This is a genomic window from Pseudomonas sp. WS 5021 (assembly GCF_012985535.1).
In the GTDB taxonomy this organism is placed as follows: domain Bacteria; phylum Pseudomonadota; class Gammaproteobacteria; order Pseudomonadales; family Pseudomonadaceae; genus Aquipseudomonas.
Genome location: NZ_JAAQWP010000003.1, coordinates 112,049 through 342,734, shown reverse-complemented (window position 1 = coordinate 342,734; position 230,686 = coordinate 112,049). Strand labels below are relative to the sequence as shown.

Genomic DNA, 230,686 nt, shown 5'->3' with positions numbered 1-230,686 from the left:
CCTGCATCGAGTTGCGACCGATGCGGGTCTGCTGGGCATTTTCCTGGGCCAGGCGCTCGGTATTGCCCATGTTGTCGGCAATGTTCAACGAGGTGGCGCTGAACTCTTCCACCGCGCCGGCCATGCTGGTGATCTCGCCGGACTGCTGCTCCATGCCCTCATAGGCCCCGCCCGACAGGCCCGACAGCGCCTGGGCGCGGCTGTTGACCTCTTCGGCCGCCTCGCGGATGTGGGAGACCATGGTCGACAGAGCTTCACCCATCTGGTTGAAACTGCGCGCCAGTTGACCGATCTCGTCATGGCTGGACACATTCAGCCGCGCACTCAAATCACCGGCGCCCAGGGCTTCGGCCTGGCGCACCAGGTCACCCAGGGGCTGGAGTTTGCTGCGCAGCAGCCAGACCGCCGCGCCCACGGCCAACAGCATCGCCAGCACGCTGCCGATTACCAGGCGGATACCCACGGCCCAGGTCACCGCCCGGATCTCGGCCTTGGGCATGCTCGCCACCACCGACCACGGGCCGCCGTCAAACGGCACCGCAACGCTGTAGAAGTCCTCGCCCTGGTCACTCCAGAAACGCCCCTGGCCGGGCTTTTGCGCCAGCTCCAGAATCGGCACAGCCGCCTGCTCCGGGGCTTGCACACCAGCGGGCGGCACCAGCCAGTGCTTTTGCTCGTCCAGCAACGCCAGCGAGCCGGTCTGGCCAATGCGAAAACGCTTGAGGTTGGCGAACTGGGCGTTCTGCGCATCGGTGTAGTCAAAACCGATAAACAACACAGCAATCACCTGGCCGCTGGCATCGCGCACCGGGCTGTATTGGGTCATGTAGGAGCGCTCGAACAGAACCGCACGGCCAATGTAGCTCTGCCCGGCAAGCAGGCGCTGGTAGGCCGGGCCCTGGCGATCCAGCACGGTGCCGATCGCACGGTTGCCGTCCTGTTTGGTCAGGGAGGTGCTGATGCGGACAAAGTCTTCGCCACTGCGCACGAACACCGTAGCCACGCCACCGGACATCTGCTTGAACTCATCAACCTCGTCGAAGTTGTTGTTCAACACCTGATCGCCCAGGTACAGGCTCGGGGTCTGTACCCCGGCCACGTTCACTTTCTGCTCGGGATGCACGCGCAACCCGGCGGCGAAGCGCTGCTCAAACAACCCGCTCAAACGCTCGGTGCTCTCGCGCAGGGTGCTGTGGAAGGTATTGAGTTGGTCGGCGAGCAAGCGCGCTTCGCTGGCCAGGTGTTCTTCGCGGGTTTGCAGGTTGGCCGAATCCAGGGAGCGCAGGGCAAATAGGGTGCTGGCGCTGATCACGACAGCCAATATGACCGCCAAGGCAATGCCCAGCTGCGAAGCGATGCGGGCGCGGGGTTGAGACATGACAGCTCCTGGCCGAGGCCCGGATCGTCCTGATCTCATAGCGCTAATCGGCGAATTTCTTGGATTGGGGGGCACGCTGAGCCGCAACTAATGGCGGCTCCGACACACCTACTTCGGCGGCCTGGATCAATACTTGAGCAAATTACAGGGGTATCACTCAAACGCATTGTTTGCGCGCGCTGCATCGATTCAGTCGAGCTGCTCCACGGGCGGCAGTGTCATGGCCCGGACCTCACTTTGCAGGAAGTCCGAGAGCCTGCGCAGGCGCTCGCCGCCGGGGCGGGTCTTGGGCCAGACCAGGTAGTAACTTTCGCCGCTGGCCACCGCAGTAGGCCAGGGCAGGCTCAAGCGCCCCTGCGCCACATCTTCGGCAACCATCAGCAAATCCCCCATGGACACGCCATAGCCCCGAGCGGCGGCAATCATGCCCAACTCCAGCGTATCGAACACCTGCCCACCCTTGATGGCGACACGAGAGGCCAGGCCGGTGCGTTGCAACCAACGGCGCCAATCACGCCGGTCCGGCGTGGGGTGCAGCAGTTCAGCGCCGGCCAGGCGCTCCACATCCCAGGGGCCATCGTTGAGCAGGTTCGGCGCGCCCACCGGGATCAGCAGTTCGGGGAACAGGTAACTGGCCTCCCAATCTATGGGAAAGTGCCCATCGCTCAGTAGGACCGCGCAGTCGAACGGCTCCTGGTTGAAATCCACCTCATCGATGCTCATCCACGCACTGGTCAACTGCACCTCGTTGCCCGGCTGCAAGTGCCGGAACCGACTCAGGCGTGCCAGCAACCAGCGCATGGTCAGGGTCGACGGGGCCTTCATGCGCAGGATGTCATCTTCGGCATTCAAGGTATGGCAGGCGCGCTCCAGGGCGGCGAAGCCCTCGCGCACGCCCGGCAGCAGCAAGCGCGCCGATTCGGTGAGCTGCAAGGTGCGCCCGCTGCGCTGGAACAGGCGACAGGCGAAATGCTCCTCCAGGGTGCGGATATGCCGGCTGACCGCACTTTGCGTGATGGACAGTTCTTCGGCGGCACGGGTGAAGGAGTTGTGCCGTGAGGCGGCTTCAAATGCACGCAAGGCATACAGCGGAGGAAGGCGACGAGACATGAGGAAAACTCAGACGGCACGATCCGCAAACCTTACCAGAATCATCCTAGCATGAGTTTTAATCATGCCAATGATCGCATTTATCCCTTTGTGAAAAGCGCTGAGAGCGCCGAGAATCAACCCTTCTACCCTTTGTGCAAATATTGAGCGTGATGATCATGCAGCATCCGGCGCGTACCGAACTCTGGGCCATTCTGCGGTTGTCAGGGCCGTTGATTGCCTCACAGCTGGCGCACATGCTGATGGTGCTGACCGACACCCTGATGATGGCCCGCCTGAGCCCCGAAGCCCTGGCCGGCGGTGGGCTCGGCGCAGCGAGCTATTCGTTTGTGTCGATCTTTTGCATCGGCGTGATTGCCGCCGTGGGCACCCTGGTCGCCATTCGCCAGGGCGCCGGTGATATCGAAGGCGCTACCCGCCTGACCCAGGCCGGCCTGTGGCTGGCCTGGCTGATGGCCCTGGTGGCGGGCCTGCTGCTGTGGAACCTCAAGCCGGTGCTGCTGATGTTCGGCCAGACCGAGACCAACGTGCAGTCGGCCGGCCAGTTCCTGATGATCCTGCCGTTTGCCCTGCCCGGCTACCTGACGTTCATGGCCCTGCGCGGCTTCACCAGCGCCATCGGCAAAGCCACCCCGGTGATGGTGATCAGCCTGTGCGGCACGGTGATCAACTACCTGCTCAACCATGCATTGATCGAAGGCATGTTCGGCCTGCCCAAACTGGGCCTGATGGGCATCGGCCTGGTCACGGCGATTGTCGCCAACTGCATGGCCCTGGCGCTGTTGTGGTACATCAAATACAACCGCGCCTACGCCGCCTACCCATTGGGCAAGGGCCTGTTGCGGCCCAACCTGCATTACTTGCGCGAGCTGTGGCGCCTGGGCCTGCCGATTGGCGGCACCTATGCAGTGGAAGTCGGCTTGTTCGCCTTCGCGGCGCTGTGCATGGGCACCATGGGCAGTACGCAGTTGGCGGCCCACCAGATTGCCCTGCAAATCGTCTCGGTGGCGTTCATGGTCCCGGCGGGCATGTCCTATGCGGTCACCATGCGCATCGGCTTGCATTACGGCGGCGGACACCTGCTCGGCGCACGGCTCGCCGGGCGCGTGGGTATCGCCTTCGGCGCGACGGTGATGCTGGGGTTTGCCATGGTGTTCTGGCTGTTTTCAGACCCGCTGATCGGCCTGTTCCTCGACCATGACGACCCGGCTTTCGCCCAGGTGATCAGCCTGGCGGTGAGCCTGTTGGCCGTGGCGGCGTGGTTCGAGTTGTTCGACGGTGTGCAGACCATCGCCATGGGCTGCATCCGCGGGCTGAAGGATGCCAAGACGACCTTCCTCGTCGGCCTGGGCTGTTACTGGTTGATTGGCGCACCGGCGGCCTGGTTGATGGCGTTTACCCTGGGTTGGGGGCCGACCGGGGTGTGGTGGGGGTTGGCGCTGGGGCTGGCCTGCGCGGCGATTACCCTGACGTGGGCGTTTGAAAGAAAGATGAGGCGGATGATTGCCCAGACAAACTGAAGAAGGTACGCGTTCACTGTAGGAGCTGGCTTGCCAGCGATGGCGATGTATCAGTCACAGTATCGTTGACCGACAGACTGCTATCGCTGGCAAGCCAGCTCCTACAATCATTGGTTTGACCGCACCGGCCTAGATCACCTCGCCCAACAACGCCTGCTGGCTGCTGCCAAACGTCAGGTATTCCACCAATTCCGCCAGCGGCAACGGCTTGCTGATCAGGTAACCCTGGGCCTGGTCGCACCCAAACAAGCGCAACAACGCCAGTTGCTCGGGGGTTTCCACGCCTTCGGCCACCACTTCCAGGTTGAGGTTGTGGGCCAGGTTGATCATGGCATGCACCAGCTTGCGGTTTTCCTCGCGTTCCTCCATGCCGCCGACAAAGCTCTTGTCGATCTTGAGCAAGGCAATCGGCAGGCTGTTGAGGTGTACGAAGGACGAGAAACCGGTACCAAAGTCATCCAGGGAGAAACGCACCCCCAGGCGGCCCAGGGCATCCATGGTCTGCTTGACCAGGTCGCTGCGGCGCATCACGGCGGTTTCGGTCAGCTCGAACTCCAGCCACTGCGCCTCCACCCCGCGCTCGGCAATCAAGCGGCTCAAGGTCGACAGCAACTGGCTGTCCTGGAACTGACGGAACGACAGGTTGACCGCCATGTGCAGCGGCGGCAGGCCGCGTTCGCGCAGGTCCTGCATATCGCGCAGGGCCCGGGAAATCACCCAGTAGCCCAACGGCACGATCAGGCCGCTCTGCTCGGCCAGCGGCACGAACTCGCTAGGCGGCAACAACCCGCGCTCACCATGGCGCCAGCGCACCAGGGCTTCGAGGCCGACGATATGCCCATCGTCCAGGTCCAGACGCGGCTGGTAATGCAGTTCCAATTCGTCACGGCGCAGCGCCCGGCGCAGTTCGCTTTCCAGGTCCGCGAGGCTGCGGGCGTTGCGGTTGATGCGTTCATTGAAGATATGAAAGGTGCAGCCCTGGGTGCTCTTGGCCTGCTGCATGGCGATATGCGCGTGCCACATCAACGGGTCGGCGCCGGCCTTGGCGCGGGCATGGGCCACACCCAGGCTGCAACCGATCAGCAGGCTCTCGCCATCGACCCAATAAGGTTCCGCCATGGCCTCGGTAATGCGCTCGGCCATCCACTCGGCGCGCTGCGGCGCACGGCGGGTGTCGATCAGCAAGGCGAATTCGTCACTGCCCAGGCGTGCCAGTTGGTCGCCGACTTCCAGTTGGCTCTTGAGCCGCGAGACCACTTGCAGGATCAGCCGGTCGCCCGCCTGGTGGCCGAGGGCATCGTTGGCGTGGCGGAAGTTGTCCAGGTCCAGATGGCCGAGGGCCAGGCCACGCCCGTCGTTTTCGGCAAGGCGCGCGGCCAGCAGGGTCTGGAAACCCTGGCGGTTGGCGATGCCGGTCAGCGGATCCTGTTCGGCCAGGCGTTGCAGGGTATTTTCCAGCACGCCGCGCTCGCGCACGTGGCGCAGGCAGCGGCGCAGCGTATCCACGTCAAACGCACCACGGATCAACCAGTCGCTGGCGCCCAATGGCGCAACCAGCGGTTCCTGCTCCAGCAGCAACACGGTGGGCAGGCTACAGCGGCCAGGGCCGGGTTGCAGGCTGGGGGTGGTCAGCAATACAGCCGTGCGGTCGTCGTCGAACAGGCTGCTCACCGACTCCCAGTTTGGCGCACTGATCAGCACAGCCCCATCGCCCATCGGCGTCAGGCACTCGCGCAACAACGCTGCCCACGCAGGCTCATCGGCCAGTAGCAGCAAACGCAAGGGTTCGACAGGCGTAGACAAGCTAGCTCCCTAGACTTTGCAAAATTTCGTTGGCGGCGGGCATTATGACGTGCAGCCTGATAATGACCAATGATATTGGTTATCAAATACGTGCTGTGCGGCTCTAGATCGAACAATAGACCCAAAAACCCCGCACATCCTGCGGCAAAGTAACAAAACCGGCAAATTTAGATCGAGTGGTACGTCACACTGTCGTTCAGAGGCGGCAGAATCTTGCCAGCCTGTTAAAATGCCCGCCCTTTTCGCTCAAAGACTCCCAAAACCCTGTATGTCCCGACTCAATCCCCGGCAGCAAGAAGCCGTGAACTACGTCGGCGGCCCTCTATTGGTGCTCGCCGGTGCTGGCTCCGGCAAGACCAGCGTGATCACCCGCAAGATCGCGCACTTGATCCAGAACTGTGGCATCCGTGCCCAGTACATCGTCGCCATGACCTTTACCAACAAGGCGGCGCGGGAAATGAAAGAACGCGTCGGCACCCTGCTCAAGGGTGGCGAAGGCCGTGGCCTCACCGTGTGTACCTTCCACAACCTGGGGCTGAACATCATCCGCAAGGAGCATGTGCGGCTGGGCTACAAGCCGGGCTTCTCGATCTTCGACGAGACCGACGTCAAGTCCCTGATGACCGACATCATGCAGAAGGAATATGCCGGCGACGACGGCGTAGACGAGATCAAGAACATGATCGGCTCGTGGAAAAACGACCTGATCCTGCCCGCCGAAGCCCTGGAAAACGCGCGCAACCCCAAGGAACAGACCGCCGCCATTGTCTATACCCACTACCAGCGCACGCTCAAGGCGTTCAACGCGGTGGACTTCGACGACCTGATCCTGCTGCCGGTGAAACTGTTCCAGGAACACAAGGACATCCTGGAAAAGTGGCAGAACAAGGTGCGCTACCTGCTGGTGGACGAATACCAGGACACCAACGCCAGCCAATACCTGCTGGTGAAGCTGCTGATCGGCACGCGCAACCAGTTCACCGTGGTCGGCGACGATGACCAGTCGATCTACGCCTGGCGCGGAGCGCGCCCGGAAAACCTGATGCTGCTCAAGGACGACTACCCGTCCCTGAAAGTGGTGATGCTGGAGCAGAACTACCGCTCCACCAGTCGCATCCTGCGTTGCGCCAACGTGCTGATCTCCAACAACCCCCACGAGTTTGAAAAACAACTGTGGAGCGAGATGGGCCACGGCGACGAGATCCGCGTGATCCGCTGCCGCAACGAAGACGCCGAAGCCGAGCGCGTGGCCGTCGAACTGCTGACCTTGCACCTGCGCACCGACCGCCCCTACAGCGACTTCGCCATCCTGTATCGCGGCAACTACCAGGCCAAACTGATCGAGCTGAAGTTGCAGCACCACCAGATTCCTTATCGATTGTCAGGCGGCAACAGCTTTTTCGGACGCCAGGAAGTAAAGGATCTGATGGCCTACTTCCGGCTGATCGTGAACCCGGACGACGACAACGCCTTCCTGCGCGTGATCAACGTGCCACGCCGGGAAATCGGCTCCACCACCTTGGAAAAGCTCGGCAACTACGCCACCGAACGCAAGATCTCGATGTACGCCGCCACCGATGAAATCGGCCTGGGCGAGCACCTGGACACGCGCTTCACCGATCGCCTGTCGCGCTTCAAGCGCTTTATGGACAAGGTGCGCGAGCAATGCGCCGGCGAAGACCCGATCAGCGCCCTGCGCAGCATGGTCATGGATATCGACTATGAAAACTGGCTGCGCACCAACAGTTCCAGCGACAAGGCGGCGGACTACCGCATGGGCAACGTCTGGTTCCTGATCGAGGCGTTGAAGAACACCCTGGAAAAAGACGAAGACGGTGAAATGACCGTCGAGGACGCCATCGGCAAGCTGGTGCTGCGCGACATGCTCGAGCGCCAGCAGGAAGAAGAGGATGGCGCCGAAGGTGTGCAGATGATGACCTTGCATGCGTCCAAGGGCCTGGAATTCCCCTACGTGTTCATCATGGGCATGGAAGAGGAAATCCTCCCACACCGTTCCAGCATCGAAGCCGACACCATCGAAGAAGAACGGCGCCTGGCCTACGTGGGTATTACCCGCGCGCGTCAGACCCTGGCCTTCACCTTTGCGGCCAAGCGCAAGCAGTACGGCGAGATCATCGACTGCGCCCCGAGCCGGTTCCTCGATGAGCTGCCACCGGACGACCTGGCCTGGGAAGGCAACGACGACACCCCAACTGAAGTCAAGGCGGTACGCGGCAACACCGCCCTGGCGGATATACGCGCGATGCTAAAGCGCTAGAATCGACTACTTTTTAATCTACTTTCGGCGCCCCTTGCGCCACCAGAGGAAGCTTTTGTGGAAGCACTGCACAAGAAAATTCGCGAAGAAGGCATCGTGCTTTCCGACCAGGTACTCAAGGTCGACGCCTTTCTGAACCATCAGATCGACCCGGCGCTGATGAAGCTGATCGGCGACGAATTCGCCGCGCTGTTCAAGGATTCGGGGATCACCAAGATCGTCACCATCGAAGCCTCTGGCATCGCGCCGGCGATCATGACCGGCCTGAACCTGGGCGTGCCGGTGATCTTCGCCCGTAAGCAGCAGTCCCTGACCCTGACGGAAAACCTGCTGTCGGCGACGGTGTATTCCTTCACCAAGAAAGTCGAAAGCACTGTGGCGATTTCCCCGCGCCACCTGACCAGCAGCGACCGCGTGCTGGTGATCGATGACTTCCTGGCCAACGGCAAGGCGTCCCAGGCACTGATTTCGATCATCAAGCAGGCTGGCGCCACCGTGGCAGGCCTGGGGATCGTGATCGAGAAGTCGTTCCAGGGCGGGCGTGCCGAGCTGGATGCCCAGGGTTACCGGGTTGAGTCGCTGGCGCGGGTCAAGTCCCTGGCTGGCGGTGTCGTGACCTTCATCGACTGAAGGTGAGCGAGCACAGTTAAAAATGTGGGAGCTGGCTTGCCTGCGATAGCGCAGTGTCAGGCGACAGAGATGTCGACTGTCAGGCCCTCATCGCAGGCAAGCCAGCTCCCACATTTGCCTTGTGTTACCTGTCAGCGCGCAGTGGCCTGTAGGCCAGCAAGCAATAGACGCTGATACAAATCCTCTTTAAACCCCTCCGGCTTTTCCAGGCGCATGCGCAGCAGGTGCTCGGCAAACGCCTCAGGCTCGGGTGCATCCAGCGCCGCCTTGCCCAGTTCCAGAATCTCCGTCAGCTTGAATTTGCTCTTGAGCCAGTTCAACGCGCGCAACAAATCGCGCTCTTCGTCAGTGAAGTCACTGCCCAGCGGGTACTCCGGGAACAGCCTTGGATGCCGCGCCTGCACGGCCTCCAAGCGCTCGGGCGTGTTGTCGGCAAAGCGCGGGTCGAGCTGGAAGTCCTTGGGCAACTTGCCGGCTTTTTGCGCCTGCTCGATCAGGTCGGCCTGGAATCGCGAGTCGGTGATATTGAGCAGCGCCTCGATCACCTTGGCGTCCGTCTGGCCGCGCAGGTCGGCGATGCCGTATTCGGTGATCACAATGTCGCGCAGGTGCCGGGGAATCGTGCAGTGGCCGTACTCCCAGACAATATTGGAGCTGACATCGCCACCCGACTCGCGCCAGCTGCGCAGGATCAGGATCGAGCGCGCGCCCTCCAGCGCATGGCCCTGGGCGACAAAGTTGTATTGCCCGCCCACCCCGCTGAGCACGCGACCGTCTTCCAGTTGGTCGGCAACACCGGCGCCCAGCAACGTGACCATGATCGCGCTGTTGATAAACCGCGCATCCAGGCGCTGCAAGCGCTTGAGCTCTTCCTGCCCGTACAGCTCGTTGATGTAGCTGATGCGGGTCATGTTGAATTCCAGGCGCTTGGCGTGAGTCATTTCCTGCAAGCGCTGGTAAAAACTGCGTGGCCCGAGGAAGAAACCACCGTGGATCGACACGCCATCCGGCTGCGCCGCATCGTCCAGCAGGCCAGCGTTAGCCTGCTGCTGCGTCGCCACATCCGGGTACACCCTGCGCCGCACAATCCCGGCGTCGGCCAGCACCAGCAAGCCGTTGACGAACATTTCGCTGCAGCCGTAAAGGCCCCGGGCAAACGGCTCGACCCCGCCCTCACGGCTGATCAGCGGTGCCCACTGGTACACATCAAGGTCTGTGAGCAACTGCCGGTAGCCTTCGTTATCGGCCTGGCGCGCCAGCAGCGCAGCGGTCAGGGCGTCGCCCATCGAACCGATGCCGATCTGCAACGTACCGCCGTCGCGCACCAGGGTGCTGGCGTGCAAACCGATGAAGTGGTCCTGCAAACCCACGGGCATGTTTGGCGTGGAGAACAGCGTGGTGCGGTCTTTTTCGTCGATCAGGAAGTCGAACTGATCCATGCCCAGCTCGGCATCACCGGGCATGTAGGGCAAATCTTCATGCACCTGGCCGACCACCAGGATGGTCTCCCCGGCCGCACGGCGCTTGGCGATCATCGGCAACAGGTCGAGGGTGATATCGGGGTTGCAGCTCAGGCTCAGGCGATCCGGGTGTTCGCTGCTGCTGGCCACCAACTGCGCGACCAGGTTCAGGCCGGCGGCGTTGATATCGCGGGCGGCATGGCTGTAGTTGCTGCTGACATAGTCCTGTTGGGCCGAGGCGCTATGCAGCAGGCTGCCGGGCTGCATAAAGAACTGCTGCACGTGGATATTGGCCGGCAGGCTGTCCTTGCGCAGGGCGGCGAGGAAGTCCAGCTCGGGATAATCGCCAAACACCCGCTCGATAAACGGCTCCAGGAAACGCTTCTGCAAGCCATCGCCCAACGGTGGGCGGCCCAGGCTGAGGGCCGTGTAGATGGTCAGCGCCCGCTCGGGCAGCTTGGCAATGCGCCGGTACAAGGCATTGGCAAACAGATTCGGCTTGCCCAGACCCAACGGCATACCCATGTGGATATGCGCAGGCAAGCGCTCCAGTACGTCATCGATCGCTTGTTCGATTGAACACAACTGCACCATCCGACCCTCCTGAACATTCCGTGATTAGGGGTTGGACCGAGCTTGCCGGGTCTTTGCTGCAATGAACAGCCTTGGCCGCCAAATTGCGCCCACAAAAAAGCCGCTGGTCAGCGGCTTTTTGGCGAAGATCGGTTTATTTCAAACCAGACATCTTCTCGATCGCAGCCTTGAGGTCGTCATCCGAGCAATCGGAGCAGGTGCCTTTAGGCGGCATGGCGTTGATCCCGGTGATGGCTTTGGCCAGGATGCCGTCGAGGCCGCCCTGGTGGTCGGCGCGTTCTTTCCAGGCTGCGGTGTCACCGATTTTCGGTGCACCCAACAGGCCCGTGCCGTGGCAAGCATTACAGTGTTTGGCAATGACTTCGTCCGGCGTTTTCGCACCGCCGCCGCCTGCTGTCACAGCGACTTCCATCCCCTTGCACTCTTGCCCCTGGACACACACCTGTCCGACAGGCGCCAGGCGCTTGGCAATATCATCATTGGTCGCAGCTTGAGCGCTGGCAGCCCAAAGGGCCAGTACGGTTGCTGGTACGGCCAGCATTTTCATAATTAGGTTCACGCGTTCACCCTCATGGTGGCTATTCACGCCTGCGGCCACGGTTTCGCAGGCGGCGAAAGTATAACGGTTAGGCCGCCTCACTGAAACAACCCTATTATCCAAGGGGAGATTCAGTAGGGCGAAATACAACGATGGGCACCTCTGCAAGGTAGGCAGGGCGCCTCTTCTGTTAAAAGTTCGCGGGCGTGGCTGCGCTGATTAGTCGCGCCGGCACATCGAACGGATTACGAAAACGGTGCGGCTTGGTGCTTTCAAAGTAGTAGCTATCGCCGGCTTCGAGCACAAAAGTTTCGACGCCCACGACCAACTCCAGACGACCTTCCAACAAGATCCCGGTTTCCTCACCGTCATGGGTCAGCATTTCCTCGCCGGTATCGGCGCCTGGCGGGTAGATTTCGTTGAGAAACGCAATCGCCCGGCTGGGATGCGCCCGGCCCACCAGTTTCATCGTGACCGCGCCATCGGAGATGTCGATCAGCTCATTGGCTTTATAGACGATCTGCGTCGGTTTTTCCTGGAGGATCTCCTCGGAAAAGAACTCGACCATGGACATGGGAATGCCGCCCAGCACCTTGCGCAAGGAGCTGATGGAGGGGCTGACACTGTTTTTCTCGATCATCGAAATGGTGCTGTTGGTGACGCCCGCACGCTTGGCGAGTTCACGCTGGGAAAGACCTTTCAGTTTACGGATGGATTGCAGTCGTTCGCCGACGTCCAATGCAGGAGCCTCCTAGGATTCAGGCTTTGTTGTAATTGAGCGTTATCATGGCGACAGCGTTCAGTATTTACAACACTTTGGTCTGAATCCTGGTGGGCGTGATCGGCGGCCTGCGGCTATATGCCGGAATAGAGCCGTGGCACGCGGCGCAGGTTGCAAAAAATCTGGTAGGGAATGGTATCGGCGGCGCTCGCCACATCGCTGGCGAGGATGTTTTTGCCCCACAATTCCACGGTCGAGCCCAGGCCGGCCTGGGGCACGTCGGTCAGGTCGATACACAGCATGTCCATCGACACCCGCCCCAGCAACTGGCTGCGCTGGCCGGCGACCAGCACCGGTGTGCCGGTCGGCGCGTGCCGTGGATAACCGTCGGCATACCCCATGGCAACCACACCGATACGCATCGGCTTGGGCGTCACGAAGCGCGCGCCATAACCCACTGGCTCGCCCGCTGGCAGCTCGCGTACGCAGATGACTTTCGACTCCAGGGTCATCACCGGCTGCAAACGCGCGGCAACTGCCTGGTCTTCGCCAAAGGGCGTCGCACCGTAAAGCATGATGCCCGGCCGTACCCAATCACTGGAAACGCTCGGCCAGCCCATCACCGACGGCGAATTGCGCAGGCTGACCTGGGCCGCCAGGCCCTGGCGCGCCGCCTCGAATACCGCGACCTGCTCATCGCTGCTGGCGCAGTCCAGCTCATCGGCACGGGCGAAGTGGCTCATCAGCACAATCTTTGCGACTTTGCCGCTGGCCAGCAGGCGCTGGTACGCATCGTGATAGTCCTTGGGATGCAGCCCAACCCGGTGCATGCCCGAATCCAGCTTCAACCACACCGTCAGCGGCTTGCTCAGGCGCGCCTGTTCAATCGCCTCCAGTTGCCACAGCGAATGCACCACGCACCACAAGTCATGCTCGATGATCAGCGGCAGCTCGTCGGCCTCGAAGAATCCTTCGAGCAACAACACCGGCCCACCAACTGCAGCGGCGCGCAGCTCCAGCGCTTCCTCGATGCAGGCCACGGCAAAACCGTCGGCCTGGTCTTCCAGGGCCTGGGCCACACGCACGGCACCATGGCCATAGGCATCGGCCTTGATCACGGCGAGGGCCTTGGCCCCGGTCAGTTCGCGGGCCAATTGGTAGTTATGGCGCAGGGCTTGTAGGTCGATCAGGGCACGGGCAGGACGCATGGCGGCAGGCTTCTAGGCGGCGGTGGGAAGAAAAAACCGGTACCGGCCAATAGCGCCGGCACCGGAAGAGGGATCGTTTATGGCAGAGCAGCCACGACAGACAGCTCCACCAGGATTTCTGGCTCACACAGCTTCGACTCGACCGTGGCACGGGCCGGGGCCACGCCTTTTGGCAGCCACTTGTCCCATACCGCGTTCATGCCGGCAAAGTCGGCGTCGATGTCTTTGAGATAGATCGTCACCGACAGCAACTTGGTTTTGTCGGTACCGGCCAGATCCAGCAATCGCTCGATATTGGCCAGGGTTTCTCGGGTCTGCTGTTCAATCCCGGCACTCATGTCGTCGCCGACTTGTCCTGCCAGATACACGGTACCGCTGTGGACAACGATCTGGCTCATGCGCTCATTGGTGAGCTGGCGCTGGATTGACATGTTTTGTGGACTCCTGAGGGTTGCCGTAACGGGAAATATCAAGGCCTGCGGCACTGATCTGCGGGGTTTTCTTGGCCATCAGGTCCGCCAGCAGGCGACCAGAGCCACAGGCCATGGTCCAGCCGAGGGTGCCGTGGCCGGTATTCAAGAACAGGTTCTTGAAGGGCGTGGCGCCGACGATCGGCGTACCGTCCGGGGTAGTCGGACGCAGGCCGGTCCAGAAGGTGGCTTCGCTCAAATCACCGCCCTGAGGATAAAGGTCGTTGACGATCATCTCCAGGGTTTCGCGCCGGCGCGGGTTCAGCGACAGGTCAAAACCGGCTATTTCAGCCATGCCACCGACCCGGATGCGGTTGTCGAAACGGGTGATCGCGACCTTGTAGGTCTCGTCGAGAATGGTCGAGGTCGGGGCCATCGCCGGGTTGGTGATCGGCACGGTCAGGGAGTAACCCTTGAGCGGATACACCGGCGCCTTGATCCCCAGCGGCTTGAGCAACTGCGGCGAGTAACTGCCCAGGGCCAGCACGTAGCGGTCGGCGGTTTCCAGCTTGCCGTCGATCCACACGCCGTTGATGCGGTCGCCGGCGTGGTCCAGGCGCTGAATGTCCTGTTCAAAGCGGAACTCCACACCCAACTGCTTGCACATATCGGCCAGGCGCGTGGTGAACATCTGGCAGTCGCCGGTCTGGTCATTGGGCAGGCGCAGGGCACCGGCCAGGATATCCGTGACACTGGCCAGGGCCGGCTCGACGCGGGCAATGCCGGCGCGGTCAAGCAGCTCGAACGGAACCCCGGACTCTTTCAGCACGGCGATATCCTTGGCCGCGCCATCGAGTTGCGCCTGGGTGCGGAACAATTGCGTAGTACCCAGGCTACGGCCTTCGTAGGCGATACCGGTTTCGGCGCGCAGTTCGTCAAGGCAGTCGCGGCTGTACTCGGACAGGCGCACCATGCGCTCTTTGTTCACCGCATAACGGTTGGCCGTGCAGTTGCGCAGCATCTGCGCCATCCACAGGTATTGGTCGATATCGGCGGTGGCCTTGATCGCCAGGGGCGCATGGCGCTGCAGCAACCACTTGATGGCCTTGAGCGGCACGCCCGGCGCGGCCCATGGCGACGCATAACCGGGCGAGACCTGGCCGGCGTTGGCGAAGCTGGTCTCCATTGCAACGGCCGGCTGACGGTCGACCACGACCACCTCAAAACCGGCACGCGCCAAATAGTAGGCACTGGCCACACCAATGACACCGCTACCCAAGACCAAAACGCGCATTTTTATATCCTCATCACGGCTTGACCGCTGACGTTTGTTGTTCAGCACAAAGATGTGGGCAGTATAAAAAGCAATGGCCAGTGCATTTCACTATATAAGTGCCTATATTTGGCGACAATTCTCGGCAAAAACCCTTTTCACGGAGGAGCATCCCCTATGCGGACCAATACCCAGACCAAGCGGGAGCTGGACAAGATCGACCGCAACATCCTGCGCATCCTGCAGGCCGACGGGCGGATTTCGTTTACCGAGCTGGGGGAGAAGGTCGGGCTGTCGACCACGCCTTGCACCGAACGGGTCCGGCGCCTGGAGCGCGAGGGGATCATCATGGGCTACAACGCCCGCCTCAATCCGCAGCACTTGAAGGGTAGCCTGCTGGTGTTTGTCGAGATCAGCCTCGACTACAAATCCGGCGATACCTTCGAAGAATTCCGACGTGCCGTGCTGAAACTGCCCCATGTGCTGGAGTGTCACCTGGTCTCAGGGGATTTCGACTATCTGGTGAAGGCGCGGATCTCCGAGATGGCTTCGTACCGCAAACTGCTGGGCGACATCCTGCTCAAGCTGCCCCATGTGCGCGAATCCAAGAGCTATATCGTGATGGAAGAGGTGAAGGAGAGCCTGAACCTGCCGATCCCGGATTGACGCCCCTACCGTGTAGGAGCCGGCTTGCCGGCGATGAAGCCCTGGAGTCATGCATTCAATTGAATGACGCCATCGCCGGCAAGCCGGCTCCTACAAGGGGAGCAGTCAGACCAGCACCTGCCGCGTCGTCGCCATGTACTCGTGGATCTGCTTCTCCACCCGCGGGTGAATCAACTCCACCGGGCCACGGTTGTTGGGGCATGGCAGGCTGGGGGTAGTACCAAACAGCCGGCAGATCAGCGGGCGTTCGTCGTACACCGTGCAGCCGTCGGGGCCCAGGTGTACGCAATTGAGCTCATCCATGGCCGCTTCCTGCTCGGCCGCCGTCTTGCGCGGCAGGCGCGACATTTCCTCGGTGGATGTAGTCACCGGCCCACAGCAATCATGGCAACCCGGCACACACTCGAACGAGGGAATCTGCCGGCGCAGCGCGTTGACTTTCTGGCTGTTGCAACTCATCGAAACCCATACCGAACGGCGAATAGGCGTGGATTTTGCCCTAAAAGCCCCGAGTGAGACAGCTTCACCCGACCGCTGTATCCTGCGTCAAATTTTCCAAACACGGATGCTCCCCATGACCGCCAGCGCCCGGCACACCGCTTCCTACTACGCCGCCAGCAGCCTGCCGCAGCCCGATTATCCGGTGCTGGCAGGCGAAGTCGTCGCCGATGTGTGCGTGGTGGGCGGCGGGTTTTCCGGGCTGAACACCGCGCTGGAGCTGGCCGAGCGCGGCTTTAGCGTGGTGCTGCTGGAGGCGCGCAAGATCGCCTGGGGCGCCAGCGGGCGCAACGGCGGGCAGTTGATTCGTGGCGTCGGTCACGGCCTGGATCAGTTTGCCAATGTAGTCGGCACCGAAGGTGTGCGGCAGATGAAGCTGATGGGCCTGGAAGCCGTGGAAATCGTGCGCCAGCGGGTCGAGCGCTTCCAGATCGATTGCGACCTGGCCTGGGGCTATTGCGACCTGGCCAACAAGCCCCGCGACCTGCAAGGCCTGGCCGCCGACGCCGAAGAACTGCACGGGCTTGGTTATCGCCATGAACTGCGCCTGCTGCAAGCCGGGGAGATGCGCAGCGTGATCGGCTCCGACCGTTACGTGGGCGGCATGATCGACATGGGCTCCGGCCACCTGCACCCGCTGAACCTGGCCCTCGGTGAAGCCGCCGCCGCGCAGCAACTGGGGGTCAGGCTGTTCGAGCAGTCCGAAGCCCTGCGCATCGACTACGGCCCTGAAGTCAAAGTCCACACCGCCCAGGGCAGCGTGCGCGCCAAGACCCTGGTGCTGGGCTGCAATGCCTATCTCAATGGCCTCAACCCGCACCTGAGCGGCAAGGTGCTGCCCGCTGGCAGCTACATCATTGCCACCCAACCCTTGAGCCCAACCCAGGCCGCCGAGTTACTGCCGCAAAACATGGCGGTGTGTGATCAGCGGGTCACGGTGGACTACTTCCGCTTGTCGGCCGACCGGCGCCTGCTGTTCGGCGGTGCTTGCCACTACTCCGGACGCGATCCCCAGGACATCGGCGCCTATATGCGGCCGAAGATGCTCAAGGTCTTCCCGCAATTGGCCGAGGCGAAGATCGACTATCAATGGGGCGGCATGATCGGCATCGGCGCCAACCGCCTGCCGCAGATTGGCCGGCTGGCCGACCAGCCCAATGTGTACTTTGCCCAGGCCTACGCCGGCCATGGCCTGAACGCCACCCACCTGGCCGGCAAACTGTTGGCCGAAGCCATCAGCGGCCAGCACAGTGGGCGCTTCGATCTGTTTGCCCAGGTGCCACACATCACCTTCCCTGGCGGCAAGCACTTGCGCTCACCGCTGCTGGCCCTGGGCATGCTCTGGCACCGCTTGAAAGAACTGCTCTGACTCAGCCGCGCCAGAACGGCTTCAAGCCTTCCTGGCGCGCCTGCTCGGCACTCAGGCCGATGTCGCGCAGTTGCTCCCGGCTCAACTCCAGCAAGGCCTTGCGCGTGTGGCGCCGGCGCCAGAACAGTTCCCAACGGCTCGGATTGCCAGGCGCCAGCCCGGCCAGCCCACGCTCCTGCCCTGCTTCCAGTTCCTGACTGTGTAATGCCAGCCGCACGTCGCTCAAGCCACTCATTGTCTTGCCCCTCATTTGCCTGTTGCCATGAGTGACTAGAATGAGCGCCGCAGCAAAACCATTACAGATTCAACCAACCTATATTAAATCCATACAGATACTCCACAGCACACGCTGAATCCTGTATTTTCCAGGCATCTGTACTGGTCCTCGGGAGCAACCGCCATGACGCTTTACGTCAACCTCGCCGAACTGCTGGGCACGCGCATCGAACAGGGCTTCTACCGTCCCGGCGACCGTCTGCCCTCGGTGCGCGCCTTGAGCGTAGAACATGGCGTCAGCCTGAGCACCGTCCAGCAGGCTTACCGGCTGCTGGAAGACAACGGCCTGGCGACACCCAAGCCAAAATCCGGCTACTTCGTGCCTGTCGGGCGCGAGCTGCCGGCGTTGCCCGCCGTGGGTCGGCCGGCCCAGCGCCCGGTGGAGATTTCGCAGTGGGACCAGGTGCTGGAACTGGTCCGCGCGGTGCCGCGCAAAGATGTCATACAGATGGGCCGAGGCATGCCGGATGTACTGTCGCCGACCATCAAGCCGCTGCTGCGCAGCCTGGCCCGGGTGAGCCGGCGCCAGGACCTGCCAGGCCTGTACTACGACAATATCTACGGCTGTATGGAGCTGCGCGAGCAAATCGCCCGTCTGTCATTGGATTCCGGCTGCCAGCTCGACGCCCAGGACATCGTGATCACCACCGGCTGCCATGAGGCGCTGTCCTCCAGCATCCGTGCGATTTGCGAGCCTGGCGATATCGTCGCCGTCGACTCGCCAAGCTTTCATGGCGCCATGCAGACCCTCAAGGGCCTGGGCATGAAAGCCCTGGAAATCCCCACCGACCCGCTCACCGGCATCAGCCTCGAAGCCCTGGAACTGGCCCTGGAACAATGGCCGATCAAAGTCATCCAGTTGACCCCCAACTGCAACAACCCCCTGGGCTACATCATGCCCGAGGCCCGCAAACGGGCGCTGCTGACCCTGGCCCAGCGCTTTGACGTGGCAATCATCGAAGACGATGTGTATGGCGAACTGGCCTACAGCTACCCGCGACCACGCACCATCAAATCCTTCGACGAAGATGGCCGCGTCCTACTCTGCAGTTCCTTCTCCAAAACCCTGGCCCCCGGCCTGCGGATCGGCTGGGTAGCCCCTGGCCGCTATCTGGAGCGGGTGCTGCACATGAAGTACATCAGCACCGGCTCCACCGCCACCCAACCGCAGATCGCCATTGCCGAGTTCCTCAAGAACGGGCACTTCGAGCCGCATTTACGGCGGATGCGCAGCCAATACCAGCGCAATCGCGACCTGATGCTCGATTGGGTCAGCCGCTATTTCCCCGCCGGCACCCGCGCCAGCCGGCCCCAGGGCAGCTTTATGCTGTGGGTGGAACTGCCCGAGGGCTTCGACACCCTCAGGCTCAACCGCGCCCTGGTCGAGCAAGGCGTACAGATTGCCGTGGGCAGCATCTTTTCTGCCTCGGGCAAATACCGGAACTGCCTGCGGATGAACTACGCTGCCAAGCCAACACCCCAGATTGAAGAGGCGGTGCGCAAGGTCGGGGCCACGGCGATCAAGATGCTCGCCGAAGCCGAACAGCGGGTGGACTGACCTTTTGCCAGCAATCACCGTCATATGCCCACCACCGCCCTGATTCGGAACCTGCCTCCTTGATGAGCCAACGGCTGTTAGCGCTTCTTTTGCTGGGGTTCCTGGGCCTGGGCGGTTGCGCCACCCTCAACGTACCCCGCGTACCCAGCGAAGCGCTGCCGGCCACGCAGTCCGCCTTCGGCCGCTCGATCCAGGCGCAGGCCGCGCCCTATCAGGGCCGCTCCGGGTTCCGCCTGCTGCCCAACAGCAGTGAAGCGTTCATGGCCCGCGCCGAACTGATCCGCAATGCCCAGACCAGCCTCGACCTGCAGTACTACATCGTCCATGACGGCATCAGCACGCGCATGCTGGTGGACGAGTTGCTCACCGCGGCCGACCGGGGCGTGCGGGTGCGCATCCTCCTGGACGACACCACCAGCGACGGCCTGGACCAGATCATCGCCACCCTGGCCGCGCACCCGCAGATCCAGATTCGCCTGTTCAACCCCTTGCACCTGGGGCGCAGCACCGGCGTGACGCGGGCCATGGGCCGGCTGTTCAACCTATCGCTGCAACACCGGCGCATGCACAACAAGCTGTGGCTGGCGGACAACAGCATGGCGATAGTCGGCGGGCGCAACCTGGGGGATGAGTATTTCGATGCCGAGCCCAACCTGAACTTCACCGATATCGACATGCTCAGCGTCGGGCCTGTGGCCGAACAACTGGGCCACAGCTTTGACCAGTACTGGAACAGTGCACTGAGCAAACCCATCGCCGACTTTATCTCCAGCGCACCCTCCTCCCGCGACCTGGCCACCGCGCGCGGGCTCCTGGAGAAGTCCCTGGCCGAGTCGCGCCAGCAAAACCATGCCCTGTACAACCGTCTGCGCACCTACCAGACCCAGCCCCGCATGGACATCTGGCGCCGAGAGCTGATCTGGGCCTGGAACCAGGCACTTTGGGATGCACCGAGCAAGGTCCTGGCCAAGGCCGATCCCGACCCGCAACTGCTGCTCACCACTCAACTGGGGCCAGAGCTGGAAGGCGTGCACAGTGAACTGATGATGATTTCGGCCTACTTCGTCCCCGGTCAGCCGGGCCTGGTGTACCTGACCGGCCGCGCAGACGCGGGTGTGGACGTACGCCTGCTGACCAACGCCCTGGAAGCCACCGACGTGCCGGCGGTGCATGGCGGCTATGCGCCCTATCGCAAGGCGCTGCTGGAACACGGGGTGAAGTTGTACGAACTGCGCCGCCAACCGGGCGACGGCGGCGGCAGTGGCCCGCACCTGCTGGGTAGCCGCGCGCTGCATGGCTCGGACTCCAGCCTGCACAGCAAGGCGATGATCTTTGATCGGCAGAAGTCGTTTATCGGCTCATTCAATTTCGATCCGCGCTCGGTGCTGTGGAACACCGAGGTCGGGGTGCTGGTGGACAGTCCTGAGCTGGCCGAACACGTGCGCAACCTGGCCCTGCAAGGGATGGCGCCCGCCTTGAGTTATGAGGCGAAACTGCAGGAGGGCCAGGTGGTCTGGGTGACGGAAGATAACGGCCAGTTGCACACCCTGACCCGCGAGCCGGGTAGCTGGTGGCGCCGGTTCAATGCCTGGTTCGCTACCACCGTGGGCCTGGAGCGCATGCTCTAACCCCTGTAAGAGCCGGCTTGCCGGCGATAGCGGCGGGTCAGGTAAGTTGCTATCGCCGGCAAGGCGGCTCCTACAGGTTTACCTAGGCTGGCTGCTCAACGCCAAACGCTCCTTGGCGCAACAACAGAATCACCAGCCCCAAGGCCCCCGCCGCCATCAACAACGGCAACGCATGCCCGCTGATCCACTGGCTGCCAGCCCCCGCTACCAGTGGGCCGATCAGGCAACCAATACCCCACAACTGCGCGATATGGGCATTGGCCCGCACCAACGCATCATCACGGTAGCGTTCGCCGATCAGGATTAACGACAAGGTAAACAAGCCCCCGGCGCTGGCACCGAACAGCACCCAGATCGGCCAGATCAGCCAGGTATCGAGCAACGGCGCAATCGCCAGGCTCGACAGCAGCAACAGCACCGCGCAGCCCAGAAACAGGGTGCGCCTTGGCAGGTAATCGGCCAGGGCGCCAATCGGCAATTGCAGCAGGGCATCGCCGACGACCACGGTGCTGACCATCGCCAGCGCCACCTCGGCGGTAAAGCCCTGTTGCAGGCAATACACCGGTAAGAGCGTCAGAATCATCGCTTCGAACGCGGCAAACAGCGCCACCGCCCAGGCAATCGCCGGCAGGCCACGGCAAAAACCCCACAAGTCGCCAAAGGTCACGCTGAAGGCTTCTGCCGTCGGCGCCCCGCTGCGCCCCAGGAGCAGGACCGGCGCAACGATCAACAGGCCGACACCAACCCAGAAACCATAGTCATGATCGGTGCCCAGTACACCGAGCAACAACGGCCCCGACAGCTGGCTCAAGGCGTAGGTACAGCCATACAGCGCCACCAGCCGGCCACGCCACTGCTCCACCACCAACTGGTTGATCCAGCTCTCGCCGAGGATAAACACGATGGTCAGGATCACCCCGATCATCAACCGCAGCACCAGCCACACCGGATAGCTGGGCAACACCGCGAGCAAACCGATGGAAATCGCCCCGGCCCACAGGCACAGGCGCATCAGGTTCGCCGTGCCCAACCAGGAGGCCAGGCGACTGGACACCTTGGCGCCCAACAACACACCGAATGCCGGCATGGCCGCCATGATGCCGATGGCAAAGTTGCCATAGCCCCAGCTTTCCAGGCGCAGGGACACCAACGGCATGCTCACGCCCAGGGCGAGGCCGACGCTGAGTACCGACGCCAGGACGGCGAAGTAAGTCGCCCAACGCATTGCCACGCTCCTGTGGGTTATTTCCAGATCACGCAAAATACTGTGGGAGCGGGCTGGCCCGCGATGAGGGAGTACCAGCCAACTCATGAGTGACTGATATACCGCTATCGCGGGCAAGCCCGCTCCCACATTTGGGTCTACTGCAGCTTGGGCCCGGAGTCCGGACTTACAGCTTGATCCAGGTCGCCTTCAGCTCGGTGTACTTGTCGAACGCGTGCAGCGACTTGTCGCGACCGTTGCCCGACTGCTTGAACCCACCAAACGGCGCAGTCATGTCGCCGCCATCGTACTGGTTGACCCACACGCTACCGGCGCGCAGGGCCTTGGCGGTCAGGTGAGCCTTGGAGATATCCGAAGTCCAGACTGCAGCGGCCAGGCCATACGGCGTGTCGTTGGCAATCGCCACCGCTTCTTCAGCACTGTCGAAAGTCAGCACCGACAGCACCGGGCCAAAGATCTCTTCCTGGGCAATTTTCATGGCGTTGGTCACGCCGTCGAAAATCGTCGGCTCGACATAAGTACCACCGGTCTCCTGCAGGGTGCGCTTGCCACCGGCCACCAGCTTGGCGCCATCGGCGTGCCCGGCCTCGATGTACGACAGCACGGTGTTCATCTGCTGGGTATCCACCAGCGCACCGACATTAGTCGCCGGGTCCAGCGGGTTGCCCGGCTTCCAACCCTTGAGGGCCTCGATCACCATTGGCAGGAATTTGTCCTTGATCGAACGCTCCACCAGCAGGCGCGAGCCGGCGGTGCAGACTTCGCCCTGGTTGAAGGCGATGGCGCCCGCAGCGGATTCGGCGGCGGCTTGCAGGTCCGGGGCATCGGCAAACACGATGTTCGGGCTCTTGCCGCCGGCTTCCAGCCAGACGCGTTTCATGTTCGATTCGCCGGAGTAGATCATCAGTTGCTTGGCGATCTTGGTCGAGCCGGTGAACACCAAAGTGTCGACGTCCATATGCAGCGCCAGGGCCTTGCCCACGGTGTGTCCATAACCCGGCAGCACGTTGAGCACACCCTTGGGGATACCGGCTTCAACGGCCAGGGCAGCGATGCGGATGGCGGTCAGCGGGGATTTTTCCGACGGCTTGAGCACGACCGAGTTACCGGTGGACAGCGCCGGCCCCAGCTTCCAGCAGGCCATCATCAGCGGGAAGTTCCACGGCACGATGGCCGCCACTACGCCGACGGGCTCGCGGGTCACCAGGCCCAGTTGGTCATGGGGGGTGGCGGCCACTTCATCGTAAATCTTGTCGATGGCCTCGCCGCTCCAGCTCAGGGCTTGCGCCGCGCCAGGGATGTCGATGCCCAGGGAGTCGCCGATGGGCTTGCCCATGTCCAGGGTTTCGAGCAGGGCCAGCTCTTCGGCATTGGCCTTGAGCAGCGCGGCGAAACGGATCATGGTGGCTTTGCGCTTGGCCGGGGCCAGGCGTGACCAGGCACCGGAGTTGAAGGTGGCGCGGGCGTTTTCCACGGCGCGCTGGGCGTCGGCGACGTCACAGCTGGCAACCGTGGTCAGCAGGCGGCCATCGACCGGGCTGAGGCATTCGAACGTGTCGCCGGAAACCGCGGCGGTGTATTCGCCATTGATGTAGGCGCGGCCTTCGATCTTCAGGTCCTTGGCGCGTTGTTCCCAGTCGGCACGGGTCAGGGTGGTCATGCGAGTGTCCTCCTCTTATTAAATATAAGGGCCCGGCGTTATAACCGCTCCCTTCCAAATGCTTGCCCGGCCAGCCAGCTATTCGGTCCGAGGCACCCGCCACCCTAAACCAGCCGCAAGGGATGTTTCAATATATTTGACATAACCGCGGCAAACGCCCTTGCGATGTTCATTTTAATAAACATAGACTTTGGCTCTCCAACCCCAGGCCTAGACGGGATACGTGCATGAACATTCAGGATGTCGTCGATTTCAGCCAGGCGAACACCGCCGCCGAACGCTACCGCCCCGCCACAGAAAAAGTCCTCAAGGGCGACCCCGAGCAGACGCTCTACAACCACTACAACAGCCCGTGCGGCCAGATGAACGCCGGGGTCTGGGAAGGTGAAGTCGGGCAATGGAAGGTGAACTACACCGAACACGAGTACTGCGAGATCGTGCAGGGGGTTTCGGTGCTACGCGATGCCGAAGGCAACGCCAAGACCTTGCGCGCCGGTGACCGCTTCGTGATCCCGGCCGGGTTCAGTGGCACCTGGGAAGTGCTGGAGCCGTGCCGCAAGATCTACGTGGTGTTCGAAGAAAAGGCCTGATCGGTCGAGCGCGACTTTTCAAAAGGCAAAAAAAACCCGCATCGTGAGATACGGGTTTTTTCACAAGAAAGAAAACCAATTACTTGATTTTACCTTCTTTGTAGATCACGTGCTTGCGAACGCGCGGGTCGAACATTTTCTTTTCGAGCTTGTCCGGGGTAGTACGCTTGTTCTTGTCGGTAGTGTAGAAGTGACCAGTACCGGCGCTAGAGATCATTCGAATCAATTCACGCATGATTTAGCTCCTTAGATTTTGCCGTCGCGGCGCAGTTCAGCGAGCACGACAGTGATGCCACGCTTGTCGATGATACGCATGCCTTTGGCAGATACGCGCAGACGGACAAAACGTTTCTCTTCTTCAACCCAGAAGCGGTGATGCTGCAGGTTTGGCAGGAAACGACGACGGGTTTTGTTGTTTGCGTGGGAAATGTTATTCCCAGTCACCGGACCCTTACCGGTAACTTGACAGACTCTCGACATGCCTCAGCCCTCTAAAACCACATGCCCAACCCGGCATGGGTTGGCCGCTTAATCTCTCAGTCATTTGGCGCCAGGCGCCGCGTTTCTTTAAGGGTCTTACCGGCTACACCTACAGTGAAGGAACCGGGCCCCTAGAAAAGAGCGCTGCTTTATACCAGAAAGACCCCAGTGCAACAACAGCCGGTGTGTTTTTCCCGCTGTAAATCTCGCCCGAACAGCTCTCAAGCGCTGCCAGGGTGGGCCGCCGTGCTGGCGAACCGCTCGTCGCACCAAATGATTTATCGCCGCTGCTTGTAGGCCAAGGCCCCGGGCAAAATGACCTGAGGCGCCATCAAAACAGTATTTGCTGCAAATGCACAGGCAAAAATGGGCTAGTCATTTGTGAATCAGGCCACTACGGTAGGCCTTTTCCAGACTGCACTCGCAGATGGGCCTCCGATCTGCAAAGGAAACCGACCATGCGCCTCGCTGCCCTGCCACTCCTGCTCGCCCCGCTCTTTCTCGCCCCGCTGGCCCAGGCGGCCTCCACGTTGAGCGTCTGCACCGAGGCCAGCCCCGAAGGGTTCGATGTGGTGCAGTACAACTCCCTGACCACCACCAACGCCTCGGCGGATGTGTTGATGAACCGCCTGGTGGACTTCGACGCTGCAAGCGGCAAGCTGGTGCCGAGCCTGGCCGACAGCTGGGAAGTCTCGCCAGACGGCCTGACCTACACCTTTAAATTGCATCCGGACGTGAAATTTCACCGTACCGCGTATTTCAACCCAAGCCGCAGCCTCACCGCCGAAGACGTACGCTTCAGCTTCGAGCGCATGCTCGACCCGGCCAACCCCTGGCACCAGATTGCCCAGAGCGGCTTCCCTCACGCCCAGTCGCTACAACTGCCGGCGCTGATCAAGAAGATCGACGCCCTCGACCCGCTGACCGTGCGTTTTACCCTGAATCACGCCGACTCCACGTTCCTCGCCGCGCTGAGCATGGGCTTTGCCTCGATCTACCCGGCCGAATACGCCGACAAGCTGCTCAAGGCCGGCACCCCGGAGAAGCTCAATAGCCAACCCATCGGCACCGGGCCCTTCGTTTTCGGGCGTTTCCAGAAAGATGCGGCCATTCGCTACAAGGCCAACCCGGATTACTTTGCCGGCAAACCGGCTGTGGATAACTTGATCTTTGCGATCACCCCGGACGCCAACGTGCGCCTGCAGAAACTGCGCCGGGATGAGTGCCAGATCGCCTTGTCACCCAAGCCCCTGGATATCGGCGAGGCGCAAAAGGATGCGGCGCTCAAGGTGGAAAAGACCGCAGCCTTCATGACCGCCTTTGTGGCCATCAACAGCCAGCACCCTCCGCTGGACAAGCCAGAAGTGCGCCAGGCGATCAACCTGGCCTTCGACAAGGCCAGCTACCTCAAGGCCGTGTTTGAAGGCACCGCCGAAGCCGCCACCGGCCCCTACCCCCCCAACACCTGGGGTTTTGCCAAGGAATTGCCGGGTTATCCACAGGACATCGCCAAGGCCAAGGCCCTGCTGGCCCGTGCCGGCTTGAGTGACGGCTTCAAGACCACCATCTGGACCCGGCCCTCGGGCAGCCTGCTCAACCCCAACCCAAGCCTGGGCGCCCAGTTGTTGCAGGCGGACCTGGCCAAGGTCGGCATCCAGGCCGAGATCCGCGTGATCGAATGGGGCGAACTGATCCGCCGCGCCAAGGCGGGCGAGCACGACCTGCTGTTTATGGGCTGGGCCGGCGACAACGGCGACCCGGATAACTTCCTGACCCCGCAGTTTTCCTGCGCAGCGGTCAAATCCGGCACCAACTTCGCCCGCTACTGCGACCCCGCGCTGGATAAGCTGATCAGTGCCGGCAAGACCACCAACGAGCAAGGCGTGCGCAGCAAGCTGTACCAACAGGCGCAGGCGCAGATCCAGCAGCAGGCACTGTGGTTGCCACTGGCCCACCCGACGGCCTTTGCCCTGACACGCAAGAGTATCGAGGGGTATCAGGTCAGCCCGTTTGGGCGCCAGGACTTCTCCAAGGTCAGCGTAAAACCCTGACCCGGCCTCTGTAGGAGCCGGCAGGCCAGCTCCTACAAGAGGTTGCGTTACAGCCAGCCATATTCAGCCATCGACAGCGGGTCACCGTCGCCGACAATGATGTGGTCCAGTACCCGCACGTCCACCAGATCCAGGGCCTTTTGCAGCACTTTGGTCAATTTTCGATCAGCAACGCTCGGCTCGGCATTCCCGGAGGGATGGTTGTGGCACAGGATCAAGGCCGCCGCGTTGTAGTCCAGGGCGCGCTTGACCACTTGTCGCGGGTAGACCGTGGCGTTGTCGATGGTGCCCTGGAACAGCGCCTCGAAACCCAGCACCCGATGCCTGGAGTCGAGAAACAGGCAGCCAAATATCTCGTGGGGCTGGTGGCGCAGCAGGGCCTTGAGGTAATCACGCACGGCGACCGGGCTTTCCAGTACTGACTCATTACGCACATGCTCGGCCAGATGGCGCCGACCCATTTCCAGTACCGCCTGCAACTGGGCGAACTTGGCCGGCCCCAGGCCCAGGTGCTGGATGAATACGGCCTGGCGCGCCTCCAGCAGCGTACGCAGGCTGCCAAACTGCCCCAACAGGTGGCGCGCCAGGTCCACCGCGCTTTTACCCGAGACACCGGTACGCAGGAAAATCGCCAGCAACTCGGCATCCGAGAGGCTCTGCGCACCCAACTCCAAAAGCTTCTCCCGCGGACGCTCCGCCGCAGGCCAATTGCGAATACTCATGGCACCTCCGTGTGCATGTGCGCCGCTGTTGCATGGCGGACGCTGTGTTATCTTAGCCGCTCTTTTTTGCGCGCGATTTCACCCTGGGGAGGGGGGATCGCAACGCCATCACTGAACTGGAAAGGCAAACCAATGCAGCGTCTGTATCGGAAACGCATCGTTCTCGGCGTCGGCGGCGGCATTGCCGCCTACAAGAGCGCAGAGTTGGTTCGCAGGCTCCTGGACCAGGGCGCCGAAGTGCGCGTGGTCATGACCCGTGGCGGCAGTGAGTTCATTACCCCACTGACCATGCAGGCACTGTCCGGCCACCCGGTACACCTGGACCTGCTGGACCCGGCTGCCGAAGCCGCCATGGGCCATATCGAACTGGCCAAATGGGCCGACCTGGTGCTGATCGCACCCGCCACCGCCGACCTCATCGCGCGCCTCGCCCAAGGTATTGCCGACGACCTGCTGACCACGCTGGTACTGGCCACCGACGCCACCGTCGCCATCGCCCCGGCGATGAACCAGGCCATGTGGCGCGACCCGGCCACCCAGGCCAACACCCAATTGCTGCAAAGCCGTGGCCTCAAGGTTTTTGGCCCGGCCTCCGGCAGCCAGGCCTGTGGTGACGTCGGCCTGGGCCGCATGCTCGAAGCCACGGACCTGGCGCTGTGCGCCGCCGAGTGTTTCCAGCACCTGGCCCTGACCGGCAAGCACGTGCTGATTACCGCCGGCCCGACCCAGGAAAACATCGACCCGGTGCGCTACATCACCAACCATAGCTCAGGGAAAATGGGCTTTGCCCTGGCTGAGGCGGCGGTTGAGGCAGGCGCGCGCGTGACCCTGATCACCGGCCCGGTGCATCTGCCAACCCCGGACCGGGTCACCCGCATCGACGTCGTCAGCGCCCGCGACATGCTCGCGGCCTGTGAGGCGGCGATTCCCTGTGATGTGTTTATCGCTTCGGCAGCGGTCGCAGACTACCGCCCGGAAGTGGTTGCGCCGCAAAAACTCAAGAAAGACCCTACAAGCGGCGATGGCCTGCTCCTGCAAATGGTCCGCAACCCGGACATTCTGGCCACCATTGCCACCCGCGCCGATCGTCCGTTCAGCGTCGGTTTCGCCGCCGAGACCGAAAACCTGCTGGACTACGCCGCACGCAAACTGAAAGACAAAAACCTCGACCTGATCGTTGCCAATGATGTTGCCAACCCCAGCATCGGCTTCAACAGCGAGGAAAACGCCTGCAGCGTGATTGACCGCGAGCTGCACGCCACCCTTTTCGCCCAGACCAGCAAGGGCAAGATTGCCCGCCAACTGATCTCTTTTATCGCCCAACGGCTGAACCAGGTTTAATTTCCATGCACGCTTTGCAAGCCAAGATCCTCGACCCCCGCATCGGCACCGACTTCCCACTGCCGGCCTACGCCACACCCGGCTCCGCCGGCCTGGACCTGCGCGCCATGCTCAAGCAAGACACCGTCCTTGAGCCGGGCCAGACCCTGCTGATCCCTACCGGCCTGTCGATCTACGTCGGCGACCCTGGCCTGGCTGCGTTGATCCTGCCGCGCTCGGGCCTTGGCCACAAACACGGGATCGTGCTGGGTAACCTGGTGGGCCTGATCGACTCCGACTACCAAGGTGAACTGATGGTCTCGTGCTGGAACCGTGGCCAGACCGCCTTCAACATCGCCGTCGGCGAGCGTATCGCCCAACTGGTGCTGGTACCGGTGGTGCAGGCGCATTTCGAGCTGGTGACCGAGTTCGACGAAACCCAGCGCGGCGCAGGCGGTTTCGGGCATTCCGGCAGCCACTGACTACGCTCAGGCATGCCGGGCGCAGCGTCCGGTATGCCCCAGTGGCACTTTCGCACTACGAACTCTAGGGCTAAAACGCCGTCTTACCCTTCAGTTTGAGCCTGCCGGTCGCCGCACTCAGGCCTGTCCGCCCCGTATCGATGGAGTTTCCCCAGTGATGAGCAACGCAGCCCCAGTCGCACCGACGTTTCCCGACAGCATTTTCCGCGCCTACGACATCCGTGGCGTCGTCCCGAAAACCCTGACCGCCGAAACCGCCTACTGGATCGGCCGCGCCATCGGCTCCCAAAGCCTGGCCCAGGGCGAGCCCAACGTCTCGGTGGGGCGTGACGGTCGCCTGTCCGGCCCCGAGTTGGTGGAGCGCCTGATCCAGGGCCTGGCCGACAGCGGCTGCCATGTCAGTGACGTAGGCCTGGTGCCAACGCCGGCGCTGTACTACGCCGCCAACGTGCTGGCCGGCAAATCCGGCGTGATGCTCACCGGCAGCCACAACCCATCGGACTACAACGGTTTCAAGATCGTGATTGCCGGCGACACCCTGGCCAACGAGCAGATCCAGGCCCTGCACACTCGCCTCAAGACCAATGACCTGACCAGCGGCCAGGGCAGCATCACCCAGGTCGATATCCTCCAGCGCTATTCGGACGAAATCACCCGGGACGTCAAGCTCCAGCGCCGCCTGAAAGTCGTGGTGGACTGCGGCAACGGCGCAGCCGGCGTGATCGCCCCGCAACTGCTCGAAGCCCTGAACTGCGAAGTGATCCCGCTGTTCTGCGACGTCGACGGCAACTTCCCCAACCATCACCCCGACCCTGGCAAGCCCGAAAACCTGGTGGACCTGATCGCCAAGGTCGCAGAAGTGGGGGCCGATGTCGGCCTGGCCTTCGATGGCGACGGCGACCGCGTGGGCGTGGTGACCAACACCGGCAGCATCGTGTTCCCCGACCGCCTGCTGATGCTGTTCGCCCGCGACGTGGTTGCACGCAACCCAGGCGCCGAGATCATCTTCGACGTCAAGTGCACCCGGCGCCTGACGCCGTTGATCAAGGAATATGGCGGCCGCCCACTGATGTGGAAGACCGGTCATTCGTTGATCAAAAAGAAAATGAAGGAAACCGGCGCCCTGCTGGCCGGCGAAATGAGCGGCCATGTGTTCTTCAAGGAACGCTGGTTCGGTTTTGACGACGGCATCTACAGCGCCGCCCGCCTGCTGGAGATCCTCAGCAAGGAAAAATCCAGCGCTGAAGACTTGTTCGAGACCTTCCCGAACGATATTTCTACGCCGGAAATCAATATCCATGTGACCGAAGAGAGCAAATTCAGCATCATTGACGCATTGCACGATGCGCAATGGGGTGCAGGCGCCAACCTGACCACCATTGATGGTGTGCGAGTCGATTATGCCGAAGGCTGGGGCCTGGTTCGCGCGTCCAACACCACTCCGGTGCTGGTCCTGCGTTTCGAGGCGGATACCGAGGCCGAGTTGCAGCGCATCAAGGACGTGTTCCACGCCCAGTTGAAACGTGTTGCCCCTGATCTCCAACTACCGTTCTGATTATTTGCCCCGGAGCCCTGAATGACCCTCGAACGCGACGCTGCCGCCAATACCGCCAAGGTCCTTTCCGAAGCGCTGCCTTACATTCGACGCTACGTCGGCAAGACGCTGGTGATCAAGTACGGCGGCAATGCCATGGAAAGCGACGAGCTGAAAACCGGCTTTGCCCGCGACATCGTGTTGATGAAAGCCGTCGGGATCAACCCGGTGGTGGTACACGGCGGCGGCCCCCAGATCGGCGACCTGCTCAAGCGCCTGTCCATCGAGAGTCATTTCATCGACGGCATGCGTGTCACTGATGCACAGACCATGGATGTGGTGGAGATGGTCCTGGGCGGCCAGGTGAACAAAGACATCGTCAACCTGATCAACCGTCACGGCGGCAGCGCCATTGGCCTGACCGGCAAGGACGCCGAGTTGATCCGCGCGAAGAAACTCACCGTGACCCGCAAGACCCCGGAGATGACCCAGCCGGAAATCATCGACATCGGCCAGGTGGGCGAAGTGATCGGCATCAACACCGATTTGCTCAACCTGCTGGTCAAGGGCGACTTCATCCCGGTGATCGCGCCGATTGGCGTGGGGGCCAATGGCGAGTCCTACAACATCAACGCTGACCTGGTAGCCGGCAAGGTGGCCGAGGCCCTGAAGGCCGAGAAGCTGATGCTGCTGACCAACATCGCCGGCCTGATGGACAAGGAAGGCAAGGTCCTGACCGGCCTGACCACCCAGCAAGTCGACGACCTGATCGCCGACGGCACTATCTACGGCGGCATGCTGCCGAAGATCCGCTGCGCACTGGAAGCAGTGCAAGGTGGTGTCGGCAGCTCGCTGATCATCGACGGCCGGGTGCCCAATGCGGTGCTGCTGGAGATCTTCACTGATACGGGCATGGGCACGCTGATCAGCAATCGCAAGCGGCCGTAAACACTGAAACAAAAAGCCCCCGTTCAACCTGGTTGAACGGGGGCTTTTTTATGTGCATCGACCTGCAGCATTATGGAGATCCCCTGTAGGAGCGGGCTTGCCCGCGATAGCGGTAGTCCATTCAACACTGATGTTGACTGACAGATCGCCATCGCGAGCAAGCTCGCTCCTACACAAGCTCATCAGCTACAAGGGGTCAGACGCCAAACTGCTCGCGGTACGCACGCACTGCCGGCAGGTGCTGCTTGAGCTGCGGGTCGTCTTCGAGGAACTGCAATACCTGGTTCAGCGACACGATGCTGACCACTGGAATGCCAAAATCACGCTCTACTTCCTGGATCGCCGACAACTCACCGTTGCCGCGCTCCTGGCGGTTCAGTGCGATCAGCACGCCGGCGGCCTTGGCGCCGTCCTGGGATGCAATGATCTGCATCACTTCACGAATCGCGGTGCCGGCGGTGATCACATCGTCGATGATCAGCACATCACCGGCCAGCGGTGCGCCGACCAGGCTGCCGCCTTCGCCGTGGGCCTTGGCTTCCTTGCGATTGAAACACCATGGCAGATCCCGGTCGTGATGTTCGGCCAGGGCCACTGCGGTCGCGGCGGCCAACGGAATGCCTTTGTAGGCAGGGCCAAACAGCACATCGAAGGAAATACCGCTTTCAACAATGGCGGCGGCGTAGAAACGCCCCAGTTGCGCCAGGGCAGAACCCGAGTTGAACAGGCCAGCATTGAAGAAATATGGGCTGGTGCGCCCGGACTTGAGGGTGAACTCACCGAAGCGCAAAACCCCGCGATCGATGGCAAAACGAATGAAATCGCGTTGATACGCCTGCATGAAAAAAGCCTCAGATACCACGGATTTAGCTAAATAGGTAGACGGCGTGTATCATACACGCACGCGATTTTTGGGGCCATTTATGCGGATCATCAGTGTGAACGTTAATGGTATTCAGGCTGCAGTCGAGCGTGGTTTGCTCAGTTGGCTGCAAGCCCAGAATGCCGACGTCATCTGCCTGCAGGACACCCGCGCCTCCGCCTTTGAACTGGACGACCCAGCCTTCCAACTGGATGGCTACTTCCTTTATGCCTGTGATGCCGAAGTCCCTGCCCAAGGTGGCGTGGCTCTGTATTCACGGTTGCAACCCAAGGCGGTCATCAGCGGCCTCGGCTTCGAGACAGCCGATCGCTACGGGCGCTACCTGCAAGCCGATTTCGACAAAGTCAGTATTGCTACCTTGCTGCTCCCTTCGGGGATGAACGGCGATGAAGACTTGAACCAGAAGTTCAAGCTAATGGACGATTTCGCCCGTTATCTGGATAAACAGCGACGCAAACGTCGCGAGTACATTTATTGTGGCTCGTTGTACGTGGCGCAACAGAAGCTGGATATCAAGAACTGGCGCGACAGCCAGCAATCCCCGGGTTTCCTGGCGCCGGAACGGGCCTGGATGGACGAGATTGTCGGCAACATGGGTTATGTAGATGCCCTGCGTGAAGTCAGCCGCGAAGGCGACCAGTACAGCTGGTGGCCGGACAACGAACAGGCCGAGATGCTTAACCTGGGCTGGCGTTTCGACTACCAGTTGCTGACCCCCGGCCTGCGCCGGTTTGTGCGCAGCGCACGTCTGCCGCGTCAACCGCGCTTCTCGCAACATGCGCCGTTGATCGTGGACTACGACTGGACCTTGACCATCTGAGGTCAATATCCAGGCACAAAAAAACCGACATCGCTGTCGGTTTTTTTGTGGGCGATGATTATTTGATCAATCGCCAGGTGAGCGGGTAACGGTAGGCAATGCCTTTGTTCGCCTTGACCCCGCCGATGATGGTCAACACCAGCGCGGCAATTACCAGCACCACCATCAACAGGAAACCGATCACCACGAACCCCAGGACAAAGCAGACCAGCCAGGCGATGGCCACGGTCAGCTGGAAGTTCAGCGCTTCCTTGCCCTGGTCATCGATCAGCGGGTCCATGTCCTTCTTCACCTGCCACAGGATCAACGGCCCCAACACACTGCCAAAGGGGAACACCAGGCCGAGGAACGCCGCGAAGTGACAGAGCATCGCCCACTGACGCACTTCTTTGTTCTGGGCCGACACGGGAAGCTGGTTGTCACTCATGGCGTTGCTCCTTGAGGCTGGTTTCAGTCAGCCAGTGCGGCGTTCTGCAGTTCGAAGATTTCGCTCATGCCTTTCTGGGCCAAGGCCAGCATGGCGTTCAGGTCGGCCGGCTGGAATGGCGCACCTTCGGCGGTGCCCTGCACCTCGATGAAGCCACCGGTGCTGGTCATGACCACGTTCAGGTCGGTCTCGGCAGCCGAGTCCTCCAGGTAATCCAGGTCCAGTACCGGCTCGCCCTGGTACATGCCCACCGACACAGCGGCAATCATCTGCTTGAGCGGGTCGCCACCTTTCAGGCCACCGCGTTTCTTGATCACTTTCAGCGCATCGACCAGGGCGACCATGGCGCCAGTGATGGACGCGGTGCGGGTGCCGCCGTCGGCCTGGATCACGTCGCAGTCGACATATAGGGTCACGTCGCCCAGTTTGGACATGTCCAGTGCAGCGCGCAGGGAGCGGCCGATCAGGCGCTGGATTTCCAGGGTACGACCACCCTGCTTGCCACGACTGGCTTCACGCTGGTTACGCTCGCCGGTGGCGCGCGGCAACATGCCGTACTCTGCAGTCAACCAACCCTGGCCCTGGCCCTTGAGAAAACGCGGCACGCCGTTCTCGACGCTGACGGTGCAGATGACCTTGGTATCGCCAAACTCGACCAGTACAGATCCCTCGGCGTGTTTGGTGTAGTTGCGGGTGATGCGGATCGAGCGGAGCTGATCGGCAGCGCGACCACTTGGACGTTTCATAGGGGATACCTGTACTAAGGACGAAAAACTGCCGAGCATTATAGAGCCGTAGGCCGCTTCTCGGCACTGCTAATAAATTCGGTAACGAATGGACAAGCGCTGCCACCCTTTGTCACAGCCAGCATTTGGGGGCGCTCGCCCCGTTGCGCTACAATCCTGCGCCTTCGCAGCCAGTCGGCTTCAATCTACCTACCAGCCCGCCCGTTTGCGGGACTGTATCGCGAGGTACCTCCATGGTGCACAGCATGACCGCCTTCGCCCGCGTCGAAAAAGCCGGCGCCCAGGGTACCCTGAGCTGGGAACTGCGCTCGGTCAACAGCCGCTACCTGGAGCCGCACCTGCGCCTGCCCGAATCCTTTCGCGACCTTGAAGGCGCCGTGCGCGAAGCCCTGCGCGCCGGCATCTCCCGTGGCAAGCTGGAATGCACCCTGCGCTTTACCGAGGAAACCACCGGCAAGCCGCTGCAGGTTGACCGCGAACGCGCCGCGCAACTGGTCGCCGCCGCCGAGACCATCGCCAGCCTGATCAAGCAGCCGGCAGCCCTGAACCCGCTGGAAGTCCTGGCCTGGCCCGGCGTACTGGTGGCCGACGCCACTGACCCGCAGGCGCTGAATGCCGAGGCCCTGGCCCTGTTCAATCAAGGCCTGAAGGAGCTCAAGGCCGGGCGCGAGCGCGAAGGCGCCGAACTGGCGCGCCTGATCAGCGAGCGCCTGACCGCTATCGAAGCCGACGTGGTGACCCTGCGCGAGTTGGTCCCGCAAATGCTGGCCACCCAGCGCCAGAAGGTCCTCGACCGCTTCGCCGACATGAAGGCCGACCTCGACCCGGTGCGCCTGGAGCAGGAAATGGTCCTGCTCGCGCAAAAAAGCGACGTCGCCGAAGAACTCGACCGCCTGAGTACCCACATCCTGGAAGTGCGCCGCGTGCTCAAGGCGGCCGGTGCCGCTGGTCGGCGCCTGGACTTCCTGATGCAGGAACTCAACCGCGAAGCCAATACACTGGGCTCCAAAGCCTTCGATCCGCGCAGCACCCAGGCTGCGGTCAACCTCAAAGTGTTGATCGAGCAAATGCGCGAACAAGTACAGAATATTGAGTAAGGCAACTCCCATGACCCACAGCACCGGCACCCTCTACATTATTTCCGCGCCCTCGGGCGCGGGCAAAAGCAGCCTGGTCAAGGCCCTGACCGACGCCAACCCGGAGATCCGCGTATCGGTCTCCCATACCACCCGCGCCATGCGTCCGGGTGAGGTGAACGGCGTGAACTATCACTTCGTCGAGCGCAGCGAGTTCGTGAAGATGATCGAACACGGTGACTTCCTGGAGCGTGCCGAAGTGTTCGGCAACCTCTATGGCACGTCCCAGAGCCATTTGCAGCAGACCCTTGACGAAGGCCATGACCTGATCCTGGAAATCGACTGGCAGGGCGCCGAACAGGTGCGCCAATTGATGCCCAAGGCGCGCTCGATCTTTATCCTGCCGCCGTCCCTGGAAGCCTTGCACCAGCGCCTGACCAATCGCGGCCAGGACAGTGACGAGATCATCGCTGGGCGCATGCGCGAAGCCGTCAGTGAAATGAGCCACTATGTGGACTACGACTACCTGATCATCAACGACGACTTTGCCCACGCCCTGGACGACCTGAAGGCGATTTTCCGTGCCAATCAGCTCCAGCAAAAACGCCAGCAGCAGCGTTTTGGCAAATTGTTGGCCGAACTGCTCGGTTGAATGGCTCTTCCCAAAACCGCTGCAAGGGCCTTACATTGGCGCTTGTAGCGTGTTTGCCGGGGCCTGCGGAAAATCAGCGCTTCCCTAAACGCTGGTGATTTTTTAAACTGTTGAGTCCGCTCGCCCAACCGGGCAGCGCGCATCTTGCATTCGCTCCGAGGAATACCATGGCCCGCGTAACCGTTGAAGACTGCCTAGAACACGTGGATAACCGCTTTGAGCTGGTCATGCTCTCTACCAAGCGTGCCCGTCAATTGGCCACTGGCGGCAAAGAGCCGTTGCTCAATTGGGAAAATGACAAGCCTACCGTGATGGCCCTGCGCGAAATCGCTGCCGGCGTGATGAGCTACGAGTTCATCGCCAACGCCGAGATCGTTGAAGACGAACCGCTGTTTGCAGCGTTCGAGGACGAGTCCAACGAGGCCGTCTAAGCCTATGCCTGGTCGACGTAGCACGGCGCGGGGTCAAAGCCTTCGGCAGGAGTTAATACCTTGCCGAGCATAGACGCCCTCGCCGATCGCTTATCGACCTACCTCGGTACCGACCAGGTCAACCTGGTCCGCCGAGCGTATTTCTACGCCGAACAAGCCCACGACGGCCAACGCCGCCGCAGCGGCGAAGCATATGTCACCCATCCTCTTGCGGTGGCCAATATTCTTGCCGACATGCACATGGACCATCAAAGCCTGATGGCCGCGATGCTGCATGACGTGATCGAAGACACCGGCATTGCCAAGGAAGCGCTCAGCGCGCAATTTGGCGAAACCGTGGCCGACCTGGTCGACGGGGTCAGCAAGCTGACCCAGATGAACTTCGAGACCAAGGCCGAGGCCCAGGCGGAAAACTTCCAGAAAATGGCCATGGCCATGGCCCGGGATATCCGGGTGATCCTGGTCAAGCTGGCCGACCGGCTGCACAACATGCGCACGCTGGAAGTGCTGTCCGGCGAGAAACGCCGGCGCATTGCCAAGGAAACCCTGGAAATCTACGCGCCCATCGCCAACCGGCTGGGCATGCATGCCATTCGTATCGAATTCGAAGACCTTGGTTTCAAGGCGATGCACCCGATGCGCTCAGCGCGTATCTACCAGGCGGTCAAGCGCGCCCGGGGCAATCGCAAGGAAATCGTCAACAAGATCGAAGAGTCCCTGAGCCATTGCCTGGCAATCGACGAGATTGAAGGCGAAGTCAGCGGGCGGCAGAAGCATATCTACGGCATCTACAAGAAGATGCGCGGCAAGCGCCGGGCCTTCAACGAGATCATGGACGTGTATGCGTTCCGGATCATCGTCGACAAGGTCGATACCTGCTACCGCGTGCTGGGCGCTGTACATAATTTGTACAAACCCCTGCCAGGCCGCTTCAAGGACTACATCGCGATCCCCAAGGCCAACGGCTATCAGTCGCTGCATACCACGCTGTTCGGTATGCATGGGGTGCCGATCGAGATCCAGATCCGCACCCGGGAAATGGAAGAGATGGCCAACAACGGCATCGCCGCCCATTGGCTGTACAAGTCCAGCGGCGACGAGCAGCCCAAAGGCACCCATGCCCGCGCCCGCCAGTGGGTCAAGGGCGTGCTGGAAATGCAGCAGCGTGCCGGCAACTCCCTGGAGTTTATCGAAAGCGTGAAGATCGACCTGTTCCCGGACGAGGTCTACGTGTTCACGCCCAAAGGCCGGATCATGGAGCTGCCCAAGGGCTCCACGGCGGTCGACTTTGCCTACGCGGTTCACACCGACGTCGGTAACAGCTGCATCGCCTGCCGGATCAACCGTCGCCTGGCCCCACTGTCGGAACCGCTGCAAAGCGGTTCCACCGTGGAAATCGTCAGCGCGCCGGGGGCCCGGCCGAATCCGGCGTGGCTCAACTTCGTGGTCACCGGCAAGGCTCGCACCCATATCCGCCACGCGCTGAAGCTGCAACGTCGCTCCGAGTCCATCAGCCTGGGCGAACGCCTGCTGAACAAGGTGCTCAACGGTTTCGACAGTTCCCTGGAGAAGATTCCCGCCGAGCGCGTGCAGGCGATCCTCCACGAGTACCGCCAGGAAACCATCGAAGACCTGCTCGAAGATATCGGCCTGGGCAACCGCATGGCCTACGTCGTCGCCCGTCGCCTGCTGGGCGAAGGCGAGCAACTGCCGAGCCCCGAAGGCCCGCTGGCCATTCGTGGCACCGAAGGCCTGGTGCTGAGCTACGCCAAATGCTGTACGCCAATACCGGGCGACCCGATTGTCGGGCACCTGTCCGCCGGCAAAGGCATGGTGGTGCACCTGGACAACTGCCGCAATATCAGCGAAATCCGCCACAACCCGGAAAAATGCATCCAGCTGTCATGGGCCAAGGATGTGACCGGCGAATTCAACGTCGAGCTGCGGGTGGAGCTGGAGCACCAGCGCGGCCTGATCGCCCTGCTGGCCAGCAGTGTCAACGCGGCCGACGGTAATATCGAAAAAATCAGCATGGACGAACGCGATGGTCGCATCAGCGTGGTCCAACTGGTGGTCAGCGTGCACGACCGCGTGCACTTGGCCCGTGTGATCAAGAAACTGCGTGCCCTGACCGGGGTTATCCGCATCACTCGCATGCGCGCATAACACCCCCCTATAGCCCGGACATTACAAGGAGTCATTCATGACCAAGACTGTTATCACCAGCGACAAGGCACCTGCTGCCATCGGTACTTATTCCCAGGCGATCAAGGCGGGCAACACCGTCTACATGTCCGGCCAGATCCCACTGGACCCAAAGACCATGGAACTGGTTGAAGGCTTTGAAGCCCAGACCGTACAAGTCTTCGAGAACCTCAAGTCGGTAGCTGAAGCAGCAGGCGGTTCGTTCAAGGACATCGTCAAGCTGAACATCTTCCTCACCGACCTCAGCCACTTCGCCAAGGTCAACGAGATCATGGGCAAGTACTTCGAACAACCCTACCCAGCCCGCGCCGCCATTGGCGTTGCCGCCCTGCCCAAGGGTTCCCAGGTTGAGATGGACGCGATTCTGGTCATCGAGTAATACATTCGGCGCAACCCACGGGGTTGCGCCGACTTCGTTTTAAAAGGATTTCGTAATGCGCAAAGCGCTCGTTGCCTCCACGCTGCTGGCCCTTCTTCTTGGCGGCTGCGCCAGCAGTCCTGCCACCCGGGATATGAGCGGTACCTGGATCAACCAGGTTGCCATCGATGCGGCGTCCAAGGGCGGCCCTTTGCGTGAAGCCCTGCAAGCCTACGGCCCGAACCTCGAATGGGAGGTCAACACCCGGGCCAACCAGGCGCGCTACTTCAACGGTTTTGAACGCCCTGAAGGCACCCTGGCCGGCGAAAAGTCCGGCACCTGGAACGTTGATTTCTACGGCAGCTCGACCACCGAACTCAAGCGCAAGGGCAAACAGCTGCTGCAAGTGGCCAACGACAACGAGCCCGAACAGCTCTTTGATCGCCCCAAGGACCCCGCCCCTGAAGGCGCACCGCTGGGTGCCAACTTCGAACGGGCGCTGTACGCGGCCTACATGGGCGGCAGTTGGAAAATCACCAGCGGCAGCGGCCTGGGCGAGACCGTACAGTTCCAGGCCAACGGCCAGGTTACCGGCCTGCCGGGTGCCGACCAGTATTCACTGTGCCTGGCAGGCGATTGCGCCTCCATGAGCGGTGGCTACGATAGCATCTGGCTGCAACAAGGCGGCCAGGGCAACCCGTGGATCTTCAGTCGCAACGACAAGCAACTGGAGATTTTCCAGGCGATCAATACCTCCCAGGCCGACGAAGTGCCTTCGTTCACCCCTGGGCCGCGCCAGTGGCTGCTGGAAAAACAGTGATACGAAACAAAGGAGCCTACAGGCTCCTTTTTCTTTAGCCAGCAATCCTTTGCCTCGGACTACGCCATGTTCAAACCACTCCTCATTGGCCTGGCCTTGCTGGGCGGCTGCACCCACGTATCGCAACCCGTCGACATCAGCGGGATCTGGATCAACCAGACCGCCATCGATGCCGCCGCCCAGGGCCGGCCGCTGCTCAACAGCCTGCAAGCCAACGGCAGGAACCTGGAGTGGAATGTCGACACCCGCACCGGCCAAGCTCATGCCAGCAGTGCCTTTGAGGTAGATGAAGGCCAACTCCTGCCAAAAGCACCTGGCGCATGGACCGTCGATCACAACGGCCATGGCCGTGACGAACTGCAATTAAAGGATCAGCAACTGCTCCAACTGCCTCGCAAGGATCTGCCCGGCCAGGTGTTCCAGCGTGCCCACCCATCGACCACGGAGGGTGCGCAATGGGAGAGTACATTCCGGCAGGCACTGAACTCAGCTTACATGGGTGGCCCGTGGAAAATCCTTGAGGGCGAAGGCGCCGGCGGCACCGTAGTGTTCAATGCGCACGGCAACCTGTCGGGCCTGGGGAAGAATGACCGATACGAATTGTGCCTGGGCGGGGACTGCGCCACTCAGGGCGCCGGCAATGACACCCTGTACCTGGGCAAAGGCGACGCGGGGGATAGTTGGATTTTCGTGCGCAACGGCAACACGCTGGAAATTTTCCAGGCGATCAATCATTCCAGGCCAGACGAAATTCCTCAGTTGAGCCCTGGGCAGCGCCAGTGGCTGCTGGAAAAACAGTAAGACCACTGTGGGAGCTGGCTTGCCTGCAATAGCATCACCTCTGTTTCACTGACACACCGAGCTGCCTGCATCGCAGGCAAGCCCGGCTCCCACAGGAGAGGTCAGCCCTTGAGGATAGCGGCGTAGCCTTCGCGGTAGCTTGGATAGGTTGGCGTCCAGCCCAGCGCCTTGGCTCGCGCATTGCTGCACTGCTTGCTGCCCGCACGCCGCACGCTGGCGTCTTCGGCCCACTCGGTGACCCCAAGGTACTCGCGCAGCCAATCCACGACTTCGGCCAGCGGCGCAGGCGCGTTGTCGACACCGATGTAGACCTTGTCCAACGTACCGCCCTGCTCCACATGCAGCAGCAAAAAGGCCAGCAGCCCTGCCGCATCATCGACGTGGATGCGGTTGCCATATAAAGGTGGCTCAACCGCCACGCGATAGCCTTGGCGCACCTGGCTCAACAACCACTCGCGACCAGGACCATAGATACCGGTCAAGCGCACAGTCGTGGCCGGGATACCGCTGTCCAATGCCACTTGCTCGGCTTCCAGCATCACCTGCCCGGAGTACCCAACGGCCTGGGTGGGCGAGGTTTCATCGACCCATTCACCATTTTGCTGGCCGTAGACGCTGCTACTGGACACAAACAGCAGGTGCTTGGGCTGCTGACCATAGTCATCGAGCCACTCCAGCACATGCTGCAAACCTTCGACATAGGCTTTGCGATAGCCCGCTTCATCGTGATCGGTCGCAGCCGCGCAGTACACCAGGTAGTCCACGCCACCAATCGGCCAGGTGTCGGGGCAGTCCTTTTTGAACAGGTCGCCGGCAATGCCAATCACCCCTTCCGGCAGGCGCGAGACATTGCGTCGCAGGCCATGCACCTCCCATCCCGCGACCAGCAATTGACTCGCCAGCCGACTACCTACATCACCACAACCGGCAATCACCACAGAAGGCGCAGACATCACAAAACTCCGTTCTCAAAGGTCTAGATTAGCCCTCGCAGGTGACCAGCGGCCAGAAAAAGCACAAATAAAGTTACTGTATTACTTCTGTTAACAAGAATTACTTGCAATAATAACGGCCCATTTGTCCTCGGCCCTTTTGCGGCCTGGCAGGGCAATCCCTTATTTTTTCCTCTCAGGTCCGGCCAGCATGACACGCAATAACCTCCCCGCTTCGCCAACCAAGCTTCACAGCCCGTCCCGCGCCTGGCGCGCGATAACTGCGTTGCTGCTCAGCGTCCTGCTGGCTCCGACCGCCGCGTTCGCCGATGCCACGGCACCGGCCACCCCGCCTGCCGCCGCTGCACCAGCCCCGGCTGCAGCCCCAGCACCTGAGCAAAACGCCGCCGCTCCCGGCGCGCCGGCTGCCGTACCTGCGGCCACCGACCCGGTCGCAGCCGACGGTGTTACCCCGCAAGATGAAACCGGCGTGGTCCTGGAAGAAGACAACACCCTGGGCATGGCCCACGACCTGTCGCCGTGGGGCATGTACCAGAACGCCGACATCATCGTGAAGATCGTGATGGTCGGCCTGGCTATCGCCTCGATCATCACCTGGACCATCTGGATCGCCAAAGGCTTCGAACTGCTGGGCGCCAAACGCCGCCTGCGCACTGAAATCGTCAACCTGAAAAAAGCCACCACCCTTAAAGAAGCCAGCGAAAGCGCGGCCATCAAGGGCACCCTGGCGCATCTCTTGGTGCACGACGCGCTGGAAGAAATGCGCCTGTCGGCCAACACCCGCGAAAAGGAAGGCATCAAGGAACGCGTGAGCTTCCGCCTGGAGCGCCTGGTAGCGGCCTGCGGTCGCAACATGAGCAACGGCACCGGCGTGCTGGCAACCATCGGTTCTACCGCACCGTTCGTCGGTCTGTTCGGTACCGTGTGGGGCATCATGAACAGCTTCATCGGCATCGCCAAGACCCAGACCACCAACCTCGCCGTCGTTGCCCCAGGCATCGCCGAAGCCCTGCTGGCAACCGCCCTGGGCCTGGTCGCCGCGATTCCGGCGGTGGTGATCTACAACGTGTTCGCCCGCTCGATCGCCGGCTACAAGGCCCAGGTGTCGGATGCTTCGGCAGAAGTCCTGTTGCTGGTCAGCCGTGACCTCGATCACCTGCCTACCGAGCGCAGCTCGCAACCGCACATGGTGAAAGTGGGGTAATCGGCCATGGGCCTGCATTTGAATCAAGGCGACGACGAGCTCGTCGAGAACCACGAAATCAACGTCACGCCGTTTATCGACGTGATGCTGGTGCTGCTGATCATCTTCATGGTGGCAGCACCCTTGGCCACGGTGGACATCAAGGTCGACCTCCCCGCCTCCAGCGCGAAACCTGCGCCGCGGCCGGAGAAACCGGTGTTCCTCAGCGTCAAGGCTGACCAGCGCCTGTTCCTGGGCGAAGAAGAAGTCAAATCCGAAACCCTGGGTGCGGTGCTCGACGCGCGGACCCAGGGCAAGAAAGACACGACGATCTTCTTCCAAGCCGACAAAGGCGTGGACTACGGCGACCTGATGAGCGTGATGGATGCCCTGCGGGCGGCCGGCTACCTCAAGGTCGGTCTGGTCGGACTTGAGACGGCAGCCAAAAAATGATCACGACGCGCCACAAACTGACGCGTTATGGCACCAGCCTCGCCGTCGTGCTGGGCGTCCACGCCGTCGCGATCATCCTCGCGTACCAATGGTCGGCACCCCATATGGTGCAGTTGCCACCGGCGGCCATGGTCATCGACCTGGCGCCGATGCCGGCACCACCGCCTCCGGCCCCGCCGAAGGTGGTGACGCCGCCGCAACCGCCGGCGCCGGTGGAAGAGTTGCCCTTGCCGAAACTGGCCGAGGCACCCAAGCCGACGATTTCCGTGCCCAAGCCGGTCAAGCCAAAGCCCAAGCCGCAGCCGCCCAAGCCTGAGAAAAAGGTCGAGCAGCCCAAGGAAAAACCTTCCGAGGACCCGCCGAGCGAAAGCCCTCAGAACAACGCGCCTTCGGAAAAGTCGGCCCAACCGCAACCCGGCCCTTCGCCGGCGCAAGTCGCGGCCAAGGCCACCTGGGAAAGCACGCTGCTCGGTCACCTGGCGAAATACAAGAAGTACCCGCCAGGCGCCCAGGCCCGTGGCAAGGAAGGCTTGAACCGCTTGCGGTTCGTGGTGGATGCCGAAGGCAAGGTGCTGTCTTATGAATTGGTGGGCCGTTCCGGCAACGCCGACCTGGACCGCGCCACTCTGGAGATGATCCGTCGTGCCCAGCCGCTGCCCAAGCCACCGGCCGACATGTTGAAAAACGGCAGCATCGAAATCGTTGCGCCGTTTGTCTACAACATCGAGAAGCGTCGCCGCTAACCCCTGTGGGAGCGGGCTTGTGTGGGAGCAGGCTTGCCCGCGATGACGGTGTAACAGTCAACATCCACAATGACTGACACACCGCCATCGCGAACAAGCCCACCCCCACACAAAGCCGCCAACGCCATTAAGCAAAATCCCCCGCACAAACCGCTCAATCCCCAATCTAGTTCTGATAACGTGCGCCTATCGATTGCAGCCGGTATGCTTGGCCCGCAACCTCATGGACGCCCGCTATGACTCTTACAGAATTACGCTACATCGTGACCCTCGCCCAAGAGCAACACTTCGGCCATGCCGCCGAACGTTGCCATGTCAGCCAGCCGACGCTGTCGGTGGGTGTGAAGAAGCTTGAAGACGAACTCGGTGTGCTGATTTTCGAGCGCAGCAAGAGCGCCGTGCGCCTCACTCCGGTAGGCGAAGGCATTGTGGCCCAGGCCCAGAAGGTACTGGAGCAGGCCCAGAGCATTCGTGAACTGGCCCAGGCCGGCAAGAACCAACTGACTGCCCCGCTGAAAGTCGGCGCGATCTACACCGTCGGCCCGTACCTGTTCCCACACCTGATCCCGCAACTGCATCGCGTTGCGCCGCAGATGCCGCTGTATATCGAGGAAAACTTCACCCACGTACTGCGCGACAAACTGCGCAACGGTGAGTTGGACGCGATCATCATCGCCCTGCCGTTCAACGAAGCCGACGTGCTGACGTTGCCACTCTATGACGAGCCGTTCTACGTGCTGATGCCCGCCTCCCACCCGTGGACGCAAAAAGACACGATCGACGCCGGCCTGCTCAACGACAAGAGCCTGCTGCTGCTCGGTGAAGGCCATTGCTTCCGCGACCAGGTGCTGGAAGCCTGCCCGACCCTGACCAAGGGCAACGACGGCGCCAAGCACACCACGGTGGAATCCAGCTCCCTGGAGACCATCCGCCATATGGTGGCGTCTGGCCTGGGCATCTCGATCCTGCCGCTGTCGGCCGTGGACAGCCATCACTATGCAGCCGGCGTGATCGAAGTGCGTCCGCTCACCCCACCCGTGCCGTTCCGCACCGTGGCGATTGCCTGGCGGGCCAGTTTCCCGCGCCCGAAAGCGATTGATATCCTCGCCGACTCGATCCGCCTGTGCTCGGTGGCCAAGCCGCCCGCTGCGAGCTAAGCCTTGTATGACTGAGTTGTCGCAGGTGTCGGTGACGGCACTCAAGGGTGTCGGTGAAGCCATGGCCGAGAAGCTGGCCAAGGTCGGCCTGGAAAACCTCCAGGACGTGCTCTTTCACCTGCCCCTGCGCTATCAGGACCGCACCCGCGTAGTGCCCATCGGCCATCTGCGCCCCGGGCAGGACGCGGTGGTCGAAGGCACCGTCAGCGGTGCCGATGTAGTGATGGGCAAGCGCCGCAGCCTGGTGGTGCGCCTGCAGGACGGCACCGGTGGCCTGAGCCTGCGCTTCTACCATTTCAGCAACGCGCAAAAGGAAGGCCTCAAGCGCGGCACTCGCGTGCGTTGCTACGGTGAAGCGCGCCCGGGTGCCTCGGGCCTGGAAATCTACCATCCGGAATACCGCGCCATTACCGGCGACGAACCGCCGCCGGTAGACACCACCCTCACTCCCATCTATCCGCTCACCGAGGGCCTGACGCAACAGCGCCTGCGCCAGCTGTGCATGCAGACCCTGACCCTGCTCGGCCCGCAGAGCCTGCCCGATTGGCTGCCGCAGGAGCTGGCCCGTGACTACCAGTTGGCGCCCCTGGCGGATGCGATTCGCTATCTGCACCATCCACCGGCCGATGCCGATGTCGATGAGCTGGCCCTGGGTCATCACTGGGCCCAGCATCGCCTGGCCTTTGAAGAGTTGCTGACCCACCAATTGTCCCAGCAACGCCTGCGCGAAAGCATGCGCTCCCTGCGTGCGCCAGCGATGCCCAAAGCCACGCGCCTGCCCGCGCAATACCTGGCCAACCTCGGCTTTGCGCCGACCGGCGCGCAGCAACGCGTAGGCAATGAAATCGCCTACGACCTGAGCCAGAAAGAACCCATGCTGCGCCTGATCCAGGGCGATGTTGGCGCCGGCAAGACCGTGGTCGCGGCCCTGGCCGCGCTGCAGGCCCTGGAGGCCGGCTACCAGGTGGCGTTGATGGCACCGACCGAGATCCTCGCTGAGCAGCACTTCATCACCTTCAAGCGCTGGCTCGAACCCCTGGGCCTGGAAGTGGCATGGTTGGCGGGCAAGCTCAAGGGCAAGAACCGCACTGCCGCCCTGGAGCAGATCGCCGCTGGCGCCCCGATGGTGGTAGGTACTCACGCGCTGTTCCAGGACGAAGTGAAATTCAAGAACCTGGCCCTGGTAATCATCGACGAACAGCACCGCTTTGGCGTGCAGCAACGCCTGGCCCTGCGCGAAAAGGGCGTGGGCGGGCGGATGAATCCGCACCAGTTGATCATGACGGCCACCCCGATCCCACGCACATTGGCCATGAGTGCCTACGCCGACCTCGACACCTCGATCCTCGACGAGCTGCCGCCCGGCCGCACCCCGGTCAACACCGTATTGGTCACCGACACCCGCCGCGTCGAAGTCATCGAGCGCGTGCGCGGCGCCTGCGCCGAGGGGCGCCAGGCGTATTGGGTATGCACGCTGATCGAGGAGTCCGAAGAACTGACCTGCCAGGCGGCCGAAACCACCTACGAAGACCTCACCAGCGCCCTGGGCGAGCTCAAGGTCGGGCTGATCCACGGGCGCATGAAGCCTGCGGAAAAAGCTGCAGTGATGGCCGAGTTCAAGGCCGGCAACCTGCAATTGCTGGTCGCCACCACAGTCATCGAAGTCGGCGTGGATGTGCCCAACGCCAGCCTGATGATCATCGAAAACCCCGAGCGCCTGGGCCTGGCGCAACTGCACCAGCTACGCGGTCGTGTCGGCCGGGGCAGTGCCGCCAGCCACTGTGTGCTGCTCTACCATCCGCCGCTGTCGCAGATTGGCCGCCAGCGCCTGGGGATCATGCGCGAGACCAACGACGGCTTCGTGATCGCCGAAAAAGACCTGGAACTGCGCGGCCCCGGCGAAATGCTCGGCACCCGCCAGACCGGCCTGCTGCAATTTAAAGTGGCCGACCTGATGCGCGACGCCGACCTGCTGCCCGCCGTGCGCGACGCCGCCCAGGCCCTGCTGGAACGCTGGCCGCACCACGTCAGCCCGCTGCTGGATCGCTGGCTGCGCCACGGCCAGCAATACGGCCAGGTCTGACAGACTGCCAGTAGCCGACACCATCACAAACCGCAGTTAGACACCCCCCCGCCGAACCAAGCTGGTTATACTCCAAGCAAATGTAGGAAATTGGATCCGGCCATGTCAGAAGTTGCCCACGCCACAGCCCCGCCGACTGCCCCATCGGTCATTCGGGACCTGCTCGCGAAACTCGCCATCAGCTACACGGAAGTCACCGAACACCCCGGCCTTAACCCGGCCCGAAAGGTTCAAGCGGTACTGCTCGATGACGCGGTGGGCGCCCTGATGGTGCTGTTCCCCCAGAGCCAGTTGCTGGATCTCAATCGCCTTACCGAGCTGACCGGGCGCAACCTCACCGCCGTCGCACCGGAGCGCCTGGAGCGCATGCTCGGCAAACACAGCCTGAGCCTGCTGCCCGGCCTGCCGCCGTTGACCAGCTCGCCATGCCTGTATGAAGAACGCCTGCTGCGCGAGCCGACCCTGCTGGTGCACTCGGGCGAAGCCACGGTGCTGCTGGAAATCGCCAGCGATGACTTCAAGCGCATGCTGAGCAAAGCCAGCGCCGCCAACTTCGGCGAGCCCTTGAGCAGCATCCGGCCCAACTTCGATCGCCCTAACGATGACCGCGACGAAATCTCCCAGGCCATGCAGGCGTTTACCGCCCGCCGCATCCAGCAAAGGCTGGAAGCCACCATCGAGATTCCGCCGCTGGCCGACACCGCGCAGAAGATCATCAAGCTGCGGGTTGACCCGAACGCGACCATCGACGACATCACCGGCGTGGTCGAGACCGACCCGGCCCTGGCCGCGCAAGTGGTGAGCTGGGCGGCATCGCCGTACTACGCCTCGCCGGGCAAGATCCGTTCGGTAGAGGATGCGATTGTGCGCGTGCTGGGCTTCGACCTGGTGATCAACCTGGCCCTGGGCCTGGCGCTGGGCAAGACCCTGAGCCTGCCCAAGGACCATCCGCAACAGGCCACGCCCTACTGGCACCAGTCGATCTACACCGCTGCGGTGATTGAAGGCCTGACCCGCGCCATGCCCCGCGCCCAGCGTCCGGAAGCCGGCCTGACCTACCTGGCGGGCCTGCTGCACAACTTTGGTTACCTGTTACTGGCCCACGTCTTCCCACCGCACTTCTCGCTGATCTGCCGGCACCTGGAGGTCAACCCGCACCTGTGCCACAGCTATATCGAGCAGCACTTGCTGGGCATCAGCCGCGAACAGATCGGCGCCTGGCTGATGCGTTACTGGGATATGCCGCAAGAGCTGTCCACGGCCCTGCGCTTCCAGCACGACCCGAGCTACGACGGCCAATACGCCGAATACCCGAACCTGGTATGCCTGGCGGTGCGTTTGCTGCGCGGGCGGGGGATTGGTTCCGGGCCTGAGGCCGAGATTCCGGACGAGTTGCTGGAGCGCCTGGGTCTGAGCCGCGACAAGGCCGAGGACGTGGTGAGCAAGGTGTTGGATGCCGAGGTGTTGTTGCGGGAGTTGGCGTCGCAGTTCAGCCAGGGATAAAGCTGGCGCCTGTTGTACTGCTATCGCAGGCAAGCCAGCTCCCACATTTTGAGTGCATTCCAGCGTTGGAACTCGGTCAAAAGTGGGAGCTGGCTTGCCTGCGATGAATGCAACTCGGTCTTTCAGGCCTTCTTTTTCTTCGGCTTCAAATACTTGGTCAAGCCCTGGAACCACATCACCAGGGCCGGGTTGCCCTTGATCTGGATCGACTTGTCCTGAATCCCCGTCATGAACGCCAGTTGCTTGTTCTTCGCCTGCATCGTGGCGAAGCCATAGGCGGCGTCTTTGAAGGCGATGGCGAACGCAGGCTCCGGGTGTACGCCCGAGCGGCTGGTGATGCGCTGGTCTTTGACGATGAAGTGGCGGGCGACCTTGCCGTCGAGGGTCTGCAGCTGGAATGCCAGGTCTTTGTCACCCAACTGCTGCTGGAACGCGGGGTTGTTGCGGCTGGCTTTGGCCATCATCAGGCCCAGCACCCACAGGAGAAAACGAAATTTCATGCACACGGCCTCAGTGTAATTATTGGGTGGCCGCAGCAGTTTAACGATTTGCGCGCGGAACGCCACCGATCTCCCGCGTTAGCCGGAGATCGGATGGCGTTTACCGCTTATAGCAACAACTTGGCTCAAACGTCAGGGCAAGGCATCGGTGCCCACTCGGTCACTCCAAGCGCCACCCACACGACCGTCGTGGCCCAAGAACGCGACCCAACAAAAATGGGCACCCGACCCAGTCGGCGTGCCCATTTTTCATACCTCCACGCCTCCCTTCGAGGCGGTGCCGCGCTTACGGGTTGACGCTGTCTTTAAGCGACTTGCCCGGTTTGAACGCTACGGTGTTGCTCGCCTTGATTTTCACCGGCTCGCCGGTTTGCGGGTTTTTGCCGGTGCGGGCGCCACGGTGGCGCTGCAGGAAGGTGCCGAAACCAACCAGGGTGACGCTGTCCTTGCGGTGCAAGGCGCCAGTGATTTCTTCAAGAACGGCGTTGAGGACGCGGTTGGCCTGTTCTTTGGTCAGGTCTGCTTTTTCTGCAATGGCGGCTGCGAGTTCTGGTTTACGCATAGGTGAAGCCTCTTTGACGGTTTTTTGTTGTTATGTCCGTGCTGCTCTCTGCTGGAGCAGCGCCAAGGCGCCGCAGGCTCTACTCTGCGGCAGACGGGAGTGAGGATGGCATGCCATTGGTGCCTGCGCCAGTCTCGCGGCGACCTTTCTAGGGGGAAAAAGGTGCTTATTCCGACAGAACGACCAGCATTTACGCCAGCAGAGGCGGAAGTTCCTTATTCAGGGCCAGTTTTTCCATGACTGCCGTACCGGTAAGCGCATAGCCCAGCAGGCGACCGCTGGCATCGCGGCACAAGGCCTTGATGTCGCCGCCCTGCCCTTCGACACTCCACACGCCTTCAGTGCCCCGTGGCGGTGGTGAGACCACCAGTGGGCACGCCGGGGTTTTCACCGTGACCGGCATCGGCCCGTAGTTGACCGCCGTGGCGTTGCCCGCCAGGGTCTGGGCCAGGGCGCGGGCGCAGCTCATCAGGGGCATGACGTACAACAGGTTCAGGCCATCGACCTCGGCGCAGTCGCCCAGGGCGTAGATATTGGCGTGGGAGGTCTTGAGGTGGCGGTCGACCATGATCCCACGGCTGATTTGCAGGCCGGCCGCAGCCGCCAGGTCCACCCGGGGGCGCAGGCCGATGGCGGAAACCACAAGGTCGCAATCAATCACCGTGCCATCGGACAGGTGGGCCTCCAGGCCGTCAGCCGTGCGTTGCAGGCGGTTAAGCACCGGGCCCAGGTGGAAGCGTGCGCCCAGGCCTTCCAACCCGGCCTGCACCGCTGCAGCCGCCGCCGGGTGCAGCAGGGTCGGCATGACTTGCTCGCACGGTGCCACCAGGTCGATGGTGTAGCCACCCAGGATCAGGTCGTTGGCAAATTCACAGCCGATCAGGCCCGCACCCAATAGCAACACCCGGCGCTTGCCGACAGCGGCGTGGCGAAAGCGCGCGTAGTCTTCCAGGTCGTTGATCGGGAAAATCAATTCAGCGGCATCGCCCTCGACGGGCACCTGCACAGTCTGGGCGCCCCAGGCCAGGATCAGGTCGCGGTAGGCCACCGCCTCCTCGCCGATCCACAGGCGCTTATGCCCAGGGTCGATCCCACTGATTCGGGTATGGGTGCGCACCTCGGCCTTGAGTTGCTCAGCCATGGCGCCAGGGGTCGCCATGCTCAGGCCATCGGCATCCTTGTTTTTGCCAAAACCGGTGGAGAGCATGGGCTTGGAGTAGGAACGCCCATCATCCGCGGTGATCAGCAACAGCGGGGTTTCGCTGTCGAGCTTGCGAAACTCCCGAGCCAGGTTGTAACCGGCCAAGCCCGTACCGATGATCACGACAGGTGCGCTCATTCCATTCTCCTTGTAGTGCGTTTCTTAAATTCAGCGAATCAACCGATTTCGATCATTTCAAAATCCATTTTGCCGACGCCGCAGTCCGGGCACAGCCAGTCTTCCGGGACGTCCTGCCACAGGGTACCTGGGGCGATCCCGTCATCCGGCCAACCGTCCTTCTCGTCATAGATCAGGCCACAGACTACACATTGCCACTTCTTCATTACTTGCTTCCTCAGGGTCCAGGCTTACTGGCCGACGGTCGATAGATCCAGCATTGCCGTGCGGCTCAGGGCGTTTTGTACTGATCGGGGCGCCCAGATGCAAGCATGTTCGACCCAATGTCCCGGCACACGCCGGCAACAATCCAGGCTGCCATGGTAAGCTCGGCGCCTCATTAACTGCCAATAATGACTCCCCGTGCCGCATTCGATTGCCGTTCCCGATGCCTGCCAATGGCTGAACCAGAGCCTTCTACGCCCTCTGCCCGCCCCCCCCGCCCTTGACTGGCTGTTCGATGAAGGCTCGCTGACCCGCCGCCTGACGCACCTGTCCAACGATGGTTTCAGTGTTACGCCGCTGTACGAAGGCTGGCAGCCCCTGCGAGACGACGAATGCGCCGCCCTCGACCTGCCAGCGGCCAGTATTGGCTGGGTACGCGAGGTGTATTTGCGCGGTCACGGCCAGGCCTGGGTGTTCGCCCGCAGCGTGGCGGCGCGCAGTGCCTTGCAGGGCGATGGCTTGCATATGGATGAGTTGGGCAGTCGCTCCCTGGGCGAGTTGCTGTTTTGTGACCAGGCCTTCACCCGCCAGGCCATCGAGGTCTGCCACTACCCACGCGCCTGGCTGCCGCAAGCCGATCAGGCCAATGGCTTGTGGGCGCGGCGCTCGCGCTTTGATCGCGGCGCGTTGAGCGTGTTGGTGGCGGAAGTGTTCCTGCCGAGCCTGTGGCAAGCCGTGCAGCAATCTGCGGAGGATTGCTGATGTACCAGCGCCTGCTCCAATCCCTGAACCGCTTGAACCCACGGGCCTGGGACTTTGTGCAACTGACGCGGATGGACAAGCCCATCGGCATCTATCTGCTGCTGTGGCCCACCCTGTGGGCACTGTGGATTGCCGGCAAGGGCTCGCCATCGTTGAGCAATATCGTGATTTTTGTGTTGGGCGTGACCCTGACCCGTGCCGCCGGTTGCGTGATCAATGACTGGGCTGACCGCAAGGTCGACGGCCATGTGAAGCGCACCGCGCAACGCCCGTTGGCCAGCGGCAAGATCAGCTCCAAAGAGGCCCTGGTGTTCTTTGCGGTGCTGATGGCCATCAGCTTTTTGCTGGTGCTGCTGACCAATGCCGCCACCATCTGGCTGTCCCTGGGCGGCCTGGCCCTGGCCGTCAGCTACCCCTTCATGAAGCGCTACACCTATTACCCGCAAGTGGTGCTCGGCGCGGCGTTTTCCTGGGGCATGCCCATGGCGTTTACCGCCGAGACCGGCAGCCTGCCGGCCATTGCGTGGCTGCTGTATATCGCCAACCTGCTGTGGACCGTGGCCTACGACACCTACTACGCCATGACCGACCGCGATGACGATCTGAAAATCGGCGTCAAATCCACCGCGATCCTGTTTGGCGATGCCGACCGGATCATCATCCTTACCTTGCAGGGGCTCGCGCTGCTTTGCCTGCTACTGGCGGGCTCACGCTTCGAACTGGGCGGCTGGTTCCACCTGGGGCTGGTGGCGGCGGCGGGGTGTTTTGCCTGGGAGTTCTGGTACACCCGGGATCGGGACCGGATGAAGTGCTTCAAGGCGTTTTTGCACAACCATTGGGCAGGGTTGGCGATTTTTCTCGGGATTGTGGCCGACTACGCCTTCCGATAATGCCCTGTAGCTTGTAGGAGCCGGCTTGCCGGCGATGAGGCCAGCAGCCCTGCGGTGGTTTCAGGGCCGCCATCGCCGGCAAGCCGGCTCCTACAGGGGAGTTCAGGGCTTGGCGACCTTCCAGGCGCCGTCCATTTTGCCGTCGCCGGTCGCATCGCCGGCCTTCTTGTCGGCGATGAAGGTATACAGCGGCTTGCCGTCATAGGCCCATTGGCTGGTGTTGTCGTCACGGGTGATGACGGTCCACTTGCCCATCGGTTTATCGGTGGACTCGGCCTTCAACGGCGGCCAGTTGGTGGCGCACTTGTCGTTGCAGTTGGACTTGCCGTCGGCATCCTTGGCAAAGGTATAGAGCGCCATGCCCTTGTGGTCCACCAACATCCCGTCTTTAGTCATGGCCGGGTCCGCCGCGACAGCCAGTGTCGGCAGCGTCAACGCCGCCGTGACCAGCAGGGCTTTCCAGGAAAAAATACCTTGAGTCATCAGAACCTTCCTTTTGCGGTTGTCAGGATTCGGACTCAAAGCGTAGTTCAGGACTAGGCCGATTGCGCAGGCCAGTAAAATACTGTCACACGACTGCAATAATTCCGTTATCTAATGCGGCGCAAGACAGTTAAATGACAAGAGGACTTAGCATGGTTGGCAGGAGCATTCTGATCGTTGACGACGAAGCGCCCATTCGCGAAATGATCGCCGTTGCGTTGGAAATGGCCGGCTATGACTGCCTGGAGGCAGAGAACTCCCAGCAGGCCCACGCCATTATCGTCGACCGCAAGCCGGACCTGATCCTGCTGGACTGGATGCTGCCCGGCACCTCTGGCATCGAGCTGGCCCGGCGCCTCAAGCGCGATGAGCTGACCGGGGATATCCCGATCATCATGCTCACCGCCAAGGGCGAAGAGGACAACAAGATCCAGGGCCTGGAAGTCGGCGCCGATGACTACATCACCAAGCCGTTTTCCCCACGGGAACTGGTCGCACGTCTGAAGGCCGTGCTGCGCCGCGCCGGCCCGACCGATGGCGAGGCGCCGATTGAAGTCGGCGGCCTGCTGCTGGACCCGATCAGCCACCGCGTGACCATCGACGGCAAGCCTGCCGAAATGGGCCCCACCGAATACCGCCTGTTGCAGTTCTTCATGACCCACCAGGAACGCGCCTATACCCGTGGGCAATTGCTGGACCAGGTGTGGGGCGGCAATGTGTATGTCGAGGAGCGCACCGTGGACGTGCATATCCGCCGCCTGCGCAAAGCCTTGGGCGATGCCTACGAGAATCTGGTACAAACCGTGCGCGGTACCGGCTATCGGTTTTCCACCAAAGGCTGAGCCAGCCCTTCCCAGACTTAACAGCCGACAAGGACGCATGTTCAAGTGAACCAAAACTGGCATGGCACCCTGATCCGCCACATGCTCCTGCTGGTCACCGGCTGCCTGTTGGTCGGCCTGATCAGCGGCTACTACGGCTGGAGCCTGGCCATCGGCCTGGGCCTCTACCTGGGCTGGACCCTCAAGCAATTGCTGCGCCTGCACGAGTGGCTGCGCCAGCACAAACCCGACGAAGCACCACCCGACGGCTACGGCCTGTGGGGCGAGGTGTTCGACAGCATCTATCACCTGCAACGCCGCGACCAGCGGGTGCGGGGCCGCCTGCAAGCGGTGATCGACCGGGTCCAGGAGTCGACGGCCGCGCTCAAGGACGCGGTGATCATGCTCGACAGCGACGGCAACCTGGAATGGTGGAACCGCGCCGCCGAGACCCTGCTGGGCCTCAAGACGCCCCAGGACAGCGGCCAGCCGGTGACCAACCTGGTACGCCATCCGCGTTTCAAGGAATACTTCGAGCAGGATAACTACGAGGAAGCCCTGGAAATCCCGTCGCCCACCAACGATCGGGTGCGCATCCAGCTGTACCTCACGCGCTATGGCAACAATGAACACTTGATGCTGGTGCGCGACGTCACCCGCATCCATCAGTTGGAACAGATGCGCAAGGATTTCGTCGCCAACGTCTCCCACGAATTGCGTACGCCGCTGACGGTGATCTGTGGCTACCTGGAGACGCTGCTGGACAACGTCGAAGGCGTCAACCCGCGCTGGAACCGTGCCTTGCAGCAGATGCAGCAACAGGGCTCACGCATGCAGACCCTGCTCAACGACCTGCTGCTGCTGGCCAAGCTGGAAGCCACCGACTACCCCTCGGACAACCACCCCGTGGCCGTACAGAGCCTGCTGCAGACCATCAAAAACGATGCCCAGGCCCTGTCCGGCGAGCGCGGCCAGATCATTACCCTGGAAGCCGACCCGTCGGTGCTGCTCAAGGGCAGCGAGGGCGAATTGCGCAGTGCTTTTTCCAACCTGGTGTTCAACGCTGTGAAGTACACCCAGGACAAAGGCACGATCCGCATCCGCTGGTGGGCCGATCAGCAGGGGGCGCACCTGAGCGTGCAGGATTCGGGGATTGGTATCGACAGTAAACACCTGCCACGCCTGACCGAGCGTTTCTACCGCGTCGACTCCAGCCGCAACTCCAACACCGGCGGTACGGGGCTGGGCTTGGCGATCGTCAAGCACGTGCTGTTGCGCCATCGGGCCCGCCTGGAAATCAGCAGCGTCCTGGGCCATGGCAGCACCTTTACCTGCCACTTTGCGCCGACGCAGGTCAGTCGTTCGCAAGCAATCGCGACGAAGGATTAATCTGAAAATAACCCCCACCCTCCTGTGGGAGCTGGCTTGCCTGCGATAGCATCACCTCGGTGCATCTGTAAGACCTAGGCGCCTGCATCGCAGGCAAGCCAGCTCCCACATGAGCCCAATGCAGCAGGCATTCACGGATCCGCCCGGCAGCCGCCACTAGGCAAGCGCCCCTTCAGCCGCTACATTGCCTGACTTGTGCCCGCCCTTGAGGCACAGCCATCACCCCTTTTTGAATACACGGAACCCGCAAAACCCCATCATGGACCCTTCCCCTGGTATCACCCTCGCGACACTCTTCGCCGATTTCGGCATGATTCTTTTTGCACTGATCCTGGTACTGCTCAACGGTTTCTTCGTTGCGGCGGAATTTGCCATGGTCAAACTGCGCTCCACCCGGGTCGAGGCCATCGCCCACACCAACGGCTGGCGCGGGCAGATCCTGCGCACCGTACACAGCCAGCTCGACGCGTATCTGTCGGCCTGCCAGCTGGGTATCACCCTCGCCTCCCTGGGCTTGGGCTGGGTCGGTGAGCCGGCTTTTGCGCACATCCTGGAGCCGTTGCTGGGGGCCATGGGCGTCGAGTCGCCTGAAGTCATCAAGGGCGTGTCGTTCTTTGCCGCCTTCTTCGTGATTTCCTACCTGCACATCGTGGTCGGTGAACTGGCGCCCAAGTCCTGGGCCATTCGCAAGCCCGAGTTGCTGTCGCTGTGGACGGCGGTGCCGCTGTACCTGTTCTACTGGGCGATGTACCCGGCAATCTACCTGCTCAACGCCAGCGCCAACGCGATCCTGCGCATCGCCGGCCAGGGCGAGCCCGGCCCCCATCACGAGCACCATTACAGCCGCGAAGAACTCAAGCTGATCCTGCACTCCAGCCGTGGCCAGGACCCAAGCGACCAAGGCATGCGCGTGCTGGCCTCGGCCGTGGAAATGGGCGAACTGGAAGTAGTGGACTGGGCCAACTCGCGGGAAGACCTGGTGACCCTGGACTTCAACGCGCCGCTCAAGGAAATCCTCGCGCTGTTCCGCCGCCACAAATTCAGTCGCTACCCGGTGTACGACCCGGTGCGTGGTGAGTTTGTCGGCCTGCTGCACATCAAGGATCTGCTGCTGGAACTGGCGGCCCTGGATCATATTCCCGAGTCGTTCAACCTGGCCGAGCTGACCCGCCCGCTGGAGCGCGTGTCGCGGCACATGCCGCTGTCGCAATTGCTCGAACAGTTCCGCAAGGGCGGCGCGCACTTTGCCCTGGTAGAGGAAGCCGACGGCAACATCATCGGCTACCTGACCATGGAAGACGTGCTGGAAGTGCTGGTGGGCGATATCCAGGACGAACACCGCAAGGCCGAGCGCGGCATCCTCGCCTACCAGCCGGGCAAACTGCTGGTGCGTGGTGACACGCCGCTGTTCAAGATCGAGCGCCTGCTGGGCATCGACCTGGACCACATCGAGGCCGAAACCCTCGCTGGCTTGATCTACGACACCCTCAACCGGGTGCCGGAAGAGGAAGAAGTGCTGGAAGTGGAAGGCCTGCGGATCATCATCAAGAAGATGAAAGGCCCGAAAATCGTGCTGGCCAAGGTCCTGATGCTCGACTAGGGCACACCCCCTGTAGGAGCGAGCTTGCTCGCGAAGGACGTTAACGATAACGCTGGGATCCTGACACCCGGCAGCGCCCTCAGGTTTTTCGCGAGCAAGCTCGCTCCTACAAAAGCCTTACCGCGTGCCCGACGCAAAGTTGGGCAAGGCCTGTACCGGCTGCGTGAACTCATACGGAATCGACACCCACCCCGCCCCCGTATCGCGCTGCACCACAAAATGCAGGTGTGGCCCGCTGCTGTTACCGGTATTGCCCGACTGCCCCAGCGGGCTGCCCACCCCCACGTGCTGCCCATCCCTGACGCTGACCGACCCTCGTTTGAGGTGCAGATACACACCCTGGGTGCCGTCATCGTGCAACACCCGCACGAAGTTGCCCGACGGGTCACTGCCGCGCCCGGATTGGTTGTTCTCGGTCTTCACCACCAAGCCGGCCCGCGCAGCGATGATCGGCGTGCCCTCGGGCATGGCGATATCCATGGCGTAGCGACTCTTGACGTCAGAATGACTGAACGTGCCGCCAGGCCCCTGGGTCAGGCGGAAAGGCCCGCCACGCCAGGGCAACGGGTAGCGCTGGAACTGCGCCGGCCGCAAGTTACGCCGCGGCTGGGGATCAAGCACCTGGCGCTTCACCGGCACCACCCGCCGTTCCTGGAACACAAACGCCTGGGCGCCGGGGGTCTTCTGCTCGCTGAAAAACACCACGCCACGGGCATCGGTGGAACGATAGAGGGTCATGGCCAGGGTCGATGAAGCGACCGCACACAGGCCACAAAACAACATAAAACGCACAAGCATCGGATAAACCTGCCGGGTATGACTGAACGGCAGGCTAGCAAGGGTTCATGACACTGTTGTGTAGACCGACGCCCCTGTAGGAGCCGGCTTGCCGGCGATGGCGGTTTATCTGTCACCGCGCCACGCCATCGCTGGCAAGCCAGCATCTACAGGGATCAGGGGGTCGGTTCAGGCACCCGGCACAAAATGCTTCTGCGCGGTGCCCCGGGCAATCAGCCGGGAGATGTAGTCCAGCTTCTGCGCGTCCTGGTCGATAAAGCGGAAGGTCAGTTGCAGCCAGTCGCTGTCGGGGCGTGGTTCGTAGGCGACGATGGCGTGCAGGTAGCCGTTGAGGCGGGCGGTTTCGGCGTTCTCGCCTTGTTCAAGGTCAAGCACAGCACTTTCCAGCACTTGCGGCAGGACGTCGCCACGGCGCACCACCAGCAGCGCCTCCTTGATGCTCAGGCCCTTGATCACACATTGCTGGGTGCCACTGGACAGGCGCAATTGGCCCTGGCCGCGACCGCTGGCGGCCGAGGGGGCGGCGGTGGACTGCACGGGCGGGCTGTTGAGCAGGCCTTTGCTCGGCGCGGCCACCGGGGCGGGCTTGACCGCTTCGGGCTTGCCACCGGTCAGGGCGCTGAGGGAGTCGTTGCCGAAAGCCGAGTTCATCTTGGTCGGCGCACTGGCCAGCAAGGCGTCGAGGCGACCGATCTTATTCAGGGCCTGCTTGACCTTGTTCAGCAACTGTTCGTTGGTGAACGGCTTGCTGACATAGCCGGAGACGCCGGCCTGGATGGCCTGGACCACGTTTTCCTTGTCGCCACGGCTGGTGACCATGACAAACGGCATGGACTTGAGCTGTGGCTGCTCACGGCACCAGGTCAACAGTTCCAGGCCAGACATTTCCGGCATTTCCCAGTCGCACAGCACCATGTCGAAGGTTTCGCGCATCAGGATGGCCTGGGCCTTTTTGCCGTTCACCGCATCTTCAATCTTGATACCGGGGAAGTAGTTACGCAGGCACTTCTTCACCAGGTCGCGAATAAACGAGGCGTCATCCACCACCAATACACTGACTTTACTCATCGACCCTTCATCCTCTCAAAACCCCGGCAAGCAAAACGCTTAACTGATGGCATTTTGCCAAAAACTCGTCAGTCACGCCGGGACTTTATGGCTGCCCGCAGCGCAAAACTCATACGCCACAAACGCAAACGCCCGACCAGAGGCCGGGCGTTTATTTCTCGGGCAATCTTACTTATCGTCAGATTCGGCCGGAACATTAGGGATTTGATCGGCCGTGCCTTCAACTTCGGCTTTCATGCGCTTGAGGCCCATGTGCCGCACGTCGGTGCCGCGTACCAGGTAAATGACCAATTCCGAGATATTGCGCGCGTGGTCGCCGATCCGCTCCAGGGAGCGCAGTACCCAGATGATGCTCAATACCCGCGAGATGGAGCGCGGATCTTCCATCATGTAGGTCGCCAGCTCACGCAGGGCGGTCTTGTACTCGCGGTCGATGATCTTGTCGTACTGGGCCACCGACAACGCCAGGTCGGCGTCAAAGCGGGCAAACGCATCCAGCGCATCGCGCACCATGTTGCGCACCTGGTCGCCGATGTGACGCACTTCGACGTAACCGCGCGGCGCTTCGCCTTCTTCGCACAACTGGATGGCGCGACGGGCGATCTTGGTGGCTTCATCGCCGATGCGCTCCAGGTCGATCACCGACTTGGAAATACTGATGATCAACCGCAGGTCGGAGGCCGCCGGCTGGCGACGAGCGAGGATGCGCAGGCATTCCTCGTCGATGTTGCGCTCCATCTGGTTGATCTGGTCGTCGATCTCGCGCACTTGCTGGGCCAGGCCCGAGTCGGCCTCGATCAGCGCGGTCACCGCGTCGTTGACTTGCTTCTCCACCAGCCCGCCCATGGCCAGGAGGTGGCTGCGCACTTCCTCAAGCTCGGCGTTGAACTGCGCGGAGATGTGGTGGGTAAGGCCTTCTTTGCTAATCATGTTGGCGTCCTTGGAGCGTCCGGTAAGGTGCGGAGAACCGCAGCGTCAGTGCAATAAAAACCACAGCTTCCTAGCCGTAGCGACCGGTGATGTAGTCTTCGGTCTGCTTCTTCGCCGGATTGGTGAACAGGGTATCGGTATCGCCGAACTCCACCAGTTTGCCCATGTACATGAACGCGGTGTAGTCGGAAACCCGCGCCGCCTGTTGCATGTTGTGGGTCACGATGACGATGGTGAACTTGGACTTGAGCTCGTAGATCAGCTCTTCGACTTTCAGCGTCGAGATCGGGTCGAGTGCCGAGCACGGTTCGTCGAGCAGCAGCACTTCCGGCTCCACGGCGATGGTCCGGGCAATCACCAGACGCTGCTGCTGGCCGCCGGACAGGCCGAGGGCCGATTCGTGCAGGCGGTCCTTGACCTCGTCCCACAGCGCCGCGCCCTTGAGGGCCCACTCCACCGCTTCGTCGAGGATGCGCTTCTTGTTGATGCCCTGGATCCGCAGGCCATAGACCACGTTTTCGTAGATGGTCTTGGGGAACGGGTTAGGCTTCTGGAACACCATGCCCACCCGGCGACGCAGCTCGGCCACGTCTTCGCCCTTGCGGTAGATGTTGCTGCCGTAGAGGTTGATCGCGCCTTCCACACGGCAACCGTCCACCAGGTCGTTCATGCGGTTGAAGGTGCGCAACAGCGTGGACTTGCCGCAGCCCGACGGGCCGATAAAGGCGGTCACGCGCTGCTTGGGGATGTTCATGCTGACGTCGAACAGGGCCTGCTTCTCACCGTAGTACAGGCTCAGGCCCGGGACTTCGATGGCCACGGTTTCTTCGGCCAGGCTCAGGCTCTGCTTGTCGCGACCCAGGGCTGACATGTTGATGCCGTGGGAATGGGTTTCATGTTGCATGGGATGCTCCCTGTGCTACCAATTCGTTTCGTTGAACCGCTGGAGCGGCTTACTCAAATTCTGTGTCTGTGGGAGCTGGCTTGCCTGCGATGGCATCACTGCGGTCTTACTGATACACCGCGTCGTCTGCATCGCAGGCAAGCCAGCTCCCACATTGGACCGTGTCAGCTATCCAGTGCCTTGTACTTTTCGCGCAGGTGGTTACGAATCCATACCGCCGACAGGTTCAGGGTGGCGATCACCAGCACCAGCAGGAACGCGGTGGCGTACACCAGCGGACGGGCGGCCTCGACGTTGGGGCTCTGGAAGCCGACGTCGTAGATATGGAAGCCCAGGTGCATGATCTTCTGGTCCAGGTGCAGGTACGGGTAGTTGCCGTCCAGCGGCAGCGATGGCGCCAGCTTGACCACACCCACCAGCATCAGCGGTGCTACTTCACCCGCGGCGCGGGCCACCGCGAGGATCATGCCGGTCATCATCGCCGGGCTGGCCATGGGCAGGACGATTTTCCACAGGGTTTCGGCCTTGGTCGCACCCAGTGCCAGGGAACCTTCACGCACCGTGCGTGGGATTCGCGCCAGGCCTTCTTCGGTGGCCACGATCACCACCGGCACCGCCAGCAGCGCCAGGGTCAACGAAGCCCACAACAGGCCCGGCGTACCGAAGGTCGGCGCCGGCAGGGCTTCGGGGAAGAACAGGCGGTCCACCGAACCACCCAGCACGTACACAAAGAAGCCCAGGCCGAATACGCCGTAGACAATCGCCGGGACGCCCGCCAGGTTGTTCACCGCGATACGGATAATGCGGGTCAAGGTGTTCTGCTTGGCGTATTCACGCAGGTAGACCGCCGCCAGCACGCCGAACGGAGTCACGATCATCGCCATGATCAGGGTCATCATCACGGTGCCGAAGATCGCCGGGAAGATCCCGCCTTCGGTGTTGGCTTCCCGCGGGTCATCGCTGAGGAATTCCCAGACCTTGCTGACATAGAAACCCATCTTGGTCAGGGTGCCCATGGCGTTCGGCTGGTAGGCATGCACCACATGGCCGATGTTGATTTCCAGCTCTTTGCCGTTGGCGTCACGGGCCGTGAGGCTGTCGCGGTTGAACTGGGCGTGCAGGTCGGTCAGGCGCGCCTCGACGGCCTGGTAACGCGCATTCAGCTCGGCGCGGTCGGCATCCATGTCAGCCTGGGCGGCAGCGTCGAGCTTGCCGCTGAGTTCCAGTTTGCGACCGTGCAGGCGGATTCGCTCCAGGCCGGCGTTGATCGCACCAATGTCGCTCTTCTCAAGGGTCTTGAGATCGGCAGCCAACCTGTTCACCCGCTCAACCCGCGCCTGCAGCTCGGGCCACGCCGCCTCGCCTTCGGCGATGACTTTGCCATCCTGCTTGACGTTGACCAGGGTGCCGTAGAAGTTGCCCCACTCACGACGCTCGATGGCCATCAACTCGACAGGCGTGGTCTGGTTGGTCAGCCACTCGCCGACGATCCAGGTGAAGTCATTGCCGTTCAAGTCCCGGTTGCCGACCTTGATCAGCTCGCGGGTCATGAACTCCGGACCTTCGTCCGGCACCGGCAGGCCAGCGCTTTTCAGGCGCTCGCGCGGCACTTGTTCTTTCTGTACCACTTCGCCGATGACGATGTGGTTGGCCTGGCCCGGCACGTTGTAGTTGGCCTGGATCAGGTCGGCCGGCCAGAAGTGACCCAAGCCGCGTACGGCAATCACAGCCAGCAAACCAATGGTCATGATGACCGCGATGGCCACCGCGCCACCGCTGATCCAGACGCCAGGGGCGCCGCTCTTGAACCATCCATTCAGGGAGTTCTGTTTCACAGACTTCTACCTTTCTTAAAGCGACGAGTATTTCTTGCGCAGACGCTGACGGATCAGCTCGGCGAGGGTGTTCATGACGAAGGTAAACAGCAGCAGCACCAGCGCCGAGAGGAACAGCACGCGGTAGTGACTGCCGCCCACTTCCGACTCGGGCATTTCCACCGCGACGTTGGCGGCGAGCGTTCGCAGGCCTTCGAACAGGTTCATTTCCATGACCGGGGTGTTACCCGTGGCCATCAGCACGATCATGGTTTCGCCCACTGCACGGCCCATGCCGATCATCAGCGCCGAGAAAATCCCCGGGCTTGCGGTCAGCAACACCACACGGGTCATGGTCTGCCAAGGCGTAGCGCCCAGCGCCAGGGAGCCCAGGGTCAGGCCACGCGGCACGCTGAACACGGCGTCTTCGGCGATGGAGTAGATGTTCGGGATCACCGCAAAACCCATGGCCAGGCCGACTACCAGGGCGTTGCGCTGGTCGTAGGTGATGCCCAGGTCGTGGGAGATCCACATGCGCATGTCGCCACCGAAGAACCAGGTTTCCAGGTACGGGCTCATGTACAGCGAGAGCCAGCCCACAAACAGGATCACCGGGATCAGGATCGCGCTTTCCCAGCCATCGGGAACCCGCAGGCGGATCGACTCAGGCAGGCGGCTGAAAACAAAGCCGGCGACGAGGATGCCAATCGGCAACAACATCAGCAGGCTGAAAATCCCCGGCAGGTGCCCTTCGACATACGGCGCCAGGAACAGGCCGGCGAAGAAGCCGAGGATTACCGTCGGCATCGCTTCCATCAGCTCGATCACCGGCTTGACCTTGCGGCGCAGGCTCGGAGCCATGAAGTAAGCGGTGTAGATCGCCGCGGCGATGGCCAGGGGTGCAGCCAGCAGCATGGCGTAGAACGCGGCCTTGAGCGTACCGAAGGTCAGTGGCGCCAGGCTCATCTTCGGTTCGAAGTCGCTGTTGGCGGCGGTCGATTGCCAGACGTATTTAGGCTCGTCGTAGTTTTCGTACCAGACCTTGCTCCACAACGCGCTCCAGGACACTTCCGGGTGCGGGTTGTCGAGGGTCAACGGCTGCAGCTTGCCGCTGGCTTCGACGATCACGCGGTTGGCCCGTGGCGACATGCCAAAGATGCCCTGGCCTTCGACCACCGGGTCCACCAGCAAAGTGCGGTGCGCGGTACTGTGGAACACCCCGAACTTGCCGGAGGCATCCAGGGCGGTGAAGCCTTTGCGACGCTCTTCAGCGGTGATTTCAACGATAGGCGTGGTGCCCATCTGGAAAGTACGGATCTGCTTGAGGTGTTGCTCGCCATCCGGGTCACGGGCCATGAACCACTGGGCCAGGCCACCCTTGGAGTCGCCGACGATCAGCGAGATACCGCCCACCAGTTGGGTGCTGGCGGTGATTTCGGCGTTGCCATCTTCCAATAATTTGTATCGACCGTTGAGGCTGTTGTCCCGCAGGCTGAACACATCGGCCAGGGCGCGACCGTTGATCACATACAGCCATTGCTGGCGCGGATCGACAAAGATCGCTTTGACAGGCTCGGTCATTTGCGGCAGGTCGATACGCTTCTGCTCGCTGACCACTTCGCCGGTCATCATGTTTTCTTCGCGGCTCACCGACAACACGTTCAGGTGCGAACCGGCGGAACCGGCAACGATCAGCGAGCTGTCAGTGGCGTTGAGGGCGACATGTTCCAGCGGCCGACCGGCTTCGTCGAGCACTATTGGCGTGTCGCCGTAGGGGTATTCGATTTCGGGCGAAATGGTCTTCTTGCCGTCCGGGTACGACACTTTATAAGAGTGACGGAACACCAGGGACTGGCCATTGGACAAGCCAAGGATTACCAGCGGGCTGCCGGGCTGGTCTTCACCGATGGACACCACGCTGGCGCCGGCCGGCAGGGCCAGGTCGACACGCTTGAGTTCAGCACCGGTATCAACGCTGAAGAACAACGCCTGGCCCTTGTCGGAAACCCGCATGGCGACCTGGTTCTGCTCTTCCAGCGAGATCAGCAACGGCTTGCCGGCATCCTGCATCCAGGCCGGGCTCAGGGCCTCGTCCTTGGTCAGGCTGGCACCCTGGAACAGCGGCGCGACCACGTAGGCCAGGAAGAAGAAAATCAGCGTGATAGCGCCGAGGACGGCAAGGCCGCCGACCAGTACATACCAACGGGTCAGGCGGTCCTTGAGCGCGCGGATGCGGCGCTTGCGTTGCAGCTCAGGCGTATTGAAATCAATGCGCTTGGGAGGAGAAGTCGTCGTCATGGTGGAATTGGCCAGATCATTCATGCGCACACCCTAGCGATCCTGTATGACAGAAAGATGACAATGCAGTGACGCAAAAAATCCGCCGCGTAGCAGGGCTGGCAGCGGACCGAAAAATTAGGAGTGTAGACCGGCTTGTCATGGGAGCGGGTTGGCCCGCGATGGCATCAACACGATTTCAATTTTAAACCGCGTCGCCTGCATCGCGGGCAAGCCCGCTCCCACACAAGAGCATGCATCTACACCAGGTAGTGCAGGCTTATTTGCCTTCTTTCAGACCCAGGTCAGCCAGTGCCTTGGCGGCAACTTTGGCTGGCAGTGGGATGTAGCCATCCTTGACTACAACTTCCTGGCCCTGTTTGGACAGAACCAGTTTCACGAACTCGGCTTCCAGCGGGGCCAGAGGCTTGTTCGGAGCCTTGTTGATGTACACGTAGAGGAAACGCGACAGCGGGTACTTGCCGTTCAGGGCGTTTTCTTCGGTGTCTTCGACGAACTCGCCGCCTTCTTTCTTGGCCAGGGCAACGGTTTTCACGCTGGCAGTCTTGTAGCCGATGCCCGAGTAACCGATGCCGTTCAGCGAGGAGCTGATGGACTGCACGACCGAAGCCGAGCCTGGTTGTTCGTTGACGTTTGGCTTGAAGTCACCTTTGCACAGCGCTTCTTCCTTGAAGTAGCCGTAGGTGCCGGATACCGAGTTACGACCGAACAGTTGCACTGGCTTGTTGGCCAGGTCACCGGTCACACCCAGGTCACCCCAGGTCTTGGCGTCAGCCTTGGCGCCGCACAGGCGAGTCGACGAGAACACGGCATCGACCTGAGCCATGGTCAGGTGCTTGATCGGGTTGTCCTTGTGTACGAATACAGCCAGGGCGTCCACGGCCACCGGGATAGCCGTCGGCTTGTAGCCGTACTTCTGCTCGAAAGCCTGCAGTTCGTTGTCCTTCATCTTGCGGCTCATCGGGCCCAGGTTGGCGGTGCCTTCGGTGAGTGCAGGCGGCGCGGTGGAAGAGCCGGCGGCTTGAATCTGGATGTTTACGTTCGGGTATTCTTTTTTGTAGTTCTCGGCCCACAGGGTCATCAGGTTGGCCAGGGTATCGGAACCGACGCTGGACAAGTTGCCCGATACACCAGTGGTCTTGGTATAGGCCGGAATTGCCGGGTCAACACCAGCGGCCACCGCGTGGGCAGTCGCAACGCCAGCAGCGACAAAAGTCATTGCCGCCATCAAACGCTTCAGTTTCATGCCTTACTCCTAGCAGATAGGGATAGTTGGATCGGGGCCAAGTATCGGTAGGCCGTGTGAACACTCTATGTCTGGAATATGACAATTAGATGAAAGGCCAGTATTGGCTAGGAAAGCGGATGCGGGGGGACGCTGAGTAAACGCGGGGGCGAGGCGAGGGATTGCGGTAATTTTAGAAACACTCTGTAAACGTTGCAGGAGCCGGCTTGCCGGCAATGGGCCCTTGAATTGTGCACTGATCAAGGGACGCCATCGCCGGTAAGCCGGTTCCTACAGGGGACTTGCCAGGTTCAGCGCCCGCGTTTCCACAGGTAGGCACCCACCAGCATCCCCATCGTGCAGATCACGGCAACGTAGTACGCCGGGCCCATTGGGCTTTCTTTCATCAGCAGCGACACCACCAACGGCGTCAGACCACCGAACACCGCGTAGGCAACGTTGTAGGAAAACGACAGGCCGCTGAAGCGCACCACCGGCGGGAAGGCCTTGACCATCACGTAGGGCACCACACCGACCACGCCAACGAACAGGCCGGTGAGGGTGTACAGCGGGAACAGCCAGTTTGGGTGGTCCAGCAGACTGTGATACAGCGTCCACGAGGTCGCAAGCAGCAATGCGCAACCGGCGATCAGCACGCGCCCGGCGCCAAAGCGGTCAGCCAGCGCGCCGGAGAGGATGCAGCCCAGGCTCAGGGTGACGATCGCCAGGCTGTTGGCCTGCAACGAGACTGTCGGGCTGAAGTGGTAGATGGTCTGCAGCACGGTCGGGGTCATCAGGATCACGACGACGATACCGGCCGACAGCAGCCAGGTCAGCAGCATCGACAGCACGATGGCGCCACGGTGGTCACGCAGGACCGCACGCAAGGGCAGCTCGGCGGCCAGGGTCTTGCGCTGCTGCATTTCGGCGAAGATCGGCGTTTCGTGCAGCCAGCGGCGCAGGTACACCGAAAACAGGCCGAATACACCGCCCAACAGGAACGGGATCCGCCAGGCGTAGTCCGACACCTGCTCCGGGGTGTACAGGGTGTTGATGGCGGTGGCCACCAGCGAACCCAGGAGGATCCCGGCGGTCAGGCCGCTGGTCAGGGTGCCGCAGGCGTAGCCGATATGGCGTGGTGGGACATGTTCAGAAACAAAAACCCACGCCCCCGGCACTTCGCCACCAATCGCCGCGCCCTGGATCACGCGCATCAGCAGCAACAGGATCGGAGCCCACAGGCCGATCTGCGCGTAGGTCGGCAACAGGCCCATGATCAGGGTCGGCACGGCCATCATGAAGATGCTCAAGGTGAACATCTTCTTGCGCCCCAGCAGGTCGCCGAAGTGCGCCATGATGATCCCGCCCAGCGGCCGCGCCAGGTAGCCGGCGGCGAAGATGCCGAAGGTCTGCATCAGGCGCAGCCATTCGGGCATGTCGGCGGGGAAAAACAGCTTCCCGACCACAGTGGCGAAGAACACGAAGATGATGAAGTCGTAGAACTCCAGCGCGCCGCCCAGGGCCGACAGCGACAGGGTTTTGTAGTCGTTGCGGTTCAGCGGTCGTGCGGGCGGCGCAATGCTTGAAGGCACTGTGGTCATGGCAAGGCTTCTCTTATTAGGTCAGATCAGGAATCCGCAACAGTGCTGGTTTGGCCTGGCAGGTCCGGCAAGATAACAAATTGCCTGGAAAAGCACAGTCTAAACACCTGCACAGCGGTTGGCGCCGACTCGCAAAGTCACCACCTTGCAAGGCCCGCCTCTTCCTTCTTCGAATTATTGTCGGGGACCAAAAACGCCAGCAAATACTGGGGTGCCGGGTTTAAAAGAAACAATGGTCAAACCCCTCAAGTTGCATGACTGTTTTGGCCATTTGCCCGACACCTTCAAAGCCACGCAGATAGATGTACAAAATCCGGCCCCAATGGTCGTCGCGCAGGCTAGCGACCGATATACTGCCCGCCTTGCACCGGCATATCAGTGGAAGTTGCGCGAAAACGTCGTTGGCACCGGCCAGCCGATTTCGCAGAGTTTCCCTCAAGGCGCCTTTCGAAAAACGTGACGAACGTAGTATGTTCGGGGCTGAATCGTTTTTCCAAGACGGCTATTCACCGATTACATAGTCCAAGAGTCACGGGTCAGAGGCACCCCCGGCATGATCGAACTCGAACAAGAAGATCCTATCCCGCAAGGCGATCTCGCCCTGCAAATCACCGCACTGCCCCGTGAAACCAACGGTTTCGGCGATATTTTCGGCGGCTGGCTGGTAGCGCAGATGGACCTGGCCGGCACGGCAATGGCCAGCAAAGTCGCCGGCGGCCGCGTGGCTACCGTAGCCATCGACCGCATGGCCTTCCTGGTTCCGGTGGCGGTGGGCGCGCAGTTGTCCTTCTACACCCAGGCCCTGGAAATCGGCCGCAGCTCGATCCAGATGATGGTCGAAGTGTGGAGCGATGACCCGCTGTCCAGCGAATGGCGCAAAGTCACCGAGGCGGTGTTTGTGTTCGTCGCCATTGATGGCAGCGGGCGCACCCGGTCGGTTCCGTCGCGAGCGCGTTAAACCTCGCGGCGGTTTGACGGTCCATTGCCCCATTGCCTGTCACTAAGAGAGCCTTGTATGCCTACGCCCCACGTTGAAGCCGTGAAAATGGATGAGCTGAACTGCTGGCGCATCCGCCACAACGGCGCCGAAGTGCTGGTGGCCCAACAGGGTGCGCACGTGTTCAGTTACCAGCCCGCTGGCGCTAAGCCGGTGATCTGGCCAAACGAGCAGGCTGTGTTCAAGGCTGGCAAAGGTATCCGTACGGGTGTGCCGGTGTGCTGGCCGTGGTTTGGTGTGTTCGAGCGCAACCCGCAAAGCGTCAAGGCGATGCGCCAGAGTGATCAGCCGGCCGGCGCCCATGGTTTCGCGCGCACAGCCATCTGGACCTTGGCCGGCGTCGAAGACAATCGGGTTGAACTGGTCCTGCCGGCACCTGCTGACGGCTTCCCTGGCTGGCCGCACCAGGTCGATCTGAAAATGAGCATCCTGCTCGACGATCAACTGCATATCCGCCTGACCAGCCACAACCGCAGCACCGACACCGTGACCATCAGCCAGGCGCTGCACAGCTACTTCGCGGTCAGCGACGTACGCAAGGTGCAGGTCGATGGTCTGGACGGATTGGACTATATCGATACCGCCGACGGCTGGGTGACCAAAAAGCAATTTGGCCTCCTGCACTTTACTGCCGAGACCGACCGCATCTACCTCGACACCCCGGCACAATTGAACATCGTTGATAAAGACTGGCAGCGCCAGATCCAGCTCACCAGCGAAGGATCAAAATCGACGGTGATCTGGAACCCCTGGACTGAACGCGCCAAGGCCTTCGATGACATGGCCGACGATGGCTGGCAGGGCATGCTGTGCATCGAGACGGCAAATGTGCTGGACGATGTGGTGGCACTGGCACCGGGCGCTAGTCACACCATGGGCGTGAGCATGGCCAGTCTGCCCCTGTAACCTAACCAAAATGTAGGAGCGGGCTTGCCCGCGATGGCGGTGTTTCAGCCGATACATTCGGCGACTGATACACCGCTATCGCGGGCAAGCCCGCTCCCACCCAAGCCCGGGGTTTTGTGGCGCTGGTTATAGATCCGCTTCCTGCACCACCCTCACCACTCCCGCATCCAGGGCATAAGCCGCATCCGCCAGGTCGCTGTTGACCGTCTCGACCTTCAAGGTGCCGGTCACCCATAGCGGCGTGTAGATGTCATCCAGCTTCAAGCCCTTGGGATAGCGCACCAACACCAACTGGTTTGGCGGCGGCGGCGGCACGTGGATGCACGCGCCCGGGTAAGGCACCAGGAAGAACAAGGTGCTGCGGCCCTTGGCGTCGGTTTCCAATGGCACCGGGTAGCCACCCAGGCGGATATGCTTGCCGTTCAGGGCGGCCACGGTCTTGGTCGAATACATCACCGCCGGCAAGCCCTTGCTCTGCTTCAAGCCACCCTTTTCGGTAAAGGTGCCCAAGGCTTCCGGGGAGTTGTGGTCGATATCCGGCATTTGCTCCAGGGCTTTCTGGTCTGACTCAGGCATCAGTTCCAGCCAGTCGGTTTCCGGCAATTGGGCGGCGTGTGCCAGGCTTGAACCCAGCAAAAGGACAGTCAACAGGAGGCGGCGCATGAAGGGGCTCGGCAAATGAACACAGTGCCGGCATTCTAGCCCTCTGCGCCTGCGCAGCGCAGAGGGCTTGTCGCTAAATCATTTCTTTTTCAGCAGACCGTAGATCACCAGCAACACGATGGCACCGACCAGCGCGCCAATGAAGCCTGCGCCCTGGCCTGCCTGGTAGATACCCAGCGCCTGGCCGCCATAGGTCGCCGCCAGGGAGCCGGCGATACCCAGCAGGATGGTCATGATCCAGCCCATGCTGTCGTCGCCTGGTTTCAGGAAACGCGCCAGCAGGCCGACGATCAAACCGATAAAGATGGTCCCAATGATACCCATGGCATTTCCCTCTGAATGAAAGTTAGCTGAAGCCTAGTCAGACTTTGGCATCCTGCAATCAGAGGATGGCGGTCACCAATGGTTCCCGCCAGCCCGTGGGTTATTGCGCGGCGATCAGTGCCTGGACCTTGGCGATCTGCGCGTCGAGTGTCGCGCGGTCCTTGCAACGCAGGTTGGCGTGGCCGACCTTGCGCCCGACCTTGAAGGCCTTGCCGTAGTGATGCAGGTGGCAGTCATCAATCGCAATGACCTGCTCTACCGGCGGCACCACACCAATGAAGTTGAGCATCGCGCTCTCGCCCACCTTGGCCGTGGAACCCAATGGCAAGCCCGCAACCGCCCGCAGGTGGTTTTCGAACTGGCTGCACTCGGCGCCTTCGGTGGTCCAGTGCCCGGAGTTGTGCACGCGCGGGGCGATTTCGTTGGCCTTGAGGCCACCGTCCACTTCAAAGAATTCGAAGGCCATCACGCCAACATAATCCAGTTGCTTGAGCACGCGGCTGGAATAGTCTTCGGCCAGGGCCTGCAACGGGTGGTCGGTGCTGGCCACGGACAGCTTGAGGATGCCGCTGTCGTGGGTGTTGTGCACCAACGGGTAGAAGCGCGTTTCGCCATCACGGGCGCGCACGGCCACCAGCGAGACTTCGCCGGTGAACGGCACGAAGCCTTCCAGCAGGCAGGCGACACTGCCCAGCTCGGCGAAGGTGCCGACCACATCGGCGTCAGTACGCAGGACTTTCTGGCCCTTGCCGTCATAACCCAGGGTGCGGGTTTTCAGCACAGCCGGCAGGCCGATGCTGGCGACGGCAGCGTCCAGGTCCGCCTGGGACTGGATGTCGGCGAAGGCCGGGGTCGGAATGCCCAGGTCCTTGAACATGCTCTTTTCGAACCAGCGATCACGGGCGATGCGCAGGGCTTCGGCGCTCGGGTACACCGGCACGAATTGCGACAGGAACGCCACGGTTTCGGCCGGCACACTTTCGAACTCGAAGGTCACCAGGTCGACTTCATCGGCCAGTTGGCGCAAGTGGTCCGGGTCGCTGTAGTCCGCCCGCAGGTGTTCGCCCAGGGCCGCCGCACAGGCGTCCGGCGCCGGATCAAGAAACGCGAAGTTCATCCCCAGCGGCGTACCCGCCAGGGCCAGCATGCGACCCAGTTGGCCGCCACCGATTACACCGATTTTCATCAATCAACAACCTCAGGCGATGCGTGGGTCTGGATTGTCCAGGACGCTGTCAGTCTGTTCGGCGCGGAATTTCTTCAGGGCCGCGTGGAACTGTGGATGCTTGGCGCCCAGGATACTGGCCGACAGCAATGCCGCGTTGATCGCGCCAGCCTTGCCGATCGCCAGGGTGGCCACCGGAATGCCGGCGGGCATCTGCACGATGGACAGCAGCGAATCCACGCCCGAGAGCATCGACGACTGCACCGGCACACCGAGTACCGGCAAGTGGGTCTTGGCCGCACACATGCCCGGCAGGTGGGCTGCGCCACCGGCACCGGCGATAATCACCTCGATGCCACGGGATTCTGCTTCATCGGCATACTGGAACAGCAAGTCCGGCGTGCGGTGGGCGGAAACCACCTTCACTTCAAACGGAATGCCGAGTTTTTCCAGCATATCGGCGGTGTGGCTAAGGGTGGACCAATCGGACTTGGAGCCCATGATCACGCCAACCAATGCACTCATCGTCGTGCCTCTTCTCTCTGGGCGCCCGCAGGCGCGTCAAAAAACAACAAGCCACGCGGGAAATCCGGCGTGGCTTGTTGTACGAATTAAGGCCGGTTGGACCGGCCGAAGGCCGCGCAGTATACCGTAATAATGCAGATAAACAGCCCCTGGAATGACCATCTGTCTTACCGGTCAAACCTGCGGTTTTATTGACTTCAGAGTCAGCCAAAACACCCAAAACCTGTAGGAGCCGGCTTGCCGGCGATTGCGGTCAATCAGCACCAAATATTCGACTGGCACACTGCTATCGCTGGCAAGCCAGCTCCTATAGTTAACCGCGTTCGGCCGGCGGATTCTGCGTTGCCCCACCTTCCAACTTGCGCCACAACAACCGCACGTTCGCCTTGCGCACCAACGCGCAGCGATACAGGCGGATCTCCAGCGGCACATGCCACTGCGACCCGCCGCACACTACCAGTTCACCCCGGGCCAGCTCGGCGCGTACGCTCAACTGTGGCACCCAGGCAATCCCCAGCCCTTCCAGCGCCATGCTTTTAAGGCTGTCGGCCATGGCGGTTTCATACACCGTGGTAAAGCGCAGGGCGCGCTGGCGCAGCAGCAGGTTCACCGAACGCCCGAGGAATGCCCCAGCGCTGTAGGCCAGCAATGGCACGCTGCCCTCGCCTTCCAGGTCAAACAGCGGCTTGCCATCGGCATCGGCGGCACACACCGGAAGCATTTCGGTGTTGCCCAGGTGCAGCGACGGGAAAATATCCGGGTCCATCTGCATTGCCGCATCCGGGTCGTAGAACGCCAGCATCAGGTCGCAGCCACCTTCGCGCAGGGCATGCACCGCGTCGCCGACGTTGGTCGCGACCAGCCGCGTGGCGATGTTCAGCCCTTCGTTGCGCAATTGCGCGATCCAGCGTGGGAAAAAGCCCAGCGCCAGGGAGTGCGCCGCCGCGACTTGCATGACTTCGCCCTGGCCGCCTTCAAGGTGATGCAAATGGCGTAGCACTTCGCCCAGTTGCTCGACCACCGTGCGCGCCGTTACCAGGAACAACTGCCCCGCCGCCGTCAATTCGACGGGCGTGCGCGAACGGTTGACCAACGTCAGCCCCAGGGCCGCCTCAAGGCTGCGGATGCGTCGACTGAAGGCCGGCTGGGTGACAAAGCGCCGCTCCGCCGCCTGGGAGAAGCTGCGCGTGGCCGCCAGGGCGCTAAAGTCTTCCAGCCATTTGCTTTCAAGGTTCATCTGATTCTCCAGGGCATGCACCATTTTGGCACACACGCCCGCCATGTTAACCGGGTCACATCAACATTATGCCGTTTGTGCATAGGCCAGCGCTTAATAGCATTGGCCCAAAAACTCCCACAAGCCTAGCATTCACAGCGTTCCGGCCTAGCCCGGGTCCATATCGAGATGATTTCCGTCATGTCCTCCGCTGCATCATTCCGCACAGAAAAAGACCTGCTTGGCGTACTCGAAGTACCTGCCCAAGCGTATTACGGCATCCAGACCCTGCGAGCCGTGAATAACTTCCGTCTCTCCGGCGTTCCGATTTCGCATTACCCGAAATTGGTGGTCGGTCTGGCAATGGTCAAGCAAGCCGCCGCTGATGCCAACCGCGAGTTGGGCCAACTCAGCGAAGCCAAGCACGCTGCCATCAGCGAAGCCTGCGCCCGCCTGATCCGCGGCGACTTCCACGAAGAGTTCGTGGTGGACATGATTCAAGGCGGCGCTGGCACTTCAACCAACATGAATGCCAACGAAGTCATCGCCAACATCGCGTTGGAGGCCATGGGCCACAACAAGGGCGAGTACCAATACCTGCACCCCAACAACGACGTGAACATGGCGCAGTCGACCAACGACGCCTATCCGACCGCGATCCGCCTGGGTCTGCTGTTGGGCCATGACGCGCTGCTGGCCAGCCTCGACAGCCTGATCCAGGCGTTCGCCGCCAAGGGTGTCGAGTTCGGCCACGTCCTGAAAATGGGCCGTACCCAGCTGCAAGATGCCGTGCCGATGACCCTCGGCCAGGAATTCCGTGCCTTCGCCACGACCCTGGGTGAAGACCTGGCACGCCTCAAGACCCTGGCGCCGGAGCTGCTGACCGAAGTCAACCTGGGCGGCACCGCCATCGGTACCGGCATCAACGCCGACCCGCGCTACCAGGCCCTGGCTGTACAGCGCCTGGCCACCATCAGCGGCCAGCCGCTGGTACCGGCGGCCGACTTGATCGAAGCCACCTCCGACATGGGCGCGTTCGTGCTGTTCTCCGGCATGCTCAAGCGTACGGCGGTGAAGCTGTCGAAGATCTGCAACGACCTGCGCCTGCTGTCCAGCGGCCCACGTACCGGGATCAACGAAATCAACCTGCCAGCGCGTCAGCCAGGCAGCTCGATCATGCCCGGCAAGGTCAACCCGGTCATCCCGGAAGCCGTGAACCAGGTGGCCTTCCAGGTCATCGGTAACGACCTGGCCCTGACCATGGCGGCCGAAGGCGGCCAACTGCAACTGAACGTGATGGAGCCGCTGATCGCCTTCAAGATCTTCGACTCGATCCGCCTGCTGCAACGCGCCATGGACATGCTGCGCGAGCACTGCATCGTCGGCATCACCGCCAACGAAGCACGCTGCCGCGAACTGGTGGAGCACTCCATCGGCCTGGTCACCGCGCTGAACCCGTACATCGGCTATGAAAACGCCACCCGCATCGCCCGCATTGCCCTCGAAAGCGGCCGCGGCGTGCTGGAACTGGTGCGCGAAGAAGGCTTGCTCGACGACGCCATGCTCGACGACATCCTGCGCCCGGAAAACATGATTGCCCCGCGTCTGGTGCCTTTGAAGGCCTGAACGCATGTAGCACCGCTCACCAGGTTGAGGGACTAGACACCTCTCACCCTTTTGAGGGCTTGAAGACTTGCTCTTCAGGCCCTTTTTTTTGCCCGCAATTTGCCAACCCCCAACCTTTGTAGGAGCCGGCTTGCCGGCGATGAGGTCCTCAAGGCAGGTACAACATTTCAAGAACGCCATCGCCGGCAAGCCGGCTCCTACATAAACGCAACCAGTCCCTCGAATGCGTTTTACATATAAAACAAATAACGCCTTTCGCAACTTCCCCGCGTTACCCAATAAAGCACCGACTTCTTGCAACTTCCCATTACACGCTCAAGCAGTGTGCAATTTCGTGCCATATAAGAACCAACGCTTCATATATGAAACAACCAACTTCCAACTACTAGAACCTAAATCACTAATATCAAAGGATATTTACTAATAGTTTGTAGGAAATAACCCCCTGGCATTGTTCATGCACTAAACGGCGTATCACCTATAAAACAGACCAGAGTACCTACCTGATGGCTGTGAAAGAGATGTACGCCGTGACGCCCCAATGGAATAACCAAGCTCTCAGGGAAGAGCTGGAGCCGACTGAAATTGAATTTCGCAATGTCGGTAAATGTTTCCCGGCCAAGGGTAAAGCAGACGCGCCCTTCGCCATTCGCGAGGTGAACTTCAAGATTCGCCGGGGTGAAGTGGTGTCGATCATCGGCCCTTCCGGTTGTGGCAAGAGCACCATCCTGAACATGGGCTCAGGCCTGTACCGCCCCAGCGAAGGTGAAGTGTTCGTTGGTGGCGAGCCGGTCACCGGGCCGGTGCCGCAGGTCGCGTTCATGTTGCAAAAGGACCTGCTGATGCCCTGGCGCAGCATCCGCCGCAACGTCGAACTGGGCCTGGAGATCCAGGGCGTACCCGCCGCCACCCGGCAGAAAGTCGCCCTCGACCTGCTCGAGCGCTGCCACCTCAATGGCTACGCCGATCACTACCCGTTCCAGCTATCCGGTGGCATGCGCCAGCGCGCCGCCCTGGCTCGCACCCTGGCCATCGACCCGCAGGTGCTGTTCCTCGACGAGCCGTTCTCGGCCCTCGATGCCCAGACCAAGATGATCCTGCAACAGGACATGGCGCGGATGCTGTTCGACGAGAAGAAGACCGCGCTGTTCATCACCCATGACCTGATCGAAGGCATCGCCATGTCCGACCGCTTGCTGGTCATGAGCGCCCGCCCCGGCACGATCATCGAGGAAATCAGTATCGACCTGCCGTTTCGCGACAACCCCCTGGAGCGCCGCAAGCTGCCGGAAATCGGCCCGCTGGTCGGCCGCCTGATGGAGTTGCTCCAGGTCGGCGCCGACACCGAACTGCACTGATCACCGCCCTTGCGGCCCCCAACCGATTCCGGAGTCCCCATGCTCAAGTCTCTGTTTCAACGTCTTTGCGCCCTCAGCCTGGGCCTCGGCATGGCCTGTGCCGCCCAGGCGCAGCCGACCAAGGTCACCTACCTGCTGCCGGCGCCGCCCAACTCGCCCGCGTTCGCTCCGTGGATCATCGCCAAGGAAAAGGGCTACTACACGGCCCAGGACCTGGACCTGACCTTTATCGCCGCCAAAGGTGGCGTGGACGTGGCCAAGCAGATCGGCGCCGGTAATGCGCTGATCGGCGGAGCCATCGGTGACACGCCGATCGTGGTGCGGGCCAATGGCATCCCGGTGCGCGCCGTGGCGGTGCTGGGCGACGGCGGGGTGACGATGATCGCCACCAACGCCAAGGACAACATCAACAGCGTCAGCGACCTCAAGGGCAAGACCATGACGGTGATGTCGTACTCCGACACCACTTACTACGCCCTGCTCGCCTCGCTGCGCAAAGCCGGGCTGGGCAAAAACGACGTGAACATCCAGGCCGCCGGCCCCGCCGGGGTCTGGCAATTGTTCTCCGCCAACAAGGCCCAGGCCATGGCGGGCGTGCCGGACTGGGTGATCAATGCCGAGGAAGCCGGGGTGCAGATCAAGCTGATCCCCCAGGACCAGATTTTCGAGAGCATGGCCCAGGCGATTCTCGCCTCCGACGACGCGATCAAGAACCAGCCCCAGATTGTGCGCGGCGTGGTCCAGGGCACCCTGCAAGGCATGCGCGACATCATCCAGGACCCGCGCGCCGCCGCCGTGACCTTCGCCAAGGCGGTACCGGCCTACGCCGGCAAGGAAGACTCCCTGGAGAAGATCTTCAAGCTCTACGTCGAACACGTCTACGCCAAGCAGGCCGTGCTCGGGCACATCGATCCGCAGCACCTGGACAAGGTCCTGCAGTTCTATGTCAGCGAGGGCATCGTCACTCAGGCGACTCCGCTTGAAGACCTCTTCACCAACCAATTCGTCGACAGCCCGGTCGCCGCACAGTGAACCACCGGGACATTGAGGTACGTACACGATGAAAAACAACAACTCCGTGCTCGGTAGCGTCGCGCTGCTGATCCTGTTCCTGGTGCTTTGGCAATGGGGCCCCGGCCTGCTCGGCATGCCCGAGTTCGTCATGCCCAAACTCAGCCGCGTGGCCCAGGAAGGCCTGGTGATGTGGCAAACCGGCGGCCTGCTGCAACACACCCTGATCACCGCCCTGGAGATCGTCGTCGGCTTCGCCCTCGGCGCCCTGCTGGGAGTGATGATCGGCGTCTCGCTGGGCCTGTCGCCGGCGGCCGAAGCCATGTTGTCGCCGTACATCCTGGCCTTGCAGATCGCCCCGAAAGTCGCCTTCGCGCCGCTGTTCGTGATGTGGCTGGGCTACACCATCTACCCGAAGATTCTGATCGCGATCCTGATCGTGTTTTTCCCAGTGATGATCAACGTGCTCTCGGCGATCCGCACCGTCGACCCGGACATGATCAACCTGGTACGCACCATGAATGCCAGCCGCTGGCAGATCTTCCGCCTGGTGGAGTTCCCGTCGGCCATGGCCGCACTGTTTTCCGGCCTGCGTATCGCCTCGACCCTGGCCGTGATCGGCGTCACCGTCGGTGAGCTGGTCGGTGGCAACCAGGGCCTGGGCTTCTTGCTGGTAGACGCCGAGGGCCAGGGCAACACCGCTGGGGTGTTCGTCGCCATTGTCGCGCTGACCCTGATTGGGGTGATCGCCTACGGCGCAGTGGTGTGGGCGGAAAAACGCGTCCTGCACTACATGCCCAAAGCCATGTTGAGCACCCAGTGATGAGCCGCCATGACCTTTTGCTTGCAGGCCGCCGCGTGCTGGTCACCGGTGGCGCTCGGGGCCTGGGCTATGCCTTTGCCCAGGCCATCGGCCAGGCCGGCGCCCGGGTGGTGATTGCCGATGTGCTGCACGAGCGTGTACAGCAGGCCGCCGGTGAATTACGGGCGCTGGGCCTGGACGTGCAGGCCGTGGCTGTCGACCTGGCGCAACCCACCTCGATCCAGGCCTGTGTCGACGCGACGATCAGCCTGCTGGGCGGCCTCGACGGCCTGGTGAACAACGCCTCGATCACCAACTCCGGGGGCAAGGGCTGCGAAGAGCTGAGCATCGACACCTGGGACCAGGTGATGCAGGTCAACGTGCGCGGCACCTGGCTGATGACCACCGCCTGCCTGCCGGCCCTGCGCGCCAGCGGCCAGGGCGCCATCGTCAACCTGGCCTCGGACACCCCGCTGTGGGGTGCACCGAACCTGTTGGCCTACGTCGCCAGCAAGGGCGCGATCATCGCCATGACCCGCAGCCTGGCCCGTGAGCTGGGCAGCGACAACATCACCGTCAACGCCATCGCCCCTGGCCTGGTGCTGGTGGAAGCCACCGCCTACGTGCCCGAGGCGCGCCACCGTTTGTACAACGACCAACGGGCCCTGCAACGCCCGCAATTGCCCGAAGACGTCAGCGGCGCCGTGCTGTTCGCGCTGTCCGACCTTGCCCGCTTTATCACTGGACAAACCCTGCCGGTCAACGGCGGGTTCGTCATGCCTTGATCTGGAGACTGTCATGACTGATCTATCTGCCCAAAACGACACCCCAAAAAGCTGGGACCGCCCTGCCGGCGCCAGCCTGGAAAGCTGGATGAGCACGCGCATCGCCCGCTACGAGACGCGCAAGTACGACTGGGATGCCCTGAAGTTCCAGGCCGACTACGACCCCAAGTTCCGCCGTGCGCAAATGCGCTACATCGGCACTGGCGGCACCGGCATCAGCACCGACATGAACACCATCCCGTCGGAGCACTTCACCTTTTCCACCATGGTCATCCCGGCCGGCCACGAGGGCCCGCCGCACCTGCACATTGACGTCGAAGAAGTGTTTTTCGTGCTGCGCGGCAAACTCAAGGTGGTACTGGAAAAGGACGGCGAGCGTTTCGAAACCATCCTCACCGACCGCGACGTGATTTCCGTGCCGCCGGGCGTGTACCGCGAAGAGATCAATATCGGCGACGAAGACGCGCTGATGTGCGTGATGCTCGGCGCGAAAAAGCCGATCACCCCGACCTATCCGCCAGAGCACCCTCTGGCCTCGATCAAGCGCGGGTAAGCCCATGTTGCCAGGACTCACCCAAGCCGCGCCGACGGCCGACCTGCAAGCCCAACTGCAGCGCGACTTCCCCCAGCGCCTGGTCGCCGCCGCCGGTGGCCAGCAGGCCCTGCGCGAATGCGGCACGGGGCCGGCGGTGGTGTTGCTGCACGGCATCGGCTCGGGCGCGGCGTCCTGGCTGCAAGTGGCACAGCACCTGGCGGCCCAGGCCCGGGTCATCGCCTGGGACGCGCCCGGCTATGGCGACTCCAGCCCCCTGGAGTCGGACGTGCCCAAGGCCGAGCAATACGCCGCGCGCCTGGTGCAGATGCTCGATGCGCTGGAAGTGGACGAGTGCGTGCTGGTCGGCCATTCCCTGGGCGCGCTGACCGCCCTGGCCTTGGCCCGCAGTGCCCAGGCCAAGCGGGTGAGCCGCCTGGTGCTGATCAGCCCGGCTCGCGGCTATGGCGCACCCGAGCGCAGCCAGCAGCGCCAGCAAGTACGCCAGCAACGCCTGGATGACCTGCAACGCCTGGGTATCGCCGGCCTGGCCGCACAACGCAGCGCCCACATGCTCTCGCCGCGGGCCCAGCCCGAAGCGTTGGCCTGGGTGCACTGGAACATGGCCCGCCTGAACCCGCTGGGTTATCGCCAGGCCGTCGAGCTGCTGTGCGGCGACGACCTGCTGCGCCACGGCCAACCTGCAATGCCCTGCGAAGTGCATTGCGGCGAAGCCGACGCCATCACCACGCCCGACACCTGCCTGGGCGTGGCCAAGGCCCTGGGTGCCAGCTTCAACCTGATCGCCGACGCAGGCCATGCCAGCCCCATCGAACAACCGCTGGTGGTTGCCGGTCGCCTGGCCTACGCCCTCAAACAATCCCTGACAGGTAGAACCCTATGAACGACTCAGATCTGCTGAAGGATGCTCAGGACAAATACATCGTGCCGGGCCTGGAGCGCGGCTTGCTGCTGCTCTGCGAGTTCAGCCGGCGCAACCGCACCCTGACCGCGCCGGAACTGGCACGGCGCCTGGCGCTGCCGCGCTCGACCATTTTCCGCCTGCTGACCACCCTGGAAACCATGGGCTTCGTCACCCGCAGCGGCAACGAATACCGCCTGGGCATGTCGGTGCTGCGCCTGGGCTTCGAGTACCTGGCCTCGCTGGAGCTGACCGAACTCGGCCAGCCGCTGCTGGCCCGTTTGTGCGACCGGGTTAACTACCCCAGCAACCTGGTGGTGCGCGACGGGCGTTCCATCGTCTATGTGGCCAAGGTTTCGCCGCCGTCGGTGTTCTCCAACGCGGTCAACGTCGGCACCCGCCTGCCGGCCCATGCCACGGTGCTGGGGCGCATCCTCCTCGAAGACCTGTCACTGACCGAACTGCGCGAGCTGTACCCCGAGGAACACCTGGAACAGCACTCCCACTGCACCCCCAAAACCGTGATGGAGCTGTTCGACATGCTCCAGGCCGACCGCCAGCGCGGCTTTGTCAGCGGCGAAGGGTTCTTTGAATCGGCGATTTCCACAGTGGCCGCGCCCGTGCGCGACCAGAGCGGCGACATCGTGGCCGCCCTCGGCGTGACCATCCCGACCACGCAGATCGGTCATGTGAATTTTGAAGAGCTGTTGACCCAGGTACGACGCAGCGCCGACGAGCTGTCGCGCCTGCTCAACTACAACGGCGGCGCCCACAGCAGCCAGCCCCGCGTCACTGCCTTGATGAGAGATTGAGATGAGCCTTTATCCATTGCAGGGCCGCACCGCAATCGTCACCGGAGGCTCCTCGGGCATTGGCCTGGCGTGCGTCGAGCTGCTGCTGGAAGCCGGCGCCGCCGTTGCGTTCTGCGGCCGCGATGCAGAACGCCTGCGCCGTGCCGAAAGCGACCTGCGCCAACGTTTCCCCCAAGGCCAACTGCTGGCCCAGGTGTGCGATGTGCTCGATGGCGAAGCGGTCAACGCCTTTGCCAGCGCCAGCCAGGCCGCGCTGGGCGCCGCCAGTGTGTTGATCAACAACGCCGGGCAAGGCCGGGTCTCGACCTTCGCAGACACCACCGACAGCGCCTGGACCGAAGAGCTGCACCTGAAGTTTTTTTCGGTGATCAACCCGGTCCGCGCCTTCAAGCCGCAGCTGCAAAACCAGGCCGATGCCGCCATCGTCTGCGTCAACTCACTGCTGGCCAGCCAGCCGGAGCCGCACATGGTCGCCACCTCGGCCGCCCGCGCCGGGATCAAGAACCTGGTGCGCTCGATGGCCACCGAGTTCGCCCCGCAAGGCATCCGCGTCAACGGCATCCTGATTGGCCTGGTGGAGTCCGGGCAATGGCGCCGCCGCTTCGAAGCGCGTGAAGAACGCGACCTCGACTGGGCGCAATGGACCGCCCGCCTGGCCCAACAAAAACATATTCCCCTGGGGCGCCTGGGCCTGCCGATTGAAGCGGCCCGCGCGATCCTGTTTCTGGCCTCGCCTCTGTCGGCTTACACCACAGGCAGCCATATCGATGTATCCGGAGGCCTGTCCCGCCATGCGTAATGAAAACACTGTCACCGTGGGCGCTGCCATCACCGCCTTTCTCGAACAATGCGACGTCAAGGCCGCGTTTGGCGTGATCTCGATCCACAACATGCCGATCCTCGATGCCTTCGCCGTGCGCGGCAATATCCGCTTTGTCATGGCCCGGGGTGAAGCCGGCGCCGCCAACATGGCTGACGCCTATGCCCGTACCACCGGCGGCCTGGGCGTGTGCCTGACCTCCACCGGCACCGCCGCCGGCAATGCCGCCGGCGCCATGGTTGAAGCGCAGACTGCCGGCACCCCGCTGCTGCACATCACCGGGCAGATCGAGACGCCATACCTGGATCAGGAACTGGCGTATATCCACGAAGCCCGCGACCAGTTGAACATGCTCAAGGCCGTGTCCAAGGCCGCCTTTCGCGTGCGCAGCGTCGAGACCGCCATCAGCACCCTGAAGCTCGCGGTACAGACCGCCCTCACCGCGCCCACCGGCCCGGTCAGCGTCGAGATCCCGATCGATATCCAGTCGACCTTTATCCCGATGCCTACCGACCTGTCGCCGCTGCCGATCCCGGTCGCCGTGCCGGCACCGGAAGCCCTCGACCTGGTGGCCGCGCGCCTGGCCAGTGCCAAGCGCCCGATGCTCTGGCTCGGTGGCGGCGCACGGCATGCCGGGGCGCAGGTCAAGCGCCTGCTGGCGATGGGCGTGGGGGTGATCACCTCGACCCAAGGCCGTGGCGTGGTCAATGAAGACGACGAGCGCTGCCTGGGGGCCTTTTCGCAGAACAAACGGGTCGAGCAGTTCCTGCAAACCTGCGATGCACTGCTGATCGCCGGGTCGCGCCTGCGCAGCAACGAGACCTTCAAGTACGCGCTCAAGCTGCCGCAGAACACCCTGCGCATCGACGCCAACCCGGCCATCGAAGGCCGCAGCTATGCCAGCGAGCTGTTTATCTGCGGCGATACGGCCCTGGCCCTGGACGGCCTGGCTGACCGCCTGGAAGGCCGCCTGCATACCGATCCGCAATTCCTCGTCGAACTCAAGGCCGTGCGCGAGCAATCGCGCAACCAACTGGTGGCGGACCTGGGCCCGTACTCGGCGATGGTCGAGCAATTGCAGGCCAGCACCGGGCGCAACTTCTCCTGGGTGCGCGATGTGACCCTGTCCAACAGCATCTGGGGCAACCGCCTGCTCAACCTGTACCACCCGCGTGCCGGGGTTCACGCCTTGGGCGGCGGTATCGGCCAAGGCCTGGCGATGGGCATCGGCGCCGCGGTCGCAGCCGCTGAAACCGCGCCCGAGCGCAAGGTGTTCGCCCTGGCGGGCGATGGCGGTTTCATCCTCAACCTGGGTGAGCTGGCGACCCTGGTCCAGGAGCGCGCCAACCTGGTGATCCTGCTGATGAACGACCAGCGCTATGGGGTGATCCGCAATATCCAGGACGCGGTCTACGGCAGCCGGCATTGCTATGTCGACCTGCACACCCCGGACTACACCAAGCTCGCCGAATCCATGGGCTTGCGCCACGGCCTGGTCACCGACCTCAAGGATTTCGGCAAGGTGGTCGACAGCGCCCTGAGCCAACCCGGCCCGTTCCTGCTGGAAGTGGACATGCTCAGCGTGGGCAATTTCGCCACCCAGTTCGCCGGCCCGCCCAACAGCGAAACCAAAGCCCAGAAGGCCACCGCCTGAGGATCGCCGCATGTTGCATATCACCATGATCGGCTGCGGCGCCATTGGCGTCGGCGTGCTGGAGTTGCTGGAGAACGATCCGCAGCTGTGCGTGGATTACGTCATCGCCTCCGAGGGCTCCGAGGCGTTGGTGCGCCAGCGCCTGGCCAGTTTCAAGCGACCGCCGCAGGTGCTCACCGCCTTGCCCGCCGATACGCGCCCGGATTTGCTGGTGGAATGCGCCGGCCACCGCGCTATCGAGGAACATGTGCTGCCGGCCCTGGAGCGTGGGATTGCCTGCCTGATTGTGTCGGTCGGCGCCTTGTCCGAAGTGGGTCTGGTCGAGCGCCTGGAAGCAGCCGCTGAGCGCGGCAAGACCCGCATCGAGCTGCTGCCCGGTGCGATTGGCGGTATTGATGCGTTGTCGGCGGCCAAGGTCGGCGGCCTGGATTCGGTCAACTACACCGGGCGCAAGCCGGCCCGCGCCTGGAAAAACACTCCCGGCGAGCAGGCGTGCGACCTCGACACCATCAGCCAAGCCACGGTGATCTTCCAGGGCAGCGCCCGCGAAGCCGCGCGGCTGTATCCGAAAAACGCCAACGTCGCCGCCACCCTGTCCCTGGCCGGGCTGGGACTGGATCGCACCCACGTCACGCTGATCGCCGACCCCCACAGCGACGAAAACGTCCACCACTTCGAAGCCCGTGGCGCCTTTGGCCGTTTCGAGTTGAGCCTGCGCGGCAAGCCGCTTTTGGCCAACCCCAAGACCTCGGCGCTGACCGTGTACAGCGTGGTCCGTGCGCTGGGCAACCACGCCCATGCCATCTCAATTTAGGAGCCCGTCGATGACTCTCGAACAGACTTTACCGATCTGCATCGCCGGCCACTGGCGCCTGGGCCGTGGCGAACGCTACGCCAGCCGCTACCCGGCCACCGGCGAGGCCGTGGCCTGGCTCAATGCTGCCGACTTGCAGGATGTGGAAGACGCCATCCAGGGCGCACACCAGGCCTTCCTGCACAGCGGCTGGGCCCAGCGCAAACCCCATGAGCGGGCCAGCGTGCTGTACCGCATCGCCGAGCTGATCCGCCTGCACAGTGAAGAACTGGCGCAACTGCAACGCCAGGACAACGGCAAGCCGATCAATGAAACCCGCGCGCTGGTGGCCAGTGCGGCCGGCACCTTCCAGTTCTTCGCCGCCGCCTGCGAAACCCTGGAAGAAACCATCACCCCCTCGCGCGGCGATTTCGTCAGCATGAGCGTGTATGAGCCGATGGGCGTGGTCGCCGCGATCACCCCGTGGAATTCGCCGATTGCCAGCGAGGCGCAAAAGGTCGCGCCAGCCCTGGCGGCGGGCAATGCGGTGGTGATCAAGCCAGCGGAAATCACCCCGCTGTTGGCCCTGCGCCTGGCGCGCTTGTGTGAAGAGGCCGGCCTGCCCAAGGGCCTGATCAGCGTGCTGCCCGGCAAGGGCTCGCTGTTGGGCGACGCACTGACCCGCCACCCGCTGGTCAAGCGCGTGTCGTTCACCGGCGGCACCCGCACTGGCAAGCACATCGCCCATATCGCCGCCGACAAGATGATGCCGGTGTCTTTGGAGCTGGGCGGCAAGTCGCCGACCATCGTCCTTGATGACGCCGACCTCGACCACGCAGTGGCGGGCGTGCTCTACGGCATCTTCAGCTCTTCGGGCGAGGCCTGTATTGCCGGCTCGCGGCTGTTTGTCGCGCGCGCCCTGTACGAACCCTTTATGCAACGCCTGGTAGCCGCCGCCGCGAACCTGCGCATGGGCGACCCGGCCGACGAAAACACGCAGATGGGCCCGCTGATCAGCGCCAGCCATCGTGAATCGGTGGAACGCTACGTCGCCCTCGGCCTGGCCGAAGGCGGGCGCCTGCGCCTGGGTGGGCAGCGCCCCAGCGGCGGCCTGTATGACCAGGGCTACTTCTACCCGCCGACCATCCTTGAAGGCCTGCACAACCAACAACAGGTGTGCCAGGAAGAAATCTTCGGCCCGGTGCTGGTGGCCATGCCCTTCGACGATGAAGAGCAACTGCTGGAGCAGGCCAACGACAGCCTGTACGCCCTCGCGGCAGGCATCTGGAGCCGCGACTACAAGCGCGCCTGGGCCCTGGGCCGGCGCTTGCAGGCCGGCACGGTGTGGATCAACACCTACAAGCAGTTCTCGATTTCCACGCCGTTCGGCGGTTGGCGCGACAGCGGCCTGGGCCGCGAAAAAGGCCGCCTGGGGATCCTGCAATACATGGAACAAAAGAGCCTCTACTGGGGCATGAACCAACAGCCACTGGCCTGGGCCGGTGTGCCACACGAGGTAGCGTGATGAGCGTTTTAGGTATTGATGAAGTCACCTATGGCGTCGAGGACCTCGACACCTGCGTGCGTTTTTTCAGCGACTGGGGCCTGACTCAGGTCAGCGCGCAACCCGATGAGGTGATCTTCGAGACCCTCAACGGCTGCCGCGTAGTGCTCGCCGACCTGAACAAACCCGGCCTGCCGCCCGCCATCGAGGCCGGCTCGACCGTGCGCGAAGTGGTGTGGGGCGTGGCCGACGCGGCGGACCTTGCGCTGTACGCCGAACGCATCGCCAACGACCCGGGGTTTGTCGAGGGCAACGGGCGTATCGGCTGCACCGACCCCAACGGCTTGGCGATCCGCCTGCAAGTGACGCGCAAGCGTGAGCTGGAGATTGAATGCAGCGGCCACAACACCTGGCAGACCAAGGGTCGGATCAACAAGGCGGCGCCGATCTACGAGCGCGCCACGCCGATTGAAGTCGGTCATGTGGTGTTTTTCGTCAAGGACGTAAACGCCTGCGAAGCCTTCTACCACGAACGTTTCGGCTTCCAGGCCTCGGACCGCTACCCGGATCGCGGGGCCTTTTTGCGCACCGCCGAGGAAGGCGGCCATCACGACCTGTTCATGCTGCAACTGCCGGCGCCACGGGCGGGGCTGAACCATGTGGCCTTTACCGTACGCGATGTGCACGAGGTGTTTGGCGGCGGCATGCACGTGTCCCGCAGCGGCTGGCCGACCGAGATCGGCCCTGGGCGCCACCCGGTGTCTTCGGCGTTTTTCTGGTACTTCAAAAACCCCGCCGGCGCGCTGGTGGAGTACTACGCCGACGAAGACCAACTGACCGGCGAATGGCAGCCCCGCACCTTTGAGCCGGGGCCCACGGTGTTCGCCGAATGGGCGATTGCCGGGGGTATCGACGGCAATACCCGGCGCCAGCAACACGTCGAGGCGCCGCAAGGCAAGTTCCTCACCGACAAACCGAAACCTTGAGCAGGAGTCGCACATGCCTTCCTTAAATATTGCTATCGCCGGCGCCGGCATCGGCGGCCTGACCGCCGCGATCGCCCTGCACCGCGCCGGTCACCAGGTCACCGTGTTTGAACAGTCCAAGGCCTTTTTGCGGGTCGGTGCCGACATCAACCTCACCCCCAACGCGGTACGGGCGCTGGATGGCCTGGGAATTGGCGCCGCCGTGCGCATCCCGGCCGCGCGGCCGACCCACCGTATCAGCCGGATGTGGGACAGCGGCGAAGAGACGTCACGCCTGGAAATGTCCGACGCCGCCGAGCAGAAATACGGCGCCCCGCAACTGACCATCCACCGCGCCGATCTGCTGGCGGCCCTGGCCGAAGTGTTCCCGCTGGAGCAGGTGCAGTTCGCCAAGCGTGCCGAACGGGTCGAGCACACTGACGACGGCATCTGCCTGCATTTCAAGGATGGCAGCCAGCACCACTGTGACGTGCTGATCGGCGCCGACGGTATCCACTCGGTGGTGCGCAACGCGCTGTTCGGCGAAGAGCACCCGCGCTTTACCGGGGTGGTGGCATACCGCGCGGTGGTGCCGGCCGAGTTGGTGGCCCATGTGCCGAATATCCAGGCCTTCACCAAATGGTGGGGCCCCAACCCGCAGAGCCAGATCGTTACGTTCCCGCTGAACCAGGGCAAAGATATTTTTATCTTCGCCACCACCGCCCAGGACAGCTGGCACGAAGAGTCGTGGACCAGCGCCGGCGATGCCGACGAACTGCGCAGCCACTACCAGGCATTCCACCCCGACGCCCGTGCCCTGCTGGATGCGTGCAGCGATGTGCTCAAGACCGCGCTGTATGAGCGCGACCCGCTGCCGTTCTGGTCCAAGGGACCCATCACCCTGCTGGGCGATGCGTGCCACCCGATGATGCCGTTCATGGCCCAGGGTGCCGGCCAGGCCATCGAGGATGCGGTGGTGCTCGCCCGTTACCTGCAAGACCTCGACAGCCCGTCCCAGGTCGCCGCTGCCTTGCAGGGCTATCAGCAGGCGCGCCTGGAACGCACCAGCCAGATCCAGATCGGCTCGCGCGGCAACCAGTGGCTCAAGGACGGCGGCAATGCCGATTGGGTCTACGGCTACGACGCCTGGACCATCCCCACCCAAAGCGCGGCCTGACCATGAGCGACACCTTGCTGGTGACCGTGCTGCTCAAGCACGACCAATCAAAAAACCTGGAAGACATTCAGCGGCACATGAAGCAGCAGGACTGGTGGGAGCGCTTTCCACCGCAAGGCGTGGAGGTGGTGAGCTGGACCGTGGCCATGGGCCTGGGCCAGATCGTCACCCTGCGCTTGGCGCCGGGCCTGCTGCCGTCCCTTAACGTGGAGCTTGAGCGCTCGGCGTGGGGCGTGTTCAGCACTGAAGTTTTCCCGACATACGACTTTATCCCGGTGCGCGAAACCATCCGCGAACGGGTACGCAACGGAGGTCAATGACATGAGCACTACCGAACGATTCCTCGAGCCCCATCAGGCGCGCAAACGGCCCAATACCCAGTTTGAAGAGCTGCTGGGCGACTCCATCGAGCGCGCCTTCGGCAACGGCGTTACCGAGTTGGCGGCCCTGCTCGCCCACCTCAACCTGGCCGGCCCGCCCTGCCCGCTGACCAGCGGCGAGTGGACGGCAGATGCCTATCAAACCCTGATGGCCCGGCTGGGCGAATGACCCGGCAGAAGGAATAAAACAATGACTATGCAATTGACCGTCGACCCTGTTGAAAACCATCTGGCCAATGGCCTCAAAGACCTCTGGTTCCCGGTATTACCCTCGGACCTGCTGGGTGAAAAGCCGGTATCGGTACGCCGCCTGGGCTACAAAATCGCCCTGTGGCGCGACAACGATGGCCGCGTGCACGCCCTCGAAGACCATTGCCCCCATCGCGGTGCGCCGCTGTCCCAGGGCCCGGTGTTGGGTGATCGCCTGCAATGCCCGTATCACGGCATCGAAGTGCGCTGTGACGGTACCGTGACCAAGGTACCGGGCAGCCCTGGCTGCAAACTCGAAGGCAGCCGCCCGACCCGCATGTTCCATACCCGCGAAGCGGCAGGCGCGATCTTTTTGTTCAATGCCACCGACCCGCATTTAGCGACCCCGCCGGAACTGGTGCTGCCCGAGCAACTGACGTCCCCGGAGTGGAGCAGCTTCGTCTGCTACACCGAGTGGAAAGGCGACTACCGCTACGTGATCGACAACGTCATGGACCCGATGCACGGCACCTACCTGCACAAGATGTCGCACTCGATGAGTGAAGGCGAAGCCACCGCCAAGTTCGTCACCCGCGACACCGACAACGGGTTCTTTTTCGAGAAGGAAGGCCAGCGCGGGGTGAACTTCGACTGGACCGAGTTCATGGACAACGGCTGCCATTGGCTGCGCCTGGAAATCCCCTACCCGAAAACCGGCGGCCCGGGCGGCAACTTCACCATTATCGGCAGCTACACCCCAAGCAGCCGCGCGCTCTCGGCGGTGTTCCACTGGCGCTGCCGACCGCTGACCGGCTGGCAGCGCGACACCTGGCGCTTCCTCTACAAAAACCGCCTGGAAGCGCGGCACTGGGCCGTGCTGGAGCAGGATCGGGTGCTGCTGGAGTTCATGGAACCGGACGCCAACCAGCGCGAAAACCTCTACCAGCACGACCTGGGTGTGGTGCGCATGCGCCGTTACCTGAAGAACGCGGCCAAGGCCCAGCTCGAACTGATCGACGCGAAGCAACTGCCATGAACCCGGTCGTGGTGGCGCCCGCCGGGGCCAGTTGGTCGAATGCGCTGCTGATCGGTCGCGAGGTGGTGATGTCCGGGATGACCGCACACCCCGCCAGCCGCGAGGCGACCCTGGATTGCTACGCCCAGACCCTGGTGGTGCTGGGCAAGATCCAGGCGCTGGTGACGGCGGCCGGTGGGCATCTGGGCAATATCTACCGGCTGACGGTGTACCTCACCGATATCGCCGACAAGGACCAGGTGGGCCGCGCACGCCGCGATTTCTTCGCCGGGCAGGCCGTATTTCCCACGTCCACCCTGGTGGCCGTCAGCGCGCTGGTGTTTCCTGAACTTCGGGTCGAGATCGAGGCCAGTGCCCGGCTCGATGTCGACCTGCGTACCGTCACAGAGGTGAATGATGTCTAAGCCCTCCCTGCTCAACGCCCGCGTACACACCCTGCGCTATGAAGCCGAAGGCATCATCAGCGTGGAGTTTCGGCCGTTGGGCGATACCGTGTTCCCGCCGTTCGAGGCCGGCTCGCACATCGACCTGCACCTGGCCAACGGCCTGGTGCGCAGCTACTCGCTGCTCAATTCTCCCAGCGACCAGGGGCGCTACACCGTGGGCATCCTGCGTGACCGCAACAGCCGCGGCGGCTCGGAGTATGTGCACAGCCAACTGCGGGTCGGCATGGCGCTGTCGATCTCGGCGCCGCGCAACAACTTCGCGCTGGACCTGAGCGCCAGCCACAGTGTGCTGGTGGCCGGTGGCATCGGCATTACGCCGATCTACTGCATGTTTCGCCAACTGCTGGCCCAGGGCAAATCCGCCGAGCTGATCTATTGCGCACGTTCGCGCCAGGAAGCGGCATTGGTGGAAGCCTTGAACGGCCTGGATGCGCGGGTGGTGTACCACTTCAACGACGAAAAAGGCGTACCGCCGGACCTCGCCGCCTACCTCGCCGGCCAACCTGCGGATACGCACTTCTACTGCTGCGGCCCAACGCCGATGCTGGATGCGTTCGAGGGCACCTGTGAGCGCCTGGGTTATCCCCATGCCCATATCGAGCGCTTTACCGCCGCCGAACTGCCGCCCAGCGAAGATGCGCAGAACCGCTATAGCGTGGAGTTGAAAAAGTCCGGCAAGACGCTGTCGGTGGAACCCGGCTTGAGCTTGCTGGATGTGCTGCTCGAAGCCGGTTGCGACATCGATCACAGCTGCCGCGAGGGGGTGTGCGGCTCCTGTGAAACCCGGGTGGTGGAAGGCCAGATCGACCACCGCGACGGGGTGCTGACCAAGGCCGAGCGCGCGGCGAACAAATCGATGATGGTGTGTGTTTCGGGCTGCAAGAGCCAACGGTTGGTGCTGGACCTCTAGCCCCCCCTGTAGGAGCGAGCTTGCTCGCGAAGAACGTTAACGATAACGCGGTTTATTCTGAATAACCGCGTTACCCTCAAGTTCTTCGCTCGCGCCTACAGGATCACCCGCAAAGTGCCCGTTTCATTGGCAGCGTGCAATAAAGACGCACCTATCACGGGCAACTTTGTTACCGCACTTACGGATTGTTTCAAGGGTTATACACAGCGCTTTGTTTCCCATATAAACAATTGTTTTTAAGCGGTTTTTTATAAAATCAAAACTAATTTACCGCCTGGCACACTTCCTGCTCTACTCCCGTGCATCCACTGATTAAACGGCGTTTCGCCGATAAAACAATAAGAACCAACACTTAAACCCGGTAAGACCCGCTCCCTCCTTAGTTGCCTTTAAAGGCAAGCGGACGAGTGTTGCCGATCACCCGGTAGAGAGGTCTCTATGAAGCGTGTCTTATGTGCAGGATTGATGTTTGCCAGTTTCAGCGGTTTCGCCGCAGAACCCATCCCTTCCGAGCCGGTGCGGGCCAACGCCGCCAATAAACCTTTCCCCCACATTGCCTGGCGCAGTGACGCCGGGGACGCCAGCCTGGACATCGGCGGCGCGCTGCGCACCAACTATCGCGACGAGCATTGGGACACCACCGAGAACAATGGCCGCTTCCTCTTCGACACATTCCGCCTGGACGTGCAGGCCACCTACAAGAGCCTCTATAGCGATATCGGCTACTGGTTCCAGGACGACGGCAAGCGCTCCATCGACCGTGGCTTCGTTGGCTATCGGCTCAATGCCAACTCCAACCTGCAACTGGGCGCACCGTTCAAGCCGTTTGGCCTGGAGCCGTATCCGCAATTTGGCTGGAGTTACCACCTGCCGTTTTTCATGGGCTATGCAGTGAGTGCCGGCACCGGCCTCAAGTACAGCTACAAGGATCAGGATTGGGACGTGCAGCTTGGCTTTTTCCCACGCATGTTGCCCAGCGACCTTCGCTACTCGCCTGAAGTCGGGCGTTACGCCGACCTGAACGACAACGCGATTGCCTTCACCCAGTCGCGCCAGGACAACGAGAAGCGCAACCAGCTCAACGCCCGCGTGGCGCGCACCTTCAACAGCAATGGCTGGAAAACCGAGATCGGCGCCTCGCTGGCCACCGCCCAGCTGTACAACGCCACCACCAAGGACGATGGCGACTATTGGGCCGCCGGTGTACACGCCATCATCAACAAGGGGCTGTGGACCGTCACCACCCAGGCCATCCGCTACGAATACGATCCCGAAAACCCCACCGGCGTCAGCAAGGACTCGGTACTGATGGGCGGCAACGGCCTGACCCCGGCCTACCTGATCGCGTCCAAGGCCAGCCTGGCGTCGATCAACCTCGGCTATGACGTCTACACGCCGAGGCTGGGGCAGTTGAAGAAGGTCAAGCTGTACACCGACTACAGCCGGATGATGAAAGACAAGAGCGACTGGGATGATTCGCAGATGTTCACCGTAGGCGCGCAGTTCCTGGCCATGCCGGTGATGGCCTGGGTCGACTTTACCTGGGCGCGCAACGCCAACCCCTATGGCGGCGCAGAGAATGGCAGTGGTTTTACCAACACCAGTTCGGTGGGCAGCAACGAGTGGTATTACCGCACCAACGTGAATATTGGTTACTACTTCTAACCAGACAACAAAAGTCAAAGGTGGGGGGGAGTACATATCCGTTGCTGCGGTCACGGCGGCTATTGGTTCCGCCCTTACGGCAGGTCACTTTCGAAAAGCGCGAAAGTAACCAAAGCGCTCTTGCCCCACCACTCGGTGCCTCGCCTAGGCTCGGCATGCCCGCAGCCAGGCATTGCTCCGTGGGCCCGCCGCGATCGGCCATCCATGGCCGTGTCGCGGCTACCCCGGCATCCTGCCGGGGTGCCCACTGCGCAATACCTGCCTGCGGCCATCGTGGTTAACGGGGCGCCTAAGATCAAAAGCCAGATCAAAAACAGAGCAACAGCAAAGCCAGAGCGCGAAGCTGCATTCCCCTGTAGGAGCTGGCTTGCCTGCGATGACGGCAGGTCAGCCAACAGATTCATCGACTGATACACCGCCATCGCAGGCAAGCCAGCTCCTACAGGGTACGCGTACGCTTCGACGATCAGGTCGGCTGTCAGGCCGCCTCGCGTTGCTTGTGATTTTGATCCCAGCGCCCCGTTAAACCACGCTGGCCGTCATCCGACATTGATTTGGGGGGTAACCCGGCAGGACGCCGGGTTAGCCGCGCTGGGCCATGGATGGCCCATCGCGGCGGCCCCCCAAATCAATGTCGGATGACGGGCACACCGAGCCTAGGCGAGGTGCCGAGTGGTGGGGCAAGAGCCCTTTGCTTACTTTGGGGCTTTTCCAAAGTGAGCCGCCGTAAGGGCGGAACCCTAAGTGGCCATGACCGCAGCAACGGATATGTACTCACACCCCACAACCAAAAAAGAGCAAGTCGTGTAGATACTCATGCCTAACGCAGCCTCACCAAAGCTCGACAGCCCCCACATCAGGTCAGTGTGACGCTTCGACCATTCCTCGCTCAGTTGCGCTGCTTGCAGACGGCTGGCGCACACCTAGGTATAGTGCCGCCCCTCTTCGCATGCACGATCGTCAACCGCATGCGAACGCCGAACTAATAACAACCCGCGACTTGGAACCGGGACGAGCACTCGCCCCACCTATCGTGCTGCCTGCGCGACGGTGTGTAACGCGATGTTTCGACCCGTCCGGCTTTTGCCTTTACAAAAAAACAGCGAGGAATACTCCATGCTAGAAGTCATCAACGACTTCCTCTCAGGAAAAGTACTGATCGTGCTCATTGTCGGGCTCGGTGGTTACTTCACGATCCGCTCGCGTTTCGTTCAGTTTCGTCACTTCTTTCATATGTTCGCGGTGTTTCGCGACAGCCTCAAAAGCAGCGCCGGGCAACTCAGTTCGTTCCAGGCGCTGATGCTCAGCCTGGCCGGGCGGGTGGGCGCCGGTAACATCGCCGGGGTCGGCATTGCCGTGACCCTGGGTGGCCCGGGCGCAGTGTTCTGGATGTGGGTCACCGCGCTGGTGGGCATGTCGTCGAGCTTTATCGAGTGCTCCCTGGGCCAGCTCTACAAACGCACCGACGCCGAAGGCACCTACCGTGGTGGCCCGGCCTATTACATCCAGCACGGCCTGCAAAAACGCTGGCTGGGGATGGTCATGGCGTTCCTGCTGCTGGTGACCTTCGGGTTCGCCTTCAACGGCCTGCAAGCCCATGCCGTGACCCACTCGCTCAATAACGCCTTTGGTTTCGACACCACCTACACCGGCCTGGCGCTGGCGGTGTTGCTGGGCCTGGTGTTTATCGGCGGGATCAAGCGCATTGCCTCGATTGCCGACCTGCTGGTGCCGGTCAAGACCCTGGTCTATATCGCCGTGACGGTCTACGTGATCGTGCTGCAATTCGACCAGGTGCCGGCCATGCTCGCGACCATCGTCAGGAGCGCCTTTGGCCTGGACCAGGCCTTCGGTGGCCTGGTGGGCAGCGCGATCATCATGGGTGTGAAGCGCGGCGTGTTCGCCAACGAAGCCGGCCTGGGCAGCGCGCCCAACGTGGCCGCGGTGGCCTCGGTGGAACACCCGGTCGCCCAAGGCGTGGTGCAAGCGTTCAGCGTGTTCCTCGACACCTTCATCATCTGCACCTGCACCGCCCTGCTGATCCTGCTTTCGGGCTTCTACACCCCAGGCTTTGAAGGCGACGGCATTGCCCTGACCCAGAACTCCCTGGCAGCGGTGGTCGGTGACTGGGGGCGGATGTTTATCTCGGTGGCCCTGGCGTTGTTCGTGTTTACATCGATCATGTACAACTACTACCTGGGCGAGAGCAACCTGCGCTTTTTGGTGGGCAACAACCGCAAGGTGCTGATCGGTTATCGCGCGTTGGTACTGGTGCTGATCTTCTGGGGTTCGATCGAGAACCTGAGCACCGTGTTCGCCTTCGCCGACATCACCATGACCATGCTGGCGTTCGTCAACCTGTTCGCCCTGGCGTTCCTGTTCAAGATCGCCATGCGTCTCCTCAACGACTACGACAGCCAGCGCGCGGCGGGCATCAAGACCCCGGTGTTCGACTCCAGCCAGTTCCCGGACCTGGACCTGGACCGCAACGCATGGCCGGCCAACCCGGTGCAGCCTGAGCCAACCGCTCAAGCGACTGCTGAGCTGAACGCCCAAGTGCAACGCTGAGCCTAGATAGATGACACGCCGCCCGGCCTTGGGCATGCTCTGGGCCCGGCGGCGTTTTTCGTTCAGGAGATTGTTCGATGTCCAAAGCTAACACCCTCATGGTGCTCTACACCGGCGGCACCATCGGCATGCAAGCCAGCGCCAACGGCCTGGCGCCCGCTTCGGGCTTTGAAGCGCGCATGCGCGAACAGCTTGCCCACCTACCAGCGCCAGCCTGGCGCTTTCGGGAAATGTCGCCGCTGATCGATAGCGCCAATATGACGCCCGCCTACTGGCAACACCTGCGCAGCGCCGTGGTCGAGGCTGTGGACGAGGGCTGCGATGGCGTGCTGATTCTGCATGGCACCGACACCCTGGCCTACAGCGCGGCGGCCATGAGTTTCCAACTGCTGGGCCTGCCGGCGCCGGTGGTGTTCACCGGTTCGATGCTGCCGGCCGGCGTGCCCGACAGCGATGCCTGGGAAAACGTCAGCGGCGCCCTGGCAGCGTTGGGTGAAGGCCTGGCGCCCGGGGTGCACCTGTACTTCCACGGCGCACTGATGGCGCCGACCCGCTGTGCGAAAATCCGCAGTTTTGGTCGCCATCCCTTTGCTGCACTGCAGCGCAACGGCGGTGTGGCCAAGGCCCAGGCGCTGCCTGCCGCCCTGGACTACCGCCAGCCCAAGGCCCTGGCCAATGTCGGCGTATTGCCGCTGGTGCCGGGCATTGATGCCGGGCAACTGGATGCCCTGGTCGACAGCGGCATCCAGGCACTGGTGCTCGAATGCTTTGGCAGCGGCACCGGGCCCAGCGATAACCCGGCGTTCCTCGCCAGCCTGCAGCGTGCGCAGGCTCGGCACATCGTGGTCGTCGCGATCACCCAATGCCATGAAGGCGGTGTGGAACTGGGCGTATATGAAGCGGGCAGCCGCCTGCGTGGGGTCGGTGTGTTGTCCGGTGGCGGCATGACCCGCGAAGCCGTGTTCGGCAAGCTGCAAGCCTTGCTCGGCGCCGGGCTGCCCAACGACGAAGTACGGCGCCTGGTCGAACTGGACCTGTGCGGCGAACTGAGCTGAGCGGCATATAACTTGCTCCACTTCCAGCCATCCCCTGGCTGGAAGTTCCCATGCTGCACTCCCACCTCACCACCCTCAACGCCGTTTCCCTGGTGCTCAGCACCTTCAAGGCCGAAGGCTTGCCCGCCGAAGCGCTGCTGGCCGGCAGTGGCATCTGTGCGGCGGACCTGAGCCGCGCCGACACACGCATCGCCACGCACCAGGAAATGCAAGTGTGCGCCAATGCCGTGGCCTTGCAGCGCGATATCGGGCTGATCGTGGGGCGACGGATGCACGTATCGGCGTACGGCATGCTCGGCTATGCCCTGCTCACCAGTGCCACTTTCGGTGACGCTTTGCGCCTGGCCCTGCGTTATCCGGCGCTGTTGGGAACACTGTTCGAACTGAGCCTTGAGCAAGACGGCGAGCGTATCTGGTTCACCGCCAGCGATTACCGCGAGAGCCCGGCGCTGACCGCCTTCAACGTGGAACTGTGCCTGGGGTCGCTGAAGGTGATCTGCGACGACCTGCTCGGCCATCCGCTGCCCTTGCTGGGCGCGCGCTTTGAGCATGCTGCGCCGGATTACCAGGCGCGCTATGCCGAGTGTTTTGACTGCCCGTTGCAGTTCCAGGCCACGGCCAATGCGTTCGCCTTCGACCAGCGCTGGCTCGCCCAACCCTTGCCCCTGGCCGACACCGTGACCCACCGGGCCATGGCCGAACGCTGCCGCAAGCAGAACACCGAATTCACCGGGCGCGAGGCCTGGCTGGGGCGGGTCCGCCAGTTGCTCGCGGCACAACTGCACGCCGCACCGGGGCTCGATGGCCTGGCCCAGCAGATGAACTGTTCGCCGCGCACCCTGCGCCGGCACCTGCACGACCTGGGCTGCAGCTACCAGGAACTGCTGGACGAACTGCGCTTCGAGCGCGCCAAGCAGTTGTTGGCGCAAGACCAGTGGCCGATCTACCGCATCGCCGAGCAGTTGGGTTTCAGTGAGACCGCAAGCTTCCGGCATGCCTTTGTACGCTGGAGCGGTGTAGCGCCGAGTCAATTTCGAGCATGACGCCCCATGCAGGGGCGAATTTCGGACAGACAATTTGGCCATATTTATCCCCTTTTGGCCGCTCCTGCCGTTCTCCAAACCTGCGCGCACCGCAACACTGCAAGGCATCCCAACCTGCCTGCGGAGAACAATAAAAATGCTGACGATCTACTCGCACGATCACCACCTGCACCATGGCCGTTGCGAATTGATGGACGGCCAGTTGATGCCCTGCTTCGAAATGCCTTCGCGCGCCGACCATGTGCTGCAACGGGTCAAGGACCGTACACTGGGCCCGGTGCAAGCGCCCCAGGACTTTGGCCTGGCGCCGCTGCAGCGCATCCACAGCCGCGACTACCTGGAGTTCTTCCAGGGTGCCTGGGCCCGTTGGGTCGAATTCGGCCAGGACGGCGACCTGCTGCCCTACACCTGGCCCGCCCGGACCTTGCGCCGCGTGCTGCCCACCAGCCTGCACGGCCAACTGGGCTATTACAGCTTCGACGGCGGTGCGCCGATCACCGCCGGTACCTGGCAGGCGGCCTACAGCGCGGCGCAGGTCGCGCTGACCGCGCAGCAGGCGATCCAACAAGGCGCCCACAGCGCCTTCGCCTTGTGCCGGCCACCGGGGCATCACGCCGCTGGCGACTTGATGGGCGGTTACTGCTACCTCAACAACGCCGCCATCGCCGCCCAGGCTTTTATCGACCAGGGCCACAAAAAGGTCGCGATCCTCGACGTGGATTACCACCACGGCAACGGCACCCAGTCGATCTTCTATGAGCGCAGCGATGTGCTGTTCACTTCGATCCACGGGCACCCGCAGGCCGAGTTTCCGTTTTTCCTCGGTTATGCCGACGAGCTGGGCGAGGGTGCCGGCGAAGGCTTCAACTTCAATTACCCGCTGCCGGCTGGTGCCGCCTGGGACACCTGGAGCGCGGCACTGGAGCAGGCCTGCCGGGAGATCGAGGGCTATGGCGCCGACATCATCGTGGTGTCCCTGGGCGTGGACACGTTCAAGGACGATCCCATCTCGCAATTCAAGCTCGACAGCCCGGACTACCTGGCCATGGGCACGCGTATCGCCCGCCTGGGCAAGCCGACGCTGTTTGTGATGGAAGGCGGTTACGCGGTGGCAGAAATCGGCATCAATGCCGTCAACGTTCTCGAAGGTTTTGAAGGGGCAGCCCAATGAACATGCTCAAGTCGCTTGTACTCTGCGCCGCCGTGCTCAGCAGCGCCGCCCACGCCGAAGAAAAAACCCTGCGGGTCTACAACTGGTTCGACTACATCACGCCCAAGGCCCTGGAAGATTTCAAGGCGCAGAACCCGGCGATCAAGCTGGTGTACGACATCTTCGACACCAACGAAGCCCTGGAAGCCAAGTTGCTGACCGGCAACTCCGGGTATGACGTGGTGGTGCCGTCCAATGTGTTCCTGGCCAAGCAGATCGAAGCCGGGGTGTTCCAACCCCTGGACCGCAGCCAGTTGCCCAACTGGAACCACCTCGATCCCAAGCTGATGAAGCTGATCGAGGCCAACGATCCGGGCAACAAACACGCGGTGCCCTACATGTACGGCACCATCCTCATCGGCTTCAACCCGGACAAGGTCAAGGCCGCCCTGGGCGCCGACGCACCGGTGGACAGCTGGGATTTGATCTTCAAAGAAGAGCACATCAGCAAGCTCAAGCAATGCGGCGTGGCACTGTTGGACTCACCGTCGGAAATCCTGCCCCTGGCCCTGCAGCACCTGGGCCTGGACCCCAACAGCAGCAACCCCAAGGACTATGTCAAAGCCGAAGCGTTGCTGATGAAGATCCGCCCCTACATCACCTACTTCCACTCATCCAAATACATGGCCGATATCGCCAACGGGGATATCTGCGTGGCCGTCGGTTACTCCGGCAGTTTCTCCCAGGCCGCCAACCGCGCCTGGGAGGCCAAGAACGGGGTGATTGTCGACATGCGCCTGCCCAAGGAAGGCGCGCCGATCTGGTTCGACATGCTGGCCATTCCCAAGGGCGCGAAAAACCCGCAGGACGCCTACACCTTCATCAACTACCTGCTGCAACCCCAGGTGATCGCGCCCATCAGTGATTTTGTCGGCTACCCCAACCCCAACAAGGATGCGACCGAGCACGTCGACCCGGCGATTCGCAACAACCCCAACCTGTATCCCACCGAGGCGGCGATGGCCACGCTCTACACCCTCAAGCCCCTGGAGCGCGACGCCGAGCGTGCGCGGACCCGGGCCTGGAGCAAGATCAAGTCCGGCACCTGATTGACCTTGGCCTGGGCGCACCGGCCCCGGCCAGGGTATTTATCTACCGTCTTCGCCGCCGCCGCAGAAACTACCGTGCAGCTCTTCAAGCCTTCCACTGGCCAAGGAGCTGCAAATGCCCAACGACTCACCCGCCCCCCATAACCGTCCGCCAAGTGCCTATGAGCTGCTGATGCAATTGAGTACCGGCCCCTCCATCCGTGAAGTCGCCGCGAACCTGCTACGTGCAGCCCTCAAGGAGCAATACCCGACACTGAACATCGAGCCGGACCTGGCCATGGTCGTCACACCGCATTGGCGCATCGTCGGCGATGCGATCCAGGCAGCGCCGGCGTCTACCGAATCACTGACCTCGGTCCTGGCCAACCAGGCCCTGTCGCCTGAGCCGGTGATCTATATCGACGGCGAGCATTTCCTCACCCTGGAGCCCGCAGCCCAGCCCCCCGACCACCTGCCCGTGAAAATCGATGCTATCGCACGGCTGGTCAACGAGCTGTCGGCCCTGATCTTCAGCGCTTTCCAGGAGCAGCAGTTGGACTACTGGAATGCCTCCAACGGCCTGGCAGGCCCCCGCTGGCAGACACTCGCCCATTCCTTGCGCAACGTATGGAACGTTACGGCCCAGGAAGGCTGGGATGAACAAGATTGCGCCATGGCCAGGACGCTGTTCCACTTCCCGCAGCTGGCCAGGCGCAAAACCTCCGATACCTTCCAGACCCACGCTTACCTGGTCGACATTGATGCCAGCCACGAAAACCAGTCCATTCACGTTGGCCTGTCGGATATCGCGGTGCTGATCGGCGTACACGAGCAACAGCAGCGCATCCTCACGTATTCGCTGAGCACTGGTTATGCGAAATTCGACTCCCTGGACGCCTTCGGCCAAGCCCTGCCCACAGGCCTGACGCAAAGTGCGGCGCAGGTGAACGTGCAATGGCGCCTGTACGAACCGCAGGGGGATTTCTTCGAGAGCCAGGCGTGTAACCTGGTCGCCCTGCAACTGGAGGCCATCGGCTCGGTGGGCTCGTCCGGCATCGAAGCACCTCCCGCAGCAGCGGTCGGCGGCCAGGCGGTCGCTCGCATCCTGCCGGTGATTGAGGACCTGAGCAGCCACTCACTGTCGAACATCCGCCAGATACATGAAGAGCTTCCCGAGTGGCTGACCGGCGCCTCAGACCTCGACATCTCGACCTACAGCCGCTACCTGATCGACCTGGCCGAACTGCACACCCACAACCACGGGCGCACGTTCCAGGACGGTATCCCGGCAATCCGCGACTACGCCCGGGAGCAGTTGCAAGGCACACTCAAACAGCAACCCAATGGCGCGAGCCTGAACCTGGACAAGGTCGAGATCAGCATCGAGAGCCCGGTGGTCTGGGGCACTTTTGTGCTGCCCGGGGCCAGCGACATCACCCGGCGCAGCCTGATCGACCTGGCCCTGGAAAACCTCACCGGGCTGCCCACAGGAACAACCAGCGTGCTCTACAACGGCGGCAAGAGCCCGACCTGGCTGACCTACACCTACCTCAAGGACCTGATCGAAACCCTCGATATCGGCGAACACTACCCGGCGCTGATCAAACGCACCCTGCTCGACGACCCTGCTGAGTCGAAGAGCCGGCAGACCCTCTACACCTCGCACTTGCGGGTGCAACTGCCGCTGCTGGCCTTGCAGTGGAAAATCCAGCGCCTGCATGGCATCGACGAGCGCGGTTATCGCTATGTGGCGGCGGCCGTGCAGGCAGAGGCGCACGAGCGCCAGGTGGAAGGGCAAGAGATCGTGTTCCGCCGCCTGGCCTTTGTCCCGACCTTGCGCCCCAGCAAGGAACAGGATGGGGTGGCGAATATGTTCGTGATCGGCCCCCGCGACCACACCCAGGGCCCGTGCCTGCTGTATCGCCCGTTGCTGGCTCCGGTGCTGATCCAGTTCCCGTCCCGGCAAAACCTGCTGTATGCGATCAAGCATCAGCGCACCCTGCGCGATTCGGTGCTGGCCTGGCTGGCCGAAGACATACGCTTTAACTACGAGCAGTACGTGTTCCCCGCCGCCCTGCCCTCGCCATGGACGGTGGTGCGCGCGCTGGTGGAACCGCAAGTGGTGCTGCAAATGAGTGGCCCCATGGCCCTGAGCGACGAAGTGCTGGGCAATGATGCCCTGGCGACGTTGTTCACGGACAACGCCAATGCGCTGGTGGAGCTGGCCAACCGCCAATCGGTGTCCAATGTGCAGAAGCGCTGGGCCAGTTACCGGCAGGCCGGCTGGATGATCTTCGGCGCGGCGCTGCCCTTTTTGGGGCGCACGGTGGGGATCGCCGCATGGATCTGGCAAATCATGGACGACCTGCAAGCCACGGCCCAGGCCGAACCGGGGCCCGATGGGGAGGTTTCCTGGACGGCTCAGGTCGACCTGCTGCTCAACCTGGGCATGGCCCTGGTGCTGCACGTGACCTTGCGCCACCCACCTGAGCGAGCAGCGCAAAAGGTGGCGCTGGTGGAGCCTGAACCCACACCGGTAGAACCTGAAACCACGGTTCTGGAAAAGACGCAAAAAGCACTGCCGCCGTCGCCCAAAGTCCTCATCAGCCAGCAAGCCAACGTGTCCGAGAGCGACCTGGCCGCACGTCATCAAGGCCCCCTGCACAGCAGCGGCGCACTCAGTCGTGCGCCCTCAAGCCTGGGGGCGACCCTGGATCGCTTCAAAATTGACAAACCCGAGGGGCTGGGGGAGCCGATCACGGAGGCCGGGGTGCACCTGCATCTCTATGCCCTTGCCGATAAATGGTACGCACCGGTCGGCCCACGCTGGTTCGAGGTGACGGTGGATGAGAACGACAACGTCATGATCATCGACCCCAAACGCCCCACCCACAACGGCCCCTTGCTGCTAAGCAACCTGGCCGGCCAATGGTTTGTCGACACCCGCCTGCGCCTGCGCGGTGCCGGGTTCAGGAACCGCCGCAAAGCCGCACAAGCCAAAGCACCTTCGCGCATCCTCGACCTGCGGCAAAAACTCAACGCGTTCAACGCCGACCAGCGACGCGGGCAAACCGAAATCACCCAGGCACATGCGGCGATAGAGCCAAAGCCAGGCCCCTCCTCCGAGCGCCAGCGCGAGGCGTACATCGACAAGGTCGACGCCCGCATGGCCGAATACGACGTGCCCATCCGCCAACTGCGGGCACTGAACATCATCGACACGGTGCCCAATTACCAGGGCAACATGATTGACTATTTGAGCCAACAACTGCTGCTGACCCGTTCAGCCGTTGCGCAACGCCTGCCCATGTTTCGCACCAAGCTATTGACCACGCTCCAGGAGCTGGAAACGATCACCTCGCGGGACGCCAAGCTTCAGGCGCAGCTCGCCGGAACGGTATCAAAGCTCAACCTGGACATGATCAAGCGCCTGCAATACGCCGAGTCGCGTTATCGCGAGCTGGAAAAGCTCGGTATCGAGGGCACAAAAATCATCCAGACCACGCTGCGCGCCTTGCCCCACTTCAAGCTGTACGACCTCAAAGCCCTGCAAATCACCCTGACCCGCTACCTGTGCATCACGCCAGGCACCGGCGAAGCGTTCACCGATGCGCACCGCCAGCTCGATGAAATCGTCAACTGCGCCGATATCAACATCCTGACCTGGGTCGAGACCCTGAGCGAATCGACCATCAGCAACCCGGACGAGCGCCTCGATGTGCTCAACAGCCTGGTAGAACAGTTCGCCATCATTGACCAGCGCTTGCTGGACCTGCACGCCGAATACCCTGAACACGTGCAGCGAGAGCCCCTGGAAGACCTGCGCCAGCGGATCGACGAATTCAACCAGCAGGCGACTCACGAACTGGTGCTGCTGCTGCGTGAGCGCAAGCCCCCGGAACCCAAGGCCGGCTCGTCCAGAACGCCGCAGACGCCGAAAAAAAAGGTTATCAAGACCCGTTTCAGCGGCGTGCTGGTGGGGGAGTTGCGGCCTGACGAGGCAGGCCTGCTGGATGTCAGGGCGCCGGTGACGGGCAAGGTCATTGCCACCTTCCACGAAAAAAGCCCCGGCGTGTGGGTGGAACGCGCAAGGCCTGCCGCAAAGCTGCCCAAGCCACAGGCTGCCGACCTCAATACCAGCATGAACGATGGTCAGCACCTGCTGGATGAGGAACCCGCCGCCACGCAGCGGGTGCTAGCGCATGCCAAAAAAGCCGGACGCATCCCGGTAGAGATCGAAGAAATGCTGCATCAGTACGCGGCACGCCTGGAGCAGGCGGTTAACACGGTCGAGGAGGCGCTGACCCAGCGCAACCTCACCGAAAGCGATCGCCCCTCTGCTGCCACACTCAACCGCAAACTCAACGAGGCGGCGCAACGCCTCTACCAATTGGGCACCAACACCCGTATCAGCATGACCAAACAGCAACTGCCCACCGCCGAACGGGTGGAATGGCTGCACAGCCTGGGGCAGGTAAACATCGTCAAGGTGGTCACCCGCCGACGCCTCAAGGGGCCCGGCAAAAACTATCTGGATGAGTACGCCATCCGCGATCACCAAAGCCAGGAAGTGCTGTGGTATGCGCACTTCCACTACGAATCGCCGCAAGCCGAACTCGACAACTACACCGCCGGCCACCTCAAGACCCGCGACCAGCAAAAGCTCGGCGGCGCGATCCACCGTACGGGCTTGAGCGAGCGCGACCAGATCGCGATTTATCGCAGTGAAATCCGCCCGCCACTGGCGCGTGCCCTGTTCTTCCAGAACTGAGGCTCAACCGGCCTGCCAGGCCCGGCGCAACCGGGCCAGCGCCTGGGCAATAGCCTCTTCGGGCACGGCGGCAAACCCCAGCACCAGGCCGGCACGCAGCTCCGGTGCCGGCCCGGTATCGGGCAGCCAGTAGCTGCTCAGGGCGTTGATCTCCACATCCGCGGCCAAGGCCTGGGCCACCAGTTGCGCTTCACGGGCCAGGCCCTGCACCCGCACGGTGAGGTGCAAGCCGGCCGCGACACCGGGCAGGCTCCCCACGCCCGGCACATCGGCCGGCCAGCCGGCCAGCACGGCATTGCGCCGGCTCAGGGCGGCGCGACGCATGCGGCGGATATGCCGCTGGAAGTGCCCCGCTGCCATGAACTCGGCCATCACTGCCTGGGTGCTGACCTCAGAGTGCCGCACATCCACGGCGCGGCGGCGGGTGAAGGCACTCACCAGCGCCTGGGGCAAAACCAGATAGCCCAGGCGCAACGCCGGGAACGCCACCTTGCCGAAGGTGCCCACGTAGAGCACCCGGCCACTGCGGTCCAGGGCGGCCAGCGGGGCCAAGGGCGCGCCGCTGTAGCGGTACTCGCCGTCGTAGTCGTCCTCGATGACCCAGCCACCGGTGCGCTCTGCCCAGGCCAGCAGCTCCAGGCGCCGGGCCAGGCTCATCACCACTCCCGTCGGGTATTGGTGCGAGGGCGTGACGTAGGCCAGGCGGCAATCGCTGAGCGCGTTCAACGCGGTGCAGTCGATGCCGCCAGCGTCCACTGCCACGCCTTGGAGTTTCGCCCCGGCAATGGCGAACGCATGTCCAGCCGCCCGATAACCGGGATTTTCAATCGCCACTCCATCCCCGGGCTCCACCAGCAGCTGTGCACAAAGGCTGATCGCCTGTTGCGCGCCACTGGTGATCACTATTTGCTCAGCAGTGCACTGCATGCCTCGCGAGCTACGCAAGTAGGCGGCGATCAGCCCGCGCAGGCGCGCGTCCCCTGCCGGGTCGCCGTAGCACAACTGCTGCAGGTTCGGCTTGCGCCAAAAAGCCGCATTCAGCTTGGCCCACACGTCAAACGGGAACAGATCGAAGGCCGGCACACCCACGCGAAAAGCCCGTGGCGGGCCAGCCGGCGGCAAGGGTAAATGGTTGCTTTCCAGACGACCCAAGGCGCCGCTGTGGATAACTGCACTGGATGAAAATCCAGGCAGGTCGGCGTGAATTGTGGATAAAGCTGGGGATAAGCCTGTTGATAACCCTGTGGACACTTTTGTGGATAGTTTTTTTTCCAATTGCGCCACATAGGTCCCGTCACCCACCCGCCCTTCGATAAAGCCTTCGGCATACAGCTGGTCGTAGGCCCGCACCACGCTATTGCGGGAAATCCCCAGGGCCGCTGCCAGGTCGCGGCTAGCCGGCAGGCGAGTGCCACTGGCCAGTCGCCCATCCAGCACGCGCTGGCGCAGCGCCTCGTACAACTGGCGTGTCAGGCCTTGGCGACGATCAAGCTCGATACCAGCAGGGTTAAACGACATGGGCGACATATTGGACCTATGAAATTGGTCTGAGATGGCTCTTACAACAGACCATTAGCCTGCCTAGGATGCACGTATTCGCCAAGGAAAATATTCATGTACACACCGTCCGCCTTTGCTCTCGACGATTTGCCCGAACAGCAGCAACTGATCCAGCACACGCGCCTGGCGCAACTGGTGACCTTTGGCGAACAAGGCCTGCAAGCCAGCCACCTGCCGCTGCTGCTCAACCCCGACGAGGGCCCCAACGGCACCCTCTACGGGCACCTGGCCAAGGCCAACCCTCAGTGGCGCGACCTACAAAATGGTAGCGAAGCGCTGGTGATCTTCGCGGGCGCCGAGGCCTACGTCAGCCCGGCGTTCTACCCGGCCAAGGCCGAACACGGCAAAGTGGTACCAACCTGGAACTACCTGGCGGTACACGCCTACGGCAAGGCCCAGGTGTTTACCGATGCCGAGCGCTTGCTGGCGGTGGTCAGTGCGCTGACCGATCGCCATGAAGGCCGCCGCGCCCAGCCATGGAAAGTCAGCGACGCCCCGGCCAGCTACATTGACGGCATGCTCAAGGCCATCGTCGGCTTCGTCCTGCCAATCGAGCGCCTGATCGGCAAACGCAAGCTCAGCCAGAACCGCAGCGCGGCCGACATTGCCGGGGTGCGCGAAGGACTGGCCGCCAGCGTTGATATGCGTGACCAAACCCTCGCCCGATTCATTCCCAAGGACCGCACATGAGCCAGATCGAAATCCGCCGGGTAGCAGCCACCGAGCACGCCGCCTGGTTACCGCTGTGGCAGGCCTACCTGCGCTTCTATAACACCGAGTTGCCTGACGCAGTCAGCGCCAGCACCTGGCAACGCCTGCTCGACCCCAGCGAACCGACCCATTCGGCCCTGGCCTGGCAGGATGGCAAGGCGGTGGGCATGGTCAACTTTATCTATCACCGCTCCAACTGGAGCATCGAAAACTCCTGTTACCTGCAAGACCTGTTCGTGGAACCCGGCCAACGCGGCACCGGGGTTGGTCGCCAACTGATCGAGTTCGTCTACACCACCGCCAAGGCCGAGGGGTGCGCCAAGGTCCACTGGTTGACCCATGAGAGCAACGCCACGGCGATCCAGTTGTATGAACGCATTGCCGAACGTCCCGGCTTTATCCAATTTCGCAAAGGCCTTTAAGGAGTACCCCATGTCGACCTCACTTGCAGATTGGAAAGGCGCCCCCGCGCCCACCGCCCAATTGATCGAAGGACGCTTTATCCGCCTGGAAAAACTCGACCCGGCCCGCCACGCCGATGGCTTGTGGCAAGCCCTCCAGGGCCCCGGCGCCGACCCCAAGCTGTGGGACTATTTGCCCTACGGCCCGTTTCCCGAGCGCGCCGCGTTCGACGCGTGGTTGAACAACCACGCGGCCAACAGCGACCCATACTTTTTCAGCGTGATCGACCGCGCCAGCGGCGACGTGCAGGGCATCCTCAGCCTGATGTCGATCGTCCCGGCCCAGGGCCGCATCGAAATCGGCCACGTCACCTTCGGCGCACCGATGCAGCGCTCGCCCAAAAGCACCGAGGCCGTGTACCTGCTGGCCCGGCACTCGTTCGAGCAGGGCTACCGCCGCCTGGAATGGAAGTGCAACAACGGCAACGCCCGCTCCAAATACGCCGCCGAGCGGCTGGGATTCAGTTTTGAAGGGGTGTTCCGCCAGCATATGGTGGTCAAGGGGCAGAACCGCGATACCGCGTGGTACTCGATCCTCGATGGGGAATGGCCGAAGGTAGGCGCGGGGTTTGAGGCGTGGCTATCCGAGACTAACCAGACAGCGGATGGGCAGGCGAAAAGCCTGGCGCAATGCCGGGGCTGACGGTCAGTTCAGCGACCGCCGGACCTTGACCACACCCATCTGCAAACCGAACGGCCGGAACACCGCGTTCAACAACTTGAGCGTCTGATTGCCCTCGCCATGCTCGATATGCACCAGGGTGCGCAGGGAAATCTTGCACATCCTGGCGCATTGGCTCTGGTGCACTCCGGTGGCGTCCACGCCCAGCCGACGCACGGCTTCGCCGATCTGCAGGGTGCCTTCGGCCAGGCCCTGCTTTGCGCTCTGGATCAACAAAGCGCGTGTCCAGGCCACAACCCGCACGTATGTATTCGCCCCGGACTAAAGACATCTCCCTCCCACCTAAAACGCTGCTCCTGACAGTTATCCCTCCGCCGCCTCGCTAAATTCCCCGCCTCACATATCAGAGGTCGGACCCTATGCACTGCACATCCAAGCGACTCGCCCTTGCCATCACTTTCATGCTGAGTGCCTTGAGCATTCAATTGGCCGCCGCACGCGGGGATATGGGGCCACCGCCCAGCGAACCGGACCCGGCCAGCCCTTTTTATTTCATTGACTACGCCACCACCGGCAATGGCCGGGGCGTCGCCCAGGTGCTGGACCGTGCAGTGGATGCCTTGCTGGAGTCAGGCAACCTGAGCGTGCGCGAGCAGTATCTGATTGCAGATGACGCCCGCTATATGGGCAACCTGGCCCCCGGAAGAATCGGCGCGGTGCTTGAGCAACTGGCCGGCAGCCAGAACGCCAACCTGGGCAACGCCACCCAAAGCAGCCTCAAGCCACTGCAAAGCAGTTTGCTGTCGGCCATGGGCGAGATGAACGGCGACGCCAACAGCCGCGTCTGGCTGCAAGGCCTGGGCAACGCCGGCAGCCTGGACGGCCAGCACGGCGGTGGTGATTTACAGCAGCGTAACCAGGGCCTGGTGCTGGGCGCCGATTGGGCCGTGGACCCCGCTTGGCGCGTGGGTGTAATGGGGGCCAAGACGACCAGTGACCTGAGCGCCAAACGCTTCAAGGCCGCGCTCGACAGCTGGCACCTGGGGGCATACGCGGTGCGCCAGGACGGGCCGTTGGCGTTGCGCCTGGGGGCAATCCACAGCAACCACGCCGGGCTGAACAAGCGCAGTGTCGATTTTGATTTCATCGACCATCAAGAGCAGCTCAAGGGCAAGTATTCTGCGCAAAGCCAGACGCTTTTCAGCGAGCTGGGCTATCGCGTGGACCACGGCAGTTTCACCGTCGAACCGTTCGCGGGCGTCGGTTATCAGCGTTACCAACGCGAGCGCTTCAAGGAAAAAGGCGGCCTCAGCGCCCTCAATGTCGGCGAGCAGACCCAGGCGAACCTCAACAGCATCTTCGGCCTGCGCATGACCAGCCTCTATACCCTGGACAACCAGATGACCCTCAAACCCCACGCCAGCGCCAGCTGGAAACACCTGTACGGCGACGTCGACAGCCGCGTGCGCCAATCGTCGGCATGGGTGAACAAGGACGAGTTCAACAGCACCTTCACCATCGAAGGCACGTCCCTGGACCGCGACAGTATGGCGCTGCAAGCCGGGCTGGGCCTGGGCATCTCCAGCAGCCAAAGCGTCGGCCTGACCTACACCGGCGATTTTGGCGCCCGCAGCAACAGCCAGGCCGTCATGGGCCAATGGACCCTGAGCTTCTGATTGGCGCTTTATTACAGGCAAAAAAAGGGGGCAACATGCCCCCCGAGGATTAAGCGGTAGTGTCGAAGGCTGGATATCAGCCTTCGATTTCGATCAGGATTTCGCCCGGGTTGACCCGGTCGCCCTTGGCTACGTGAACGGCGGTGACTTTGCCGGCGATGGCCGCCTGCACCTCGGTCTCCATCTTCATCGCTTCGGTGATCAGCACGGCCTGGCCGGCCTTGACCACGTCGCCTTCCTTGACCAGAACATCGACGATATTGCCCGGCATCGCCGTGCTCACATGGCCCGGCGCGCTGGCCTGCTTGCGCTTGCTGGTGCCGCCGCCGACAAACTCGTTGAGCGGTTCGAACACCACTTCTTCCGGCATCCCGTCGATGGACAGGTAGAAGTGGCGCTTGCCTTCGGCCTTGACGCCAACACCGGTGATATCCACGCGGTAGCTTTCACCGTGTACGTCGATGACGAACTCGGTCGGCACACCTTCACCGCCAGCACGGGCTACACCACCGGCTTCAGGAATCGGCAGCAGCACTTCAGGGGACAAGGTGCCGGCATCGCGCTCTTCCAGGAACTTGCGCCCGATATCGGGGAACATGGCGTAGGTCAGCACGTCTTCTTCGGACTTGGCCAATGCGCCGATCTCGCCGCGCAGCTTGGTCATTTCCGGCTTGAGCAGGTCGGCTGGGCGCACGTCGATCACGTCTTCGCTGCCGATGGCCTGGCGCCGCAGTTTCTCGTTCACGGTGCCCGGCGCCTTGCCGTAGCCGCCTTGCAGGTACAGCTTCACTTCATTGGTGATGGTTTTGTAGCGCTCGCCAGCGAGCACGTTGAAGAACGCCTGGGTGCCAACGATCTGCGAGGTTGGCGTGACCAGCGGCGGGAAGCCGAGGTCTTCACGCACCCGTGGGATTTCCGCCAGCACTTCGCTCATGCGGTTGAGGGCGCCCTGCTCTTTCAACTGGTTGGCCAGGTTGGAAATCATCCCGCCCGGCACCTGGTTGACTTGCACGCGGGTGTCGACGGCGGTGAATTCGCTTTCGAACTGGTGGTATTTCTTGCGCACGGCGTAGAAGTACAGGCCGATTTCCTGCAGCAGTTCCAGGTCCAGGCCGGTGTCGAATTCGCTGCCTTTGAGGGCGGCGACCATCGACTCGGTGCCCGGGTGGCTGGTGCCCCAGGCGAAGCTGGAGATGGCGGTGTCGATATGGTCGGCACCGTTTTCGATGGCCTTGAGTTGGCACATCGCGGCCAGGCCAGCGGTGTCATGGGAGTGGATAAAGATCGGCAGGCTCTGCTCGGCCTTCAGCGCCTTGACCAGTTCACCGGTGGCGTACGGGGTCAGCAGGCCGGCCATGTCCTTGATCGCGATGGAATCGCAACCCATGGACTCCAACTGCTTGGCCTGGGCCACGAACGCCTCGATGGTGTGCACCGGGCTGGTGGTGTAGGCGATGGTGCCCTGGGCGTGCTTGCCCGCAGCTTTCACCGCTTCGATGGCCACCCGCAGGTTACGCACGTCGTTCATCGCGTCGAAGATGCGGAACACGTCGATACCATTCACCGCGGCCTTGGCGACGAAGGCCTTGACCACATCGTCGCTGTAGTGGCGGTAGCCCAGCAGGTTCTGCCCACGCAACAGCATTTGCAGGCGCGTGTTAGGCAACGCGGCGCGCAGTTTGCGCAGGCGCTCCCACGGGTCTTCTTTCAAGAAGCGCACGCAGGCGTCGAAGGTCGCGCCGCCCCAGACTTCCAGGGACCAGTAGCCGACTTTGTCGAGCTTGTCGCAGATCGGCAGCATGTCGTCGGTGCGCATGCGGGTGGCCAGCAACGATTGGTGGGCGTCGCGCAGGATGGTGTCGGTTACGAAGATTTTCTTAGACATTGGAATGTTCCTCACAGGCCTGCGTGGGCGGCGATGGCGGCGGCGATGGCCAGGGCCAGCTCTTCGGGTTTGCGCTTGATCGAGTAGTTGGTCAGCTCAGGGTGGCTTTCCACAAAACTGGTGTTGAACTGGCCGCTGCGAAATTCCGGGTTGCGCAGGATTTCCTGGTAGTAGGCGGCGGTGGTCTTCACGCCTTGCAGGCGCATGTCGTCCAGGGCACGCAGGCCGCGGTCCATGGCTTCTTCCCAGGTCAACGCCCACACCACCAGCTTCAGGCACATGGAGTCGTAGAACGGCGGGATGGTGTAGCCGGTGTAGATCGCCGTGTCGGTACGCACGCCAGGGCCGCCGGGGGCGTAGTAACGGGTGATCTTGCCGAAGCTTGGGAGGAAGTTGTTCTTCGGGTCTTCGGCGTTGATACGAAACTGCAACGCAAAGCCACGGTGCTGGATATCTTCCTGTTTTACCGACAGCGGTAGGCCGGAAGCGATGCGGATCTGCTCGCGGACGATATCAATGCCGGTGATTTCTTCGGTGATGGTGTGCTCCACCTGCACCCGGGTGTTCATCTCCATGAAGTACACCTCGCCCTCGGCGAGCAGGAACTCCACGGTGCCGGCGTTCTCGTAGCCCACAGCCTTGGCCGCACGCACCGACAGGTCGCCGATATAGGCGCGCTGCTCGGGGGTCAACTGGGGGCTGGGGGCGATTTCGATGAGCTTCTGGTTACGGCGCTGGATCGAACAATCGCGCTCGAACAGATGCACCACGTTGCCAAAGCTGTCACCGAGGATCTGCGCCTCGATGTGCTTGGGATTGACGATGCATTTTTCCAGGAACACTTCCGCCGAACCAAAGGCCTTGGTGGCCTCGGAGATCACGCGGGGGAAGGCTTGTTCGAGTTCTTCACGGCTGTTGCAGCGACGAATGCCGCGCCCGCCACCACCGGAGGTGGCCTTGAGCATCACCGGGTAGCCGATGCGGTCGCCTTCGGTCAGCGCCTCGGCGATGTCGGCGACGTTGCCTTCGGTGCCCGGCGTCACCGGCACGCCGGCCTTGATCATGCTGCGGCGCGCTTCGGTCTTGTCGCCCATGCGGCGAATCACTTCGGCCGATGGACCAATGAACTTGATGCCGCGTTCGGCGCAGATATCCGCCAGTTCGGCGTTTTCCGACAGGAAGCCGTAGCCTGGGTGCAATGCATCACAGCCGGTTTCCACCGCCAGGTTCACCAGCTTGCGCGGGTTCAGGTAGCCGGCCAGGGGCTCGGCACCAATGCTGTGGGCCTCGTCGGCGCGCTTGACGTGCAAGGCATGCCGGTCTGCGTCGGAATAGACCGCCACCGAACGGATACCCATTTCGGCACAGGCCCGCACGATGCGGACGGCAATCTCACCACGGTTGGCGATCAGGATCTTTGTTATCACTTGGAAATTCCCTTGAGCCGATTGCTGCGTTCATCGACCTGCTAGACCAGGTCGGCGCGTGACCAAATGTTTCAAGCCAGTCGCGAGACACACACTATGCGCACTTAGGGATTAACAAAAATCAATAATTATTGGGTTGTGTATAAGTAAAGACTTATAGTTGGCCGTACAAACCCAGCGAGCCGTCTTGAATTATGCGTAAGTCATTGATGCGTATGACATTACGCCAGTTGCAAATCTTCAATGAAGTCTGCGACTTGCGTTCCTACAGCCGCGCTGCCGAGGAAATGTCCCTCACGCAACCCGCCGTCAGCCTACAAATTCGCCAGCTTGAAGAGCTGATCGGCCAGCCGCTATTCGACTACGTCGGCAAAAAGCTCTACATGACCGAAGCCGCCGAAGCCCTGCAACGGGCCAGCCGGGACATTTTCGGGCGCCTGGAAAACCTCGATATGCAGCTCTCGGACATGCAAGGCTCGCTGCAGGGGCAATTGAAGCTGGCCGTGGAATCCAGCGCCAAATACTTCGTGCCGCACTTGTTCGCCGCCTTCAAGCGCCAGCACCCGGAGGTGCAGTTGCACCTGACGGTGGTCAACCGCGCCCAGGTGATCCGCCGGCTGTCGGACAACCGTGATGACCTGGTGATCATGTCCATGGTGCCCCAGGACATGGGCCTGGAATTCCTGCCGTTTCTCAATAACCCGATTGTGGCGGTGGCCCCGCCGGACCATCCGCTGAGCCTGCAAGGGCCGCTGCGCCTGCAGGACCTGGAGCCTTACACCTTGTTGCTGCGCGAGCCGGGCTCAGGGACACGGCTGGCCTGCGAGGAATACTTCAAGGAAAAGCGCGTGCACTTTACCCAGACGGTGGAAGTGGCCTCGGCCGAGGCGCAGCGCGAGTGCGTGGTGGCGGGGTTGGGCGTGGCACTGCTGACGCGCCACGCCCTGAACCTGGAGCTGGCCACCGGTGGGCTCAAGGAGCTGCCGGTGGAAGAGCTGCCGCTGTACCGCAGTTGGTGCCTGGTGCAGGCCAAGGCCAAGCGCCTGTCACCGGTGGCCCATGCGTTCCTGGGCTTTATCCGCAGCGAACGGGTGCAGATCAGCGCGCTGGCTGAACGTTTCGCTGGGCAGCCGCGGGTGCCTGCCAATGCAACTCCGGGTAGTCACTGATGCTTTGCAGCAGTTGGCGTTGTTCACAGCGATCTTCAATTGCACGTCGGAACGCCATGCGGCGCTGGTCTTCCTTCTGACGACGGGTCTTGACGGTGCTGGTGCTGTCTTCGTAGTGCCGGGCCATTTCGAGTCTCCCAATGCGAGTACGGGGAGTTCAGGATGGGCACGGGGGATGACGGTTTGGCGGCGCGGGGGTTACAGGACGATGAATCTTGCGGATGCAACACCGGCCAAAACTGTAGGAGCCGGCTTGCCGGCGATGGCGGTGCCTCAGGCGATAAGTGCGGGGCTGGCAGACCACTATCGCAGGCAAGCCAGCTCCTACAGTTGATCGAGTGCGACCTTGGGTCAGTCGTCGAGGGCTTTGACCGATTTGGGCGAGAGACGCAGGCTGCGCAAGCTGCGCTTGACGCTCTTGAGGTGGTTGACCAGGCTCGGGCCACGCGCCATCGCCACGCCCATCGCCAGCACGTCGATCACCACCAGGTGGGCGATGCGCGAGGTCAGTGGCGTATAGATCTCGGTGTCTTCATGCACGTCGATCGCCAGGTTGACCGTGGACAGCTCCGCCAATGGCGTCTGGCTCGGGCACAAGGTGATCAGCGACGCGCCGCTTTCACGCACCAGGTTGGCGGTGATCAGCAAGTCCTTGGAACGGCCGGACTGGGAAATACAGATCGCCACGTCGGTAGGCTTTAACGTCACCGCCGACATCGCCTGCATGTGTGGGTCGCTGTAGGCCGCCGCCGTCAGCAGCAGGCGGAAAAATTTGTGCTGGGCATCCGCCGCCACCGCGCCGGAGGCACCAAAGCCATAGAACTCCACGCGCTGGGCCTGGGACATGGCGGTCACGGCTTTTTGCAGTTCGATCGGGTCGAGCTTTTCCCGCACTTCCATCAGGGTGTGCAGGGTGGTATCGAAAATTTTCAGGCTGTAGTCGGCGACGGAGTCGTCTTCGTGGATCGCAAACTGCCCGAAGCTGGCGCCGGCCGCCAGGCTCTGGGCCAGTTTCAACTTCAAGTCCTGGAACCCCGAGCAACCGATGGCGCGGCAGAAGCGCACGATGGTCGGCTCGCTGATCCCCACGCTGTGGGCCAGGTCAGCCATGGAACTGTGCATCACGGCCGCAGGGTCAAGCAGCACGTGATCGGCAACCTTGAGTTCCGATTTGCGTAACAGGTGGCGCGACTGGGCGATATGTTGCAACAGGTTCAAAGGGCAGGACTCTTGTTATTGGCAGGCGCCAGGGATGTAGCAAGCTTGTAGTTATACTACAAGAATTGCGGATTTGCCCGTTCGATGCATCACTAAATCGCCCTACTACCCCCTGAATCAGCGGGCATATGCGATGTAGCACCCGATGGCGCCTCGCTAGCAGCCAGGAAAATCCGCATTTTTCCGTAACAAATCCGCCAGCCCTTCGGCCTCGATCGGTCGACTGATCAAATAGCCCTGTACCTCATCGCAGTTTTCGGCGCGCAGGAAATCCAGCTGCTGCTGATCCTCCACACCCTCGGCCACCACCTTGAGCGCCAAGCCATGGGCCATGGCGATGATGGCCCGGGTGATCGCCAAGTCTTCGCGCCCCTGGCCCAGGCCCCGGATAAAGGTCTGGTCGATCTTCACGTAATCCACGGGGATGCGCTTGAGGTAGCTGAGGGACGAATAGCCGGTGCCAAAGTCGTCAATCGCCAGCTTCACCCCCAGGTCGCGCAGTTGCTGGAAGGTGGCGATGATGTGCTCGACGCTGTCGAGCAACTGGCTTTCGGTCAGCTCCAGCTCCAGGTACTGCGGGGCCAGCCCGGTTTCGTCCAGCACCTGGCGCACCAGGCTGACCAGCTTGCCCTGGCGCAACTGGTGCACCGACAGGTTGACCGACACGCGGATCGGCGCCAGGCCCTGGCGCTGCCATTCACACGCCTGCCAGCAGGCCTGGCGCAGCACGAACTCGCCCAACGGCACGATCAATCCGGTTTCTTCTGCCAAGCCAATGAAATCACCGGGCGGCACACTGCCCCATTGCGGATGATCCCAACGCACCAGCGCCTCGGCGGCGTTCATCTTGCCAGTGGCCAGGCACAGCTTGGGTTGGTAGAACACCTTCAATTGGCGTTCATCGATGGCTTTGCGCAGTTGGTTTTCCAGCTGCAGGCGCTCAAGGGTGCTGGCTTGCAGGCTGTCGGTGTAGAACTGGAAGTTATTGCCGCCCAAATGCTTGGCGTGCTGCATGGCCATGTTCGACTGGCTGACCAACGCGGAAATTTCCCGCGCGTTATCCGGCAACAGGCTGACACCGATTGAGGCGCTGACTACCAACTCATGCCCCTCCACCGCCACCGGCACCCGCAACTTGGCCAGCAGCCGGGTGGCCACTCGCGCCAGGCTCGACAGGCTGCCATAAGCGTCGAACAACACCGCAAATTCATCGCCGGACAACCGCGCAATGGTGTCGGCCTCCGGCAACGCGTTGATCAGGCGCCGCGCCATTTTTTGCAGCAATTGGTCGGCGACTTCATGGCCCAGGCTGTCATTGAGCAGCTTGAAGCGGTCCAGGTTGATATGCAGTAACGCCAGGCTGCGGCCACCCTGGCGCACCCGCTGATGGGCCTCGCGCAGGCGCTCGCGAAACAGCGAGCGGTTGGCCAGGCCCGTCAGTTCGTCGTAATGGGTGAGGTAGCGCATGCGCTCCTCGGATTCGCGGCGCGCCGACAGATCGGCGAAGAAGCCCACGATGTGACTCACGTTTCCCCGAACATCGCGCACTACGCTCAGTTGCAGCCATTGCGGGTACAGCTCGCCGTTCTTGCGCGCCTCCACCAATTCGCCCTGCCAACTGCCGTGGCTCAACAACGCCTGGCGGATCACCGGGAAGTGTCGGCGGGCATCGCGGCTGCACGGCAACTCCACGACGTTGCGCCCGAGCATGTCGTCGATATCAAAGCCGGTCACGCGACTGAAGGCCTGGTTGACCGCAATCAGCACGTACTCCGGGTCCAGGATCACGATGCCTTCGCTGGCCGCCTCGAACACCGTGGACGCCAGCCGCAGCTGTTCTTCCACCGCCTTGCCGGCACTGATATCGCGCCGGGTACCGAGCATGCGCGTCACGCGCCCGCTGGCCGCACGCTCCACGGCGCGCCCACGGTCTTCGATCCACACCCAGCGTCCGTCGCCATGGCGCACGCGGTACTCCACCTGGTAGTCCTCGCTGCGCCCTTTCAAGTGCTCCACCAGCGCGCGCTTGAGCAGCGGCAAGTCGTCCGGGTGCAGGCGAGGCGTGAGGTCGCGCAACATCGCCGTGACGTATTCCGGCTCCAGGCCGAACAACTCCTTGAGCTGGGTGTGGTGGACCTCGTCGGTTTGCAGGTTCCAGTCCCACAAACCCAACTCACTGGCCTGCAATGCCATCGCCAGGCGCGCTTCGCTTTTGCTCAGGGCCAGGCTGGCGGCGTCCAGTTGCTGGCCGCGTTGTTCGACACGGTGTTGCAGGCCGACCTGGGCTTCACGCAACTCCTGCTCGACCTGGCGCCGCTGCTCAACCTCGCGCACCAGGTCCTGATTCAACTGCTCGCTGCGCTGACGGGCCTGCTGCAGGTGCTCGATCAGGGCCTGGTTCTGGAACCGGCGCAGCAAACCGCGCTGGATCAGGCGGTTGACCTGCCATGCCACCAGGCTCAGGGATGCCAGCAGAATCAGGCCCAGGTAACTCCAGCCCTGCAGTTGCGGTTCGCCGCTCCAGAATAAATAGAGGATGGTGGGCACCAGGCAGGGCAAGGCAAACGATAAGAACGCCGGCACGCTCACCGCGTAGGCCACGCTGGCCGATAAGGTGGCCACGCCAATCAGGCCGAAGATCCAGGCCTGCTGCACGAAACTGTCTAGGGGCACCAGGACAATGGCCGCGCTCGCCAGGGTCAGGCCGCTGGCCGCCGAGCCCAACATGAACATGCGCCGCCAGACCGGCTGCGCCTGCCGGCTGGGCAGGGCGCTATCGAAGGCCGCCACCTGGATCACGCGCATCGCCACCAGGGCCAGCAACCACACCAGCCAACTGCCGACCAGCACGTAGCGCTGCGGGCTCCAGAGCAACCAGGCGCAGACCAGACCGTTAATCAACATCAATAAAGTGGGCAGCAACGAACCTTGGTACAACAGACGCGTGCGCTCGACCGCCATCTCCATGGCGTAGTGCTTGCGGATAACTTGCGCCGGCGCGACAGAAGGGCCAGGCAAGTCGGTGCTGAGGGTCATAGGCAGTGTTCTTATAATGGTGAGCCCGAAACGTCGACGGAGCATACACAAGCGGGCGGGCAGACCAAACTGCTCTGGATCATAAAAATCGGCGAATAAACCATCGCAAACCTTGGGCCCAGAGGGGCTGAACAAGACAGGGCGCGGGCTACAGGCGATGACTTACCGGTCATCACCGTGGATCGATTATTTGCCGATTGAAGATCGCCGCGGATTTTTTTGTGCCGACCACCCGGCAATGGGATTTGCCCCCCTTCCCCCGGCACCCTAGAATGCGCCGATGCGCGATGATCTCTCCCTTTTGCTGAATTCCCTCAACGATGCCCAACGCCAGGCCGTAGCAGCCCCCGTTGGCCGTCAGTTGGTCCTGGCCGGTGCTGGCTCCGGTAAAACCCGAGTGCTGGTGCACCGTATCGCCTGGTTGATCCAGGTCGAGAACGCGTCGCCGCATTCCATCCTGTCGGTGACCTTCACCAACAAGGCCGCTGCCGAGATGCGCCACCGCATCGAGCAGTTGATGGGCATCAGCCCGGCCGGAATGTGGGTCGGCACCTTCCACGGCCTGGCGCACCGCTTGCTGCGGGCCCACTGGCAGGAGGCGGGCCTGGCCCAGACCTTCCAGATTCTCGACAGCGATGACCAGCAACGCCTGGTCAAGCGGGTGATCCGCGAGCTGGGCCTGGATGAACAACGCTGGCCGGTGCGTCAGGCCCAATGGTTTATCAACGGCCAGAAAGACGAAGGCCTGCGCCCGCAACATATCCAGGCCAGTGGCGACTTGTTCCTGGCCACCATGCGCAGCATTTATGAAGCCTATGAAGTGGCCTGCCAGCGTGCCGGCGTCATCGACTTCTCCGAACTGCTGCTGCGCGCCCTCGACCTGTGGCGCGACAACCCCGGCTTGCTGGCCCACTACCAGAAGCGCTTCCGGCACATCCTGGTGGACGAGTTCCAGGACACCAACGCCGTGCAGTACGCCTGGTTGCGCCTGCTGGCCAAGGGCGGCGACAGCCTGATGGTGGTGGGCGACGACGATCAGTCGATCTACGGCTGGCGCGGCGCGAAAATCGAGAACATCTACCAGTATTCCGACGACTTCCCAGACGCCGAGACCATTCGCCTGGAGCAGAACTATCGCTCCACCGCCGGGATCCTCAAGGCCGCCAACGCCTTGATCGCCAATAACACCGGGCGCCTGGGCAAGGAATTGTGGACCGACGGCGGTGAAGGCGAGGCAATCAACCTGTACGCGGCCTTCAACGAGCACGACGAAGCGCGCTACGTGGTGGAAACCATTGAAAGCGCCCTGAAAACCGGGCTGGCCCGCAGTGATATCGCCATTCTGTACCGCTCCAACGCCCAGTCACGGGTACTCGAAGAGGCCTTGCTGCGCGAGCGCATTCCGTACCGCATCTATGGCGGCCAGCGCTTCTTCGAGCGCGCAGAAATCAAGAACGCCATGGCCTACCTGCGTTTGCTGGAAGGTCGCGGCAACGATGCCGCGCTGGAGCGGGTGATCAACGTACCGGCACGGGGCATCGGCGAGAAAACCGTCGAGGCGATCCGCGAACATGCGCGTCACAGCGATGTGTCGATGTGGGAGGCCATGCGCCTGCTGATCGCCAATAAAGGCCTGACCGGCCGCGCTGCCGGAGCGTTGGGTGGGTTTGTCGAGTTGATCGACAGCCTCGCCGCCAAATGCCTGGAAATGCCGCTGCACCTGATGACCCAGACCGTGATCGAACAATCCGGCCTGATCGCTTATCACGAGGCGGAAAAGGGTGAGAAAGGCCAGGCTCGGGTAGAAAACCTTGAGGAACTGGTCAGCGCCGCCCGCGCGTTCGAGAACAGTGAGGAAGATGCCGACCTGTCGCCACTGGCGGCGTTCCTCGGCCACGCCTCCCTGGAAGCCGGCGATACCCAGGCCGATGAGCACGAAGACAGCGTGCAACTGATGACGCTGCACAGTGCCAAGGGCCTGGAATTCCCCTACGTGTTCCTGGTGGGCATGGAAGAAGGCCTGTTCCCGCACAAGATGAGCCTGGAAGAGCCCGGCCGCCTTGAAGAAGAACGCCGCCTGGCCTACGTGGGTATCACTCGGGCGATGCAGAACCTGGTGATGACCTACGCCGAGACACGACGCCTGTATGGCAGCGAGACCTACAACAAGGTGTCGCGTTTCGTACGGGAAGTGCCCAAAGGGCTGATTCAGGAAGTGCGCTTGTCCAATAGCGTCAGCCGGCCGTTTGGTGGCGGTCAGCAGCAGAACTCCAGCAACATGTTTGCCGGCTCGGAAATTCCCGAGACCCCGTTCAGCCTTGGCCAGCAGGTCCGGCATGCGATCTTTGGCGAAGGGGTGATCCTCAACTTCGAAGGCGCCGGAGCCCAGGCCAGGGTGCAGGTGAACTTCGCCGAAGGCAGCAAGTGGCTGATGATGGGTTACGCCAAGCTCGAAGCGGTCTGACTGAGCGTTCCCACGCTCTGCGTGGGAACGATCGGGTGCTCTGCCTCGGTGTGATAGGTCGCCTTGCCCTTGTTTTTAACCAGTACGGGCCAATATCTGTAATTAGTCCTACAGACCATTCGCAAAGGTCTTACGCAAAAGCCCGAAACATTATGCCGCTAGCCACTGCCTCTGCACCTGTGCAACATGGCGCGCGTGCAATCCACAAATGGGAATTCCCTTTATGAAACGTTTTCTTAGCATCGCCATGGCGTTGTGCATCGGCCTGACGATGAGCCTCGACGCCAACGCCAAACGCTTCGGTGGCGGTAAAAGCTCCGGCGCAGCACCTAGCCACCAGACCAGCCAAATGGCCCCAGCCGCTGGCGGCATGGGCGGAGCGGCTGCCACCGCAGGTGCAGCCGGTGCCGCTGGCGCTGCTGCCAAGGCCGGCGGTGCTTCGCGCTGGTTGGGCCCTCTGGCCGGTATCGCTGCCGGTGGCCTGCTCGCTTCCATGTTCATGGGCGGCGGCTTCCAGGGCATGCAGATCTTCGACATCCTGATCATGGCGGTCATCGCTTTTGTGATCTTCCGCTTCATCGCCGCCCGTCGCCGCAAGCAGCAGGAGCACCTGGCTCCAGCCGGCGCGCCGATGCAGCGTGAAGTGTTCGAGCAAAAGCCTGCCATGGGTTCGATCTTCGGCGGCTCGGCAGCACCTGCTGCCGCTCGTCCGGTGATCAACGCGCCAGCCTGGTTCAACGAAGAGCGTTTCGTCGAAGCAGCCCGCAACCACTTCCAGTCCCTGCAGCAACACTGGGACGCCAACGAAATGGACAAGATCGCCGAGTTCGTGACCCCGCAACTGCTGGAGTTCCTCAAGCGCGAACGTGCCGAACTGGGCGACGGCTTCCAGTCGACCTACATCGACGACCTGCGCGTGCAGTTGGAAGGTGTGGATGATCGCGCCGACAAGACCATCGCTACCCTGACCTTCAGCGGTACGTCGAAGACTTCGCGCTTCGACCAGGGCGAAGTGTTCAGCGAAAGCTGGAACATGGAACGTCCACAGGGCGAAAACCAGCCTTGGCTGGTAGCCGGTATCCGCCAGAACGGCTGATCCGCAAAGGCCTACAGCCTGCTGTAAGAAACACCCCGGTCTTGTGCAGTGCTTTAAGAAGCCTGCACAGCCGGGGTGTTTTTTTGCCTGTGGAAAAGTCAGCATGGGGTTTTGCTGGATTAATGAGAACGACTCTCATTATACTCGCCCTCCCCGGTTCTGCCCGAGCATAGGAAAGTGCCGCCGTGCTGGAAAAACTGTTCACTCAACATGCACCCGCGTTGCATCGGTATCTGTTGCGCAAAAAGTGCTCCCCAAGCCTGGCCTCGGACCTGGTACAGGACACTTTCCTGCGCATCGCCCAATTGGAGAGCCTGGAGCGCGTGCTGTGCGCGCCGTCCTATCTGTTTCGGGTAGCGCACAACCTGATGATCGACCATCACCGCCGCTATGGTGAAAAGCGCTACGACAACGACCCCAGCGCCTTCTTCGCCACCCTGGTAGACGAAACCAGTTGCCCTGAAGAACAGGCCCTCGGCGCGTTGGAACTGGAGCACCTGGAAAGCCTGCTGCAACGCATGCCACCGCGTACCCGCGATGTGTTCATGCTGTGCCGGGTGGAAGGCATGACGCACAAAGAGACCGCGCGCTATTTACGGATATCCACAAGCTCTGTACAAAAACACATGGCAATGGCCCTGGCCAGGATTGGCCGGGCGCTTGAGCCGGACCAAGAGGGCTGAGCCTTGTGTACGACAAAGAGCCAAAAGGTAAATAGACCGAACCGTGAACGCCTCCCCACAGACTATCGACCCGGTAGAGCGCAAAGCTGCCGACTGGGTGATGCGCCATCGCCAAGGACAGCTTTCGGCACGTGAACTCGAGGCGTTTCAGCGCTGGCTGGCCGCCGACCCTTTGCACGCCGCCGCCGCCGAGCGCGCCAATCGTGCTTGGCTGGCCACCGCGCAGCTCAAGCAACGTCCCGGCTATGTAAAACCCCAACGCCCGCCGCGCTCTGCCTGGCTGCGCATGCCGGTGGTCGGCGGTAGCGCCGTGGCGGCGCTGGCGTTGGGCTGCTGGATGCTGCTGGCACCACCTTTCTGGGTCCAGGCCCTGAACAGCGACTATCACACCGGGTTTGGCGAAGTGCGCCAGATCACCCTGGCCGACGGCAGCCAGGTGCAACTGGGCAGCCACAGCATCCTGAGCCTGGCCTACGACGATCAGACCCGTCGGGTGCGCTTGAGCCAGGGCGAGGCGGTCTTCACCCCTGCGCCAATGAATGAACAGGAGCGGCGGCCCTTCACCGTACAAGCGCCCGGGGCCGATATCACCGCGCGAGGCACACGTTACCTGGTCGGTGTCGGCAAGGATCGCGAAGGCTGGGTGGGGGTGCTGCAGCATCGGGTCGAGGTCAACCTGACCCAGCACGGGCGCGATGAAGCCGCAGGTTCCGCGCTGCTGGAGCAGGGCAACAGCCTGCACTTCAGCCCCAGAACGGGCCTGGTGCCGCTGAACACCAGCCCCGAGGAACTGGCCAGTTGGCAGGAAGGCCGGCTGGTATTCCAACGCGAATCCCTGGCCGACGCCGCCGCCCGCATCAACCGTTACCGACCGGGGCTGGTGCTGGTCAAGGGCGAGGCCCTGCGCAACGTGCGGGTCAGTGCGGTAATGCGCCTGGATAACCTCGACGCCGCGCTTGAACACCTGGTGGCGCAAGTCCACGGGCGCATGTTCGAGCTGCCAGGACTGACACTGATCTACTGAGCCGCCTCGCACGGCGTCAATTTCAAAAAAATATAAATAATAATATTTATAGATCATAACGATCTATCGCGTTTTTGCAGCTGGGCCGTTTCTACTACATGTGAATAAATCTTATTTACTTTAGTGAGGCCGGTTTTGCAGACGCAAGAGAACAACAACAAACGCCAGGCAACAAAACGCACCCGACTGAGCCTGGGAATTGCGTCGGCCGCCATTGCGCTGGTCGCCAATGCCGCCACCATCAGCCCGGTGCTGGCAGCACCAAGCGCAAACCACGCCCCGGCCACTGACGTGCACAACTTCGACGTGCCCGCCCTGGCGCTGGATCAAGCCTTGGTCCTGCTGGCGCGCCAGGCCGGTGTCGAGTTGTACCTGGGCAGCAACGACTTCACCAACAGCTACGGCAACCCGGTCAAGGGACGCCTGTCCCTGGACACCGCGCTGCAAACGCTGCTGGCCAATCAAGGGGTCAGCTATAGCCTCACCGGCTCAGCCGAACGCCCGATCATCCAGGTGCAATCGGCACCGAACTCGGCGGGTATCCAGGCCGGCGACTTGCACCCGACCTACGTCATGGGCATGGAAGGCAAGCAGTCCCGGGACGAAAAGGGCTACAACGATATCTACGATCAAGACATCTCCTCGGTGTATGCCGGCAAGGAGCAGATCGAACGCTACAAAGGCGCAGCCCCCGCCGATATGTTCAAGGGCATGCTCAACGTGTACAGCGGCGACTCGCGCAACAGCGGCGCACTGGACCCAAACATCCGCGGCATCCAGGGCCCCGGCCGCGTGCCTGTGACCATCGACGGTACCGAACAGGCAATCACCGCTTACCGCGGCTACATGGGCGCCAACAACCGCAACTACATCGACCCCAACCTGATCGGCAGCATCAAGGTGCTCAAGGGGCCGAACCTGGAGCGTAACGTCTACAGCGGCATTGGCGGCGCGGTGGTGGCCAGCACTCTAAACGTCGACGATGTGCTCAAGCAGGACCAGGAATATGGTGGCGAACTTAAAATCGAAGGCAGCAACAACTCGGTGTCACCCAAACTGCCGACGCTGATGACCGGGCAAATGCCCAGCCCCGGTTATGAATATTCACCCATCAGGGGCTATTACGATCACTCGCTGTACAAACACCCACGCACCAGCAGCAGTAACAAACTGCTGTCCAGCGATGACTCCGCCTACCGCCTGGCACTGGCCACGCGCCAGGAAAAATTCGAACTGCTGGCAGCCTACGCCTTCCGTGAAAAAGGCAACCACTACGCGGGCAAGAACAAGAGCGGCTTCTATTCCAGCGGGAAGAAAGTCAACGGCGAGTTTGACTACATTCCCAACCTCGCCACTATCTACAAACCGGGCGATGAAGTGCCCAACACCTCCAGCAAGATGGAGTCCTGGCTGGGCAAGGCCAAACTCAAGATTGATGAAAACCAGTCCCTGGAATTCGGCTATCGCGACACCGATGCGCTGTACGGCGAGATCCTGCCATCACGGATCTCGTTCTTTAAACCCGGCACGACTTACGACGCCGCCACCAACGGCGTGCCGCAATGGCCGTTGAGCCATGTACAAAGCAAAGCCTACAACCTGGAATACAACCTCAAGCCCGAAGGTAACCCGTGGGTGGATTTCTATTCCAACCTGTGGATGACCAACACCCGCAGCGATACCTACAGCAGCGGTGGCGTCCCCAATCAAACCACCATTGCCGACCCGGTGTACCGCAATACCGCCCTGGCCAATGCCAAGCATGATCGTATCGGCCTGACCGCAAGCAATAAGTTGAAGTTGCTCGACAGCCTCGACCTGACCCTGGGTGGTAGTTATCAGCATGAAAAGTTGGGATCGAACGACAATTATTACGACCCTATCATCAGCGACACGTTGCGCATGTACCCTCGGGCCGGGCGCCGCGAGGAACAGGAGTACAACTTCAAATTCGACTGGCGGCCCGTAAGCTTTGCCAAATTTGAGGCGGGGATGCGTTATTCGTCTTATTGGGCATTTGATGATTACTTGAAAAGTGCCCAGGACAAGAGTGGGATAACAACACAATTTGAAGATACCGGGCGTCGGGTGGATTACACCACGCGAAAGACGCTGACCGACTCTGAGTTGCAAGCCGACATCGATCGACAAATTGCAAGCAACAAAGTTTTCTGGGATATGTTTGATACCCCGGAGTCGGAGCGTCAGGAGCTAATTGACGTAATCAAACAACAAACGCCACGTGTGCAAGACACTCAGCACAGGGCGGATTGGGCGAGTGACGGAAAAGGTCGTTATTCACGCTATAACAATCCATGTATCAATGGATTGAGTGCAGGCGAAAATATTATTTCCTGCAGCTCTTCCGGAAACGGCAAGGGCTACGAAAAAGATATCAAAGCCAAACACCAGAAAGACAGTGGCTGGACACCTTCGCTTTCTGCAACCTTCTATACCTCGGAAAATGGCCGGGTCTACCTGCGCTACAGCGAGGCCATCCGTTACCCAAGCATGTTTGAAAGCACCATGGGCTTTTCCTCATCGGTCAACCCCTGGGGGCTTGAGCCAGAACATGCGCATAACTACGAAGCCGCCTACATCCATAACCTGGCCGGCTGGGGTGGCAGTGAAAGCGCCGACATCAAGCTGAGCTATTACTACAACACGACAAAAAACGTGATCGAACGCGACCCACAACTGCGCTTCAGTAACCTTGAGAAGCAAGTCACTTCCGGCGTGGAGTTCCAGGGCCGCTACGATAACGGACGGTTTTTCACCGACATGAGTATCGGCCACGTCCTGAAAAACAGAGTCTGCGATGAAAACTCGGCTGTCTCCGTCAGCACCGACGGCAGCACCCCCAACTGCGTGGAAGACGGTTTTGTAGGCGGATACCTGGTGAGCATGGCAATGCCGGAGTGGACTGCCAACCTCGGGTTAGGTGCGCGCTTCCTTGATCGCAAACTGGAAGTGGGCGGACGGGCTATTTATTACCGCCAACATGAAAACAAGTTCTATGACAACTACCCCAACAGCGCCATGGTCAGTTATTACCTGAATACGCCCATGTCATGGGACAAGATCATCACTTATGACGCCTACGTTAACTATAAATTGACCGATGACGCATCCATCGAGTTAACCGGCACCAACTTGAGCAACCTTTATTACATCGACCCACTCACGCGTTCGGCCATGCCCGCACCCGGTCGAACGTTGAAACTCGCTTTCACCACTACTTTTTAACTTGGGAGGTACTGCATGGGAGGCTAAAGAAGAAATTGGCAAACGCTTGACGTGTTGACTTAATTTAAATCACTCAATGGATGATGAAATGAAATCTTTCAACTACACAGTATTGGCAGTGGCACTTCTGGGTCTGGCTGGCGTTGCTCAAGCAGCCACTTCTTCTGGTCAAAGTTACGATGGCACGATCGTCGTCGACGGCTCCAGTGGTTCAGGCTCAACTAACCACCCAGGTTCCGCAGGCCAGCCAGCCATTGGCGTTAACGCTTTTTACAACGGCACGAAAGTCGCTTTCAGCGGTTTGAAAGGTATGGCTGCCACCGATGCCAATGGTGTCTCCACCATTACCACCGCGATGATGCCACCCTCTCACTCCACACTGGGCAACTTTGACTTCAAACAAGTCGCCAACCAGCAGGTGTACTACGGAGAGTGGTCGCAGACCGGCGCCAACAATGATCCAACCCGCGTCGTGTACTACTCCGGCGACACCGCTGGCCGTGTACTGCCAACAGCCAACGTGACCTACGCGGTACAGGGCATCAACAACTACTCCGGGGCGAACGTGCTGTCTGGCGACCTGACCGCCTCGTTCGGCAACGCTACACCAACCTTGACCGGCTCGCTGAGCAACAGCGCGCTTAAAGTTCAAGTCACCGCGGCCATCGACACCGCCACCGCAGGCTTCGCCGGTACTGCCCAGGCGCGTAATACCGCAACCAACGCACTGCTTTCGTCCGGCACCTCACAAGGCAGCTTCTTCGGCGCAGGCGCCACCGCGTCGCTGGCCGGTATCGCCAAGTTCACCGACCGCAACTACGACACCGCCTTCGGTGGTGTCGCCAAGTAATCGCACGTTGAACCTGTTGTAGCACCACCCAAGCAAGTGCCTGCCCCCAGGCACTTGCTTTTGGCGTTTTGAAGCGATCCCGAGAGCCCGGTAATGCCCCAGCCCTATTGCATGCGATCCCTCACGCTCCACGCTTTACCCTTTTCCCTGCTGCTGTGCATGACCCCGGCGGTATTTGCCGCCGACCAGGACACCAGCCTGCGCCTGAACCAGACCATCGAGTACCGCGCCAATCAGCAAGAGCGCGAGTTGCTCAAGGATGAACTGCCCAGCGACGGCGCCCCGCCGCTGTTGAATATCGATGGGCAAACCTACAGCGTCGGCAACAACCTCGATGAACTGGGCCGCGCGGTGTACCTGTCCATTGAGCGCCAGCAGTGGCCACAAGCCAGGGATTACCTCAAGCGCTACACCGCCCTGCCCGGCCACGACCCGATGCTCACCGCCTATGCCAACGGCGGCCTGGCCCGCGCCGATGGCAACCTTGAACAAGCAGAAAGCTACTACCGCCAGCTGCTGGCGTTGCAGGGCGACTTCCTGCCGGGGCGCCTGGAGCTGGCGCGGGTATTGTTCGAGAACCGCAAGGATGGCGAATCCAACGCCGCGTTCCGGCAGATCAGCAGCAGCCTCAGCCCAGCGGACGCCCAAGCCATGGGCGTGGGCAAGACCGTCGACAGTTTTATCCAGGCCCTGGACCACCGTGAAGACTGGCAAGGCTCCCTGGCCATCGGCCCGACCTGGGGCTACAACCTCAACCAGTCCCCGGAAAGCGAGGTGACTTATCGCTACGTCACCCCCGACGAAACCATCTACGTCAAACGCTCACTGCCCAAGGCCGTGTCTGCCCACGGCGCGGACTACGAGGCCACGCTCAACAAACGCGTGGCCATCAGCGGCCACCACGGGGTGTTCATGCGCTCGCTGCTCTATGGCCAGGCCTATGAAAAACAGAGCAAGTACAACGAAGGCACCCTCATCAATAACGCTGGCTACAGCTACCACGACGCCAAAAACCAGTACGCCCTCGGGCCGTCGTTTGAATTCAATACGATTGGTGACAACGCCATGTACAGCGCCTGGGGGCTGCGCGGCGAATGGATTCATACACTGTCGGCCACCCGCATGTTCAAGCTGGAAGGCGAATACAAGGACATGGCCTACAAACACCAGATCAATAGCAACCTCGACGGCGGCATCAGTTCGGTCTACGCCACCCTGTGGCAGGCCCTGCCCCAACGGTGGACGCTGTTCGGCGGCGTAGACCTGACCGAACGTAATACCCAGGACCGCACGGCGGCCTACCTGCAAAAGGGCGTGCGGCTGGGGGTGGCGAAGGATTTCGAAGTGGGCGTCAGCGCCGTGCTGTTCGCCTCGTACCGCAAGCGCCAATACGATGCCTACAGCGCTATCGTCGATGACCGACGCAATGAGAAAGAACAAGGCTACACCTTTATCCTGCGTGCCCCACGCCTGGCGGTGCTGGATGCGGTGCCCAGTCTGACGGTCAAGTACAACAAGGTCGTCAGCAATGTCGACTGGCTTTATTCCTACGACAAAAACAGCATCAGCCTAAAGCTGGAAAAGCAGTTTTAACCGACAACACCGGGTTTTCTATTTCGCGGTTGCACTTATAGCGAGCTACTGTATAAAACGCCCCTATAAACCGCGCCATCTAGCATGAGGATCCCGGCCGTGGAAGAAGTTATCGAACAATTGCGTGAAGCCAACGAACCGGTACCGGTTCCTCTGGAACTGCCCGACGAAGACCAGTTGGTGGAAGTCGAGGAACAGCTGTTTATCAACATCCCGTTTGTGTTCAAGGAATTCCTGCTGACCGTCAGCGATGTGGTGTATGGCAGCCTGGAGCCGGTGACCATCACCGACCCCCAGTCTCACACTTACCTGCCGGAAGTCGCCGCCAATGCCTGGGATATCGGCGTGCCTCGCGAACTGATCCCGATTTGCCAGGATGGCGACGACTACTATTGCGTCGAAGAAGACGGCACGGTGGTGTTGTGGTCCGGCGAAGAAGAACTGGTAACCGAAGAGTCCTGGGAGTCGGTGTGGCACTGGGCGCGGGACGTCTGGCTGGAAAGCTGATGCCTTTGTAGGCGCCGGCCAGCCGGCGCCTACGGTGGATCGCTCAGTTGAGGGTGGTGGTCAGTGCTCCGGTGTGTCCTTGTGATTGTCCAGGGTCTCCAGCAAAGCCACTTGCATGCGTGTATGGATGCGGATGAACCAACGCCAGAGCACGGCGGCCACCGCAGCCGTGACCACGGCAATCAACACCAGCAACTTGTTGGTCGGCAAAATACTGGCCGACAAGGCTGCCAACAGCAGGAAGATCACCAGTAGCGAGAGAATCGGGATCAGTTCGGCAATCACCCGCCGCACGCGCTGGGTATGGCGCCCGGCCATTTCCGGCTTCACGCTCATCTCCGCCAGCAACATCGACAGCGCCTTGAGCTTGCGATATGCGGCAATCAGAAACGGCAGCGACAGCAACAACGCACCGCCCCAGATCAATGCCTTCTGCCAACTCGGATCACTGATCCAACCTTCCAGATACCCACCAATGCGCGCGGCAAAAAAGCTGCCGGTGAAGAAGATCGCCACCACCAGCGCCAGGTTCACCCCCACTTGCAGGATGATCTTGCGGATCATCGACGCCAGCATCGCGCCTTCGCCCTGGGGCGAAATACTGCGCAACCATTCGCCATACATGCCAAACACCCGGCTCAGGCGTTGGGGCATCACCGCCGCGATCTTCAAGGACAATGGGTCGGCGCCACGAATCAGGTAGGGCGTGAGCAACGTCGTGATGGCGGAAACGGCCACCGCCACCGGGTAGAGAAAGTCGCTGGTCACCTGCAAGGTCATCCCCAGCGCCGCAATGATGAAAGAAAATTCGCCAATTTGTGACAGGCCCATACCCACCCGCAACGAAGTGCGGCCGTCATTGCCGGCGATAAACGCGCCAAGGCCACAGGACAGCATCTTGCCCAACACCACGGCCACGGTGATCACTGCAATCGGCCAGGCGTATTGCAGCAGGATCTGCGGGTCGATCATCAAGCCAATGGCAACAAAGAAGATTGCGCTGAACATGTCGCGAACCGGTTCGATCAGGCGCTCGATTTTCAGCAACTGCCGGGATTCGGCCATGATCGCACCGATCAGGAAGGCGCCCAGCACCATGCTGTATTCGAGCTTGACCACCAGCAGGCAGAAGCCGAAACACAGGCCCAGGACGGTGATCAGCAGCATCTCGTTGCTTTCGAACTTGGCCACGTAGGCCAGCAGCCGTGGCACCAGCAAAATGCCGATCACCAGGGCCACGATCATGAACAGCGAGAGCTTGCCGACCGTGGAAAACACCTCGCCGGAACTGACCGTACCGCTGACGGCGATGCTCGACAGCAAGGCAATGATGCCGATACCCAGGATGTCTTCGACAATCAACACGCCAAAGATCAGTTGGGCAAAGCGCTGGTTTTTCATCTTCAGGTCATTGAGCGCCTTGACGATGATGGTGGTCGAGGAAATCGCCAGGATCGCGCCGAGGAACAGCGAGTCCATGGTGTTCCAGTCGAACCATTGGCCAATTTCATAGCCAATCCAGATCATCAGGATGATTTCCAGGAAGGCCGCGATAAACGCCGTGGCGCCCACCTTGAACAGCTTGCGCAGGCTGAACTCCAGGCCCAGGCAGAACATCAGGAAGATCACCCCCAGCTCGGCCAGGGTCTTGATAGTGTCTTCGTCGTGGATCAGGCCGAATGGCGGGGTGTGCGGGCCAATGATGAAGCCGGCGACGATGTACCCCAGGACGACCGGCTGCTTGAGGCGATGAAACAGGATAGTCACCACCCCTGCCACCAGCATGATCACGGCCAAATCCTGGATAAAGCTGATGGCGTGCATGGCGAGGGGCTCCTTGAGGGTACTGGCGCTGTCCCGGTTTCCACGCGGCCGCTACAACGGCGCGCAATGTGCGGAAGGAGAAGTCTGCCTTAATCGTAAGAAATGCCCTTGAAATGGGCTTTTCAAGGGTAACACCACGACTTCCGGCAGAAAGCCGGTGCAATATATGGAAACAGATCGCCTTGGGCGTGACGGCAAGGCCCGTCCCGGCGTCCCGTAAGGGATGACGCCGCAATGATTCCAGCATCCGCAGAGGTGCCCCCCCAACCAATGCCTACAACCGTGAGTGTGCTATGGAACCCGGAAACGCCCAGCTGTCGATGACGGTATTGATGACCCCTGACATGGCCAACTTCTCAGGCAATGTCCACGGTGGCACCCTGCTCAAGTACCTCGACGAAGTGGCCTACGCCTGCGCCAGCCGTTATGCCGGCCGCTACGTAGTCACGCTGTCGGTGGACCAGGTGATTTTTCGCGAGCCGATCCATGTCGGCGAGTTGGTGACGTTCCTGGCTTCGGTCAACTACACCGGCAACACCTCGATGGAAGTAGGGATCAAGGTCGTCACCGAGAACATCCGCGAGCGCTCGGTGCGCCATACCAACAGTTGCTTCTTCACCATGGTTGCCGTCGATGACGACCGCAAGCCGGCCGCCGTGCCCGCATTGCAGCCGCAGAACAGTGAAGACAAGCGCCGGTTTATCCAGGGCAAGCAGCGCCGGCAGATTCGCCAGGAGCTGGAGAAGCGCTACCAGGAAATCAAGGCCGACGTGTAACCCCAATCAAAATGTGGGAGCGGGCTTGCTCGCGAAGACGGTGTACCAGTCAGCACATGTATTGACTGATACACCGTCTTCGCGAGCAAGCCCGCTCCCACATTGGGTTGGTGGTGTCAGAGGCTGATCGGCGTGGCTTCGAAGCGCACGCGCGGATGGGCGATGCGGTCCTGGGCCCGCACCAATTCCAACTCGTAGCTGGCGCACGCCTGGGTTTCCAGCAGCACTTCATGCACAGCCGCCGCCGTAAATTCGAAGGCCGCCAGCAGGCTGTCACCCAGTAGCACCCGCGCCAGGAACAGGCCCGACGTCAAGTCGCCCACCCCCACCGGCTGGCGTGGAAACGCCAGCAATGGCCGACGCAGGTGCCAGCTGCCTTCTGCCGTCACCAGCAGCATCTCGAAACCGTCCGCTAGCTTGCCCGGGTAATCCAGGTGCTTGACCAGCACCGCCTTGGGACCACGCGCCAGCAGGGCCCGCGCCATGCCCAGGCAGTCAAACAGCGACTGCGGTTTACGCCCGCAAAAGCTGTCCAGCTCCAATTGGTTGGGGCACAGGAAGTCAGCCATGGCCACGGCTTCGTCGAGCAAGAAATCACTGACTTCCTGGGGCACGATGCAGCCTTTTTCCGGATGCCCCATCACCGGGTCGCACAGGTACAGGGCCTTGGGGTTGATGGCCTTGATCCGCGCCACACCGGTCAGGATCGCCCGGCCCTGGGCGGCGCTGCCCAAGTAACCGGACAACACCGCATCGCAGTTGCCCAGCTCGCCAATCGCCGCGATCCCCTCCACCAACGCAGGAATTTGCTGGGGCGCCAACACTTCTCCCGCCCACTGGCCATACTGGGTATGGTTGGAGAACTGCACAGTGTTCAGCGGCCAGACATTCACCCCCACCCGCTGCATGGGAAACACGGCGGCGCTGTTGCCGGCATGGCCGAAGACCACATGGGACTGGATCGCAAGCAGATGAGGCGTACGTTTCATGCAGGAAACTTCCGTAAAACCGTTAAATTCTGGCCGCGCAGTATGCGACTAAAAGCAGCCTGTACGACAGACCGGAGACGCAGTTAAGCTGGCCTTACTTTGTTGGAGCAAATCGCATGCTGACCCTGGGAAATATCTTTGTGCTGATGCTACTGGCGGCGGCTGCCGCCTGGGTGTGGCACAACCACGGCCTGCGCGAGCGCGCGCTGGAGAGGGTCAAACAGCATTGCGCCAAGCTCGACATCGAACTGCTCGACGGCGCCGTGGCCTTGAAACGCATCGGTTTCGTCAAGGACGCCAGCGGGCGCCGGCGTTTGGCACGGGTCTACAATTTTGAGTTCACGGTGACCGGCGAAGCCCGCCATCCCGGCACCATCACCCAATTTGGGGCCCACAGCGCGCAAATCGAACTGGCGCCCTACCCGTTTGAAATAAAGACGCCGCCGCCCAGCGCCGAAGTGATTGAACTGAGCCAGTGGCGCCAGGAGCACGGCAAAAGCCGTCACTGACGGCAAGCGGCCAGGGCTTTTTGCAGTTTTGCCACATCCTGCTCTTTGCCAAAGATCAGCTCGATACGCGAGTCCCGACGCCATTCGCTAGGCTGCCAGATGAGAGTGGTGTTATCCACAGCGTTGGCCGAGACCCAACCGTCGGCGCTGTGGATAACCAATTTGGCGCGACGCCACTCCAGGTTCTGCAACCATTGGCACAGCCGCGTGGGGTCGAACTGCAGGCTTGGGTGCCAGCGCCAACCGATGCTCCAGCCGCCGGCCTGCGCCTGATGCAGGCAAATCGGCACGCACGGATCGCTCCAGATTGCCGGGATTTGCGCCAGCCCCTGGGGCACTTGAAAGTTATCCACAGCCGACCCGGCCTGTGCGCCAAACCCCGGTAGCCGAACCAATGGCAGCTGCGCTTGCCGCGCCCAATAAATCTCGCAGGCCGGCAGGGTCCTTTCGATTGCGCTACGTTGCGCAGCGTCCAATCCTTCAGCCTTGTTCAGCAGCAGCAACCCGGCACTGGCCAATGCTTCGCGTTGCGCGTCAGGCAACGGTCTGCCCGCCGCCAGTGCCTGGGCGTCGAGCACCAGCACACAGGGCTGGACAGCGAGCACGGTCTGCCAGGGCGCCTGGCGCAACTGCGCCAGCAATTGCGCCGGGTGCCCCAACCCCGAGGGCTCGATAAACAGCCGGTGCGGCTTGGCCTTACGCAGTAGGCGGCCTAGCCCTACCTGGAACGGCGCACCATTCACACAGCACAAACAGCCACCGGCCACTTCGCCGATGGCAATGCCGTCGTCATCCAGGGTCAGCAGCGCAGCATCCAGGCCAATCTGCCCGAACTCATTGATCAACACCGCCCATCGCTCATTGGCCGGGCGCTGGGTGAACAGGTGCTTGATCAGGCTGGTCTTGCCAGCACCCAAGGGGCCGGCAATCACATGCGTGGGAATATTCTGCAGCATCGTGGACATTATTCAGGCCGTGTAGAGACGCTGATCCTACCCGGTTATGCCAGCCAATCCAGCGTCAGAATCAGCCGCCGTTCGTTGGCGGCCAGGGCCGGCGAGCGGTGAATCAGGCCATGGCCCTCGTTGCCGCGCCACTTTTCGCCCTTGAGCAGGGCGACTTCGCCACAGTGGATCTGTTCGATGCGCTCGGTGGGCTCCGCGTCCGCCTGACTCAATTGACTTCGGTCCATCACCCCTTCGCGCAGCCATTGGCTGCCGATACCGGCATAGGTGGTAATCAAACGCACAGGCACGTGATCGACGTGAAAGCGCGGGCACATGGCCTTGTCCAGTAGCCTCAGCCGCGCGCCAATGCGCTTGGCGCCCAGCAGGCAGGCAAAAGCGCTGATCAGCCAGGCAACATCGGCGATAAAGCCTTCGTAGCCCTCAAGGTCACGACAGCCTGCGGCCAGCCCCTGCAAGTCGGGTTCGGCGTCTTCGCTGTCCAGCTCCACCACCAGCGACTCCGCCAGCGGCTCGCCCAGCGAGACCAGCAACGCGCCAAACTCGGCGATGTGCAGCGGCAACTGGCGCTGCCACAGCGCCAGGTTGACGCCGTTATCCAGGATGTCGGCGAGGGCCAACGGGGTTTCCCCACGGGTCTGGCGAATCACCGGGCGCAGTTGAATCACAGGTGCCAGCATCAGGCGGCTGTCTCCTCGTACCAAGGGCCAAAAGGATCGACCAGCAGGTGCCAACCTTCAGCGCCCAAGGCCATTTCATCGTCGGTCAGCAGGCATGCGTCCAACTCGGCGCGCAGGCGCACGAAGTCGATGTTCTGCCCGATAAACACCAGTTCCTGGCGGCAATCCCCGGTGCTCGGCTGCCAGTTGCCCATGATCGCCGCGACACTTTCCTGATCCTCGGGCCATTGACTCTTGGGCACAAAGCGCCACCAGCGGCCGGCAAAACCATGGCGCATCAGGCCGCCGGCCTGGGACCAACTACCGGCATCGCGGTGTTTGCTGGCCAGCCAGAAAAACCCCTTGGAGCGCAGTAGCTTGCCGTTGCTCCACGGGCGGTCGATAAAGTCGAAAAAGCGTTGGGGATGGAATGGCCGGCGCGCCCGGTAGGCCGTGGAGGCGATGCCATATTCCTCAGTCTCCGGCACATGCTCGCCGCGTAGTTCCTGCAACCAGCCCGGTGCCTGGGCCGCGCGCTCAAAGTCAAAACGCCCGGTGTTGAGGATCTCGGCCAGCGGCACCTCGCCCATGACCATGGGAATAATGCGCGCCTGGGCATTCAGGCGTTCAAGGATGGCCACCAGTTCTTCACGTTCGTGGCGGCTGATCAGGTCGATCTTGCTGACCAGGATGACGTCGGCGAACTCGATCTGTTCGATCAACAGGTCAGTGATGGAGCGCTCATCGTCCTCGCCCAGGGTTTCGCCGCGGGACGCGAGGCTTTCGGCGGCCTGGTAGTCGAGCAGGAAGTTCATGCCATCGACCACGGTGACCATGGTGTCCAAACGCGCAATGTCGGCCAGGCTCTGGCCGTTTTCATCGCGGAAGGTGAACGTTTCCGCCACCGGCAGCGGCTCGGAAATGCCGGTGGATTCGATCAGCAGGTAATCGAACCGGCCCTCCCTGGCGAGCTTTCCTACCTCGACCAGCAAGTCTTCACGCAGGGTGCAGCAGATACAGCCGTTGCTCATCTCCACCAGTTTTTCTTCGGCGCGATTGAGGCTGACGTCGCGCTGGACTGCGGCGCCATCAATGTTGATTTCGCTCATGTCGTTGACGATCACCGCCACCCGCAGGTTTTCGCGGTTGCGCAGGACGTAATTGAGCAGCGTGCTTTTACCGGCGCCGAGAAATCCGGACAGCACGGTAACGGGTAAACGGTCGGTCATCGGGTGTTCCTCATCAGGGTGGCCGGTCAAATCGCCCGTTGATGGCGTTCGCGCAGCTCTTCACGTTCTTTGGCTTCAATACACAGGGTGGCCGTGGGCCGCAGCAACAGGCGCTTGAGGCCAATCGGCTCGCCCGTCTCGCGGCACCAGCCGTATTCACCACGGGCGAGGTGCTCCAAGGCTTCGTCGATCTTGTCCAGCAGCTTCTTTTCTCGCTCCAGCAGGCGCAGTTGCCACTGGCGCTGTTCTTCGGCGCTGCCCACATCGGCGGGGTCGCTGTTGGGCTCCTGCTCGCGCAGCACGATGAATTCGGCTTCGATGCGCGCTTGCAGGTCATAGCGCTGGGCCAACAACAGCTCGCGGAAAAAGGCTTGCTGGGCCTCATTCATGTAATCAGCGGGCGGCTGGGCAAGCAGGTCTTGTTCAGTCATCGGGACGATTCACGGGTCAGGCTGTGCATTGATGTTATATTATAACAATACAAATAAGCCAACGCCCTCTTGCTCGACACGACGAAGGGCGTAATCCTTGATTCTCTCCAGGCCCCGAGAAGCGCGATGAAATACCTGATATGCAGCGTGTTGCTGCTGGTGGCGACCCAGGCCAGCGCCCAAATGCCCGGCACGCTGGCCACCTGCACCCGCAGCGCCACCCTGCTGGCCTGCATCGATGCCCAAGGCAATGCCTACAGTGTCGCGACCGCAGGCAACACCACGTATCTGCGCGGGTTCGAGGTGATCGGCAAGCGCTATTGGGCGCAGACCAACAGCCGCTACGGCCAACTGACGTTCTTTACCGGCCTGGCTTCCGACGGCGAGGCGTGGGTGGGCTACACCCGGCGTGTGGGCTGGACCACGATCAACCGGTTCTCCAGTTCCGGAGGCTCCAGCGCCAAGTTCACCTGCAGCCGTATCAGCGGGTGCTAGGGCGGTCGTAGAAAAATCATCGTAGATCCAATTGTTATACTATAACATGTCAGATTATTTCCAACGATGGACCTGCTCATGAATGCGCTGACTCTGCCGGATATCGCCGCGCAGGCTTCTCGCCAAGCCTTGCCTCTCGACTGGGTGGGCATGTGCGGCATTGCCCTTCCTATCCTGATCGACGGCCAGCGCTTGAGTGCCAAGGCCGATGCCGGCGTGAGCCTGGATGACGGCGAGGCGCGAGGCATTCATATGTCGCGCCTGTACCTGGCGCTGGAGATGCTCGAGCAACAAGACCTGCAACCCGTGTTGCTGCGCCAGGTTTTACAGCGATTCCTTGATAGCCATGAAGGGTTATCGAGCAGCGCCTACCTGCGGATTCACACCGACTTGCTGCTTAAACGCCCGGCATTGGTCAGCCCGCTATCGGGCTGGAAGACTTATCCGGTGACCATCGAAGCGCGTCTGGAAAAGCAGATGTTCCACGTGGAACTAAAAATTGACGTGACCTACTCGTCCACCTGCCCTTGCTCTGCGGCCCTCGCCAGGCAGTTGATTCAACAGCAATTTGTCGATGACTTCGGCAATAAGTCGTTGCAGCACGAAGATGTACTGGCCTGGCTCGGCAGTGCCAATGGCATCGTCGCCACGCCCCATAGCCAACGCAGCAGTGCGCTGTTGCAGGTCCAACTGCAACCCGGCGTACAAACGTTGCCCCTGACCGACTTGATCGACCAGGCCGAAGCCGCCCTCGGCACCGCCGTCCAAACCGCCGTAAAGCGCGCCGATGAACAGGCGTTTGCCCTGGCCAACGGCCAGAACCTGATGTTCTGCGAAGACGCCGCGCGCCGTCTGAACCTGGCGCTAAAACGCTCGGATGCAGTGCAAGCCATTCACCTCAAAGTCATCCACGCCGAAAGCCTGCACGCCCATGACGCCGTAGCCGAAAGCCATTGGACGAGAACCGTCTCGGGCACCCCATGACGCTGACAATGCTCGACCTCGAAGCCGCCAGTGTAGGCAGTCGCTTTGCCCTGGCCCCGGTACTGAATGCCTTGCCGTGGAACCGCGACGGCCTGATCGCCGCCATCGCCCAGCAACACGGCAGCGGCGAGGTATTGATGCTGGCCTGGATGAATCGCCAGGCCCTCGAAGAAACCCTCGCCAGCGGCCAGGTCTGCTACTGGTCACGCTCACGCCAGCAGTTGTGGCGCAAAGGTGAAAGCTCCGGCCACCGCCAGCAGTTGGTCGAAGCACGCCTGGATTGCGACGGCGATGCTGTGTTGCTGATCGTCGACCAACAGGGCCCGGCCTGTCACACCGGCCGCCCGAACTGTTTTTACAACGCTATCGAAGACAACCACGTGCATATCCTCACCGCGCCCCTCAAGGAACCTGCAGCATGATCCGCAAGAACCCTTCCGGCGATCTGCCGGTCATTGCCGAATCGGCCTACGTCGATAAAACCGCGATCATCTGCGGCAAGGTGATCATCGGCGAGAACGTATTTGTCGGCCCCTATGCGGTGATCCGCGCCGATGAAGTGGACGCCACCGGCGACATGGACCCGATCACCATCGGCGCCAATTCCAATATCCAGGACGGCGTGGTGATCCACTCCAAATCCGGTGCGGCGGTGACTATCGGCGAGTTCAGTTCCATCGCCCATCGCTCGATTGTCCACGGCCCCTGCACCGTCGGCGACCGGGTGTTCATCGGCTTCAACAGCGTGCTGTTCAACTGCGTGGTTGGCGACGGCTGCGTGGTGCGGCACAACTCGGTGGTGGATGGCCGCGACTTGCCCGCCGCCTTCTATGTGCCGTCCACCACGCGCATCGGTCCCAACACCGACCTGTCGCAGTTCCCGCCCGTGAGCGTCAGCGCCTCGGAGTTTTCTGAAGATGTGGCGCGTACCAATGTCGACCTGGTGCTTGGCTACAAAGCCCTGCAAAACGAGTTCTGAGCATGAGCCGCCTGCTGATCCGCAACGCCCGCCTGGTGAATGAGGGCCAGGAATTCGACGCCGACTTGCTGGTCGCCAACGGCCGTATCGAGAAAATCGCCAGCAGCATCCACGGGCAAACAGCCGCTATCGAGATTGACGCCCAAGGCCAATGGTTGCTGCCAGGCATGATCGACGACCAGGTGCACTTTCGCGAACCCGGCGCGCCGGACAAAGGCAGCTTCTACAGCGAGTCCCGCGCGGCGGTGGCAGGTGGCATCACCAGTTTCATGGACATGCCCAACACCCAACCGGCGACCCTGACCCTGGAAGCACTGGCCGACAAGAAACGCCGCGCGGCGCTGCACTCGGTGGCCAACTATGGCTTTCACTTTGGCGTCAGCAACAACAACCTCGACACCGTGGCGGCCCTTGATCCGCGGCAGGTCGCCGGGGTCAAAGTGTTTATGGGCGCCTCCACCGGCAATATGCTGGTGGATGATCCACGCGTCCTGGAGCGTTTATTTGCTGAGGTGCCGACCATTCTCCTCGCCCATTGCGAGCACACGTCGAGCATCCACGCCAATGAACAACGCTTGCGAAACCGGTTTGGCGAGGCGATCCCCGCTGTAGCCCACCCGCTGATTCGCGACGCCGAAGCCTGCTATCGCTCGTCATCCCTGGCGGTGGAGCTGGCGCGCCGCCATGGCACGCGCCTGCATGTGCTGCACCTGACCAGCGCGCGGGAATTGCCGCTGTTCGAAGACAAACCGCTGGCAGAAAAACGCATCACGGCAGAAGTGTGCGTGCATCACTTGCTGTTCGATGACCGCGACTATGCCCGCCTCGGCCACCAGATCAAATGCAACCCGGCGATCAAGACCCGGGCCGACCGCAATGCCCTGCGCCTGGCACTGCTGAGCAACCGGTTGGATGTGATTGGCACCGACCACGCCCCGCATACCTGGGCGCAAAAACAGCAGGCGTACCGTGAGGCACCGGCAGGATTGCCCCTGGTGCAACACGCGTTGCCTGCATTGCTGGAATTGGTGGCCGACGGCTTGTTGCCACTGACTACGCTGGTGGCAAAAACCAGTCATCGCGTCGCCGACCTGTTCGCCATTCCCCAGCGGGGTTATCTGCGCGAGGGCTACTGGGCCGACCTGGTGCTGATCAAACCCGAGCCCGAAGGCAAGCCCGTGAGCAGCCAACCGATCCTCGCCCGGTGCGGCTGGACGCCGTTTGCCGAACGCAGCTTTCGCCATAGCGTCAGCACTACCCTGGTGTCAGGCCATGTGGCCTGGCACCAGGGGCAGGTGGTGGACAGTTGCCAGGGGCTGCCCCTGCATTTTCTGCGCTAAACGCAGGGGCCGGCTTGCCGGCTCCTGCAGGGCGTGTGATCAGGCGCGGGGCTTGACCGTGCCGCAGTCGTTGCCCAGCCACTGCGCCTGGGTGTCGAGGCTGCCGTTCTGCTGCACGCCGGTGGCATTGAAGGTGCCGTTGACCGTGGTGGTAAATGCCTTCTGGCTCTGGAACGTGGCCACGCCAGTGCCCTGGGCTTTCGGGCAGCTGAAGCGGAATTTCCACTGGTTGCCGGTCTTGTCTGTCACCTCTTGCTTGCAACCCGATTGCGGGTCGGTCAGCGGGATGGAGTCGGAGGCCACCTGGGCCGGTGTCAGGCACACCTGCACGCCCTTGCCGGCCATGGTAATGCCTTGTTTTTCCAGCATGGCGCGCTGTTCCGGGGTCATCTGTTGTTTCAGCTGACCGAGGATCAACGACAAGTCCGGCAGGTTCTGGTTATCGACTTTCATGTTGCTGGTGGTCAATTCCCACAAGCCCGGCGCCAACATCTGCGCCTGCGCTGCCACCGGCAGCGTCAAACCAACAACCATGGCCAAACCAAGCAGACGAGCATTCATCGGGTAACTCCTGGGTAATTGTCGGCGTTAGACGTCGTAAAGTGGTCGGCGTTGCATGCTCAATAAAATAGCGACAATCGCCGCCGAACATGGTCTGTTACGCATTGGATTGTCAGGAGTAATGTTGTCCATGGATTTCTTCGGCCCGCACTTGCTTGGTTACTTCATCGCCACCCTGCATTTTCTCGGCTCGCTGGCCGCCCTGCACGCGGTGCTGACCGTACGTACCGCCCAAGGCTCGATTGCCTGGGCGCTGTCGCTGATGTTCATGCCGTACCTGACCCTGATCCCCTACCTGATCTTTGGCCGCAGCAGCTTCGATGCCTATATCCAGGCGCGCCGCCAGGCCAACCAGGAAATGCACAAGGCCATCACCGAGTTGAACTGGCGCCCCTGGGTCGAAGAAGCCCTGGCCGCACGCAACTCCCACGCCTACGCCTCCCTGCGCGCCATGCCCAAGCTGGGGCGCATGCCGTGCCTGGCCAATAACCAGGTGCGTTTGCTGGTCAATGGCGACGCCACCTTCAGCGCCATCTTCGACGCCATCCGCGCCGCCAAGACGGCTGTGCTGGTGCAGTTTTTCATCATTCATGACGACGAACTCGGCCGCCAGTTGCACAACCTGCTCAAAGCCAAGGCCGCCGAGGGCGTGGCCATCTACGTGCTGTATGACCGCATCGGTAGCCACTCCCTGCCCCACCGCTATGTGCAATCGCTGCGCGACGCCGGGGTGCAGATCAAGGCGTTTGCCACCCGCAGCGGCTGGCTCAATCGTTTCCAGGTAAATTTCCGCAACCACCGCAAGATCGTCGTGGTCGATGGCCTGAGCGGGTTTGTCGGTGGGCATAACGTCGGCGACGAATACATGGGCAAGAAACCGCCGCTGGCGCCCTGGCGCGACACCCATGTGCACGTCAGCGGCCCGGTGGTGGCCTGCCTGCAGGAGTCGTTTGCCGAAGACTGGTTCTGGGCCGCGCGCGAACTGCCGCCGCTGATCCTGCCCGATACCTACGCCGACGACGGCGTGCTCTGCCAATTGCTGGCCAGCGGTCCGGCGGACCCCTATGAGACCTGCTCGCTGTTTTTCGTCGAAGCCATTCATGCGGCAACTGAGCGAGTGTGGATCACCAGCCCTTACTTCATCCCCGATGAGGCAGTATTCGCCGCGTTGCGCCTGGCGGTGTTGCGTGGCGTGGACGTACGCCTGCTGCTGCCGTCACGCCCCGACCATCGCATTGTCTACGCCGCATCCAGCCTGTACGCGATTGAAGCGGTGCGCGCCGGGGTTCGGGTATTCCGCTTCAAGCCGGGCTTCCTGCATCAGAAAGTGGTGTTGGTAGACCGCGAAATCAGCGCCATCGGCAGTGCGAACCTGGACAACCGTTCGTTCCGCCTCAACTTTGAAGTGATGTTGCTGACGGTCGATAAAACCTTCGCCAGCGAAGTGGAACACATGCTGCTGGACGACTTCGCCCAGGCCCACGAAACCAGCCAGGAAGAAAGCCAACAGACCCGCCGCCTGCAGCAACTGGGCATGCGGGTGGCGCGGTTGATTTCCCCGATCCTATAAATTGCACCGGACAAAATGTGGGAGCTGGCTTGCCTGCGATGCAGACTCCGCGTTCTTGCAGTTACAGCACGGTGATGCAATCGCAGGCAAGCCAGCTCCCACACAAGCTCAGCTCCCACATTTAGTATTGCAGCGTAGCCAAGACCTCAGCGATAGAGATCTTCCCGCGTCCACGGCAACTCATGGCTGCCATCGGCATGGGGCTTGACCGCCAGGATCTGATGCAGGTTGATCCACCCGCGGGCAAACGCATACGCACATCCTGCCAGGTACAGGCGCCAGATACGCAGTGCCTGGGGCGGGACCATTTTCGCCGCCGCTTCCAGGTTGTCTTCCAGGCGTTCGCTCCAATGGTCCAGGGTGCGTGCGTAATGCAGACGCAGGCTTTCCACGTCGACCACTTCCAGGCCGACTTCGCTGATCTCGGCGCTGATCATCACCAAGTGCGGCAACTCGCCATTGGGGAATACGTAGCGCTCGATAAAGTCCCCCGCGCCACGTCCCACCGGGCGGCCATCGGTATGTTTGGCGGTGATGCCATGGTTGAGCACCAGGCCTCCTTCGCGCACGGCGCCGAACAGGGTCTGACAGTACTGCGCCAGGTTGGCGTGGCCAACATGTTCGAACATGCCGACGCTGACCACTTTATCGAACCGCCCGTCCTGAGGCAGGTCGCGATAGTCGAGCAACGCCAGTTCCACTTGGTCTTCCAGGCCCTCGGCGAGCACGCGTTCCCTGGCCAATGCCAGTTGTTCCTTGCTCAGGGTGATGCCGAACACCTTGACCCCGAATTCGCGCGCCGCATAACGCGCCAGCCCGCCCCAGCCGCAACCGACGTCCAGCAGATACTCCCCAGGCTGCAGGCGCAACTTGCGGCACAGGTGGCGGAATTTGTCTTGCTGGGCCTGGTCGAGGGATTCGCTGCCGGTCTCGAAGTAACCGCAGGAGTAGGCCATGTCACGGTCCAGCCAGAGCTGGTAGAACTCGTTCGACAGGTCGTAGTGGTAGGAAATCGCGGCGGCATCCGTAGCCTTGTCGTGGATCGAGCGCACCGGTCCGGCGTGCTCATCTTCATCCACCAGGGCGTGGCTCAGCTCATCACACACCCGGATCACATCGCTGATGGAGCCTTCCAGCTCCAGTTTGCCTTCGACGAAGGCAGCGCCCAGGGAATCGAGCGTAGGATGGGTCAGTTGCGTCACCATCACCGGGTCCTTGACCACGATCGTAACGCTGGGCTCCGGGCCCAGGTTGAACTCATGGCCATCCCAGAGTCGCAGACGCAGCGGTAGCTGAAGATTCCGTAAGGCCGGTGGAAGTTGCGCGAGCATGAGTAGTCCCCCCTGTTTCAGACGTCTGGAATGAGGGTAGACCATCCACGAAAAAGTAGCTGGCTATCGATTCAATAGCCGCCTTCTATGGTGCCCGACGTTGCAGCAAACCGTCCTCAACCCACTGTTTCAACCACGTGACAGCTTGTAGCGGCGCGCCCTCTTGATAAGTGACTGCCAATTCGGCGCACAGTTCTGAAAAACTCCAACCGCCGTCGGCCATCCCGGCCAGGGCGTAAGCCTCGGCGGGCTCCAGGCTACGGTAGCGGCACACCTGCTGGTCACGCCAGATCAGGCACACCTGGGCCAACGACAACGGCTGGCTGCCGGGAAACGTCGCCTGTGCCTTGACCCCGCGCCAGATCTCCAGGCTGTTGAAGCGACACAACACTTGTTGTACCGCCGGCACCCACTCGACCTGCAACACTGGCCAATCTTCAGGCGCCAGTTGCGCCATGTCGTGCAGGCTCAGGGGTTGGCCGGGGGACGCATCAAACGCCAGGGTAAAGGCCCATTCCAGGCACGCCAGCTCTGCCAGCGGCGCGCTTTGTTCGGCGACCAGATGCTCGCCGATAAAGCCTGCAAACCGTTGCCCCAACCAGCGCAAGCTGAAATGCGCCGATGGATATCGCTGCACATAGGCCGCAACCAGCCCGGCAAACTCCTCATCCCCCAGCCAGTGCCACACAGCCGGGAAATCCCCCTGCATCACTTCCAGTAAACGGGCCCGATAGGCGTGGTGATAGATCGCCAGGCCCGTGTCGACATCCAGGGTCGGGCCACCGATCAAGGTGCTGGCAAAGCCGCTGGCGTCGGTGTCTGCCAATAGATGCCGTTCAAATGCCAGTTGCCAATCGATCAAGCGCATAGCGACCTCCGGGCCAGGGCGCCAGCCCCCAGCTCACGGGCCTTGCCCAGTTCGTCGAGCAACTCGGCAAACGGCGGGAAATGGTCATCGCGCTCCAACAACGTCGCCACCGGCCCCAGGTGTTCCAGGGTCTGTTGAAACAGCTGCCACACCGGATCGCATACCGGGTGGTCATGGGTATCGACCACGTAGTCGCCGTAGTCCATATGCCCGGCCAAATGCAGTTGGCGGATGCTGTGCGGCGGCAGGTTGCGGATAAAGGTCCAGGCATCGAAGCCATGATTGCGCGAGCTGACATACACGTTATTCACGTCCAACAGCAGCTCGCAACCACTGAGATGGCTCAAGGCGCTGAGAAATTCCCACTCGGTAAACTCATCGGCCTTTGAGCGCACATAGCTGGAGACATTTTCCAGCACCAGCGTCCGCTGCAGCACCTCCTGCACCTGCCGCACGCGGGTAGCAACGTGGTAGAGGCTTTCTTCGGTGTAGGGCAGCGGCAACAAGTCATGCAACTGATGAGCGTTGCCCCGGCTCCAACACAGGTGATCGGACACCCACGCCGGCTTGACCCGGTCGGCCAATTGCTTGAGTTGCGTGAGGTAGTCCCTATCGAGGGCATGGGGCCCGCCGATGGACAGGGACACGCCATGCATCACCAGCGGATAGCGCTCGGCGATGGCGTCCAGGTAGTACAGGGCTTTGCCGCCCTGGACCAGATAATTCTCGGAGACGATTTCGAACCAGTCCACCGCCGGCGACTGCTCGATAATCTGCTGATAGTAAGTGCTGCGTAGTCCCAGGCCGTAGCCCAGGCAAGGAACCGATGCCGACATGACGAACTCCTGGAAAGTGTCCGCAGCGACGTGCACACCGCTGCGGGATCACGTATTCGCGGTTATTCGCCGACTTTGCCGCCAGCTGCATCACAAGCAGCCTTGGTCATGGCCTTGAAACCATGGCCCTTGCAGACAGCCTGGCCTTTACAGGCGTTTTCAGCGGTCTTGCAATCGTTCATGCCTTTGCAGGAGGTCACGCCATAGCAGTGCACATTCGCTTCATCGGCGGCTTGTGCCTGGGTCGCGACACCGGCAAACAGCGTGGCGGCAGCGATGGCCAGGGCAGCACCGGAAACAGCGTTCTTGAAGTTCATTGTGGTATTCCTCATGGGTCTAGGGGGTCGGCTAAACGGTTTGTTCAGTCCCGACACAGCACTAGAGTGAGGTGCCGGAGGGGCGTTACAGCGCTGTGAAAATTTTCCTGGTTTCCTGAATCCTTGTAGGAGCCATCACTAGTGCGCACCGCGATTTGTCGTCACACTCGCAGCAGCTTTTTCGCGGGATCACGGACAAGGAAGCGTCACTCTCATGATTTCGATCTATCAGCTCAAACCGCGCTTTCAGAACCTGCTGCGGCCCCTGGTGCAGCGCCTGTATGACAACGGCACCACCGCCAACCAGATCACCGTGCTGGCGGGCATCGTGTCGCTGCTGGTGGGCCTGCTGATCGCCGGTTTCGCCCAGCACGCCTGGGTGTTCGTATTGATCCCGCTGTGGATGATCCTGCGCATGGCCCTCAATGCCATCGACGGCATGCTCGCCCGGGAATTCGGCCAACAGTCACGCCTGGGCGCCTACCTCAATGAACTGTGCGATGTGATCGCCGACAGCGCGCTGATCCTGCCGTTTGCGCTGATCCCCGGGGTCGGCCTGGCGCCGGTGTTGCTGGTGACGCTGCTGGCGGTGTTCAGCGAGTACGCCGGTGTGCTCGGGCCGATGGTCGGCGCATCGCGGCGCTATGACGGGCCCATGGGCAAGAGTGATCGGGCGTTCGTCCTCGGCGTACTGGCCACTGGCGTGGCCCTGGGCTGGCTCGGTGCCGGCTGGGTCGACGGGGTGATGTGGCTGGTGGCGGCCTTGCTCGCCTACACCCTGGTCAACCGTGTACGCCAGGGCCTCAAAGAACAACCAGACATCCCTCCGACGGCATAAGGATCTTGCGATGCGCGAACAGCAACAGCACACCTTCAGCACCCACGACAGCGTAGCGCTTTTTTATCGGCATTGGCCCGCGACCAGCGCCGCCGGGCCCGAGCCACGCCAGGCGATCCTGCTGTTCCATCGAGGCCACGAGCATTCGGGGCGCATTGCGCACCTGGTGGATGAACTGGACCTGCCGCACTTCGATTTCTTCGCCTGGGACGCCCGTGGCCACGGCCAGTCCCCCGGCGAGCGTGGCGACAGCCCGAGCTTTGCCACCAGCGCGCGGGACGTGCAGACCTTCTGCGACCATATCGGCGCCACCTATGGCATCGAGGCAGAAAACCTCGCGGTCATCGCCCAGAGCGTCGGCGCGGTGATCGCCGCCACCTGGGTCCACGACTACGCGCCAAACATCCGCGCCCTGGTGCTCGCCTCCCCGGCGTTCAAGGTCAAGCTCTACGTGCCTTTCGCCCGCCCGGGCCTGGGTTTGATGCGGCGCTTTCGCGGCAACTTTTTCGTCAACAGCTACGTCAAGGCCAAGTTCCTCAGCCATGACCCAGAGCGCGTTGCGTCCTACGACACTGACCCACTGATCACCAAGGCGATCTCGGTGAATGTGCTGCTGGGCCTGTACGAAGCGGCCGACCGCGTGGTCGCCGATGCCCAGGCAATCCAGGTGCCGACCCAGCTGTTGATCTCCGGCTCGGACTTCGTGGTGCATCGCAAACCCCAGCAACAGTTCTTCGAGCGCCTTGGCAGCCTGAAAAAGGAACTGCACATCCTGCCCGGCTTTTTCCACGACACCCTCGGCGAACGGGATCGCGCCGTGGCGTTGGCCAGCGCCAGGCGTTTTATCCTGCAAAACTTTGCCCACCCGCTGGACCGCGCCAGCCTGCTGGACGCCGACAAGATCGGCGCGACCTGCGCCGAATCCGAATCCCTCGCCGCGCCGCTGCCGCGCAACTCCCTGCGTGACCTGTACTGGCGCATGACCCGCGCCAGCATGGGCCTGGGCCGCAAGTTGTCCGAGGGGGTGAAGCTGGGCTTCGACACCGGTTTCGACTCGGGCAGCACCCTGGACTACGTGTACCGCAACACCCCCACCGGCAAAGGCGCGCTGGGGCGGATGATCGACACCAACTACCTGAACTCCATCGGCTGGCGCGGGATCCGCCAGCGCAAACTGCACGTTGAAGAGTTGCTGCGCCTGGCCATGGCCAAGCTGCGCGACGACGGGCGCGAAGTGCGCATCGTCGACATCGCCGCTGGGCACGGTAGGTACATTCTGGAAGCCTTGCAGGGCGTTTCTCCACTGCCGGAATCGATCCTGTTGCGCGACTACAGCGATATCAACGTGCGCGACGGTGGCGCGCTGATTCGCGAGAAAGGCCTGGGGGATATTGCGCAATTCGTCAAAGGCGATGCCTTCGACCGGGCCGACCTGGCGGCGCTGGCGCCCACGCCGACGCTGGCGGTGGTGTCTGGGCTGTATGAGCTGTTTGCCGATAACGCCATGGTCGGCGGCTCCCTCGCCGGCCTGGCCGAAGCCGTGGAGCCCGGGGGCTACCTGGTGTACACCGGCCAACCGTGGCACCCGCAACTGGAACTGATCGCCCGTGCCCTGACCAGCCATCGCCAGGGCCAGGCCTGGGTGATGCGCCGTCGCAGCCAGGCAGAGATGGATCAACTGGTGGCAGCGGCAGGCTTTCGCAAGATCACCCAGCGTGTGGATGAATGGGGCATCTTCAGCGTGTCGCTGGCGCAGAAGATCTGACCATGCGCGAACCGGGCCTCTTCAAACCAGCGTTGCTGTGGCTGCTGCTTCTGGCGCCGCTGTTTTTCAGCACCTACGGCTTTGCCACCTGGGTCACCAGCCAGCGCAGCGATGTCGGCACCCTGGTGTTCGGCTGGGAAACCCATATGCCGTTCTGGGCCTGGACCATCGTGCCCTACTGGTCGATCGACCTGCTCTACGGCTTCTCCCTGTTGCTGCCCAACAGTCGCCATGAGCTCAAGCAACATGCCCTGCGCCTGCTCAGTGCCCAAGTGATTGCCGTGAGCTGCTTCCTGCTCTGGCCGTTGCGGTTCACCTTTGAGCGCCCGGAAATGGACGGCGTGTTCGGCTGGCTGTTCGCGGTGCTGGCGGGGTTCGACAAACCGTTCAACCAGGCGCCGTCGCTGCATATCGCTTTGCTGGTGATCCTGTGGGTCATGTACCAGCGGCATAGCCAAGGCCTGTGGCGCTGGCTGGTGCATGGCTGGTTCGCTTTGATTGGTGTTTCGGTGCTGACCACGTACCAACATCACTTTATCGACTTACCCACAGGCGCCCTGGCCGGCTGGCTGTGCGTGTGGCTCTGGCCGGTGGATCATCCAAGCCCGCTGTTGCATGCGCGCCTGGCCAAAGACCCGAAACGCTGGCGCCTGGGTGTGCGTTACGCCGTGGGCGCCCTGGTGCTGGCGATAGCGGCCTTTACCGGGGGCGGCGCCTGGTTATGGCTGCTGTGGCCTGCCGTCGCGGTGTTGCTGGTGGCGCTCAACTACTGGCTGCTGGGCGCCGCAGGCTTTCAGAAACGCGCCGATGGCCGCCTCAGCCCGGCAGCACGCTGGCTGTATGCGCCTTATCTCGCGGCGGCGTGGCTCAACTCGCGGCTGTGGACGCGCAAGCATCCACAGCCTGACCGGGTTGTGGATAACGTGTGGTTGGGGCGAATTCCGACGCCAGCGCAGCTGAGTTCATTCAATGCGGTGGTCGATCTGTGTGCCGAGTTGCCTGTTTATCCACAAGGCCGCGCGTACCATGCCCTGCCCGTCCTCGACCTGACCGCACCCACACCGGCACAGTGCCTGGAGGCGGCCCAAGCCATTGAGCGCTTGCGCGAACACGGGCCGTTGCTGGTGTGCTGCGCCCTCGGCTACTCGCGCAGTGCCAGCGCCGTGGCGGCATGGCTGCTGCACAGCGGGCGGGCGAGCACGGTAGACGAGGCACTGGCTATTATTCGTACAGCACGACCGGATGTGGTCCTGCACGCCAATCACCGTCAAGCCTTGGGAGCACTGCCTTATGCCCGCTGACATGCACCTTCAGGTAGTCGCCAGCCTGCTGCGCCGCGGCCGTTCGCTGGATCAGTTATCCACAGGCCTGACCTTGCTCGGGGTGCTGTTTGGCCTGGCGCAATTGTTGATGGTCAGTATCACGCCGATCTGCCTGCTGCTCAGTCTGTGGATGATTATCCTCGGGCTGCTGCAAAAGTACTGGGCGCTGCGGGTGGCCTTCGACGCCGACCTGTTTGCGCTGATGGCCAAGGACATAGAACGTACCGGCGAACTGGACCAGACCCTGCAGGCCCTGGGCCTGCAACCTGCCAATCGCCCCAGCCGCCCCTGGACCGAACGTCGGCGTGGTGCCCTCAAATTGCTGCGCAAACAGGCCTACCTGCTGGGCGCGCAAGTGTTACTGACATTGGCCGTCATCCTGGCCAGCCCGTGGCTGCCCTTCGCCGGATAAGGAATCCTCATGTTCGAACCCGTGGTCGCGACCCTGATTACCTCCATGGCCCGCACAGTGACCGGTGCCCGCAGCCTGTGGCTGGGCTGCGCCCCGGAACCGGTGCAGCGCATCTATTTTGCCAACCACAGCAGCCACGGCGACTTCGTGCTGCTGTGGGCGTCGTTGCCGCAGACCCTGCGCAAAGCCACACGCCCGGTGGCCGGCACCGACTACTGGAACAAGAGCGCCTTGCGCCGCTACATCATCAACCGGGTGTTCAACGGCGTGCTGATCGACCGCGAGCGCAAAGACCCTGTGGATAACCCCTTGCAACCGATGCTCGAGGCCCTGGAACAGGGCGATTCGCTGATCATTTTCCCTGAAGGCACACGCAACCTCGAAGATGGCCTGTTGCCCTTCAAGAGCGGCCTGTATCACCTGGCAAAAAGTTATCCACAGGCGCAATTGATCCCAGTGTGGATCGCCAACCTCAACCGTGTGATGCCCAAGGGCCGGGTGCTACCGCTGCCGCTGCTGTGCACCACCAGCTTCGGCGCACCGCTGCAATTGCAGGACGGTGAAGACAAGGCCCTGTTTCTCGCCCGCAGCCGCGACGCCCTGCTCGCCCTCGCCCCGGAGCATTCCTGACATGGATAGCCAAACCCTGATGTTGTTCGGCGGCATCGGCATGATCCTGGTGCTCGCCTCGCTGATCGGCCTAATCCTCAAGCTGCGCACCCGTGGCACAGCCAACGCGGTGATCGACAACCTCAACGCCCGCATCAATGCCTGGTGGGTGATGGTGGTGGTGATCGGCATCGCCTTCTGGCTCGGCACCGGCGCGGTGATCCTGCTGTTCTACGCCGTATCGTTCTACGCCCTGCGCGAATTCCTCACCCTCACGCCCACCCGCCGCAGCGACTACCCGGCACTGGTCGCCGCGTTCTACCTGGCGCTGCCCCTGCAATACCTGCTGATCTACTTTGACTGGTACGGCCTGTTCTCGATCTTTATCCCGGTCTACGTGTTCCTGCTGCTGCCCATCCTGGCGTCGCTGGGCGGCGACAGCACGCACTTCCTGGAGCGCGCATCGAAAGTGCAATGGGGGCTGATGATCGCGGTGTTCTGCGTGTCCTTCGTGCCTGCGCTGCTGACCCTCGATATCGTCGGCTACGAGGGCCGCAACCTGCTGCTGATCGCCTACCTGGTGATCGTGGTGCAGCTCTCGGATGTATTGCAGTACGTGTGCGGCAAACTGTTCGGCAAACACAAGATCGCGCCCAACCTGTCACCGTCGAAAACCGTCGAAGGCTTTGTCGGCGGGATCCTGCTGTCCTCCCTGATCGGCGCAGCGCTGTGGTGGACGACCCCGTTCAACCCCTGGCAGTCCTTCCTGATTGCACTGCTGATCAACCTGCTGGGCTTTGCCGGCGGGATTGTGATGTCGGCGATCAAGCGCGACCGAGGCGTGAAGGATTGGGGACATATGATCGAAGGACACGGCGGGATGCTGGATCGGTTGGATTCAGTGTGTTTTGCGGCGCCGATTTTCTTTCATCTGGTGCGGTATTGGTGGACCTGAGCAGCACCCCACAGGACTGAAACGACAAGACCCGATGTCCGCCAGGGACATCGGGTCTTGTGGGTTGCGAGCACCTTACATCAGTGCTGTCGCTGGTAGAGCCCCAGGTTATCGACCTTGAAACTGCTGCAAGCGCCGGCATTGTCCAGATCAATCCGGATGCCCTTCACATGCTGCAACGTCAACCAGCGCGGTGACGCATCCAGTGGCACGATCAACGTCCCGTCCTCTGCATTGAAACGAACGCTGGAGGCCTCGAACGGCCCCTGCTGCCCATCCCCCCACCAGAACACCTGCATACGCGGCTCGGCGGCGCGGCCGGAGCAGCGGAACTCGAACTTGAGCAGGCCAGCGTCGTGACCAGACAGATTCAACGCCGCAAGATCGAAACTCATCGACGGATCACCGCCATCCACTCGGTAGCTGCTTTCTTGTGCCACCAATTGATTGAGGCTCGGCTTTACGTCATCCAGACTGTTGATCAGTGCCATCTTGTTGTTCAGGGAGACTTGGGAACGGCCCCAGGCAACCGGGATTTTCTTCAGGTCCGGTGATGCAAAAGCGCGCTGCAGCAAGGCTGCCTGGTACTCGGCTATCGCTTCGGGACGAGGTTCGATCAAGCGTGGGTGGCTGATCGGGTCAGCGTCGGAAACCTGCAACGCCGGGCCCTCCAGCCATATGCTTTGACCCGCGGCACGTATCTCGCGAATCCGGCGAATCTCGCTCTGGTTGACCTGAATCTGATCACCCACCTTCAACGCCGCCAACATACCCGGATCGGACACATAGAGCGCTGCGACAGTGCGATTGATGCCGTGGCTCCAGTTCGCATCGGTGAAGTCCATCAGGGGTATTTCGATACTGGTGACTGGCGCCGAGGCGCTGCCCTTTTTACGCCCGAGAATGAAGCCATCCACATAGACCGGGTCGTAGTGATCGACAACGAACCGATACAGGTACGGATTACGCAGCGCCAGGCCGCCGCCGTCGTGGATGATGTTCATCCCTTCCAGCAAGGCGATGGTCGGCAGGTCTTGTTTGAGGGTCTCGATAGCCCGCAACTGCTGGGATGGCGACACCATGTTGTACGCCGCAGTGACCGGCAGCAGGGGCCGATAACCCAGGTAGAAGTACTGGGCGTTGCGGGAAGTCAGGTCCAGATAGGTTTCGCCAGCCGGAACATTGTCCGCCAATACTCGCGACAAACGGGTCAGCCTGTCCCAGTGAAAAGGCTGTACAAAGGAGCGGCCGATATTCGGCAGGCCTGCCGCGGCGCCATCACTGATTCCCAACCCTTGAGTGCTGATAACAGCCGTAGTGGATTTGACCAGGTTATTGATCGATACCGGCGAGAACCCCAGGGATGCGCTCATGCTCGCAGCCAGGACAACCATGACCACTTTATTGCGCGCACTGAGCATGCCCCAACACGCGACAGGCAACAGGATCGCCCAGCCGAAACTCGCCGCCAACCCCGGACGAGACATACCACCTGGGTCGACGCGTCCCATCGAATAAGGGATCAACAACAGCGCAAAGAGGAACACCACCAGCAATGGCAGCAAGGTGTCGAGACGACGCTCGGGTGTCTGGAACCAGCGATGTACCAAGATCAGGCACGCCAGAGGAATAGCGATCCAGGACATGCGTAAGGCTTCAAACACAAAGCCTTTGCGCGCGCCCTCCCAGCTCAACGCCCATGGCACGCCGTAGGCAACCTGGTTGATAGGGCCATTTTCCAGGACATAACGGATAGCCCCCAACAGCATGATCCCTGCGGGCGTAACCACCGCCAACACCAGTAGCACTACGCCTGTAATCAGAATGCCCTTCAGCTTGCGGGGGCGTGGAGCTTTCCAGAGGTGCCAGGCGTAATAAGCAGCCATCACCCCAGACGCCGCCGCAAGCAGCAGCCCTTGTGGCGGGATTCCGAGGACTACCAGCGGCGCCGTGATCATCCAGACCAGCAGCCAGCGCTCGGGACGCTGGCGCAACGACGGGCTCAACCACAGGCAGAGAAACGGGATCAGAAACAGCCAGATAATATTGGCCGTCAGGAAGAAGATGGCGGCAAACGCCAACCCGATACTGCGCGAAAAATAGTAGAGCGACAGGAAGGCGGCAAAAGACAACAGCGCGATGCTGAGGTTACCGACATGAATAATGCTGCCGGCAGAACCGTCATAAAACACAAATGATAAGAACTGGGTCAGGTCATCGCCGATGATGCCGTGGGCAGGAACGTAGTCAATATAGGGAATAGCCCCCTGCATATAGGACCACCAGCCCAACAAGCTTTCACCGAAGTGATAGTCGTCGGCGCTGATGTTGGGGAAAATGGTCGTGCCCATTTTCAAGCCCACCAGCAAGCCGAAAAACGCGATAGGCGAAAGCAGCGTGGCTATGTCGCTGGTTGATGTATACCGACGCAAACGCCGCAGTACATCCACCACGCCCCAAACCAGCATTCCGATAACCAGTATCTTCAACCAGACCGTGGTCTCGTATTTGGAAATACTGCCATCTGGCTCTTGTATGCGAGCGGGATACAGCGCCAGGTAAAAGGTCGACAGACCCAATTGACCAGCCATCAACAGCCATGGGGCAATTCGCGCAAAACCCTTGGGGCTCCACACGATGTATGCCATACCCAGGATCCATCCGACGATGGCTATCCCATAGGTGGGCTTGGCGTATCTGGACAACTCAACCCCATCGCTCCAGGCAGCTGGCGCGCGGCCCAGCGCCAACACCACCTCCAGCTGTACCAGCGCCAGCAACAGGATACCGAGCGCCCCCAGGCCGAATATCCGAGGGTCCACATTGATTTTTTTGACCGCGCCAACCGTGGCTGCCAAAGCGATAAACGAGACACCAAACACCGAGCAGTAGAGGACTTTCGGCTCGAAATCCGTGCCAAGCACCATGCATGCAATAGCGGTAATCGCAGGGAGCGACCACCACAACCATTGGTTGGATAAAACCAGTGCGCTGTCGCTACCGAATTGTTTCTTCTGGCGCCCCATCAAGGAGGTAAAAAACAGCAACGCACAGAAAAGAACGGCGATGAATACTGGAGCAACCACCTGGTCCTGAAACTTGGTATCTGCGGTCCAACTGATGTAGCCCACGATGAAGTCGGCATACTTGGGTGCGGTCGAGATACCCAGACATAACAACAGTGCAAACGCCGTGATAACCACGCACGCCAGCACTGAAGAAACCCTTTCATTCATTTCCAGATGCTTGAACATTTCACTACCAGATCTTTAGTTGTACTTGCCAAAACAGGCACGGAACAATACCGCCAGCACCGAAAGATTGCCTTTTACGCTACTGATCTTGGTAGGTACTTCACCTTGGGGGTAGCGGCGCACGGTCGCCAGTTCTACGCAGCGATAGCCCAGTTTCGGCGCGCGATACGACAGGTAGGCAAGCAGCTCGTAGGTATCGAACACATCACGGAAGATCGCCATCTTCGGATCAATCAGCATCTTGCGGCTGTAGGCACGAAAGCCCTGGGTGGTATCTGTCCACTTGAAGCCGGAAAACAGGCTCAGCATCGGCGCATGGATAAAACGGATAGCAAAATCGCGGGACTTGGGGGTGTTCTCGGCAACACCGCCCTGGACAAAACGCGAGGCCTGGACAAAATCCACACCCTGCTGCAGCGCTTCGATAAAGCGCGGGATGGCCTCTGGGTCATCCTTGTCGTTGCCATCGATGGTCACGATACCTTCGTAGCCCTGGTCCAGGGCGAAGGCGTAGGCGCAGCGCAACTGCGCGCTCAACTTGCCCGGGGCAGTCTTGACCAGCAGGCCGCGCACACCCACCTGTTGCAGTGATTGCAACTCGAGCGAGCCATCAGAACTGCCACCATCGACGATGATGATGTCGGCCATGTCTGCGATGTTGAACGCCGCCATACGGGCGAGCAGGTTCTTGATCCGGTCACCTTCGTTGATGACCGGAATGACCACGCACCAGGGGTGCTGGCGACCTAGCCAGAGTGGCGTGTCATAGGACGGTACCTGCCAGCCGGCACGTACATCGGGAGCAATATCAGAAGAAGTCATTTTAATTTCCATCAAACGACGCGAGCTGTGATCAGCCCTACGCCAGCAATAACCAGGGCGATGCCGACTCCCGTGGTCCAGTGGAAGGACTCACGGAAAAACAGCAGGGAAAACAGGGCGACCGTCGCGATAGCCCCGGCCGTAAGGACCGGGTGTGCCACGTTCAGCGGCAAACGGGCCAATGCTGCGGCATAAAGCAGGAACGCAGCACCATACAGGACCAGCCCGACCCAGAACGGCCAGTTGCTGAGTGCCGCCATCGGGTCGCTCAAGGAAGGGAATTTGCGCGGGGGCATCATCGCCATCTTCACCAGGACGCTGGCGGAGGCGTTCGACAAGATACCTAGGATCAAGATGATCCATTTGATGCTCATGCCGTCACCTCGTCGCAGGCGCGGTAATGCTGGCGGGCAACCTGCAGCGCACGCTCGATCGATTGCGCATGGGCTTCGGTCTTGGTCGCCACCATCTCAATGGTGACCACATGCCCGGGCAAGTAGTGGGCTACGGCACGTGCCATTTTTTCATGGTCAGTACCGCCGTCACCCAGCGGGAGCAAGTCTGGTTCACTGGCGTGGATATGCCCGATCAACTCGGCACAGTCCTCAAGCACGGTGAATGGGTCTTCACCGTTGATCGCAAGCGCCCCGGTATCCAGTTGCATGCGGATCGCCGGGTGGTCGATTGCCCGCACCACCACTGCGGTTTGTGCACTGGTGGTCATGAAGTTCGCCCCGTAGCAGGTGGGGTTGGGCTCCAGGCAGATCGTCACACCGCTCGCCTGGGCGATATCGCCCAATTGCCGGAAGAACGCCACAGCGCCATCCTGCGCCTGCTGGTCGGTCAAACCACTGCGATCTCGGTTCTTTGGCGAGCCAAATACAATCCGTGTTGCACCCAGGCCTGCGCCAATGCGGCACACGCCCGCCAGGTGTTGCAGCAAGGCCGCCTGGCTTTGTACGGAGCCGAAGACATTCAGGCCCGTCGTGCCAAACAACAGTGCCTGCATGCCGGTCAATGCAATACCACGTTGCGCCCACCAGTCCTTGACCCGCGCAATCTCTGCGTCCGTGGCCTTGGCAGGCTCGGGGAAGTATTTGCCCGGTGCAATATCAATCGCATCCACGGCAAAGCGCGCAAGCAGTTCAGCGATGACTTCGTCCTCGGTGGTTTCCCACGCGATATTGGAAATCGCCAGCCTCATGCCTGTGCTCCCGATGCGGCCTTGAGCGGCTCCGACTGCGCATAGGCCCGTACGGCCTGCACGGTTTCGCGAGCGCTGTACTGATAGCGCCCAGTGCCGCCAAACAGCTGCGCATGCTTGGTCTGCATGTCATAGGTAGCAGCCGCATTGGCCAGGGTATTGGTGAAAGGCTTGCCGAAGCCCTTCTGCGAAATGTCGGCGACACTCACTGCCTGGGCAGTCAGGTGGACCAGCTTGAGCCCCGCCTCGAGTGCGGTCTGGATGTCGTACCACAAGTTGATCATCGGGTAGAACTGGAACACGCCCCGGCTATCGATCGCCTGCAGGTTGTTGTCGTTGAGGAAGTCAAAAATCACGTTTTTACGCAATCCAGGCCCGACGAGCCCCGGCAGGCGAACGATCAAGTGATTCGGAAAATGACTTTCAACGAAGGTTTCCAGCAGCCGACGGTGCAGGCCATAGGCATGCAGGCCGGACTCATCGACCGGGGTGTCTTCATCAACGCCGATAGGGCTTTTGAACACATCCACTGTGCTGATCAGCACGAAGGTCTTGCACTGGATGGTTTTCAGATGGGCGATCAGTGCTTCGATCTTCTGGCGGTCCGCCTCAGGCTCGCGGTTGGCAATCCATTTTTGCGCCGGGGCGCCGGCACAGACCACGAGGTCGAAGGATTTGCCTTCTATCTCACCGATGTTGGTGGACCGGTACAAGTCCTCGAAGCAAGCCTGCTTAAGAAGCGTGCCCCCGACAAACCCGGAGAAACCAATAAGCGAATTCATCTTTTTCCGCTCCAAACCTGAAGTTTTATTGACCTTGATGGGAAAAACTCTCGGTATCCAGTTTTTCAAGCACATCGTAAATGTTGTCTATCTTGCCACCCAGCACGGAAAAGCAACCTGGCAACTCGGCGTGCTTTTCGAAAAGAATCGGGCGTCCATCATCCCCTTCGTTCTTCACCAGGATGGTCTTGACCTCGAACAGCGAATCCTTGTGTTGGGCCTTGAGCACTTCGGGGATATACCGCCCGACGTCCCTGACCATGCGATCGACCCGTGTATCGCGCTCATAAAGCCGTAGCTTTTCGTAGGGGTCGAGGCCTTTTTCATCGTTCCAGTGCAAGTGCGGCGTATAGCGTACATGGGACAAGGTATGCAGCCCACGGGCCGGGAATGGCATCAGTGAAAAGAACGGGCCGTCCATCACCGTGACGCCCAAACCCTCGAGGGATTCGGGCATCTGCATCAAGGCCATTTCCGTGATCTCTTGCTTGAGGCCGGTACTGACCCCCGCGAAATCACCCGCAAACTGATTGAGGCCACTGTACGTACAGTTGAAGACGTAGCGACAAGTCGTCAGCGCTTCCTCGCCCTGGGAGGTTTGGGTGACCACCTGCAAAGGCGCCTCGGCGCCCCTGGAAATTGAAGTGACCCGTGTCTGGTAACGGATCTGCACAGCGCTTTCTGCCAGCTCGCGAGCCGCCCAGGCTGCCAGGCGAGTGGTGTCGAACGCATATTCTTCGACCAGGAATACTTCTTCGATCAAACGTGGTTCGAACAAGTCGCGCAGCGCTGGATCGGCGGGTTTGAGGTCCGCACCGATGTCCCGGCAAAAACGCTCGAACTGCTTGGCCGTGACCTTGGAGTTGCGCCGGGCAATGGCGTACAGCTTGGTAAAGTCCTGCTTGACCACCTGCGGCCAGTCCTGCACAAACTTGGGCAGGTTGACCCGGCTGCGATAGGCCGTGGTGAAGCTGCGCGGATAGTGATAGCCGTTATGCACACGTGCCTGGTTGTTGTAACTGGCGCGCATCATCAGTGCCGGCTCGCGCTCTACCAACAGGATCCGTTTCAAGCCCCGTTGCTTGGCCAGGTAGACCGCAATGGCTGCTCCGTAAAACCCCCCACCGATGATGACGGCATCCTGCTCAGGCTGGCTGGCTTGGGCGCTCGACATCAGGAAACTCGTTCGCTGGGCTGAGCCTTGGGCGCGACCGAAGCTGGTGCTACCTCTTCAATGTTCAGCTTCTCGCGCCGGGTCATGCGCGCGCTGGTGAACTCCTGGCCTACATGGTAAAGCGGCCCTTCATTCGACAGGCTGGCCATGTTGAGGATGTATTCACCCAGCACCAGCAGCACCAGTGAGATCAGGAAAAACATGCCCGACTGCTGGAGCGAGAAACTGATCCAGCCAGGCGCTACATCAGCCTTGAAGATACCCACCGAGATCACATAGGCGCAGTACACCAGGTTGGCAACCGCGCCAAACAGCGAAAGGTAGGTCACCAGGCGCATAGGCGCGCGCGTGGTGGAAACCAGCAAGCGCACGCCACGATCAATACTGTCGCCCAGCCGCTTGGGGCTGGAGGCCTGGGGCACGGCGCTGTACTTGAGGTAGGCCCGGGCAAAACCACCGGTGGCCGGCAGATGCCGATACGTCATCGAAGGCTGGGGGTGTTGCAGGATGAAATTGATCACGCGCTTGCTGAGAATGCGGTACTGAGGCGCTTCCTTGGCAAGATGAACCCCGTTGAAGCGGTTGTACATGCTGTGGAACACCGCGTTGGCCCAACGATAGGCCAGGCTCTGGGTGCTCTTTTGTTCGTTGTGGGCAAAGACCACATCGGCACCGCTGACGGCTTGATCAAGCATCTGGGGGACGAAGTTGATGTCGTCCACCAGCGGATCGATGACCGCGACATAGTCACCCAAGGCGTTTTCCAGGCCGACCCAGGACGCTGTGTCGGTGTCCACTTCCTTGGTCAGCGCATAGACCTGCAAGTTGGCCAGGCCCTTCTCACTTGTCAGGCCCTTCAAGACCATGACACTGTCATCATCGGACGCGTTATCAACAACGATCAGCTCATAGTCGCTGACTGTTTTCGCAATGACTTCGGCAGCTTCGGACAGTATTTTTTCTATTTTATCGCCCTGATTACGAACGACAAAAACGACAGATAAAAAACAGGGAAAATAAGCCATCACCAACTCTCGCAAAAATTAATTAAAAGACTGGATGAGTCGTTTATCCGAGATCGCCATAGATAGCCGGAATACCTCACACCACTGACCGAGAGTTTCAGAGCCGCAGGGTCATCACTGCCGGGAAGGGGTAGCCATTGCCAAACGTTCAAATCGCTCTTCCTTGAAGCAGTTGGCTCAAAGCACGCCCGAAACAGCGGCCAAGCCAGGAAAACCTGGGGCGCGGCAAAATAGACAATCGCTATCGAACCTGGTGCCAGCCCAAAGTTGCGCAGGATCATAACACAAAAAAAGGCGCCTCAACGACGCCGAACTGGCGTTATGCCAGCCTTGAAACCGGGATAATGAACATCATGAGCCGTCCACTAAACCATCGTTTCAAAACAGTTAATTAATTAAAAAGTTTATTCATTTCTATTGTTCAAGTCGGTCGGCGGTATTCCGTCAGGATAGCTGTAAGTAGTTAATCTCAGATCAAGCACCAGGACTTATCGGGATGACCAGCGCAAATAAAACATCCCGCAAAGACATGGCACTCGCAGGGTATGGGGAAGATCAACTCACCGAGACTTCTGGAAGACTTGATGGAGCCGCTTACGGCGAGCCTCAGGGTAGGACCAAGGGACAGGGTTCGGCAAAAGATGATTTGCTCGACCTCTCCAGGCTGTTCGGCATTGCTCGCGTTATGTCTTAACATGGTCGGTTGCCCAAAGAGCCGTCATGGCCAAAGCCATGACGGGCTTCCATCCTTTACAAGTAAGTGTGATGAAGATGAACAAGCCTTTCATTTCGCTGTGCCCTGAAATTACTCGGGCCCACGCGCTGACGCTGATGGATTGGTTGGAGGATGAGCGCGTCACCTGCTATCTGAGCGATTCGCGTCATGTCTCCCGCTCCATCGAGCAAGCCATCGATCGGACTCAATCGCCGATCCTGACCCATCTATTCAACCAGGGCGGGCGATTCTTCATGGCCTATGACCGGCATGACGCCCCGGTGGGCTTTGTCCGTCTAATCAAGACCGGCTCAGATTGCGAGATAGTCCTGGTCATCGGAGACAGCGACAAGTGGGGCCAAAACCTTGGTGCCCGCACGATCCGCGAAGGCATGAAACTGGCCTTCCTCGACATGCGGGCCAAGAAGCTCATCGCCAAGATCCACCCGGACAACGCGCGCTCGCTGAAAGCCTTTCTGCGCAGCGGCTTTGTGCTTGAGAGCGAAACGCCGGCATTGAAGTCATTTTCCATGACGGCGGGGCGCTATCTCCAGCTCTTGCGCGAAGGTGCCGCTGGCGACTCCACCAGGATCTACATTACTGAAATCGACAAGGCCAGGCTCGAGAGCCTGATCGCGCTCGAGCAAGGCCCGACCGTTGTTGAACTCGAACATGAGCTTGAGCGAGCCATTGTCGTCAAACCGCAGCAGGTGGCGTGCAATGTCGTCACGATGAACTCCAGGGCCTTGCTGCAACTGGACGAAGAAGAGATCGAAGTGGCCCTGGTTTACCCTGAAGACGCGGACAGCACCGCAGGGAAGCATTCCGTGTATTCCGACATCGGCGCTGCCATCCTGGGCTATCAGGAGGGGGACGCCATCGACTGGCGAATTTCTGATCGGACCCGCCGAATTGAGATCAGGAAAGTGCTTTACCAGCCGGAGGCCGCGGGCGACTTCCACCTGTAATTGCGTGTTTTGCTAGGAGGGATAAGCACAGAAGGACGTCGTTTGGAGCCCCGAGGGGCCCCAAACGGGACCGTTTTTAATCCTGAAGACCGTGCCATTGGTCTGGACGTCGATCAACGACGATGGTTGGAAGCAAGCCTTCAGCCGGGCGCTCCAGGATGCTGGATACGAAATTGATTGGAATAAGGTAATGCGCAGCTAGGCAGGCTGGGCTACAGCACGGCATCGCGCAGCAAATCAACCCGCTCGACAGCATTGAAATGACCGGAGGGACTCCCTCTTTATAAGCCATTTCCCTTCAAATCACTCTTACGACTCCGGTAAATCTTCTCTGCCAACTCAATGAATGCTTGAGCTGCAGCAGTAGTCTCGCTGCAATCCAGCACCGCGATTCCGACTTGGCGCCTGACTGCCGGATCGAGTGTCCTGACCACATAAAGCTTCTCGCTATCGTCGGGCAACGAAGACTCAGCCACAATCGTTACCCCATCTCCGCGAGCCACCGCGGCCAAGGTACTCATCAACTGAGAGGTCTTGTAGCGAATACGCGGCTTCAATTTGACAGCAGCAAAGAGCTGCGAGACCAGTTCGGCTGAACCAGCCTCGGTTAGTACAAACGGATCAGAACATAAGTCCTCCAATGTCACTCTTTCGTTTGAAGCGAGAGGGTGCGCAATCGGTAGCAAGGCAACCATTTGGTCCTCAAGTAAAGGCCAGGTATCAAACTGGGCTTCAGGTAAGGTGACAAACCCTACGTCCACCTCTCTGTCTAACAACCATTCCGTCACTTGGCGATCAGGCCCCTCACTCACATGAACTTCAATATTGGGGTAAAGGCGGCGGTAGTCTGTAAGAATCCGCGGCAACAAAAGCTGGGATGAGGTTGGGCCAAATGAACCAATTCGCAGGGTGCCAAGTTTCATGCCGCGGGCATCGCTGGCATCCTGCCTAATTGCATCCGCCAGACCAAGCATAGGTTGCACACGTAGAAGGATTCGCGCCCCTATGTCTGTCAGTTCAATCTGGCCTTGATGCCGAAGTAGCAGTTCAACACCCCACTCCTGCTCCAGAGCCCTTATTGCGTGAGAAACCGCAGATTGGGATATTTTCAGTTGGGCGGCTGCGAGGGTGAAGCCACGCCGCTCTGCGACAGCGACAAAAATTTCCAATTGGGTCAGCGTCATTTTTCATCCATGAGTAATCGCTCATTTTCATATGACCATGATTTTGCGTAAGCATAGATGAAACAGGCATAACGAGATAGGCCAGCCCTTTTCGCCAACTTATATCCAAGGATTGTTTTATGGTCGCCCAATGGAAGACTGATGGGATTTCGGCACTGTGGCCTGAAATCAACGGCCCATTCCTGTCCCTGCGAGGTATACCCGAGCATCTGATGCCGGTCACCCAGACTCAGGAACTGTACAAAGACCTTCTATTAGGGTTCGATGCAATCACGAGTTGCGAGATGAAAGAACTTTACAAGTTCAAACTGTTTCTCAATCGGATGCATCAACGATCGAACTTACCCCCGGAGTTGTTACTGATCCATAAGGCATTTATAGCTTGGGTAAACTTTGAATATGAGCGAGCACGTACACTCTTTACGCAACACCTGAAAGCGTACCCCTCCGACATCATCACAATTTTTTTTGTGCACATGCTCGACTTCTGTACTGGTAAGACGCCTAGATTAACGGCAGAATTTTCGTTTTGCGAACCACACATACCGCACACTCATGCCTTGTACTCCTACTACCTGGCAATAAAATCTTTTGTTTTGTGTGAAGACCAGCGCTTCCAAGAAGCCCTTGAACTGGGCCTTGAGGCGGTTAGGCTGATTCCCCATAACATCTACGGCATCCATGCTACTGCCCACGCATTGCATGAGATGGGCCGCTGGCAGGAACTTTCGAGTTTCCTGATCGACTGCAAGCCTGACTGGATCGAAAATAGCGGCATGCGCATGCACGTCTATTGGCACATGGCTATAGCCCACGAGCGATGCAACGAGGTCGATCAGGCACTCCAAGCATTCGAGGAACTGTATGAATTAAAGGACAGCCCCTTCGCGAAGCAGGATCTGGATGCGGTGGGTTTTCTCTGGCGCCTGCGTTTGAAAGCCACAGACAGCAAGTTCGCCGCTATCTGGGAACGTCTCGCTCTTTTGTGGACCGGCAGCGTCTCTGGATCAACCTCTTACTTTCACAACATCCATGCTGCGCTTGCCTTTTCTGCGACCAATCAGACTCTCCTCATCGAGAAGCAAATCGCCGAAAGCGACGGCTTTGGCATCGAGCCCGAAGCGCACCGAGCAGGCTTAGACGTGCTCAAAGGCATTCTACTGTTCACCTTGAAGCGTTATCACGAAAGCCTGGCGCTCTTGCGTACCAGCCGAGACCAGTGGCCGTTGTTAGGAGGGAGCCGTGCCCAACGCGAAGTCCTTGATCTGACTCTCGAATACATAGAACTCAAGACCCGACCGATCGTTGAGGAGAGGGCACCTGCATGACCAGCCATTCTCATCCACTGGTCCTTACTTCAGACAGCCTTACCTATCTTAAGCTTTCTCTGGTAGCAATGATCTGGGGAGGTACCTTTGTCGCTGGTCGGTATCTATCCGCAGACACACCCGCGCTATTAGCCGCCAGTGTCAGATTTATATTCGCCGGAATCACACTCGGACTGTTCCTAGGTTTCTTTTTAAAAAAGAGCTTTGTCCGGCTTGATCGGTCGCAACTAGTCAAGATCGTAGGATTGGGATTTTGCGGAATTTATACTTATAACCTCTGTTTTTTTTATGGCCTACATTACACAGCAGCCTCCCGCGCGTCATTGATCGTAGCCCTGAATCCCGCCGTCATGGCTCTTTTCTCTTATGTGTTTTTCCGAGAAAAAATGTCTGCAATGAAAACCGCAGGCATTTTTCTTTGCCTGATAGGGGCGGCTGTCGTAATTCTCAATAAGTCGTCAGGCACATTAATCGTGGATAAAAGCGACTGGCGCGGAGACCTTTTGATCTTTGGTTGCGTACTCAGTTGGGTCGCCTTCAGCGTATTCGGTAAGTCGGTAGTCAAAGAAATCGGCGCCCTACATACGGTGACCTACTCCATCTTCGCGGGGGCCGCGATGCTGACGGCGACCGCTATCGTCACTGGTCAATTCAATCAGGCATCACTGCGGGCTCTAACCCTTGCCGACTTTTCCAGCTTGCTGTACTTGGGCGCCATAGGCTCAGCGCTGGCATACATCTGGTATTACAAGGGAATCGAGCAGATCGGCGCAACACGTGCCGGAGTGTTCATCGCGCTCAATCCGCTGACCGCGGTGTTACTGGGTGCTATTTTGTTGGATGAGCAGCTCAGCGCTCCCACATTTATGGGGGGCGCACTGATTATAGTGGGCATCATGATCTGCAATAGGCCAGCCCGCCCTCAATATAACTGCGAGATGAAGAACGTGCGTACGCCATAATAGACTGAGTAAGTTATTTACCGTTTTAATTATCGAAACAGCCAGAGGTTCATCAACTAAACGACGTTTTAGATCATCTGTTTTTCGGACCAATCCACCTTTTCTACGCAGGCTATCTAGCAAACCTGCGAAGGTCCCATGCGCAGTTGCTATGACGCCTATAATATCCAGGCTGTACATGAAGATATTCACGATCAACCGCAATATACGACTTGCCAATCTCCGCGAATTTTTTTTGTAAATCTGAATCTGGAAGGTGAGCCGCAACGTGGAGCACTCGGCACAAAAGGAGCGGGAGAGAAGATCGTCGCTTGGAGCCCACGGAGGCTCCAAGCGAGACAGACTTTAATGTTTACGATCACCCTTGAATTTAGAGAATTAAAACTGTCGCAGCCGCTGCTGATTCCTCGGGCTCTCCAGCCATCTTCGGAGGAAACGCAAAACTGTCGCAACAGTATAAATCGCGACTTAAGCCTCATGCTCTAGACAATTAAAACTGTCGCAACCAGAAACGACACGGCTTTCACGCGCGTTCAAGAGGACCGGCGGCAGGTGGCCGCCGGTCGTAGAATCATCGACGAGGGATGAAGTAGGCAACGAGACCGATGGTCATCAACCAGACGTGGGTTGAACTGTCGACTGGGGTGTCACCTGGGAAAAGGATCATGGTAAACATGGCCGATTCTCCGGCCAGGGGAAGGGTCAAAGTCGGAATTGACTCGTGACTGTCCTGACTTTGTATTTAGTGGTGTTGATCATCGAGTTGACGAATTCGGACAAAAAAACACCTTGGCTGAGTCTGAGCGCTCCTAACTTGCCGACGCCTTGGTCCTCAGACATTACTGACGTCACAGCCTATTCCTGCAGGTGTTGTCGCCGACGCCGAATTGCCCCACCCACATAGCGTGGCAAGACTGACCCACCTCAAAAACTGCACGAATCCAGCACAGACAATGATTCGCGAGGAGTCAGACTGGATCGGTGAAGTCTCGGCAAGGCGGCTGCTTTTTCAGTTGATGTGGACATTACTGCTCCTTTGCATCAAGGCAGTTGGGCGACATAGCGCTTCCGGGCGTCAACAGCTTGGCGCGCCGACCATACGGCATTGCGGAGTCGCTCGCCCCGCTCTTCGTGGCGACGGTCCTGGGCGCCGCTGCCGTCCCTCCGGTTAAAGTCGTACTCTTGCCACTGCGCCAAGGCTTCCTCGGCTTCCTTCAGTTCCTGCTCCAACTGCGCCAACTGTTGCAGCGCAGTGACTTTTTCAGGTGAATCGGACATAACTACTCCTTGGTTCTCAGGGATATCCATGGGTTTTCGCCTTCTCAATCAGGTTCACGAGGTCGCCCCGGAAGCGCTATATATACCTGCGTCAGGACCGTGTAAAACTGGATGCCGACTCATAAGGCCAGTAAGATTGCGCAGCTTTTGCCGCAGCAATGGATGCCAAACTGACCTTCGCAAGGTGTCTTTGCCAGTCGCGCCGGTGCCCCCACAACGAGCACCTACCTGTCAGCTAAAATCTTGTCCGATTGCCTCCGGCTGTTATCAATCTTCATCTGGATGTACGCGTCGGCGTGTTGAACAGCTACATCCGCATCCATCGAACGAAACATTTCCACGACCATCCTGATTTCTTCGCTTGCGCAGTAGTTGCAGTCAAGCCATACCTCCTCGGCCCTCAAAGCACGATGCACAATCAGACTGTATCTTTGTGCCCAGAACTCTCGGTAGCCATAAGGGACAGTGTCAATCACACTGTCTATAGCGCTCTCAGACAAGGCCTCCACTGCACTAGTGAGATAGAACCAAGGTCTCTGGCTAATCGATTTGTAACCTTTCCACCAGATTGGATACTCCAGTTCTTGCACCCTGGTGCCTGATACTGCTGCCAACGCCGAAAATCGCTCCACCAGAGAAATTTCCTCGCTCACCCTGAGACTCATCGCCAGCACCAAGCTAGAGCAATTCCAGTAAAACTGCCGTTCCTGTCGCTCTATATGGATGCCAGTAATGCTTTCGAGCCCATCGAAGATCTGATGAGCATCGATTTCATTTTCGTCATACAGCAGCTCACCACTTGGTTCCAAATTAGTAAGGACTGGAATGCTGCTATCCGTGCTCAAGAACTCTACCAGCGCATCGGTCGCATGGAGCTTGTGTTCGATCTCCAGGAGCGTGAGATAGATGTATAGCGCCTGATCAAGCCTACCCGCCGCTTTGGCACTGCCTTGAGGCAGCCATGTGGTTAGCTCTTGGATCACCTGAGCCTTCATCGGTCGGTAGCCTTTCAGGGTGCTGAATACGTGAGGAAAGCTTCGGGTTTCGAACTGGCATTGCAGTACCAGCAGGACTTGCCTCATGTGATCATGGTCACTCCCCATCTGGAACGTCATCATGGCCTTGAGATCCGCGACGACAGCAACGATCTCTCGGGCCTTCCTTGCGGATTCACCATCAGACGTAAACGGCCAGGCGCTTCTGAATTCAGAAGAAAAACTCCTAGCGGGCTCGAGGCGTTGCAGAAGGCTAGTCAGTGTCGGACGATTCCACGCTCTAAATTCGTAGAGACCACACAGCACCTTGGTGGCAATGCTCCGATCAAACTCCCAGTAGGCCCTAAATTCATGGCCTGTCCACTGCTTGATGTCATCCTTGACAGATTTCAACAGGGGTTTTGGGGCGCGACCGGTAAAGAGCACCTGCAAGTACTCCGAGATACGAGCTGGACGAGTGCTTTCCGAATCAAGTATCTGCCGGTTCCCCATATCATAGGCCGATGGGAATACCATGCCACGCTCGTCATCGGTCAGCAGATAGTTGACGATGAGCTCGACCAGCGATTGAGAGTTCTTCGGCCATTTGTATGCCATCGTATCTAGGGTGCGTACACCAATCCTTGCGTGTCCCCGCAGAAAAGCCCGGCTAAAAGGCCCTTCCGGGCACTGCTGAACCTCCGGCTGTTCTTGAACCTGCTCACGAAGCTTTTCTAAATCCACATGTGTCTCCTGGATCAGAGTGTGCCGCCCCATTAGTTCTTGAGGCGGCAATTGAGGTTCTTAAGCCAACAAACCGGGGGCAGGAATCGCCTGGGTAGTGACATTTGCTGACGCCGCTCGCTCACGAATCGCTTTGAAACGCTCCTCACCGGACTCAAGCCGTTTCATGACCTTGAATTCAACTGCAGCAGCAAAAGCCGCGTCCTCGAAGGAAAGCTTTTGGTTCTTCAGGATGTCCTCCTGCATTGCAGCCAGCATGCGGGGCTCACCCTGTTCCATGCATCCCATGTTGAAGTGGTAATGCTCACTCCCAGCCTTGTAGACAGACTTGGACGCCCGTGCCGCACGACTCAATTTTTCTTTCATGACTCACCTCTTGGTTGATTGCGTTGATCGCAAGGTGAAAGGTACTGAACAGGCCGCTTCTCAACTAGGGTAGGTTTTTTCAATGGCTACAATTCGCTGGCCCCCACCACTGTAGTGGTCAACTAATCTCGGACGCCGCGTTAAGTTTTTCCTCGGCCACAGCGGGCGTCAGCTCGCTGTTCGTTGATGCCGAGGTGACCCAGTTGCCGAGATTTCACTGCCCCAGCCTGACTCCTCGTGAGTCACTGTCTGTGCTGGATTTTGCAGGTTTGGAGATGGTGCAGTCTTGCGTTGGCAGCTGGGTCAATCCAGGGGCAGCGCCAACAGCCGGGTTTGCTGAGTATTAAGCACAGCGCATATCTCGCGTAATTGAGGCATAGGTTTCCGCTGGACGGGGGCTGAGGAGCTCAAATCTGACGCCATCATTCTCACCTACGAGCCAGAGTCCCGTCTGTGCCAATTAACGATTCCAATCGCCTACTCCCCACTTAACCACCCCTGTACGCGGATGCGTACCATCGGTGTAAACTTGAGAAGAAAGCCTACCAGAGTCGGGAGCGATTTCTTCTCTAGGGCCAACTAGTAGCCCTGCCGGCGAAGGTAGGGGCTTGCCGAGTTTAAGTGCAAGCGAGGTGCTGCTCGCGACGATATATCTGGCCGGAGAAATTGCACTAAGATGCTTCTAAAAAAGTTTCCAGGTGCATCAGCAGATCAAATATCAACATTGGCAGGTTGTGGTGTCGCAACAGTCTATCGGGTGAAAAAATAGCTTAAAAATAAGGTGTAAAAGGTATGGAATCTAAAAGCTTGAAAGTATTAGCAAAAGCGATCTAAAGCATAATTTCAATTGCGCGATATAACAGATAACAGTCGAATACTATTTTTATAGCTCAAGCGAAACTACACAAATGCACTGATAATCTGCTCATCAACAAGTCCGAGAAAATCTTGATGGCATTTACTCAGGTAAGCTTTCTTCACCTTCGCATATTTGTTTTCGGGTTCGATTTGGAGAAGGTAATTAATTCGACCTATTAAACGCTCATAAATTAACGGATCAAAATCTGGCAGCCGCGCTAGACTACCAATATTTTTCTCCAACTCATAAATCTGAGCCCTGAGCTTTCTCTTAAATGATTTCGGAGCCCTAACTTGCCCAGAAGATATTGAGATACCCGTTACGATCTTTTTCCTACCAGCCAACTTTAGCTGCGTTTTTTTATGATTTAGATGAAAATCATACTCCAATAAAATCTCGCCTACCAATGACGCCAAATCCCTAGGTATAAACTCCCCTGAAAATGCTAGATCGTCTGCATAACGAGAATATTTTAAACCAAAAAAATTTGCCAGTCCGGCAAGTCTGACATCTATCGGGATGAACACTAGATTACTAAGTGCGGGACTTGTACATGCGCCCTGTGGAAGGCCATTATTCAAGATACAAATAAGTGAAGTATAAAAACACACATCAGCTTTAGCCCCATTTCTCTGAAGAGCTTCGAAGACCATTTGCCTAGAAATACTAGGAAAAAAGTCTTTTATATCAAGCTTCAATAACTCACTACCATTGACATGAATACGAGCATGGTCAATCGCGCTCTTACCTTTCACATATGCATAGGCAGAGGAGTTGGACTCAAAAGAAAAAAACAAATTATTCAGAATATTACTCTGTATAATCGCTAAGGAAGTGTATGGGGAACTTATTGTCCTAGTTCCACCACTTTTTTTTGAAATTTTGAATTCTCTATAGAAGCTCGATGGGCTTGCTATAATACGTGACAATACAGAAAGCTCCTCCTCGGTTGAAATACCAAGGAGCAGATGTAAGTGCGAATCTATCTGCATAGAAAACCTAACTAGTGTTGAAGGCCGACCCTACCAGCTTGCTCTTTTCACTTAAATTCATTCACGTAGTGAATGGATTTAACTCTATCGAGGAGCGAGCGAAGCGAGTGGAGCGATAGAGTTGAATTCATTCGTGGCTAAAATCAGCCTGAATGATAAAGGCGGATACACCTTCGATTACTAGAGCCGACCCCAACGGGCGCATTATACATAACGATGTGCTCCGGTCAAGGCTTTAGGAGTGTACTCATCCAACACACTAGGACGTTGAGTTTTACGGAGCCTGTTTAGCAACGCGATCTTAGCATTAGATAGATCTGGTGAAAGTCGAACGCTTCGACCCTCCCTAACAATTAAATCATTACGGACCATAAAATCCATGACTTCTATAATTAGCAGAGGGGAGACGCCATACTGAAAGTGAAAATCATAAATTTCGTGCCACTTCCGATCGGAAATAAATTCAATAAACTCTTTAAGCGCTGTTCTTTTTGAGCTCATCGATCAGCCCGCCCGCCTCAAGAGGGTTCTAAAGCTATCCCCGCTTTTCAACTTTGCCCACCAAAACACAGGGAAGACATTGTTAGGGCAATTATCATTTTCTACGCAGTACAGCGCTTCACTTTTGGAAAACCCAAAGCTGTAGTCTTTTATTTTTTTATTTTTATAGTTATCGTGCAGTTTCTGCTCCAACCCAAGCATAAGTAGCTTATATTCATCAGCCACTTTAGGCTCATACTTGTCTGAAATAGCTCGATCTAGAGATATTGCTGTAAATACTTCGCATCCGGTTTCATCCGCAATCCGATCGCATCCAAACCGCATGCCTGCAACAGACATATAATAAAGGGTAAAATCTACAACTCCTCTTTTCGAAAGAAGTTTGGTCAGCCACTTTGCCTTTGTAATTAGCTTACCACCGCTACCAATGAAGTCATCAAAAAGCACGACGACGTCACCGTTTTGTATAGACTTCGCCCCACTAGGAATGCTAGGTAACATCCGAAGGTGCCAATCATCATAGGGATCTAACTTATTTTTAAGCTTTTGCATGGCTGCTACAGAGCCATCAATTTCCATATCGTTACAGGCTGCAACTATCCACGTGGTTTCTGGACTCAACGCCCAAGCTGTGATTTTAGCACTGAGATCTCTGTATGCATTTCGCTCTTTTATCGAGTCCAGCATCACAAATTCTTTTATCAGCTCTTTCAAAAATACTTGTTCGCTTCGATGATCACAGATATTCCAAAGATCTGAAAACTCATCTAAATACGCTTTGACCCAAGTCTGAGCCTCAACTATTTCAAACATGTCATATAATACATCCGCTGAGACTTTTGTTGCGACCAAGCTCAAAGAAAACTCCTTGCAAAATAAACATTTGCCTGAGGATGAAACGCTAGAATCACACTATAAAAATCTTCTACCGTCTTTCACATCAAGCATAATTCAAAGATAATTTGATATCAACAACAATGAACCACCTTTGAAAGCTTTATACTAGTGTCGTGAGCGGTTAGTTTATTTTCTAACGTACAACGATCTACTGTGCACCCCTCGCCCCGAGATGGTTCCAGGCATGCCTCGTCCAATTTCTCCCTTCGCACTGCAGCGCGCCGACGTTCTTACGCTTCAAGGTTGGCTGCGCATGAGTACGCTGGAGCAGAGCCTTGCTCAGCGGGCGTGGATACTGCGTTTGCTCAATGAAAGGGTGTGATCCTGGATAACAGTTCGACCCACAAAGCGGGCGTGCAACATCACCTGATATCAGGTCGATGTCTTTCATCACCGACCGCTCATTTTCGTTAAGGGCCGAATCAAAAACCTTCGCGATCACACGATTAACTGAGAGTCATCGTAGCTAGCAGGACGGGCCATCTGCTATCAAAAACTAGATACGTTGTTGAAAAAGCTAAACTCGAGGTATGCCCAGCAAACCAGGGGCCAGGGGCCATTTACATGCCTTTCACTTTTCAGCCCTTTCCATACATTCCCTGAACCTGCAAGCGTGCCTTGATGCCCATCTGAGCAATGCCGCTTGATCCTGGCTACTTGCGGGCCGGAAACTCTTCAAAACCAGCGGCAATCAGATTCGGGCGAAGTGCTTTCAAGCAAGTATGTGGCACGGCCAGCCAGAACAGGTTCCGCGCTCTGGTCACCGCGACATAGCCGATGCGACCTTCCTCGGTAAGGGTGCCGGCAAGCAAGGCGTCAACGTTCGGCTTTTTGGTTACGTACAGAACCGCACCGATAGACTCGCCCTTCACCTGGTGGATGGTTTCCACTCTAATCCCGGGGGCCCGATCCTTTTCCTCTACCGCACCAGTTAGGGGAAGATCCAACAACCCGGTTTTAGCCAGCTTGTTGCCCAGCTTGCCTGCAGCCTTCAACCCAAATTGCCCTTCGGTGGTCGAGAGAAGCTTTTTGATATTGGTCAGTAATTGGGGATGCCACTCGGTTTTAGCCAAAAGCGTAGATGAAGGTAGCCCGGCCTTAGCGTCGCGGATGAAACCCCAAAGCAGTCGTCTAAGCCCAAACATCCACGCATCCTGCGGGGCACCCTGAAGGTGAGTGCTGAGGCCATGCGGTGGCTTCTCCATCAAACCCTCCACCGCTCGGCACACAAGCTTGAAGCAATCTTGATAGCGGCCCTGCTGGTCTCGGACCAATGCTGCTTTGGTGAAAAGAGCGACCGTACCTTGACCTGGGGGAGCAGCTTTGCCGGATAGCACTGCCGCCCGGTCAGTCCCCCGGCTGAGGATCACCGCATCTTGATATTGCATGCCCAAGTCATCAATTTGCGCTTTGAACGATTCAAAAAGCTTAGGAAGCTCGGAGTCCTTGTATCCGACGAAGTACGCCCCCCCGTTTCCAGGCTCCCGATCGGCCTCATCCTCGCGGCCACAGAGTGAATTAGCGATGCTGATGATTGGAGGCAGTGAACGATAATTGCGCGAGAGCTTGTAGTCATTCACCCCCGCACGATTGTAATAGGTGCTCAGGAATGAACCGTCAGCTCCTGCGAAGCCGTAAATGCCCTGGTTTACGTCACCTATGAGCGAGACTTGAACTCCAGCCTTGATGAGCAATTCCAAAATAGCCTGATGCAAGGTGCCCAGATCCTGGGACTCATCGACCAAAATCTGCGGGTAGCGTGCGGCAAGCGCTCGCAAGACTGCTGGTTGCCCGATCAACGTACGGTACACCCAATACCGGCCAAGCTCGTGCGTGTAGGCCCCAATGCGGCCCAGACGCCTGATCGCATCTAATGCCTTAGCGGTATCGAGCTTCACCAAATCATCGAGGGTGCCGGTAAAGAAGTAGAAGTTCCCATGCTCCAGCCCCACTTTGACGTCCTTGATGTGGGTCGGACGTCCTTCCTCAGGCCAGTATTTAAAGTTTGCTAGGAACGGCTCGGTACCGGATACAAGGTACGCAGCTTGGTCTGAGGACATTGTTCGATAAGCGTGGGGACGCAGCACATGCTGGGTGAAGAAGCCGTCTAGCGTGTCCACTTCCACGCGTTTGCGGTTGGCATCATCTGGAAGGTCTGAAGCGAGCTGGGCGTAGCCTTTGTTGAAGGTATTGACCGCAACATTCGAGAACGACAAAAGTACAACCCGACCCCGACTATTTTCCATTTTTTGCCGGACGGCAATCAGCCGCCTGATCGCCGTGGACGTCTTGCCGCTACCGGCGCAGGCTGTAACAGCGATAGGTCCAAGAGGCGCATTGATTATTTCCTTCTGCTCATCGGAGAGCTTCATGGCTTGATCGCTCCCTGACAGACATGTTCAATCGCTTTGCGGAGATAGTCAGGTACTTCGCACTTTGGCGTGCAGGCAATCTGTTCAGCCAAAGCCTGGGCAAACCGCCCCTTTTGCAGATTACCGCTACTCGCCTTACGCTCGAACATGCCACAAAACAGCGCCTTTGCCTTCGCAGTGTTGTCTGGCTGAGCATCGACGATCTTGCGTAGCGCTGCAGAAATGATCGGATGAGGGTCAGCCAAGGCCTTGAGCATCGAGTCGCGGTTCGCCTCAAGCAATGCAAGGTCGTATTCCAGCGTTTTCAAACCGTGGAACACTTTGACGAAAGCGTCGTCCGATTCCTTCATCTTGACGGTGTTGCTCGATAGCCTCACTTCGTCTCCAAGCGACGGGTAGACTTCTTTCCGTTTTAGCTTCTTCTTTTTCTTGGCAGGCTCAGCTAACGGATCATCCGCGTCAGGACCATCGGCGACAGGGGCATCCGTTTCTTCGAGATACGCAGCCTCGGCAAGAATGTCTTCGATGTCAGCTGCATCCAGCGCACCTTCCGCAAGCTCGTTGGCCTCTTCCTCCTCGAAAGGATCGGCGTCGGTTACGACAGCAACCGGGATCCGAAGTCCGTTTTCACCGAACAAAGGTAGGAAAGAATCGAAATTGAGTCCTTCGACACTGATCAGGCTGACCCCGAACTCTCGCAGGTCTAGCCCCATGAGCGTGGCCAGAGCATCGACGAGCATGAGCTCGGCGGCGCCTTCCACGAATATTACCCGACGAGCAAAAAAAAGTTCGGCTCGGGTCACGTCCAGATAGCGTTCCAGCTTTTCGCGTTTTCCCTTACCAAACTTGATATCGCGCGGGAAGAAGGTCTCTACGCCGGCATCGTTCTCAACCAAACACACCAGGGATTCGAGCTTGGAGTTGCTGGCAAAATTGGGGGAGTGACTGGTGACAAACAGCTGCACCGCCTTTTCACCTTCGCTCGTTGGCACGCCTGCGAGGTAGCGCAACAACACGCGCTGCAGCTGAGGATGCAAATGGGCTTCCGGCTCTTCAACAATCAAGCTGCGATACGCGGCGTCCGGATTCTTGGCCAGCTCGCTTAGCACTACCGCCATGAAAATCAGGTTGTTGAAACCCAGGCCATTCTGCTCAATGTCCATTGCTTGAGCCGTGAGGGAGAGCCGAGCAGATAACCGCTGAAAGTCCGTCGCGCTAAGCCCAACAGCGAGTGTCTGTGCCAATTGATCGCCCATCATAAGACCGTGTCGGGACGAAATCGCGGTATGGGTGTTCTGGATCGCTTCGGTCTGTTGGAGCTTTTCGTCCAGTTCCTTCAATGCTTGGTTAATCGCGTCACGGCCAGGTTCATCCGTGAGCAAGTGAAGCAGGTGTGCCAGCTGGCTGTTGCGGCTGGGTCGAAGTCCCTGAGCGGCATCTCGTAGGGGTTGGAGATAAACGCCCCTAAGGTTTTCCATCATGTCTGAGGTAAGCGCCACATCTTGATGATCGCCACACCAACGCTTGACCCTGAAGCGTCCTGTCTGATCTGCGTCGGTATATCGGACGTGGATATGGGCGTCCATGGTCTCATCAGCAGCGGGCTTGAGCGCAGCGATAAAGTCCGCTTCATCATCGTGGCTTAAATCACGAAAGACAAAATGGAAGGAAATGTCACCACCCGGCTCGCCCTCAAGCGGACGATGCCGGTCGGCGATATCAAGGCGGGGATACGGTTCGTCATGACCGGCGAGAAGGGTCCGAAGCGCATCCACTACAGCGCTTTTGCCAACATTGTTTGGACCAACCAGCACATTCAACCCAGGCTGAAATTTCAGCTTGGCGTCACGTAGCTTGCGGAAATTCTTAATAGTCAGCTCAGCGAGGTACATGAAAGTCTCCATCCGTGTTGTGCGGATAAGAGCCTATATGAGCTGAAGTGCGCAATAGGGCTTCCTCTCTACGACTTCCAAGGTCCGATATAGATGAAGGCGATCGTGCCCTAAGGTACGAAAAAAGGATGCCACCCCCACCTAGCCATGCCCCTCTTCCCACACCCTACACCCAGCAGCACGGCGAGCACACTGAGTACGCCGAGTACAATCAGCACAACTGAGCACCGAAAATCAAAAATAAAAACATGAAATTCATAAGGTTATAAATATTTTATGCGCGATATCGCGCAACTCGATTATCTGAACTAGCCTCATATCAGGAATTTGAGTGGTCTGTAACGTTCATTCACGTGCATAGAAATGCGCGATATGAGCGTGTAATGACGGTTTGCCATCGTCAACAGATGCCTTGAAACTGGACTCAACAGAAAACGGATAAGGGCTGCACAATGGCCAACGCAAAACAGTCAGCAAAACGCCGCTTAACGATGGCAGAACGTGCCCAGCAACTGATGCTGGTCCACTTTCCCAACATTCCCGATGCGTTGAAATGGACGCGAAAAACCCACGACGGCTTTAGCACGATTCCACGAACCCTGCCCATTGCCATGCAGATTATTGACGCCGACTCGAAGGGGCAGCCTGCCGGGCACGTGCTGTTTTGTCTATGGGCGCGTATGCCCGATCATCCGGTCATAACGATCGAGAACCCCAGCACGTTTGCGGCTGAAGCCGGGTTTCTCGGGGAACGGGCCGTGGACACCTGGCGTCGCCGGATGAAGAAGCTCCGGGAGCTAAACTTCATCATGACCAAGCCTGGCGCATCCGGTGAATTTCATTACGTGATGCTCACTAATCCTAACGCTGCGGTCGAGTGGATGCGCGGCCACGGCAAGGTTCAGGATGGCCTTTATAGCCGCTTCATCGAGCGACTTCCTGAGATCGGTGCCTATGGCGACATAGAAGCGCTCCATGCCTATTGGGCTGCGCTCAAAGAAGCGGAAAGGGTGGCTGCTGAAGTTGCTAAGCAGGCATCGAGCCCCTCCGTATTGGACGAGCCGGCCCCCGCTCCACCAACCAAACCAAAGCGGACCAGGAGGACGAATGCTAATGCGTAGGAGAGAGCGGGGCGCTAAGTGCTAATCACCCACCTCGGCGCCCTCAAAAATAAAGTCCTGGACTAACTGAGGGTCGAATCTGACTGGTCAGGGATGTGGTGGTGCAACGCTTAGCTGATCGATACAACCTAGAGGAGGCCGAAAATGCAGTTACTAAGGAGAAGAGTCGCGGGCGCCGAGTGCCAATCCACCCACCTCGGCGCCCTCAAAAATAAAGCCCTGGACCAGCTGAGGGTCGAGTCTTGACTGGTCAGGGCTGTGGTGGTGCAAGGTTAGGGGGACTAGACCTCGCAACGAGTCTAGCACCCCTTTTATCTTTTCACGGCGTGGAGAAGGCCTTTGAATTTTCATAGATTAACGAACACTGGTTGGATGTCAGTATCTGGCTCGTGGTTGTACCCTATTGGTCGTAACAAGAGCCACAGCTGATACTCACCCCTCATCCCCTGTTGCCAACGAGGATGGCTGTTTGAGAGAAAGTGATACGAGAGGGCTCCAATACTTCCTCTAGCGTCCCGCTACGCAGTTTCTCGCGATTCGTGCATGCTCTACGGCTAGACCACTCTTGGCGCTTATCGCCAAAATTCAACGGACGAAGCAGGTTTTTCCATGAGCGGACTCGCAGATGAACACATCCCCATTGCTCGCACTTTTCATGAGATTGAGGTGAAAGCCAAAGACTCTGACGAGTCGGACATTTCTCACTGGTTTTCTGGTACGGGAAAACTTCGCTGGTCAGAACTGCTGAACGAGCACCGAGTGATTTTGCTATCCGAAGCAGGATCAGGGAAAACCGCTGAAATCCGTCACATCACCAAGTCCCTTCGTGCTGAGGGCAAACATGCTTTCTTCATGCGCATAGAAAATATTCGTCCGCAGATTGAGGAGGCATTCGACGAAGGATGTTATGAAGAGTTTATCGACTGGGTTAAGAGCGGAAAGCAAGGCTGGCTGTTCCTCGACTCAGTAGATGAGGCAAAGCTGCACGACCCGCGAGATTTTGAGCGCGCCATAAAGGCAATTTCAAAACAGCTCAAAACCGTTCTTCCGACAGTTCACATTGTCATCACTGGCCGTGCAACAGCATGGCGTGTGAAAACAGACCTAATTCTCTGTGAAACGCTGTTCCCTTCCCCGCTGGCTCAGCAAGCTCCTGAAGAAAGCACAAGTGTTGGCGAACCCGGCGAATCAGCAACAAAGCTCCACAGCGGCTCGCTGGGCTCTTCGAGTGTTTTCAAGATAGTTGCTCTAGACGATCTGCACGATGACCAGATTGACCAGTTTTTGCAGGCAAAAAACGTCAACAACATTAAGGCATTCAAAGACGCTGTGGCACGAAAGGAAGCGTGGAGGCTGACTACCCGGCCCATTGATCTGACAGAGCTTATTGAGTTTTGGAAAGCGTACGGGCGCATTGGGTCAAGCTCCGAGCTGATGCAAAATAGCATCGACCGTAGGCTGAAAGAGCATGACTCAAACCGCGATGACCTACTTCCGATAACGCCTGATCAATTGAGAAAAGGGGCTCGCCTGCTAGCAGCTGCCGCTACCTTGGGACAATGCTCGTCCATCGTCCTGCCAGACATAGAGATTCAAATCAAAGGAATCCAGGCCGCTGACGTTCTGCCAGACTGGACGTCCAAAGACGTCAAAACGCTGCTGAGCAGGCCCATCTTCGAACCAGGTATTTACGGAGCGGTACGCTTTCACCACCGATCCGTAAGAGAGTATTTGACAGCAGAATGGCTGCATAAACTGATCATGAATAATGCCTCGCGACTACGGATCGAAAGTCTTTTCTTCCGTAGTCAGTACGACATTGAAGTGATCATTCCAACGATGCGGCCAGTACTGAGCTGGCTCGCTGTCATGGATACCCGAATCCTTGAGCGGGTGCGCCGCGTAGCTCCGGAAGTTGTGTTCGAAGGCGGGGATCCTAGCCTGCTACACAAAGACGTCAGGATCGAAATCTTGCGGCAAGTATGTGCCGAGCTCGTCTCTGACTCGGGCAGTCGCTCATTGATTGACTCGATGTCGGCACGAAGATTCGCCAGCGCAGATCTCGCCGACGAGATAAATGCGTTGCTCGAACAATATCGCGACCATGAGACAGTTAGTTGGTTTCTCCTGATGATGGTCTGGCAGGGGGAAGTTGCAGGATGTTTGGCCCAGGCCAAGACCTTCGCGTGTGAATCTCGGGACAAGCAAACTCGACTGGCCGCGATCTCCGCACTGGAAGCGCTGGACGCGAAGCTTGAGTTGGAGGTGGTCCGCAACAGATTTCTCGAAGAGGCTCCAGAGCTGGATCGCACTTGGCTCGCAGAACTGATCGGTGGGCTACCAGCAACCGAACCTTCCGTGACATGGCTCTTGTCAGCCGCCGAACGTGCCGCACCCGAGGAGCGATACCACCCAGACAGCCTTAGTCGCGTGCTGGTGAGCCATGTAAAGAGATGGCCTTCTCACCTAGTTGGAGCCCTAGCTGGAGGCTACTACGCGTTAATGAAAACACCTCCAATTGATGATACTTACCTAGCACAAATTTCAATACGCTATGAATGGCTGATCCAACCGGCTGCCAGTGCGATTTCTCAGGTAGTGCTGGCGCGTGCCGAGCTATGCCTGGAGACCGAGATGCTTTCTCTCCTCAGAATGATCCCAGTAGCGGACAAGTCAAACGAACACGATATCCAGCCGCTGGTACAGTCGCTTCGAAGCGACATCGCCGATTGGCCGGCGCTTAACCATGCGTTGTTTTGGCACGATGTTCGCGAATGTCGTATTCGGGACGTGAACGGCCGTAACGATGGCCTTGTGAACTTTCATCAAGTGGGTATTTTCGGCTGTTTGTGGAGCTTGCAAGCAATCGGGTTTTTCACCCTCTGTGACGACATAGTTTCTCGCCCTCTGCCACACGATCGACTTGTAGGGCTTTCTGCGGCGTGGACTCTTTATCTGGCCGCGGATAGACCTCGGGCTTGGCTCAAGGATCTGCAGCGCGTTACAGCGGGGGATCCAGCCCTCGAAGCAATGCTCAATAACTACTTGAATCCCCCCGAAGATGAAATGGCGAAATTCCTTCAGCAAGAGTCGGCATGGAAGAAAAAGGCTGCGACGGAAAAGAGTCGGCGCGAAGTGCAGGCGACCGACTGGAAAAACAGACTGAGATCAAACACAGAGTCGCTACGCAGCCCGCCTGTTCTCGGACAGATTACAAATGCGCAGCTCTATCTGTTGGATCAAATGCGACAAAACTCGAATACCCATACCCACTGGAGCGACGCCAACTGGGAAAGCCTGATACCTGGATATGGCATGGACGTCGCCCTAGCATTCCGGGATGGCGCAATCAATTTTTGGAGGCACTACACGCCTCAATTACGCTCCGAAGGAGCCCCCCCAAACAGTATCCCTTACACGGTTATATTGGGGCTGATTGGTTTGTTGATTGAATCACAGCAACCACAGTCCATGTTGGGCCTCTCGGACGACGAAGCGAAGTTGGCTACGCGCTACGCCATGCATGAATTGAATGGCTTTCCGAGCTGGCTGCCCTCGCTTTTTGAATCTCATCCCAATTCGGTAATCGAGATCGTGTTGAACGAGATTGATTATGAGCTCACCACGCCGGTCGAAGGAGCAGAAAATAGTTACGTCTTGTACGACGTGAGCTGGAGCGGAGAATGGCTGTGGCCCGCTTTAGCATCTTTGATCATTCCTTACATGCGCAAGAAAGACCGCAACATCTCTCAGCTCAGGCAGCTGCTAAGCATTGCCCAGGGATCGCCGCTCGGTGATTCTGAGCTGGCCTCGCTGGCTGCGCGAAAAGCTCAGGCAAGTACTGAAAGCGTATATGCAGCTGTGTGGTTTGCAACGTGGGTAGGAGTAGCGCCGCGTCCGGGCCTGGCAGCTGTTTCGGCCCACTTAGCCGCAATGACCTCGGCGCAGGAGCAAACGAGCTTTTCGATTACCTTTATCACCACTCTCGTCGGAGGCAGGTTTGAGAAACACTGCGCGCGCCAAAGATTCAGAACTGTCCCGATCATGAGCGACCTGTTCCTGCTCATGCAGTGTTACATCAGAGAGGAAGAAGACATTAATCGTGCGAACTCAGGGGTTTATTCACCTGGGGAAAGAGACGCCGCTCAGGACGCTCGCAACGCTTTACTTTCTTTCATCAGAGAGACACCTGGCAAAGACGCCTTCCTCGCCCTGATGCACATTTCACAAAGTCACCCAGTGCCGAGTGCCCAACAGTGGGTCGCAAGACAGGCTAAGGACAAGGCGACACTTGATGCTGACTCCGTTCCATGGTCATCAGCACAGCTATTGGAATTCCACAACGGCCTGGAACGAACCCCACACAATGATCGAGAGCTGTGGGAGCTGGCGGTCGATCGATTGCTCGACCTGAAACATGATCTTGAAGAGAGCGACACAAGTAATGCGACCATTCTTCAAAAATCAAGTCAAGAAACCGAAATCCGAAATTACATAGGCGGGTGGCTAAGAGACCACGCTCGAAATCGCTACTCTGCCCCTCAAGAAGAGGAATTTTCAGACGCGAAAAGGGCTGACCTGCGAATCCACGGGCACATGTTCGACGGTCAGATACCTGTGGAGCTCAAACTTGCTGACAACTGGTCAGGTGCGCAGCTACAAGAACGCTTGGAAAATCAACTTTGTGGCGACTACATGCGTGATCGACGTTCGAGTTACGGTGTCTTTCTTCTAGTGTATCAAGGTACCCGATCCAGAAAGTCCTGGACGGCACTACCCAACAAGCAACGGCTGCCCTTTGACAAGCTCGCGGAAGCTCTTCAGAACGCCTGGGTGGGCTTCGCTCACCAATTTCCTAACGTAAATGGCATTAGGGTCATTGGGATTGATCTCACTAAACGAGGCGTGGATGCGAAGACAGCATCACTCCAGCGTAGGGCAAAACCCGGCAAATAGCTGTGAGAAAACCTCGAGCGTCTACGCATACCTCATGGGGCCGAAGCGGAAAACCCCAAAATAGTGGTTGCGCGGCCATTTTCGGTTAATGTTTTCTGAGTGTTCAACGCACATTTTAAGAAAATCTTGGCGCGGTTAAGAAAATCTAGCCAACGACAGGGGAAAAAATGGGAAATCTAGTGGGTTACGCCCATTAGATCAATGCGATGGAGCTACCCACTGGTGCGGCAGCAACTGTCCAATTTCACTGGCCCTCTGTGTCGGCAACCGCGTAAGCACATCCTTGAGATAGCCATACGGGTCATGCTCGTTCAATCGAAGCGCCGGGCTAAGCGCACTCTTGAATGACCGGGGCCTTGAAAGACTTGGAATAGGAACAGCCTGTTGTCTGCATGAAATATCCGCCTAAAAAGGCTAGAGCTGGTGCCCACTTAAAATTAAGTGCACACCATGTCTTGGCTTCGCGGGGCTGAGTAGATGACTTGGCCGGACGGTTACGTTGGATATCAGTTTCTGGCGCGTGCTAGAAGAAGTTAGCCCCGTATTGAGCTAAGCATCAGCTTTGCCATTTCAGTACATTTGAATCGCCCCTGGCTCCCTGGACACGCCGCCCTTCTATTGCAATAGATCTAGGTTTAACAATAGTTTTGCGAAGCGGTCTATGAAGCTCCTCGCATCGCGCATGCCTTCCGACAGCTCAGCCTCACTCACCTCATGAGCGCGATGGATGATGCCATCCCGACGACCAATAAGGGCGCTGATCCTATCGCGATGAGGTAGACGCTGAGGAGCTGTTAAAACCCCAATTCGCTGAAGAGCGTCTTGCAATGCTCGCAATGCCTCTCGGGGCCCTAAAGTCTCAGTTCCGTTCTCTTTGAAGGCTGAAAGGGCCAGGTCTTCGCGCCGTTCGAAGAGTCCGTAAAGAAACATCTCGACAGCGTGAACCGTGGCAATTGCAGCAAGCCGGCGATTATTCGCTCCACCCTCCAACTGCAGTTCTTCCGCTTTTCTGAAGAAGTCTCGGGCCATCAACAGAAACCCGTCTACTTGCGCAAGCATTTGGCCCCTGTTAGCCAAATAATCCAAAATTACCCCAGCCGTAAAATCCTCAGTCCATGGGTCAGCCTCCCACCCCCCGAGAATCGTCTGCCCAGCCACTAACCAGGCCTCTCCAGATTCGAGAACATGAGGAATTTCATCTGCTTGATCCGACCTACGAATTGCTTCCAGCGCCAAAACTGTGCTGATGAGATCGGGCTCGCGGTTGATAGTATCCCGTGGAAAAGCTCCGCTCTCGGGCAAGATTGTGGTCAAGAGCCAAGCAACAGCCTGCCCAATCGCTTGATGATACCGGTCGTCCCCTATGCGCTGTAAGGCAACTGTAGCGAACGCCGTGGCTCGTACGCTTTCAATCGAGTCGCCTCCAGATCGATCCCGCCAACAGCCTAACTGCTCCTGTCGCCTGATCAGCCGATCAGTAAGGACTGCGGTTTCTCGGCGAAGGCGCCCGACAAGCATTCGGTTTCTACTACTTCGCCAAAGCGCATATCCAATCTCCTCAACTAGCCCGTCTCGATCTGACTCATCCCCTCCTAGCTCGATCATTCGTTGCGCGCAATCAGATAGAGCCGTGTTAAGCCGAGCCCTCTCAGTGGCACTACCATAAAGGCTAAGGAACCAAGCAAGGGAAAAGGACCAGTCCTGCGGTAATTGCCGGCCCCTAGCATCTCGGGCGAGTACAGCCATCAATGCATTACGTCCTTCGGCTGTACGAGGTTCAATGCCAAGAATTGGAAAGAGTTCGGGTGTTGGATGCTGGAGAATTCGAGCTGGGAGCAATGCCATCGCTTTCTCTAGCGATGGCGGATAACCCCCAAGCTCTTCTTCGAGGTCGGTCGCTTCAGGTCCACGGCGCTCTCGTTTTGCTTCGGTGAATTCTGCGGCGACAACTGTGACAGGACGCTGTATGCGTTCAGCGACTCCCGTGGCAATTAGTTCGGGGGGAAGTTCACCATCCTTGATTGCCCAGTGAGTACGATGCTTCTCGAATTGATCGATTCCAAGGCGGTCGGCAATGCTGAGAACCTGTGACCTATCTAGGAAGGCATGTTGTTGGTCAGGTTCAAAAGCAAAGGTCAGTTCGTTCGCCCTGCGTGAGATATTCCGTATACGTCCGTGACGAACTACTCGGGCATGAGGCCCGCCGGCCCCCACCTCATACATCAGTAGGGTGGGCACCTCCTCCAGTCGACGCATAGACTCAGGACGAGCCGGATCTATCGCCGCGGCTTCAATGCCGCTGTACTCCTTAAATCGTCCTAGCCCGAATGAATACGGCGGGGTCTCCCACATCTCGCTATAGCCAGCAACCAACAAATTGAACATCCCTATCTCCTCACGGGCCTCTTGACCTGATAGATAGAAAATACGACCCAAGAGTCTACGGCCGATATCTATCAGGCTACACCAATCATCGTAATCAAACGCGAAGCGGTACTCGCACGGGCAATGGTGTGTTCACCCAGTTGGTCTGGGCAAGGGCTCGAAGGCCTGCTGCGCGAACCTGTAGATCTCCATCCAGCGACCGAACTGTGACAATGATATGGACTGGCAATGGCTCTATCAGAGCTGGCTCATATGCACGCAGCAGAGCAGTCGCCTGTAGTCCCCACTGCTCACCTGTGACGCCTCTAGGGAAGCTGTTGCGATGCAACTTTACGGGTGACCATTTGCTACCGCATGTGATCTGCGCAGCCTCATAACCACTTCGTCCCTCATCGCTATCCATAGGAACCATTCCCTTGATTGTCTCGCCATGGATGAGTCCGAAGCTCAACTCAATGTTCGCCCGTACATATTCACTTCCAGCGTTCGGGTCCAGCGGTGGAGCGTAAGCAGCCGTGATGATGATTTCGCCGCGGAATTTGTCCCCATCCATCAGCACGTCTGGCATAGGGTAGTTAGCCTTCCGCCAACGCATGTTTCCAGGAACTAGATTGGCCAGAAACACCAAGGTGAAGCTGTCATCGGAATCGTAGAGCGCTTTCAATACATCATCCGGCCGCCCAGCGCCGAGGTAGCGGCGATGATAGGCGTCGTAATCAGGCGACGAGAGCTGAGCGGCATGGATCATCAGCGCTTTGACCAGCGACGGCGACGGATCAAGCCCCGGCCGACCGGCGATGGCCCGCCAGGCATGAGCAGCCATGCTCGACGCCAACGGTGCCGCATAGCTCGTTCCAAATGAATAATGCAGTTGATCAGTAGGACCAAGAACTAAAAGGCTTGCCTGACCGGCGTTCCACGGCGCGTGCACACCCCCACCTACATGGGTGATGTCGGGTTTCGGTGTGAACACCGGTCCAGGACCAGAGCGCGAGTATGGGGCTGGATGGCCGACAGAAGACAGTGCGCCAACCGCATCAATATGTGAGATTGAACCGACAGTCAGTGACCGCACTGACTCACCAGGACAAGAAATTCTGTCCGCTAAAGTCGTAGGCGTTAACCACTGCCGCCGAGGCTCGTCGTTGTAATTCCCGGCTGCAACCACGAAGAGCACTTGGTACTTGTCGCTTAGCTCATCCATTGTCATGGCGAAGTCGCTGAATAGGCTTTCGTCACATGGATCGCCGCCGATCGAAATGTTCCATATTTTAACGTCGGGACGCCGGCGCACTGCTTGGCTAAGCCGCAGCTCCAAATCCGACATGTTGGATCCACCGATTTCCAGAGCACAAACGTCATGAATCATTGCAGGCGTTGAAGGCAGCCACGCGTGCTTATTGTTGAAATGAGCTCCGGCGGCGACCAGTGATCCAACCGCAGTGCCGTGCTCGTAGTTGGTATCCGGGGGCAGTACGTAAGGGTCGCGCGAAGCCACGTAATGAGCGATCGCTTTGGCCGAGGGACTTACTCCGGTATCGAAGACTCCAACTGTCGGCAGACCGTCCAGATTAGCCGAGGCCTGAGCGGCACTCACTGCGCTTTGAGGTGTTGCGACCGTCTGGCGTGGCCGGAATATCGGCTCGGCGAAGACTGTTCGGATACCGGGAAAATCGAGCAACAACTCCAGATGATTATCTTTGATTTTGTCTAGATCCCGAATGGCGAATACTGGCAAGCCTCGGCCTTGGGCAATCTCAATAAAGGGGAGTGCTAACGACTTCAACGTGCGCTGCACGGTCTCGTAGTTGAATGCATTGAAGGCGTCGTGCGGGTACTGGAAAAGTCGCAACACCGCACGGCCGTGCTCCAACAGTCGCACGCTGCCTTCTGGGTTCCGCCGCTGACGGCTCCAAGGCTGAATTTCTTCTATCACGCTCAGGTTATGAAGAATCTTCTGCGTCCCGCGCTGGAGTATCACCCTGTTCAAATCGTTCAAGCTTTGTGACGACGCACCGACGAGCATTTCGTTGATACGAGCGTGCCCTGCAGGTTGAAGGCTGGCTTCTTCAGCTAACTTGATAGGCCTGTGGGTTTTAGCGATTCCCTGTTCCCGCAGCTTGAGAACCAAATGCGTCAATGCATTGGGATGGAGTGCTTTTTCTCGTGAAAGCGCTGCCATTGCGCTTGCCAAGCCCTTCGAGAGGGCCTGGCGGTAGGCATCATCAACATCCAGCAGCGGTTTAGGACTTCTGGCGTTGCCATCTACAGCGTTGAGATCCCGCGCTTGAAACGGGATATGAATAAAGGGGTTCTCAACCCTAGCATTCAGCGAATGCCCAGGGGGCAAGTTCTTGCGGGCCACTTACGATCTCCTCCTTGAGGATCTTGGTGATTTGCCTAGTCGATAGGTCGTACAGCCTCCCTAATGTTCTTAGGGAGAAGTATCGAGGTGCCCATCCATTAAGCCACCGAATTTCAGACTCTACAGTAGATAGCACCCGGCCATCACTCAGCGCAAGATTTAAACCCAATCTGCGGAACAGTTGGTCTTCATCAATGACCGTTTTGTTGGAAAGCACTGCCGCGCGCTTGGTATCGAGGCAAACCTGTTCGATGTTCGCGCCGGTGATACCTGCGGAAACCTTAGCCAACTTGGAGAGATCCAACTCTTCGGAATTAAACGGTGCCAGGAATTGCTTCCACAGCAGGGTACGCAGCGCCAAATCGGGTTCGCCCAATGGGATCCGGAAGCTAAAGCGACGCCATACAGCAGGATCCAGAAGCTGATCGTGGTTGGTCGCCGCGATGACAATCGTATTTTCCGGAACTGCATCAATGTTCTGAAGCAATGCGATGACGACCCGCTGCAGCTCACCTACGTCGCGTTCATTACCACGGGCACCTGCCAGCGCATCGAACTCATCGAGAAACAAGACGCAGGGCCGCTGTTGTGAGAACTCAAACACTCGACGCAGATTTCGGCTGGTCTGGCCCAGCAGGCTGCTGATCAGAGTGTCGCATCGAACAGTGAGAAGCGGCATCCCGAGGCTGGCCGCGACGTAGCGGGCGAGCCGAGTCTTACCAGTGCCGGGAGGCCCATAGGTCAGCAGTCGACTTGGCATGGCGGCACCGACTCTGGCGAGATCATCATACCGATTGATGTTCGCCAGGAACTCCTGAATCCGGCTATCCACGGCGCTTGAGAGAATCAGCAATTCATGGTCCGGTACCGGATAGCTCACGTCTACCGTATGCAGGTGACTTTCACCGTCGGTAGGCAAATTCGACAGGCTAAGTCCGTTGGCAGCATCTTGCGCGTTGGCTAGAGCGACAGGAGCACGCGCCAGTCGCTCTCGGATCATGCGGGCCTGCTTTTTATCACCATCGTTCTCAAGCTTGTCAGCCAAGAGACCAGCGTAGTTGGAAGCCATGCTGGCATTTGCCTTGAGAGCTCCATCCAGGATCTTTAAGATTTCGGAAAGGTATTCCACGGTTTTGATTCGCTCAAGGAGTAATCTGTTACGGATTTCGGCGAGAGTGTAGCGTATAGATTCATAATCGTTCCGCTTTTGTCGAATTTTGATTCGCCGGACCTTACTGGCGCGCTGGCCAAGGATATGACTGCTCAAAGGTTCCCCGTTGGCGGTCAGCTTCCAGTGAACAGGCTTTGTCGGGGGCCTATGGGGTGAGACTTAATACGGTGCGAACCGCGTTGGACATCGTCCAGAATCTGGGATGGTTATTCCGCTATCCACTGATTTTCCGGTGTTATGAGTCGTCAAGGTGAAGTAGAATATACGACATCATGATGTCACTACGTCGTGATATCATGACGACTCAGATTTTGGGATAAACAAATGAATTTTGATGGTTTGCCGCTTTATGCCATGGTCGCAGCGACCCTGAATGCAGAGATTACAAATGGAATTCTTCTTCCTAATGACCGGCTACCCGCAGAAGACGGATTGATAGAGCGATTCGGCGTTAGTCGAACAACGGTCCGCAAGGCAGTGGAGAGCCTCATAGCTCGCGGCGTGGTTGAAATACGTCGAGGTAAGGGCACTTTCGTAACGCAGCCAAAGCTCACGCAAGACCTCACCACACTCACTGGTTTTGCAGAAGACATGTTGGTCCTTGGACTACATCCTAGTTCGCGCTTGCTGGATAAGCGCATCGTCCCGGCGAGTAGCGAGGTTGCCCGACATCTTAACGTTGCGCTTGGAGCTCACGTTTATCGCATTGAACGTGTGCGCCTTGCCGATGGCGTTCCAATGTCCTTCGATGAAACCTACCTGCCGCTGGAGATTGGCGAAAAGGTTGTGAGTAACGACCTCGATGTAATGCCGATTTTTGATTTGCTCGAAAACAAATACGCTCTACCACTTACGGACGCCTGGTACCAACTTGAAGCGGCGATTGCGAACGAGCATGTGGCACAAGCGCTCGGAATTGAGGTCGGTGCTCCAATTTTTCTGATTGAGCGCACTTCCTATAGTGGTGATCAGCAACCGGTCGATTACGAAAAACTTTACTACAGAGGTGATGCAATCCGGTTTTCTACAAAGTTGTCCCGACGTTTGGGCTCTTAAGCGAGGTTGGCTCGATGGAATTATCAACTACCTTTTTATTATTCATAGCTGCATTTGGTGCTAGCGCTCTGGGGGGAGTACTGGGCATGGCAAGCGGCATCTTCATCGTGCCAATTCTCACTATGTTTTTTGGTATTGATTTTCATGTCGCAATCGGTGCAAGTCTTATCTCTGTGATTGCATGCTCCTGCGGGAGTGCCTCGTCTTTTCTAAAAGAACGACTAACTAATGTGCGGCTTGCTATCGTGCTGGAGTCCGCCACGACTTTTGGGGCACTAACCGGCGCTTTGTTAATCGGTCTCATCCCAACTTCTTTTTTGTACGGATTATTCGCCTTCATTCTAATTCTTTCTGCGCAGCAAATGCTGGCTCAGCGCCGTGAGGTTGTCAGCCTCGTCGAGAAAGGTCAGCAAGATTGGGGCACAACCCTACAGCTGCACTCAAGCTACCCAGATGCAGTGCTTGGTAAGGAAATTCCTTACAGCGTAGGTCGAGTACCCCTTGGTATGTTTCTAATGTACTTCGCAGGTATGATGTCCGCTTTGCTCGGTATTGGATCGGGCGTGTTGAAAATTCCCGCAATGGACAAAGCATTACGCCTGCCTATTAAGGTCTCCTCTGCCACATCAAATTTCATGATCGGTGTAACCGCAGCAGCCAGTGCCGCTGTTTACCTAGCCCGTGGTGATATTGATATGAATATCGCAGGTCCTGTTGCGCTTGGCTCTGTAGTGGGGGCTCTGATTGGGGCACGGCTATTAATCGGAATCTCATCTGAAAAACTGCGTATAGGCTTTGTTATTATCCTCGGAGTTCTCGCGGTCCAAATGTTGATGAGTGCTTTAGGTATTCAAGTATGAGCAACCTCTGAATGAATTTCCGTATAGAAACTAACGAACGCCGTGATCTGATAATTGCGAGATTGCTTTGGTATGGAACATTATTTGCTATAGCTTTTATAACCTTCGGTGTCGCGCTCGGAGTTTTTTATCGATTTGTTGATGATCTTATCATTGCAAAGTTTGGGTACACCCTAGTTAGGATTGGCGTCACAGTTTTTATTGCTCTTCCAGTTATACGTGTTGCCACAGTCCTAATGCTATTTTTTCAAGCTCGAGATTATGTGCTCGCCGCTATTTCAATTTTCATTCTGGCAATTATTGCAATAGGAATATCGTTCGGGCTGTAGCAAATTACAACATAACTTCGTATCACCCTAGCGCCGGTGGGGTTAAAGCTTTTTTATTCGCAAATAAAATACCTATGATTGAAATCTCTTGGGCACAACCTACCTGGCATTAAGCTGTTGCTAGAAAATTTGTCGCCGGCGCTTTCCCCATCATACAACAAACTTTTAAATACTGATAAGACGCGATGCACTCGATCTCATATTCGATTGTCGGTGCACATATTTCAGTCAATGCTATTTAGGACGTTTGGATATCAAATTCTCGCAAACCAAAATGTTTGCTGATCGCTTGAGTCTGAAAACAAGGTTTCTGAAGATCATACTTCGCTAAAAGCAACTTTAAAATCATTAATGATTAGCTCTGAACGATCACCTTCATCCACTGAGGCCCTTGACTGCGGGTCTTTTCCCAGTGACAAGCCCTGCTCCTCGCGCCATACGCTTGGCATCTCTCTAGTCCAGAGGTAGTGATTCTGGAAAAAGAGTTATGTCAGTGTCTCGAAAAACCCTAAATTCTTTATCCATCTTATGTTTGATTTGTTTACTACAAAGCCGCGTAACGCTACATATCTGTATGTCCTTAAGACATATCACAATTTTACGCCAGATATCATTGAACCAGGTTTGCTAGAAATCACTATTAACGGTAAAGCGTTTTTGGATTTACAAGAAATAAAATTACAAAAAAAAGCTGCCTGTAAAGGCAGCTAAAGTCGAGGGGCGTTTGGTATAGCGCTTGAACAAGGTTTAAGCCAACGTTCAAGTTTGAAGAAGGCATACAGCTTCGAATTACTCGTCTATTTAGTTGCACGTACTCCTCAGTTTTTTTCTCAACAGTGTATCGACTGCAAACCGACCAGGACCACCGATGATCAGGGATAGAAGGCCTGCCAAGTACAAAAGATCAGTTTCGTAGCCGGGAGGCCCAAACTGCGCGCCGGCGGAAGTGACGGCCAGAATCTTTATTGAACTGAAGCCGTACTGCAGGTGCACGGTGAAGGTTGCAACCAGCAAGACGATCATCATAGGAATGCTTGCAAGCGTAACAAATGCTCCAACCAAAATAGCCAAGCCACCAAAAATCTCTATGATGATTGTAATGACCGACATTAGGTATGGAGTCGGCGTACCTATCGCATGTAACACGACAGCGAATGATTCAGGCCCTCTTAAGAGTTTAGCAAGTCCGTGAGCCATGAAGCCGTAGCCCACTATTAGACGAATAATCAAAGGAGCAAGCTCCACAATTTTTGTTTGCGCCGGAAGAGCCAAAGACAATTCTAGTATTTTCCGCCATAACGGCATGGGTGTGGGTACTTTCTTCATGCTGATGTGCTCGCTCACAACAATGGAGTTACTATGTACATATATTTCAACCTCCGTACATTAAGGCAGGGTTAAGTTAACGACGATCAAATGTTAAACTTTTTGTTATAACTTTATTAATGCACCCTTAATCTATTTTGAACAATCTCTCTTCACCAACAATCCTGACTGAGGTAGCAATAATGCGTTTCACATCTATAGTGGTTGCGGCGATTTTAGCAATGAGTGTACAGACAGCCTTTGCAGAAAATGCGCCTGAGACACAAGAGAAGCTTGATATTAAAGAAGTGGTACGGGTCGATCCTGCTCCTTATGATGCATGTGGGATCGTCGAAAATACTATGGTTTATAAGAACTCAGCTGGTGAGCTAAAAGAGTTTAAGTACAAAATTTGGGGTAATGGTTGCTCGGGTGGCTAATGGCAAGAGTCAATCACTTGTAATGGGTGAAGAGGTGAACTGCCTCACTAATGGTCAAGGACTTAGATGAGCGGATCAAAAGCTCTAATCAGACATGGCTTTTGATTAATGTTTGATGAAGCTTTCTAGATAAGACGCTGCGCTAATTGGCTGAAGTAAAAGTCCGTGATCTGAGAGTCATCTTGGCGATATTTTAAGCGTTTGTACGAGCTTTCATGGGAAGCTCAATTGATCCAGATGACGCAGACAGGTTCTGGCGCCATGGGGAAACTTCCTGAGTTCCGTAATGAGATGCCGGTGGCATACGACAATGAAAAAGCCGTCGCCACCAAGCAAAACAGTACTACCCATGGAAATTTCAGCGCCCAATTCTTCCCCCTTGCTGAGAATTACGGCCGTGCTTTAACCAATGCGCTCAGGACGTTGGACTTCGCCATAAAGAGTGAAAAAAGATTGTGCATCAGCAGCGTTGGCCAGCTGTTTAAACTAGTTAGCCTCGTTGTTTAAAAAGAATTAAAACTCTCGCGCCACAGGCTTGAGTTACGTCTCCTTCAGCGCAGTAGAGAATGCGCAAAACTGTCGAGACCAGGGCTTACGCTACTTTGAGAAAGCTTCCACGGCTAGAGGCAGAGTTTTGCTATACTTCATCCGGAGTGGCTTTCTATAAGGTGAAGGTGCGATCATGAACTGCTCAGAAGCTGAAAGGCGACAAAATGAGAAGAAAGGTAGATCGACTACCGCTTGGGCTGGGGAATTTTGGCAGTTCAGTTCCAGCCGCCACCTACTCAAGGAATCTGAGCGCCTGCTCCAAATAAAGATCGGCTTCCCTGCTCATCTTTTTCAGGCCATGGTTCTGACATTTAATCTTCCACAGCACTCCGCAAGTGTCTTATTGAATACTTCTGTAACGACGTTTAAACGAAATATACAAGACCATAAAGCTCTTGATGCCGTTACTTCCGAACGCCTAGATCGCATAGCTTCCATTTCTAACTTGGCCGAGTCGACCTTTGGAGACCGGGACGTTGTTGCCCAATGGATGTCGAGGTCAAACAAAGCCCTCGACGGCTTGGCACCGATTCTGCTCTGCGAAACTGAAATCGGCGCCCGGCAAATTCGCCGAGCACTCCATGCTCTAGAGTGGGGAGGTGTGGCTTGATAAGTAAGGGCCGGAACTCATTCGACGCCTACCGATCGGAGCAGAGCCTGCAAAACCTCTCCAGCGTTCCCCAGTAGCATCATTTCATTTGCTCTGTCTAACCCCACATCCTCAAGATTGACATGAATCACCGTAGCCCCAACTGCTAGGGCCATGTCTGGAATATCTGCAGCGGGCGTTACCACACCAGAGGTTCCAACTGAAATTAGCAACTCACAATTTCTCACAAGCCGAACGGCTGATCGCCAAGCCTCCTCAGGCAAGTTCTCCTTGAACCACACCACCCCCGGTCGAAGTCTGCCTTTACAGCGGGCACATCGGGGAGGCTCGACCAGCCTCCCTTCCTCAGCAATCTGCAGCTGCTCAGAAGTCAATTCAACCGGGCGATGACAGGCAAAGCATTTCGCACTCATTAAACTGCCGTGAAGGTGTACCACACCCTTCGAGTCTGCTCGCTCGTGCAAATCATCGATATTCTGAGTGACAACCGAGACGTCCCAGCCAGCTTTAGCCAGCTGAGTAATGGAAAGGTGGGCTGAATTAGGTTTCGCTTGGCTAACCTGGCGTCGCCGCCAGAGATACCATCCCCACACAAGAGCAGGGTTCTCACGGAAAGCCTCCGCTGTTTCTAAGCGTTGTGGGTCATGCTTCTCCCACAGACCGGTGAGTTTGTCGCGGAAGGTGGGTATTCCACTATCTGCTGAGATACCAGCACCTGTGAAGAAAACCACCCTCTTGGACGTCATCAACACTTCTGCCGCTCGTTGTATTCCCACTTCAAGATCCTCATCGACTGTCGCCGAATACGTTCCAATTTAACCCTGAGGCCTCTACCCCCGCTACTGCAACCGGGCGGTTCTGTAAGCGTCGACCAATGGCAGACCAGCCAGGCTATGAGCATCTAAACTTGCTGTGTGCGTTGACGGAGACTTGGATGGGATGAAAATAACTGGTCGTGTAGAAGTCGAAGCCGTGACCGACGTGCGTTGTGACGTATGCGATTGCTCGACGCGTCTAGGAAGCGGCAACTTGGAGTATGGGATTCTCAACGCGCATTGGGGCTATGGTGCGATGCATGACGGCGAACACTATGAGGTACATCTCTGCGAAACCTGCTTTCTAGCAACCCTTGCTTACCTCAAGCAGGAACGACGAACTGCACACATGTTTGAGACTGATCCCACATGGCCGGGAGATGATTTCGGACGGGTCGCCAAGGATGACTTTTTCCGTGATAGTCACTGATCGACATCCGTAGTCAGGTCATCTACTTCGGCTTCTTGGGGCCGGATGGCGGCGACTCCATGTACTGACGGAAGGATCGCATTAAGTCCTCATCAGTCGCCTTTGGGACAGGCACACGCCGAGTGGATTTGGCCGGGGCTTTCTCTTCCGGTAAGACGATATGCTTCAGTATTGAGCGTTCCGCCTCAGTAGCCGACGACTCGAAAACCCTTGCCTGCACACGCTGGTCACGATCTGCCCGGGCAAAGTTCACTACGTTCGACTTGTACTCAACGGGTAAGTCGAATGGACACTGCAGGTCCAAGCGCTTGCTGGATCCTTTGCTGATCGCTTCCAGCTGTAGGTCTTCGACATCTCTCGCGTTGCTGGTGTACGTACTGGATCGATAGGCCTTATGTAGGTCTTCAAGCTCAATCCGTCTCCTACCGGCGGCACGACATTCAATGTAAGCAAGCTTTATCAACTGTACAGCGAGTCGCTTGATGCCAAAGGTGGAACGGTATAGCTCAGCCGCAAATTCATCTTTGCCTACTTTGATGCGGTCGCCACTGACCCTCACGCACTCGTTCACATAGTCAGCCCAATCCTGGCTTTTGGGATCATCGGGCAGCATGATCCGTGGCTCGGAAAGCAGCCTCTGCTTGTCTTCACTGTTACGACGAAACAACCTGTGCACGAGGCTGTAGTTGGACACAAAGATCACAGGGGGGCCGATGGCTGCCATCGTCAGCAGGATATCGGTCACCTTAGAGGCGCCCTCACCAGTATTGATGTGCTGGGTCTCATCCAGAACGACCTGCGTGACGCCGTCCCGGTTGGATAGCCGACGGCATTCCACGAGCAATTTTTTCAGAGTGCCGCCATGCACGTCATGACCGCTGCCCTGAACGAAATCCACGAGAAGCTGCTTACCACTTGCTTTGCCGCGAGCGCTCGCATACCAAAGGGAGCTCAATTCGACGGTTCCCTGATATAGGTCACAAGTGAGTTCTACCGGTGGAGGCAGAGCGCTCCGGAGGGCAGCAATCGTCTGGCTCTTACCAACGCCCGCCAGGCCAGTAAAGCAGACTGGCAAAACCTCAACCTCTGGAGGTTTGAAGATTCTGGCAGCGTACCCAGCCTCACTGCTGAAGACCTTGAGGTTGTGCAAATACGCCAAACCTATCATTTCATGAATAAAGTTGAGGGCGAATTCGGTAGGAAGGTAGATCTCCCTCAGCCTCTCATTGAGTAGTTCAGCACCGATCAATGGGGGAAGAGCCTCTAAATCCGTTAAAGGCTCTGGTCGCAAAATCACTCGTTTACGGATGCTTTCAATGTCCATATAACCGTCGAAACGAGATTCGATGGTTTTGTTCATTTCGTCGCACCCCTGAAACGGTTGAAATCGGCACTGTCACGCAGTGCAGCGCCGCCTTTCGAAGGCCGTCCCGTTTTGCGCTCACCAGCGCCCCAATCCTCGCCTGTACTCTGTTTAAATCTGTCGTCGAAATGTTGCTCATGGGCAGGCCGCTCTTCTCGAAGATCTGCAGCGGTGCCTAGGCGTACCTGGTGAATTTTCTGCAAGTCGCGAAGCGAGATATCTCTGGTGCCCTGCGAAGTACGCACTGACCTCATAAAATCTAACTCATACAAAGCCCCTTTGACCTCAATCCATATATGACGAACACACATGACCTGTACATATGCTGAGGTGTTGATAACACCTTGCCGAGCTACCAAATCAAACACTCCCGTTTCTTCCAAAGCACGGGATCTATATTTCCGTCCGTAGAAATAGACGCCGTCCTTTCTTATCGCAGCTGGGCGCACATCAAGAAACTGTCTTACAGCCGTGTCGAAAGGAACGCCGATCGAGGAGTCTCGACCACGCATGCTCCAGTAGCTGTAGATATCATGTGGCGTCGGCTTAATGCCGGCCAGAATCATTTCCTCGTCCATACGCATTCGCGCGTCAGAGGTGTGATTGTCTTTGAGAACCCGCAGGATCTCCCGTTTGGCCATCTGCACAAAATCCAGCTTGCTATGAAAATAGGTCGGCTGCCCGAGTATTTTCTTATCCCTCGGGTGAGAGGATTCGACAGTGGCCTTGGATTGGCCAGAGTAGATAGGTGTCAGCTCTACCGACTTCAACCAGTGAATCTCTGGCTCTACCTCGTAGCCAGCAGCGGGGCCTCTATCCAGTACCATTCCACCTGAAAGACCCATACTAGGCCATTCTTCCGCGCCGATTTCCACACCATACTGCTCGCAGAATTTAACCTTTTCGCACGCCATGGAATAGATCGCCATGCGATAAGCGGCCATATTTTCGCTGCCTTCCGAAAAGCCAATCCCTAGCACCATCCCTGACAGTGCACAGACAGCTCGGACAACACAGAAACTATCTACAGCACTACCTTCAGTCAGACCTGAAAGCTTTTCGGATATGTAGTAGCCATCAAACTCAATGCGCTGGTTAACGTTGATGAGATTGTCGGCAAAACTTCCTTCGGAGCCTGATTGAGCACGAGCGCCATGCTTTCCTCTCAAAGCGATACGAAGCTCTTTCGCACTAACCATCTTAGATAGCCAATATTTAAATTGGGGGAAGGAAGGGAATGGCTTACCTTGCGGATGTCTAAATTCCACTGTCGCACCACTCTGTTTGACGGCAACACAACCAAAAACCTCCGTGACGATTTCGCTGTAAATCTTGTTTTGAGTCTTGTGGGGAGATTTATAAGTGAGAAAGCCTTTCAAAATCTGCTGCTGCATAACTGCATCACAACGGTAGCCATGTCTTTTCCCTTTGCGAGAGGGCCGACCAAGCTTCTTGGTTCGACCAGGTCCTTCTCGATTCCATGCCCCTATTCGGTGAAGAGGTGGCAACAGGGACCATTTGGTCTGGCCGAACACTACATAGGAATAAAACCAGAGCCTCATCCGGGCAGCGTTCTGATGGGGGCGCAAGGCTTTAGCGTAAGCGTTAATGAGAGCGTCAGGATCTGCACTCGCAAAAATTTCATCCCGCCGGGCGACCAGGCTTGAGATTGCAGCAAAACGCTTATTTACCTTCTGCTCATAACTCTCTTTGAATGAGGCCCGACGGCTTTCCAGATGTTCGATGGCCACACCTTCAAGGGGTATTAGCCAAGGAGGAGTACAATCGGCCACACCATCCTCCAACAACCATCCATTCTCTATCGCTTCCTCAAAATCAAACTGGCTCAGTTGAATCAGATGAGTAGTGATGCTTTTCCCGTTATCCTTGAATTCGACCAGACGAACCCGGTTTCGCCTGCCATCGCTGACGAGAAAATGGTAGACAGTGCCTTGTACAAGGCTGAGAAACCCCTCAGGGGCGATGATCCGTGAACCTGCCCTCATGGAGCTGTCTCTTCGAAAAACGAGCCAAACTCCTGAAGCAGATCGCAGCCACCGGTGATGAGCGGACGATCAATCAAGATAGGTTCGTTGAAGTCGACGAGTATTTTCCTATCCCAAATATCCTGGTAAATCTTTGCGATGAATTGATCTCGGAAGCCCCACCTAACGCTGTGTTCAATCGCCACATAAGCCACTGGTTTTTCAGTTTGTACGGCATCAATCACTGCGCCACTGAAGTCCTCCAGCAGAGCCGCTTCAAGCGAGAAATCAAGATCGTGCATGCCAAACAAGAGATCCAGATTCGCTTGGATCGTAGGCGATATAAGATCACGAGAAACCTCAACTGTTCGGATGCCGGCGCTCGCGTAGTACCGCCGCTCCAACTCGCCTCTTAGCTCTGCGTGCTCACGGTCTTTCCTCTGTTGGACAGGGGTCTTCGCAGACTTGCTGCGGCGTTCACGAAAAGCCAGGGCCTGATCCTTGACAGTCCAGTTTACGGCGTAGGGTTCCCCTTTACTGTTGCGAATGTACAGCAGAAGGTCCCCCTGATAGGGGTATGGCATTTTGTACCTGTTGCCGCTCGCATCCTCCACAACGATTTCATAATGCTTAAAACCAATCTCCCTCGCGATGTCGACAGTGCCGCGCAGAGGGAGCGGGAAGGTCCCTTTCGTCAACGGATGCCCTCTAAGCGGATGGCCTGAGTTAACTGGCCATAGCATTTTCTGCTCGTGAAGCTCAAACAGGTCAGGGTGATAAAGGGCTAATTGCGCAAATGTCTTCTCGGGCCCCGAAAGGAGATGAAGAGTGCGTTTCAACTTTCGACTGCGCAGCCGACTGATTCGAGAGCCCTTCGGCGCCTCGCGTGGAACCGCCAGCGTGGACGGTATGTATTCACCACCCCATTCAAACCGGCTCTGGCGGTTCATAATGAGGTCAAATCGTTCCTGCGGTTTCATCCAAGTATTCCAATCTCATCGGGATTTCCTGAGGCATGCTTGCTGGGGATAAAAACAAGCACACCGGCGAAACCCTTATCCTGCGGGCAGGTCACTGCGCGTCCGACTGTGGATAACACGCAGATTCTTGTGGATGAGCGAAGCCGTGCGAGACTTGACGTCTCACATGCAAGGAATAGACAATGGACAAGTCAGGGTGCTTATCTGACTTATCCACAAGGGCCCAAGGTCGCACTTGGGCCCTTGCTTAATTGAATTCCAGCGCTCTTTTAGCTAGCTGTCATCTGAAACTCCCTCGATAGGGCTTACCTTAGGCATTGCTGCCGATTGTGAACCGTCCACCATCACGTAGCCTGACTCAGGCAATACGCACACAGTGCGTTCTTAGCTATCAGTATGTTTAAAGAGAATATGTTAACGCCGTAAAATCCCGGCTGACAACAAGTTTGCGCATCCACCACGCGTATACTCGCCGATTCCCCCAGCAAAGCAATTTCCGCCTATACGGAGCGCACCCAAGATCCCCGCCTGCCCTAGGGTCCATAGAGCTAAATTTCAGACAGCCCGCGCCAACTTGTGCCTATTAAAATAACGAAATAACGGCTCATCCTTTAATAACTTATAGAGCTTTCACTATCAAAAAAACTTGTTTATGGTGGTCTTTTGAGGAGCACTCAAATGATTTTCATCAATGAGCCAGCGCCATTTCTTAACTGGTTTCCGGACGAATGTTTTTACAGTCTTTGTAGCCGGCAGCATCTTTTTTTGGGGAGCCATTCGCCTGAAGATACCCTAAACTATCTATTTGGAGATGGCGCCAAATCATTCGCGCACGACTTTCCAAGAAATCTAAATTTTCTGAGTAATGAAGCAACATTAGCATGGAGTAATGCGGATGAAATAATCTGCGAGCACACAATCTCGCCTATATTCTTTCCGTTCCAGTCACCTGAACATGTCTGTGCTCTTAAGCAAGCAATGAAAGGCCGTTGGTTGGGCTCTTGTAAATATAGCATTGGGCTTGTCACTGGCCGATTCGGTGGAGCACATCCATTGAAGGCTTGTGTTGAATGTATTAATGCCGACCGATTAATTCATGGTTCAGCATATTGGCATTTATCTCATCAGATTCCTGGCGTAACCATATGTACAGTGCATGGTATTTTACTTTTAGAGTCTAAAGAAAATAGACAATGGACGAGAAGGTTTCAGTGGCTCCTTCCCGATGAGTCAACTCTTGTATCGCCTGATCGAGTAGAAACCAACCATACATCGCTCAAAGCACTCCAAGACATGTCTTCGTTGGCTATGGAGCTATACAAATTCGGGATTACAGGTCAATTTGAGACCAGCGCGGTAGCCCAAGTCTACAAGAGGGCTTTCAGTAATTTAGGGACCTCCCAGAAGTCACGCGAGTCTGCTGCAGACTGCTTTGCTCAATATTGCTCAGAGCTTCAAGCATATCCGCCCTTCTCATCATTACCATGCTCACAGCGGTGTGCAATAGGGTTCATTTCGCAAATGACCCGGAAGCCACGTGGCTATTGCCATCCACTCAAACATTTGACGCTGATTTCGTGGCTATTTGGGCGATTCGAACCATTCGTTGACGCCTATCAACAGCTATCGCAACAAGAAATTTCAGTAACAGGGGAAAACCAGAAGTTATGTCTACCTCAAACTACCGAACAGCAAAGTCCATTAACCTCAGAAAACTCTAATACTCCAAGACCCAAAAAAATCTTCAACTCCATGGTAGAAAAAATCCTTCAAGCGCTAATATCAGGTAGCAGCAAAAAAGAGGTCTGCCTACGTTTTGAAATATCTACAAGCACCGTAAATCGGATTTTGCGGCTCAATCCATTAATCGAAAAAAAAATAACTAATAATGCATACATTAGGAAGCGGGACGAGCAGAGACAGGAATGGATGACCGTTGTCCGTCAGCGTCCAGATGCCAGTACTAACATCATCAAACGTTCAATCCCTCATATTTATGCTTGGCTGTATAGAAACGATGGTTCGTGGCTAGCGTCACAAACTAGCCTGTTACCTAGTGGTAGAGGCGGTAACCATGCGAGCGTTGACTGGGATGCTCGCGATGAAAATCTATGTACATTAGTCAAGCAAGCGCTGATAGAAACTTCTAGCATCTCTAAAAAAGTCCTTAAGCGTGATCTATATCAGAAAATTCCCAGTCTCTTCTCGTCGCTTGAGCAAAAGTCCCACTACGCTAAAGTGAGAAGGCTTCTCTCCGAAATTTCGTAACGACCTCTTTGAATTAGTTTATCACTACCTTCCGTACGTAAATAATCTCTCACATTCACACCTGTTGACTTAATAAAATATGACACTGAAATCTAGTGGGTCGCGCACGGTATTACTTATATCTGCCTTCACAACTTTTGGACTAATTTAATTAGTAAATATATTTATTTAACAGAAGACGGCGCTTTGCTGTGAAGCAACAGTTTTTGGCATATCAAAAAGTACTGAGGAATGCCTGCGGTCGTCCTATGGTCAATCCGCAGTAGGGTGCAGCTTCCACGTCCTCACGTCATTCAACGCCTCAATAGACGCAACATTCGACCCTCATCAGGTGCTAGCAAGCGTAGCCATGGCTGCGGGAACCACCCAAAAGGCCACTGCACATACGCTAATCCAGGCTGAGAACCACCCGAGATAGTCAATCATTCCAGAGAGACAGGCGCCTGCTATACAGGACATACGAAAGGAGCGGACTGGCTGACCCCGCGACGAAGCAGGATAGGAGGAGCTAGACCGAGACATCTACATACTTTTTGCTATCAACACCGCCACGTGTTGTCGTATGGGCGTGTCATGTTATCGGCTAGACGCATCTCGAAGGGGCGTGGCGGTCATTTTTCATCGGACAGCTGCGACCTACGCATGATAAGTGGAGCCCAACCGGTACTTCCAAGCCTGGGTATCTTGGGGAGTGCGTCGCCTACCCTCTCCGGGCTCAATTGATGCCCCTTACGTTGAGGGTAAGCCAGGTTGCAGCAGGGGTATGTGATCGGATGGGGATCTCGCCAGGCCGACCTATAATCGTCGGGATCGCGGCATGTCCATACCCCCACCCCGAGACAATAATTCTCTTCTATATACTGTTCGGAACCGTACGGGGAAATACGATAAGAACTCCAGTAAGAATCAATCGGTTCAGGATCAGATTCGTGACGAAGATAATCACCCAAAAAAATTTCGAACTTCTCATATACTACCGCTAACAACTCAAATAATAAATCTAGGTGATTAGGTTTCACTAGAAACTTGAAAGCTCGATGCTCATAAAACTTCTCAACGCTCAAGTTAACTTTTGGAAATACCCCTCTGAAATCCCACTCAAAATCTTTACCATCTATGCCTTCTTTGAGTTTTTCCTCAATGACACGTAAAGCCGTCTCAGCAGAAATATGATACTGGAGAGTGCAGAGTTTTTTGAAAAATTGAGCCAGCCGTAGCTCCACAGGATCCGTGTTCATCGTAGGTTCAGCATCACCTAGACAGCGCCCTGCACAGCCGCTCCACATCACGTTCACAGCGTGGCCACTAAGGGAAAACGGCTTTGCGCAAAACTGGCAATGCGAGATGAGCTTAACGTTGTGAACAGCACATACAGTAACTATAGAATGAGCACGCCTCCAGTATGAGTACCCTAAGGCGTGAATATCTTCCTGAACGCATAATGGACAATAAGAACGGTTTCTTGTGAGGTCATCAAAGGTGTAGGACTCGAGCAAGAATTCTGACTCCGAGTACGATAGTCTTTTATTAGACTTTAAAACTCCGCGAATAGGGAAATCGGTATGCAAATGTACTAACTTATTAAATCCATAGCTGCCATGCCACCCAAAGATATTAGCGATGGTTTTTACTTGTCTACTTTTCCAGAAACAGTACCGGAGTTCCGGCACCCTAAAAACATTTAAAGTAGGGGTTTTCAAGTGGAGGAATAGATTTCGTTCCACATACGAACGAAGCGATTCATCAGGTTGGATTCGCAACTGCATGGAACGGTCCGTCGGGTTATACGAAAGCGAGGTAGCAGACGTAGGGCTGGAGATCAGCGCAGGAGACGGGGTTGGCAGACCTCACCGGCCCCTGCGACAGTTTTAATTCTCTAGCGACAGTTTTAATTCTCTAAAACCACCCTTTCTCGTTACCGCTAAACATTACTCAACCGTCACCGACTTGGCCAAGTTACGCGGCTGGTCAACGTCCGTGCCCTTGAGCACCGCCACGTAGTACGACAGCAATTGCAGCGGGATGGTGTAGAGAATCGGCGACAGGGTGTCGTGGATGTGCGGCATGTTGATGACGTGGGTGCATTCGCCGTTGGTCATGCCGGCCTTTTCGTCGGCGAACACGATCAGTTGGCCGCCACGGGCGCGAACTTCCTGCAAGTTGGACTTGAGCTTCTCCAGCAATTCATTGTTCGGCGCCACGGTGACCACCGGCATGTCATCGTCCACCAGGGCCAATGGGCCGTGCTTGAGTTCACCGGCCGGGTAGGCTTCGGCGTGGATATAGGAGATTTCCTTGAGTTTCAGGGAGCCTTCCATCGCCACTGGGTACTGCGCGCCACGGCCGAGGAACAGGGTGTGGTTCTTGTCGGCAAACAGCTCGGCGACTTTCTCTACGGTGCTGTCCATGGCCAGGGCTTCGCCCAGGCGGGTCGGCAGGCGGCGCAGTTCTTCTACCAGGGTGGCTTCCACGCCCGCAGCCAATGTGCCGCGCACCTGGCCCAGGGACAGGGTCAGCAGCAGCAAGCCCACCAACTGGGTGGTGAAGGCCTTGGTGGAGGCTACGCCGATTTCGCGACCGGCCTGGGTCAGCAGGGTCAGGTCCGACTCACGTACCAGGGAGCTGATGCTGACGTTGCAGATCGCCAGGCTCGCCAGGTAGCCCAGCTCTTTGGCATTGCGCAGGGCGGCCAGGGTGTCAGCGGTCTCGCCGGACTGGGAGATGGTCACGAACAGGGTGTCGGGCTGCACCACCACCTTGCGGTAGCGGAACTCGCTGGCCACTTCGACCTGGCACGGGATGCCAGCCAGTTCTTCGAGCCAGTAACGCGCGACCATGCCGGCGTGATAACTGGTGCCACAGGCGACGATCTGCACATTGCGCACTTTGGCGAACAGCTCGGCGGCTTGCGGGCCGAACGCGTTTACCAGTACTTGCTTGTCGCCAAGGCGACCTTCCAGGGTGCGTTGCACCACGGCCGGTTGCTCGTGGATTTCCTTGAGCATGAAGTGGCGGAACTCGCCCTTGTCGGCAGCTTCGGCACCGTCGCGGTATTGCACCGCTTCACGCTCGACGGAGTTGCCGTCGACATCCCAGATCGCCACGCTTTCACGGCGGATGTCGGCGATATCGCCTTCTTCCAGGTACATGAAGCGGTCGGTGACTTGACGCAGGGCCAACTGATCGGAAGCGAGGAAGTTCTCCCCCAGGCCCAGGCCAATCACCAGCGGGCTGCCACTGCGGGCGGCAACCACACGGTCCGGTTGGCTGGCGCTGATCACCGCCAGGCCGTAGGCGCCATGAAGTTCCTTGACCGTGGCCTTGAGGGCGGTGGTCAGGTCGCAGTGGTCCTTGAGCTTGTGGTTGAGCAGGTGGGCGATGACTTCGGTGTCGGTGTCCGAGGTAAAGACGTAGCCCAGGCCCTTGAGTTGTTCACGCAGCACTTCGTGGTTTTCGATGATGCCGTTGTGCACCACCGCGATATCACCGGAGAAGTGCGGGTGCGCATTGCGCTCGCACGGTGCCCCGTGGGTCGCCCAGCGGGTGTGGGCGATGCCCAGGCGGCCCGCCAGGGGCTCACCGGCCAGGGCCTGTTCCAATTCGCTGACTTTGCCTGGGCGACGCATGCGCTCGAGCTTGCCCGCGTTGCTGAAGACCGCCACGCCGGCACTGTCATAGCCGCGGTATTCCAGGCGCTTGAGGCCTTCGAGCAAAATGGCGGTAACGTTTCGTTCAGCGACTGCGCCTACAATTCCACACATGGTTTCTCTCCTAGATGACTGCCGCGCAAATCAGAGTAATGCCGCGGGCTTGAATCTGGTCGCGGGCCTCAAGCGGCAGGCGATCATCGGTAATAAGGGTATGGACGCTGCTCCAGGGCAGTTCCAGGTTGGGAATCTTGCGGCCGATCTTGTCGGATTCGACCATCACCACCACTTCGCGGGCGACTTCGGCCATCACTCGGCTCAAGCCCAACAATTCATTGAAGGTGGTGGTACCGCGCTGCAGGTCGATGCCGTCAGCGCCTATAAACAGTTGGTCGAAGTCATAGGAACGCAGCACCTGTTCGGCGACCTGTCCCTGGAACGAGTCCGAGTGCGGGTCCCAGGTACCGCCGGTCATCAGCAGCACCGGTTCATGCTCAAGCTCACTCAGGGCACTGGCCACATGCAGGGAGTTGGTCATCACTACCAGGCCGGGCTGATGGCCCAGTTCGGGAATCATCGCGGCGGTGGTGCTGCCGCTGTCGATGATGATCCGCGCATGTTCACGCAGGCGCTTGACCGCCGCCCGGGCGATGGCGCGCTTATGCACAGAAATCGGTTGGGCAGGATCGCCCACCAGTTCCTGGGGCATGGTGATGGCGCCACCGTAGCGACGCAGCAGCAAGCCGTTGCTTTCCAGCGCGGCGAGGTCCTTGCGGATGGTCACTTCGGAGGTTTCGAAACGCTTGGCCAATTCATCCACGCTCACTTCGCCCTGCTCGTTGAGCAAGGTGAGGATGTTGTGGCGTCGTTGTGGTGTATTTCGTTTCGACATGGTGATGATAAGTTTCGTTTCGAAAGATAACGAAGGCAATCAAAACCTATTGACGAAGGATCGTCAAGCAGAAGAATGAAATTTTATTGAAGCCCAGATCAAAAATGTAGGAGCTGGCTTGCCTGCGATAGCGGTGTATCAGTCGATGAAAACGTGACTGAAATATCGCTATCGCAGGCAAGCCAGCTCCCACATTGATGGGTGGTGCCTGAAGGTTGTGGATAACTCAGGTCTTTTTGATTTTGACCGGGCGTTTCCAGCCGTCGATGTTGCGTTGGCGGGCGCGGGCCACCGCCAATTGCGACTTATCCACATCCTGGTTGATGGTTGAGCCTGCCGCTGTGTTTGAACCATCGCCAATGGTGACGGGCGCAATCAGTGAATTGTTGGAGCCAATAAAGACGTCTTCACCGATCGTCGTCTGATACTTGTTGGCACCATCGTAATTGCAAGTAATGGCGCCGGCGCCAATGTTGCTGCGGGCCCCAATCACTGCATCGCCGAGGTAGGCCAGGTGCCCTGCCTTCGCATCGTCGCCCATCCGTGCGTTTTTCAGCTCAACGAAGTTACCCACATGGGCCCTGGCGCCCAGCACGCTGCCCGGGCGCAACCGCGCAAATGGCCCTGCATCGCTGCCCTCACCCATCACGGCACCGTCGATGTGACTGTTGGCCTTGACCACCACGCCTTTGCGCAGGGTGCTGTCCTTGATCACGCAATTGGGGCCAATCACCACATCGTCTTCGATGATCACGCGGCCTTCGAGGATCACATTGATATCGATCAGCACGTCGCGGCCCACGGTCACCTCACCGCGTACATCGAAACGCGCCGGGTCACGCAGTGTCACGCCCAGCGCCATCAGGCGGCGGCCTTCGCGCAGTTGGTAGTGACGCTCCAGTTCCGCCAGTTGCTTGCGGTCGTTGGCACCCTGCACTTCCATTGGGTCGTGGGGCTGCTCGGTGGCGACCAGCAGGCCGTCGCTGACGGCCATCTCGATGACGTCGGTGAGGTAGTACTCGCCCTGGACATTGTTATTCGACAAACGACTCATCCAGTCTGCCAGGTGAGCCGCCGGCACCGCGAGAATCCCGGTATTGCCTTCGCTTATCGCCCGTTGTGCCTCGCTGGCATCTTTATGCTCGACGATGGCGGCGACCTTGCCGCCGGCATCGCGCACGATGCGGCCATAACCGGTAGGGTCGTCCAGTTCGACGGTGAGCAGGCCCATCTGGCCCGGCACTACGTGCTTGAGCAGGCGCTGCAGGGTTTCCACTTCGATCAGCGGCACATCACCGTAGAGGATCAGCACGGTGTCGGCCTTGATGAACGGTACGGCTTGCGCGGTGGCATGACCGGTACCCAGTTGCTTGTCCTGCAATACGAAATTCAAGTCATCGGCTGCCAGACGCTCACGTACCGCATCGGCACCGTGGCCAATCACTACGTGGATACGTTGTGGGTCCAGTTGCCGGGCGCTGTGGATAACATGGCCAAGCATGGAGTTACCCGCAACCGGGTGCAGTACCTTGGGCAGGGCTGAACGCATGCGGGTGCCCTGGCCAGCGGCGAGAATGACGATTTCAAGAGACATGAATGGCTACCAATCCTGGGCGGTCCGGCTTCAGACCAAAGAAGTGTTTTGCAAAAAAAGAAAAAGGGTAGCCGAGGCTACCCTTTTTAATCAATCGCGCATGAAGCATGACGGCTTGGCCGCTTACTTCTTGCGGATCTGCTGGAGCGTGCGCAGCTGGGCTGCAGCCTCGGCCAGACGTACAGCAGCAGCGCTGTAGTCGAAGTCTGCACCTTTTTCGTGCAGAGCCTTCTCGGCAGCCTTGACGGCTTCCTGAGCGGAGGCTTCATCCAGGTCGCCAGCACGTTGCACGGTGTCGGCAAGAACCTTGACCATGTTCGGCTGAACTTCGAGGAAACCGCCAGAGATGTAGAACACCTCCTTTTCCCCGCCCTGCTTGGTCAGAGTAATCGGACCGGGCTTCAAGCTGGTGATCAGCGGTGCGTGGCCCAAGGCAATACCCAGGTCACCCAACTCGCCGTGTGCAATTACCATCTCTACCAGACCGGAGAAGATTTCCCCTTCCGCGCTGACGATATCGCAATGGACTGTCATAGCCATCTGATTGCCTCAACCTGATGAGCGCCCGTTGCCGGGCGCCTGGATTACAGTTTCTTGGCTTTCTCGATCGCTTCTTCGATGCCGCCGACCATGTAGAACGCTTGTTCTGGCAGGTGGTCGTAGTCACCGTTGAGGATGCCTTTGAAGCCAGCAATGGTGTCTTTCAGGGAAACGTATTTACCCGAGGCACCGGTGAAGACTTCAGCCACGAAGAACGGCTGCGACAAGAAGCGCTGGATCTTACGAGCGCGGGATACCAACTGCTTGTCGGTTTCCGACAGCTCGTCCATACCCAGGATCGCAATGATGTCCTTCAGCTCTTTGTAGCGCTGCAGCACGTACTGAACGCCGCGAGCGGTGTCGTAGTGCTCCTGGCCGATCACGTTCGGGTCCAGCTGGCGCGAAGTCGAGTCCAGTGGATCGACCGCTGGGTAGATACCCAGGGAAGCGATGTCACGGGACAGTACGACGGTGGCGTCCAAGTGGGCGAAGGTGGTCGCAGGCGACGGGTCGGTCAAGTCATCCGCAGGTACGTATACCGCTTGGATCGAAGTGATCGAACCTTCCTTGGTCGAAGTGATACGTTCTTGCAGAACGCCCATCTCTTCAGCCAGGGTCGGCTGGTAGCCTACTGCCGAAGGCATACGGCCCAGCAGTGCGGATACTTCGGTACCGGCCAGGGTGTAACGGTAGATGTTGTCGACGAACAGCAGAACGTCGTTACCTTCGTCACGGAACTTCTCGGCCATGGTCAGGCCAGTCAGTGCTACGCGCAGACGGTTACCCGGCGGCTCGTTCATCTGACCGTAGACCAGTGCCACTTTGTCCAGAACGTTGGAGTCCTTCATCTCGTGGTAGAAGTCGTTACCCTCACGAGTACGCTCACCCACACCGGCGAACACGGAATAACCGCTGTGCTCGATGGCGATGTTACGGATCAGTTCCATCATGTTTACGGTCTTGCCTACACCGGCACCACCGAACAGACCCACTTTACCGCCTTTGGCGAACGGGCAGACCAGGTCGATAACCTTGATGCCGGTTTCCAGCAGGTCGTTGCCGCCAGCTTGCTCGGCGAACGAAGGTGCTGGACGGTGAATGCCCCAACGCTCTTCAGTATCGATCGGGCCAGCTTCGTCAATCGGGTTGCCCAGTACGTCCATGATCCGGCCCAGGGTCGCTTTACCGACCGGTACGGAGATGGCAGCGCCAGTGTCGACAACGTCCAGACCGCGCTTCAAGCCTTCGGTGGAACCCATCGCAATGGTACGAACTACGCCGTCGCCCAGCTGCTGCTGAACTTCCAGAGTAGTTTCCGCGCCTTGTACTTTCAGCGCGTTGTAGATGCTCGGTACGCTGTCGCGTGGGAATTCCACGTCGATAACGGCGCCGATGATTTGAACGATACGTCCGCTACTCATAGCTGGATCCTCTGAATATTTGAACCGTTAAACCGCGGCAGCGCCGCCGACGATTTCCGAGATCTCTTGGGTGATCGCAGCCTGACGCGCCTTGTTGTAGATCAGCTGCAAATCGCTGATCAGATCACCGGCGTTGTCGGTAGCGTTTTTCATCGCGATCATCCGCGCCGCTTGTTCAGCTGCGTTGTTCTCGACCACCGCCTGGTACACCTGCGACTCCACGTAGCGCACCATCAAGCCGTCAAGCAGCTCTTTGGCGTCTGGTTCGTAGAGGTAGTCCCAGTGGTGCTTGAGTTCCTGATCCGGGGTCGCCACCAGTGGAATCAATTGCTCCACGGTCGGCTGCTGGGTCATGGTGTTGATGAACTTGTTGGATACCACGGACAGGCGGTCAATCCGGCCTTCCAGGTACGCATCCAGCATCACCTTCACACTGCCGATCAAGTCATTGATCGACGGCTCTTCACCCAGGTGGCTGATAGCTGCAACGACGTTACCGCCGAAGTTGCGGAAAAAGGCCGCACCCTTGCTACCAACAACACACAGATCAATCTCGACGCCGTTTTCGCGGTTTACCGCCATGTCCTTGACCAGGGCCTTGAACAGGTTGGTATTCAAACCACCGCACAAACCACGGTCACTGCTCACTACCACATAACCTGCACGCTTGACGGCGCGCTCGATCATGAACGGGTGGCGGTATTCCGGGTTGGCGTTGGCCAGATGCCCAATTACCTGGCGGATACGCTCCGCATAAGGACGGCTAGCCGACATGCGCATTTGTGCCTTGCGCATTTTGCTGACCGCCACTTTCTCCATGGCGCTGGTAATTTTTTGCGTGCTTTTGATGCTCGCAATCTTACTGCGAATCTCTTTTGCGCCTGCCATGTAACACCTATCAGGTTAGCAAGCGGGAGCCTTGCGGCTCCCGCTGCGGCTTACCAGGTTTGGGTGGCCTTGAACTTCTCGATACCAGCCTTCAGGCCAGCGTCGATTTCGTCATTGAAGTCACCCTTCACGTTGATCTTGGCCATCAAATCGGCATGATCTCGGTTGAAGTAAGCAATCAGCGCTTGTTCAAAGCTGCCGACCTTGGCGATTTCGACGTCAGTCAGGAACCCACGCTCAGCGGCATACAGCGACAGCGACATGTCAGCGATCGACATTGGCGCGTATTGCTTCTGCTTCATCAGCTCGGTAACGCGCTGACCATGCTCAAGTTGCTTACGGGTCGCTTCGTCCAGGTCAGAAGCGAACTGGGCGAATGCCGCCAGTTCACGGTACTGAGCCAGAGCGGTACGGATACCACCGGAGAGCTTCTTGATGATCTTGGTCTGAGCGGCACCACCCACACGGGATACCGAAACACCGGCGTTCACAGCAGGACGGATCCCGGAGTTGAACATGGCCGATTCCAGGAAGATCTGACCGTCGGTGATGGAAATCACGTTGGTCGGAACGAACGCGGAAACGTCGCCAGCCTGGGTTTCGATGATCGGCAGTGCGGTCAGGGAACCGGTTTTGCCGGTCACTGCGCCGTTGGTGAACTTCTCTACGTACTCTTCGGAAACGCGGGATGCGCGCTCCAGCAGACGGGAGTGGAGATAGAACACGTCGCCTGGGTAGGCTTCACGGCCTGGTGGACGGCGCAGCAGCAGGGAAATCTGGCGGTAAGCCACTGCTTGCTTGGACAGATCGTCATAAACGATCAGCGCGTCTTCACCGCGGTCGCGGAAGAATTCACCCATGGTGCAACCGGAGTACGGTGCCAGGAATTGCAGCGCAGGAGATTCCGAAGCACTGGCAGCCACGATGATCGTGTTGGCCAGGGCGCCGTTTTCTTCCAGCTTGCGAACCACGTTGGCGATGGTCGATTGTTTCTGACCGATCGCTACGTAGACGCAGAAAATGCCGCTGTCTTTCTGGTTGATGATCGCGTCGATCGCCAGAGCGGTCTTACCGATCTGACGGTCACCGATGATCAGCTCACGCTGGCCACGGCCGACTGGGATCATGGCATCGACAGCCTTGTAGCCAGTCTGTACAGGCTGGTCTACCGACTTACGCCAGATCACGCCTGGAGCAACTTTCTCGACCGCGTCGGTCTCGGTGTTGCCCAGTGGACCTTTACCGTCAACAGGGTTACCCAGTGCGTCGACAACGCGACCCAGCAGTTCCTTACCAACCGGAACTTCCAGGATGCGGCCTGTGCACTTGGCGCTCATGCCTTCAGCCAGACTGGTGTACGCGCCCAATACAACGGCACCTACGGAGTCCTGCTCCAGGTTGAGGGCCATACCGTAGACGCCGCCCGGAAACTCGATCATCTCGCCGTACATTACGTCGGCCAGACCGTGAATCCGCACGATGCCGTCAGATACGCTGACGACAGTGCCTTCGTTACGGGCTTGGGAGGTCACATCGAGCTTGTCGATGCGGCCCTTGATAATTTCACTTATTTCGGAAGGATTGAGTTGCTGCATTGCTCTGCTGCCCCTTCAAACTCAAGATTTCAATGCTTCGGCAAGATTCGCGAGTTTGCCGCGAATCGAGCCATCGATAACCAGGTCGCCGGCGCGAATGACAACACCCCCAATAAGGGATGGGTCTTCCGCAACTTGCAGGCGCACTTCCCGGTCGAGTCGTGCACTGAGAACCTTGGCGAGTTTGTCTTGCTGTTCTTGGTTCAATGCAAAAGCACTGGTCACTTCAACGTCTACCGACTTCTCTTGCTCGGCCTTGTACAGGTCGAACAGAGCGGCAATCTCCGGCAAAAGCGGGAGACGGTCGTTTTCGGCAACGACGTGGATGAAGTTCTGCACTTTCACATCAAACTTGTCGCCGCACACGTCAATAAACGTGGCGGCCTTGTCTGCGCTCGTCAGTCGCGGGGCCTTGAGCACGCGCTGCATGGTGTCGTCTTGCGACACTGCTGCAGCCAGGCCGAGCATGGCTGACCAAGAGGCCAGCTGCTGGTGGGCCTGGGCGTGCTCGAAGGCTGCCTTAGCGTAAGGTCGGGCCAACGTGGTCAATTCTGCCATGATCGCCCTCGCTTAAATTTCAGCAGCCAGTTTGTTTACCAGCTCCGCGTGCGCGTTTTGATCGATTGTGGCACCCAGGATCTTCTCAGCACCGCCGACGGCCAGAGCACCCAGTTGGGCACGCAGCGCATCTTTGACACCATTCAGTTCCTGTTCGATCTCGGCCTGAGCCTGAACCTTCACACGGTCAGCGTCGATACGGGCTTTTTCAACAGCCTCTTCAACAATCTGGTTACCGCGTTTCTTGGCTTGCTCAATGATTTCAGCTGCCTGAGCCTTCGCTTCGCGCAGTTGCTGACCCGCTTTATCTTGGGCCAACTCCAGGTCGCGAGCTGCTCGTGCGGCAGCGTCCAGTCCATCCGCGATCTTCTTCTGACGTTCGTGCAAAGCCGCGATGACCGGAGGCCATACGAACTTCATGCAGAAAACAACAAAAATCAAGAACGCTAAGGACTGACCAATAATGGTTGCATTAATGTTCACGCCAATACCTCGCTCGTTCGTTGCACAACACACCAATCACTCAAAAAAACGAGTGATTAACCGGCGAGTTGACCAACGAAGGGGTTCGCGAAGGTGAAGAACAGAGCGATACCAACACCGATCATGGTCACGGCGTCGAGCAGGCCGGCAACGATGAACATTTTGACTTGCAGCATTGGAACCATTTCTGGCTGACGCGCTGCGCCTTCCAGGAACTTGCCGCCCAACAGGCCGAAACCAATGGCAGTACCCAGGGCGCCCAGGCCGATCAACAGTGCAACAGCGATAGCGGTTAGACCAACTACAGTTTCCATCTTTCCTCCCGACTTTTACGTCGTATGGTTTAGGTTTTTTAGATTTTAAAGCGGTAAAACAAATCGTTTCATAGCCCTTTGGGGCCACCTTCCCGTTTCACCGGGAAGGACATCAGACTAGTCGAGACTGGTCTTAATGGTTCTCTTCGTGCGCCATCGACAGGTAGACGATGGTCAGCATCATGAAGATAAACGCCTGCAGGGTGATGATCAGGATGTGGAACACAGCCCACGCCCACTGCAGAACAATGCCCAGGCCGCTAAGCCAGAGCAGGCCGCTGCCGAACATCACAGCGATCAGGATGAACACCAGTTCGCCGGCATACATGTTGCCGAACAGTCGCAGGGCCAGGGAAATCGGCTTGGCGATCAGGGTGACGAATTCCAGCAGGAAGTTCACCGGGATCAGCAGGGCTTGAACGAAGATGTTCTTGCTGCCGAACGGGTGCAGGGTCAGTTCGCCGATGAAGCCGCCGATGCCCTTGATCTTGATGCTGTAGAAAATGATCAACGCGAACACCGACAGGGCCATGCCCAAGGTAGCGTTCGGGTCAGTGGTCGATACCGCGCGGAATGGGATGTGCGGGTCGCCGCTGATCCACATGGCCACTTGCGGGATCCAGTCCACCGGGATCAGGTCGACGGCGTTCATCAGGAACACCCAGACGAAGATGGTCAGTGCCAGTGGTGCAATCACCGGGCTACGGCCATGGAAGCTGTCTTTCACGCTGCCATCGACGAATTCGACCAATACTTCAACGAAGTTCTGCAAAGCACCTGGCTGACCGGAAGTCGCCTTCTTTGCCGCCATGCGGAAAATCAGGACGAAGATCAGACCCAATGCGACCGACCAGCCCAGAGTATCCAGGTGGAAAGCCCAGAAGCCCATTTCTTTGGCTTCTGCTGCGGAGTGGGCAAAGCCCCAGCCGCCGTTGGGAAGCTGACCGAAGGTCAGGTTCTGCAAGTGGTGCTGGATATAGCCCGAAGCGGTTGTTTCTGCCATGGTTGCCTCAAACGCCCTAAGGTTTCGAAAGTCTTGTTTTCATTAGCAGGGGAGCGAACCAGCTGACCAGTTGGGTCAACACGAAGACGCCGAATACAGCTAGCGGCGCCAATGGCTTCACACCTGCAAAGGTCAGTGCAAACAGCACTGCCGTCAAAATCAGTTTCCCTGCCTCGCCGGCATAAAAGGACCGGACGATAGCCTGGGCTGCCCGGGCGCCGGAAAACCGAAAGGCCCTGTGAGCAAAATACATATTGGGCAGCAAGGCTATCAGGCCTCCGCAGAGTCCTGAGTATCCGGCTACGACCCCATGCCAATACCAAAGCGCCAATGCGGCGATCAGCAAAATGACAAATTGGGCCAATAAAACCGGAAAAACGGCCAAGCGATGGAACGGCAACGTGTTTGGCGTGCGGGTTTCCATCACTCTTGCTCCTCAATGGTCGGCTGCCGGAAATCAATAACTTGGCATAATTTGTGCCGACAAAATGCGCGCAGAGTATAGGGGCGGTTCTGCCCCTATTCAACTGCCGGGTAGTGATTTCCGACTGCACGCTACATAAGCAAATGTTTCAACGGATGTGGGAAAGAACGCCCTGAAGCTCATCAAGGGAGTTATATCCGATAACCAATTGCCCTTTGCCCTTCTTACCGTGGCGAATTTGCACCGCAGAGCCCAGCCGCTCGGCCAGGCGCTGCTCAAGGCGCGCAATATCCGGATCAGTTTTGACCGTCTCGACCGGTGCAGGTTTACCACTGAGCCACTGGCGAACCAGGGCCTCGGTCTGACGAACGGTGAGACCTCGTGCGACAACGTGTCGCGCCCCTTCAACCTGTTGATTTTCCGGCAAACCGAGCAAAGCACGGGCATGACCCATTTCCAGGTCGCCGTGGGACAGCATGGTCTTGATCACTTCCGGAAGCGCAATCAGGCGCAACAGGTTGGAAACCGTGACACGGGATTTGCCCACCGCATCGGCCACTTCCTGCTGGGTCAGCTTGAATTCCTGCTGCAGACGCTGCAGGGCAATGGCTTCCTCGATGGGATTGAGGTCTTCACGCTGGATATTCTCGATCAGCGCCATGGCAATGGCCGTTTCATCCGGCACATCACGCACCATCGCCGGGATGGTTTCCTGGCCGGCCTGCTGGCTGGCGCGCCAGCGGCGTTCACCGGCGATGATTTCAAACCGACCGCCGCCAATGGGGCGCACGACAATCGGCTGCATCACGCCCTGGGCCTTGATCGAGTTCGCCAACTCCTCCAGCGCCTGCGGGTCCATGTCCCGACGCGGCTGGTACTTGCCACGCTGGATCAGGTCCAGGGGCAGGTGTTGCAGTTCACGGGAGTCGGCCTGCACCGCTTGCTCTTCCAGCGAAGTAACAGTCGGACCACTCAGCAGTGCATCCAGTCCACGTCCGAGACCTCGTTTCTTGACGGCCATGGGGATTCCTTAAGTTGGCTGGGCTGCAGCGGTGCGTGAGTTGCGACGTTGGCGACGAACCATCTCGCCGGCCAGCGCCAGGTAGGCAATGGCACCACGCGATGACTTGTCGTACGCCAGCGCGGGCATGCCATAGCTTGGCGCTTCGGCCAGGCGGATGTTACGCGGGATCACTGTGTCGTAGAGCTGGTCGCCAAAGTGTTCCTTGAGCTGCGCCGACACATCGTTCATCAGGCTCAGGCGCGGGTCATACATGGTCCGCAGCAGGCCTTCGACCTTCAGGTTCGGGTTGAGCAACTCGGCGATACGCTTGATGTTATCCACAAGGTCGCTCAAGCCCTCGAGGGCGAAGTACTCGCACTGCATGGGGATGATCACCCCATCGGCGGCGACCAACGCGTTGAGCGTCAGCATCGACAGCGACGGCGGGCAGTCGATCAAAATGTAGTCGTAATTCTCGCGGATCGGCGCCAGGGCGCTGCGCAGACGGCTTTCTTTCATCTGCATTTCCAGCAGCACCACTTCCGCCGCGGTCAGGTCGCGGTTGGCCGGCAGCAGTTGATAACCGCCGTGTTCGGAGTAGTGCATAGCCTGGGCCAGGTCGCACTCGCCTATCAGCAAGTCGTAGACCGAGTTTTCCAGGCCGTGTTTATCCACACCGCTACCCATGGTGGCGTTGCCCTGTGGATCGAGATCGATCAACAGCACCCGACGCTTGGTAGCGACCAGGGATGCTGCGAGGTTGATGCAGGTGGTGGTTTTGCCCACGCCACCTTTCTGGTTCGCTATCGCGAATACCTTAGCCATTCTTGCTTGTGTTCCCAATCATGCCGTGCGGCGCAGTATCAGCAGATGGCGTTGGCCTTGGCAACCGGGTACGGCCAAGGCGTGTTCGCTATCGAGGTGGAAGTCTGCCGGCAATGCTAACAGCTCGTCGCTTGGATGAACGCCCTTCATTGCCAGCCAACGGGTGTTCAGGTCGCCCAGGTGGCGGGTCCAGTTGCTGAAGTTCTCCATGCTGCTGAAGGCCCTGGAAACAATTCCATTGAAAGGCAGTTCAGGCGTGAAGGCTTCGACGCGGCTGTGGATAACTTGCAGGTTGTCCAGCTTGAGTTCGAGTTTGACCTGGGTCAGGAAGCGGGTTTTCTTGCCGTTGCTGTCCAGGCAAGTCACTTGCGACTCGGGAAACAGGATCGCCAACGGGATGCCAGGCATGCCACCGCCACTGCCAACGTCCAGCCAGCGGCCGTTTTCGATGAAGGGCATCACGCTCAAGCTGTCGAGCAGATGCCGCGAAACCATTTCGTCCGGATCGCGCACCGCAGTGAGGTTGTAGGCCTTGTTCCACTTGATCAATAGGGCCAGGTAGCCCAACAGCAACTCGTGCTGGGCTGCGGTCAGGTCCACACCCAACTGGCGTGCACCTGTGGATAACTCTTCGGCGTGTTGCGAGGTGACCAACGAACTCAAGCGCTTTGCTCCAACTGACGGCCCGCGCCGCGTTTTTTCAAATGAATCATCAACAGCGAAATGGCTGCCGGGGTGACGCCCGGGATACGGGAAGCCTGGCCCAACGTCTCGGGACGAGTTATCCCCAGCTTGCTTTGAATCTCTTTGGACAGCCCGGAAATCCCGGTGTAATCGATATCCACAGGCAGCTTGGTGTCTTCACTGGCGCGCAGCCGGGCGATCTCATCCTGCTGGCGGTCAATGTAACCGGCGTATTTGGTCTTGATTTCGACCTGCTCGGCCACCTGTGGATCTTCTGCGCCACCGCCGGTTACCGAGACCAGACCAGCGTAGTCGATTTCCGGGCGGGACAGCAGGTTCAACAGGTTGTACTCGTGGGTCAGCGGCGTGCCGAATTTTTCGGCAATGGCATCGCCCTGCTCGGTGCCCGGGCGGACCCAAGTACTTTTCAGGCGCTGCTCTTCCAGTTCGATGCTTTCGCGTTTTTTGCAGAACGCTGCCCAACGCGCGTCATCGACCAGGCCCAGCTCGCGACCTTTTTCGGTCAGGCGCAGGTCGGCGTTGTCTTCGCGCAGGATCAGGCGATATTCGGCCCGGGAAGTGAACATCCGGTACGGTTCCTGGGTACCCAGGGTAATCAGGTCGTCGACCAACACCCCGATGTACGCTTCATCGCGACGCGGGCACCAGCTGTCTTTGCCCTGGGCGCGCAATGCAGCGTTGGTCCCGGCCAGCAAACCCTGGGCGCCGGCCTCTTCGTAACCGGTGGTGCCGTTGATTTGCCCAGCGAAGAACAGGCCGCCGATCACTTTGGTTTCCAGGCTGTATTTCAAGTCCCGCGGATCGAAGTAGTCGTACTCGATGGCGTAGCCGGGGCGCACGATGTGGGCGTTTTCCATGCCGCGAATCGACTGCACGATCTGGATTTGCACGTCGAACGGCAGGGAAGTGGAAATTCCGTTCGGGTACAGCTCGTGGGTAGTCAAACCTTCCGGCTCGATGAAGACCTGGTGGCTTTCCTTGTCGGCAAAGCGGTGGATCTTGTCCTCGATCGATGGGCAATAACGCGGGCCGATGCCTTCGATCACGCCCGAGTACATCGGCGAACGATCAAGGTTGGCAGCGATGATTTCGTGAGTGCGCGCGTTGGTGTGGGTAATCCAGCAGCTCACCTGCTTGGGGTGCTGCTCCTTGGAACCCATGAACGACATCACCGGAATCGGCGTATCCCCGGCCTGTTCGGTCATCACCGAGAAATCCACAGAACGCCCGTCGATACGTGGCGGGGTCCCGGTTTTCAGGCGACCGACACGCAGTGGCAGTTCGCGCAGGCGATGAGCCAGGGCGATGGACGGCGGATCGCCGGCGCGGCCGCCGGAATAGTTCTGCATCCCGATGTGGATAAGTCCACCGAGGAAGGTGCCTGTGGTCAACACCACGGATTCTGCGAAGAAACGCAGGCCCATTTGCGTAACAACACCGCGCACCTGGTCCTGTTCGACGATCAGGTCATCTGCGGCCTGTTGAAATATCCACAGGTTGGCCTGGTTTTCCAGGGTTTCGCGCACCGCGGCCTTGTACAGGATGCGATCGGCTTGTGCCCGAGTAGCACGCACCGCCGGGCCTTTGCGGCTGTTGAGCACGCGAAATTGAATACCACCCTTGTCGGTAGCCATGGCCATCACACCGCCAAGGGCGTCGATTTCCTTGACCAGATGGCTTTTGCCGATCCCACCAATGGCGGGGTTGCAACTCATGGCACCGAGGGTTTCCACGTTGTGCGTCAGCAACAGGGTTTTGACCCCCATGCGGGCTGACGCCAGTGCTGCCTCGGTACCGGCATGACCGCCGCCGATGACGATCACTTCAAAACGGGAAGGGAAATCCACCACGCACCTCGTGCCTGCTTATGTAGGTAATCAGGAATTGTTTGTTGAAAGAGTTTTAGAGCTATGGCGGCAAGTATAGGGACTTAGCCGTTCCTAAAGAACCCTTTGCACAAAATTTAACCAGCTGTGGATGAATCACAGACAATAGAAATTAAAAGAGAGAAATTTATTAAATCTTTGTTTTTATGTTTATTTCTACTGAGACTACTTTCTGTGGATAGATCTCTATAGCCCTTTATTTACGTACTGTACAGAGATTCAAAAGTCTGTGGTTAGGTGCCAATGAGGCCCTTGGATAAGTGCTTTAAGCCTGTGGATTAAACAGGTGGTTATCCACAGAGGGGTTTTTACTCAGGTTTCAAGCCCTGTTATCAACTGGGCACAGGGGCGGTTATTCACAGGGCTTAATCCACAGAAAAGCATCAGCCGCGGCAAATTCCGCCCACGGCAAGGCCACCTCGGGGCGAGGTTATTGTCAGAAAATACGCAGAGGTGTCCTGAAACGGACAAAACAGACAGGCACCAATGGCCTGTCTGTGAACTACGAAGGGTTATTTACCGATGCAGAAACTGGAAAAGATCCTGCCGAGCAGGTCATCGGAACTGAATGCCCCGGTAATCTCCCCCAGAAGCTGCTGTGCCTGGCGCAAATCCTCAGCCAGAAGCTCCCCAGCACCTGCCAGGGTCAACTGCGCCCGGCCATGCTCAAGGGCGGCACTGGCATGGCGCAACGCCTCAAGGTGGCGGCGACGCGCACTGAAGCTGCTTTCCGAAGTCTGTTCATAGCCCATGCAGGCCTTGAGATGATCGCGCAGCAGTTCCAGGCCATCGCCGGCAGACTTGGCGCTGAGGCTGATGGTGACATGGCCATCGTCGCTGACCTCCAGGGCAATCGCCTCACCCGTGAGGTCTGCCTTGTTGCGAATCAGCGTGACCTTGGCCGGGTCCGGCCGTTGCTCAAGGAACTCCGGCCACAGGGCAAAAGGATCCACGGCCTCTGGCGCGGTGGCATCCACCACCAGCAACACCCGATCGGCTTCCCCGATGGCCTTGAGCGCCCGTTGCACGCCGATTTTTTCCACCTGGTCATCGGTGTCACGCAAACCGGCGGTATCGACCACGTGCAGCGGCATGCCATCAATGTGGATATGTTCGCGCAGGATATCCCGGGTGGTGCCGGCAATTTCGGTGACAATCGCCGCTTCACGCCCCGCCAGGGCGTTGAGCAAGCTGGACTTGCCGGCGTTGGGCCGGCCGGCAATCACCACCGTCATGCCATCGCGCAGCAATGCGCCCTGCCCGGCTTCCTTCAAAACTGTGGATAACTCGTCTCGTACCTTATCGAGCATGGCCAGGACATGGCCATCGGCAAGAAAGTCGATTTCTTCTTCCGGGAAATCAATCGCGGCCTCGACATAGATGCGCAAACTGATCAATTGCTCGGTGAGGTTATGCACACGCAGGGAAAATGCCCCCTGCAACGAGCGCAAGGCATTGCGCGCCGCCTGTGCAGAACTGGCCTCGATCAGGTCGGCAATCGCCTCGGCCTGGGCCAGGTCGAGCTTGTCGTTGAGAAACGCACGCTCGCTGAATTCACCAGGCCGCGCCAGACGGCAGCCCAACTGCAGGCAGCGCTGTAGCAGCATGTCGAGGACGATAGGCCCGCCATGGCCTTGCAGTTCCAGCACATCCTCACCGGTGAAAGAATTTGGGCCCGGGAAATACAGGGCCAGGCCCTCATCCAGTACCTCAAGATCCTCGCCGAAAAAAGGCCCGTAATGCGCATACCGGGGCTTGAGCTCGCGGCCGCTGATCGCTTGGGCGGCAATGCCCGCAAGTGGCCCGGAAATACGAACGATGCCGACACCGCCCCGGCCTTGAGCGGTGGCGACGGCAGCGATGGTTTCACGAGGAGCGCTCATCAGCGGTTTCCCAGACAAAAGTGACAGAATGCAAAACGCCCCACGAGGGGGCGTCTTGAGTGGTTATCCACAGAGTAAGTTACGCCTCGGCTTTTTTGGCAGCCGCTTCGATCTTACGTGTGATGTACCACTGTTGAGAGATCGACAACACGTTGTTGACCACCCAGTACAGAACCAGACCAGCCGGGAACCACAGGAAGAAGAAGGTGAAGATGATTGGCATCATTTTCATTACCTTGGCCTGCATCGGATCCGGAGGCGTCGGGTTCAGACGCTGCTGGATGAACATGGTTGCGCCCATGATGATCGGCAGGATAAAGAACGGGTCTTTGATCGACAGGTCAGTTATCCACAGCATGAACGGCGCCTGGCGCATTTCCACGCTTTCCAGGAGTACCCAGTACAGCGACAGGAACACCGGCATCTGTACCAGAATCGGCAAGCATCCACCCAGCGGGTTGATCTTCTCTTTCTTGTACAGCTCCATCATGGCTTGCGACATTTTCTGCCGGTCGTCGCCATGTTGCTCTTTGAGTGCAGCCAGTTTCGGCGCAACGGCGCGCATACGGGCCATCGACTTGTAGCTGGCGGCCGACAGAGGGAAGAAAATCCCTTTGATCAGCATGGTCAGGAAGATGATCGACCAGCCCCAGTTACCGACGATGCTGTGGATATGTTGCAGCAACCAGAAGATCGGCTGGGCAATGAACCACAGGATGCCGTAATCCACAGTCAGTTCCAGACCTGGGGATAACTCCTTGAGTACCGCCTGGCTTTTCGGGCCGGCATACAGGGTGGCGCTGGTTTCAGCCTTGGCACCTGGTGCAACGGTCAACGCCGGGCCAGTGAAACCAATGATGTAGTTACCCTGGTTGTCCTTACGGGTCTGGACCAGGTTGGCTTCGCCCTTATTCGGGATCCACGCGGTTACAAAGTAGTGTTGCAGCCAGGCTACCCAACCACCTTGGACCGTTTCTTTCAGCGCGCCCTTGTCGATGTCTTTCATCGACACTTTCTTGTACGGCTCGTTACTTGTCCACAGGGCGGCGCCCAGGTAAGTCGCGGTGCCGGTGGCAGTGCTGGAAGATGGATCGGAACTGCCATCACGCTTGAGCTGGGCAAACAGGTTGCCAGTCCAGGCCTTTTCGCTGGTGTTATCGATCAGGTAGGTGACTTTCAGATCGTACAAACCGCGCGTGAAGCTGAAGCGCTTGATGTAATTGACGCCGTCGTGACTGAATTTCAGGTCGACGTTCAACTGGTTTTGGCCATCAGCCAGTTGATAAGTCTTCTGTTCGGTCGAATAAACCGGACGACCGGTAGCACGAGCATCAGGGCCATCAGTGCCAGTCAGGCCGCTTTGTGCCAGATAAACACGCTCGCCACCGTTATCGAACAACTGGAATGGAACATCCGGATGGTCTTGGCGACGTGGGTACAGTGGCAATTTCAGCTGGGCGATATCGCCGCCCTGTGGATCGATCGCCAGGTCCAACACATCCGTCTTGACGTGGATGAGGTCTTTATTGGTGATGACCGCGTTATCTACAGGGGTGCTGGTATCGGCATTCGCGCTGGGTACATCGGCACTGGCGGAAGCATTGTTACCCAACGGTGCATCTGCAATAGCAGGAGCAGACTGATTGGTAGCAACATTCTGAGTCGGCAGGGCAGCCTGGCCATAGTCCTGGTTCCATTTCAGAACCATAACGTAGGACACGATTGCCAGGGCGACGATCAGGATCGTGCGTTTAATATCCATGATTACTCGGCCATCGAAGAAGAACGGGAGGTAGGGATAGGCGGAACCGGGTCATAACCACCGGGATTCCACGGATGACAGCGACCTAAACGACGAAAGGTCAGCCAGCCACCGCGCAGAAGGCCATGATTTTCTATGGCTTCATACGCGTAGCAGGAACAACTGGGGTAGAAACGACAGTGGCTGGCCATCAGCGGACTAATGGCATAACGGTAAAACTGGATCGGAACGAGGGCCAGTTTACGCATCAGTGCTGTCTACCCCTACAGTTTCGGGGCTGACTGCTGGGGTCGGCTTGCTGGTGCGAGCCAAACGTTTCCAGAGCTTGCCGAAATGCTGAATCAATTCGGGGTTTTCTACGTCCCCCAAGCCTTTGCGCGCGACGATAACAATATCCCAACCAACCAGAGTCTCCTGGTGGAGGCGAAACGATTCGCGCATCAGACGCTTGAGGCGATTGCGCTCAACGGAGAGCTTTACGCTCTTCTTGCCGATCACCAACCCGAGACGGGGGTGATCCAGATCGTTGTTACGCGCAAGGAGCAGGAGATTTTTCCCCGGAACCTTGCCGGTGGGGGAGTCAAAGACTGCCTTGAAGTGCCGGGGGGTTAGCAGACGCTTTTCCCGACTGAAGTCCTGACTCACCACCAGTACCGGATTATCAAACTGCCAGACGCGCACGACCTTTGGCGCGGCGACGCGACAGGACAGCACGGCCGTTCTTGGTAGCCATGCGAGCACGGAAACCGTGGGTACGGGCGCGTTTGATGGTGCTTGGTTGGAAAGTACGTTTCATGGCGTGTTACCTGGTTCGTCCACAACGGGCCGGAATGGCCCCCGTTTTAAGAGACCGGGGATTCTAGAGAAAGCAAGCCTCTAGGTCAATTTCCAACCAGCTATTCCTTCAATTAGATATCTGAGGGCATCGAGACCGATTCCGGGCGGTTCGACTTTGACGAGCAATGCCATAGATATAAAAATAAAGAAGGAAGTTATTTAAAGCTTTTCTGTAAAGCTTATAAAAGCTAGGCACGCGATCTTCTGTGGATAACTACCTTGAGGCCATATTCCACGTGCTGTACAGAGAATGACAACACGGGGGAGAAACGGTGCTCTGCCTGTGCTGCGCTATCGGATAAGCTGTGTGTGGAATGGCTACTTATCCACAGGCCAGTTACCCACAGACTTTCGACCCCACTTGTACAACGAGCTTAGGGGCGCTTATCCACAGAGCTTATGCACAGACCATTTGTCGCCTTTTTTACGGTTAAGGCATTGATTCTTGGCGGCCTGTGAGCAACCTACATGTGGATAAGTGGGCCGCTCGCCGCTACAATGGCGGCTGTTTTTGCCTCACCGGCTTTCAACTTAGGGGATATCCGTGTCAGTGGAACTTTGGCAGCAGTGCGTGGAGCTTTTGCGCGATGAGCTGCCTGCCCAGCAATTCAACACCTGGATCCGTCCACTACAGGTCGAAGCCGAAGGCGACGAGTTGCGTGTCTACGCACCCAATCGTTTTGTTCTCGACTGGGTCAACGAGAAGTACCTAAGCCGCGTTCTCGAATTGTTCGACGAACATGGCAATGGGATGGCTCCAGCGCTCTCCTTATTAATAGGCAGCAAACGCAGCTCCACGCCGCGTGCCGCGCCGAATGCGCCGCTGGCCGCGGCTGCCTCGCACGCCCAGGCTGCGGCAGCCCCGGTTAACCACGCACCAGCCACCGCTGCGCCAGCCCCGAGCAAATCCGTGGCGCAAAAAAATGCGCCAGTGAGCGAAGAGCCGTCCCGCGACAGCTTCGACCCCATGGCAGGAGCCAGTTCGCAGCAGGCCCCGGTGCGCGCCGAGCAGCGCACGGTCCAGGTCGAAGGTGCGCTCAAGCACACCAGTTACCTGAACCGCACCTTTACCTTTGAAAACTTCGTCGAAGGTAAATCCAACCAGTTGGCCCGCGCCGCCGCCTGGCAGGTGGCCGACAATCCCAAGCACGGTTACAACCCGCTCTTCCTTTACGGCGGCGTTGGCTTGGGTAAGACGCACTTGATGCACGCTGTGGGTAACCACCTATTAAAGAAGAATCCGAATGCCAAGGTCGTGTACCTGCACTCGGAGCGCTTCGTGGCCGACATGGTCAAGGCGTTGCAACTCAATGCGATCAACGAATTCAAGCGCTTCTATCGCTCCGTCGATGCGCTGCTGATTGATGACATTCAATTCTTCGCGCGCAAGGAACGTTCCCAGGAAGAGTTTTTCCACACGTTCAACGCCCTGCTTGAAGGCGGCCAGCAGGTCATCCTCACCAGCGACCGTTACCCGAAGGAAATCGAAGGCCTGGAAGAGCGCCTCAAATCGCGCTTCGGCTGGGGCCTGACCGTTGCGGTAGAGCCGCCGGAACTGGAAACCCGGGTCGCGATCCTGATGAAGAAAGCCGACCAGGCGAAAGTCGATCTGCCTCACGATGCGGCATTCTTCATTGCCCAGCGTATTCGCTCCAACGTGCGTGAGCTCGAAGGTGCGCTCAAGCGCGTTATCGCTCACTCGCACTTCATGGGCCGCGATATCACTATCGAGCTGATTCGCGAATCCCTGAAGGACCTGTTGGCGCTGCAAGACAAGCTGGTCAGTGTGGATAACATTCAACGCACCGTGGCCGAGTACTACAAGATCAAGATTTCCGACCTGCTGTCCAAGCGCCGCTCGCGCTCGGTAGCGCGTCCCCGTCAGGTGGCCATGGCGCTCTCCAAGGAGCTGACCAACCACAGCCTGCCGGAAATTGGCGATGTGTTTGGTGGTCGCGACCACACCACGGTCTTGCACGCGTGCCGCAAGATCAATGAACTTAAGGAATCCGACGCGGATATTCGCGAGGACTACAAGAACCTGCTGCGTACACTGACAACTTGATGAACACCAGCGCAGCTTATTAAGGCAAGGGACTAGACCATGCATTTCACCATTCAACGCGAAGCCCTGTTGAAACCCCTGCAACTGGTCGCAGGCGTCGTCGAGCGCCGACAGACCTTGCCGGTACTTTCCAACGTATTGTTGGTTGTCGAAGGCCAGCAGTTGTCGTTGACCGGTACCGACCTGGAAGTCGAACTGGTTGGTCGCGTACAGCTCGAAGAACCCGCCGAGCCCGGTGAGATCACCGTGCCTGCGCGCAAGCTGATGGATATCTGCAAAAGCCTGCCCAACGATGCGCTGATCGACATCAAGGTTGATGAGCAGAAGTTGGTGGTCAAGGCTGGGCGCAGTCGTTTCACCTTGTCGACCCTGCCGGCCAACGATTTCCCGACGGTAGAAGAAGGTCCCGGTTCGCTGACTTGCAGCCTGGAGCAAAGCCGCCTGCGCCGTTTGATCGAACGCACCAGCTTCGCCATGGCCCAGCAGGATGTGCGTTACTACCTCAACGGCATGCTGCTGGAAGTCTCCGAAGGCATCATCCGTGCCGTGGCCACCGACGGTCACCGTCTGGCAATGTGCTCGATGAAGGCCGATATCGGTCAGCCGGACCGCCACCAGGTCATCGTGCCGCGCAAAGGTATCCTTGAACTGGCGCGCCTGCTCACCGAGCCGGACGGTAACGTCAGCATCGTCCTAGGCCAGCATCACATCCGTGCTACCACCGGCGAGTTCACCTTCACCTCCAAGCTGGTAGACGGCAAATTCCCGGACTACGAGCGCGTGCTGCCCAAAGGCGGCGACAAGCTGGTGATCGGTGATCGCCAGGCGCTACGTGAAGCGTTCAGCCGTACCGCGATCCTGTCCAACGAGAAGTACCGTGGTATTCGCCTGCAATTGGCCAACGGCCAGCTGAAAATCCAGGCCAACAACCCGGAACAGGAAGAAGCGGAAGAAGAAGTTGGCGTCGACTACAACGGTGGATCCCTGGAGATCGGCTTCAACGTGAGCTACCTGCTGGACGTGCTGGGTGTGATGACCACCGAGCAAGTGCGTCTGATCCTGTCGGACTCCAACAGCAGCGCCCTGGTGCAAGAATCCGATAACGACGACTCGGCTTATGTTGTTATGCCGATGCGCCTGTAATCATGCTCAGCAGAAGCTAGATGTCCCTCAGTCGCGTCTCGGTCACCGCGGTGCGCAATCTGCACCCGGTGACCTTCTCCCCCTCCCCCCGCATCAATATCCTCCATGGCGCCAACGGCAGTGGCAAAACCAGCGTGCTGGAAGCCATTCACTTGCTGGGCCTGGCTCGTTCCTTTCGCAGCGCCCGCCTGTTACCGGTCATTCAATACGAGCAATTGGCGTGCACCGTTTTTGGCCAGGTCGAACTGGCGCAAGGCGGGCACAGCAGCCTGGGGATATCTCGTGATCGGCAGGGAGAGTTCCAGATCCGTATCGATGGGCAGAATGCGCGCAGTGCAGCGCAGTTGGCGGAAATCCTACCCCTGCAATTGATCAACCCTGACAGCTTCCGTTTATTGGAGGGGGCACCAAAAATTCGCCGGCAGTTCCTCGATTGGGGAGTGTTCCACGTGGAACCGAGGTTCATGGCCACGTGGCAGCGCCTGCAGAAGGCCCTGCGGCAGCGGAACTCATGGCTGCGGCATGGTACACTTGACGCCGCTTCGCAAGCGGCCTGGGACCGTGAACTGTGCCTGGCCAGCGACGAAATAGATGAATACCGCCGCACCTACATCAAAGCCTTGAAACCAGTCTTTGAACAGACCTTGAGTGAGTTGCTGGAACTCGAGGGACTGACGCTGAGCTACTACCGTGGTTGGGACAAAGAGCGTGACTTGAGTGCAGTACTCGCCACCTCTTTGCAACGGGATCAGCAAATTGGCCACACCCAGGCAGGGCCGCAACGCGCTGATTTGCGCCTTAGATTAGGCGCACATAACGCCGCGGATATCTTGTCCCGTGGCCAGCAGAAGTTGGTGGTCTGCGCGTTGCGTATCGCCCAGGGGCACTTGGTTAGCCAGGCCCGGCGCGGGCAGTGTATTTATCTGGTGGATGACTTGCCGTCCGAATTGGACGAGCAACACCGCCGCGCGCTATGCCGCTTGTTGGAAGACTTACGCTGCCAGGTATTTATTACCTGTGTAGACCACGAATTATTGAGGGAAGGCTGGCAGACGGAAACGCCAGTCGCTTTGTTCCACGTGGAACAAGGCCGTATCACCCAGACCCACGACCATCGGGAGTGAAGGCATGAGCGAAGAAAACACGTACGACTCGACCAGCATTAAAGTGCTGAAAGGTTTGGATGCCGTACGCAAACGTCCCGGTATGTACATTGGCGACACCGATGATGGTAGCGGTCTGCACCACATGGTGTTCGAGGTGGTCGACAACTCCATCGACGAAGCGCTCGCCGGCCATTGCGACGACATCAGCATCATCATCCACCCGGATGAATCCATCACCGTACGCGACAACGGTCGCGGCATTCCGGTAGATGTGCATAAAGAAGAAGGCGTATCGGCAGCAGAGGTCATCATGACCGTGCTCCACGCCGGCGGTAAGTTCGACGACAACTCCTATAAAGTATCCGGCGGTTTGCACGGTGTAGGTGTGTCGGTGGTAAACGCCCTGTCGGAAGAACTGATTCTGACTGTGCGCCGCAGCGGCAAGATCTGGGAACAGACCTACGTCCACGGCGTGCCTCAAGCACCTATGGCGATCGTTGGCGACAGCGAAACCACAGGCACCCAGATTCACTTCAAGCCTTCGGCTGACACCTTCAAGAATATCCACTTCAGCTGGGACATCCTGGCCAAGCGGATTCGTGAGCTGTCCTTCCTCAACTCCGGTGTGGGTATCGTCCTCAAGGACGAGCGCAGCGGCAAGGAAGAGCTGTTCAAGTACGAAGGCGGCCTGCGTGCATTCGTTGAATACCTGAACACCAACAAGACTGCGGTCAACCAGGTGTTCCACTTCAACATCCAGCGTGAAGACGGCATCGGCGTGGAAATCGCCTTGCAGTGGAACGACAGCTTCAACGAGAACCTGTTGTGCTTCACCAACAACATTCCACAGCGCGATGGCGGTACTCACCTGGTGGGTTTCCGTTCCGCACTGACGCGTAACCTGAACACCTACATCGAAGCCGAAGGCCTGGCGAAGAAGCATAAAGTTGCCACTACTGGTGACGATGCCCGCGAAGGCCTGACCGCGATTATTTCGGTCAAGGTCCCGGATCCGAAGTTCAGTTCCCAGACCAAAGACAAGCTGGTTTCTTCTGAAGTGAAGACGGCTGTCGAACAGGAAATGGGCAAGTACTTCTCCGACTTCCTGCTGGAAAACCCCAACGAAGCCAAGCTGGTCGTCGGCAAGATGATCGACGCGGCACGGGCCCGTGAAGCGGCGCGTAAAGCCCGTGAAATGACCCGTCGTAAAGGCGCGCTGGATATCGCTGGCCTGCCGGGCAAACTGGCGGACTGCCAGGAGAAGGACCCTGCCCTCTCCGAACTGTACCTGGTGGAAGGTGACTCTGCTGGCGGTTCCGCCAAGCAGGGTCGTAACCGTCGCACCCAGGCGATCCTGCCGTTGAAGGGTAAGATCCTCAACGTCGAGAAGGCCCGTTTCGACAAGATGATTTCCTCCCAGGAAGTCGGCACCTTGATCACCGCCCTGGGCTGTGGCATTGGTCGCGACGAGTACAACATCGACAAGTTGCGCTACCACAACATCATCATCATGACCGATGCTGACGTCGACGGTTCGCACATCCGTACCCTGCTGCTGACCTTCTTCTTCCGTCAGTTGCCGGAGCTGATCGAGCGTGGCTACATCTACATCGCCCAGCCGCCGTTGTACAAAGTGAAAAAGGGCAAGCAAGAGCAATACATCAAAGACGACGACGCCATGGAAGAGTACATGACGCAGTCGGCCCTGGAAGATGCCAGCCTGCACCTGAACGACGAAGCCCCGGGCATCTCCGGTGAGGCGCTGGAGC

At 59.3% G+C, this 230,686-nt stretch carries 204 protein-coding genes and 4 pseudogenes (2 of these 208 cut by a window edge); 106 read left to right on the top strand and 102 right to left on the bottom strand.

Features of this window, described 5'->3' with window-relative positions; translation table 11 throughout:
* Positions 1-1,378 carry the 5' portion of a methyl-accepting chemotaxis protein gene (locus HBO19_RS11500; RefSeq protein WP_170057539.1) on the bottom strand. Its footprint begins 599 nt before the window's first position, so the window shows 1,378 of its 1,977 coding nt (coding positions 1-1,378); the start codon lies at positions 1,376-1,378; the stop codon falls past the left edge of the window.
* 189 nt (positions 1,379-1,567) lie between these two features.
* The gene (locus tag HBO19_RS11495; RefSeq protein WP_170057538.1) at positions 1,568-2,488 is read right to left on the bottom strand and encodes a LysR substrate-binding domain-containing protein; all 921 of its coding nucleotides are present in this window, start codon (positions 2,486-2,488) and stop codon (positions 1,568-1,570) included.
* A 152-nt stretch (positions 2,489-2,640) separates the two neighbouring features.
* Here HBO19_RS11495 and HBO19_RS11490 point away from each other — a divergent pair, with 152 nt between their 5' ends.
* On the top strand, positions 2,641-4,008 hold the full coding sequence (locus HBO19_RS11490) for a NorM family multidrug efflux MATE transporter (protein ID WP_169955396.1): 1,368 nt from the start codon (positions 2,641-2,643) through the stop codon (positions 4,006-4,008).
* A 129-nt stretch (positions 4,009-4,137) separates the two neighbouring features.
* Here the strand turns inward: HBO19_RS11490 and HBO19_RS11485 are convergent, their stop codons facing one another.
* Complete coding sequence (locus HBO19_RS11485) at positions 4,138-5,811, bottom strand: bifunctional diguanylate cyclase/phosphodiesterase (protein ID WP_170042074.1); 1,674 nt, start codon at positions 5,809-5,811, stop codon at positions 4,138-4,140.
* Between the two features lie 268 nt (positions 5,812-6,079).
* Between HBO19_RS11485 and rep the strand changes: the two genes are divergently transcribed.
* Together rep and HBO19_RS11475 are read left to right on the top strand one after the other, a co-directional pair.
* Positions 6,080-8,089 carry a DNA helicase Rep gene (rep, locus tag HBO19_RS11480; protein WP_169955398.1) on the top strand — a complete coding sequence of 670 codons (2,010 nt, stop codon included), beginning with the start codon at positions 6,080-6,082 and terminating at the stop codon, positions 8,087-8,089.
* A gap of 57 nt (positions 8,090-8,146) precedes the next feature.
* Entirely contained in the window at positions 8,147-8,719 is a 573-nt protein-coding gene (locus tag HBO19_RS11475; protein ID WP_029289761.1) for a xanthine phosphoribosyltransferase, read from the top strand.
* Positions 8,720-8,850: 131 nt separating this feature from the next.
* On the opposite strand, the gene HBO19_RS11470 is transcribed toward HBO19_RS11475, so the two are convergent.
* The 6 genes from HBO19_RS11470 to dadA all read right to left on the bottom strand — a co-directional run bounded on the left by HBO19_RS11470 (position 8,851) and on the right by dadA (position 14,944).
* On the bottom strand, positions 8,851-10,773 hold the full coding sequence (locus HBO19_RS11470) for an acetyl-CoA hydrolase/transferase family protein (RefSeq protein ID WP_170057537.1): 1,923 nt from the start codon (positions 10,771-10,773) through the stop codon (positions 8,851-8,853).
* A gap of 133 nt (positions 10,774-10,906) precedes the next feature.
* Positions 10,907-11,320: a c-type cytochrome gene (locus HBO19_RS11465; protein WP_169955452.1), complete on the bottom strand. Its 414-nt coding sequence runs from the start codon at positions 11,318-11,320 to the stop codon at positions 10,907-10,909.
* Positions 11,321-11,501: 181 nt separating this feature from the next.
* Positions 11,502-12,050: a cupin domain-containing protein gene (locus tag HBO19_RS11460; RefSeq protein WP_029289768.1), complete on the bottom strand. Its 549-nt coding sequence runs from the start codon at positions 12,048-12,050 to the stop codon at positions 11,502-11,504.
* A 116-nt stretch (positions 12,051-12,166) separates the two neighbouring features.
* Positions 12,167-13,240, bottom strand: coding sequence for an alanine racemase (gene alr / locus HBO19_RS11455; protein ID WP_170057536.1), 1,074 nt, complete (start codon positions 13,238-13,240; stop codon positions 12,167-12,169).
* Between the two features lie 77 nt (positions 13,241-13,317).
* Complete coding sequence (locus HBO19_RS11450; RefSeq protein WP_032856829.1) at positions 13,318-13,671, bottom strand: RidA family protein; 354 nt, start codon at positions 13,669-13,671, stop codon at positions 13,318-13,320.
* Positions 13,643-14,944 (bottom strand): D-amino acid dehydrogenase, encoded by a 1,302-nt coding sequence (dadA, locus tag HBO19_RS11445; RefSeq protein WP_029289774.1) that lies wholly within the window; start codon positions 14,942-14,944, stop codon positions 13,643-13,645. Before dadA ends, HBO19_RS11450 begins: the two co-directional genes overlap by 29 nt.
* Before the next feature lie 156 nt (positions 14,945-15,100).
* On the opposite strand from dadA, the gene HBO19_RS11440 reads away from it, so the two are divergent.
* Positions 15,101-15,589: an Lrp/AsnC ligand binding domain-containing protein gene (locus tag HBO19_RS11440; protein WP_003206849.1), complete on the top strand. Its 489-nt coding sequence runs from the start codon at positions 15,101-15,103 to the stop codon at positions 15,587-15,589.
* 105 nt (positions 15,590-15,694) lie between these two features.
* On the opposite strand, the gene HBO19_RS11435 is transcribed toward HBO19_RS11440, so the two are convergent.
* Positions 15,695-16,048, bottom strand: a complete 354-nt coding sequence (locus HBO19_RS11435; RefSeq protein WP_169955401.1) for a YkgJ family cysteine cluster protein — start codon at positions 16,046-16,048, stop codon at positions 15,695-15,697.
* 115 nt (positions 16,049-16,163) lie between these two features.
* Here HBO19_RS11435 and HBO19_RS11430 point away from each other — a divergent pair, with 115 nt between their 5' ends.
* The gene (locus HBO19_RS11430) at positions 16,164-17,456 is read left to right on the top strand and encodes an FAD-binding oxidoreductase (protein ID WP_170057535.1); all 1,293 of its coding nucleotides are present in this window, start codon (positions 16,164-16,166) and stop codon (positions 17,454-17,456) included.
* A 1-nt stretch (position 17,457) separates the two neighbouring features.
* Here the strand turns inward: HBO19_RS11430 and HBO19_RS11425 are convergent, their stop codons facing one another.
* Positions 17,458-17,691, bottom strand: coding sequence for a DUF1127 domain-containing protein (locus HBO19_RS11425; RefSeq protein WP_169955403.1), 234 nt, complete (start codon positions 17,689-17,691; stop codon positions 17,458-17,460).
* Between the two features lie 165 nt (positions 17,692-17,856).
* On the opposite strand from HBO19_RS11425, the gene HBO19_RS11420 reads away from it, so the two are divergent.
* Both HBO19_RS11420 and HBO19_RS11415 read left to right on the top strand, forming a co-directional pair.
* The gene (locus tag HBO19_RS11420) at positions 17,857-19,290 is read left to right on the top strand and encodes a PLP-dependent aminotransferase family protein (protein WP_169955404.1); all 1,434 of its coding nucleotides are present in this window, start codon (positions 17,857-17,859) and stop codon (positions 19,288-19,290) included.
* A 62-nt stretch (positions 19,291-19,352) separates the two neighbouring features.
* Positions 19,353-20,918: a phospholipase D family protein gene (locus HBO19_RS11415; protein WP_170057534.1), complete on the top strand. Its 1,566-nt coding sequence runs from the start codon at positions 19,353-19,355 to the stop codon at positions 20,916-20,918.
* A gap of 82 nt (positions 20,919-21,000) precedes the next feature.
* Here the strand turns inward: HBO19_RS11415 and HBO19_RS11410 are convergent, their stop codons facing one another.
* Positions 21,001-22,143, bottom strand: coding sequence for an MFS transporter (locus HBO19_RS11410; RefSeq protein WP_170057533.1), 1,143 nt, complete (start codon positions 22,141-22,143; stop codon positions 21,001-21,003).
* Positions 22,144-22,309: 166 nt separating this feature from the next.
* Positions 22,310-23,803: an aldehyde dehydrogenase gene (locus HBO19_RS11405; protein WP_057440504.1), complete on the bottom strand. Its 1,494-nt coding sequence runs from the start codon at positions 23,801-23,803 to the stop codon at positions 22,310-22,312.
* Positions 23,804-24,030: 227 nt separating this feature from the next.
* On the opposite strand from HBO19_RS11405, the gene HBO19_RS11400 reads away from it, so the two are divergent.
* Entirely contained in the window at positions 24,031-24,393 is a 363-nt protein-coding gene (locus HBO19_RS11400) for a cupin domain-containing protein (RefSeq protein WP_170042068.1), read from the top strand.
* A gap of 79 nt (positions 24,394-24,472) precedes the next feature.
* Here the strand turns inward: HBO19_RS11400 and rpmG are convergent, their stop codons facing one another.
* A complete protein-coding gene (gene rpmG, locus HBO19_RS11395; protein ID WP_003176906.1) occupies positions 24,473-24,628 on the bottom strand; it encodes a 50S ribosomal protein L33 in 156 nt (51 codons plus the stop codon).
* A gap of 11 nt (positions 24,629-24,639) precedes the next feature.
* Positions 24,640-24,873 carry a 50S ribosomal protein L28 gene (gene rpmB / locus HBO19_RS11390; RefSeq protein ID WP_007920377.1) on the bottom strand — a complete coding sequence of 78 codons (234 nt, stop codon included), beginning with the start codon at positions 24,871-24,873 and terminating at the stop codon, positions 24,640-24,642.
* Between the two features lie 458 nt (positions 24,874-25,331).
* Between rpmB and HBO19_RS11385 the strand changes: the two genes are divergently transcribed.
* Positions 25,332-26,924: an ABC transporter substrate-binding protein gene (locus HBO19_RS11385; protein ID WP_170042067.1), complete on the top strand. Its 1,593-nt coding sequence runs from the start codon at positions 25,332-25,334 to the stop codon at positions 26,922-26,924.
* Between the two features lie 47 nt (positions 26,925-26,971).
* Here the strand turns inward: HBO19_RS11385 and radC are convergent, their stop codons facing one another.
* Positions 26,972-27,646: a DNA repair protein RadC gene (gene radC / locus HBO19_RS11380; RefSeq protein ID WP_169955409.1), complete on the bottom strand. Its 675-nt coding sequence runs from the start codon at positions 27,644-27,646 to the stop codon at positions 26,972-26,974.
* A gap of 132 nt (positions 27,647-27,778) precedes the next feature.
* On the opposite strand from radC, the gene coaBC reads away from it, so the two are divergent.
* The 4 genes and pseudogenes from coaBC (at position 27,779) to argB (ending at position 31,930) form a co-directional block, all read left to right on the top strand.
* A complete protein-coding gene (gene coaBC, locus HBO19_RS11375; protein ID WP_029289805.1) occupies positions 27,779-28,987 on the top strand; it encodes a bifunctional phosphopantothenoylcysteine decarboxylase/phosphopantothenate--cysteine ligase CoaBC in 1,209 nt (402 codons plus the stop codon).
* A gap of 5 nt (positions 28,988-28,992) precedes the next feature.
* Entirely contained in the window at positions 28,993-29,448 is a 456-nt protein-coding gene (gene dut / locus HBO19_RS11370; protein WP_169955410.1) for a dUTP diphosphatase, read from the top strand.
* A 148-nt stretch (positions 29,449-29,596) separates the two neighbouring features.
* Positions 29,597-31,003 (top strand): annotated as a pseudogene (locus tag HBO19_RS11365) (phosphomannomutase/phosphoglucomutase); the annotation flags it as partial.
* A gap of 21 nt (positions 31,004-31,024) precedes the next feature.
* Positions 31,025-31,930: an acetylglutamate kinase gene (gene argB, locus HBO19_RS11360; protein ID WP_076963434.1), complete on the top strand. Its 906-nt coding sequence runs from the start codon at positions 31,025-31,027 to the stop codon at positions 31,928-31,930.
* Between the two features lie 196 nt (positions 31,931-32,126).
* On the opposite strand, the gene pyrE is transcribed toward argB, so the two are convergent.
* Positions 32,127-32,771 (bottom strand): orotate phosphoribosyltransferase, encoded by a 645-nt coding sequence (gene pyrE, locus HBO19_RS11355; RefSeq protein WP_169955412.1) that lies wholly within the window; start codon positions 32,769-32,771, stop codon positions 32,127-32,129.
* 82 nt (positions 32,772-32,853) lie between these two features.
* Between pyrE and HBO19_RS11350 the strand changes: the two genes are divergently transcribed.
* Positions 32,854-33,633: an exodeoxyribonuclease III gene (locus HBO19_RS11350; protein ID WP_029289816.1), complete on the top strand. Its 780-nt coding sequence runs from the start codon at positions 32,854-32,856 to the stop codon at positions 33,631-33,633.
* A gap of 58 nt (positions 33,634-33,691) precedes the next feature.
* Here the strand turns inward: HBO19_RS11350 and HBO19_RS11345 are convergent, their stop codons facing one another.
* Together HBO19_RS11345 and rph are read right to left on the bottom strand one after the other, a co-directional pair.
* Positions 33,692-34,060: a DUF4870 domain-containing protein gene (locus tag HBO19_RS11345; protein WP_169955413.1), complete on the bottom strand. Its 369-nt coding sequence runs from the start codon at positions 34,058-34,060 to the stop codon at positions 33,692-33,694.
* A gap of 23 nt (positions 34,061-34,083) precedes the next feature.
* Positions 34,084-34,806: a ribonuclease PH gene (rph, locus tag HBO19_RS11340; protein ID WP_057961002.1), complete on the bottom strand. Its 723-nt coding sequence runs from the start codon at positions 34,804-34,806 to the stop codon at positions 34,084-34,086.
* A 233-nt stretch (positions 34,807-35,039) separates the two neighbouring features.
* On the opposite strand from rph, the gene HBO19_RS11335 reads away from it, so the two are divergent.
* From HBO19_RS11335 to HBO19_RS11305, 7 genes are all read left to right on the top strand, one after another.
* Positions 35,040-35,903: a YicC/YloC family endoribonuclease gene (locus HBO19_RS11335; RefSeq protein ID WP_170042066.1), complete on the top strand. Its 864-nt coding sequence runs from the start codon at positions 35,040-35,042 to the stop codon at positions 35,901-35,903.
* A 10-nt stretch (positions 35,904-35,913) separates the two neighbouring features.
* The gene (gene gmk, locus HBO19_RS11330) at positions 35,914-36,534 is read left to right on the top strand and encodes a guanylate kinase (protein ID WP_169955415.1); all 621 of its coding nucleotides are present in this window, start codon (positions 35,914-35,916) and stop codon (positions 36,532-36,534) included.
* Between the two features lie 167 nt (positions 36,535-36,701).
* Complete coding sequence (rpoZ, locus tag HBO19_RS11325; protein WP_169955416.1) at positions 36,702-36,965, top strand: DNA-directed RNA polymerase subunit omega; 264 nt, start codon at positions 36,702-36,704, stop codon at positions 36,963-36,965.
* Between the two features lie 60 nt (positions 36,966-37,025).
* Positions 37,026-39,131, top strand: coding sequence for a bifunctional GTP diphosphokinase/guanosine-3',5'-bis pyrophosphate 3'-pyrophosphohydrolase (gene spoT, locus HBO19_RS11320; protein ID WP_032856810.1), 2,106 nt, complete (start codon positions 37,026-37,028; stop codon positions 39,129-39,131).
* A 37-nt stretch (positions 39,132-39,168) separates the two neighbouring features.
* Complete coding sequence (locus HBO19_RS11315; RefSeq protein WP_025130815.1) at positions 39,169-39,549, top strand: RidA family protein; 381 nt, start codon at positions 39,169-39,171, stop codon at positions 39,547-39,549.
* A 55-nt stretch (positions 39,550-39,604) separates the two neighbouring features.
* Complete coding sequence (locus HBO19_RS11310; protein ID WP_170057531.1) at positions 39,605-40,348, top strand: hypothetical protein; 744 nt, start codon at positions 39,605-39,607, stop codon at positions 40,346-40,348.
* A 66-nt stretch (positions 40,349-40,414) separates the two neighbouring features.
* Complete coding sequence (locus HBO19_RS11305; protein WP_170057530.1) at positions 40,415-41,149, top strand: hypothetical protein; 735 nt, start codon at positions 40,415-40,417, stop codon at positions 41,147-41,149.
* Positions 41,150-41,250: 101 nt separating this feature from the next.
* On the opposite strand, the gene HBO19_RS11300 is transcribed toward HBO19_RS11305, so the two are convergent.
* Positions 41,251-42,102 carry an NAD-dependent epimerase/dehydratase family protein gene (locus tag HBO19_RS11300; protein ID WP_170057529.1) on the bottom strand — a complete coding sequence of 284 codons (852 nt, stop codon included), beginning with the start codon at positions 42,100-42,102 and terminating at the stop codon, positions 41,251-41,253.
* Between the two features lie 190 nt (positions 42,103-42,292).
* Here HBO19_RS11300 and exbB point away from each other — a divergent pair, with 190 nt between their 5' ends.
* From exbB to HBO19_RS11270, 6 genes are all read left to right on the top strand, one after another.
* Positions 42,293-43,306, top strand: a complete 1,014-nt coding sequence (exbB, locus tag HBO19_RS11295) for a tonB-system energizer ExbB (protein ID WP_170057528.1) — start codon at positions 42,293-42,295, stop codon at positions 43,304-43,306.
* A 6-nt stretch (positions 43,307-43,312) separates the two neighbouring features.
* The gene (gene exbD / locus HBO19_RS11290) at positions 43,313-43,738 is read left to right on the top strand and encodes a TonB system transport protein ExbD (protein ID WP_029289838.1); all 426 of its coding nucleotides are present in this window, start codon (positions 43,313-43,315) and stop codon (positions 43,736-43,738) included.
* Positions 43,735-44,481 (top strand): energy transducer TonB, encoded by a 747-nt coding sequence (locus HBO19_RS11285; RefSeq protein WP_169955421.1) that lies wholly within the window; start codon positions 43,735-43,737, stop codon positions 44,479-44,481. Before exbD ends, HBO19_RS11285 begins: the two co-directional genes overlap by 4 nt.
* A 236-nt stretch (positions 44,482-44,717) precedes the next feature.
* Positions 44,718-45,638, top strand: a complete 921-nt coding sequence (locus HBO19_RS11280) for a hydrogen peroxide-inducible genes activator (protein ID WP_169955422.1) — start codon at positions 44,718-44,720, stop codon at positions 45,636-45,638.
* Positions 45,639-45,645: 7 nt separating this feature from the next.
* Positions 45,646-47,721 (top strand): ATP-dependent DNA helicase RecG, encoded by a 2,076-nt coding sequence (gene recG / locus HBO19_RS11275; RefSeq protein WP_057961010.1) that lies wholly within the window; start codon positions 45,646-45,648, stop codon positions 47,719-47,721.
* 102 nt (positions 47,722-47,823) lie between these two features.
* Positions 47,824-49,224 (top strand): aminoacyl-tRNA deacylase and HDOD domain-containing protein, encoded by a 1,401-nt coding sequence (locus HBO19_RS11270; RefSeq protein ID WP_170057527.1) that lies wholly within the window; start codon positions 47,824-47,826, stop codon positions 49,222-49,224.
* Between the two features lie 122 nt (positions 49,225-49,346).
* Here HBO19_RS11270 and HBO19_RS11265 read toward each other — a convergent pair whose 3' ends face one another.
* From HBO19_RS11265 to HBO19_RS11250, 4 genes are all read right to left on the bottom strand, one after another.
* Complete coding sequence (locus tag HBO19_RS11265) at positions 49,347-49,724, bottom strand: hypothetical protein (RefSeq protein WP_029289848.1); 378 nt, start codon at positions 49,722-49,724, stop codon at positions 49,347-49,349.
* Between the two features lie 286 nt (positions 49,725-50,010).
* The gene (locus HBO19_RS11260) at positions 50,011-50,286 is read right to left on the bottom strand and encodes an HU family DNA-binding protein (RefSeq protein ID WP_003213368.1); all 276 of its coding nucleotides are present in this window, start codon (positions 50,284-50,286) and stop codon (positions 50,011-50,013) included.
* Positions 50,287-50,476: 190 nt separating this feature from the next.
* Positions 50,477-51,625: an FAD-dependent oxidoreductase gene (locus HBO19_RS11255; protein WP_169955424.1), complete on the bottom strand. Its 1,149-nt coding sequence runs from the start codon at positions 51,623-51,625 to the stop codon at positions 50,477-50,479.
* A gap of 38 nt (positions 51,626-51,663) precedes the next feature.
* The gene (locus tag HBO19_RS11250; RefSeq protein WP_003213373.1) at positions 51,664-51,831 is read right to left on the bottom strand and encodes a rubredoxin; all 168 of its coding nucleotides are present in this window, start codon (positions 51,829-51,831) and stop codon (positions 51,664-51,666) included.
* A gap of 196 nt (positions 51,832-52,027) precedes the next feature.
* Between HBO19_RS11250 and HBO19_RS11245 the strand changes: the two genes are divergently transcribed.
* Positions 52,028-52,591, top strand: a complete 564-nt coding sequence (locus tag HBO19_RS11245; RefSeq protein ID WP_169955425.1) for a chorismate lyase — start codon at positions 52,028-52,030, stop codon at positions 52,589-52,591.
* Positions 52,591-53,481: a 4-hydroxybenzoate octaprenyltransferase gene (gene ubiA, locus HBO19_RS11240; RefSeq protein WP_170057526.1), complete on the top strand. Its 891-nt coding sequence runs from the start codon at positions 52,591-52,593 to the stop codon at positions 53,479-53,481. Before HBO19_RS11245 ends, ubiA begins: the two co-directional genes overlap by 1 nt.
* Before the next feature lie 102 nt (positions 53,482-53,583).
* Here the strand turns inward: ubiA and HBO19_RS11235 are convergent, their stop codons facing one another.
* Complete coding sequence (locus tag HBO19_RS11235; RefSeq protein WP_169955427.1) at positions 53,584-53,964, bottom strand: hypothetical protein; 381 nt, start codon at positions 53,962-53,964, stop codon at positions 53,584-53,586.
* 152 nt (positions 53,965-54,116) lie between these two features.
* Between HBO19_RS11235 and phoB the strand changes: the two genes are divergently transcribed.
* The 4 genes and pseudogenes from phoB to HBO19_RS28480 all read left to right on the top strand — a co-directional run.
* Complete coding sequence (gene phoB, locus HBO19_RS11230) at positions 54,117-54,806, top strand: phosphate regulon transcriptional regulator PhoB (RefSeq protein WP_003176964.1); 690 nt, start codon at positions 54,117-54,119, stop codon at positions 54,804-54,806.
* 81 nt (positions 54,807-54,887) lie between these two features.
* A complete protein-coding gene (gene phoR, locus HBO19_RS11225; protein WP_178121202.1) occupies positions 54,888-56,174 on the top strand; it encodes a phosphate regulon sensor histidine kinase PhoR in 1,287 nt (428 codons plus the stop codon).
* Between the two features lie 259 nt (positions 56,175-56,433).
* Positions 56,434-57,774, top strand: a complete 1,341-nt coding sequence (locus HBO19_RS11220; protein WP_029289929.1) for a hemolysin family protein — start codon at positions 56,434-56,436, stop codon at positions 57,772-57,774.
* Positions 57,775-57,798: 24 nt separating this feature from the next.
* Positions 57,799-57,885, top strand: a pseudogene (locus HBO19_RS28480) (outer membrane lipoprotein carrier protein LolA); the annotation flags it as partial.
* Positions 57,886-57,891: 6 nt separating this feature from the next.
* Here the strand turns inward: HBO19_RS28480 and HBO19_RS11215 are convergent.
* From HBO19_RS11215 to HBO19_RS11180, 8 genes are all read right to left on the bottom strand, one after another.
* The gene (locus HBO19_RS11215; protein ID WP_170057525.1) at positions 57,892-58,572 is read right to left on the bottom strand and encodes a peptidoglycan DD-metalloendopeptidase family protein; all 681 of its coding nucleotides are present in this window, start codon (positions 58,570-58,572) and stop codon (positions 57,892-57,894) included.
* A 168-nt stretch (positions 58,573-58,740) separates the two neighbouring features.
* Positions 58,741-59,640 carry a response regulator gene (locus HBO19_RS11210; protein ID WP_169955430.1) on the bottom strand — a complete coding sequence of 300 codons (900 nt, stop codon included), beginning with the start codon at positions 59,638-59,640 and terminating at the stop codon, positions 58,741-58,743.
* 168 nt (positions 59,641-59,808) lie between these two features.
* On the bottom strand, positions 59,809-60,570 hold the full coding sequence (phoU, locus tag HBO19_RS11205; RefSeq protein ID WP_057961181.1) for a phosphate signaling complex protein PhoU: 762 nt from the start codon (positions 60,568-60,570) through the stop codon (positions 59,809-59,811).
* A 70-nt stretch (positions 60,571-60,640) separates the two neighbouring features.
* Entirely contained in the window at positions 60,641-61,474 is an 834-nt protein-coding gene (pstB, locus tag HBO19_RS11200) for a phosphate ABC transporter ATP-binding protein PstB (protein WP_029289934.1), read from the bottom strand.
* A gap of 164 nt (positions 61,475-61,638) precedes the next feature.
* A complete protein-coding gene (gene pstA / locus HBO19_RS11195; protein WP_169955431.1) occupies positions 61,639-63,309 on the bottom strand; it encodes a phosphate ABC transporter permease PstA in 1,671 nt (556 codons plus the stop codon).
* A gap of 15 nt (positions 63,310-63,324) precedes the next feature.
* Positions 63,325-65,358 carry an ABC transporter permease subunit gene (locus HBO19_RS11190; RefSeq protein WP_170057668.1) on the bottom strand — a complete coding sequence of 678 codons (2,034 nt, stop codon included), beginning with the start codon at positions 65,356-65,358 and terminating at the stop codon, positions 63,325-63,327.
* 487 nt (positions 65,359-65,845) lie between these two features.
* Positions 65,846-66,832: a phosphate ABC transporter substrate-binding protein PstS gene (locus tag HBO19_RS11185; protein ID WP_038444526.1), complete on the bottom strand. Its 987-nt coding sequence runs from the start codon at positions 66,830-66,832 to the stop codon at positions 65,846-65,848.
* Positions 66,833-67,122: 290 nt separating this feature from the next.
* Positions 67,123-68,403 carry an MFS transporter gene (locus HBO19_RS11180; RefSeq protein ID WP_170042267.1) on the bottom strand — a complete coding sequence of 427 codons (1,281 nt, stop codon included), beginning with the start codon at positions 68,401-68,403 and terminating at the stop codon, positions 67,123-67,125.
* A gap of 562 nt (positions 68,404-68,965) precedes the next feature.
* Between HBO19_RS11180 and HBO19_RS11175 the strand changes: the two genes are divergently transcribed.
* Together HBO19_RS11175 and HBO19_RS11170 are read left to right on the top strand one after the other, a co-directional pair.
* Entirely contained in the window at positions 68,966-69,370 is a 405-nt protein-coding gene (locus tag HBO19_RS11175) for an acyl-CoA thioesterase (RefSeq protein ID WP_003176975.1), read from the top strand.
* Between the two features lie 57 nt (positions 69,371-69,427).
* Positions 69,428-70,315, top strand: coding sequence for a D-hexose-6-phosphate mutarotase (locus HBO19_RS11170; protein ID WP_170057524.1), 888 nt, complete (start codon positions 69,428-69,430; stop codon positions 70,313-70,315).
* A gap of 126 nt (positions 70,316-70,441) precedes the next feature.
* Here HBO19_RS11170 and HBO19_RS11165 read toward each other — a convergent pair whose 3' ends face one another.
* The 5 genes from HBO19_RS11165 to HBO19_RS11145 form a co-directional block, all read right to left on the bottom strand.
* On the bottom strand, positions 70,442-70,978 hold the full coding sequence (locus HBO19_RS11165; protein WP_170057523.1) for a DUF3299 domain-containing protein: 537 nt from the start codon (positions 70,976-70,978) through the stop codon (positions 70,442-70,444).
* A 78-nt stretch (positions 70,979-71,056) separates the two neighbouring features.
* A complete protein-coding gene (locus tag HBO19_RS11160; protein WP_029289950.1) occupies positions 71,057-71,302 on the bottom strand; it encodes a GlsB/YeaQ/YmgE family stress response membrane protein in 246 nt (81 codons plus the stop codon).
* A gap of 100 nt (positions 71,303-71,402) precedes the next feature.
* Positions 71,403-72,488, bottom strand: coding sequence for a 5-(carboxyamino)imidazole ribonucleotide synthase (locus HBO19_RS11155; protein ID WP_032856724.1), 1,086 nt, complete (start codon positions 72,486-72,488; stop codon positions 71,403-71,405).
* Between the two features lie 12 nt (positions 72,489-72,500).
* Positions 72,501-72,992: a 5-(carboxyamino)imidazole ribonucleotide mutase gene (gene purE, locus HBO19_RS11150; RefSeq protein ID WP_057440545.1), complete on the bottom strand. Its 492-nt coding sequence runs from the start codon at positions 72,990-72,992 to the stop codon at positions 72,501-72,503.
* 313 nt (positions 72,993-73,305) lie between these two features.
* Positions 73,306-74,229: a LysR substrate-binding domain-containing protein gene (locus HBO19_RS11145; RefSeq protein ID WP_170057522.1), complete on the bottom strand. Its 924-nt coding sequence runs from the start codon at positions 74,227-74,229 to the stop codon at positions 73,306-73,308.
* Between the two features lie 180 nt (positions 74,230-74,409).
* Here HBO19_RS11145 and aspA point away from each other — a divergent pair, with 180 nt between their 5' ends.
* The 26 genes from aspA (at position 74,410) to HBO19_RS11015 (ending at position 105,270) form a co-directional block, all read left to right on the top strand.
* On the top strand, positions 74,410-75,834 hold the full coding sequence (aspA, locus tag HBO19_RS11140; protein ID WP_038444539.1) for an aspartate ammonia-lyase: 1,425 nt from the start codon (positions 74,410-74,412) through the stop codon (positions 75,832-75,834).
* Between the two features lie 521 nt (positions 75,835-76,355).
* On the top strand, positions 76,356-77,192 hold the full coding sequence (locus tag HBO19_RS11135; protein WP_262376972.1) for an ABC transporter ATP-binding protein: 837 nt from the start codon (positions 76,356-76,358) through the stop codon (positions 77,190-77,192).
* Positions 77,193-77,231: 39 nt separating this feature from the next.
* The gene (locus HBO19_RS11130; RefSeq protein ID WP_169955437.1) at positions 77,232-78,224 is read left to right on the top strand and encodes an ABC transporter substrate-binding protein; all 993 of its coding nucleotides are present in this window, start codon (positions 77,232-77,234) and stop codon (positions 78,222-78,224) included.
* Positions 78,225-78,252: 28 nt separating this feature from the next.
* The gene (locus HBO19_RS11125) at positions 78,253-79,026 is read left to right on the top strand and encodes an ABC transporter permease (protein WP_076963115.1); all 774 of its coding nucleotides are present in this window, start codon (positions 78,253-78,255) and stop codon (positions 79,024-79,026) included.
* Positions 79,026-79,790, top strand: a complete 765-nt coding sequence (locus HBO19_RS11120) for an SDR family oxidoreductase (protein ID WP_170057521.1) — start codon at positions 79,026-79,028, stop codon at positions 79,788-79,790. Before HBO19_RS11125 ends, HBO19_RS11120 begins: the two co-directional genes overlap by 1 nt.
* Positions 79,791-79,803: 13 nt before the next feature.
* Entirely contained in the window at positions 79,804-80,343 is a 540-nt protein-coding gene (locus HBO19_RS11115) for a cupin domain-containing protein (protein WP_029289969.1), read from the top strand.
* Positions 80,344-80,347: 4 nt separating this feature from the next.
* Positions 80,348-81,226, top strand: a complete 879-nt coding sequence (locus HBO19_RS11110; RefSeq protein WP_170057520.1) for an alpha/beta hydrolase — start codon at positions 80,348-80,350, stop codon at positions 81,224-81,226.
* Positions 81,223-82,056, top strand: a complete 834-nt coding sequence (locus tag HBO19_RS11105) for an IclR family transcriptional regulator (RefSeq protein WP_170057519.1) — start codon at positions 81,223-81,225, stop codon at positions 82,054-82,056. The genes HBO19_RS11110 and HBO19_RS11105 overlap by 4 nt, the downstream gene beginning before the upstream one ends.
* A 1-nt stretch (position 82,057) precedes the next feature.
* Positions 82,058-82,855 (top strand): SDR family oxidoreductase, encoded by a 798-nt coding sequence (locus HBO19_RS11100; protein WP_170057518.1) that lies wholly within the window; start codon positions 82,058-82,060, stop codon positions 82,853-82,855.
* The gene (locus tag HBO19_RS11095; RefSeq protein ID WP_170057517.1) at positions 82,848-84,530 is read left to right on the top strand and encodes a thiamine pyrophosphate-binding protein; all 1,683 of its coding nucleotides are present in this window, start codon (positions 82,848-82,850) and stop codon (positions 84,528-84,530) included. The genes HBO19_RS11100 and HBO19_RS11095 overlap by 8 nt, the downstream gene beginning before the upstream one ends.
* Before the next feature lie 10 nt (positions 84,531-84,540).
* A complete protein-coding gene (locus HBO19_RS11090; RefSeq protein WP_169955443.1) occupies positions 84,541-85,344 on the top strand; it encodes an aspartate dehydrogenase in 804 nt (267 codons plus the stop codon).
* A gap of 10 nt (positions 85,345-85,354) precedes the next feature.
* Positions 85,355-86,848: an aldehyde dehydrogenase gene (locus HBO19_RS11085; protein ID WP_170042051.1), complete on the top strand. Its 1,494-nt coding sequence runs from the start codon at positions 85,355-85,357 to the stop codon at positions 86,846-86,848.
* The gene (locus HBO19_RS11080) at positions 86,848-87,813 is read left to right on the top strand and encodes a VOC family protein (protein WP_169955445.1); all 966 of its coding nucleotides are present in this window, start codon (positions 86,848-86,850) and stop codon (positions 87,811-87,813) included. The genes HBO19_RS11085 and HBO19_RS11080 overlap by 1 nt, the downstream gene beginning before the upstream one ends.
* 13 nt (positions 87,814-87,826) lie before the next feature.
* Positions 87,827-88,969 (top strand): FAD-dependent monooxygenase, encoded by a 1,143-nt coding sequence (locus tag HBO19_RS11075; protein WP_170057516.1) that lies wholly within the window; start codon positions 87,827-87,829, stop codon positions 88,967-88,969.
* A 2-nt stretch (positions 88,970-88,971) separates the two neighbouring features.
* Entirely contained in the window at positions 88,972-89,289 is a 318-nt protein-coding gene (locus HBO19_RS11070; protein WP_169955447.1) for a hypothetical protein, read from the top strand.
* A gap of 1 nt (position 89,290) precedes the next feature.
* Positions 89,291-89,518, top strand: coding sequence for a recombinase-like helix-turn-helix domain-containing protein (locus HBO19_RS11065; protein ID WP_029289990.1), 228 nt, complete (start codon positions 89,291-89,293; stop codon positions 89,516-89,518).
* Positions 89,519-89,539: 21 nt separating this feature from the next.
* Positions 89,540-90,574, top strand: a complete 1,035-nt coding sequence (locus tag HBO19_RS11060) for an aromatic ring-hydroxylating dioxygenase subunit alpha (RefSeq protein WP_170042049.1) — start codon at positions 89,540-89,542, stop codon at positions 90,572-90,574.
* Positions 90,571-90,978 (top strand): Rid family hydrolase, encoded by a 408-nt coding sequence (locus HBO19_RS11055; protein ID WP_170042048.1) that lies wholly within the window; start codon positions 90,571-90,573, stop codon positions 90,976-90,978. The genes HBO19_RS11060 and HBO19_RS11055 overlap by 4 nt, the downstream gene beginning before the upstream one ends.
* On the top strand, positions 90,971-91,930 hold the full coding sequence (locus tag HBO19_RS11050) for a PDR/VanB family oxidoreductase (protein ID WP_169955450.1): 960 nt from the start codon (positions 90,971-90,973) through the stop codon (positions 91,928-91,930). Before HBO19_RS11055 ends, HBO19_RS11050 begins: the two co-directional genes overlap by 8 nt.
* Positions 91,931-92,368: 438 nt before the next feature.
* Entirely contained in the window at positions 92,369-93,595 is a 1,227-nt protein-coding gene (locus HBO19_RS11045; protein ID WP_169955451.1) for a hypothetical protein, read from the top strand.
* 1,116 nt (positions 93,596-94,711) lie between these two features.
* Positions 94,712-96,163, top strand: coding sequence for an alanine/glycine:cation symporter family protein (locus tag HBO19_RS11040; protein ID WP_170057515.1), 1,452 nt, complete (start codon positions 94,712-94,714; stop codon positions 96,161-96,163).
* Between the two features lie 77 nt (positions 96,164-96,240).
* Positions 96,241-97,218 carry an asparaginase gene (locus HBO19_RS11035; RefSeq protein WP_169954011.1) on the top strand — a complete coding sequence of 326 codons (978 nt, stop codon included), beginning with the start codon at positions 96,241-96,243 and terminating at the stop codon, positions 97,216-97,218.
* Between the two features lie 50 nt (positions 97,219-97,268).
* Positions 97,269-98,261: an AraC family transcriptional regulator gene (locus HBO19_RS11030; RefSeq protein WP_057440561.1), complete on the top strand. Its 993-nt coding sequence runs from the start codon at positions 97,269-97,271 to the stop codon at positions 98,259-98,261.
* 136 nt (positions 98,262-98,397) lie between these two features.
* Entirely contained in the window at positions 98,398-99,432 is a 1,035-nt protein-coding gene (locus tag HBO19_RS11025) for a histone deacetylase family protein (RefSeq protein ID WP_170057514.1), read from the top strand.
* Positions 99,429-100,520: a polyamine ABC transporter substrate-binding protein gene (locus HBO19_RS11020; RefSeq protein ID WP_170057513.1), complete on the top strand. Its 1,092-nt coding sequence runs from the start codon at positions 99,429-99,431 to the stop codon at positions 100,518-100,520. The genes HBO19_RS11025 and HBO19_RS11020 overlap by 4 nt, the downstream gene beginning before the upstream one ends.
* 115 nt (positions 100,521-100,635) lie before the next feature.
* Positions 100,636-105,270 carry a DUF6543 domain-containing protein gene (locus HBO19_RS11015; protein ID WP_170057512.1) on the top strand — a complete coding sequence of 1,545 codons (4,635 nt, stop codon included), beginning with the start codon at positions 100,636-100,638 and terminating at the stop codon, positions 105,268-105,270.
* 3 nt (positions 105,271-105,273) lie between these two features.
* Here the strand turns inward: HBO19_RS11015 and HBO19_RS11010 are convergent, their stop codons facing one another.
* Positions 105,274-106,797: a PLP-dependent aminotransferase family protein gene (locus HBO19_RS11010; protein ID WP_170057511.1), complete on the bottom strand. Its 1,524-nt coding sequence runs from the start codon at positions 106,795-106,797 to the stop codon at positions 105,274-105,276.
* Positions 106,798-106,884: 87 nt separating this feature from the next.
* On the opposite strand from HBO19_RS11010, the gene HBO19_RS11005 reads away from it, so the two are divergent.
* Genes HBO19_RS11005 through HBO19_RS10995 form a run of 3 tightly spaced genes read left to right on the top strand, consistent with a single transcriptional unit; the run spans position 106,885 to position 108,645 of the window.
* Positions 106,885-107,520, top strand: a complete 636-nt coding sequence (locus tag HBO19_RS11005; protein WP_170042039.1) for an FMN-binding negative transcriptional regulator — start codon at positions 106,885-106,887, stop codon at positions 107,518-107,520.
* Positions 107,517-107,963 carry a GNAT family N-acetyltransferase gene (locus tag HBO19_RS11000; protein WP_169954017.1) on the top strand — a complete coding sequence of 149 codons (447 nt, stop codon included), beginning with the start codon at positions 107,517-107,519 and terminating at the stop codon, positions 107,961-107,963. Before HBO19_RS11005 ends, HBO19_RS11000 begins: the two co-directional genes overlap by 4 nt.
* 10 nt (positions 107,964-107,973) lie before the next feature.
* Complete coding sequence (locus HBO19_RS10995) at positions 107,974-108,645, top strand: GNAT family protein (RefSeq protein ID WP_170057510.1); 672 nt, start codon at positions 107,974-107,976, stop codon at positions 108,643-108,645.
* A gap of 3 nt (positions 108,646-108,648) precedes the next feature.
* Here the strand turns inward: HBO19_RS10995 and HBO19_RS10990 are convergent, their stop codons facing one another.
* Entirely contained in the window at positions 108,649-108,900 is a 252-nt protein-coding gene (locus HBO19_RS10990; protein ID WP_178121200.1) for a transcriptional regulator, read from the bottom strand.
* Between the two features lie 143 nt (positions 108,901-109,043).
* Between HBO19_RS10990 and HBO19_RS10985 the strand changes: the two genes are divergently transcribed.
* Positions 109,044-110,300, top strand: coding sequence for an autotransporter outer membrane beta-barrel domain-containing protein (locus tag HBO19_RS10985; RefSeq protein ID WP_169954020.1), 1,257 nt, complete (start codon positions 109,044-109,046; stop codon positions 110,298-110,300).
* Positions 110,301-110,376: 76 nt separating this feature from the next.
* Here the strand turns inward: HBO19_RS10985 and oadA are convergent, their stop codons facing one another.
* Positions 110,377-112,185, bottom strand: a complete 1,809-nt coding sequence (oadA, locus tag HBO19_RS10980; RefSeq protein ID WP_170042035.1) for a sodium-extruding oxaloacetate decarboxylase subunit alpha — start codon at positions 112,183-112,185, stop codon at positions 110,377-110,379.
* An 11-nt stretch (positions 112,186-112,196) separates the two neighbouring features.
* On the bottom strand, positions 112,197-113,612 hold the full coding sequence (locus tag HBO19_RS10975; RefSeq protein WP_029290035.1) for an acetyl-CoA carboxylase biotin carboxylase subunit: 1,416 nt from the start codon (positions 113,610-113,612) through the stop codon (positions 112,197-112,199).
* A 194-nt stretch (positions 113,613-113,806) separates the two neighbouring features.
* Between HBO19_RS10975 and HBO19_RS10970 the strand changes: the two genes are divergently transcribed.
* Positions 113,807-114,781 carry a LysR family transcriptional regulator gene (locus HBO19_RS10970; RefSeq protein WP_169954022.1) on the top strand — a complete coding sequence of 325 codons (975 nt, stop codon included), beginning with the start codon at positions 113,807-113,809 and terminating at the stop codon, positions 114,779-114,781.
* Here HBO19_RS10970 and HBO19_RS28475 read toward each other — a convergent pair.
* From HBO19_RS28475 to HBO19_RS10960, 3 genes are all read right to left on the bottom strand, one after another.
* Complete coding sequence (locus tag HBO19_RS28475) at positions 114,711-114,908, bottom strand: hypothetical protein (RefSeq protein WP_262386262.1); 198 nt, start codon at positions 114,906-114,908, stop codon at positions 114,711-114,713. The two genes, HBO19_RS10970 and HBO19_RS28475, sit on opposite strands and share 71 nt — an antisense overlap.
* 224 nt (positions 114,909-115,132) lie before the next feature.
* Complete coding sequence (gene hexR / locus HBO19_RS10965; protein ID WP_029290040.1) at positions 115,133-115,999, bottom strand: transcriptional regulator HexR; 867 nt, start codon at positions 115,997-115,999, stop codon at positions 115,133-115,135.
* A 156-nt stretch (positions 116,000-116,155) separates the two neighbouring features.
* Entirely contained in the window at positions 116,156-119,035 is a 2,880-nt protein-coding gene (locus HBO19_RS10960; RefSeq protein ID WP_170042033.1) for an EAL domain-containing protein, read from the bottom strand.
* A 280-nt stretch (positions 119,036-119,315) separates the two neighbouring features.
* On the opposite strand from HBO19_RS10960, the gene uvrD reads away from it, so the two are divergent.
* The 8 genes from uvrD (at position 119,316) to HBO19_RS10920 (ending at position 130,498) form a co-directional block, all read left to right on the top strand.
* On the top strand, positions 119,316-121,499 hold the full coding sequence (gene uvrD / locus HBO19_RS10955; protein WP_169954024.1) for a DNA helicase II: 2,184 nt from the start codon (positions 119,316-119,318) through the stop codon (positions 121,497-121,499).
* A 223-nt stretch (positions 121,500-121,722) separates the two neighbouring features.
* Positions 121,723-122,595, top strand: a complete 873-nt coding sequence (locus tag HBO19_RS10950) for a Tim44 domain-containing protein (protein WP_169954025.1) — start codon at positions 121,723-121,725, stop codon at positions 122,593-122,595.
* A 185-nt stretch (positions 122,596-122,780) separates the two neighbouring features.
* Positions 122,781-123,278, top strand: coding sequence for an RNA polymerase sigma factor (locus tag HBO19_RS10945; RefSeq protein ID WP_169954026.1), 498 nt, complete (start codon positions 122,781-122,783; stop codon positions 123,276-123,278).
* Positions 123,279-123,321: 43 nt separating this feature from the next.
* Entirely contained in the window at positions 123,322-124,302 is a 981-nt protein-coding gene (locus tag HBO19_RS10940) for a FecR domain-containing protein (RefSeq protein WP_346266489.1), read from the top strand.
* Positions 124,303-124,437: 135 nt separating this feature from the next.
* Entirely contained in the window at positions 124,438-127,548 is a 3,111-nt protein-coding gene (locus tag HBO19_RS10935) for a TonB-dependent receptor (RefSeq protein ID WP_170057509.1), read from the top strand.
* Between the two features lie 88 nt (positions 127,549-127,636).
* A complete protein-coding gene (locus tag HBO19_RS10930) occupies positions 127,637-128,398 on the top strand; it encodes a Slam-dependent surface lipoprotein (protein ID WP_262376958.1) in 762 nt (253 codons plus the stop codon).
* 93 nt (positions 128,399-128,491) lie between these two features.
* Positions 128,492-129,991 carry a surface lipoprotein assembly modifier gene (locus HBO19_RS10925; RefSeq protein WP_170042030.1) on the top strand — a complete coding sequence of 500 codons (1,500 nt, stop codon included), beginning with the start codon at positions 128,492-128,494 and terminating at the stop codon, positions 129,989-129,991.
* A 99-nt stretch (positions 129,992-130,090) separates the two neighbouring features.
* Complete coding sequence (locus tag HBO19_RS10920) at positions 130,091-130,498, top strand: SMI1/KNR4 family protein (protein ID WP_029290059.1); 408 nt, start codon at positions 130,091-130,093, stop codon at positions 130,496-130,498.
* A 60-nt stretch (positions 130,499-130,558) separates the two neighbouring features.
* On the opposite strand, the gene HBO19_RS10915 is transcribed toward HBO19_RS10920, so the two are convergent.
* Entirely contained in the window at positions 130,559-132,322 is a 1,764-nt protein-coding gene (locus HBO19_RS10915) for a cation:proton antiporter (protein WP_169954030.1), read from the bottom strand.
* Positions 132,323-132,615: 293 nt separating this feature from the next.
* Here HBO19_RS10915 and HBO19_RS10910 point away from each other — a divergent pair, with 293 nt between their 5' ends.
* Positions 132,616-133,098, top strand: coding sequence for an acyl-CoA thioesterase (locus HBO19_RS10910; protein ID WP_029290061.1), 483 nt, complete (start codon positions 132,616-132,618; stop codon positions 133,096-133,098).
* 116 nt (positions 133,099-133,214) lie between these two features.
* Here the strand turns inward: HBO19_RS10910 and pdxY are convergent, their stop codons facing one another.
* On the bottom strand, positions 133,215-134,087 hold the full coding sequence (gene pdxY, locus HBO19_RS10905; RefSeq protein ID WP_169954031.1) for a pyridoxal kinase PdxY: 873 nt from the start codon (positions 134,085-134,087) through the stop codon (positions 133,215-133,217).
* 116 nt (positions 134,088-134,203) lie between these two features.
* Here pdxY and HBO19_RS10900 point away from each other — a divergent pair, with 116 nt between their 5' ends.
* On the top strand, positions 134,204-134,596 hold the full coding sequence (locus tag HBO19_RS10900; RefSeq protein WP_057961211.1) for a DUF3301 domain-containing protein: 393 nt from the start codon (positions 134,204-134,206) through the stop codon (positions 134,594-134,596).
* Here HBO19_RS10900 and HBO19_RS10895 read toward each other — a convergent pair.
* The 4 genes from HBO19_RS10895 to dksA are packed head-to-tail and all read right to left on the bottom strand — an operon-like array spanning position 134,590 to position 137,880.
* A complete protein-coding gene (locus HBO19_RS10895; RefSeq protein WP_170057667.1) occupies positions 134,590-135,552 on the bottom strand; it encodes a CobW family GTP-binding protein in 963 nt (320 codons plus the stop codon). The two genes, HBO19_RS10900 and HBO19_RS10895, sit on opposite strands and share 7 nt — an antisense overlap.
* A 44-nt stretch (positions 135,553-135,596) precedes the next feature.
* Positions 135,597-136,241: a DUF1826 domain-containing protein gene (locus HBO19_RS10890; RefSeq protein ID WP_170057508.1), complete on the bottom strand. Its 645-nt coding sequence runs from the start codon at positions 136,239-136,241 to the stop codon at positions 135,597-135,599.
* On the bottom strand, positions 136,241-137,449 hold the full coding sequence (gene zigA, locus HBO19_RS10885) for a zinc metallochaperone GTPase ZigA (protein ID WP_170057507.1): 1,209 nt from the start codon (positions 137,447-137,449) through the stop codon (positions 136,241-136,243). Before zigA ends, HBO19_RS10890 begins: the two co-directional genes overlap by 1 nt.
* Positions 137,450-137,475: 26 nt before the next feature.
* Positions 137,476-137,880, bottom strand: a complete 405-nt coding sequence (gene dksA, locus HBO19_RS10880) for an RNA polymerase-binding protein DksA (RefSeq protein WP_169954034.1) — start codon at positions 137,878-137,880, stop codon at positions 137,476-137,478.
* 126 nt (positions 137,881-138,006) lie between these two features.
* Between dksA and HBO19_RS10875 the strand changes: the two genes are divergently transcribed.
* The 5 genes from HBO19_RS10875 (at position 138,007) to HBO19_RS10855 (ending at position 141,678) form a co-directional block, all read left to right on the top strand.
* A complete protein-coding gene (locus HBO19_RS10875; RefSeq protein WP_170057506.1) occupies positions 138,007-138,375 on the top strand; it encodes a glutamine synthetase in 369 nt (122 codons plus the stop codon).
* Positions 138,376-138,453: 78 nt separating this feature from the next.
* Complete coding sequence (gene folE2 / locus HBO19_RS10870) at positions 138,454-139,359, top strand: GTP cyclohydrolase FolE2 (RefSeq protein WP_170057505.1); 906 nt, start codon at positions 138,454-138,456, stop codon at positions 139,357-139,359.
* On the top strand, positions 139,356-139,781 hold the full coding sequence (gene hisI, locus HBO19_RS10865; protein WP_170057504.1) for a phosphoribosyl-AMP cyclohydrolase: 426 nt from the start codon (positions 139,356-139,358) through the stop codon (positions 139,779-139,781). The genes folE2 and hisI overlap by 4 nt, the downstream gene beginning before the upstream one ends.
* Positions 139,778-140,338, top strand: a complete 561-nt coding sequence (locus HBO19_RS10860; protein ID WP_170042025.1) for a DapH/DapD/GlmU-related protein — start codon at positions 139,778-139,780, stop codon at positions 140,336-140,338. The genes hisI and HBO19_RS10860 overlap by 4 nt, the downstream gene beginning before the upstream one ends.
* Positions 140,339-140,340: 2 nt before the next feature.
* Entirely contained in the window at positions 140,341-141,678 is a 1,338-nt protein-coding gene (locus HBO19_RS10855; protein WP_170057503.1) for a dihydroorotase, read from the top strand.
* Positions 141,679-141,717: 39 nt separating this feature from the next.
* On the opposite strand, the gene HBO19_RS10850 is transcribed toward HBO19_RS10855, so the two are convergent.
* Positions 141,718-142,239, bottom strand: a complete 522-nt coding sequence (locus HBO19_RS10850; protein WP_169954040.1) for a DUF3617 domain-containing protein — start codon at positions 142,237-142,239, stop codon at positions 141,718-141,720.
* Positions 142,240-142,369: 130 nt separating this feature from the next.
* Here HBO19_RS10850 and cls point away from each other — a divergent pair, with 130 nt between their 5' ends.
* Positions 142,370-143,809 carry a cardiolipin synthase gene (gene cls / locus HBO19_RS10845; RefSeq protein ID WP_170057502.1) on the top strand — a complete coding sequence of 480 codons (1,440 nt, stop codon included), beginning with the start codon at positions 142,370-142,372 and terminating at the stop codon, positions 143,807-143,809.
* A gap of 146 nt (positions 143,810-143,955) precedes the next feature.
* On the opposite strand, the gene cfaB is transcribed toward cls, so the two are convergent.
* The 4 genes from cfaB to HBO19_RS10825 all read right to left on the bottom strand — a co-directional run bounded on the left by cfaB (position 143,956) and on the right by HBO19_RS10825 (position 147,161).
* Positions 143,956-145,140, bottom strand: coding sequence for a C17 cyclopropane fatty acid synthase CfaB (cfaB, locus tag HBO19_RS10840; RefSeq protein ID WP_170057501.1), 1,185 nt, complete (start codon positions 145,138-145,140; stop codon positions 143,956-143,958).
* Positions 145,141-145,225: 85 nt separating this feature from the next.
* Complete coding sequence (locus HBO19_RS10835; RefSeq protein ID WP_170057500.1) at positions 145,226-146,008, bottom strand: DNA-binding domain-containing protein; 783 nt, start codon at positions 146,006-146,008, stop codon at positions 145,226-145,228.
* The gene (locus HBO19_RS10830) at positions 145,999-146,844 is read right to left on the bottom strand and encodes a DUF692 domain-containing protein (protein WP_170057499.1); all 846 of its coding nucleotides are present in this window, start codon (positions 146,842-146,844) and stop codon (positions 145,999-146,001) included. The genes HBO19_RS10835 and HBO19_RS10830 overlap by 10 nt, the downstream gene beginning before the upstream one ends.
* Positions 146,845-146,906: 62 nt before the next feature.
* Positions 146,907-147,161 (bottom strand): hypothetical protein, encoded by a 255-nt coding sequence (locus HBO19_RS10825; RefSeq protein WP_169954045.1) that lies wholly within the window; start codon positions 147,159-147,161, stop codon positions 146,907-146,909.
* Positions 147,162-147,375: 214 nt separating this feature from the next.
* Between HBO19_RS10825 and HBO19_RS10820 the strand changes: the two genes are divergently transcribed.
* From HBO19_RS10820 to HBO19_RS10795, 6 genes are read left to right on the top strand one after another with little or no spacing between them, the layout of a single operon-like run.
* Complete coding sequence (locus tag HBO19_RS10820) at positions 147,376-147,999, top strand: CDP-alcohol phosphatidyltransferase family protein (protein ID WP_170042021.1); 624 nt, start codon at positions 147,376-147,378, stop codon at positions 147,997-147,999.
* A gap of 10 nt (positions 148,000-148,009) precedes the next feature.
* Positions 148,010-149,764, top strand: coding sequence for a bifunctional alpha/beta hydrolase/class I SAM-dependent methyltransferase (locus HBO19_RS10815; protein ID WP_170057498.1), 1,755 nt, complete (start codon positions 148,010-148,012; stop codon positions 149,762-149,764).
* 2 nt (positions 149,765-149,766) lie between these two features.
* A complete protein-coding gene (locus HBO19_RS10810) occupies positions 149,767-151,065 on the top strand; it encodes a phosphatase PAP2/dual specificity phosphatase family protein (protein WP_170057497.1) in 1,299 nt (432 codons plus the stop codon).
* Positions 151,055-151,498 (top strand): hypothetical protein, encoded by a 444-nt coding sequence (locus HBO19_RS10805; protein WP_170057496.1) that lies wholly within the window; start codon positions 151,055-151,057, stop codon positions 151,496-151,498. Before HBO19_RS10810 ends, HBO19_RS10805 begins: the two co-directional genes overlap by 11 nt.
* Before the next feature lie 9 nt (positions 151,499-151,507).
* Positions 151,508-152,128, top strand: coding sequence for a lysophospholipid acyltransferase family protein (locus tag HBO19_RS10800; protein WP_170057495.1), 621 nt, complete (start codon positions 151,508-151,510; stop codon positions 152,126-152,128).
* 1 nt (position 152,129) lies between these two features.
* Complete coding sequence (locus HBO19_RS10795; RefSeq protein WP_170042018.1) at positions 152,130-153,062, top strand: phosphatidate cytidylyltransferase; 933 nt, start codon at positions 152,130-152,132, stop codon at positions 153,060-153,062.
* Between the two features lie 80 nt (positions 153,063-153,142).
* On the opposite strand, the gene HBO19_RS10790 is transcribed toward HBO19_RS10795, so the two are convergent.
* The 7 genes from HBO19_RS10790 to HBO19_RS10760 are packed head-to-tail and all read right to left on the bottom strand — an operon-like array spanning position 153,143 to position 161,323.
* Positions 153,143-156,316 (bottom strand): hypothetical protein, encoded by a 3,174-nt coding sequence (locus HBO19_RS10790; RefSeq protein WP_170057494.1) that lies wholly within the window; start codon positions 156,314-156,316, stop codon positions 153,143-153,145.
* A gap of 15 nt (positions 156,317-156,331) precedes the next feature.
* Positions 156,332-157,138, bottom strand: a complete 807-nt coding sequence (locus tag HBO19_RS10785; RefSeq protein ID WP_169954053.1) for a glycosyltransferase family 2 protein — start codon at positions 157,136-157,138, stop codon at positions 156,332-156,334.
* Positions 157,139-157,149: 11 nt separating this feature from the next.
* On the bottom strand, positions 157,150-157,506 hold the full coding sequence (locus tag HBO19_RS10780; RefSeq protein WP_057440644.1) for an SMR family transporter: 357 nt from the start codon (positions 157,504-157,506) through the stop codon (positions 157,150-157,152).
* 2 nt (positions 157,507-157,508) lie between these two features.
* On the bottom strand, positions 157,509-158,342 hold the full coding sequence (locus tag HBO19_RS10775) for a TIM barrel protein (protein ID WP_169954054.1): 834 nt from the start codon (positions 158,340-158,342) through the stop codon (positions 157,509-157,511).
* On the bottom strand, positions 158,339-159,124 hold the full coding sequence (locus tag HBO19_RS10770; protein WP_169954055.1) for an NAD(P)-dependent oxidoreductase: 786 nt from the start codon (positions 159,122-159,124) through the stop codon (positions 158,339-158,341). The genes HBO19_RS10775 and HBO19_RS10770 overlap by 4 nt, the downstream gene beginning before the upstream one ends.
* A 25-nt stretch (positions 159,125-159,149) precedes the next feature.
* A complete protein-coding gene (locus tag HBO19_RS10765) occupies positions 159,150-160,298 on the bottom strand; it encodes an FAD-dependent oxidoreductase (RefSeq protein WP_169954056.1) in 1,149 nt (382 codons plus the stop codon).
* Entirely contained in the window at positions 160,298-161,323 is a 1,026-nt protein-coding gene (locus HBO19_RS10760) for a glycosyltransferase (protein WP_169954057.1), read from the bottom strand. The genes HBO19_RS10765 and HBO19_RS10760 overlap by 1 nt, the downstream gene beginning before the upstream one ends.
* Positions 161,324-161,819: 496 nt before the next feature.
* Between HBO19_RS10760 and HBO19_RS10755 the strand changes: the two genes are divergently transcribed.
* Positions 161,820-162,017 (top strand): hypothetical protein, encoded by a 198-nt coding sequence (locus HBO19_RS10755; protein ID WP_170057493.1) that lies wholly within the window; start codon positions 161,820-161,822, stop codon positions 162,015-162,017.
* A 26-nt stretch (positions 162,018-162,043) separates the two neighbouring features.
* Positions 162,044-163,006, top strand: coding sequence for a bifunctional GNAT family N-acetyltransferase/nucleoside diphosphate kinase regulator (locus tag HBO19_RS10750; RefSeq protein ID WP_170057492.1), 963 nt, complete (start codon positions 162,044-162,046; stop codon positions 163,004-163,006).
* A gap of 281 nt (positions 163,007-163,287) precedes the next feature.
* Here the strand turns inward: HBO19_RS10750 and HBO19_RS10745 are convergent, their stop codons facing one another.
* Positions 163,288-164,190, bottom strand: coding sequence for a LysR family transcriptional regulator (locus tag HBO19_RS10745; RefSeq protein WP_170057491.1), 903 nt, complete (start codon positions 164,188-164,190; stop codon positions 163,288-163,290).
* Between the two features lie 119 nt (positions 164,191-164,309).
* On the opposite strand from HBO19_RS10745, the gene HBO19_RS10740 reads away from it, so the two are divergent.
* Together HBO19_RS10740 and HBO19_RS10735 are read left to right on the top strand one after the other, a co-directional pair.
* The gene (locus HBO19_RS10740; protein WP_169954060.1) at positions 164,310-165,518 is read left to right on the top strand and encodes a tetratricopeptide repeat protein; all 1,209 of its coding nucleotides are present in this window, start codon (positions 164,310-164,312) and stop codon (positions 165,516-165,518) included.
* Positions 165,515-166,480 (top strand): DMT family transporter, encoded by a 966-nt coding sequence (locus tag HBO19_RS10735; RefSeq protein ID WP_262376956.1) that lies wholly within the window; start codon positions 165,515-165,517, stop codon positions 166,478-166,480. The genes HBO19_RS10740 and HBO19_RS10735 overlap by 4 nt, the downstream gene beginning before the upstream one ends.
* A 1,041-nt stretch (positions 166,481-167,521) precedes the next feature.
* Here HBO19_RS10735 and HBO19_RS10730 read toward each other — a convergent pair.
* From HBO19_RS10730 to HBO19_RS10710, 5 genes are all read right to left on the bottom strand, one after another.
* Positions 167,522-167,758 (bottom strand): hypothetical protein, encoded by a 237-nt coding sequence (locus HBO19_RS10730; RefSeq protein WP_170057490.1) that lies wholly within the window; start codon positions 167,756-167,758, stop codon positions 167,522-167,524.
* A gap of 224 nt (positions 167,759-167,982) precedes the next feature.
* The gene (locus HBO19_RS10725) at positions 167,983-169,476 is read right to left on the bottom strand and encodes a hypothetical protein (protein ID WP_170057489.1); all 1,494 of its coding nucleotides are present in this window, start codon (positions 169,474-169,476) and stop codon (positions 167,983-167,985) included.
* Positions 169,477-169,536: 60 nt separating this feature from the next.
* Positions 169,537-169,842 carry a hypothetical protein gene (locus tag HBO19_RS10720; protein WP_129449910.1) on the bottom strand — a complete coding sequence of 102 codons (306 nt, stop codon included), beginning with the start codon at positions 169,840-169,842 and terminating at the stop codon, positions 169,537-169,539.
* Between the two features lie 900 nt (positions 169,843-170,742).
* Positions 170,743-171,630 (bottom strand): reverse transcriptase family protein, encoded by an 888-nt coding sequence (locus tag HBO19_RS10715; RefSeq protein WP_170057488.1) that lies wholly within the window; start codon positions 171,628-171,630, stop codon positions 170,743-170,745.
* 567 nt (positions 171,631-172,197) lie between these two features.
* Positions 172,198-173,052 (bottom strand): hypothetical protein, encoded by an 855-nt coding sequence (locus HBO19_RS10710; RefSeq protein ID WP_170057487.1) that lies wholly within the window; start codon positions 173,050-173,052, stop codon positions 172,198-172,200.
* Positions 173,053-173,275: 223 nt separating this feature from the next.
* Between HBO19_RS10710 and HBO19_RS10705 the strand changes: the two are divergent.
* A pseudogene (locus HBO19_RS10705) lies at positions 173,276-173,404 on the top strand (IS630 family transposase); the annotation flags it as partial.
* Positions 173,405-173,744: 340 nt separating this feature from the next.
* Here the strand turns inward: HBO19_RS10705 and HBO19_RS10700 are convergent.
* Both HBO19_RS10700 and HBO19_RS10695 read right to left on the bottom strand, forming a co-directional pair.
* Positions 173,745-175,463: an ATP-dependent helicase gene (locus tag HBO19_RS10700; RefSeq protein WP_170057486.1), complete on the bottom strand. Its 1,719-nt coding sequence runs from the start codon at positions 175,461-175,463 to the stop codon at positions 173,745-173,747.
* Positions 175,460-177,355: an AAA family ATPase gene (locus tag HBO19_RS10695; RefSeq protein ID WP_170057485.1), complete on the bottom strand. Its 1,896-nt coding sequence runs from the start codon at positions 177,353-177,355 to the stop codon at positions 175,460-175,462. Before HBO19_RS10695 ends, HBO19_RS10700 begins: the two co-directional genes overlap by 4 nt.
* A 452-nt stretch (positions 177,356-177,807) precedes the next feature.
* Between HBO19_RS10695 and HBO19_RS10690 the strand changes: the two genes are divergently transcribed.
* Together HBO19_RS10690 and HBO19_RS10685 are read left to right on the top strand one after the other, a co-directional pair.
* Positions 177,808-178,476, top strand: a complete 669-nt coding sequence (locus HBO19_RS10690; protein ID WP_222934690.1) for a hypothetical protein — start codon at positions 177,808-177,810, stop codon at positions 178,474-178,476.
* A 609-nt stretch (positions 178,477-179,085) separates the two neighbouring features.
* Positions 179,086-183,432: a hypothetical protein gene (locus HBO19_RS10685; RefSeq protein WP_170057484.1), complete on the top strand. Its 4,347-nt coding sequence runs from the start codon at positions 179,086-179,088 to the stop codon at positions 183,430-183,432.
* Between the two features lie 198 nt (positions 183,433-183,630).
* Here HBO19_RS10685 and HBO19_RS10680 read toward each other — a convergent pair.
* The 4 genes and pseudogenes from HBO19_RS10680 to iteA all read right to left on the bottom strand — a co-directional run.
* Positions 183,631-183,756: pseudogene (locus tag HBO19_RS10680) on the bottom strand (transposase domain-containing protein); the annotation flags it as partial.
* Positions 183,757-184,047: 291 nt separating this feature from the next.
* Positions 184,048-185,817, bottom strand: a complete 1,770-nt coding sequence (locus HBO19_RS10675; RefSeq protein ID WP_170057483.1) for a hypothetical protein — start codon at positions 185,815-185,817, stop codon at positions 184,048-184,050.
* 94 nt (positions 185,818-185,911) lie between these two features.
* Complete coding sequence (iteS, locus tag HBO19_RS10670) at positions 185,912-188,182, bottom strand: S8 family anti-phage peptidase IteS (protein WP_170057482.1); 2,271 nt, start codon at positions 188,180-188,182, stop codon at positions 185,912-185,914.
* On the bottom strand, positions 188,139-189,449 hold the full coding sequence (gene iteA, locus HBO19_RS10665) for an anti-phage ATPase IteA (protein ID WP_262386261.1): 1,311 nt from the start codon (positions 189,447-189,449) through the stop codon (positions 188,139-188,141). The genes iteS and iteA overlap by 44 nt, the downstream gene beginning before the upstream one ends.
* A gap of 228 nt (positions 189,450-189,677) precedes the next feature.
* On the opposite strand from iteA, the gene HBO19_RS10660 reads away from it, so the two are divergent.
* A complete protein-coding gene (locus tag HBO19_RS10660) occupies positions 189,678-190,409 on the top strand; it encodes a GntR family transcriptional regulator (protein ID WP_170057481.1) in 732 nt (243 codons plus the stop codon).
* A 14-nt stretch (positions 190,410-190,423) separates the two neighbouring features.
* Positions 190,424-191,269, top strand: coding sequence for a sulfite exporter TauE/SafE family protein (locus tag HBO19_RS10655; RefSeq protein ID WP_170057480.1), 846 nt, complete (start codon positions 190,424-190,426; stop codon positions 191,267-191,269).
* Positions 191,270-192,399: 1,130 nt separating this feature from the next.
* Here the strand turns inward: HBO19_RS10655 and HBO19_RS10645 are convergent.
* Positions 192,400-192,924, bottom strand: a complete 525-nt coding sequence (locus HBO19_RS10645) for a DoxX family protein (protein ID WP_222934689.1) — start codon at positions 192,922-192,924, stop codon at positions 192,400-192,402.
* A 182-nt stretch (positions 192,925-193,106) separates the two neighbouring features.
* Here HBO19_RS10645 and HBO19_RS10640 point away from each other — a divergent pair, with 182 nt between their 5' ends.
* From HBO19_RS10640 to HBO19_RS10630, 3 genes are all read left to right on the top strand, one after another.
* Positions 193,107-193,343 (top strand): DUF2790 domain-containing protein, encoded by a 237-nt coding sequence (locus tag HBO19_RS10640; RefSeq protein ID WP_170057478.1) that lies wholly within the window; start codon positions 193,107-193,109, stop codon positions 193,341-193,343.
* A 228-nt stretch (positions 193,344-193,571) separates the two neighbouring features.
* A complete protein-coding gene (locus HBO19_RS10635; RefSeq protein WP_170057477.1) occupies positions 193,572-193,850 on the top strand; it encodes a hypothetical protein in 279 nt (92 codons plus the stop codon).
* Between the two features lie 175 nt (positions 193,851-194,025).
* The gene (locus HBO19_RS10630) at positions 194,026-194,502 is read left to right on the top strand and encodes an antitoxin Xre/MbcA/ParS toxin-binding domain-containing protein (RefSeq protein ID WP_170057476.1); all 477 of its coding nucleotides are present in this window, start codon (positions 194,026-194,028) and stop codon (positions 194,500-194,502) included.
* A 17-nt stretch (positions 194,503-194,519) separates the two neighbouring features.
* Here HBO19_RS10630 and HBO19_RS10625 read toward each other — a convergent pair whose 3' ends face one another.
* Positions 194,520-195,272, bottom strand: a complete 753-nt coding sequence (locus tag HBO19_RS10625; RefSeq protein WP_170057664.1) for an NAD-dependent deacylase — start codon at positions 195,270-195,272, stop codon at positions 194,520-194,522.
* Between the two features lie 169 nt (positions 195,273-195,441).
* Here HBO19_RS10625 and HBO19_RS28465 point away from each other — a divergent pair, with 169 nt between their 5' ends.
* Entirely contained in the window at positions 195,442-195,747 is a 306-nt protein-coding gene (locus HBO19_RS28465; RefSeq protein ID WP_262386260.1) for a hypothetical protein, read from the top strand.
* A gap of 22 nt (positions 195,748-195,769) precedes the next feature.
* On the opposite strand, the gene HBO19_RS10620 is transcribed toward HBO19_RS28465, so the two are convergent.
* Genes HBO19_RS10620 through HBO19_RS10610 form a run of 3 tightly spaced genes read right to left on the bottom strand, consistent with a single transcriptional unit; the run spans position 195,770 to position 200,075 of the window.
* Entirely contained in the window at positions 195,770-197,107 is a 1,338-nt protein-coding gene (locus HBO19_RS10620; RefSeq protein ID WP_170057475.1) for an AAA family ATPase, read from the bottom strand.
* Positions 197,104-199,116, bottom strand: a complete 2,013-nt coding sequence (locus tag HBO19_RS28460; protein ID WP_262386259.1) for a transposase — start codon at positions 199,114-199,116, stop codon at positions 197,104-197,106. The genes HBO19_RS10620 and HBO19_RS28460 overlap by 4 nt, the downstream gene beginning before the upstream one ends.
* On the bottom strand, positions 199,113-200,075 hold the full coding sequence (locus tag HBO19_RS10610) for a hypothetical protein (protein WP_262386258.1): 963 nt from the start codon (positions 200,073-200,075) through the stop codon (positions 199,113-199,115). Before HBO19_RS10610 ends, HBO19_RS28460 begins: the two co-directional genes overlap by 4 nt.
* Before the next feature lie 678 nt (positions 200,076-200,753).
* Here HBO19_RS10610 and HBO19_RS10605 point away from each other — a divergent pair.
* A complete protein-coding gene (locus HBO19_RS10605; RefSeq protein WP_170057474.1) occupies positions 200,754-202,343 on the top strand; it encodes a TnsD family Tn7-like transposition protein in 1,590 nt (529 codons plus the stop codon).
* Between the two features lie 611 nt (positions 202,344-202,954).
* Here HBO19_RS10605 and HBO19_RS28455 read toward each other — a convergent pair.
* The 22 genes from HBO19_RS28455 to rpmH form a co-directional block, all read right to left on the bottom strand.
* On the bottom strand, positions 202,955-203,581 hold the full coding sequence (locus tag HBO19_RS28455) for a hypothetical protein (protein WP_262386257.1): 627 nt from the start codon (positions 203,579-203,581) through the stop codon (positions 202,955-202,957).
* A 690-nt stretch (positions 203,582-204,271) separates the two neighbouring features.
* A complete protein-coding gene (gene glmS / locus HBO19_RS10595; RefSeq protein WP_170057472.1) occupies positions 204,272-206,104 on the bottom strand; it encodes a glutamine--fructose-6-phosphate transaminase (isomerizing) in 1,833 nt (610 codons plus the stop codon).
* Between the two features lie 10 nt (positions 206,105-206,114).
* The gene (locus tag HBO19_RS10590; protein WP_029290123.1) at positions 206,115-206,882 is read right to left on the bottom strand and encodes a DeoR family transcriptional regulator; all 768 of its coding nucleotides are present in this window, start codon (positions 206,880-206,882) and stop codon (positions 206,115-206,117) included.
* A 226-nt stretch (positions 206,883-207,108) separates the two neighbouring features.
* Positions 207,109-208,476 carry a bifunctional UDP-N-acetylglucosamine diphosphorylase/glucosamine-1-phosphate N-acetyltransferase GlmU gene (glmU, locus tag HBO19_RS10585; RefSeq protein ID WP_170042011.1) on the bottom strand — a complete coding sequence of 456 codons (1,368 nt, stop codon included), beginning with the start codon at positions 208,474-208,476 and terminating at the stop codon, positions 207,109-207,111.
* A 123-nt stretch (positions 208,477-208,599) separates the two neighbouring features.
* On the bottom strand, positions 208,600-209,016 hold the full coding sequence (locus HBO19_RS10580; protein WP_057439300.1) for a F0F1 ATP synthase subunit epsilon: 417 nt from the start codon (positions 209,014-209,016) through the stop codon (positions 208,600-208,602).
* 44 nt (positions 209,017-209,060) lie between these two features.
* Positions 209,061-210,437, bottom strand: coding sequence for a F0F1 ATP synthase subunit beta (gene atpD / locus HBO19_RS10575; RefSeq protein ID WP_015886645.1), 1,377 nt, complete (start codon positions 210,435-210,437; stop codon positions 209,061-209,063).
* Between the two features lie 27 nt (positions 210,438-210,464).
* A complete protein-coding gene (gene atpG / locus HBO19_RS10570) occupies positions 210,465-211,325 on the bottom strand; it encodes a F0F1 ATP synthase subunit gamma (RefSeq protein WP_057439299.1) in 861 nt (286 codons plus the stop codon).
* A gap of 50 nt (positions 211,326-211,375) precedes the next feature.
* Positions 211,376-212,920 carry a F0F1 ATP synthase subunit alpha gene (gene atpA, locus HBO19_RS10565; protein ID WP_029290137.1) on the bottom strand — a complete coding sequence of 515 codons (1,545 nt, stop codon included), beginning with the start codon at positions 212,918-212,920 and terminating at the stop codon, positions 211,376-211,378.
* A 21-nt stretch (positions 212,921-212,941) separates the two neighbouring features.
* Positions 212,942-213,478 (bottom strand): F0F1 ATP synthase subunit delta, encoded by a 537-nt coding sequence (locus tag HBO19_RS10560; protein ID WP_057439298.1) that lies wholly within the window; start codon positions 213,476-213,478, stop codon positions 212,942-212,944.
* Between the two features lie 12 nt (positions 213,479-213,490).
* A complete protein-coding gene (locus HBO19_RS10555) occupies positions 213,491-213,961 on the bottom strand; it encodes a F0F1 ATP synthase subunit B (protein ID WP_008439543.1) in 471 nt (156 codons plus the stop codon).
* A gap of 56 nt (positions 213,962-214,017) precedes the next feature.
* Entirely contained in the window at positions 214,018-214,275 is a 258-nt protein-coding gene (gene atpE, locus HBO19_RS10550; RefSeq protein WP_002555987.1) for a F0F1 ATP synthase subunit C, read from the bottom strand.
* A 133-nt stretch (positions 214,276-214,408) separates the two neighbouring features.
* Positions 214,409-215,278 carry a F0F1 ATP synthase subunit A gene (gene atpB / locus HBO19_RS10545; RefSeq protein WP_029290172.1) on the bottom strand — a complete coding sequence of 290 codons (870 nt, stop codon included), beginning with the start codon at positions 215,276-215,278 and terminating at the stop codon, positions 214,409-214,411.
* Between the two features lie 16 nt (positions 215,279-215,294).
* Positions 215,295-215,702, bottom strand: a complete 408-nt coding sequence (locus tag HBO19_RS10540; RefSeq protein WP_010565865.1) for a F0F1 ATP synthase subunit I — start codon at positions 215,700-215,702, stop codon at positions 215,295-215,297.
* Positions 215,703-215,850: 148 nt separating this feature from the next.
* Complete coding sequence (locus HBO19_RS10535) at positions 215,851-216,723, bottom strand: ParB/RepB/Spo0J family partition protein (protein WP_032857179.1); 873 nt, start codon at positions 216,721-216,723, stop codon at positions 215,851-215,853.
* A gap of 9 nt (positions 216,724-216,732) precedes the next feature.
* Positions 216,733-217,530, bottom strand: a complete 798-nt coding sequence (locus HBO19_RS10530; protein WP_005792605.1) for a ParA family protein — start codon at positions 217,528-217,530, stop codon at positions 216,733-216,735.
* Positions 217,531-217,548: 18 nt separating this feature from the next.
* Positions 217,549-218,193, bottom strand: a complete 645-nt coding sequence (gene rsmG, locus HBO19_RS10525) for a 16S rRNA (guanine(527)-N(7))-methyltransferase RsmG (protein WP_169902059.1) — start codon at positions 218,191-218,193, stop codon at positions 217,549-217,551.
* Positions 218,190-220,082: a tRNA uridine-5-carboxymethylaminomethyl(34) synthesis enzyme MnmG gene (gene mnmG, locus HBO19_RS10520; protein ID WP_170042010.1), complete on the bottom strand. Its 1,893-nt coding sequence runs from the start codon at positions 220,080-220,082 to the stop codon at positions 218,190-218,192. The genes rsmG and mnmG overlap by 4 nt, the downstream gene beginning before the upstream one ends.
* 551 nt (positions 220,083-220,633) lie before the next feature.
* Positions 220,634-222,004: a tRNA uridine-5-carboxymethylaminomethyl(34) synthesis GTPase MnmE gene (gene mnmE / locus HBO19_RS10515; protein ID WP_169954063.1), complete on the bottom strand. Its 1,371-nt coding sequence runs from the start codon at positions 222,002-222,004 to the stop codon at positions 220,634-220,636.
* Positions 222,005-222,083: 79 nt separating this feature from the next.
* Entirely contained in the window at positions 222,084-223,766 is a 1,683-nt protein-coding gene (gene yidC, locus HBO19_RS10510) for a membrane protein insertase YidC (protein WP_032857171.1), read from the bottom strand.
* Between the two features lie 2 nt (positions 223,767-223,768).
* On the bottom strand, positions 223,769-224,014 hold the full coding sequence (gene yidD, locus HBO19_RS10505) for a membrane protein insertion efficiency factor YidD (protein ID WP_010465488.1): 246 nt from the start codon (positions 224,012-224,014) through the stop codon (positions 223,769-223,771).
* Positions 224,007-224,411: a ribonuclease P protein component gene (gene rnpA / locus HBO19_RS10500; protein WP_308936377.1), complete on the bottom strand. Its 405-nt coding sequence runs from the start codon at positions 224,409-224,411 to the stop codon at positions 224,007-224,009. Before rnpA ends, yidD begins: the two co-directional genes overlap by 8 nt.
* Before the next feature lie 16 nt (positions 224,412-224,427).
* Positions 224,428-224,562 (bottom strand): 50S ribosomal protein L34, encoded by a 135-nt coding sequence (rpmH, locus tag HBO19_RS10495; protein ID WP_003213577.1) that lies wholly within the window; start codon positions 224,560-224,562, stop codon positions 224,428-224,430.
* Positions 224,563-225,147: 585 nt separating this feature from the next.
* Here rpmH and dnaA point away from each other — a divergent pair.
* The 4 genes in view from dnaA to gyrB are tightly spaced (at most 39 nt apart) and all read left to right on the top strand, a layout consistent with a single transcriptional unit that may run on beyond the window.
* On the top strand, positions 225,148-226,668 hold the full coding sequence (gene dnaA / locus HBO19_RS10490) for a chromosomal replication initiator protein DnaA (RefSeq protein ID WP_170057471.1): 1,521 nt from the start codon (positions 225,148-225,150) through the stop codon (positions 226,666-226,668).
* A 39-nt stretch (positions 226,669-226,707) separates the two neighbouring features.
* Complete coding sequence (gene dnaN, locus HBO19_RS10485) at positions 226,708-227,811, top strand: DNA polymerase III subunit beta (RefSeq protein ID WP_057439291.1); 1,104 nt, start codon at positions 226,708-226,710, stop codon at positions 227,809-227,811.
* A gap of 20 nt (positions 227,812-227,831) precedes the next feature.
* Positions 227,832-228,935, top strand: a complete 1,104-nt coding sequence (recF, locus tag HBO19_RS10480; protein ID WP_029290195.1) for a DNA replication/repair protein RecF — start codon at positions 227,832-227,834, stop codon at positions 228,933-228,935.
* Between the two features lie 4 nt (positions 228,936-228,939).
* A protein-coding gene (gene gyrB / locus HBO19_RS10475) for a DNA topoisomerase (ATP-hydrolyzing) subunit B (protein WP_032857164.1) crosses the window boundary here: on the top strand, positions 228,940-230,686 show its 5' portion. It continues 671 nt past the right edge of the window; 1,747 of the gene's 2,418 nt are visible here — the first part of the coding sequence; the start codon lies at positions 228,940-228,942; its stop codon lies off the right edge, out of view.

Excerpts from the sequence above, each read along its gene's own strand:
- HBO19_RS11465 (WP_169955452.1), bottom strand. The coding sequence starts at position 11,320 with ATGAAAATGCTGGCCGTACCAGCAACCGTACTGGCCCTTTGGGCTGCC.
- HBO19_RS11300 (WP_170057529.1), bottom strand. The coding sequence starts at position 42,102 with ATGTCTGCGCCTTCTGTGGTGATTGCCGGTTGTGGTGATGTAGGTAGT.
- HBO19_RS11010 (WP_170057511.1), bottom strand. The coding sequence starts at position 106,797 with ATGTCGCCCATGTCGTTTAACCCTGCTGGTATCGAGCTTGATCGTCGC.
- exbD (WP_029289838.1), top strand. The coding sequence starts at position 43,313 with ATGGGCCTGCATTTGAATCAAGGCGACGACGAGCTCGTCGAGAACCAC.
- HBO19_RS11440 (WP_003206849.1), top strand. The coding sequence starts at position 15,101 with ATGCGGACCAATACCCAGACCAAGCGGGAGCTGGACAAGATCGACCGC.
- HBO19_RS11350 (WP_029289816.1), top strand. The coding sequence starts at position 32,854 with ATGCGGATCATCAGTGTGAACGTTAATGGTATTCAGGCTGCAGTCGAG.
- HBO19_RS11315 (WP_025130815.1), top strand. The coding sequence starts at position 39,169 with ATGACCAAGACTGTTATCACCAGCGACAAGGCACCTGCTGCCATCGGT.
- HBO19_RS11035 (WP_169954011.1), top strand. The coding sequence starts at position 96,241 with ATGTCCAAAGCTAACACCCTCATGGTGCTCTACACCGGCGGCACCATC.
- HBO19_RS10540 (WP_010565865.1), bottom strand. The coding sequence starts at position 215,702 with ATGGAAACCCGCACGCCAAACACGTTGCCGTTCCATCGCTTGGCCGTT.
- HBO19_RS10995 (WP_170057510.1), top strand. The coding sequence starts at position 107,974 with ATGTCGACCTCACTTGCAGATTGGAAAGGCGCCCCCGCGCCCACCGCC.
- rpmG (WP_003176906.1), bottom strand. The coding sequence starts at position 24,628 with ATGCGTGAATTGATTCGAATGATCTCTAGCGCCGGTACTGGTCACTTC.
- HBO19_RS10895 (WP_170057667.1), bottom strand. The coding sequence starts at position 135,552 with ATGCTGCAGAATATTCCCACGCATGTGATTGCCGGCCCCTTGGGTGCT.
- HBO19_RS10930 (WP_262376958.1), top strand. The coding sequence starts at position 127,637 with ATGAAATCTTTCAACTACACAGTATTGGCAGTGGCACTTCTGGGTCTG.
- glmS (WP_170057472.1), bottom strand. The coding sequence starts at position 206,104 with ATGTGTGGAATTGTAGGCGCAGTCGCTGAACGAAACGTTACCGCCATT.
- HBO19_RS10675 (WP_170057483.1), bottom strand. The coding sequence starts at position 185,817 with ATGTTCAATTTGTTGGTTGCTGGCTATAGCGAGATGTGGGAGACCCCG.
- HBO19_RS10910 (WP_029290061.1), top strand. The coding sequence starts at position 132,616 with ATGGAACCCGGAAACGCCCAGCTGTCGATGACGGTATTGATGACCCCT.
- coaBC (WP_029289805.1), top strand. The coding sequence starts at position 27,779 with ATGCAGCGTCTGTATCGGAAACGCATCGTTCTCGGCGTCGGCGGCGGC.
- HBO19_RS11005 (WP_170042039.1), top strand. The coding sequence starts at position 106,885 with ATGTACACACCGTCCGCCTTTGCTCTCGACGATTTGCCCGAACAGCAG.
- HBO19_RS11305 (WP_170057530.1), top strand. The coding sequence starts at position 40,415 with ATGTTCAAACCACTCCTCATTGGCCTGGCCTTGCTGGGCGGCTGCACC.
- HBO19_RS10850 (WP_169954040.1), bottom strand. The coding sequence starts at position 142,239 with ATGAATGCTCGTCTGCTTGGTTTGGCCATGGTTGTTGGTTTGACGCTG.
- HBO19_RS11345 (WP_169955413.1), bottom strand. The coding sequence starts at position 34,060 with ATGAGTGACAACCAGCTTCCCGTGTCGGCCCAGAACAAAGAAGTGCGT.
- HBO19_RS10730 (WP_170057490.1), bottom strand. The coding sequence starts at position 167,758 with ATGTCCGATTCACCTGAAAAAGTCACTGCGCTGCAACAGTTGGCGCAG.
- HBO19_RS11255 (WP_169955424.1), bottom strand. The coding sequence starts at position 51,625 with ATGAGCGCACCTGTCGTGATCATCGGTACGGGCTTGGCCGGTTACAAC.
- HBO19_RS11210 (WP_169955430.1), bottom strand. The coding sequence starts at position 59,640 with ATGAGTAAAGTCAGTGTATTGGTGGTGGATGACGCCTCGTTTATTCGC.
- HBO19_RS11080 (WP_169955445.1), top strand. The coding sequence starts at position 86,848 with ATGAGCGTTTTAGGTATTGATGAAGTCACCTATGGCGTCGAGGACCTC.
- HBO19_RS10690 (WP_222934690.1), top strand. The coding sequence starts at position 177,808 with ATGGCCAACGCAAAACAGTCAGCAAAACGCCGCTTAACGATGGCAGAA.
- HBO19_RS11270 (WP_170057527.1), top strand. The coding sequence starts at position 47,824 with ATGTCAGAAGTTGCCCACGCCACAGCCCCGCCGACTGCCCCATCGGTC.
- HBO19_RS11075 (WP_170057516.1), top strand. The coding sequence starts at position 87,827 with ATGCCTTCCTTAAATATTGCTATCGCCGGCGCCGGCATCGGCGGCCTG.
- exbB (WP_170057528.1), top strand. The coding sequence starts at position 42,293 with ATGACACGCAATAACCTCCCCGCTTCGCCAACCAAGCTTCACAGCCCG.
- HBO19_RS11185 (WP_038444526.1), bottom strand. The coding sequence starts at position 66,832 with ATGAAACTGAAGCGTTTGATGGCGGCAATGACTTTTGTCGCTGCTGGC.
- HBO19_RS10760 (WP_169954057.1), bottom strand. The coding sequence starts at position 161,323 with ATGGCTTATTTTCCCTGTTTTTTATCTGTCGTTTTTGTCGTTCGTAAT.
- HBO19_RS11100 (WP_170057518.1), top strand. The coding sequence starts at position 82,058 with ATGAGCCTTTATCCATTGCAGGGCCGCACCGCAATCGTCACCGGAGGC.
- HBO19_RS11030 (WP_057440561.1), top strand. The coding sequence starts at position 97,269 with ATGCTGCACTCCCACCTCACCACCCTCAACGCCGTTTCCCTGGTGCTC.
- HBO19_RS11135 (WP_262376972.1), top strand. The coding sequence starts at position 76,356 with ATGTACGCCGTGACGCCCCAATGGAATAACCAAGCTCTCAGGGAAGAG.
- pstB (WP_029289934.1), bottom strand. The coding sequence starts at position 61,474 with ATGCAACATGAAACCCATTCCCACGGCATCAACATGTCAGCCCTGGGT.
- phoR (WP_178121202.1), top strand. The coding sequence starts at position 54,888 with ATGCTCCTGCTGGTCACCGGCTGCCTGTTGGTCGGCCTGATCAGCGGC.
- HBO19_RS11090 (WP_169955443.1), top strand. The coding sequence starts at position 84,541 with ATGTTGCATATCACCATGATCGGCTGCGGCGCCATTGGCGTCGGCGTG.
- HBO19_RS11260 (WP_003213368.1), bottom strand. The coding sequence starts at position 50,286 with ATGCGTAAACCAGAACTCGCAGCCGCCATTGCAGAAAAAGCAGACCTG.
- HBO19_RS11145 (WP_170057522.1), bottom strand. The coding sequence starts at position 74,229 with ATGAACCTTGAAAGCAAATGGCTGGAAGACTTTAGCGCCCTGGCGGCC.
- HBO19_RS11175 (WP_003176975.1), top strand. The coding sequence starts at position 68,966 with ATGATCGAACTCGAACAAGAAGATCCTATCCCGCAAGGCGATCTCGCC.
- HBO19_RS11495 (WP_170057538.1), bottom strand. The coding sequence starts at position 2,488 with ATGTCTCGTCGCCTTCCTCCGCTGTATGCCTTGCGTGCATTTGAAGCC.
- argB (WP_076963434.1), top strand. The coding sequence starts at position 31,025 with ATGACCCTCGAACGCGACGCTGCCGCCAATACCGCCAAGGTCCTTTCC.
- atpG (WP_057439299.1), bottom strand. The coding sequence starts at position 211,325 with ATGGCAGGCGCAAAAGAGATTCGCAGTAAGATTGCGAGCATCAAAAGC.
- HBO19_RS11120 (WP_170057521.1), top strand. The coding sequence starts at position 79,026 with ATGAGCCGCCATGACCTTTTGCTTGCAGGCCGCCGCGTGCTGGTCACC.
- mnmE (WP_169954063.1), bottom strand. The coding sequence starts at position 222,004 with ATGAGCGCTCCTCGTGAAACCATCGCTGCCGTCGCCACCGCTCAAGGC.
- rpoZ (WP_169955416.1), top strand. The coding sequence starts at position 36,702 with ATGGCCCGCGTAACCGTTGAAGACTGCCTAGAACACGTGGATAACCGC.
- HBO19_RS11420 (WP_169955404.1), top strand. The coding sequence starts at position 17,857 with ATGACGCTTTACGTCAACCTCGCCGAACTGCTGGGCACGCGCATCGAA.
- HBO19_RS11425 (WP_169955403.1), bottom strand. The coding sequence starts at position 17,691 with ATGAGTGGCTTGAGCGACGTGCGGCTGGCATTACACAGTCAGGAACTG.
- HBO19_RS11165 (WP_170057523.1), bottom strand. The coding sequence starts at position 70,978 with ATGCGCCGCCTCCTGTTGACTGTCCTTTTGCTGGGTTCAAGCCTGGCA.
- radC (WP_169955409.1), bottom strand. The coding sequence starts at position 27,646 with ATGAGTATTCGCAATTGGCCTGCGGCGGAGCGTCCGCGGGAGAAGCTT.
- atpB (WP_029290172.1), bottom strand. The coding sequence starts at position 215,278 with ATGGCAGAAACAACCGCTTCGGGCTATATCCAGCACCACTTGCAGAAC.
- HBO19_RS10770 (WP_169954055.1), bottom strand. The coding sequence starts at position 159,124 with ATGAATTCGCTTATTGGTTTCTCCGGGTTTGTCGGGGGCACGCTTCTT.
- HBO19_RS10660 (WP_170057481.1), top strand. The coding sequence starts at position 189,678 with ATGAATTTTGATGGTTTGCCGCTTTATGCCATGGTCGCAGCGACCCTG.
- pdxY (WP_169954031.1), bottom strand. The coding sequence starts at position 134,087 with ATGAAACGTACGCCTCATCTGCTTGCGATCCAGTCCCATGTGGTCTTC.
- HBO19_RS10695 (WP_170057485.1), bottom strand. The coding sequence starts at position 177,355 with ATGTACCTCGCTGAGCTGACTATTAAGAATTTCCGCAAGCTACGTGAC.
- HBO19_RS11410 (WP_170057533.1), bottom strand. The coding sequence starts at position 22,143 with ATGCGTTGGGCGACTTACTTCGCCGTCCTGGCGTCGGTACTCAGCGTC.
- HBO19_RS10640 (WP_170057478.1), top strand. The coding sequence starts at position 193,107 with ATGCGTTTCACATCTATAGTGGTTGCGGCGATTTTAGCAATGAGTGTA.
- HBO19_RS10925 (WP_170042030.1), top strand. The coding sequence starts at position 128,492 with ATGCCCCAGCCCTATTGCATGCGATCCCTCACGCTCCACGCTTTACCC.
- HBO19_RS11285 (WP_169955421.1), top strand. The coding sequence starts at position 43,735 with ATGATCACGACGCGCCACAAACTGACGCGTTATGGCACCAGCCTCGCC.
- dut (WP_169955410.1), top strand. The coding sequence starts at position 28,993 with ATGCACGCTTTGCAAGCCAAGATCCTCGACCCCCGCATCGGCACCGAC.
- rpmH (WP_003213577.1), bottom strand. The coding sequence starts at position 224,562 with ATGAAACGTACTTTCCAACCAAGCACCATCAAACGCGCCCGTACCCAC.
- HBO19_RS11160 (WP_029289950.1), bottom strand. The coding sequence starts at position 71,302 with ATGGGTATCATTGGGACCATCTTTATCGGTTTGATCGTCGGCCTGCTG.
- alr (WP_170057536.1), bottom strand. The coding sequence starts at position 13,240 with ATGCGTCCTGCCCGTGCCCTGATCGACCTACAAGCCCTGCGCCATAAC.
- HBO19_RS11110 (WP_170057520.1), top strand. The coding sequence starts at position 80,348 with ATGTTGCCAGGACTCACCCAAGCCGCGCCGACGGCCGACCTGCAAGCC.
- HBO19_RS11170 (WP_170057524.1), top strand. The coding sequence starts at position 69,428 with ATGCCTACGCCCCACGTTGAAGCCGTGAAAATGGATGAGCTGAACTGC.
- HBO19_RS10855 (WP_170057503.1), top strand. The coding sequence starts at position 140,341 with ATGAGCCGCCTGCTGATCCGCAACGCCCGCCTGGTGAATGAGGGCCAG.
- HBO19_RS11385 (WP_170042067.1), top strand. The coding sequence starts at position 25,332 with ATGCGCCTCGCTGCCCTGCCACTCCTGCTCGCCCCGCTCTTTCTCGCC.
- HBO19_RS28455 (WP_262386257.1), bottom strand. The coding sequence starts at position 203,581 with ATGAACACGGATCCTGTGGAGCTACGGCTGGCTCAATTTTTCAAAAAA.
- HBO19_RS11070 (WP_169955447.1), top strand. The coding sequence starts at position 88,972 with ATGAGCGACACCTTGCTGGTGACCGTGCTGCTCAAGCACGACCAATCA.
- rpmB (WP_007920377.1), bottom strand. The coding sequence starts at position 24,873 with ATGTCGAGAGTCTGTCAAGTTACCGGTAAGGGTCCGGTGACTGGGAAT.
- HBO19_RS10860 (WP_170042025.1), top strand. The coding sequence starts at position 139,778 with ATGATCCGCAAGAACCCTTCCGGCGATCTGCCGGTCATTGCCGAATCG.
- HBO19_RS10765 (WP_169954056.1), bottom strand. The coding sequence starts at position 160,298 with ATGTCGAGCGCCCAAGCCAGCCAGCCTGAGCAGGATGCCGTCATCATC.
- HBO19_RS11190 (WP_170057668.1), bottom strand. The coding sequence starts at position 65,358 with ATGCAGGATGCCGGCAAGCCGTTGCTGATCTCGCTGGAAGAGCAGAAC.
- HBO19_RS11400 (WP_170042068.1), top strand. The coding sequence starts at position 24,031 with ATGAACATTCAGGATGTCGTCGATTTCAGCCAGGCGAACACCGCCGCC.
- HBO19_RS10735 (WP_262376956.1), top strand. The coding sequence starts at position 165,515 with ATGACCAGCCATTCTCATCCACTGGTCCTTACTTCAGACAGCCTTACC.
- pyrE (WP_169955412.1), bottom strand. The coding sequence starts at position 32,771 with ATGCAGGCGTATCAACGCGATTTCATTCGTTTTGCCATCGATCGCGGG.
- phoB (WP_003176964.1), top strand. The coding sequence starts at position 54,117 with ATGGTTGGCAGGAGCATTCTGATCGTTGACGACGAAGCGCCCATTCGC.
- HBO19_RS11045 (WP_169955451.1), top strand. The coding sequence starts at position 92,369 with ATGAAGCGTGTCTTATGTGCAGGATTGATGTTTGCCAGTTTCAGCGGT.
- HBO19_RS10630 (WP_170057476.1), top strand. The coding sequence starts at position 194,026 with ATGAACTGCTCAGAAGCTGAAAGGCGACAAAATGAGAAGAAAGGTAGA.
- dksA (WP_169954034.1), bottom strand. The coding sequence starts at position 137,880 with ATGACTGAACAAGACCTGCTTGCCCAGCCGCCCGCTGATTACATGAAT.
- HBO19_RS11115 (WP_029289969.1), top strand. The coding sequence starts at position 79,804 with ATGACTGATCTATCTGCCCAAAACGACACCCCAAAAAGCTGGGACCGC.
- hisI (WP_170057504.1), top strand. The coding sequence starts at position 139,356 with ATGACGCTGACAATGCTCGACCTCGAAGCCGCCAGTGTAGGCAGTCGC.
- HBO19_RS10560 (WP_057439298.1), bottom strand. The coding sequence starts at position 213,478 with ATGGCAGAATTGACCACGTTGGCCCGACCTTACGCTAAGGCAGCCTTC.
- HBO19_RS10960 (WP_170042033.1), bottom strand. The coding sequence starts at position 119,035 with ATGACCCTCAGCACCGACTTGCCTGGCCCTTCTGTCGCGCCGGCGCAA.
- HBO19_RS10785 (WP_169954053.1), bottom strand. The coding sequence starts at position 157,138 with ATGACTTCTTCTGATATTGCTCCCGATGTACGTGCCGGCTGGCAGGTA.
- recG (WP_057961010.1), top strand. The coding sequence starts at position 45,646 with ATGACTGAGTTGTCGCAGGTGTCGGTGACGGCACTCAAGGGTGTCGGT.
- dnaN (WP_057439291.1), top strand. The coding sequence starts at position 226,708 with ATGCATTTCACCATTCAACGCGAAGCCCTGTTGAAACCCCTGCAACTG.
- HBO19_RS11105 (WP_170057519.1), top strand. The coding sequence starts at position 81,223 with ATGAACGACTCAGATCTGCTGAAGGATGCTCAGGACAAATACATCGTG.
- HBO19_RS10875 (WP_170057506.1), top strand. The coding sequence starts at position 138,007 with ATGAAATACCTGATATGCAGCGTGTTGCTGCTGGTGGCGACCCAGGCC.
- HBO19_RS10775 (WP_169954054.1), bottom strand. The coding sequence starts at position 158,342 with ATGAGGCTGGCGATTTCCAATATCGCGTGGGAAACCACCGAGGACGAA.
- rph (WP_057961002.1), bottom strand. The coding sequence starts at position 34,806 with ATGAAACGTCCAAGTGGTCGCGCTGCCGATCAGCTCCGCTCGATCCGC.
- zigA (WP_170057507.1), bottom strand. The coding sequence starts at position 137,449 with ATGACCGACCGTTTACCCGTTACCGTGCTGTCCGGATTTCTCGGCGCC.
- HBO19_RS10745 (WP_170057491.1), bottom strand. The coding sequence starts at position 164,190 with ATGACGCTGACCCAATTGGAAATTTTTGTCGCTGTCGCAGAGCGGCGT.
- HBO19_RS10750 (WP_170057492.1), top strand. The coding sequence starts at position 162,044 with ATGGCCAAAGCCATGACGGGCTTCCATCCTTTACAAGTAAGTGTGATG.
- HBO19_RS10825 (WP_169954045.1), bottom strand. The coding sequence starts at position 147,161 with ATGAACTTCAAGAACGCTGTTTCCGGTGCTGCCCTGGCCATCGCTGCC.
- HBO19_RS11065 (WP_029289990.1), top strand. The coding sequence starts at position 89,291 with ATGAGCACTACCGAACGATTCCTCGAGCCCCATCAGGCGCGCAAACGG.
- uvrD (WP_169954024.1), top strand. The coding sequence starts at position 119,316 with ATGCGCGATGATCTCTCCCTTTTGCTGAATTCCCTCAACGATGCCCAA.
- HBO19_RS10830 (WP_170057499.1), bottom strand. The coding sequence starts at position 146,844 with ATGTCGGCATCGGTTCCTTGCCTGGGCTACGGCCTGGGACTACGCAGC.
- HBO19_RS10810 (WP_170057497.1), top strand. The coding sequence starts at position 149,767 with ATGCGCGAACCGGGCCTCTTCAAACCAGCGTTGCTGTGGCTGCTGCTT.
- HBO19_RS10790 (WP_170057494.1), bottom strand. The coding sequence starts at position 156,316 with ATGTTCAAGCATCTGGAAATGAATGAAAGGGTTTCTTCAGTGCTGGCG.
- HBO19_RS11250 (WP_003213373.1), bottom strand. The coding sequence starts at position 51,831 with ATGAAGAAGTGGCAATGTGTAGTCTGTGGCCTGATCTATGACGAGAAG.
- HBO19_RS11490 (WP_169955396.1), top strand. The coding sequence starts at position 2,641 with ATGATCATGCAGCATCCGGCGCGTACCGAACTCTGGGCCATTCTGCGG.
- HBO19_RS11000 (WP_169954017.1), top strand. The coding sequence starts at position 107,517 with ATGAGCCAGATCGAAATCCGCCGGGTAGCAGCCACCGAGCACGCCGCC.
- aspA (WP_038444539.1), top strand. The coding sequence starts at position 74,410 with ATGTCCTCCGCTGCATCATTCCGCACAGAAAAAGACCTGCTTGGCGTA.
- dadA (WP_029289774.1), bottom strand. The coding sequence starts at position 14,944 with ATGCGCGTTTTGGTCTTGGGTAGCGGTGTCATTGGTGTGGCCAGTGCC.
- HBO19_RS10685 (WP_170057484.1), top strand. The coding sequence starts at position 179,086 with ATGAGCGGACTCGCAGATGAACACATCCCCATTGCTCGCACTTTTCAT.
- HBO19_RS11235 (WP_169955427.1), bottom strand. The coding sequence starts at position 53,964 with ATGACTCAAGGTATTTTTTCCTGGAAAGCCCTGCTGGTCACGGCGGCG.
- HBO19_RS28460 (WP_262386259.1), bottom strand. The coding sequence starts at position 199,116 with ATGAGGGCAGGTTCACGGATCATCGCCCCTGAGGGGTTTCTCAGCCTT.
- HBO19_RS10610 (WP_262386258.1), bottom strand. The coding sequence starts at position 200,075 with ATGAAACCGCAGGAACGATTTGACCTCATTATGAACCGCCAGAGCCGG.
- phoU (WP_057961181.1), bottom strand. The coding sequence starts at position 60,570 with ATGATTAGCAAAGAAGGCCTTACCCACCACATCTCCGCGCAGTTCAAC.
- HBO19_RS10580 (WP_057439300.1), bottom strand. The coding sequence starts at position 209,016 with ATGGCTATGACAGTCCATTGCGATATCGTCAGCGCGGAAGGGGAAATC.
- HBO19_RS11265 (WP_029289848.1), bottom strand. The coding sequence starts at position 49,724 with ATGAAATTTCGTTTTCTCCTGTGGGTGCTGGGCCTGATGATGGCCAAA.
- HBO19_RS11085 (WP_170042051.1), top strand. The coding sequence starts at position 85,355 with ATGACTCTCGAACAGACTTTACCGATCTGCATCGCCGGCCACTGGCGC.
- HBO19_RS11040 (WP_170057515.1), top strand. The coding sequence starts at position 94,712 with ATGCTAGAAGTCATCAACGACTTCCTCTCAGGAAAAGTACTGATCGTG.
- recF (WP_029290195.1), top strand. The coding sequence starts at position 227,832 with ATGTCCCTCAGTCGCGTCTCGGTCACCGCGGTGCGCAATCTGCACCCG.
- purE (WP_057440545.1), bottom strand. The coding sequence starts at position 72,992 with ATGAGTGCATTGGTTGGCGTGATCATGGGCTCCAAGTCCGATTGGTCC.
- HBO19_RS10605 (WP_170057474.1), top strand. The coding sequence starts at position 200,754 with ATGATTTTCATCAATGAGCCAGCGCCATTTCTTAACTGGTTTCCGGAC.
- atpE (WP_002555987.1), bottom strand. The coding sequence starts at position 214,275 with ATGGAAACTGTAGTTGGTCTAACCGCTATCGCTGTTGCACTGTTGATC.
- HBO19_RS10655 (WP_170057480.1), top strand. The coding sequence starts at position 190,424 with ATGGAATTATCAACTACCTTTTTATTATTCATAGCTGCATTTGGTGCT.
- HBO19_RS11050 (WP_169955450.1), top strand. The coding sequence starts at position 90,971 with ATGTCTAAGCCCTCCCTGCTCAACGCCCGCGTACACACCCTGCGCTAT.
- gmk (WP_169955415.1), top strand. The coding sequence starts at position 35,914 with ATGACCCACAGCACCGGCACCCTCTACATTATTTCCGCGCCCTCGGGC.
- HBO19_RS10820 (WP_170042021.1), top strand. The coding sequence starts at position 147,376 with ATGATTTCGATCTATCAGCTCAAACCGCGCTTTCAGAACCTGCTGCGG.
- HBO19_RS11055 (WP_170042048.1), top strand. The coding sequence starts at position 90,571 with ATGAACCCGGTCGTGGTGGCGCCCGCCGGGGCCAGTTGGTCGAATGCG.
- HBO19_RS11405 (WP_057440504.1), bottom strand. The coding sequence starts at position 23,803 with ATGACCACCCTGACCCGTGCCGACTGGGAACAACGCGCCAAGGACCTG.
- glmU (WP_170042011.1), bottom strand. The coding sequence starts at position 208,476 with ATGTCTCTTGAAATCGTCATTCTCGCCGCTGGCCAGGGCACCCGCATG.
- HBO19_RS11020 (WP_170057513.1), top strand. The coding sequence starts at position 99,429 with ATGAACATGCTCAAGTCGCTTGTACTCTGCGCCGCCGTGCTCAGCAGC.
- HBO19_RS11435 (WP_169955401.1), bottom strand. The coding sequence starts at position 16,048 with ATGAGTTGCAACAGCCAGAAAGTCAACGCGCTGCGCCGGCAGATTCCC.
- HBO19_RS10915 (WP_169954030.1), bottom strand. The coding sequence starts at position 132,322 with ATGCACGCCATCAGCTTTATCCAGGATTTGGCCGTGATCATGCTGGTG.
- HBO19_RS10890 (WP_170057508.1), bottom strand. The coding sequence starts at position 136,241 with ATGCTGGCACCTGTGATTCAACTGCGCCCGGTGATTCGCCAGACCCGT.
- HBO19_RS10645 (WP_222934689.1), bottom strand. The coding sequence starts at position 192,924 with ATGAAGAAAGTACCCACACCCATGCCGTTATGGCGGAAAATACTAGAA.
- HBO19_RS11470 (WP_170057537.1), bottom strand. The coding sequence starts at position 10,773 with ATGGTGCAGTTGTGTTCAATCGAACAAGCGATCGATGACGTACTGGAG.
- HBO19_RS10970 (WP_169954022.1), top strand. The coding sequence starts at position 113,807 with ATGCGTAAGTCATTGATGCGTATGACATTACGCCAGTTGCAAATCTTC.
- HBO19_RS10795 (WP_170042018.1), top strand. The coding sequence starts at position 152,130 with ATGGATAGCCAAACCCTGATGTTGTTCGGCGGCATCGGCATGATCCTG.
- HBO19_RS11335 (WP_170042066.1), top strand. The coding sequence starts at position 35,040 with ATGGTGCACAGCATGACCGCCTTCGCCCGCGTCGAAAAAGCCGGCGCC.
- HBO19_RS11215 (WP_170057525.1), bottom strand. The coding sequence starts at position 58,572 with ATGCTTGTGCGTTTTATGTTGTTTTGTGGCCTGTGTGCGGTCGCTTCA.
- HBO19_RS10815 (WP_170057498.1), top strand. The coding sequence starts at position 148,010 with ATGCGCGAACAGCAACAGCACACCTTCAGCACCCACGACAGCGTAGCG.
- HBO19_RS10800 (WP_170057495.1), top strand. The coding sequence starts at position 151,508 with ATGTTCGAACCCGTGGTCGCGACCCTGATTACCTCCATGGCCCGCACA.
- HBO19_RS10900 (WP_057961211.1), top strand. The coding sequence starts at position 134,204 with ATGCTGACCCTGGGAAATATCTTTGTGCTGATGCTACTGGCGGCGGCT.
- HBO19_RS11015 (WP_170057512.1), top strand. The coding sequence starts at position 100,636 with ATGCCCAACGACTCACCCGCCCCCCATAACCGTCCGCCAAGTGCCTAT.
- HBO19_RS11280 (WP_169955422.1), top strand. The coding sequence starts at position 44,718 with ATGACTCTTACAGAATTACGCTACATCGTGACCCTCGCCCAAGAGCAA.
- HBO19_RS11430 (WP_170057535.1), top strand. The coding sequence starts at position 16,164 with ATGACCGCCAGCGCCCGGCACACCGCTTCCTACTACGCCGCCAGCAGC.
- HBO19_RS28465 (WP_262386260.1), top strand. The coding sequence starts at position 195,442 with ATGAAAATAACTGGTCGTGTAGAAGTCGAAGCCGTGACCGACGTGCGT.
- HBO19_RS28475 (WP_262386262.1), bottom strand. The coding sequence starts at position 114,908 with ATGGCCCGGCACTACGAAGACAGCACCAGCACCGTCAAGACCCGTCGT.
- yidC (WP_032857171.1), bottom strand. The coding sequence starts at position 223,766 with ATGGATATTAAACGCACGATCCTGATCGTCGCCCTGGCAATCGTGTCC.
- HBO19_RS10720 (WP_129449910.1), bottom strand. The coding sequence starts at position 169,842 with ATGAAAGAAAAATTGAGTCGTGCGGCACGGGCGTCCAAGTCTGTCTAC.
- HBO19_RS10700 (WP_170057486.1), bottom strand. The coding sequence starts at position 175,463 with ATGAAGCTCTCCGATGAGCAGAAGGAAATAATCAATGCGCCTCTTGGA.
- folE2 (WP_170057505.1), top strand. The coding sequence starts at position 138,454 with ATGAATGCGCTGACTCTGCCGGATATCGCCGCGCAGGCTTCTCGCCAA.
- atpA (WP_029290137.1), bottom strand. The coding sequence starts at position 212,920 with ATGCAGCAACTCAATCCTTCCGAAATAAGTGAAATTATCAAGGGCCGC.
- yidD (WP_010465488.1), bottom strand. The coding sequence starts at position 224,014 with ATGCGTAAACTGGCCCTCGTTCCGATCCAGTTTTACCGTTATGCCATT.
- rep (WP_169955398.1), top strand. The coding sequence starts at position 6,080 with ATGTCCCGACTCAATCCCCGGCAGCAAGAAGCCGTGAACTACGTCGGC.
- HBO19_RS10805 (WP_170057496.1), top strand. The coding sequence starts at position 151,055 with ATGCCCGCTGACATGCACCTTCAGGTAGTCGCCAGCCTGCTGCGCCGC.
- HBO19_RS10950 (WP_169954025.1), top strand. The coding sequence starts at position 121,723 with ATGAAACGTTTTCTTAGCATCGCCATGGCGTTGTGCATCGGCCTGACG.
- cls (WP_170057502.1), top strand. The coding sequence starts at position 142,370 with ATGGATTTCTTCGGCCCGCACTTGCTTGGTTACTTCATCGCCACCCTG.
- atpD (WP_015886645.1), bottom strand. The coding sequence starts at position 210,437 with ATGAGTAGCGGACGTATCGTTCAAATCATCGGCGCCGTTATCGACGTG.
- HBO19_RS11130 (WP_169955437.1), top strand. The coding sequence starts at position 77,232 with ATGCTCAAGTCTCTGTTTCAACGTCTTTGCGCCCTCAGCCTGGGCCTC.
- HBO19_RS11125 (WP_076963115.1), top strand. The coding sequence starts at position 78,253 with ATGAAAAACAACAACTCCGTGCTCGGTAGCGTCGCGCTGCTGATCCTG.
- HBO19_RS11025 (WP_170057514.1), top strand. The coding sequence starts at position 98,398 with ATGCTGACGATCTACTCGCACGATCACCACCTGCACCATGGCCGTTGC.
- HBO19_RS10755 (WP_170057493.1), top strand. The coding sequence starts at position 161,820 with ATGACCAGCGCAAATAAAACATCCCGCAAAGACATGGCACTCGCAGGG.
- HBO19_RS10590 (WP_029290123.1), bottom strand. The coding sequence starts at position 206,882 with ATGTCGAAACGAAATACACCACAACGACGCCACAACATCCTCACCTTG.
- HBO19_RS10740 (WP_169954060.1), top strand. The coding sequence starts at position 164,310 with ATGGTCGCCCAATGGAAGACTGATGGGATTTCGGCACTGTGGCCTGAA.
- HBO19_RS11220 (WP_029289929.1), top strand. The coding sequence starts at position 56,434 with ATGGACCCTTCCCCTGGTATCACCCTCGCGACACTCTTCGCCGATTTC.
- HBO19_RS11060 (WP_170042049.1), top strand. The coding sequence starts at position 89,540 with ATGACTATGCAATTGACCGTCGACCCTGTTGAAAACCATCTGGCCAAT.
- HBO19_RS10835 (WP_170057500.1), bottom strand. The coding sequence starts at position 146,008 with ATGCGCTTGATCGATTGGCAACTGGCATTTGAACGGCATCTATTGGCA.
- HBO19_RS11155 (WP_032856724.1), bottom strand. The coding sequence starts at position 72,488 with ATGAAAATCGGTGTAATCGGTGGCGGCCAACTGGGTCGCATGCTGGCC.
- HBO19_RS10535 (WP_032857179.1), bottom strand. The coding sequence starts at position 216,723 with ATGGCCGTCAAGAAACGAGGTCTCGGACGTGGACTGGATGCACTGCTG.
- HBO19_RS10985 (WP_169954020.1), top strand. The coding sequence starts at position 109,044 with ATGCACTGCACATCCAAGCGACTCGCCCTTGCCATCACTTTCATGCTG.
- HBO19_RS11095 (WP_170057517.1), top strand. The coding sequence starts at position 82,848 with ATGCGTAATGAAAACACTGTCACCGTGGGCGCTGCCATCACCGCCTTT.
- ubiA (WP_170057526.1), top strand. The coding sequence starts at position 52,591 with ATGTACCAGCGCCTGCTCCAATCCCTGAACCGCTTGAACCCACGGGCC.
- oadA (WP_170042035.1), bottom strand. The coding sequence starts at position 112,185 with ATGTCTAAGAAAATCTTCGTAACCGACACCATCCTGCGCGACGCCCAC.
- HBO19_RS11415 (WP_170057534.1), top strand. The coding sequence starts at position 19,353 with ATGAGCCAACGGCTGTTAGCGCTTCTTTTGCTGGGGTTCCTGGGCCTG.
- HBO19_RS11450 (WP_032856829.1), bottom strand. The coding sequence starts at position 13,671 with ATGTCAATCCAGCGCCAGCTCACCAATGAGCGCATGAGCCAGATCGTT.
- cfaB (WP_170057501.1), bottom strand. The coding sequence starts at position 145,140 with ATGCTCGCGCAACTTCCACCGGCCTTACGGAATCTTCAGCTACCGCTG.
- HBO19_RS10620 (WP_170057475.1), bottom strand. The coding sequence starts at position 197,107 with ATGAACAAAACCATCGAATCTCGTTTCGACGGTTATATGGACATTGAA.
- HBO19_RS10530 (WP_005792605.1), bottom strand. The coding sequence starts at position 217,530 with ATGGCTAAGGTATTCGCGATAGCGAACCAGAAAGGTGGCGTGGGCAAA.
- HBO19_RS11310 (WP_170057531.1), top strand. The coding sequence starts at position 39,605 with ATGCGCAAAGCGCTCGTTGCCTCCACGCTGCTGGCCCTTCTTCTTGGC.